The following is a 224,542-nucleotide window of genomic DNA, read 5'->3' as shown; positions in this document are numbered from 1 at the left end:
GTATATAGGTGGAAGGGTTTTCCAGCAGCAGTTGTCGCCCGAGCGCCTGTTGCGTTTCATCGACATGGTCGACGACGCGCGCCAGGGTTTCTTCCGTGTAGGGCAGCGGCAGCAAATCATTGAGAAATCCCGTGTCATGCGTCGACCAGGCCAGATGTTCGGAAAAGCTCTGAGGCCGATAGCGGTCGAGCAAGCTGCGAAGCCGCTTCAGATGCGCCTTGTCGAGCCCACGCGCCGCGCCGATCGATAAGCCGACGCCGTGCAGCGACAGCGGATAGTGTTCCGTGACGGCTTGGAGATAGCGATGCGGCGGCCCGCCTGCGCCCATGTAGTTCTCGGCATGGGCCTCGAAGAAGCCGACGTCCGGCAGATCGGCCAGAATGGTGTCATAATGCTCGGGCTTTAGACCGAGGCCGGCCCGCGCAGGCAGGAGGACAGGTCGATTTGTTGAAGCGGTCATCGCAATTCTCCCGATTTGACGAGAAAAGATGGAGGCCCGGGCATCGGGCCTCCGCTTTCCGGTCAGCCTTTGGTCGGCTCGAGCTTACCCATGTGCCCGTTGACATTCATGCTGACGCAGGTACCGGCCGGGACCGCCTTCCAGGCGTTGCCCTGATAATCCATCGTCGATGTACCTGCGCAGGTCGTGCCGGCACCGGCGGCACAATCATTGTGACCCTTGAGCGCGATGCCATAGCATTTCTCCTTGCCCACCATTTTCTCCGCCGGCAGCGGTGCGGCGAAGGCAGCAGATGAAATTGCAGTGGCGAGCGAGCCTGCGAGGGCGAGGCTGAGAGTGGAACGGTTCATGGATGGTCTCCTCTTGCAAAGATCCGCGCACCGGTCATCGGCCGCGTAATCCCTCTTTCGAGACGACGATCCCGCTTGTTACAGGCATAACGAACACGAATTGGTGATCGGCCTTCGCACGATGGTATGGTTTTGTTCGTGGGACGGTGGCGGCGCTCGTTTGGCGCAGGCGCGCCGGAGGATTTCGCGGCACCCAGCTTATGGGTATTCACCTGTGACGGCTTCAAGGACCAGTGGTCCTTCCGCCTCCAGCCTGACACGGCCCCTGCCGACGCGCGCGAGGCGGATGGGCGCCTGCTTTTCTTCGAGCCGGCGGCGCAACAGCAAGAGCCGGGTTTCGAGATTGTCCTTGATCTCCGGCATGCGTGCGCCGGCCGTCAACCGCATTTCCCGGTTGGTGAACTCGCTTCTGCCGTCGCTCAGATGCCAGTCGAGCATCAGGCGCAGCAGAGTGCCGGCAACGCCCTTCACGATGTAAGTGCCATCGATGAAGACGCTGTCATCGAAGCGGTGATGAACAACGCGGATTTCTCGGCCGGCGGCAACAGGCTCGGGCGTGCTGGTCGCAGGTCTCTGTTCGGCGGCAGCCGCTGCGCGCTCGCTGGCCCTGAGGGCGCCGGCAGCCTGTCCCGCCAGTATCTCGAGAGCAGCTTCGTCCTCTTCTCGAAAGGCGAGTCGCTCCGTGCTCTCGATGAAGAGCACGCCCGTCACCGCGCCGCCGGCGATCATGGGAACGGCAATCTGGCTCATTGCCATCGGCAAATGCGGGAAAGCGATCGTGCGCGTCGTATTTTCAGCCCCTTCCGCCTCCAGACCGATCGCTTCGCCAAACCGGCGCACACGGCTCATGTCACTGACCTTGATCGCCTGTCCACCCGCTGCCGCAGCCCCGATCAATCCGTCGCCGCCTGCGATTTCGGATCCGAGGCCCGAGCGCTCGTAGCCGATGCTGCCCATCGTGATCAGGCAGCCGCGATGGCTGTCGTGGATGAGCACGAGCGCATTGCCGCATCCGAGGACTTGCTTGACGCCGACGAGCAGGCTGTCGATGATCTCATCTGCCTCCGACTGTCGCTCGATCGCCTTGATCGCCTTGGAAAGATCAGGGAGGCTGACAGGCGCCCGGCTGCTCGGCGGCGAAGCTGTTTCCACCGGCGAGGGAACCTTCTCAATTCCGTACACCCGGAAAATATCGGCGCTCCTCAGCCGCATGACATCCGACATGCCGATCTGCGCGCTGCTCGCCTTGAGCTGGCGAGCGATCTTGTCGAACAGCGCGCCGGCATCGACCGAACGAACGAAGCCGACGTCGAGCAGGAACTGATCGCCGGTGAACCCGTCCACCAGGATCAGCGTGACCTTTGGATTGGCGCGCACATTCGCCGCCGTCTTGGCGAAGAACTGGTTGGAGAGCGCGACATGCTCCTCATCGACCCGCACCACATGGGAGAGATAGGATATGTTCGGCATGCCGTCGGCCGAGGCCGTGGCGATGATGGAGGGAATGACACCCTCGAAGCAGGCGGAAAGATCGGAAAGCCGCAGGTTCATTGGGACCGCGCGCCAACATGGGTGCCCGCCAGCATGCCGGCGAGCGGGCCGGGCGTCTGGACATATATCTCACTGATCACCAGCCGGGCGACCCGCGCCTCGCGCGCCGTCAGCCATGGCGCGATAAGACGCCGGGGGACGCCGAGCGATTCGAGCTCGTTCGTCGCCGCGGTGATGAAATGATCGGCGCGAGCGAGGTCAGAACTCTGGATCTCTTGCATGCCGGCGCTCCCCTTCAGCTGGAAACTTACATAATCCGCGGGGGTTACGAAGGTGGCGGCAACCCGCCCGGTCTGCCGGATACCGATTTCGAGCCGCGGCCACTGCCAGGCTGAAAAGATGACGTCAATCGTTTCGCGGTCTTCCAGAAGATGGAAGCCGACGCCGCGTCCCGCCGAAGGACGGCCGGTCTCGTCGGCCGCCGCGATGATGCACATCAGCGGCCTGTTGAAAAAATCGAGAAGCCTGTCGTCAAGCCTCACTGCCGTCCCCCATTGCTTGCCCCAATCCTCCTTAGCAAACTTTTAGGATTCCCGGTACGGCTTGCACATTCATTTAGGAACGCCGTTTTTTTCGCTGCGCTATAGAAGCGACGTACCGGCTGAACGGCCTCGATTATCACCATACCCCAGTGTTCGGCGGCCCCGTGCCGCCGGGCGAAAGACAATCGCGCCCGCCCCGCATGCCGGAGCGGGGCACGGATCTCTGCGTTTTGCCGCAGGCGAAACCGCCGGCGGTCGATGCGGGACGAATTTGGAGAAAGAGAAATGGAGAAGTTTGATCATGCGGCAGTTTCGCCGCCGGGGCATGGGTTGCCGGCAATGGCTTTCGGCACGCATGTCATCCGTTTTATGGCGGGCAATACTGGCGGTTCGCTCGGCATGTTCGAAGCCTGCGTGCTGCCCGGCGAAGGTCCGCCACTACATGTGCATGAGCGCGAGGACGAGTTGTTCCGCGTTCTTTCCGGCCGCTTCGGCTTCTGGTGTGCCGGCGATTATGTCGAACTCACGGAAGGCGGCTCTATCGCTTTGCCGCGCGGTGTGCCGCACCGGTTCCGCAATGTGGGACAGACGGAGGGCCGCCTCATGGTCGTCGTCACCCCGGGCGGGTTCGAGAGCTTCTTTCCGATCGTCGAACTCTGCAAGCCCGAAACACCCGAGCAGATCGCCTCGATCGCCAGGGGCTTCGGCCTAACCTTCCCACCCGAGGACAATCGCAAGGTCGCCTGAACCACCAGAAACACGTCCCGAAACTGAGCAACGGTCCATTTGAAAGGAAACCGAACGATGACACATGTACCTTCGAACGAAAACGCAATGACCCTGACAGCCGCGCAGCTCGATGCCTATTTGGCCCGGATCGGCGTCGGGCGGCCGTCGCGCCTCGACATCGACAGCTTGTCGCAGTTGCATCGCGCCCATCTCATGAGTTTTACATGGGAGGCACTGGACGCCTTCATGGGATGGCCCTCCGCGATCACCCCGGCTGCGGCATTCGCCAAAATGGTCGAGAGGCGGCGTGGCGGCTGGTGTTATGAGATGAACGGCCTCTTCGGCGCCGCGCTTGCGGCACTCGGCTTCCGTGTGACCCGCCTTTGCGGCGCCGTCGACCGGGAAAAGCTCGGCGACATCGCGATCGGCAATCATCTGACGCTGCGTGTCGATCTCGAGCGTCCCTATCTCGCCGAGGTCGGCATAGCGGACGCCATCATCGAGCCGGTGCCGCTTGTGGCCGGGCCGATCAGCCAACGCGGCTTCGATTTCTCCATCATGCCGGCCGACGGGAGCTGGCTGCGCTTCAATAATCATGTGCTCGGTATCGCGAAAAGCTTCGATTTCCGGCTCGACCACAGCGACGAAGCCGCGATGGCCGCAACACAAGGCTGGCTGATGCAAGATCCCGGCTCTCCGTTCACCAATGCGCTCGCGGTGTTGCGGCACACGGCGGACGGCTACGTCGCCCTCCAGGACGACCGTCTGCGCCGTGTGACGGCGAACAGCCTCAGCGAGGAGCGCATTACGAGCGCCAGCCATCTCGGCGACACGTTCGAGACAGTATTCGATCTCGACATTCCCCTGCCCGACCGCGTCTGGGAGCGCCTCCAGACGATCCGCCGCGACAAGGCGGCGTGAGCCCGACACCTCATCATTTCACATCCGAGGAATTATCAATGTTTCGCATAACTGCACTCGCCCTTGCTCTTACCTTGAGCACGACCTTCGCCCTTGCCGCCGCCACCGATCCTGCGCCGGGCGGAGCCTACAAGACCGATCCCTCGCATTCGAGTTTCAATTGGTCGTTCGACCATTCCGGCCTGTCCCACTACACGGCGCGCTTTACCGGAGTCGATGCGCGGCTCGACTGGAAGCCGGAAAAGCCGGAAACTTCAACGCTTTCGGTCACGATCGATCCGCTTTCGGTCCGCACCGACTATCCATGGCCTGAGAAGGTCAACTTCGATGCGGAGATCGGTGGAGACGAGAGCTTCCTTGCAGCCAAGCCGATCACCTTCGTTTCCAGGACGATCCATGTGACGGGCAAGAAGACCGGCACCGTCGAAGGCCTCCTGACCCTGCGCGGCGAGACGCACCCGGCAAAACTCGACGTCACCTTCAACGGCTCAATGGCGGAGCACCCGATGATGGGCGTCCCGAAGATCGGTTTCTCGGCGACCGGCAGCATCCGTCGCAGCGATTGGGGACTGGATTTCGCAATCCCCGAACTCGGCGACATCGTCACCTTCGCGATAGAAACGCAGATGGTGCCGGCTGGTTACTCATTCCAGTGAGAAGCGAAGCGGGGCGGCAGGTCCAACGGACCTGCGCCCCCTTGCCGATTTCGCTGGAAATGGCGATGCGACCCCTTTATCTTGCAGGGATGGCGTGTGCTGCGTGCGCCACGGGCTTTCCCGAAATCGACGGAGACTGAAGATCAACCTTCCAAAACACAGGGAGCGCTGACCGGTGTCGCAGCCTATCTCTCCAGGTCTCATCCGATCCACCCTTCGCCAGTTCCTCGATAGCGAAGCTTCAGGCGGTCTCGTGCTGATGGCAGTCGCCTTGGCTGCAATCGTGACGGCGAACTCACCGCTTGCAGAGGGTTACTTCCACGCTCTTCACATCTATCTAGGGCCGCTCAGCCTGCTGCACTGGATCAATGACGCGCTGATGGCGCTGTTCTTTCTCCTCGTCGGGCTCGAGATCAAGCGCGAAATGCTGGACGGCCAGCTCTCCAGCTGGAGTCGCCGCATTCTGCCGGGTGCGGCGGCACTGGGAGGCATGCTCTTCCCCGCCCTCTTCTACATCCTGTTCAACCGGGAAAATCCGGCCGCCCTGCGTGGCTGGGCGATCCCGACGGCGACGGACATCGCATTCGCCCTGGGCGTCATCTCCCTGTTCGGCCCGCGCGTGCCTGCCTCGTTGAAGATCTTCCTGGCGGCACTGGCGATCATCGATGACCTGGGGGCCGTCATGATCATTGCGCTGTTCTACACGAGCGATCTCAACTTGCTGGCGCTTGCAGGGGCTGCGGCGGTGCTCGCCGCGCTCTATGGCATGAATCGGGCCAGGATTCTGAAGCTGTGGCCGTATCTGGTGCTCGGCGCCGTGCTCTGGGTGCTCGTCTTCGCGTCTGGAATCCACGCGACATTGGCCGGTGTTCTTCTCGCACTGACGATTCCGTTGAAGGCAACGCCGGGAACGCGCGAGGCGAGCCACGAGCAGTCGCCGTTGCACCATCTCGAGCACATCCTACAGAAGCCCGTCGCATTCATCGTCGTTCCGATCTTCGGCTTTGCCAATGCCGGCGTCTCCTTCTCCGGCGTCTCGGCAGCCACGCTGACGGAGCCATTGACCCTCGGCGTGGCGGCGGGACTTTTGCTTGGAAAACTGGTCGGCGTTCTCAGCACGGTCTTCCTGCTCGTCAAAATCGGTCTCGCCGACCTTCCAGCCAAGGCGAGCTGGGGGCAGATGACCGGTGTGGCCGCCCTCTGCGGCATAGGTTTCACCATGAGCCTTTTCATCGGGCTGCTTGCATTCAACGATCCCAGCGTCCAGGACCACGTGAAGATGGGCATCCTGCTGGGGTCTCTGCTGTCCGGTCTGGTCGGCGCGGCGATGCTCGCAACATTCAATCGCCGATCCTGAGAGAGCGGGCTGCAGTTCTCCATGAAGAACCCGGCCGATAGCGCCCTTTGTTTCGGCCGAAAGAGACCTCCAGTCAAAGCTTTGGGGTCAAACATCTGCAACAAAAGCCTGCTCGAATTGTACGCAAATTTTCGATAAAGTCGGCCAGTCGCTGGCCTAGCAGTGACATTTGTCTATTCGCTATTTTTATTATCCCGAACCAGCATCGCTTACACTTCGGTTTTAAATGTCGATACCTTTACGTTCAGCCTCACTGCAGAATAGATGCCGCAGCTACAGTGTTGAAGATCTCATGACGGACGCCGCTTTTGCCGCTGCTCTGCGTGAATCCGCCTCCGAGCTACTGGCAATCCATCGCAGAGCGCCGAGAATAGTGCGTTATGTTGCCGATCTGCAGAAGTGGCTGCTCAGCCAGGCGGCGTTGGCATTGCATTTTGAGCGGAAGCTCAACCCGTCCTGCCCCCCGTTGACCGCTTCCAACCTCGCAAAATTTCTGGTCGAGAACCACATCGCCAGCCACAACACCGTCGTCGCACATATGAAGGAGATGGCGTATTACAAATTATTCGAGCCGGTGGAGACGACGGATCGGCGCGCCAAACCGTTACAGGCGAGCGCCTATGCTGAAACCTTGATCCGGCAATGGTTCGAAGGGCACCTTCGTTCCTTGGACGGCATAGACGCGGGAGATCGCTGTCGGTGGTCGGAGGCGGATGAGACAATTCTGTATCGCGCTCAGCCGCGTATTGCACGTCGGCTGTTTAACCATCCGGATTGGTATAGCCCGCCCGAAAGCGTTGCGCTGTTCGTAAGGTCCGAATCCGGAAGCAACATATTGCACGACCTCATGTCGCGGGTGCCACTGGCACCGGTCGTAGGTGAACGCACCTGGGTGGGCGATGTCTCTGCACGACTGACCGCGGCCGAATATGTCATTTCCCGCAGTCATGCCAGCAGATTGCTGGCGGCCGCGCAAAATCAAGGATTGCTGGGATGGGAGGCGCCCCAAAAAAGTGGGGATTGCTGGATTTCGGCGAAGCTCGTGCTCGACTACAGACGCTGGCAGGCCACGAAATTCTCGGTTATCTCCGAGGTTTTGGCGAGTATCGAGTAGGCGCTTGGGATAGCGTTCCCGCAGGAACGCTGAACCGATGAGACTGTTTTGGGAACCATGTGGTGCCCAGGGGCGGAATCGAACCACCGACACGCGGATTTTCAATCCGCTGCTCTACCAACTGAGCTACCTGGGCCAACCTGCTTAACTGCGGTGCTCTTGATGAAAAGAACCGCGGGGCCTTGGTTCGCCCCGGAAGCGAGCGGGGTTATAGCATCTTGTTCGCCCATGGCAAGCGTCAAATGACTCTTTTTTGACGGTCTTGCCAATTTTGCCGATTCATGTGGAAAAATAAGAGCTTCGGGGAGGAAATCTGCTAGTTTTCCTCGTCGGGATAATCGGCCTTCGTTTCGTCGTCGGCCACCGGAATGGCGTATGAGCCGGTCAGCCAGCGGGAGAGATCGACCTCACGGCAGCGGTTGGAGCAGAAGGGGTAATGTTCTCGGTTCGATGGTTTGCCGCATTCCGGGCAAGGGCGCGTCTTGCGCAGGGGCTCGACCTTGGCGGCGGCTTTCTTGTCTTCGGGCATGATCGGTTCCGTCCTAAAGCATGTCGCGCAACAGTGTCAGCGCTTTTGCGACAACGACATGCATGAAAACAAAGCCTTAAAGCGCGACGCGCGGATCTGAAAGATCGTGACGCGCTTTAAGCATTGGCCGTGGGTCAGCCCTCGGGCCACCGGCTATGCACATCGAAGCCCTCGCCGGTCAGAAGCAGAATGGTTTCATATAGCGGCAGGCCGACGACATTGGTGTAGGAGCCCACCATCTTCTGCACGAAAGTGCCGGCAAGGCCCTGGATGCCGTAAGCGCCCGCCTTGCCGCGCCACTGGCCGGAGGCTAGGTAGTTCTCGATCTCGAAACCGGAGAGCCGCTTGAAGCGCACCTTGGTCTCGACGATCTTCTGGCGAATCTTGCGATCCGGCGTCACCAGGCAGATGCCGGTATAGACGAGATGGTTGCGTCCCGACAGGAGATGCAGCGAACTCAGCGCCTCGTCGGCGAACTCGGCCTTGCCGAGAATGCGCCGGCCGACGGCGACCACCGTATCGGCGGAGAGGATATAGCTCCCCTTCCAGGTGATATCGCCCTTGATGGCGGCAAGTGCTGCCTCGGCCTTCTCGGCCGACAGCCTTCGGGCGAGCGAACGCGGATGCTCCGACTTCTTCGGCGTTTCGTCGATATCCATCGGCATCAGGCGCGAAGGCTCGATGCCGGCCTGGTTGAGCAGGTCGACGCGGCGGGGCGAGCCCGAGGCCAGAATGAGCTTGTATTTCAGCGCCATGAAACCTCGACCATCGGCGGACGGGAGCGGGCAGACTTACTTGAAACGATAGGTGATGCGGCCCTTGGTCAGATCGTAGGGCGTCATTTCCACAAGCACCTTGTCGCCCGCGAGAACGCGGATGCGGTTCTTGCGCATGCGGCCGGCGGTGTGAGCGATGATCTCGTGTTCGTTTTCAAGCTTCACGCGAAACGTCGCATTCGGCAGAAGTTCGGTGACGATTCCCGGGAATTCGAGGACTTCTTCTTTCGGCATATAGTGGTTTTCTTCCTGTGGGTTGCAGAGGCAGCGCAACGCGCGCCTTTAAAATTTGGGCGGAAACTACACAATCAACGCAGGTTTGTGAACCTTGTTGATCAGGCTTTCCTTTATTTGTTTTCATGCCGATTGCGCGGCAATGCCATTTCGTTTGAGCAGCCGGCTCTCGATGAGGCCGGCCAGGTGATCGCGAACCTCGCGATAGCTGTCCAGTATCTGCTCGCGCGTGCCGCTGACGACCGTCGGATCCATGGTCGGCCAGTAGACGACGTCGATCGCGTTCGACCGCGTCAGCTCGAGTGCGGCGTGATGGGCCTGCGGCGACAACGTGATGATCAGATCGAAATAATCGTCTTCGAGTTCTTCCAGCGTCTGCGGCTGGCGGCGCCCGAGAGAAAGCCCGATTTCGTCGAGCACGACATCGACGAACGGATCGCGCTCGCCGGCGCGAACGCCGGCGGACTTTATATAGGTATTGGCAGGCAGAATGCTACGGGCGATCGCTTCGGCCATCGGCGAGCGGATGGCGTTCAGGCCGCACATGAAGAGGATGGCGCCTGGCCTTTTTGCGTCCCCGACGTCGGCGGCGAGCTCCATCGCCGTCATCCACGCCAGTAGAGCACGCAGACCAGCGTGAAAAGGCGCCGGGCGGTGTCGAAATCGACCTCGATCTTGCCGGCCAGCCTGTCTTTCAGCGTCTGCGAGCCTTCATTGTGGATGCCGCGCCGGCCCATATCGATCGCCTCGATGCGGCTTGGCGTGGCCGATCGGATCGCTTCGTAATAGCTTTCGCAGATCATGAAGTAATCTTTGACGATCCGCCGGAACGGGGTGAGCGACAGGATATGGGTGGCGACATCGCCGCCTTCTTCCGTCTTGATGGCGAACACCAGCTTCGAATCCATCAGCGAGATGTTCAGCCGGTAAGGACCGCCGGAATGGCCGAGCGGCTCGAACCTGTTCTCCTCGATGAGATCGAAGATGGCGACGGCGCGTTCATGCTCGACATCGGGTGTCGAACGGCCGATCGTATCGTCGAGGACGACGTCGCAAAGCCGGAAATTGCCCGCCGCCATGCCCTCACCTAATCGAGGTTGAGGCGGATCGCGACCGACCGCGCATGGGCATCGAGGCCTTCGGAGACGGCAAGCGCGATCGCCGCCGGGCCGAGGGTGCGCAACTCACCCGGCCCCAGGCGCAGGATCGAGGTGCGCTTGACGAAATCGAGCACCGACAGGCCGGAGGAGAAGCGCGCCGAACGCGCCGTCGGCAGTACATGGTTCGAACCGCCGACATAATCGCCGATGACCTCGGGCGTATGAGCGCCGATGAAGATCGCGCCGGCATTGCGGATGCCGTCGAGCAGCCGGTCGGGATCGGCGAGGGCGAGCTCGACATGCTCGGCTGCGATGCGGTTGGCGAGCGGAATGGCCTGCTTCAGATCGGCAACGAGGATGACTGCGCCGAAATCGCGCCAGCTTGCCCCTGCCGTCTCGGCGCGGTTCAGCGTCTTCAGCTGGCGTTCGACCGCCTGCTCCACCGCCTTGCCGAATTCGACATTATCGGTGATCAGGATCGCCTGGGCGCTGGCATCGTGCTCGGCCTGCGCCAAAAGGTCGGCGGCGATCCAATCAGGATTGTTGTCCTTATCGGCAATCACCAGCACTTCGGAGGGGCCGGCGATCATATCGATGCCGACGGTGCCGAAGACATGGCGCTTGGCGGCGGCGACATAGGCGTTGCCGGGACCGGTGATCTTGGCGACGGGAGCGATGGTCTCGGTGCCATAAGCGAGAGCCGCGATCGCCTGGGCGCCGCCGACACGATAGATCTCGGTCACGCCGGCAAGCTTGGCGGCGGCAAGCACCGCCGGATTGACGGCGCCGCCGGTCGCGGGAACGGCGATGACGATGCGGTCGACACCAGCGACCTTGGCCGGCACGGCATTCATCAGAACAGAGCTCGGATAACTCGCGGTGCCGCCCGGAACATAGAGCCCGACCGCCTCGATCGCCGTCCAGCGCGAGCCGAGACCGACGCCCATGTCGTCCTCGTAGATATCATCCTTCGGCAGCTGGCGGCGATGATGGCTCTCGATGCGCAATGCCGCGAGCTTCAGAGCGCCCAGCACCTCGGCGGGCACCGCCTCGATCGCGGCGTCGATCTCCTCAGGCGTCACGCGCATCGGCACGGCGGCGAAATCGATGCCGTCGAACTTCAGCGAATATTCGGCCAGCGCCACATCGCCGCGTGCCCTGACATCATCGATGATGGCGCGGGCGACGGCATTCACATCCTCGGACACTTCGCGCTTCGTCGTCAGAAAAGCGGCAAAATGCTGCTCGAAACCTTCCGATGCCTGATCCAGCCAGATTGCCAAGAGCTATATTCCTTCTCAACTCGAACCGCGATGTTCAAACTTCAGGGGTGGCGGGGTTTGGAAGCCGCCTGCCATGCGCCACCGATATCGGCCATCTGGACCTCGATGCATTCGACGTCGAGCGCAATCGAGGCCGTGCCCGACAGCGCCAGCTCGATTGTGCCGTCCGGCCCCTCGCCCTTTTTCTCGAAACGCAGCGCCAGCAGCGACAGAACCTCATCGCGTTTGCCGCGATCGATGCCGAGCGAACGGACGGCAAGCACGCGCTTGAACACCAGAGCGGCGCGGCGGCGCTCGAAACCTCTGCGCTTGCGCGCGGCACTCTCCCAGACGAAGCGATTGGCGGCAAGCGCGAACTGGGCGCCGCGCGGCGACCAGTCGATGTCGCCGACCTTGAAGACGCTGTCCTGCATATGCGCAGAAATGATCGCGAGGTCTTCGTCATCGAGCGCAACAAGCTTCAGGTCGGTCATTCAGGCTCAATCCCTAGAGCAGGATGCCGAAAAGCGCGAGCTGTTTTCGGACGACATCATGCTCTTGCTATTTAACAGGCATCGCCGGAATGGCGATGCGTCAGACAAGGGAAATAAGATGCTGCGACCGATTACGCAACTGGAATGAAGGTGTCTCTTACTCGCTGATGCGCTCGACGACGGCGCCGCAGCGGGTCAGCTTCGCTTCGAGCCGCTCGAAGCCGCGGTCGAGGTGGTAGACGCGGGAGACCGTAGTTTCACCCTCGGCGGCGAGACCGGCGATGACGAGCGAGACGGAGGCGCGCAAATCGGTCGCCATGACGGGCGCGCCGCGCAGGCGCTGGACACCTTCGATCTTCGCGGTCTGGCCGGAGAGCGTGATCCTGGCGCCGAGCCGGGCAAGCTCCTGCACGTGCATGAAGCGGTTTTCGAAGATCGTCTCGGTGACATGCGAGATGCCGGAGGAGCGGGTCATCAGCGCCATAAACTGTGCCTGCAGATCCGTGGGGAACCCCGGGAAAGGATCGGTGACGATATCGACCGGCTTAATGCCGGCGCCGTTGCGCCTGACGCGCATGCCGTTATTGGTCGCGGAGATGTCGGCGCCGGCGCGGCGGAGCGTCTCCACCGCGGTTTCGAGCAGCGCCACATCGGTGTTTTCGAGCACGACGTCGCCGCCGGCCATGGCGACGGCCATGGCATAGGTGCCGGTCTCGATGCGATCCGGCAGGACGCGGTGGCGGGCGCCGGAGAGCGAGGTGACGCCCTCGATGGTGATCGTCGAGGTGCCGGCGCCGGAGATCTTGGCGCCCATGGCGTTCAGGCAGTTGGCGAGGTCGACGACTTCAGGCTCGCGGGCGGCATTGCCGATAACCGTCGTGCCGCGGGCAAGGGTCGCCGCCATCATCAACACATGGGTGGCGCCGACCGAAACCTTCGGGAAGGTGTAGCGCGCGCCGATCAGACCGCCGTCGGGCGCCCTGGCGTTGATGTAGCCGGCGTCGATCTCCATGGTCGCGCCAAGCGCCGTCAGGCCATCGATGAAGAGATCGACCGGGCGCGTGCCGATGGCGCAGCCGCCCGGCAGTGACACGCGGCAATGGCCTTCGCGCGCCAAGAGCGGCCCGATGACCCAGAAGGAGGCGCGCATCTTCGAGACCAGCTCATAAGAAGCGGTGGTATCGACGATGGTGCGGCAGGTGAAATGGATCGTGCGGGCGTAGGAGTCCTCCTGGCGCTCGCGGCGGCCGTTGACGGCGACATCGACGCCATGATTGCCGAGGATGCGCATCAGAAGCTCGACATCGGCCAGATGCGGCACGTTTTCCAGCGTCAGCGTGTCACTGGTCAGAAGCGAGGCGATCATCAGCGGCAGTGCGGCATTCTTGGCGCCGGAAATCGGAATGATGCCATTCAGCTCATTACCGCCGACAATTCTGATACGATCCATGTGCGCTTACTTCCTGAAAGTTCTGCCTTGAAAGAAGGTGAGGTGTTTAGGGGATTTATGAAGAGGCTTCAATTCGTCCGGGACGGAACATTACGGTTCGTCCATTTTTGCGGCGGGCAGCCCGTTTGTTTCGTCGGCCTGGCCGGAACGGCGGGCGCGCACCTGCTGTTTGCGTCTCGAAAGATTTTCCCTGAGCTTTTCGGCGGCGCGCTCGCGGCGCAGTTTCGCCTGTGCCTCGATTGCCTCTTTACGGCTCTTCTGGCCGGTTTCGGTCTTGTCGTTCATGCATATAGAATTAGCCGAATTCGCGCCGATCCAAAAGGCCCTTGCACCTCTTTCCACGCGAAGTTGGATTTTGCGGCTTGCGCTTGTCGTCAAGCTGTGGCAATAGCCGCCCCGTTCCCGCAATTGAGCCGCCCGGCTCCACGCGGATCTGGTCCTGCTGCCGTAGCTCAGTGGTAGAGCACACCCTTGGTAAGGGTGAGGTCGGTGGTTCAATCCCACTCGGCAGCACCAGTTTTCTTTTCCGACATCATTTCTCGCGTATCCGCCTGGCCAGCCCCTCATCCGCCTGCCGGCACCTTCTCCCCGCGCGCGGGGCGAAGGGACCATGCCGCAACCTCTCCGTCCCCCGCAAGCCTCGTGTAGGGCACGTCCCCTCGCCCCGTTTACGGGGAGAGGGTTAGGGTGAGGGGCAGCCATCCGCACGAAGCGGACTGCATGCCAGTACAATCGGGAATGTCGGATGCTTCGAGATAATAAGGCAGGAACGGGGATAACTGCCACCGTTCGATCAGTTCACCGGTTACCTTCACCGCGAACTGGCGCATGGGGCAGCGCATTAACCCCATCAAAAATGCCCTCGACATACCATCGATCACGGCTCTCTGATATGACATAGGAGGCGATATCTATCACCCCGCCTTCACCGTAGCCACGCAGGGTAGCCCGCAGATATTCCCGCTGCATTTGTGGGACGAGCTCAGCGGAAATACGCGCCAGCAAAGCGTCTTCAGCGGATATCTCTGCACCGTGAGCAAGGGCCGGCATTGCCAGCGCACCGCACAGAAACGCAGCCCGGATCAATTTTCGATCGAAATCCATGTCGAGCCCGCAGCTTTCCCGGCATGGTAGCGGTAGCAGCGCGCAAGCGCCATACAACTTATCTGCGACTACCCAAAATATCTCTGAGGCTGCGCGCGACGCGATCCGTCTTACGCAGGCTGGCATTCCGCCTCGTCGGCAACAAACGATTCACCATTGTTGACCGCAAAAATCTCGCTAGAATGGCTATCATGGCGGCGTCTCGCCTAGGTGGGCGCAGCACACTTGGTTCTGTCGAAACCCCGGAGGAGCATCGATGGCAACTGAAAAATGGCACGACCCGGTCAAGGTCGGTTTCGAAGGCGCTGACCTCAAAACCGTCAACGGGCCGTTCGATGCGCTGAAATGTCTGGCGGATCTCTGGCCGAGCGCACGCGGACTGCATTATATCAAGGCGCGCAGCACCTGCCGGGCGGCACTCGACGGGCGCAAGAGCGTGGAAGAGGCAAGGGCCGAGTTCCTGGCGGCGGCCGAAGAGGCGAAGCTGAAGCTGCTGCATTAACACGGCAGGGAGCGTCCGGCTGTTTTTCGATTTGTTCGGCAAAGCGTGCCGGAACGAGACATTGTTTAATTTTCACTTAACCCTGGATCGAGCAGATGCCGGGTTTTGGCGCTAAGGGCGTTGCGCCCGGGACAGCTGTTTCGATAGAAAACACGCAGCCATCATGATGATGGTCAGAGGCTCGTCACCGGAAAAGCCGGCGAGCCTCGTTCGGACAATCCCGTTTGTCAGCAGCCCACGTCGCCGGCATTCTCCACCTCGACATAACCGACACCGATGATCGTGCCGTCAGCCGCGCGGATGAAGGACGGCAGATAATGCGCCTCGGCCGGCTCGCAGGCGACACTGCCGGTATATTCGTTGAGGGCGATCTGATCCTTCGGCAAAGCGGAATAATCCATGCCTGTCTCGAGCGATGCATAAGCTGAGCCGGCGAAGACGCCGCAGCCGATAATTAGGGTGGACGTCCAGAGGCGAAGAAGCGTCTGCATGATGGTCTCCAGCGTTTCAGATCCGGCATTTCAACCCCTCGGAAGGTGTTTGGTTCCGTTGCCATGCCATGTGCGAGTGATATCCTCGCGGACTGCGGTGCTGCACCTTGGCGGAAGGCGCCGCCGTTCCATATCTGGCTGCAGTCTGAGAGGAATGACAACTATGAAAGCGCTACTGCCCGCACTTTTCGCCGGCGCCCTGCTGGCCGGCTGCTCCTCGGCCGACAGCCCGGCACTCGAACCCATTCCCGGGAGCATCACCTATGGCGGCCAGCCGCGCACCAAGCTCACCAAATCGCCGGTCGGCAGCGCCGTCTACAACCAGTTCTACAATGAGACGGGCCAGCGTGTGGAGGAAACCTATATTCTCCAACCGGACCGCAGCCTGAAGCTGGTGCGGCGCGAGGTGGGACCGGACTTCCCCGAGTGAGGATCGCCGCGCCGCAGACTTGACAGCGGCCGAAATCGCGAACATTCAAGGAACATCTAATTTTCCCGCAGTGATTCTGCGGGAGCCCGACCGGACGGCTGGATGTATCTCGAAAAGCTCAATCCGCAGCAGCGCATGGCCGTCGAGCACGGCACGCTCACCGACGGCAGCCATATTGCCGGGCCGCTGCTGGTTATTGCCGGCGCCGGTTCCGGCAAGACGAATACCTTGGCGCATCGGGTCGCCCATCTGATCGTCAAGGGCGCCGACCCCCGCCGCATCCTGCTGATGACCTTCTCGCGCCGGGCGGCGGCCGAAATGGCGCGGCGCGTCGAGCGCATCTGCCGCGACGTGCTCGGTTCGAATGCCGGCGTCATGGCCGAGGCGCTTGCCTGGTCCGGCACTTTCCACGGCATCGGCGCCAGGCTGCTGCGCGACTATGCCCAGCAGATCGGCCTCGATGCCGATTTCACCATCCATGACCGCGAAGACAGCGCCGACCTGATCAACCTGATCCGGCACGATCTCGGCTTCTCCAAGACGGAAAGCCGGTTCCCGGCCAAGGGCACCTGCCTTGCCATTTATTCGAGGGCGGTGAATTCGGAGACGGCGCTCGACCAGGTGCTGCGCGACGCCTTTCCCTGGTGCGCGGCGTGGGAAAAACAGCTGCGCGAGCTTTTCGCCTGCTATGTCGAGGCCAAACAGAGCCAGAATGTGCTCGATTACGACGACCTTCTGCTCTACTGGGCGCAGATGGTCGGCGAGAGCGTGATTGCAGAGGATATCGGCAGCCGCTTCGACCATGTGCTGGTCGACGAATATCAGGACACCAACCGGCTGCAGGCCTCGATCCTGATGGCGCTGAAGCCCCAAGGCCAGGGCCTGACCGTCGTCGGCGACGATGCGCAGTCGATCTATTCCTTCCGCGCAGCGACAGTGCGCAACATCCTCGATTTTCCCGCAGCCTTCAGCCCGCCCGCCAATATCGTCACGCTCGACCGCAACTATCGCTCGACGCAGCCGATCCTGACAGCCGCCAATGCCGTCATCGATCTCGCCTCGGAGCGCTTCACCAAAAATCTCTGGACCGAGCGGCAATCCTCCGAGCGGCCGCGCCTCGTGACGGTGCGCGACGAGGCCGAGCAGGCGCGTTACGTCGCCGACAAGGTGCTCGACAACCGCGAGGAAGGCCTCAAGCTCAAGCAGCAGGCGGTGCTGTTTCGCGCCTCACATCACAGCGGGCCGCTGGAGGTCGAGCTGACCCGGCGCAACATTCCCTTCGTCAAGTTCGGCGGGCTGAAGTTTCTCGACAGCGCCCATGTCAAGGACATGCTGGCCGCCCTTCGCTTCGCGCAAAATCCGCGCGACCGGGTGGCGGGCTTCCGGCTGATGCAGATCCTGCCGGGCGTCGGCCCCTCGACGGCCCAGAAGGCGCTCGACCTGATGTCCGAGGATGCGAGCCCGCTGTCGGCGCTTGCCGCCATGCCGGCGCCGCCGCGCTCCGGCGAGGATTGGACTGATTTCGTTTCGATGCTGCAGGAGATGAAATCCGGCAAGGCCGGCTGGCCGGCGGAAATCGAGCTGGCGCGGCAATGGTACGCGCCGCATCTGGAACGGCTGCATGAGGACGCCGCGACGCGGCAAGCCGATCTCTTACAGCTCGAGCAGATTGCCGGCGGTTATGCCTCGCGCGAGCGTTTCCTCACCGAACTCACCCTCGATCCGCCGGATGCGACGAGCGACCAGGCCGGCGTGCCGCTGCTCGACGAGGATTATCTCATTCTCTCGACCATCCACTCGGCCAAGGGCCAGGAGTGGACGAGGGTCTTCATGCTGAATGTCGTCGACGGCTGCATTCCGAGCGATCTTGCCGTCGGCGCCACCGCCGAAATCGAGGAAGAACGCCGGCTGCTCTATGTGGCGATGACGCGCGCCCGCGACGGTCTCGACCTCGTCGTGCCGCAGCGCTTCTTCACCTACGGGCAGAATGCGCAGGGCGACCGCCACGTCTATGCCTCGCGCAGCCGCTTCATTCCGGCGACCCTGCTGCAATTCTTCGAGGCCTGCAGCTGGCCGCAGGTGAAATCGGATGCCGCCGCGCAAGCCCAGGCGCGGCAGGTGCGCATCGATGTCGGCGCCCGTATGCGCGGCATGTGGCGGTAATGCATGTCGCCCGGAAGTGTGCAGCGGTTCCGGGACAACGACATGCATAAAACCAAAAGACTAAAGCGCGCCGCAGGCAATCCGATCCTGCGGCGCGCTTTGGTTCGGCCCTGACCCGGCAGGTGCTCAGTAGTCCCAGAACACCGGCACCCAACGGAAGACGTCGCCGTCGACCGCCACCCGGCCGACCGACGGGAACGGCAGGTGGGTGGCCACCAGCTGTTCGCCGTTCGCCGCCAGCTCCCTGAGAAGATCGATGCGAACGCGAGCGGCCTCCTCGGGATTGTGTTCGAAACCATTATACCAATCGGGGTGCTCGAACCCGACCGCGAACACGGCATCGCCGGCGAATGTCAGCCGGTCGCCGCCGGATGCCAGGCGGACCACGCTATGGCCGGGGGTGTGGCCGCCGGTGCGTTGGACGACCACACCCGGCGCCACCTCGGACCGCTCGTCGAACAGCTTGAGATGGCTGCCGTACTCGCTGAGGAACCGCTTTGCCGTTGCCCGAAGCGCATCCGGAAAGCCGGGCGGCATGGATACGTGGCTGAAATCGGGCGCCTCCCAGAACTTGGTCTCCGCGGCCGCCACATGGATCCTCAGGTCGGAACGCAGCTGGTCCTTCACGCCATCGACGAGCAGCCCGCCGATGTGATCCATGTGCAGGTGGGTGAGCACCACGTCGGTCACCGATGCCAGATCGATGCCGGCACCCTCCAGTCGCTTGATCAACTGCCCGGCGCGCGGCAAGTTCAAGTCCGGATCCAGGCCCAGTCCGGCGTCGATGAGGATGGTCCGCCCGCCGCTGCGCACGAGGACCACGTTCAACGCCCAGTCGAAAGCGTCTCGCGGGAGGAACATATCGTCCAGCCAGACTGCCCGGTCAGCGGCGTCGGCGTTGTGTCCCAGCATCGTCGTCGGGAGCGGCAGCACGCCATCGCTGATGATCAGCACTTCGATTTCGCCGATCCGCACCGCATAGCGCGACGGAACCAATTCTTCGGGCTTCGGCCTGCCAGGCTCCTGCCGACCAGTCGTACGGGGTTTTGCTTCTGCCTGCGACATGATGCGCTCCTGTTGGTTCGTGATCGAGAGATGTCGGTTAAGGGTCACGTCGCGGACCCTATGCCGAAGCACGGTTGACGGTCGATCCGTTCAAAGGAGAGGGAAGGCTAGGCTTTAGCACAGGCCGGCCTACGGTTTCGGCGCGTCACGCCGAAGACTTGGTGTTGAAGAGGCTGGCATCAGGACGCAGAGGCTCTCGCCCGTCGCACGGTGCCGCGCGCATCCAGCATTCCGAGGATGAGAGCGTCAGAGAAAAAGCGGCGGCTCGGCCGGTTTCAGGAATTTCGCGATCGTTTCCGCCTTCACGGCCTCGACAGAGGCCGGCGACCATTTCGGATTGCGGTCCTTATCGATGACGGCGGCGCGGATGCCCTCGAAGAAGTCGGGATTATCCGGCATCTGCAGGCAGGCGCCGAGTTCGCGGCCGAGGCATTCGGCGAGCGAGGCGCTGCGGCGGCCGGCCCTCAAGAGCTGCAAAGCAAGCTTCAGGCTGGTCGGCGAGCGCGCCAGCAGCACACGGCGCGTCTCAGCGGCAAATTCGCCATCCTCCACGTCGAGCGCAGCCAGAATCTCCTCGACGCTGTTGAAACGGAAAGCGCGGTCGATCATTGTCGCGTTCTGTCGCAGCCGGCTCTCGCCCGGAGGTTCTGCGTACACCTGCAAGACGCTGTCGACATCGCCCGACGAACTGCCGCGCGGCAGGCCCGATAAGCTCTCGATCACTTCGCCGAGCCGCGACGAGGCGATCTGAAAATCGGCAAGGCGGGCATAGATCGCATCCGCTGCGCCGATATCGAGCCCGGTCAGGCCGAGCCATGTTCCGGCCTCGCCGGGTGCCTTCGGCAGCAACCAGGTGGCGCCGACATCGGGGACGTAGCCGATGCCGGTTTCCGGCATGGCAAGACGCGTGCGCTCGGTGACGATACGGTGGCGGCCGTGCGAGGACAGGCCGACGCCGCCGCCCATGGTGATGCCGTCCATCAGCGCGACATAGGGTTTGGGGTAGACGGCGATCATATGGTTGAGACGGAATTCTTCCCGCCAGAAGGTTCCGGCGAGGCCGTCGCCGGCTCGGGCGCTCTCATGCAGGGCGCGGATATCGCCGCCGGCGCAGAAACCGCGTTCGCCCTCCCCTGTTGCCACGACAGTCGTCACCTCGGCGTCGCGGGCAAAGCCATCCAACGCCTCGGTGATCGTCCGGATCATCGCCAGCGTCAGGCTGTTCAGCGCCCGCGGCCGGTTGAGCCGGATGATGCCGGCAGTGCCTCGCCGCTCGATGATGACTTCGCTGTCCTGCATGGTTCACCTCCGCTGTTGGAACATGCATAGACGACGATGCAAGATCGCTCCAGAGCATTTCAGGCCAGCCGTGATTGATCGATCAGGCCGACAGCGAATCCCGGGCGGATGCTTTTGCCTCGCAGCGAGCGGCATAGTCGATGGCGAGTTCCAGCGGCAGCGGCCGCGAAAAATAATAGCCCTGCGCCAGGCGAACGCCGATCGCCTTCAGCCCCTCGGCGATCGCTTCGCTTTCGACGCCCTCGGCGACGGAGGCGATGCCGAGGTTCTGGCAGAGGTTGGCGACCGAACGGGTGATGTTCATGCACCGGGCGTCACGGTCGAAATTCATCACGAAGCCCTTGTCGATCTTCAGCTTGTCGAAGGCGAGGCGATGAATGTGGCTGAGGCTCGAAAATCCGGTGCCGAAATCGTCGAGTGCGATCGAGATGCCGGCGGCGCGCAGCATCGTGATCACCCGGTCGGCGGTGTCGAAATCGGAGAGCAGCGCGGTCTCGGTGATTTCGAATTCGATGCGCTTCGGATCGACGCCGGAGCGGGTGATCATGGCCAGCAGCGCCATCGAGGTCTCGTGGTCGCAGATATCGCGGGCCGAGAGATTGAAGGACAGCCGCAGATGGCGCGGCATGATCGCCAGCGCTTCGAGCGCCTGGGCAAAGAGAATGCGCGTCATCCGGCCGATCACGGCGGTGCGCTCGGCGGCAGGGATGAAGGCTGAGGGACTGATGCGGCCGAAGCGGGCACTGTCCCAGCGGGCGAGCGCCTCATAGGCGACGACGCGGCCGCTCTGCAATTCGACGATCGGCTGATAATCGAGTTTCATCTCGCCCGCGAAGTCGTTTGCCTGCAGCTCCAGTTCGATCAGGTGGCGCTGGGTCAGGATTTTCTCATGATCGGCCGAGAAGAATTCGACGCCGCTGCTGCGCTTGCTCTTGACCTGATAGAGGGCAAAATCCGCCTTCTCGTAAAGATCTTCGGCCGTGTAACTGCCGGCTTCGGGATAGACGATGCCGCAGGAGCCGAAAACGCGGACCGAGCCGTCGGGGATTTCGTACGGGTTGCGGACGGTGGCGCAAAGCGCCTGACCGAGATCGGCGATTGCCTGGCGCGTCATCGAACAGGGAAAGATGATGCCGAATTCATCGCCGCCGAGACGCGAGACGATGCCCTCCTCGCCGACCAGCACCATGAAGCGCCGCGCCGTCTCCTTGAGCACGAGATCGCCGGCGGCATGACCGAAGACGTCGTTGACCGGCTTGAAGCCGTCGAGATCGATGATGCCGATGACGGGCGGGGTCGACGGATTTTTCTGCAGCCGTTCTTCCAGTGAGAGGAAGAAGCTGCGGCGATTGGCAAGGCCGGTCAGCTGGTCTTGCAGCGCGTTGCGGCTGTTGACGAGGTTCAGCTCCTCGGCTTCCTCCTGCTTGTGCTTCAGTTCCTCGGTCAGTTGCACCAGGCCGACGAAATTCTGGAAATAGCTGTTGATCACCCTGAGGAAGGGCAGGATCAGGAAAAGGCCGCTGACGGCGGTGGCGACGAATACCGGGTTGCCGGAGAACATGAAGGTCGCGATCATGGCCGAGAAGGTGATGACCGTGGTCATCGCCGCCGCCATCGGCAGGTGCATCAGGCAGAAGATGCAGGAAATGCCTGTGACAACGAGGAAATAGGCGATCTGGCCCTGCTGCGAAGCATCGCCATATTGGTAAAGCGCGATCGACCAGCTGCCGAAAGCGACAGTCAGGATGCCGGCGCCCGAGATGGTCACCTTCATCAGCCTATAGGCCCGCTCGGCGGTGATGTTTTCCTTGCCTCTGATCTCCCACCAGCAGAGACGGAAGACACAGACGACGCTCAAGGCCACCGGAATATAGAGCGACAGCCACAGCGGTGCGGATTTCAGATGGGTAATCGCCACCGCAAGCGCATTGATGACCAGCAGGATATAGAGAATGGGGATCTGCGACGACAGGGCCCGAAACTGCGCCATCAGAAGCGTCGGATTGTCTTTTCGCAGCTGCAATGAGGCCAGAAAGTTCTTCATCTTCTCTTATCCGTCGGCCGGAGCCAGCCAGCGAAAGCTTGATGTTTCCTTATTCACGTCATGTCATTCGAAGCCCGCGGGCGCGGAGTTAAACGGCAGTCGCCGCCGGACACCGCTCAGAAGGATGCGGCGGCAAGTGCCCGGTGGATGCTGTGCAGATCATCGACGTTTCTGTTCGACAGGAAGAGTTCCCAATCCAGCGAGCTCTGGACGATGGTCTCAAGCGAATCGTAGCGGGGCTTCCAGTCCAGCACCTGCCGGGCGAGCGAAGGATCGGCGACGACGCTGGCCGAATCGCCGGCGCGCCGCGGCGCCATGTGAATCTTGAAGGAATGCCCGTGCAGGCGGGTGACCATGTTCAAGACGTCGAACACGGAATAGCCGCTGCCATAACCGCAATTGGCGACGAGCGGGCCCTTGTCCCTGCGCAGGTGCTGCAGCGCTTTCAGATGCGCATCGGCGAGGTCGGTGACGTGGATGTAGTCGCGCACGCCGGTGCCGTCATGGGTGGGATAGTCGATGCCGTAGACATGGACGCTGTCACGCTTGCCGAGCGCTGCCTCGCAGGCAACCTTGATGAGGTGCGTGGCGCCCGAAGTCGACTGGCCGGCGCGGTGGTGCGGGTCCGCGCCGGCGACGTTGAAGTAGCGAAGCGCGACATAGTTGAAATCATAGGCCGCGGCAGCATCGCGCAGCATGAATTCGGTCATCAGCTTCGACTGACCATAAGGGTTTTCCGGATTGAGGGGAGCCGTCTCCTTTACCGGCAGGTCCGTCTGCTGCTGGCCGTAAACGGCGGCCGTCGAGGAGAAGACGAAATTGCGGATGCCGGCCTTGATCGCGGCGGAGAGAAGCGCCCGGGTCTTGCCGGAATTGTTGTCGTAATAGGAAAGCGGATCGGCGACCGAGACCGGGACGACGGCGGAGCCGGCGAAATGGATGATCGCCTCGATGTCGTTTTCGATGAAGATCTTCTTCAAGATGTCGGGATCGGCAATGTCGCCAAGGTAGAAACGCGCCGCCGGCGCCACGGCCCAGCGGAAGCCGGTGGAGAGGCGGTCGAGCACGACCACATCCTCGCCCGCATCGATGAGCGCCCAAACCATGTGACTGCCGATATAACCGGCCCCGCCCGTCACCAAAACCGCCATGTCCCACACCCCGCTTCAATTCATGAGCAGGGGCATCAGGCGCCGGTTTTCTTTCCGATTTTCTTATCACGGCGCCGTTGGAAGGCTTTTGAACGGGTATGTTTGGAGTCGTGGTTAGAGGCCGATTTCGGTCTTTGCTACAGTTTTATCGATCTGGCGATTCCGGCACGAAATCGTCCCGGCAGGGCGCGCGCCGCGCCCTCTCAGCGCTTGAGGATATAGTCGCAGAGCCGCTCGGCCGCGATCGCCACCTGGGCGGGATCACGCAGGAAACAGGCGCGCAGGAAGCGCTCGCCGCCGGCGCCGAAGGCAGCCCCGGGAGCAAGACCGACGCCTGTCTTGTCGACGATGTCGATCGCGGCGCTGCGGCTATCGGCAACGCCGTCGATCTTGAGGAACGCATAGATCGCGCCGTCCGGCTTCAGCGTCTCGACCCGATTGGTGGCAATCAGCGCGTCGCAGAGGATATCGCGCGACCGGGCCGCCTTGGCGATATTGGCGGCGACGAAATCATCGCCTTGATCAAGGGCTGCGACGGCGCCCTTCTGCATGAACTGCGCCACGCCCGATGTCGAATACTGGATGAGATTTTCGAGCACCTGGCCCATCTCGGGAGGTGCCACGATCCAGCCGACGCGCCAGCCCGTCATCGACCAGTTTTTCGAGAAGGAATTGACAAAGACGATCTTGTCGTCCGGCTCCATCACGTCGAGGAACGAGGCCGCGCGGCCGCCGGCGAAGTGATAGCGCGCGTAGATCTCGTCGGCCATGATCCAGAGATCATGTTTGCGGGCGAGCGCCAGGATATCGCCGAGGTCCTTTCTGGTTGCGGTCCAGCCGGTCGGGTTCGAGGGCGTATTGATGAACAGCCCCCGGGTCTTTGGCGTGATCGCGGCTTCGACGCGCTCGAGATCGACCGTCCATTTGCCGCCTTCGAACTGCAGTGTGACGCCGACAGAGCGCGCACCTGCTATTTCGAGGGCTGCGGCAATATTCGGCCAGGCGGGGGTGAGGTAAACGAATTCGTCGCCAGGCGAGGTCAGCGCCTGCACGCAGATCTGGATCGCCTGCATGCCGGAGCCGGTGACGTAGAAATGCTCGGCCGGAAGGCGGAGGGAAAAATGCCTGACATAATAATCCGACAGCGCCCGGCGAAGTTCCGGAATGCCGCGCTGCCAGGTATAGAAGGTCTCACCTGATGCAAGCGCATCCATCGCCGCCCTGCTGATGAAGTCGGGCGTCGGCAGGTCGCCTTCACCGACCCAGAGCGGCAACAGGCCTTCACGGCCGCGGGCATAATTGACGACTTCGACGATTCCGCTTTCGGGCGCCGCTATGGCGCGCGGGCTGAGGCTTTCCACGATCGACATGCATATCTCCGGTTTCCGCCTTCATAGCGGATTTGCGCCGGCAAATCCTATGATAACAAGTGATGGCATATCGATTTTCGTGATGAATGGCGGCCCGCCCGACAGCGGGCCGACGACCGATCAGACGGCGGGGCGTTTGGCCAGCAGATCGCGGATCTCGGTCAGCAGCTGGACGTCGGCCGGCGGCGGCGGCAATTGTTCCGGCTCCTGCTTTTCCTGACGCTCGACCTGCTGGCGCAGATAGTTCACCGCCTTGACCATCAGGAAGATAATCCAGGCAAGGATCAAGAAATTGATGAGGACGGTGAGGAAGCTGCCATAGGCGAAGACCGCCCCTTGGGCGCGGGCGGCGGCGAGTGTCGGCGCATTGACGGCCGACGAGAGCGGCAGGAAATAATTGGAAAAATCGAAGCCGCCGAAAATGGCGCCGACGATCGGCATGATAAGGTCGTCGACCAGCGATTTGACGATGCCACCGAAGGCACCGCCGATGATGACGCCGACTGCAAGATCCATGACATTGCCGCGGGCGATAAAGGCCTTGAACTCATTGAGCATCGGATCCGTCTCCCTTCGATCCCATTTCAGAGATATGCCGTTGTTTCGATTAGCTACATTTTCGTTGTAATTAATCAATCGGCAATCGCAATTATCTGGCGAAGTCGCCACCGGCCTTTGACTTAAGGTGTAGATGGACGGGAATTTTCAAGGCAGCTGAAATGCCTTAAGCTGACCTCGTTGGGAGGTGCCGGCGACCTTTTCGCCGGCGGAGGATCAATGCTTCCAGGCTGGGTCATATTCGCGTCTGCCTTCGGCTATCTGCTCCTGCTTTTCGCCGTGGCAAGCTACGGCGACCGCAAGAACCGCGGCCCGGGAGCGCTCGAAGGCGGATGGCCCGTCGTCTATGCGCTGAGCCTTGCGATCTATTGCACCTCCTGGACCTATTTCGGCAGTGTCGGGCTTGCCGCGCAACGCGGCCTGGAATTTGCCGGCATCTATATCGGCCCCGTCCTGGTCTTCACGCTCGGCATGCCGCTGCTTCGCCGCATCATCGAGCTCGCCAAGGCGGAGAAGCTCACCTCGGTCGCCGATTTCGTCGCCGCGCGCTACGGCAAGAACCCGACGGTCGCAACGATCGTGGCGCTGATCTCGCTGATCGGCACCGTTCCCTATATCGCGCTGCAACTGAAGGCGATCTCGAGCACCGTCGGCGCCATGGTCAACCCGTCCGATTACGGCATCGGCAGCGGCAATCTCTATTTCCTCGACCTGCCGCTCGTCGCCACCCTGGTGCTCGCCTGTTTCGCTATCATGTTCGGCACGCGGCATACGGATGCGACGGAACACCAGGACGGCCTTATCCTCGCCGTCTCGATGGAATCGGTGGTCAAGCTCGTCGCCTTCCTCACGGCCGGCATCTGCGTCATCTGGTTTCTCTTCGATGGCCCCACCAATCTCTGGCAGAAGACCGTCGAAAACGACCTGGTCATGTCGGCGCTCGCTTACCATACGCCAATCAGCCGCTGGATCACGCTGATCATTCTGTCGGCCTTCGCGATCATCATGCTGCCGCGGCAATTCCATGTGACGGTGGTCGAAAACCGGACGGCGAAGCAGCTGAAACTCGCAGGCTTTCTGTTTCCCGCTTATCTCATATCAATCAATCTCTTCGTGCTGCCGGTGGCGATCGGCGGACTCCTGACCTTCGGCGGCGCCGGCAATGCCGATTTCTACATGCTGTCGCTGCCGCTGGCCGGCGAGATGCCGGTGGTGTCGCTGATCATCTTCATCGGCGGCTTCTCTGCCGCCACCGCGATGGTCATCGTCGATTCCGTGGCGCTGTCGATCATGGTGTCAAACGACATCATCATGCCGATTTTCCTGAGGCGCAAACTGGCCGGCCGTGCCGGCCAGCGCGACGATTTCGCCAAGACGCTGCTTAACATTCGCCGCAGCGCCATCTTCGCCGTGCTGCTCTTCGGCTATGCCTATTACCGCTCGACCGACAGCACCGCCGGGCTTGCCTCGATCGGCCTGCTCTCCTTTGCGGCGATCGCGCAGATCGCGCCTGCGCTGTTCGGCGGGCTGATCTGGCGACGGGCGAATGCGCGCGGCGCCATCCTCGGACTGACCTCCGGCTTCGTCATCTGGATCTATCTCTTGTTCCTGCCCTCGCTCGGCGGGCCTGATTATTCCTATGTGGCGAGCGCCGTACTCGGCTTCATCTTTCCCGGCTCGACGCTGTTTACCGCGCCCGGGGCGGATCCGCTGGTCAATGCGACCGTCATGAGCCTACTCGTCAACACCGCCTTCTTCATCATCGGCTCGCTCACCCGCAATGCCCGGCCGCTGGAGCGCATCCAGGCCGGCATCTTCGTCAAACGGCATTCGCGCTCGCAGTTCGCCACGCGCGGCTGGAAGACCCGCATCAGCGTCGGCGATCTCAAGGCGGCGATCTCGCGTTATCTCGGCGAAGAGCGCATGCAGCGCTCGTTCACCACCTACGAACAGAGCTCCGGCCGCAAGCTGGAGGACGAACAGCAGGCCGACATGGCGCTGATCCATTTCAGCGAACAGCTGCTCGGCAGCGCCATCGGCTCGTCCTCTGCCCGCCTCGTATTGTCGCTGATCCTGCAGAAGATCGAGGACGCCTCGTCCGACACCGCCTGGCTGCTCGATCAGGCAAGCGAGGCGCTGCAATATAACCAGGACATGCTGCAGACGGCGCTGTCGCAGATGGATCAGGGCATTGCCGTCTTCGACAGTTCCAACCGGCTGACGATCTGGAACCGGCGCTTCCGGCAATTGCTTGAGCTGCCCGAGAATGCCGGCCAGGTCGGCTTTCCCCTCTCCGAGATCGTCACCATCCTCAGCCAGCGCGGCGACATCGCGCCCGGCGATCTGCAGCAGACGGTGCGGCATTTCCTGACGCTCGACAAACCCTTCGCACTGGTGCTCGGTGGCGGCGAGCGGATCATCGAGGTGCGCTCCAACGCCATGCCCGACAAAGGCATCGTCGCCACCTTCACCGATATCACCCAGCGCGTCAGCGCCGATCGGGCGCTGAAACAGGCGAATGAGACGCTGGAGCAGCGCGTCGCCGAACGCACGGCCGAGCTGACCCGCGTCAACCGCGAACTCGCCGAAGCGCGGGCCGCCGCCGACGAGGCGAATATCGGCAAGACCCGCTTCTTCGCCGCCGCCGGCCACGACATCCTGCAGCCGCTCAACGCCGCCAGGCTCTATTCCTCGGCACTGGTCGAGCGCATGGCGCAATCCGACAACAGCCCGATCGTGCGCAACATCGATTCAGCACTGGAATCGGTCGAAACCATCCTGGGCGCGGTGCTCGATATCTCCAGGCTCGATACTGGCGCCATGCGGCCGCGGCTTGCCTCGGTCGCGCTTTCCGACCTCTTGGAGCGGATCGAGACCGATTTTGCGCCGATCGCCCGGGAGAAACAGCTGAAGCTGGTGGTCATGCCGACATCGCTGCGCGTCCGCTCAGACCCGAACCTTCTGCGCCGCCTGGTGCAGAACCTCGTTTCCAACGCCATCAAATACACGATCACCGGCAAGGTGCTGGTCGGGGCGCGGCGGCGCGGCAACCAGGTGATCATCCAGGTGATCGATTCCGGCATCGGCATTCCGCCATCGAAATTCCGCACCGTGTTCAAGGAATTCGCGCGGCTGGACGAAGGCGCCAAGACTGCTTCCGGCCTCGGGCTCGGCCTTTCGATCGTCGACCGCATCGCCCGCGTGCTCAACCATCCGGTCGAGCTGCTCTCGACGCATGGCAGGGGCACTGAATTTCGCATCTCCATGCCGCTCGACGTCTCACGCCCGGCCGAGGCTGCTGCAGCCGTCACCCCCGCAGACCGCCCGGGGCAGCCGCTCAAGGGACTGAAAATCCTCTGCATCGACAACGAGCCGAAGATCCTGGAAGGCATGCGGTTGCTGCTCAGCGGCTGGGGCTGTGAGGTGACGGCGGTGGATTGCCTTGCCGAGGTGATCGCTATGGACGGCCGGGATGGGCCGCCGGATCTCGCCATCGCCGATTATCATCTCGACGACGGCACCGGGCTTGCCGCAATCCTGCATCTGCGCCGGCAGTTCGGCATCGACATCCCCGCCTTGCTTGTTACCGCCGACCGCACGCCTGAAGTGCGCAGCGAGGCCGAGCGCTACGGCATCGCCGTTCAACACAAGCCGGTGCGGCCGGCGGCGCTACGCGCCTATATCACCCAGATATCGGGCCTCAAGCGCGCCGCCGCGGAGTAAGGCAAGTTCAGCCAGGCGTGCTCATGATGCGCGAAACGAGATCGCGCACACGCGCCGCATCAGGCACGTCGTCGAACAGGATGCGGTACATGATCGGCGCCACCACCTGATCCATGACGATATCGATGTCCGGAAAGGCCTCGCCGCGCGCCTTCGCCCTCTCGGCAATGACGACGATCTGCTGACGCGTATATTCGCAGCACTTGCAGGCATTGGCTCCGGCCTGCGCCGCCAACACGTCGCGGATCATCTCGCGGCCCGGCCCGGAGGACATTTCCTCGGCATATTGTTCGGCCCAGGCCTGAAGATCGGCCCTGCCGCTGCCGGCGTCGACCGGCTGCATATCCGGCCGCAGCCGCTCGACGGCGACATCGGCGAGGAGCTCCTGCAGGTCGCCCCAGCGGCGATAGATGGTCGACGGCGTCACGCCCGCCCTGGCGGCGATCAGCGGGATCGTCACTTCGGCACGACTCATCTCGGCCAACAGATCGCGCGTCGCCTTGTGCACCGACGCCTGCACGCGAGCGCTTCGTCCGCCCGGACGGAGATTTTCTTTCACTGCCATGCCTGCAACCCGATCTTCGTCCTGCCATCGATGGTTCAAAATCTTTGACAGGAGCATAAACGCAAATAATTTGCCTTTGCGGCTTATTCGCCCTACATGGAGCTAACGCAATGGGTTAGCTTTAAGGGGCTTATATATGTTCGCTGCCGTCAAATCCACAGAGAATGCGCCGCGCCCCTCGATCGGTTTTCATGCGCTGACACTCGCCACCTTCTTCGGTGCCTCCTCGGTGCCGACGCCGCTCTACCGGATCTATCAGGAGAACTTTTCCATCTCGCCGGTGCTGATCACCGTGATCTTCGCCGTCTACGCCTTTGCGCTTCTGGCGGCGCTGCTGACCGCCGGCTCGATCTCCGATCATCTCGGCCGTCGGCCAGTGATCTTTTCAGCGCTACTGCTCGAAATCGTCGCCATGGTTCTCTTCGTCGCCGCCAGCGGTCCCGTCTGGCTGATCGCGGCGCGGATCGTCCAGGGCATTGCCACCGGCATCGCCGGCGCCTCGCTCGGAGCAGCCCTCGTCGATGTCGACCGGGCGAAGGGCCAGATCGTCAATTCGATTGCGCCGCTTTGCGGCATGGCGGTGGGTGCGGTCGGCACCAGCGCCCTGATCCAGTATGGCCCCTTCCCGATGCATCTGGCCTATGCGCTGCTCTTCGTCGCCTTCGCGCTGCAGGCCGCCGCCATCTGGCTGATCCCCGAAACCGGCGGCACGCGGCCGGGTGCGCTCGGTTCGCTGGTACCGCGGGTTTCCATTCCGCCGCAGGCGAAGCGGCCGCTCTCGCTGGTGACGCCGATCAATATCGCCAACTGGACGCTCGGCGGCTTCTACCTTTCGCTGGTCCCGTCCCTGGTCGCCAGCACGACCGGCAGCACCGCGCCGCTGACGGGAGGAGCGGTCGTCGCCGCACTGACGGCGAGCGGAGCGATCGCCGTCTATCTTAGGCGCGGCAAGACGGCCCAGGCCAATCTCGGCTTCGGCGTATCGGCAAAGACTCTTGGTATCCTGACGGTCGTTGCCGGCGTGCATCTCGCAAACGTGCCGCTGCTGCTGATCGGCACGATTTTTACCGGCGCGGGTTTCGGCACCAATTTCCTCGGCTCGCTCGGCACCATCATGCCGCTTGCCAAAGCGGACGAGCGGGCCGGACTGCTGTCGGCCTTTTACATCCAGAGCTATCTCGCCTTCAGTCTGCCGGCGATCCTTGCTGGCTTCTTGGCGAAATCCGCCGGTTACCAGGTGACGACGGATATTTATGCGAGCGCCATCCTGCTGTTGCTGGCCGTCGGGATCACGGCTGTTCGCGCCGGCCGGGGAAAGGCGGCGGAGAATGCGGCTTGATTCCGGGGGGAGTGTTCACGGCTGGAGATCCAGCAGTGCCCGGCCGCTGCCATCCATGGTGAAAGGCACCGAGGCGTGCTGGTGGGCGACCAGCCAGCGGCCATCCTGCTTGACGAGGCCGAGGGTCTGACGGAACCAGAGATCGACTTCGGTGCCATCGGTCTTGGTCCCGGTCATCCGCGTGAGGCCACTCCAGAAAGCGACACCCTCGCCGACCGTCAGTTTGGCATCACGCACTTCGCCGCCGATCGGACCTTCCCAGGTGTCGAACCAGGCCTGCAGGCCCGCCTCGTCCTTGCCGTTGATGACCAGCGGCGGCGCCAGGGAAAATTCCACGGAATCTTCGGCCTCGTAGGAAAGCGCCTCCTCGGCGTTCTTTTCCCCCAGCGCCCTGGCCCGCATCATCAGCATGGCGATGACCGCTTCTTCCTCCCTGACATTTGCTTCGTCTTTCACGGCCGTTCTCCTTCTCCGTTATGGACAGAGGACGCGCGGCAGGAGGACGATCCGACAATGATGCATTTCAATCTTGGCATTCCGCGTTTTGCTGGAATTGCTTCAGAGATAACTGGTCACTTCAGGCTCGTTCCACCAGGCATCGTGCCTGCCATCGGCGTAACGGACAGGCAGCGCCGCCAGTTCCTCGGGCGTGATATTATCCAGGCAGGCGATGTTGATCGAGACGTAAGCGCCGCCGATCGCCTCGACGTAACCGTCGCCATAGGCGGGCACGCCGCAGGTGCGGCAGAAGCGGTGATGGCCGCTCATCGTGTTGAACTGGTAATCCGACGTCTCCGCCGGATCGCACATCAGCCGAAAATCCTCTGGCTTGACGTTGGCGCCCCAATAGCGCCGCTTGGCGCAGATCGAACAATTGCAGCGGCCGGTGCCGGCTTCGAGGTCCATGTCCACCTCGTAACGCACTTTGCCGCAATGGCAGCTTCCCCGATAGGTCCTCTTCATGGCGCGCTCCTCCTTCGACGTTGCATCAGGCTCTTCGATATGACAATATGTTGTCACTATGGATGAGATACAAAATAGACAACATGTTGTCAAACAAAATCGACCCGAGCGAACGGTCGAAGGAGACGCCTTCTCCGCTTTCGCGATCACAGCTCTGCGTCTCGCCGGTCACCTGACCGCCGCCGGCGACCGGTTGGCGAAGCCTGCAGGACAAACCAGCGCGCGCTGGCAGGTGCTGGCCGCGGCAAGGCGCGGCGACCTCTCGGTGGCGCAGATCGCCCGCGCGCTCAGCCTCGCCCGACAGGGCGTGCAGCGGCTGGCCGATGTGCTGGAGGATGAAGGGCTGATCGCCTATACCGACAACCCACAGCACCAGCGCGCCAAGCTGGTGCGGTTGACGGCGGAAGGAGCGGGGCGGCTCGGTACGATCGAGATGGCGCAGGCGGGATGGGCAAACGGGGTGGGCGCGGCGTTTACGGCAGCGGAGCTTGATGCGGCGCGGACTGTCATGGCGCGGGTGATGGAGATGATGGAGGTCGACGAGGTACCCGGCAATTGAGCAATTCGCCCCCGTGATGATGCGCCCGCCGTTGACCGGAAACAAAAAAAGGCCGGGTTAACCCGACCTTCCCTGCCATCTCAACGAACCGTGCCAGTACATCCGTGGTCACGATCCGGAGATGATATTCAAGCCTTTGAAGGCTCAGGCCGCCTGGAGGCGGTCTGCCGACATCTTGCCGGACTTGTTGTCGCGGACGAGATCGTAGGACAGCTTCTGGCCATCCTTGAGGTCACGCATACCGGCGCGCTCAACGGCCGAAATGTGGACGAAAACGTCGGCGGCGCCGTCATCCGGCTGAATGAATCCGAAGCCCTTGGTTGCGTTGAACCACTTAACAGTACCTGTGTTCATGACGATATCCTTTTCGAATCGCTCATAGAAGATTGCAGCCCGGGCAAAGCCCAAGCGGCGATGAAAACCGATTTTGGAGGAAGGTCGTCAGGAACGACGCAAGCGCCGTTTCAAAGTTCATCTAGCAAGATCGATGTGCGAGGATGTAATTGCAAATTGTGTCCGCGGCAAGGCGTCGGCAAGGGAAAGTCGAAATCGTGCTCTTGGGGCGGCAGGGTCTTTGCCGTCGTGCCGCGGCGCCCTCCTCTGCCCTGCCGGGCATCTCCCCCACAGGTAGGGAGATTGGCCTGGGCGCACCGGCCTCCCCAAACAACTGGCGTCACAGCCGGGCGAAACGGTAGAGAGGCGGGAAGGTTTTTCCATTTGCCGATCTCCCGACCTGTGGGGGAGATGCCCGGCAGGGCAGAGGGGGGGCGGCCACGGCACAATGGCAAAGACGGTCCCGTAAAACCCACACCGCGAAAACGACTTACGCCGCCGCCCCCATCTTCGCATAGGGATCGAACCGCCCGTAAAACGTCTCACCCCTGGCAGCCATGTCCTTCAGCAGCGGTGTCGGCTTAAAGTGATCTCCGTAAGCTCCCGCTAACTTTTCCGCCAGTTCCACAAAAGCCTTTGCGCCCATCCCGTCGATATAGCTCAGCGCCCCGCCGGTATAGGGCGCGAAGCCGAAGCCGAGGATCGAACCGACGTCGGCTTCGCGCGGATCGGTGACGATGCCTTCTTCGACCGTGCGGGCGGCTTCGAGCGCGATGGCGACGAGGAAGCGCTGCTTCAGCACCGCGACATCGACCTCATCCGCCTTCTTCTGCGGATAGAAGTCCTTGAGCTCGGGCCAGAGCGACTTCTTCGCCGGTTTCGGCGGATAGTCGTAGAAGCCTTTGGAATTCTTGCGGCCGAAGCGGCCCTCCTTCTCCACCATGCGGGAGATCAACTCCATGTGCCTGGGGTCGATAGCCTTCTCGCCGAGATCGGCAACGGTCGCCTTGAGGATCCTCAGCGACAGGTCGATGGCGACCTCGTCGTTGAGCGCCAGCGGACCGACCGGCATGCCGGCCATCTTGGCAGCATTCTCGATCATGGCAGGCGGCACGCCTTCGATCAGCATGTCGTAGCTTTCCGACATGTAGCGCAGCACGCAGCGATTGACGAAGAAACCGCGGGTGTCGTTGACGACGATCGGCGTCTTCTTGATCGCGGCGACGTAATCAAGCGCGACGGCCAGCGCCTTGTCGCCGGTCTCCTTGCCGAGGATGACCTCGGTCAGCATCATCTTCTCCACGGGCGAGAAGAAGTGGATGCCGATAAAATCGGCCGGGCGTCTGGAATTCTTCGCAAGACCCGTGATCGGCAGGGTCGAGGTATTGGAGGCGAAGATCGCCCCTTCGGGCAGCACGGCTTCAACCGCCTCGATGACCGCTTTCTTCACACCGCGATCTTCGAACACCGCCTCGATGACGAGATCGGCATTGGCGAGATCGGCATAATCGGCCGAAGGCGTGATGCGGGAGAGGAGGGCTGCCGCCTCGTCCTGCGTCAGCCGTCCCTTACCGATAGAATCCTTGACGAGGCCTTCGGAGACGGCCTTGCCCTTAGCGGCGGCCTCCATGTCGCGGTCGATCAGCGTCACCGGGAGACCGGCAGCAGCCGTGACATAGGCAATCGAGGCGCCCATGAAGCCGGCGCCGACGACGCCGACATGCTTGAGCTCGGTCTTGGCAATGCCGGCAGGGCGACGGGCGCCCTTGCCAAGCTCCTGCATGGAGATGAACAGCGAGCGGATCATCGAGAAGGCTTCGCGGGTCTGCAGCACCTCGGTGAAATAACGCTGCTCGATCTTCAGCCCGGTATCGAATGGCACCTGCAGGCCTTCATAGACGCATTTCAGGATAGCGAGTGCTGCCGGATAATTGCCCGATGTTTCCCGGCGCAGGATCGCCGGCGCGGCCGGCCAGAGCTGGGCGGAGGCCGGCGTCCAGATGCCGCCGCCCGGCAGCTTGAAGCCCTTCTCGTCCCAGGGGGCAACCGGCTTCAGGCCATCCTTGATCATCTGCTTGGCGGCGGGGATCAGTTGATCCGGCTCGACCACCTGATGCACGAGGTTCATCGCCTTGGCGCGCGAGCCGCTCAGCGACTGACCCGTCGTCATCATCTGCAGCGCGTCCTGGGCGTTCGCCAGCCGCGGCACGCGCTGGGTGCCGCCGGCGCCGGGGAAGATACCGACCTTGACCTCGGGCAGCGCGATCTTGACGCTCTTGGCATTCGAAGCGACGCGGCCATGGCAGGCAAGCGACAGTTCAAAGGCGCCGCCCATGCAGGTGCCGTTGATCGCCGACACCCAGGGCTTGCCCGAGGTTTCGAGCTTACGGAACAGGCCGCTCATCCGGCCGACGAGACCGAAGAGCGTCTGCACCGCCTTCTCCGGGCTCCTGGCCTTCTCCTCTTGATAGGAGCTGAACATCGACTTGATCATCGACAGATCGGCGCCGCCGGAGAAGGAGGATTTGCCTGATGTGAAGACGACACCCTTGACGGCGGCGTCGGCAGTGGTCGCGTCGATGATGGCGTTGAGCTCTTCCATCACCTCGGCGGTGAAGACGTTCATCGATTTGCCGGGCATGTCCCAGGTGACGAGCGCGATGCCGTCGGCGTCGGTTTCGATCGTGAAATTGGTGTAGCTGCTCATTGGGAATTCCTCTCCCTGAAGTCTCTTGCGGTGAAGCCCTCCCTTATGGAGAGGGTTCCGATCCATCAAACGCGTTCGATAACGGTTGCCGTGCCCATGCCGGCGCCGATGCAGAGCGTTACCAGCGCGGTGTTGAGGTCACGACGTTCCAGCTCGTCGAGCACGGTGCCGAGGATCATGGCGCCGGTGGCGCCGAGCGGATGGCCCATGGCGATGGCGCCGCCATTAACGTTGATCCTGTCGTGGTCGATGTCGAAGGCCTGCATGTAGCGCAGCACGACGGCGGCGAAGGCTTCGTTCAGCTCGAAGAGGTCGATATCCGACAGGCGCATGCCGGTCCGTTTCAACAGCTTCTCGGTGACGTCGACCGGCCCGGTCAGCATCAAAGCCGGATCGGAGCCGATATTGGCGAAAGCCTTGATGCGGGCGCGCGGCTTCAACCCCATGCTTTCACCGCCGGCTTTGGAGCCGAGCAGCACGGCGCCGGCACCATCGACGATGCCGGAGGAATTGCCGGCGTGGTGGACATAGTTGATCCGTTCGATCTCGGGATGAGCTTGGATGCCGACGGCCTCGAAGCCGCCCATCTCGCCGGGCATCTGGAAGGACGGGTTGAGGGAGGCGAGCGCCTGCATATCGGTGCCGGGACGCATGTGCTCGTCCTTATTGAGGATCGTCAGGCCGTTCTGATCCTTGACCGGAACGACCGACTTGTCGAACCAGCCCTGCTCCCAGGCATGGGCGGCGCGCCGCTGGCTCTCGACCGCGTAGGCGTCGACATCGGTCCTGCTGAAACCGTATTTGGTGGCGATGAGATCGGCCGATACGCCTTGCGGCATGAAATAAGCCGGGAAATTCACCGAAGGGTCCATGAACCAGGCGCCGCCCGACATGCCGAGGCCGACGCGCGACATGCTTTCGACGCCGCCGGCGATGACGATGTCGTCGGCGCCTTGGGCGATCTTGCCGGCGCCGAAATTGACGGCATCGAGGCCGGAGGCGCAGAAGCGGGAGATCTGCATTCCGGGCGCGCGGGTGGAGTAGCCGGCTTCGAAAGCGGCAGCCTTGGGGATGACGGCGCCGGCATCCATGACCGGATCGACGCAGCCCATGATGATGTCGTCGACGGTGGTGGTGTCGAGCCCGTTGCGGTCGCGGATCGCTTCCAGGCTCTTGGCCGCAAGGCGGACGGACGGCACTTCATGCAGGGCCCCGTCCTTCTTGCCGCGGCCGCGCGGCGTGCGGACGTGATCGTAAATGAAAACCTCAGTCATTGTCTCGTCTCCCTGACGGCGCGGCGGCGCCGGTGAATTTCAACTCCCCTTCTCCCTTCGGGCAGAAAGTGGCCGAAGATGAGGGGGCGCTCGCGGCAAACTCGGCCTTGCTTGCGCGCGGCCGTTCGCTCCTTCGTCGCTCACCCCCTCATCTGTCCTTCGGACATCTTCTCCCCGCTGGGAAGAAGGGGGAACCTCTATTAAAACGCTTCCGCTGCCAGCTCCATCATCGTGTCGGCGCCGGCTTCGATGCGGGCCTTGCGCAGCGCGGTTTCCGGCATGATGCGCTCCATGAAGAAGCGGGCGGTGACCAGCTTGTTCTTCAGGAAGGCCTCGCGGGTCCCGTCGCCTGACGCAAGTCCGTCCTCGGCGGCCTTTGCCATCTTCGCCCACATATAGCCGAGAACAACGAGGCCGAAGAGGTGCATGTAGTCGGTCGAGCCGGCGCCGGCATTGTCGGGCTTGGCCATGGCGTTCTGCATGAACCACATGGTCGCACCCTGTACGTCGTTCAAGCCCTTCTTCAGATGCTTGGTGAAGAAGGAGAGCTTTTCGTCGCTGCGGTTCTCCTCGCAGAAACCGCCGATTTCCTTGAAGAGCGCCATGGCGGCGCGGCCGCCGTTCAGGGCGAGCTTGCGGCCGACGAGATCGAGCGCCTGGATGCCGTTGGCGCCTTCATAGATCATGGCGATGCGGGCATCGCGCACATACTGGCTCATGCCGTGTTCTTCGATATAGCCGTGGCCGCCGAACACCTGCTGGGCCATGACGGCGTGATCGAAGCCGCGGTCGGTCATCACGCCCTTGAGGATCGGGGTGACGAGGCCGAGAATGTCGTCGGCGGTCTGGCGCTCCTTCTCGTCGGTGGCGCGGTGAGCGATATCGGATTTCAGCGCGGTCCAGAGCAGGAAGGCGCGGCCGGCCTCGTTAAAGGCGCGGATGGTCATCAGCGACCGGCGGATATCGGGATGGACGATGATCGGATCGGCCTTCTTATCCGGGGCCTTGACGCCGGAAAGCGAGCGGCCCTGGATGCGGTCGCGGGCATAGTTGGCGGCATTCTGATAGGCGATTTCGGAAATGGCGATGCCCTGCAGGCCGACCATCAGGCGGGCCTCGTTCATCATCACGAACATGGCGTTGAGTCCGCGGTTTTCGGCGCCGATCAGGAAGCCGGTCGCCTCGTCATAGTTCATGACGCAGGTGGCGTTGCCGTGAATGCCCATCTTGTGCTCGATCGCGCCGCAGGTGACGGCGTTGCGCTCGCCAAGGGCGCCGTCCTTGCCGATCAGGTATTTCGGCACGATGAAGAGCGAGATGCCCTTGGTGCCCTCTGGCGCGCCCTCGATGCGGGCCAGAACCAGATGAACAATGTTGTCGGTCAGATCATGCTCGCCGGCAGAGATGAAGATCTTCTGGCCGGATATTTTATAGCTGCCGTCCGCCTGCGGCACCGCACGGGTGCGCAACATGCCGAGATCGGTGCCGCAATGCGGCTCGGTCAGGTTCATTGTGCCGGACCAGGAACCGTCGACCATCTTCGGCAGATAGGTTTCCTTCTGTTCCTGCGTGCCATGGACGAGGATCGCGGCGATTGCGCCCTGGGTCAGGCCGGGATACATCATCAGCGACATGTTGGCGGCGGAAGTATATTCGCCGACGGCGGCATGCAGCGTATAGGGAAGCCCCTGCCCGCCGAATTCTTCCGGCACCGCAAGGCCGATCCAGCCGCCTTCACGATAGGCGTTATAGGCTTCCCTGAAGCCCTTCGGCGTCGAGACACTGGCGTCATCCTGCCGTCTGCAGCCTTCCTGGTCGCCGGAATAATTGACCGGAAAAAGAACTTCTTCAGCCACCTTGGCCGCCTCGCCGAGGATGGCCTCGATCATATCGGGCGTCGCTTCGGCAAAACCGGGAAGATTGTTGTAGCGTTCGAGGCCCAGCACGTCGTTCAGAACGAAAAGCGTATCGTTCACCGGGGCCTTGTAGACTGGCATCTCTCAAATTCCTCCCATTCAAATAACCGGATCGCGCCGGCCCTGGTCATCGTCTTACAAAATATTGACGTTTGCGTAAACGTCAAATTCTGCACCTTTGCCTTCTTTTCATGAAAAAATTCCACGGCTGAGGAGACGTCATCTCCCCTTCCTTGTCCATGCTGGAATGGCCTATAAGCGGAACCGTCGTTCAATCCGCAATTCGGGAATGCCAGAGGGGATCGGCGGGATGATCAGTTTCGAGGCGATCAGGCAGCGTGCGGAGCAGCGAAAAGGCGGTGCGGCAGCGCTGCAGGCATTGCTGGAGAAACACCGGCCGGATCACGACCGGCTGCGCAGCATGCCCGACCACCGCATCCTGGCCGACATGACCCGCCGCATTTTCTATAGCGGCTTCGTGCAGAAGGTGATCGATGCGAAATGGCCGGGCTTCGAGGCGGCGTTTTCCGGCTTCGATCCGGCGGCGCTGAATATCGCGCCCGACGATTACTGGCATGAGCTGACATCGGACGAGCGGATCATCCGCAACGGCGCGAAGATCATGTCGGTTCGCGCCAATGCCGCCTTCGTCAGAGAGCTGGTGAGGGAACATGGCAGCGCCGGCGCCTTCTTCGCCGACTGGCCGCGGGAGGACCAGATCGGCCTTCTCGAGCTGTTGAACAAACGCGGCAGCCGGCTCGGCGGCATGACCGGCCAGTATTTCCTGCGCGGCATCGGCCGCGACAGCTTCGTCGCCACGCTCGACGTGCTCGCCTGCCTGAGATCGGCCGGCGTGCCGCTCTCCTCCTCCGGTACGACCAAGAAGGATCAGCAGCTGATCCAACAGGCCTTCAATGAATGGGCCGGGGAGACCGGTCTTCCCTTCATTCATCTGTCGCGCATCAGCGCCTATTCGATCGACGCGCCGCGCTGAAATTCCAGTCGGACGATGGCTATCCGATCCGGCGAATTTCACAGCAATTGCCGCCTAAAACGGCCTTTCGACCGCAAACGTTAAAAAATTCCCATCGATCTTAACGGCTTGTTTACCACGTTTCGTGAAAGGTGCGGATTGAGCCGTAGTGATCCGCATTCCTTTTCCCCGTCCCGCGTTTTCCAAGGATGCCGCTACATCGTCCAGCGTGAGGAAAGTCTAATTGACTATCTTCTCATGGACGAGGGCGCGCCGGTCCCGCGACAGGCGCGGGCCACAGACGGAAAAACCACGGATCGAGCTCTGACGAGAGGTCGAGCAGTCGAAGCGAGCAAGAAGATGAACGGATCGCGATCAAATCCTTCCCGACAGTCCGACAGGACCTCGCTCGATGCGCTGAACCGCACGATCGAAGGGCTGGAGGCGCGCATCGAAGGGCTGATGGGCAGCGGACGCGATCAGCGGACGCGCACGCCAACGGCCGAGCGCGATCCTTATGCGGGCTCCAATGCACCCCGCCCCACACGAGCGCCGCTCGAGCCGCGGCCGGATCCGCTGGCAGAAATTCGCCAGCGCCAGCGCGCTTTGGAAGCGGGCCGCGAACGCTCCTATGGGCGCGAGCAGGCCACCCAGCTGCGCGACCCCGCACCGCGCGCCACCGCGCCACTCTCCGCCCCTGCCTTGCGCGCCGGCGACGACACGATGACCGAGATCGCCCAGGCGCTCGTCAACCTCAGGCAGGACCTGAAGCGCGACATTTCCGAGGGCGTGACTCGCGAGATGAGCGCGCTGCGCGCCGAACTGCGCGAGATCAAGGCGACTGCCGGAGACAGCCGCTTCGCCGACGACATCCGCGCCGACATGAACCGTCTAGCTCAGAGCATCAGTCAGTTGACCGGCCGCTCGAGCGCGCCGGAGGCTGCCGGCCTGCGTGAGGATTTCGAGGAACTGCGCTCGCTGATGGACGGGCTGGCGCGGGAGGAATCGCTGCGCCATATGGAAAATCGCTGGGACGGCGTCGAGAGCCGGCTTGCGGCACTCGATACCGAGGGGCTGCAGGAAGAACTCGTTTCGCTCGCTTACCGGCTCGACGACATCAAGCGCCATCTCGGCGGCATGGACGAAAGCCCGGCGGTGCGGGCACTGGAAGACAAGCTGATCGCCATCGCCACGGCGATGGAGCAATTCGGCAACATGATCCAGCCGCATGACCGGATCATGTCCGAGCAGTTCGCCGCCATGGACACGCGGCTCGACGAGATCAGCCGGGCGATCGCGGCCAGCGGACGCGCGGCCGCCGGCAACGATCCGACGTTGTTGCAGCGGCTGGAAAGCCGGCTCTCGTCGCTCGCCGACCAGATCGACATGATGAGCCATGACGCGGCCAGCCGCGCAAATCCGGCCGACGAGCTGGCGATGCGGCTGGAAGCCCTGACGGAGCGTGTCGAGGAGTTGACCAAGGCGGAAGCGACGTCCCGGCTCGACGAGCGCCTGGAACATCTTTCCTATCTGTTGGAGCGCACCCAGAAGGCGGCCGCGCAACCCGACCTCACCGGCCCGCTTTCCGACATCTCCCGCAAGATCGATGCGCTGGAGAATGGCGCGGTCAATGACGTGCTGGCGCAGCGGCTCGATTATCTCGCTCGGCGCATCGACGAGATGGCTTATCAGCAGCCCGCCCCTGCCGCAGCGATCGACGACAGGGCCTTCCAGCGTCTCGAAGGCCGGCTGAGCGACATCGCCGCCCGGCTGGAAGAAACAACAGCGGCGGCGCCGACCGATCCGCGGGCGCTGAAAAACCTTGAAGACCAGATCGCCAACCTTTCGGCGCTGATGAGCGAGCCGCGCGAAAGTGCCGCGATCCCGGCCGACTTCGACCGGCGCATGGGCGCGATCGAAGACTATATGGCGACGAGCGACGAATATATCATCGAGGCGGCACGGCAGGCGGCGGAAGCCGTCGTCGAGGCCTATTCGCGCAATGGCGGCCTTCAGGGCGGCGTGCCCGCCGCCGACATGTCGGCGCTGGCGGCGCTGGCCGAGGATCTGCGCCATCTCGAGGATATCAGCCGCGACAGCGAGGAGCGCACGCACAAGACCTTCAAGGCGCTGCACGAGACGCTGGTCCATATCGCTGACCGGCTCGACGGCATGGAAGAGCGCGGACGGCCGGTCGCCCAGATGCCGATGGCCGACGTCGATTTCGATGTGGACCCCTATGCGCTGATGGTGGCCGAAGCCGCCCGGGCACCGGACGCAGCGCCGGCGACGAAAGCCTCTCCGGTCATCCGCACGGCAGAGGTCGCGGCGGAACCTGCCGCCCCAGTCCAGGCTGCGGCCATGAGCGCGACGAGCGCAATCGCCATCGAAGCCGCAACGAGGACGCCGGAGACCCCGACACCGGCGCCTGTAAAAACCAGCCTGCTCGCCAGCCTTGGCAAGCGGCTGCGGCCCGCCAAGAAAGCCGAGGCGCAGGCGAACGAACGACCGATGATCGACCCCGCCCCGTCAATCGATCCCGCCGACGTAGTGCAGACGGATGCCGCGAACGAACTGCTCGAGCCGGGTTCGGGCGCGCCCGACGTCAAGAAGATTCTCGAGCGGGTGCGCGCCAGCCAGAGTGCTCAACGCGGCAAACCTACCGTCGAGGCCGATCGGGCCGATTACATCGCCGCTGCGCGCCGGGCGGCGCAGGCAGCCGCAATGGAAGTCGACGCCAATCCGAAGCAGGCGGCCAAGGCCGAGAAAAAGGCCGCGAATGCCGCCAAGGCCGGCAAGATCGGTAAAACAGGCAAGACCAGCGCCTTTTCGCGCTACCGCCGGCCGATCCTTCTCGCCGTCGGCGCCGTGCTGCTCGCCATCATGGCCTTTCCGCTGGCCCGGACGCTGACGAGTGGCGAGCCGGCGCCGCAGTCGCCGGCGGAGGTCTCGGTACTGACGGGGGCGATGGACAACCCGCAGCCGGTCCCGCCTGAGGCGACACCCGCCCAGCCGGACACCGGCGCTGCCGATATGAACGCCGCTGCAACGACGAGCGCGCCGGCCACCGATCAGGCGCAGCCGGAAACAACCCCGCCTGCCGCCGGCGATCATCTGACCGATGCGATGCCGCTCGACGGCGAAGGGGCTGCAACCTTTGCCCCCGCCGGTTCGTCCGTCGCAACGCAGGAAACGTCGAGCTTCACTGCGAACAGCCCGATCGCAGCGGCGCCCGGGCCGCAGGCAGCGATCACCATTCCCGAGAGCGTGCAGCCGAAATCACTTGCCGATGCGGCGCAGAGCGGCGACGCCCTGGCGCTGTTCGAGATCGGCGCACGCTATTCGGACGGCCGCAACGGCATGACCGTCGATCAGAAACAGGCCGCCGGCTGGTACCAGCTTGCGGCCGACAAGGGTTTTGCGCCGGCACAATATCGGCTCGGCAGCATGTATGAGAAGGGCAACGGCGTCGAACGCGACATCGCCAAGGCGAAGGGCTTCTACGAGCAGGCGGCGAACCAGGGCAATGCCAGCGCCATGCACAATCTCGCCGTCCTGTACGCCTCCGGCGCACTCGGCCAGCAGGATTATGCGACGGCGGCCTCGTGGTTTACCAAGGCCGCCAATCTCGGCATCACCGACAGCCAGTTCAACCTGGCGATCCTCTGCGCGAGGGGCAACGGCGTTCCGGCCGATCTCGAAGAATCCTATAAGTGGTTTGCGATCGCCGCCAAGGCCGGCGACAAGGATGCAGCACAGAAGCGCGACGAGGTAGCCAAGGCGATGAAGCCCGACCAGCTCGAACGGGCGCGCGCCAAGGCCGATCTCTGGAAGCCGGAACCGCTCGACCATCGCGCCAACGGCATCGACATCCCCGACGAATGGGCCGGCACGGGCATGAAGACGGCAACCGTCGACATGAAGAAAGCGATCCGCAACATCCAGGCGATCCTCAACAATAACGGCTTCGACGCCGGCGTGCCGGACGGCGAAATGGGCGCCAAGACCGTTACCGCGATCAAGAACTTCCAGAAGTCGATCGGCCAGGAGCCGGACGGCAAGGTGAGCGACGCGACCGTGAAGGCGCTGCTCGAACGCAACAAGCAAGTCGCCAAGGCGATCTGAGGCGCGTCGACGGAGGTCGAGCCGCCGTTGAAGACCCCTCCCCACAAGGGTCTTCACCGGCTTCGCGGCGCTTTGCCGCAAGCTTTCCGAATTTTTGCAACCGTCGTCACAAAACCTGAAAAAAGCCCGATTATGCCGGACATATCGATCCGCGCATCGCCGAATCTCCTGCCATCGATCTCCATCCATCAGGGCCGATCGAAAGCCTCTGGCAACGATTTCACAGTATGGTGTGCATTCGAACGGGGACACAGGAACCGCCCGGCAGGAGCGGTCATCATTCGGGGTCGGTTGTGACAATCTATCTGCCAATCGCAGAATTGTCGGTGAACATCTTCATCATTCTCGGCATGGGGGCGGCCGTCGGATTCCTGTCCGGAATGTTCGGCGTCGGCGGCGGTTTTCTCATCACCCCGCTATTGATCTTCTACAACATCCCGCCCGTCGTCGCCGTCGCCACCGGTGCCAACCAGGTTGTGGCGTCGTCGATTTCAGGTGCGATCACCCATTTCCGGCGCGGCACGCTCGACGTCAAGCTCGGCACGGTGCTTCTGTTCGGCGGTCTTTCAGGGGCGACCGTCGGCATCTGGATCTTCTCGCTGCTGCGGGCCATCGGCCAGCTCGATCTGATCATCTCGCTGATGTATGTCGTCTTCCTCGGCACGGTTGGCGGGCTGATGCTGCTCGAAAGCATCAATGCCATGCGGCGGGCGGCACGCAATGAGCCGCCCGTACCGCGCAGGCCGGGCCACCAGCACTGGGTGCACAAGCTGCCGCTCAAGGTGCGCTTCAAGAAATCGAAGATTTTCCTCAGCGTCATTCCGATCATCGCGCTCGGCTTTGCGATCGGCATCCTGACCTCGATCATGGGTGTCGGCGGCGGCTTCATCATGGTGCCGGCAATGATCTACCTCCTGCGCATCCCGACCAATGTCGTGGTCGGCACCTCGCTCTATCAGATCATCTTCGTGACCGCCTATACGACGATCGTGCAGGCGGCGACGAACTTCTCAGTCGACATCGTGCTTGCTTTCATCCTGATGGTGGCGGGTGTCGTCGGGGCGCAATACGGCGTGCGCGTCGGCCAGAAGCTGCGCGGCGAACAGCTGCGCGCGCTGCTCGGCCTGCTGGTGCTGGCTGTCGGCCTGCGTCTGGCGATCGCACTGGTGGTCACCCCGGCGGACGTCTATTCGGTGGTGATGGGGACCGGCAACTGATGCGCCTGATTGCCTCGATCCTCCTGTTCCTGTGTCTGCTGCCGGCGGTTGCCGGGGCGCAGTGGCTGCCGGGGCAGGCAACGGAAGCGGTGCGCGAAGGCCTTGAGATCGGCACGTCGACCAGCGAAATCGCCATCACTTCGGATTTCCATGGCGCGGATCTGACGATCTTCGGGGCGCTCTCGAACACCGACCAGCTGCTGCTCGCCATTGGCCAGTATGACGTGGTGGTGGTGCTGGAAGGCCCGCGCGAGGACGCAACGGTGCGCAAGAAGGAACGCGTCTTCGGCATCTGGGTCAACAGGCGCTCGATGACTTTCGAGGCCGTGCCGCATTCCTATTCGATGTCGAGCTCGCGCATGATCGACGACCTGACGACGCCGCTCGAACTGACCGATCAGGGGATCGGCATCGACCACATTCCGCTGACGCCGGTCGGCTTCGTCGGCGACGGCAGCAATCTCGGCGAGTTCCGTCAGGCTTTCCTGCGGCTGCAGCAGGGCGGCGCGCTTTATGACCGCAACCCGAGCGGCGTGCGGTTCGTTTCATCGAACCTCTTCAAGGCGAGCCTGCGCCTGCCGGCAAATATTCCGAACGGGGTGCACACGGTGCGCGCCTATCTCTTCAAGAGCGGCAATCTCATTACCGATAAATCGCTGCCGCTGCGCGTCATCAAGACGGGCATCGAACAGACGATCACCGATGCGGCCCATGATCAGCCAATCCTCTACGGCTTTGCGGCCGTGGCGCTCGCCGTCGTCACCGGCTGGGGGGCCAGCCTGATCTTCCGCAAGGAATGATCAGGCGCCGACGGCAAAATCATCGCGCCCGTATCTTATGTCTTCAGGAAGGCGAGCCGCTCATCGACGCGGGCGGGGGCAATTTCCAGAATATCGGCGCTGACGACGCCTTCCGCTACAAAAGGATCCTGCCGGATCCGGGTTTCGAGTTCGGCGCGCGAGGTGTTGTGAGCGACGACCGCTCCACCTGCGCTCGGCTGAAGGCCGCCGGCGAGAAGAAAAATCCCATCGTCGAAGCCGCGTTTGAGCCAGGCATTGTGCGCCTCCATCAGAACGGGCGCTTTGGCCTTGCCATCAGAAAACTTCAGCGTAACGAAAAACATCCAAGGGCTCCTTTAGGAATGCTGTCGGGAATCGGTTTCGGGAAAGACGGGTGTTCCTGGACGCTGCGCCGCCAGCCACGCGCGCATGTTTTCCACCTCGTTTCGAACAAAGATTTCGTCGCGATAGGCGGCCGCAAGCGTCGCTACCCCTTGGCTCCGCATCAGAATGTGCATGGCAAGCGCATCGGCTTCAGCCTCGCGGCCAAACGCACTGAATTGACGTGAGAGCCAATGGCGAAACAGATCGAAAAGTTCGGCAGCACGGCTCTTGGCAATATGATCGAGCTTGGCGAGTTCGCCGCAAAGCGTGCCGACCGGGCAACCGTGCGCCATGATCTTCGTCTGATTCACGATGAGGAGATTGATGAAGCTGAGAATGCGCTCGTCAGGTGCCTCGGCTTTCGCTTCCCACCCATCGAGCATTGACCTGGTTTCGAGGAGGCGATGGGTGATCACCGCATCGAGAAGCTCGTCCTTCGTCTTGAAGTGATAATAAAAATTGCCTCGCGAGAGTCCGACTGTTCCCGCAATGTCGGCAAAGGATGTCGCTTCGAAGCCCCTCTCGTAGAAAAGCCTGTCGGCTGCTTCGACAATCTGCTGTCGGGTGGCCGCAGCAACCATTTTCATTCTTCCTTTTGTCCGCGAAGCCACGACTCGTAGGTCGATTGACCTAGGAATTAGGACGATTGACCTAGAAGAGTCAAGCGCCGGAACTTCTTGTCGGCAGCCCGTCTCGCCCCTCGAACCACTTGCGTATCGCAATCAGTTGAACTATCGTAAACCAGTTGCTTGTTGAAAGCAGTTTTACCCGAGGAGGATGAAATGCGGAAGCTTGTCGTCTGGAACCTGATGACGCTTGATGGCTATTTCGAGGGAACGAAACCGTGGGAGATCGACTTCCACAATCTCGCCTGGGGGCCAGAGCTCAAGCGCTATGCAGAGCGGTTCGGCGAGGAAGGCGATCTCCTGGTCTTCGGCCGCAAGACCTATGAGGGCATGGCCGCCTACTGGCCGACAGCCGAGGACGAAGACAAGATCAAATCCTATATGAACGGCATCGCCAAGATCGCCGTCTCTCGAACGATGACCAACCCTGGCTGGAACAATGCCCGTATCGTCAGCGATCCCATCCCCGAATTGACCAGGCTGAAGCAGGAGGACGGCAAGACGATCTTCATCTTCGGCAGCGCCGCGCTGGCCGACAGCCTGCTGAGGGCCAACCTCATCGATGAGATCAGAGTCTGCGTGGTGCCGGTCATTCTCGGCGGCGGCAATCCGCTTTTCAAAGCAAATGAGGCCCAAGTGCGGTTGAAGCTCATTGAATCCGCGACCAAGCAAAGCGGCGCAGTGATCCTGCGCTACGAGCCCGTCAGGTCGTAGCGGGCTGTGGCTCATGGCTGTCTAGTTCCTGGGTGCGAAGACCCCTCCCCAACCCCTCCCCACAAGGGGGAGGGGCTTATATGCCGCCGCCGCTGCTTTCCATTTCACCCTTGCATCCGCGGAAAGGCTGACGTCTGCCCAGTTGGCGCAGCGCGTTAGCCCCTCCCCCTTGTGGGGAGGGGTTTTCATGATGGCCCTTCGGAAAAGCTCGTATTCGACTAAAAACCGGTTTTTAACATTTACGAGTTAGTAATCTCTCGGAAACGAGAGGTTCTGTTATGCGTACTCGTATCGTTCTGACCGCCGTGGGTCTCGCGCTGCTTGCCGGCTGCGCGACGGCGCCGAAGCAGACGAGGAACATCTGCGCCGTCTTCGATCAGCGCGAAGGGCTTTTCTCCAGCTGGCAGAGGGCGGCCGAGCGGACGGAGAAGAAATACGGCGTGCCCGTACCGATCCTGATGGCGACGATGTACACCGAATCCGGCTTCCAGCCCTATGCGCGGCCGCCGCGCACCAAGCTCTTCGGCTTCATTCCCTGGACCCGGCCGTCGACGGCCTACGGCTATTCGCAAGCGCTCGACGGGACATGGGATCACTATCAGTCGCAGACGGGGAACTGGGCGGCGCGGCGGACGAATTTTACCGACGCCATCGATTTCATCGGCTGGTATCATTACCAGAACAGCGTGGACACCGGCATTCCGCTGAACGATGCCTATAACCTCTATCTTGCCTATTATTCCGGGCCGACGGGATACAAGCGCGGCGACTGGCGCTCGAACGGGCAATTGCAGCAGACGGCGCAGAAGTTCGCGCGAATGGCGGGAACATATCAGCAGCAATTGCAGGGGTGTGATTGAGTTCACGGGGTGCCGTGTGGCACGCCCCATCGAGGACAGACGCTACCCACGCAAATTCCCGTACCGGACCGAATAGATCCGATCGCGTCCCAACAGATGCGCGATCAGCGATTCCTTGTCGAAAAGGCCTGTCATCGCTTGATGGCCGAGGTCGAGACCGCCGCTCATGACGCCGAAAGCCGGCATTAGGAGGCGGGCGCCGTCGGTGGCGAAACAGGGACGGCGGATGGATCGTTCCCGGCGGCGCACGGTCGCCGAAGGATGAAGGTGGCCAGCGATCTCGCCGCTCTGCAAGCCGTTTCTCGGCTCGTGGCGGAAGGTCAGGCCGGCATAACGCACCTCGTCGACGGAAGCGCCGGGCAGATCGACGACGCCATCGGGATCGTGATTGCCATTGACCCAGATCCATTCGCGACCGCGCGCCATCGCCACGATCAAAGCGCGGAAATTTTCCGGCAGATGCGCGGAGCCGACGCGATCGTGAAAATTATCGCCGAGCGAAACGACGAGCTTCGGATCGTAGCGGGAGATGACGGCGGCAAGCACGGTCAGGGTCGCCAGCGTGTCATAGGGCGGCAGCATCATGCCGCGGCGGGCGAAGGCCGCGCCTTTCTCCAAATGCAGGTCGGAGACGACGAGCAGACCGGCATCCGGCAGATAGAGGGCGCCGAGCGGATCGCAGACGGCGGCAATACCCTTCACCGATGTCTCAATGCCGGGGATCGCAGCCAATCCGGATATGTTGCGCGCCAGCGCCAGGCGGTTCATCACAGTCGTGTTCTTCCCAGTCGTCATCATGCCAAAGCTTCGGCGATCAGATCGTCGGCCGCCTCGGCGAGCAGCGCATCATGGGCTTCGCCCGGCACCGCCTCCCGTCCGATCTCCAGCATCACCGGCACGGCGAGCGGGGAAATATGGTCGAGCGGGCGATGGGTGATGTGGCCCCTGATTCGCATCAGCATATCGCCAAGACGGCTGATATCCAAAAGCCCAGTCGCCGCATCCTGGCGCGTGGCCTGCAGCAGGATGTGATCCGGCTCATGGCTGCGCAGCACGTCATAGATCAGATCGGCCGAGACGGTGATCTGGCGGCCGCTCTTTTCCTTGCCCGGATGGCGGCGTTCGATTAAGCCTGCAATCACGGCGCAGTTGCGGAAGGTGCGCTTCAGCAAGAAGGATTCGGCGAGCCAGGCTTCGAGATCGTCGCCTAGCATATCTGCGTCGAAGAGGTCGGAGAGGTTGAGCCTGCCGTTGCCGATCATCAGCCCCATATCTTCGAGGCCCCACACGGCGAGCGAGTAATCGGTGGCGACGAAGCCGAGCGGCTTGGCGCCGGCCCGCTCCAGCCGGCGGGTAAGCAGCATGCCGAGCGTCTGGTGGGCGAGACGGCCTTCGAAGGGATAGGCGACCATGTAGCCGCGGCTGCCGCGCGGGAAGGTTTCGATCAGGAACTCGTCGCGCTTCGGCAGCATCGACTTGTCGGTCTGCAGCGACAGCCAGTCGCGCACCTGATCCGGCAGGTGGCGCCAGCGGTCGGGATCGGCGATCATCGCCCGCACCTGCTCGGCGAGATAGGTCGACAGCGGAAACTTGCCGCCATTATAAGCCGGGATCTTCGGATCGAGCGAAAAGGCCTGAGAAGCCAGGCATTCATTTTCGCGGATGCCTTCGAAACGCAGCACCTTGCCGGAAAAGATGAAGGTGTCGCCCGGCGACAATTGCTCGAGGAAATATTCCTCGACCTTGCCCAGCGTCGCGCCGCCGCGGCCAATCCGGCCGCCCTCGCCGCGCTTGACCATGCGGATATTCAGCATCGGGCTTTCGACGATCGTGCCGAGGTTGAGGCGGTATTGCTGGGCGACAGCAGGATTGGAGACGCGCCAGCGCCCCTCCTTGGTTTTGCGGATGCGGGCGTAGCGCTCGTAAGTCCTCAGCGCATAACCGCCGGTCGCGACGAAATCGACGACGCGCTCGAAGGTCTCCCAGCTGAGATCGGCATAGGGTGAGGCGCTGGTGACTTCGTCGTAGAGTTCCAGCATGTCGAAAGGCTCGGCGCAGGCCATGCCGAGCACGTGCTGGGCGAGCACATCGAGCGCGCCGCGGCCGACGGGCGGCGTGTCCTGGGCGCCGATATAATTGGCGTCGAGGGCGGCCTGGCACTCCATCACCTCGAACCGGTTGGCCGGCACGAGGATCGCCTTCGAGGGCTCGTCCATGCGGTGATTGGCGCGACCGATGCGCTGGGCAAGACGCGAGGCGCCCTTCGGCGCGCCGACATGGATGACGAGATCGACATCGCCCCAGTCGATGCCGAGATCGAGCGTCGAGGTGGCAACAACGGCGCGCAGCCGGTTTTCGGCCATCGCCGCCTCGACCTTGCGGCGCTGCGCGACATCGAGCGAGCCGTGGTGGAGCGCGATCGGCAGGTTGTCGTCATTGATCGTCCAGAGTTCCTGGAACAGCATCTCCGCCTGGCTGCGGGTATTGACGAAGAGCAGCGTCGTCTGGTGTTCGAGGAGCTGCCGATAGACGTCGGGAATGGCATATTTGGCGGAATGGCCGGCCCAGGGAATGCGCTCGTCGGTCGACAAGATCGAAATATCGGGTTTGGCGCCGCCTTCGACGACGACGAGACCGGCATGATGTTCCCTCCCCTCCTCCTGGGCGACCAGCCATTTCTGCAAGTCCATCGGCTCGGCTACGGTCGCCGACAGGCCGATCGTCTTCAGCTCGGGGGCAAGGCGGCGCAGGCGGGCAAGGCCGAGCGACAGCATATGGCCGCGCTTGGAGGTGACGAGCGAATGCAGCTCGTCGAGTACGACATATTTCAGGTCCTTGAAGAAGCGCTCGGCCTCGCGGTTCGCCAGCAGCAGCGCGACCTGTTCGGGCGTCGTCAGCAGAATATCCGGAGGGCTGAGCTTCTGGCGCTGGCGCTTGGCATTCGGCGTATCGCCGGTGCGGTTTTCCACCGTGACCGGCAGGCCCATCTCCCCGACCGGCTTCATCAGGTTGCGCTCGATATCGATCGCCAGCGCCTTCAGTGGCGAGACATAGAGCGTATGGATGCCGGTGAAGGCGGAGCCGGGCGGAATGCGGCCGCGGCGGGTGAGATCGGTGAGCGAGGGCAGGAAACCGGCCAGCGTCTTGCCGGCGCCGGTCGGCGCGATCAGCAGCGTGTTTTGACCGGCCCCGGCGCGGGCGAGCAGCTCCAGCTGATGGGCGCGCGGGCGCCAGCCCTTTTCCGCAAACCAGCGGGTAAAGGCGGCAGGCAGCAAGGCTTCGGAATCGATCTGGTCCACGCCCTGAAGGTAGTGAAATAGTCGGGAAAAAGAAGAGCGTCCGCGCGCTTACATCGCGATATAGCGGTCCTTGCGGTGATTGATGGCGAGCGTCAGGTTGAGCACGACGGCGCCGAGCACCGAACAGGCGATGATGAAGGGGCTGGCGACGAAGAAGGAAAGCGCCAGCACGATCCCGTCGAAGCCGAGCTGGACGAGGCCGGCGCGCCAGCCGAAGCGATCCTGAATATAGAGGGCGAGGATGCCGATGCCGCCGAGGCTGGCCCGGTGGCGGAAGAGCGCCAGCATGCCGGCCGCAATGACGAGGCCGCCGAAGAGCGCTCCGGCAACCGGATGGACATGCGTCACGCCGATGAAGCCGGGCACGAATTCGGACAGGACCGAGGTCAGCCCGATCGCGACGAAGGTCTTGATAGTGAAGGCAGGCCCCAGACGGCGGAAGGCGATATAATAGAAGGGCAGGTTTACCGCAAAGAAGCAGAGACCGAAACTTATCCCCGTGGCGTAATGAACGAGGAACGCAAGCCCCGCGGTGCCGCCGGCCAGCAGCCCCGCGCCGGAAAGCAGCGTGACGCCGAGCACGGCGAGCATGCTGCCGGCGACGATGCCCTGCGCATCGTCGAACAGCGAGTGGCGATCGGCGCTGGAATTCAGAAGGCCTGCGAAGGCGTTGGATGCCATGATGTTCCCCTGTCGGTTTTGCCGTTTTCTATCCGGCGCAGGGATAAAGACAAGTGCCCAGCGAGACGCCGTTGACAGCACACATAATCGTGGATATATTTTATCCATGAATTGAGGAGACGGCGTCGATGAAAATGAGCGATGGAGTCGAGCAGGCCATTCACAGCGTCGCCATGCTCTCCGGCCTCTCCGAAGGCGGCGTGCTGTCGGCCGCCGCGCTGGCGGAATTCCACGGCGTTTCGACGAGCTACCTGCTCAAACATCTGCAGGCGCTGTCGGGCGCCGGCATCCTCGACACCGTGCCCGGGCCGAAGGGCGGCTATCGGCTGGCGAAGGCGCCGGCGGAGATTTCGCTGCTCGATATTCTGCTCGCCGTCGAAGGGCCGGCGCCGGCCTTTCGCTGCGCGGAAATCCGCCAGCGCGGACCGAACCCGGTCTCCGACCGCTTCTTCGCTACGCCCTGCAACATCAGCGCGGCGATGCTGCGGGCCGAGCGGGTCTACCGGGCCGAACTCGCCGAGACCAGCATTGCCGATCTTGGCATCGAACTCGCCGCCCTCGACGACGGATCGATCGCAGCCCGAGGCTGCGCCTTCCTTGAAATCCATGAACGCAAAACGGCTCGTTGAGCCACAACACAGGAGAAAGACATGCAACCGCGTTTCAATTTCGCCAAAGCCGCTCCGGATGCCTACAAAGCCGTCGTCGCGCTCGAACAATATGTCCAGTCTTCCGGGCTGGAGCGCCGCTTCATCCATTTGATCAAGCTGCGCGCCTCGCAGATCAACGGTTGCGCCTACTGCGTCGATATGCATGTGAAGGAAGCCCGCCATGACGGACTCAGCGAACAATGGATCAACCTGATGTGCGTCTGGCGGGAATCGCCGGTCTATGACGCGCGCGAAAGGGCCCTGCTCGGCTGGGTCGACGCGGTGACTACGATCGCCAAGACAGGCGCGCCGGACGCAGATTACGAGGCGCTGAAGGCGCATTTCTCCGAGAAGGAGATGACCGAGATCACGGTGGCGATTGGTGCGATCAATATCTGGAACCGACTTGCGGTCGGCTTCCGCTCTCAGCATCCCGTCGATCAGGTGACGAAAGCCGCGTAATCGATATTGACGAAACCGACCCGAAGATCTCGGGTCGGTCGATATCAGGTCAATCGTGATCCGCAGCGGGCCGGGCGGCAACGGCTTCAGACCCATTGTCCGAGAGGTCGATGCTGTTGAATATGTCGCGGACGACCTTGGTAATTTCCTCTGCGGAAGCGCCCTTGGCGTATTCTTCCTGCATGCGGCGTCTTACGAGTTTTTCCAAATCTGACATGATTCACCTCATCAAATCCGGCGCGACAGGAGTGTCGCGCCGGGGCTGATCTGAGGCAAGTTACGATTTATTTAGAATGGGTTACCGATTTGTAAGGTTTGAGTTTGGTCGTGGCGTGCCAAGAAAAAGACCCCTCCCCAACCCCTCCCCACAAGGGGGAGGGCTAACGTGTTGCACCAACTGAGACAAACGTCAGCCTTCTGCCGATGCAAGAGTGAAATAGAAAGCAACGAGAGCGGCATATAAGCCCCTCCCCCTTGTGGGGAGGGGTTGGGGAGGGGACTTTTCTTGAGGATGAGGCAGCCCCCTTACAGCGCAATATAACGATCAGCGCGGTGATTGATGGCGACGAAGAGGTTGAGGACGATGGCGCCAAGGACCGAATAGAAGACGATGGACGGCGTGGTGACGAAGAAGGCTGCGGCGAGGACGCACAGGTCGATGGCGAGCTGGACGAGGCCGGCGCGGATGCCGAAGCGCTCCTGCAGATAGATGCCGAGAATGCCGACGCCGCCGAGGCTGGCGCGGTGGCGATAGAGCGCCAGCAGGCCGAAGCCGAGCAGCAGACCGCCGAGGAGTGCGGCCCATGCCGGGTGGATAATCGAAATCGAAAAGAAGCGTGACTGCACGTCTGATAGCACCGAGGTCAGGCCGATGGCGATAAAGGTCTTGAGGGTGAAGACCATGCCGAGGCGCTTCCAGGAGAGATAGAAGAACGGCAGGTTGAGCAGGAAGAAGGCGAGGCCGAAATTGACGCCGAAGGCATAGTGCAGCAGGAAGGCGACACCGGCGGTGCTGCCGGTGAGAAAGCCGGCACTGGCGAGCACATAGAGGCCGAGCGCGGCAATCAGGCTGCCGGAGAAGATACCCTGCACATCTTCGATCGGCGTATGGCGCGTCGCGCTGGTATTCCAGACGCCAAGGGCATTGATGCGCTGTGTCATATCTCAGTCTCCACGGCAGACGAGTTCGCCAACGCCTCGGAGGAACTCCTGACGGCGGTGACGCTTTTCCCATGTGAAATCAGCCGGCGGGTCCGGCCTGTATCGCCGCGCTGTTGGCGGATATCAATGCAATATCAGCCTTTTGCCATTGCGATCAAGCGCAATAGGTAAGAAATACTGACCTATTAAAAAATCGCAAGAAATGTTCGCTCATGCAGCCTTGCGCGTAAGGAACAGAATGCCGGAAACCGGTTTTCCGCCATCTTTGCGGATGACCGCCTTGACGATCCTGAGGATTTCGAAGCCGTGGCGGGAAAGCAGCTGCCTCACATAGGCTTCCGAATGGGCATAACGCAGCGACGGGGCGAGATGGAAGCCGTCGCCGTCGCCGGCATCCTCGACGGAAAAGGCAAAATCCGCACCGGCAGCGGCGAGTTCACCGACGATCGCAAAGACGCTCTCGAGGTTGCCGAGATACATCAGCACGTCGGCTGCGGTCACGAGGTCGGCGCGGCGGCGCCCGGCATCATCGAACAGGCCGGAGCGATCGGGCGCGAGCGACAGATCGGCCTGGGCGAGGTAATCGTAGACCCGTTTCTCCGCAGCCTTGACCAGCATGTTCTGCGACAGGTCGAAGCCTTCGAGGCGGCAGGCGAGAGCGCGGATCTCCGGACCGAGCAGGCCGGTGCCGCAGCCGAGATCGACGGCGTATTCGTAACGCCTGTCGGTGGAAGCGACGAGGGCCGCAAGCTTTTGCGGAACGCTGTAATCGAGCCGGTCGACGAGGGCGGTGTCGAATCGATCGGCATAGTCGTCGAACAGGCGCTCGACATAGCGGCTCGGCGGCCGGTCGGGGATCGCAGCGTCGCCGAGAAGGGCAAGCTTGAGGGTGGCGCCGAATATGTCCTCGGGATCGAGGATGAGCGTCCGGCGATAGGCCTCGATGGCGGCTTCCCCCCTGCCCGCCTTTTCCAGATAGGCGGCGAGCCGATACCAGCCGGCGGCCCAGGCAGGCGCGAGTTCGAGCGCCTGTTCCATCAACTCGGCCGCTGCCTCCGCCTCGCCGCCTTCTTCGAGCATCCTGGCATAATCGGCGCGGCGGTCGGCGATGACATCGCCTGAGGAAAGCTGGTGGGATTGCATGACGGACCTATCGTTTCGCTGGCATTTGGCGGCGGCCACAAAAAAACTCAAGTCCTATTTCAGAGGCGAAGCGGCCAATTCCGGAAAGGGCTTGCGGGCGTTGCGCCGCGACCTTATTCCATGGGGCAAACAGGAGATGGCGCATGTCCGATCAAGTGAACAGGTTCCTCGGCGATTCGCTCGGCCGCACATTGATTAAACTCGTCGTGGTGTCGCTGATCGTCGGGTTCGTCATGACCGTGTTCGGCCTGACGCCGTGGAACATCATCTATGGATTCCGCGACTTCATCCTGGAACTCTGGCACCGGGGCTTTGCAGCGCTCGGGCGTGTCGGCGACTATCTGCTTCTCGGGGCGACGATCGTCATCCCGCTCTTCGTCATCCTTCGCCTTTTCAGCTATCGCCGGTAACATGACATCAATCGATCTTTCCAGGCGCAGCCTGCTCACTCTTTCCGGACTTGCACTCGCCGCCGGCATCGCCGGCTGCACCACGACGCCGAAAATTGCCGGCACGCCCTCGAACGGCGAGGACGAGACGACGAGCGTGCTGCCGCTCGTCAACCAGTTGCGGGCGAAGAACGGCCTGCCGCCGCTTGAGGTCGATCCGGCGGCGCAGACGGCCGCCCTTTTCCAGGCCAAGCGCATGGCGAGCGCCGGCAAGATGGCGCATCTGATGGGCATGACCGACAGTTTCGGCGCCCGCGTCAAGGCGAGCGGCGTCCGGTTGCCGGCGGCCGAGAACATTGCTTCCGGCCAGCAAAGCGTCGACGCCGTGGTGACGGCCTGGATCAATTCGCCGCATCACCTGGAAAACATGCTCGGTCGTTATGACGGCCTCGGCGTCGCAGTCGCCCATAATACGTCTTCCAGAAACCTGCCCTATTGGGCCATGGTGCTTTCCAGCCGAGGCGATTCCGCCTCGATATGAGGCAGGTCATGGATACGCGCAGCAACAACATCCTCGCTTTCGACGTGACGCACCGGCTGGTGCTGTCGATCGCCGTTCCGATGACGCTCGGCTTCATGACAACGCCGCTGCTCGGGCTGACGAGCACCGCCGTCGTTGGCCATATGGGCGATGCGGAAGCACTGGCGGGGCTGGCGATCGGCGCGATGCTCTTCGATCTGATCCTCGGCAGTTTCAACTTTCTGCGCGCCTCGACGACCGGCCTGACGGCGCAGGCCTATGGCCGGCGCGATCGGCACGAGCAGCAGGCTGTCTTCTGGCGAGCGCTGATATCAGCACTTGGCTGCGGGCTGGCGCTGCTCTGTCTTTCGCCGCTGCTCGAGGCGGCGGGATTGCGGCTGATGGGCGCGGAAGGGGCGATTGCCGGGGCGACCGGCACCTATTTCTCGATCCGCATGCTGGCAGCGCCTGCAGCGCTGGCGAATTACGCCATTCTCGGCTTCGTGCTCGGGCGCGGACAGGCCACCGTCGGCCTGCTGCTGCAGGCACTGATCAACGGCATCAATATCCTGCTTTCCATCTATCTCGGCCTGTCGCTCGGCTGGGGCGTGGCCGGGGTCGCCTGGGCAACCATGGCCGGCGAAACGGTCGGGGCTATCGCCGGACTCTTCATCCTGCTCAGCGGCTTTGCCAAGGCGGAGCGGCCGGCGTGGGCCGAGATCTTTTCCCGGCATCGTCTGGCGGAGCTTTTCGCCCTCAACCGAGATATTCTGATCCGCACATTCGTGCTGATCGGCGCCTTCACGATCATGACGCGGATCGGCACCGGCTTCGGGGCGGTGACACTGGCCGCCAATGCCGTCCTGATGAATTTCTTCCTGCTGTCCGGCTACTATCTCGACGGGCTTGCCAATGCCGCCGAGCAGATCACAGGCCGGGCGATCGGCGCGGGCTATCGGCCGGCCTTCGACCGCGGGTTGAAGCTGACGACCTTCTGGTCGTTCGGATTGGCGGCGCTCGTTTCCGCCTTCTTCTTCCTCGCCGGCCCTTGGCTGATCTCGGTGCTGACCACTTCGCCGGAGGTGCGGCAGGCGGCCGAGACCTATCTGCCCTGGGCTGCCATTACCGGATTGACGGGGGCGCTCGCCTTCCTGATGGACGGCGTCTTCATCGGCGCGACATGGTCGGTCGACATGCGCAACCGCATGCTGATGTCCTTTGCCGGCTACCTGGCCATGCTCGCCGTCTTCGTGCCGCTCTTCGGCAATCACGGTTTGTGGCTTGGCATGAACGCCTTCCTGCTGTTCCGCGGCTTCTTCCTCGCCATGCTGGTCAGGCCGCGGGCCGATCAGACCTTCCGCGCCGCCCAGTAATCCAGCCTGCTGTCGCGCAGCGCGCGGATCGAGCCGGCCTTTTCGCGGTCCATCAACGCCGAAAGACCGCGGACGATATCGCCGGGCAGGCCAGGACCTTCATAAACCATGCAGGAATAGAGCTGGACGAGATCGGCGCCGGCCCTGATCTTTTCCAGCGCGGTTTCGGCTGAGGAGACGCCGCCGACGCCGATGATCGGCAGTTCAGGGCCGACGCGCTTGCGCATCCGGGCAAGCACCGCCGTCGATTTTTCAAACAGCGGCACGCCGGAAAGGCCGCCCGCCTCCTTCGCCTGTCGCTGGTCCTTGAGACCGTCGCGCGACAGCGTCGTGTTGGAGACGATCAGCCCGTCAAGCGCATGTGAGAGCGCTTCCGCGGCGATATCATCCATGCCTTCCTCGGTCAGGTCAGGGGCGATCTTCAGAAAGACCGGGATCTTGCGGCCGGATTTCTGCGCCATCTCGTCACGCGCCGCCAGCACTGCCGAAAGCAGCGCTGCAAGGCTTTCGCGCGCCTGCAGGTCGCGCAGGCCAGGCGTGTTCGGCGAAGAGATGTTGGCGGTGAAATAACGCGCGACGGAATGGAAGCGGCGGATGCCGGCGACATAGTCGGCGATGCGATCGTCGCTGTCCTTGTTGGCGCCGATATTGACGCCGACGATGCCGTTGCCCTTCAGCGCGACGAGGCGCCCGAAGGCGGCCTCATGGCCTTCATTGTTGAAACCGAGGCGGTTGATGACGCCCTCATCCTCGACCAGGCGGAAAATGCGCGGGCGCGGATTGCCGGATTGCGGCTTCGGCGTCACCGTGCCGATCTCGGTAAAACCGAAGCCGAGCTTCAGCAGCGCTTCGGGCACCTCGGCATTCTTGTCGTAACCGGCCGCCATGCCGAGCGGGTTTTCGAAGGTGAGGCCGGCGACGGTCTGGCGAAGGCGCGGATCGGGAGTGATCCGGCAGGCGGGTACGAGACCCGACTTCAGCGCGGCGATCGACATGCCGTGCGCCGTTTCCGGATCGAACAGGAAGAGACCCCTGCGGGCGACGCGCTTGAAGGGATCGATCATGGCGTAAGCTCCGGGAATGTATGAACGCCGTTGTCATCGAGCGGCAGCGGCGCCTCCCAAAGCACGGCGGCCAGCGGCAGATCGGCATAAAGATGCGGGAAGAAATCGCCGCCGCGGGAGGGTTCGAAGATCAGCTTGTCACCGAAACCGCTGCCGTCGACGGCGACCAGCATCAGGCCGGGCTGGCCGGAAAAATACAGGGCCGCGGTCTGCTTCACCTGGTCGGCCGTCGAGAAGTGGATGAAGCCATCCTTGAGATCGATGCCGGCGCCATGAAAAACACCGCTTTGTCTGGCTTGCTGCCAGAGGGTCTCCGTCACGATCTTGTAAAGGGTCGGTGTCACGGTCATCATGGCCTCGCGATTGCTGGTCCTTGGGTCATGAGCGCTTTGCCGGAAAGAGGCGGCGATGTCCACGCCCCGGCACTCAAAAAGCACGGCCAGCCAGGCAAAATCCGGAGGATGAGACGATGAAGATTTTGGTTCTCGCACTTGGCGCTGTTCTCCTGCCGCTGGCGGCCGCGGCGGCCGAGGCCGATGCGGGCCGGTTCCAGCTGGAGAAGAGCGGCGACCATTTCGTCCGGCTCGACCGCCAGACCGGCGCCATGTCGATCTGCCAGGACAAGGACGGCGCCCTTGTCTGCCGTATGGCGGCCGATGAGCGGGCGGCCTATGAGGATGAGCTCGACCGGCTTTCAGAGCGGGTGACCAAGCTGGAACAGGCCGGCTTGATCCAGCGGGCGCTTCCAAGCGACGCCGAGATCGACCGCTCGATCAGCATCATGGAGCGGATGATGAAGAGTTTCATGGGGATGGTGAAGGAGTTCCAGGCTGACGAAAAAACCAATCCTCTTCCGCAGAAGACATGATCTGATATAGTCATTTCAGAAAACATGCATGCAACGCCGAGGGGACGGCCAGCATGCGGCGTGATCGGACTCTTGGGAGGGAGTTTTCGATGCAGGAACAGACCATCATCATTGCGGATGACCATCCGCTGTTTCGCGATGCATTGCGCCAGGCCGTCATCGGCATGGAAGGCCGCCAGTCGATTATCGAAGCCGGCGATTTCGCCGCCGCGCGGACCGCAGCCGGCGCCCATCCGGACGCCGATCTGATGCTGCTCGACCTCGCCATGCCCGGCGTCAGCGGCTTTTCCGGCCTGATGGCGTTGCGCGCCGAATTCGCCAGCCTGCCGATCATCATCGTTTCGGCGAGCGACGACGCCACGACGATCCGCCGGGCGCTGGAACTCGGCGCCTCCGGCTTCATCTCGAAATCCTCGGGCATCGAAGACATCCGTCGCAGCATCCAGACGGTGCTTGCCGGCGATATCGCCACGCCGGAAAGCTATCGCGACGGCCAGGAGCAGGACCCCGACGTCGCCGATCTGATCCATCGTCTGCACACGCTGACGCCGCAGCAGAGCCGGGTGCTGACCATGCTGGCCGAAGGCCTGTTGAACAAGCAGATCGCCTATGAACTCGGCGTTTCCGAAGCGACGATCAAGGCGCATGTCTCGGCGATCCTGCTGAAGCTCGATGTCGACAGCCGCACGCAGGCGGTCATCCAGCTCGGCAAGATCAACATGGCGATGGTGGCCTGAGGGCCGCCAAAACTGCCGATAGCAGGATTTTATTCCTCCTTTACCTTTACGGGCGCCGCACGGTCGGTTACTATTCCGTCCGGCTACAGCATCGGCCCGAAAATCGATTCCGATTTTCGGGCCGATGTGTAGATTTAAAGAGTTAGAGCGCCCTTTGTGCGTGCGAACGAACGCACGGCGCTCTGGAGTGGTTCAGCTTTTCATGGAAGCGCAGAGCCGCTCTAACCTTTTGGATTTACGCAATTCCGGACGGAAAACCGCTTCGCACTTTTCCTGGAATTGTTCTAAAGCGCGGCCTGAGACAGGCTGCACGGAATCGGGCGCGTATGCTGTCACACAAGCAGATCTGGGAGGCGATCGACAGGCTTGCCGAACGGCACGAGCTGACGCCATCCGGTCTTGCGCGCCGCGCCGGACTCGACCCCACCTCATTCAACAAGTCGAAACGGCTCTCCGCCGATGGGCGGCTACGCTGGCCGTCGACGGAATCGATCGCCAAGGTGCTCGATGCGACAGGGGCGAGCATGGAGCAGTTTCTCGCCTTCATGCAGCCGGCTGACGATTCTTCCGGAGAACGGCGCGGCGAGCGTACCAGCCCCCGGCCAGGCAGCGCCATTCCTCTGCTCGGCTTCGCCCAGGCCGGCGCCGGCGGCTTCTTCGACGATAGCGGCTTTCCGGCCGGTCATGGCTGGGACGTGGTGGAGTTTCCGACCAACCCGTCGCAACGATCCGGCGTCTATGCGCTGGAGGTGCAGGGCGAGAGCATGATGCCGCTTTATCGCGACGGCGATGTGCTGATCGTCGAGCCCGGGGCGCAGGTGCGCCGCAATGACCGCGTCGTCGTGCGCACATGCGCGGGCGAGGTGATGGCCAAGGTGCTGCTGCGCCGGAGCCCGCGGTCGATCGAGCTGATGTCGCTCAATCCCGAACATCCCAACCGCACGCTCGATCTTGCCGATGTCGATTGGATCGCCCGCATCATCTGGGCCAGCCAGTAGGAAGATATTCCATGCGCCCTGCCGCCGTCTTTACAGGTATCACGGGGATGGCGGCGGTGGTCGGCCTTCTGATGGCAGGAGAAGCGAGACTTCGCGGCGGCACTGCAGGGGAAGAAACCGCAACCGCAGAGGAGACGGCGGCAGCTGCGCCGAATGTTGCCTCCGAGACCGCCGAACCGGCGGCGACGATATCCGACGAACGCGCCGAAATAATCGCCCGCTCGGTGGAACCGGCGGTCCCGCCCCCAGCGGCGGCCCCTGATGGCAGGGCGCCCAAACCCGCCACTATCCCGCAAGCGGCGCCGGCATCCAGCCAAACTGCAGGTCCTGCCGAGAAAAAGGCGATGGAGCTGTCGCGGCCGCTGGTCGAGAACGCTGGCAGTCTTTCCTTCGGCGAGCGCAGGCTCCAGCTTGCCGGTATCGTCCCCACGCCGGCCGACAGGATATGCGGGCCGGCAGGCCGGCAATGGCCCTGCGGCATGCTGGCGAAGACGGCGCTGCGCCAGCTCTTGCGCAACCGCAGCATCACCTGCGATCTCGACACGGCTGAATGGCAGGGAACGGCGATCGCCTCCTGCCGGCTCGGCACACAGGATCTCGGCGCATGGCTTGCCGAGAACGGCTGGGCGGAAGCAGAGGCTGGTTCGCTGCTTGCAGCCGTCGCCGAGAAGGCGAAGCAGGCGCAGAAAGGCATTTACGGCGGCGATCCGCGCCGCAAATGACAGGCCGCCCGCAGGAGCGAGATGCTGCCTATCTCTTGTAAAGGCCGCCGCCAATTCCTAATCTGGGCTGATCAAAAAGGAATCAGAGATGAACAAGCCGCTTTCCGCCCATGATGCGCTGATCTACGTGATGGTGATGGCGTCGGCCGTCGACAGCACCATGAACGACAAGGAGATGGAGAGGATCGGTCAGCTGATTGGCTTCCTGCCGGTTTTCAGGGATTTCGATGACGACAAACTGATTCCGATCGCGCGCGACTGCGCCGCGCTGCTGGCTGGGCCAGAGGGCCTCGACGTCGTTCTCGAAACCGTACGCGATACCCTGCCGGCAAAACTCTACGACACCGCCTATGCGCTTGCGGTCGAAGTGGCCTCCGCCGATCTCTCGGTCAAGGCGGAGGAACTGCGGCTGCTCAGCCTGCTGCGCGACCGGCTCAGCCTCGACAAGCTCACCTGCGCGGCGATCGAACGCAGCGCGATCGCCCGCTTCCGCAAGGGCTGATGTTTTGTTTATGCATGTCGTTAGTCCAAAACCGCTGCACAGTTTTGGGCGACATGCATTTCAATAGAGCCCGTAGGGAAAGTAGCGCAGATAAATTTCCTGGAGACGGCCGTTGCGCGAGAGCGTCGCAAGCGCATGGTCGATGGCCGAGGTCAGCACACTGTCCTTCTGCCGCAGCATGATCGTCATGCCCTCGCCGAGGAACTGTTCCGATAGGTAGGGGCCGTCGAACAGCGCGCAGCATTTGTCGGAGGCCGGCGAAGAAACCCAGAAAGAAAGCTGCAGCGCATCGGCGAAGGCGGCATCGATCTTTCGCTCCTTCAGCGCCGCAAGCAGGGCGTCCTTCGTGTCGAAAGCCTGCGCTTTCAGTGCCGGGAAAAAGGCTGCCAGCATCGCCTCGTGCACCGTGCCTTTGACGACGCCGACCGGATGGTTCGAGAGCGCGGCGGCGGTCTTTCCATCGAGCGGAGCGCCAAGATTGCGCACGAAGCGCGCCGGCAGCATCAGATATGGTCGGGAGAAGAGAAATTGCCGGCGTAGCTCCGGGGTCACCGCAAGGCCGGCGATGACGGCATCGCCCTGCGAGGCGGCGAGCGCATCCTTGAGATCGGCGAAAGGGATCGCTTGGATCTGGCACTTGTCCGAAATCTCCAGCTCGCTACAGATTTCGCGGGCGAGATCGACGTTGAAACCGGAAAGCTTGCCGTTCTGATCGGTGAAATTAAACGGCGGGAAATCAACCGACGTCAGAAAGCGCAGACGGACCAGCGAGGAGAGATCCGGTCTGGCGAGACGCTCGCGGGCATCGAAGAGCAACGGCAGCGAGGGGGCAGCTTGCTGGGCGAATGCCGCAAAGCTCGAAAACGGCGCTGCCAGAAACAGGCCGACCGCTAGAAAAACCCTGAGAGTCGGGGATGCCTGCCGGGATTCAATCATGGTGATCCAGTTTCGGGGTTGGGGTCGCCGAGATGTAACAGAGTCATGCCCGGCGGGGAATATCCATGGAGTGAAGTAGCGGATGAGGCGCACGAACTCATCGGCTGCGGCATCCTCCAAAGCTTCTCACCGGCCGCGGCATCCCCTCACGCCCTCGTCCCGAGGCGCAGGCCAAAGGCCGGAGCCTCGAAGGAGACGCTCCAGCAGCGCTCCTAAATCCCTGCACCGTCAGCGCACCCGCCTCGTCCTTCGACAGCCACATCGAAATGGGCCTTCGAGACATCAATGCCGACCATGAAAGCTTGCGGGACATGCATGACTGCTCCTCCTTGCAACGCGGGCTCAAGGCCCAATCAACCGTTCGAGCGAAGACATGGCGACGGAGATGCTTGCTGAGGCACGAGTTCAAAACTCTGGGATGACACGCATCTCCGTCGCACAGCCGCATTATACAGCAGCGGGAACGTACAAGGATGAGGCTCTCTTGGGGGTTGGCGCAAACCTCCTGCTCCCCTCAAAATTAAGGTCAGGACGGCGCCTGCGCGTTAGCGCGGAATTAAAGAATATCGCCTCTATTTGTCGCGACGATACGGACCCCGCCAGCCGATTGCATGATGCATGCGTCAACTCCCTTTCCGGCGCCGCGACAATCAGGCGGCGCTCTTGTCAGATCCAATTTCCAAACACCGGACGCCCGGCGCGGCCGGCCAGATCGGGTGACATTTCCCATGTTGAAGCATCTGAAAATCCGCACCAAAATCATATCGGTCGTGGCGCTGCTCGGGCTGATCGCGATGGCGGGGCTGGTCTATGTCGTCTCCGAATTCCGCCGGGCGGACGCCGCCTATAGCGCCTTTATCGATCATGAGGCGCAGGCTTCGATGCTGAGCGCGCGCGCCAGCGCATCGGTGGTGGCCTCGGTGCTGCAGGTCACCCTGCTGGCCGACATGAAACCCGATACGCCGGCCTTCCAGACGGCGCTTGCCACCCCGAGCAAGCTGCCGCAGGCCCGCGACCGGATGAAACAGGCCCTCGCACTGGTTCCGAGCCGAAAAGCGGCAATCGACGAAATCCAGGCCGGCATCGATGAAATCGAAGCTCTGGCGAACAAGATCATCGAACAGAGCAAGGCCAAGGACAGCGGCGGCGCGCTCGCGAATGTCGCGCTGATCAATGCCAAGCTCGATGCGCTGACGCCGAAGATGATCGCCAACAATGATGCGATGATGGCATTGCTCAACGACGGCGGCGACGGGCTTTCGACGTCCGTCAATGGCCGGATCACCTTCTGTCTCGTCCTGATCGGCATCGCTGTCCTCACCGCGATCGGCTTAGCCGTCACCGTGGCGCAGAAAGGCATTGCCGGCCCAATGACGAAGCTCAGCCTGCGCATGACGCGGCTTGCCGAGGGCGACACCGATAGGGATATCAGCGGTCTCGATCGCCGCGACGAAGTCGGCCAGATGGCAAAGGCGGTTTCGATCTTCCGCGACAACGCGATCGAGCGTCGCCAGATCGAGGCGCGCGCCGAGGCCGACCGCAGCGTCAGCGACGGCGAGCGCCGCGAACGCGAGGCGCAGAAAGCCCGCGAGGCAGCCGAGCTCGAACGCGCCGTCGCAGCCCTTGGCGACGGCCTGCGCCGCCTTGCTGCCGGCGATCTCGCCTCTCATATCGACGAGCCCTTCGTCGCCCATCTCGATGCGCTGCGCCAGGATTTCAACCACTCGGTCGAGAAGCTCAACGAAACCATGCAGGCGGTCGGGGCCAATGCGCGGGCGATCGGCACCGGCGCCAACGAGATTCGTTCCTCCGCCGACGAGCTTTCCCGGCGAACCGAACAGCAGTCGGCCTCGGTCGAAGAAACCGCCGCAGCGCTGGAAGAGATCACCACGACGGTGCGCGACGCCGCCAAGCGCGCCGAAGAGGCGAGCCAGCTCGTCACCCGCACGCGCCTCGGTGCCGAAAGATCCGGCGACATCGTCCGCAAGGCCGTCTCCGCCATGCAGGAGATCGAAAAGTCGTCGGGCGAAATTTCCAACATCATCGGCGTCATCGACGACATCGCCTTCCAGACCAACCTCTTGGCGCTGAATGCCGGCGTCGAGGCGGCACGCGCCGGCGAAGCCGGCAAAGGCTTTGCGGTCGTCGCCCAGGAAGTGCGCGAGCTGGCGCAGCGCTCAGCCAAGGCGGCAAAGGAAATCAAGGACCTGATCACCAATTCCGGCACGCATGTGCAAACCGGCGTCTCGCTGGTCGGCGAGACCGGCAAGGCGCTCGATGCGATCGTCACCGAAGTGCAGGAAATCAACCAGCACGTCCACGCGATTGCCGAAGCCTCGCGCGAACAGTCGATCGGGCTGCAGGAGATCAACACCGCCGTCAACACCATGGATCAGGGCACGCAGCAGAATGCGGCGATGGTCGAGCAGTCGACCGCCGCCAGCCATAGCCTCGCCACGGAGGCGACGGCACTCAACAATCTGCTCGGCCAGTTCCGGCTGACCGGTACCGGCAGCTTCGCCGCCGCCGCCCCGATCGCTTCCACCCGGCCGCCGGCAGCAGCCCCCCGTGCCGCCGCGCGCCCGCTGGCCAAGTCCCCCGCGATCCGCGTCGCCGGGGAAGGCACGGCCCGCCCGACCGCCTCACCGGCCCGCGCCCTCGGCCAGACGCTCGCCAACGCCTTCGGCGGCGGCATCAGCACACCGTCAAAGAGCCAGGAGGCGGACTGGACGGAATTCTGAGCAACAGACCTCGGCACAAGGCACGAGAAGACGAGCCCTGCGAGGGGGCGAGGAACAGAGAGGTTGCCGCAAATTCTCTTCTCCCCTCGGGGGTCCGAAGGACGGGTCGAGACACGTGGCTCGACCCAGGTCGGTGCCCGTAGGGCGGATGAGGGGCCACACGGACTTCCTTTCCGTAATCGTCTATTCCACCCGTCCGACCGCAACGCCGTCGCGTACAGTCCGCTGAATCCCGCTCCGCCCGGCCCCCTCATCCGCCCTACGGGCACCTTCTCCCCGAGGGGAGAAGAGGGAATCGAGAGGTCGCGGCATGTCCCTCTTAGCCGCGTTTACCGGCTCCGTCCCACTCTAACCCGGCCGCCAACCCACCTCGACGAGGATATTCCCCGGCGCCGTGCAATAGAACAGCCAGCCGCCGCGCATGGCGGCCGGCGGACCGGAGAGCACGGCACCAGCGGCAACAAGTCCGGCATGGACAGTATCGACATCCGCCTTTTCGGACAGGATGAAGCCGATGTGATAGGTCTGGCGGCCTATCTCCACCTGGTCGGCCGTGCCGAACTTGGCGATGGCGTGGCTGAAGACGATTTCGAGGCCAGTGTCGTCATTGAGGATCGCCAGGCCGTTGTTGCCGCGCATATCTTTGAGCTTCAGGCCAAAATGACGGATGAAGAAATCCGCCGTCTCAGTAATATCGGCTACGTGAAAATCGAGATGGTTCAGGCGCATGGACAGTCTCCGTTAAAACAAATCCCGGGACTGCCGTTTGCCGTCTCCGCACGCCGCCGGGATCCCGCATCTGCATGCGGATCACGTCGCGGGTTCTCGTGCCCTGGGGCACGGAGCAGAGCTTCGTCAGAGCGCTTTGACGCTCAGACGGAAGGGATCGGGCTTACCTCAACCGATCCTGCCTTTTTCGACGATGCCGATCTAGCAGACTGCGCCGGTTTCGGCAATGGAAAGGCTGAAGCGATCACGGCGCTCCAGGCGATGCTTCGCGAAGGCGTGAAGGCGGAGATGGCGTTTGATCTGGCAAGCAAGATGCAATCAGGAGTAAGATCGTCGCTTCGGCGCATCGGAAGGGATGGACATGAAACCCGCACTCCTCGGCCTCATCGGCACCTTGGTTCTTGCCGGGTGCAACAGCATTTCCTACTATGGCGGACCGGGCCTCGAGCCGATCCCGGGCAGCATCACCTATAACGGCCAGCCGCGCAGCAAGCTCACCAAATCACCACCCGGCTCCAGCTTCCCACATGATTTCACCGACCAGTATGGCCGGCAGGTGGAGGAAACCTACATCATCCAGCCGGACCGAAGCCTGATCATCGCGCATCGGCAATACAAGCCGATCCGGTTCTTTGGGGATTAGGTCTTCGTTGGCATGGCGTTGCTTGAGGTCGAGCAAACGCCCAATGCAGTTTTCGTTCAAGCGATAGATGACGTCGGCGACCGCGTGGGCACCCTGACGATACTGTTGAGGCCGACGACGTCCGGAAGTTCTGGCGAAATTCAGGAGGCGTTTCGTTTACCGAAGCCGAATGTCTTTCTCAGACTGCCGTCGACCGCGTTTGCCGGCATGAACCTGCGCAGCCGGCTGAGCAGGGTCGCCTGGCCTCCAGCGGGTTGGCGCATTCGGTATGGACCGTTGATTGCGGCCAGAATCTTTTCTGCGACTGAAAGCGCCGATGGCGCGGTTCTGATCTGGGCCTGTACCGCCTTGATGGTCGCATCGGCCTGTGTTGCGTAGGCACCCAGGGGTGCTGCGGTTTGCGCCGCGTTTACATCGAGCTTGGTGTTCGTGAAGGTCGGTTCAAGCAGCACCACACGCACGTTGAACTCGCGAATCTCATGGTCCAGCGACTCCGATAGTCCTTCGAGCGCATGCTTGCTGCTGGCATATATTCCCATGAACGGTGCCGGCAGGAAGCCCAGGACCGAACTGATATTGATGATGAGCCCGCTGCGGGCGGCGCGCATGGAGGGCAAAGCAGCGCGGATCATACGCAAGGGGCCGAAAACGTTGGTATCGAATACCGCCAAAGCTTCGGAAGGCGACGTGTTTTCGACAGGGCCGACCAGCGAAACGCCGGCATTGTTGATCAGGATGTCGATCTTGCCCGCTTCGGACAAAACCCATTCAACAAAATTGGCGACCGAGGCGTCATCGGTCACATCAACAGTCCCATAGCGCACGCCGGGAATGGCATTGGCGCGCTGCGGGTTCCGGACGCCTCCAAAGACCTCGAAGCCGTTTTGCGCAAGAAGGCGCGCCGAAGCCTCGCCTATTCCGGAAGATGCTCCGGTGATAACGACAACTCTATTTTTGGACATGCATGCTCCTCGGTTCGGCGCGAGTGGTTGATTACGTGGTTCATTAGAAGGGTCGGAACTTTTCACGCTTGTTGCCAAGGACAGCTTCTCAGAACTCGGCATTCAAGCGTGTAAGATTTCGATCGACATCTATTCTTGCTTTAGATGTCAATCGAAATATAAAATCAAGCACTTTTTGCTTCACGGCGTTTTTTTCGAGGATCGCGCCTTCAACGCGTGGGGGCATGACGCCGAGCCCGAAGGCCCGCCGACATAAGGCTGCGAGCAGCATCAGCCTCACCGAGCTCAGGATTTCAGAGCGCAGTTCCCGCGCGGTTTCGAGTGACCATTTCGTCATGGGTCAGGCTCGTGCCTGCCGCGAAGAATTCCTTGATCAGGGCGTCACGATTATTGGCTGCGCGGGAGCGATCCGCCGATCGCAGCGCTTCATTCAGCTCACTTGTCGCGAGTTCGGTGCAATAGGCGGGGGTGCCGGGCTGCTGACGCCAGGACGCCGCCAGCCCTCCTGCATCCACCGCATCGAAACCGGTGGCCTCAACCAACTCTATGGCAATCGCCTTCGCCTCCGGAGCATCGCCTGCAACCGGAATGGCGATGCGGCCATCCGTGCCGTCAGACCGTCCCTTCTCCGCCAGCGTTGCCGCCAGCACGGCGTTCCAAGCCTTGATGACGGGCCGGCCGATTTGCCCGCCGACCCAAACGCTTTCGGGCATGCCGCCATCGACCTCGGCAATCGCACCGTCGCGAAACGGATAATAGTTTGACGTATCGATCACCACGACCTCTTCAGGCACGTCGTTGAAGAGCCCGGCGAGATCGCGATAGCTTGCGAACGGGATCGAAAGTACGACCACCTCGACGCCGCGGACGGCTTCTTCCTTCGAGACGGCGGTGGCTCCGATATCGCCGGCGAGATCGCGGATGCTGTCCGGCCCCTTTGAATTGGCAAGCTTGACCTCATGGCCGCCGGCGGCGAGTTTTCTCGCCAGAGTGGCGCCGATATTTCCAGCGCCGATGATTCCAATCTTCATGAGATGTCCTTTCTGTGATGTTGAAGTAAGCCCGTCTCAATCGCGGGCGAATGCGTGCAGCGTGTCGCGCAGATCGGCCAGCCCCTCGTCCGTGAGCTGGCAGGCGGTTTTGATCTTGTCGGTGACCGCCCAAAGCTCGTCACGCAGGGATTCACCGGCTTTGGTAAGATGGATGAGCACCCGCCGCTCGTCGTCGCGATCGCGTGTCCGGGTCACCATGCCGGCCGATTCCAGGCGCTTCAGCAGCGGCGTGATCGTGCCGGTGTCCATGTCGAGCTTTAAACCCAACTCTCCAACGGCGCGGGGCGTACCGCCGTAAAGTTCAAGCATCACCAGGTATTGCGGGAATGTCAGGCCGAGCGGCTGCAAAAATGGCTTGTGAAGGCGCGCCATCCGATTGGCTGCGCCATAGAGCGCAAACGAAAGTTGGGTGCCCACCGCGCGGCGGGAGGAGATCTCATTATTCGACATGGTTTCATCTAGCGTGCGTTTATCTAGCGCACTAGATAATTGGCTTTGTCGGCGAGAACAAGGTCGGCAGCGCTGAATTAGGCGCTTGGCACTTTCGGGTATGTCTCGCGGTCCGACGTGCCGAGCGCCTTCATGATGAAGCGGATTTGCGCATGCAGCCTGACTGCGGTGGCCTCACCCTCCTGAACGCGCTGCTCAACCAGAACCGGATGGAAGAACGGCAGGAAGGCGGTGATGATGCCGCGCGCGGCTTCGTCGGCGTCTTCGACCTTGAACTCGCCTGTCTGCAGCCCCTCGCGGACAAGGGCTTTGAGGATTGCCAGGATCTGTTCATTGTGGGCGTTGAGGGTTGCCCAACTTCCATCCATGGCGGCGACGAGCAGATCGTGCATGGGTCTGTCCTCCACCAGCATTCTCGTGCTGTGCCGGTGAATGGCGGTCAAAAGATCAACCAGCTTTTTACTCGCCGGCGCATCCGTTCGTGCAATCGTCAGAGCGATTTCAGCAACCTCCCTGACAACAAGTCCGCAGACGGAGCTATTGATCGCCGTCCTCGAGGGAAAGAAGCGATAGACATTCGCCCGGCTCATTCCGAGCTCCGAGGCGATGTCGGCGACGGACGTCTTATGATAGCCGATCCGCCGAAAATACTTTTCCGCCACCTCAAGAATCCGCGTCCGCGATTGCTCAAGGTCACTTCCGCTCGGATCCGCAAAAATCATCGCCGCCCCCGGAAATTCACTCGGCAGCCATGGCTGTTGGTAGTTCCACCTCCTTCGGTGCGTTTTCGTGATTTTCATTTTTCGTCGGCTTGATGCGGAACCAGGTGGCGTAGAGAGCGGGAAGGAAGAGCAGGATCAACACGGTCCCGACCGCCGTTCCGCCGATCAGCGTGTAGGCCATCGACCCCCAGAACACCGAGTGGGTGAGAGGAATGAAGGCAAGGACGGCCGCAAGGGCTGTCAGGATAACGGGACGCGTCCGCTGCACCGTCGCCTCGATGACGGCGTGATAATCGTCGAGACCGGCTGCCTTGTTCTCCTTGATCTGTTCGGTCAGGATCAAGGTATTGCGCATGAGGATTCCGGCCAAGCCGATCAATCCGAGAATGGCGTTGAAGCCGAAGGGCTGATTGAAGAGAAGCAGGACCGGAACCGCCCCGGCAAGACCGAGCGGCCCCGTCAGCATGACCATGGTCATCGTCGACAGGCTGCGGACCTGCAGCACGATAACGATCAGCATGGCGGCAATCATCGCCGGGAAGATTTTGACGAGGGCGGCGTTGGCCTTGAGCGACTCCTCGATGTTCCCGCCCATCTCGATGCGATAGCCCACAGGCAGCGTGGCGATCAGCGGCTGCAGCGCCTTCATGACCTGCTGGGACACCTCCGGGGGCTGCGTCGCCTCGTCGATATCGGAACGGATCGTGACAACAGGCGTGCGGTCGCGACGTTTCAGAATCGGTTCTTCAAACCGGATTTCGGAATGACCGATCTGATCGAGCGGAACCTGCCTCCCATCCCGGCTCATCAGCGAGAAGTCCGCCAATCGCGAGGGATCCAGCCGGTTGTCGCCGGCGCTGCGGGCGACGACAGGCACGTTGCGGATATTCTCGCGAACCTCGGTAATCGGGATCCCGCTCAGCAGCAGCTGCATCTGCTGGGCGGCCTCCGCCGGCGAAAGGCCGATCAGGCCCAGCCGTTCCTGGTCGGGAACGAAGCGCAGCACCGGAGTGCGGTTGCCCCAATCACGGTTTGCCTGACGCACATCCGGCACGCTCTTCATGATCTCCAGGGCCTTTTCGGAGAGCCGGTACAATTGGTCGGTGTCAGGACCCATGATGCGGAATTCGACCGGAAACGGCGTATAGGGACCGAATACGAGCTGGGTGACGCGGACATAGGCTTCGGGAGCGAGCCCATCCGAGATGGCCGCGCGCAGGCGAAGCTTCAAAGCCTCGCGTGTGTGGGCGTCAGGGGTCAGTACGACGATCTTGGCGAAGGACGGGTCCGGCAGCTCAGGGGCCATGGCGAAGAAGAAGCGGGGAGCGCCCTGACCGGTATAGCTCGTCACGGTCTTTGCCTCCGGCTGCTGCTGCAGCCAGTCTTCGAGCTTCCCCACCGTTGCGGCCGTGGTTTCGATACTGGTCCCTTCAGGCATGCGGACTTCAACCAGAACTTCCGGACGATCCGACGTCGGGAAGAACTGCTGTTTCACCGCTCCCATGCCCACGACAGAGACCGCCATGACGATGCCGACCACCGCACAAGTGACGAACTTGTGACGCACGGTAAATTCGATCATCCCCCGCAGACGCCGGTAATTCGGCGTGTCGTAGATGGCGTGATGGCCACCTTCGACCGGTTTGATGGCGGGCAACATCTTGACGCCGAGATATGGGGTGAAGATCACCGCGACAATCCACGATACGATCAAGGCAAAGCCCACGACCCAGAAGATATTGCCGGCATATTCGCCGGCGGTCGAGCGGGCAAAGCCGACCGGCATCAGGCCGATGATCGTCACGAGCGTGCCTGATAGCATCGGGGCCGCGGTATGGCTCCAAGCATAGGCGGCCGCCTTGATGCGGTCCATCCCCTCTTCCATCTTCACCACCATCACCTCGATGGCGATGATTGCGTCGTCGACCAGAAGGCCGAGCGCGAGGATCAGCGCCCCAAGGGTGATGCGATCGAAGAACCGGCCGGTCTCCAGCATGATGAGGAAGACGACGGCAAGGGTCAGCGGAACGGCCAGAGCCACGACGATCCCGACGCGCCAACCAAGGCTGACGAGGCTGACGAACAAGACGACGCCGAGCGCCATGGCGAATTTCAGCATGAATTCGCCGACGGCTTCCTGGATATTGACGGCCTGGTCGCTGACCTTGGCGAGCGTCATGCCGAGCGGCAAGGTCTTGGCGATCGCGGCGGATCTTTCCTCCAGCGCCTTGCCGAGTTCCAGACCGTTCCAGCCCTGCTGCATCACCGCGCCGAGCATGATGGCGGGCTCGCCGTCGTGGCGAATGAGATAGGTGGCCGGATCTTCATAGCCGCGCCGCACTTCGGCAAAATCCGATAGTTTCAAGGTGCGTCCGGCCGCGACGATCGGCGTGTCTGATATCGCCTGAATGCTGTCATAGGCGCCATCGAAGCGAATGAAGACCTGCGGGCCGCGGGTGTCGATCGACCCCGCCGGCGTCACGGTGTTTCGCCGCTGCAACGCGGCCGCGACGTCCTGCGCAGAAATGCCGAGGGTCGCCAGCTTGGCATAGGAAAATTCGACGAAGATCTGTTCGGGCCGCTCGCCGAGGATGTTGATCTTCTTGACTCCAGGCACATGCAGAAGATCCTGGCGGATCACCTCGGCCTGGCGCACAAGCTCACGCATCGGCATGCCCTTGGCCTTCAGCGCATAAAGCCCGAAGCTGACATCCGAATACTCGTCGTTGACGAAAGGACCGAAGACGCCCTGGGGCAGATTGCGGGCCTCGTCGCCAAGCTTCTTTCGGGCCTGATAGAATTCCTCTTCGACCGCCGTGGACGGCGTACTGTCCTTCAGCGTCACAGTCAGAAAGGCGTATCCCGGCCGGGTTGTCGTCTCGACACGATCGTACCAGGTGAGTTCCTGGAGGCGCTTCTCCAGCGGCTCGGCGACCAGATCCTGCATCTCGCGCGCCGTGGCACCCGGCCACACGGTCGTCACGGTCAAGGTCTTGATGGTGAATGAGGGATCCTCCGCGCGCCCAAGCTTGACGAAGGCATAGGCGCCGGCGGCGGCCAGCAGAATGATGAAGAACAGCGTAACGGCCCGTTCGCGGACGGCGAGCGCGGAGAGATTGAAGTTCATTGTTTTGCCGCCTCTGCCTGTTCTACCTTGGTGCGCACGCTGGCGCCGTCCTGCAGCAGATGGGCGCCGAGAGCGACGACCGGCTCGCCTGCTTTGACGCTGGAAACCACCGCGACCTCCTCGCCTATCTGTTCTATTTTCACCTGCCTGAAGTGGACGGTCGAAGATTTCTCATCGAAGACCCACACGCCGGTTCGGCTGCCGTCGTCCAAAACCGCGCCGACAGGCACGGCGGCCTGCGATTGGCCGCTGCGGTTGGAGATCCTGATCGTCACAGTCGCGCCCAGCGGGGCCGACGCTGCCGCGCCATCCAGAACCCAGCGGGCTTCATAGGTGCGGGTTTGAGGGTCGGCGGCGTCGGAGATCTGCCGCAGCCGCGCCTTGTCCCGCCGGCCTTCATTTCCGTAGATACTGGCATCGGCCGTCTGGCCGATCTCGGGCCGCAGGAATTCAGGAAGCCAGACCAGTGCTTCACGCGGACCGGCCTGTGCGAGGCGAACCACGGTTTGTCCTGCCGTCACCACTTGGCCCGGCTCGCCGAGCGTTTCGACAACCGTCCCATCGGTATCGGCAACAAGGATGGAATAGGCAGTCTCGTTCTCTGCGACCTTCGCGTCCGCTTCTGCCGCGGCAAGCTGCGCGGTCGCGGTGTCGAGTGCCGCCTTCGCCTGCTCATAGCGCTGCGGTGTCGCGGCCAAGCCGTTTTTCACCAAGGCGGCATAACGCCGCTCGTCGGCTTGCGCCTGGATCAGCACTGCTTGGGCTGCCGCAACGGCGTTTCGTTTCGCCGTCAGTGCGAGACGCAGATCGGTCTCATCGATGCGCATCAGCGGCTGGCCAGCCTTGACCGGCACGCCGACGTCCACATAACGCTGCATGATCTTGCCGGGGACACGAAAACCGAGATTGCTCTGCACCCGGGCGGCAATGGTGCCCGTGAAGGTGCGTTCGGCCGCCTCCGGGTTTTTTGCCTCCACCAGCTTGACAAAGGGGGGTGCCGTGCGGGGATCGGCGGCTTTTGCACTGGCTTTGGAGGGCTCCTCGAAAAGCATGAAAGCGGTGGCGCCGGCAGCAGCCACAAGTGCGAAAGCGCCGAGTAATATTTTGCGATTCATCTCATTAACCCTTATTGACCGGCACGGCGGATCATTTAGATTGCGATCTAACTCTAAAACTGGTATAGATGTCAAATGAAATCTAATTGGAGGTCGCTATGAGAGTCAGTCGTGCCCAGGCCGAGGCCAACCGCGAAACGGTGATCAATGTCGCAAGCCGGCTCTTCCGGGAGCATGGTTTCGACGGCATCGGGCTGAAAGATCTGATGAAAGGTGCCGGCCTCACCCAGGGCGGATTTTACAAACAGTTCCGATCGAAAGACGATCTTGCGGCGCTGGCATCCGGGCGAGCGATGGAGAGTGCAATTCGCCGGTGGTCGAGGGTTGCTGCCGGAAGCAGCGATCCCTTCGGCGCGGTTGTCGGCATGTATCTGTCAACCGGGCACCAGGAAGAGAAAGGCGATGGTTGCCCCCTGGCCGCGCTCGGCTCCGACGCGGCGCGTCAGAGCGAGGAGGTGCGCGCTCCGTTCCAGAATGGCATTGAAGAGCATCTTCGGATCCTCGACGAATTAATCCCGGCATCGGACGGCACAAAACAGTACGAGAAGGCCATGATCGTGCTGTCCCTCATGGTCGGCGCCGTAACCATCTCTCGCATCATGACCGATCAGGCCATGTCGGAGCGACTGCTGGAAGCCGCCGCCGATGCGGTCAAGCGCATCGCGGGCGACACGGGCGAAGAATGAGATTTCGGTTGTGATGAGGAGCTGGAGCGGGTGAAGGGAATCGAACCCTCGTATTCAGCTTGGGAAGCTGCTGCTCTACCATTGAGCTACACCCGCGGTGCGCTGAGATTTCCAACAGAAGGGGGCCGCTGTCAAGTCGGCTGAGGGCAGCCCGTCAGATGCGGAAGTGTTTCGAGAGTTTCAGGCCCTGGGCCTGGTAGTTGGATCCGAGGCCGGAGCCGTAGAGGCTGGCGGGCTTTTCCTGCATGTGTTCATAGACCAGGCGGCCGACGATCTGGCCGTCTTCGAGGATGAAGGGCACTTCATGGCTGCGCACTTCGAGCACGGCGCGGCTGCCGCGCCCGCCGGCCGGCGCATGGCCGAAGCCCGGATCGAAAAAGCCGGCATAGTGGACGCGGAACTCGCCGACCAGCGGATCGAAGGGGGTCATTTCGGCGGCATAATCCGGCGGCACATGCACAGCCTCACGCGAAACGAGGATATAGAACTCGTCGGGATCGAGGATCAACTCGTTGCGGCCGCGGCTATAGAGCGGCTCCCAGAAATCGAAAATATCGTGCTGGTCCTTCTCGTCGACATCGACGACGGCGGTGTGGTGTTTGCCGCGATAGCCGATCAGGCCGTCCTTATCACCGGTGAGATCGATCGACAGCGCGATGCCGCCGCCCGACACGTTCGGCTGCTTGCTGGCAACCAGCGTCTCGCTTTCATGCAGCTTCAGAAGTTCCGGCTCGCCGAGCACGGATTGGCCGACGCGGAAGCGTATCTGCGACAGGCGCGAGCCGCGGCGCACGACGATCGGGAAGGTCCGCGGGCTGATTTCGAGATAGAGCGGGCCGGAATAACCTGCCGGGATCTTGTCGAATTCCTGGGCGTAGTCGGTGATGACGCGGGTGAAGATATCGAGCCTGCCGGTCGAACTCTTCGGATTGGCCGAGGCCGACATGTCGGACGGCAGCGCCAAGCTCTCCATCAGCGGCACGATATAGACACAGCCGGTTTCGAGCACCGCGCCTTGGGACAGATCGATCACGTGCAGGCTCAGCCGATCGAGCTTGTCCGAGACCAGATGCGACGGCCCCGGCATGAAGGAAGCGCGCACACGAAAAGCCTTGCTTCCTAAGCGCAGGTCGAGACTTGCCGGCTGGATCTGATCGCGGTCGAGCTCCCGCTCGGAGTTCAGACGCCCCGTTTCGAACAGCGCCGCAATCGCGCGGTCCGCCAGAATTCCAGTTTCGCGAGCCATCATGCCCCATCCATCATTTTGCCGCCGACAAAACCAAATACGGGGAATTGACGCAAGCAGCTAACAGCAGTATTGCAGAATTATCCCGTGGTGATTTGGCCGGTCGGCTTGCAGCCACGTTAAACAAGTGGCTAAAAAGACCGGGTTGAAACCGGTCTGCTTTTGCGGCCGGTTTTTTTGTTATGTGAAGGTGATGGCATGAGCAAGACCTGGCGCCCGGCAACCCAACTCGTCCATGGCGGCACGCTGCGTTCGCAATATGGCGAAACGTCGGAGGCAATCTATCTCACCCAGGGTTTCGTCTATGACACGTCGGAAGCGGCCGAAGCCCGCTTCAAGGGCGAAACGGACGGCTTCATCTACGCCCGCTACGGCAGCCCCACCAATGACATGTTCGAAAAGCGCATGTGTGCATTGGAAGGCGCCGAAGATGCCCGTGCCACCGCCTCCGGCATGGCGGCCGTCGCCGCCGCCGTTCTCTGCCAGGTGAAGGCAGGCGACCATATCGTCGCCGCCCGCGCCCTGTTCGGCTCCTGCCGCTGGGTCGTGGAAACGCTGGCGCCGAAATACGGCGTCGAGTGCACGCTGGTCGACGGCCGGGATCTCGCCAACTGGGAAAAGGCGATCCGCCCGAATACCAAGGTGTTCTTCCTGGAAAGCCCGACCAACCCGACGCTCGAAGTGGTCGATATATCAGGCGTCGCCAAGCTCGCCAACCAGGTCGGCGCCAAGCTGATCGTCGACAATGTTTTTGCGACGCCGCTCTTCCAGAAGCCCTTGGAGCTCGGCGCTCATATCGTCGTCTATTCCGCCACCAAGCATATTGACGGCCAGGGCCGCTGCCTCGGCGGCGTGGTGCTCGCCGACAAGGCATGGATCGACGAGAACCTGCACGACTATTTCCGTCATACCGGCCCGGCCATGTCGCCGTTCAATGCCTGGACGCTTCTGAAGGGCATCGAGACACTGCCGCTGCGCGTGCGCCAGCAGACCGAGAATGCGGCGAAGATCGCCGATTTCCTGGCGGAGCAAGGCAAGGTCGCCAAGGTGATCTATCCCGGCCGCAAGGATCACCCGCAGGCCGAAATCATCGCCAAGCAGATGACCGGCGGCTCGACGCTCGTCTGCTTCGAGCTGAAGGGCGGCAAGGAGGCGGCCTTCGCGCTGCAGAACGCGCTTGAGATCATCAAGATTTCCAACAACCTCGGCGACAGCAAGAGCCTGATCACCCATCCGGCAACGACCACGCACAAGAACCTGACGGAAGAGGCGCGGGCCGAACTCGGCATTTCTCCGGGCACGGTGCGGCTTTCGGCCGGCATAGAGGACACGGACGACCTGATCGAGGATTTCGCGCGGGCGCTTACCAAGATCTCGGCCTGATCGACTGGAATAGCGGCCGGACTTCGTCCGGAGCCGGCCGCCGATCCGCGGGAACAAGTCCACCCGCGCCGGCGTTGCGAAGTAAAATTAACGCTGACAGTTAGGCTTAACGACCGAAAACCCTTCGATCATCACCATTTGACCGCTGATCAACGTTCCGTTTCTTGACGGACAGGGCCTCTTTATAAGATACGGGTAACATATCTTGACTATGGTGCAAGGCATGTATCGCGCCCTCACAAGAGATATCGAAGTCGTGGTCGAACCGTTCTATCTGGAGGAGCAATCCGATCCGGAGGACGATCGCTATGTCTGGGGTTACCGGATTGTCATCAGCAACAATTCCGGCGTCGCCGTTCGCCTCGTCAACCGCTACTGGAACATCACCGATCAGAACGGACAGGTGGACGAGGTGACCGGCCCCGGCGTCGTCGGCGAACAGCCGCGGCTCAGCCCCGGCGACACCTACGAATATTCCTCCGGCTGCCCGCTCGACACGCCCTCAGGCCTGATGTTCGGCCACTATCAGATGGAAACGGATGAAGGCGAGCTGTTCGACGTCGACATCCCCGCCTTCTCGCTGGATTCGCCGGGGCTGTTGCGCGTGCTGAATTGAGGGGCAAGTTCCCACTCAGGAGATTGCCGAGATCTGAAAAAGTCCCCTCGCCACAAGGGGGAGGGGCTAACGCAATGCGCCAACTGCAGCAGACATCTGCTTCTCTGCGGAGACGGTGAAATGGAAAACAGTGGGGGCGGCATCCAAGCCCCTCCCCCTTGTGGGGAGGGGTTGGGAGGGGTTTTTGGCGCCGCCGAGAATTATTCCGCCGGCTGAAGCTCGGTCGCTTCGAAGCGGTAGGTGGTCGAGCAGAATTCGCAGGTGACGGATATCTCGCCGTTTTCCTGGCTGGCCTCGATCTCCTCGGCGGTGAAACCCTTCAGCACGTTGCCGATCTTTTCCCGCGAACAGCTGCAGCGGTCGAAGACGGCGCGGGGCTCGAAGACGCGCACGCCGCGCTCGTGGAACAGGCGGAACAACAGCCGTTCGGTGCCGACCTGCGGATCGGTCAGCTCGTCGGCGTCGATGGTCTCGACCAGCGAGCGGGCTTCGGTCCAGGCATCGTCCTCACCATGCGGGCGGTCGCCGGTGTCGCCGTCGCCGCCGTGGAGATCGGGCTGGCGCATGCGCTCCGGCGCCTCCGGCAGGAACTGGGCGACGAGGCCGCCTGCCCGCCAGCGGTGGCGCGGCTTGCCGGCGTCGTCACGGTCGAAGAGTTCGGCCGCAGCCAGGCGCACACGCGTCGGAATCTGCTCCGACTGGCGGAAATAGACGCCGGCGATCTCCTCGAGCGAGGTGCCGTCGAGCGCAACAATGCCTTGATAGGGCTGAGCGAACTTGCCCTGATCGATGGTGAAGGCGAGCACGCCCTTGCCGAGCAGTTGCTCCGGCTCGGTCTCGCCCGATGCAATGGCCTGGTCGAGCAGCGCCCGATCGAAACGGGCATAGGCGCGCACGTTCTCAGGCGTCGAGAAATCGGCGACGAGCAGATCGACCGGGCCGTCGCCCTTGGTCTGCACGGTGAACTTGCCGTCGAACTTCAGCGAGGTGCCGAGCAGCACCGTCAGCACCACGACCTCGGCAAGCAGCCGGGCGACGGGCGCGGGATAATGATGACGCTCGAGGATGGCATCGAGCATGGGGCCGAGCTGGACGGCGCGGCCGCGCACATCCAGACCCTCCACCTGAAAGGGGACGACATGATCATCGCCGGCGAAATCGAACTGGCCGAGGGCGGCTGCAGCTTCTGCCATGGCTTTCACTCCTAGTTTTCAAGCAAAGGGTCAGCGTGCCCTTCGCTCGCGCGGTCGCGCGCTTTTCACGCGCGACATCCGATTATGGTTCAGATCGCGCCCAGGCACCAAGCAAGAATCGACTTCTGCGCGTGAAGGCGGTTTTCCGCCTCATCGAAGACCACGGATTGCGGACCGTCGATCACCTCGTCCGTCACTTCCTCACCGCGATGAGCAGGCAGGCAATGCATGAACAATGCATCGCTGCCGGCCTTGGCCATCAAGGCCGCATTGACCTGATAAGGCTGGAAGACGTTATGACCCCGGGCCCGATGTTCCTGATTCATGGAGACCCAGGTATCGGTCACCACGCAATCGACGCCTTCGACCGCACGGTCGGCATCATGGCAGAGCATGATTTCGGCGCCCTCATTGCGGGCCCAGTTCAGATAGTGATCCTTAGGCTCCGAACCAAGGGGTACGGCCATGTTCATGCGGTAGCCGAAACGCGCGGCGCCTTCGACCAGCGAATGCAACACATTGTTGCCGTCGCCGGTCCAGGCGATGGTCTTGCCTTTGATCGGGCCGCGATGCTCCTCGAAGGTCATGATATCGGCCATGATCTGGCAGGGATGGGTATCGTCCGTCAGGGCGTTGATCACAGGCACGGTCGCATGTTCGGCAAGCTCCAGCAGGCGCGAATGCTCGGTGGTGCGGATCATGATTGCGTCGACGTAACGCGACAGAACCTTGGCGGTGTCGCCGATCGTCTCGGCGCGGCCGAGCTGCATTTCGGTACCCGACAGGAACAGGGTTTCGCCGCCGAGCTGGCGCATGCCGACGTCGAAAGAGACGCGGGTACGCGTCGACGGCTTCTCGAAGATCATCGCCAGCATCTTGCCGGCGAGCGGCTTGTCGCCCTGGCCGGCCTTGAAGGCCTGCTTGCGGGCGAGCGCGTCGTTCATGATGGTTCTGAGGTCGGCCGATGTGACGGCCGAAAGATCGAGGAAATGTTTAGGAGCCATGTTCTTACCTGTCGTGCGCCCGAAAGCGCCAATCCCTTCAAGCCGTCTTCTTGATCTTGGCGGCGCGGATGCTCTCGGCGGCGCGTTCGAGGCGGGCGAGACCCTCGCGGGCTTCCTCGGCGGTGACGACGAGCGGCGGGAGAAGGCGGATAACATTGTCGCCGGCCGGCACGCCGAGCAGATGCGCGGCGCGGATCGCCTGCAGCAACTCGGCCGAGGTGACGGCCGCCTTGACGCCGAGCAGCAGGCCCTCGCCCCTGATATCCTCGATCACATCGGGATAACGGTCCTTCAACGAGGCCAGCCCCTGACGGAAGACAAGCGCCACGTCGCGCACATGCTGGAGGAAGCCGTCGGCGAGGATGACATCGAGCACGGCGCCGCCGACGGCCATGGCCAGCGGATTGCCGCCATAGGTCGAACCATGGGTGCCGGCCTTCATGCCGGAGGCGGCCTCAGCGGTCGCAAGGCAGGCGCCGAGCGGGAAACCGCCGCCGATGCCCTTGGCGACGGCCATGATGTCGGGTGTGATGCCGGACCATTCATGGGCGAAGAGCTTGCCGGTGCGGCCGACGCCGGTCTGCACCTCGTCGAGGATCAGCAGCAGGCCTTTGTCGTCGCAGATCTGGCGCAGCGCCTTCATGAACTCGGTCGTGGCGGGACGCACGCCGCCCTCGCCCTGCACCGGCTCGATGAGGATTGCCGCCGTCGCATCGGTGATCGCGGCGCGTACCGCTTCGATGTCGCCGAACGGCACCTGATCGAAGCCCGGCGTCTTGGGGCCGAAGCCTTCGAGATATTTTTCCTGGCCGCCGGCGGCGATCGTCGCAAGCGTGCGCCCATGGAAGGCGCCTTCGAAGGTGACGATGTGGAAGCGCTCGGGATGGCCCTTGGAAAACTGATAGCGGCGCGCCGTCTTGATGGCGCATTCGAGCGCCTCGGCGCCCGAATTGGTGAAGAACACCTTATCGGCGAAGGTGGCGTCCGTCAGGCGCTTGGCCAGACGCTCCTGGCCGGGGATCTCATAGATGTTGGAGAGGTGCCAGACCTTATCGGCCTGCTCCTTCAGCGCCGCGACCACATGCGGGTTGCCGTGGCCGACGGAGGTGACGGCGACACCGGCGCCGAAATCGAGATAACGCTCGCCGCTCTCGGTGATCAGCCATACGCCCTCGCCTCGCTCGAACCGCAGCGGGGCGCGAGAATAGGTGTCATAAAGCGGCGCGGCTTCAGCCATGGCGCGGGTCTCCCGTTCAGTGTTGTCCTGCACGGACTCCGGCTAACGAAACCAGGTCCGAAAAATCAAAAATGCCGCCTTTCGGCGGCGAGCGGTACTATTTCCTTTTCGCGCTGCAATGTCAACAAAACTGCGGCCTTAGCGTATGCAGCAAGCTTGTACAGGGGCACTTTCGGCCTTCAACAGGCATTATTGCAGAAATGACACGCAGAGGAAGCAAGTTGGGGAAAACTTGAAATTCGATTCATCCGGATTCCCGCGACTCTTGTCACGGAGTCAGCCTCACACTAGGTTAAAGTTCAATTACTAGACTGCATGCGGCGGAACTAGTCACCAAAATTGATCAAGCGTTTCTTGTTTCGGAGGCTTCCGGGACAACGGTGAGGGATTCTGCCATCACCAACGCAAACGGTGGAGACAGGGCATGAACTGGACAGACGAGCGGGTCGAGAAACTCAAGAAGCTTTGGGCCGAAGGACTGAGCGCCAGCCAGATTGCTGCGCAGCTTGGCGGCGTGAGCCGAAACGCCGTTATCGGCAAGGTGCACCGGCTGAACCTGCCGGGTCGTGCCAAGGCCGGCGGCACGGCGACGGCGGCGCGCACGCCGAAGCGCCAGACATCGGCGCCGCGCGCGCCGAACTACGCCTCCCGGATCACCACCCGCACCGTTACCCGCCAGCAGGGCGCAACGATGCTGAAGGAAGAGATCGAGATCGAAACGGTCGAGGAAATGGAATACGTGCCGAAGGGCAACGTGGTCGTGCCGATTTCCCGCCGCCTCGGCCTGACGGAACTGACCGAACGCACCTGCAAATGGCCGGTCGGCGATCCGCTGAAGGACGATTTCCACTTCTGCGGCTGCGAATCCCCTGACAATTCGCCCTATTGCAGCTATCATCAGAAGCTTGCCTATCAGCCGATCAACGAACGCCGCCGGGCGGCAGCGCGCGTCAGCTGAGCGGGCGACATCGTCGAGAGTGAGAAACGGGCCGAGCAGCCCGTTTTTTGTGATTAGAGTGGGGAAGCGACCTTTGTGTTTGGCAGCAAAGCCGACCACGCATTCCGTCATCCCAGGGCTTGACCCTGGGATCCACGACCAGGCACTCGGCTTCGATAATTTCCCTGCATTTGAATGCCATCGCTCCTCCCGCAGCGCCAGCCGCATGGATCCCAGGGTCAAGCCCTGGGATGACGGAGAGGAGAGGTGGTGCCTGGATGACAGAGGTGAGGTGGTGCCCGCTCATACGCCGCGCCGGTGCAATGAAGGGCCTGGGAAAGGCTGCACCGGCGGGAACGCCGACCACACACTCCCTCAGCCTCAGGCCTCCATCGAATAGCCGGCGCCGCGGACGGTGCGGATGACGTCCTGCATGTTGGAGAAATTCAGCGCCTTGCGCAGGCGGCCGACATGGACGTCGACGGTGCGTTCATCGACATAGATGTCGTGGCCCCAGACGCCGTCGAGCAGCTGCGAGCGCGAGAAGACGCGGCCCGGCGACGACATCAGGAATTCCAACAGGCGGAATTCGGTCGGGCCGAGGCGGACTTCGCGGCTCTTGCGATGAACGCGATGGGTTTCGCGGTCGAGTTCGATATCGCCGCATTTCAACACCGAGGACAGCACCTCGGGACGGGCCCGACGCAGCATCGCCTTGACGCGGGCGACGAGTTCGGGGGTCGAGAAGGGCTTGACGACATAATCGTCGGCGCCGGTGGACAGTCCGCGCACCCGCTCGCTCTCCTCGCCGCGCGCCGTCAGCATGATGATCGGCAGCCGCTCGGTTTCCGGCCGCATGCGCAGGCGCCGGCAGAGTTCGATGCCGGAGACGCCGGGCAACATCCAGTCGAGGATGAGGAGATCGGGCGTGCGCTCCTGAAGCCTGATTTCGGCCTCGTCGCCGCGCAGGATGGTATCGACTTCAAAGCCTTCCGCTTCGAGATTATAGCGAAGGAGCACGCTGAGCGCTTCCTCGTCTTCAACAACTGCGACTCTCGGGATCATGCGTGTCCGTCTCCTCGCGCACAAGCCTTAAACCGGGACGATTTAACCAGGCGTCCTGCGCAAATTCAGAAATTGGCTGCGACCTCTTTGCGCGCCCCGAACGGGCGCGCACGCAAGTGACTGGTCCGGGCGGCGGGCTCGGGCGGCTCGTTCGGAACGATTATTCCGTCGCGGCGCCGACGGTGTTGGCGCTGTCATCCTTCGGACGATCGCCTTCCGGCTGGGCGCCCGTCGCCATGTAGTAGATCGTCTCGGCGATGTTGGTGGCATGGTCGCCGATGCGCTCGATGTTCTTGGCGCAGAAGAGCAGATGCGTGCAGCTCGTGATGTTGCGCGGATCTTCCATCATGTAGGTCAAGAGCTCGCGGAACAGCGAGGTGTACATCGCATCGATCTCGTTGTCGCGCTCGCGGATGGCGGTCGCCTTGTCGGCGGCGCGCGTCGTATAGACGTCGAGCACTTCCTTGAGCTGGACGAGCGCCAGCTCGGACAGGTGCTCGAGACCGCGGGCGAGCTTGCGCGGAACGCCGGTGCTCTGCACGGCGATGACGCGCTTGGCGGTGTTCTTGCCGAGGTCGCCGACGCGTTCGAGGTCGGCGGCGATGCGGATCGAACCCATGATTTCGCGCAGGTCGGCGGCCATCGGCTGGCGGCGGGCGATGGTGACGATCGCCTTGTCGCCGATCTCGCGCTCGGTGTGATCGAGGATCACATCGTCGGAGATGACCTTCTGCGCCAGCGCCGTATCGCCGTTGACCAGCGCCCGGACGGATTCGGCGACCATCTGCTCGGCCAGGCCGCCCATTTCGGAAATCCGCCTGGAGAGGAACTTCAGATCATCATCATAGGCAGAATAAATATGTGTCGATGCCATGGGGCTTTGTCCTCGAATAACGGGAAGGCTTCGGATTGCCGCAATCAGCCGAAGCGACCCATGATGTAGTCCTGGGTGCGCGGATCGTCCGGGTTGGTGAACATCTTGTCGGTGTCGTTCTCCTCGACGAGGTTGCCGAGGTGGAACATGGCGGTGCGCTGCGAGACACGCGCGGCCTGCTGCATGGAGTGGGTGACGATGACGATCGTGTAGTTCTCGCGCAGCTCGTGGATCAGTTCCTCGACCTTGGCGGTGGCGATCGGGTCGAGCGCCGAGCAGGGTTCGTCCATCAGGATGACCTCAGGGCTGACGGCAACGGCGCGGGCGATGCACAGGCGCTGCTGCTGACCGCCGGAGAGGCCGGTGCCGGACTCGTGCACGCGGTCCTTGACCTCGTTCCAGAGGCCGGCGCGCTGCAGGCTGGTCTCGACGATCTGGTCGAGATCGGCCTTCGACTTGGCGAGGCCATGGATGCGCGGTCCGTAGGAGACGTTTTCGTAGATCGACTTCGGGAACGGGTTCGGCTTCTGGAAAACCATGCCGACGCGAGCGCGAAGTTCGACGACGTCGATATCCGGATCATAGATGTCGTCGCTGTCGAGCGTGATCTTGCCGGTGACGCGGCACCCCTCGATCGTGTCGTTCATGCGGTTGAGGCTTCGCAGGAAAGTCGACTTGCCGCAGCCCGAGGGGCCGATCAGGGCGGTTACGGTGTTTTCGCGGATGTTCAGGTTCACGTCGAAAAGCGCACGCTTCTCGCCGTAGTATACGGAGACATCCTGTCCGATCATTTTATACGGGACGTTGCTCATCTTCTGATCCAGCGCCTTTTCAACTGCAGCTTCCGTCAGCATGTTCATGATATCTACTCCGTTTACCAGCGGCGCTCGAAGCGACGACGCAAGAGGATGGCGCCCATGTTCATGACGATCAGGAACAGGAGCAGGACGATGATGGCACCCGAAGTACGTTCCACGAAGGCACGTTCGGCCTCGTTCGCCCACATATAGACCTGGACCGGCAGGGCCGTCGAGGGATCGAGCGGCGTCGTCGGCGCATTGGCGACGAAGGCGACCATGCCGATCAGGAGCAGCGGCGCGGTTTCGCCGAGCGCATGCGCCAGCCCGATGATCGTGCCGGTGAGGATGCCGGGCATGGCGAGCGGCAGGACATGGTGGAACACCATCTGCATCTTCGAGGCGCCGAGGCCGAGGGCTGCGGCGCGGATCGACGGTGGCACGGCGCGCAGTGCGGCGCGGGTGGCGATGATGATCGTCGGCAGGGTCATCAGCGTCAGCACCAGGCCGCCGACCAACGAGGCCGAGCGCGGCAGGCCGATGAAGTTGATGAAGACGGAAAGGCCGAGCAGACCGTAGACGATCGACGGGACGGCGGCGAGGTTGTTGATGTTGACCTCGATCAGGTCCGTCAGCCTGTTCTTCGGCGCGAACTCCTCGAGATAGATCGAGGCGGCAACCCCGATCGGCAGCGACAGCGCCAGCACGATCAGCATCAGGTAGAGCGAGCCGATCAGGGCGACGCCGAGGCCGGCAGCCTCCGGACGGCTGGAGTTGCCGTTGACGAACAAGCCGGTATTGAACTGCTTCTGGAGAGCGCCGCTCGCCTTCAGCTGGTTCATCCAGGTCACCTGCTTATCGTTGACCTTGCGGTTCTTCTCATCGACGGTGAGATCGATCTGGCCCTTGTTGGCGCTGTCGATATTGGCGTCGGCGAGCAGCGAGACATTGACCGTCTTGCCGATCAGCGAGGGATCGGCGACGACCATGTCGCGCAGCTGGATCGGCGCACTCTTGGAAAGCATGGCGGATGCATCGCGCACGTTAGGCTTGCTTGAGGCATTGATATTCAGCTGTTTGACGATCGCGTCGCGCAGCAGAACCGGGTAATTGGCGGTGATCAGCACCGAAGGGTCGGTCGCACGCTTGTTGCTGGGGTCGATCGTCTTCTCGGAGAATTCGATCGGCAGGGTGATCGCCGTCTGCTGGAAAGCGGTGTAGCCCTTGCCGATCACCGTCCACAGCAGAATGAAGAGGAAGACGAGACCGAAGGTGATAGCGGCGATGCCATAGGCCTGGAAGCGGCGCTCGGCGGCGTAGCGGCGCTTGATGCCGATATCGCGGCGGGCGGGCGCCTTGGAAACGGTAACACCTTGGGTGGGAGAAACAATATCCGTCATTCGTACTGCTCCCGGTATTTGCGCACGATGTAGAGCGCGTAGATATTGAGGCAAAGCGTGATGCAGAACAGGGTGATGCCGAGGGCAAAGGCAACCAGCGTCTGCGGCGAGGTGAACTCGAGGTCGCCCGTCAGCTGGTTGACAATCTTGACGGTCACCGTCGTCATCGGCTCGAAGGGGTTGATCTGAATGCGGGCGGCGACACCGGCGGCCAGCACGACGATCATGGTTTCGCCGATGGCGCGCGAGGCGGTCATCAGCAGCGCGCCGACGATGCCGGGAAGGGCTGCCGGCAGCACCACCTTCTTGATGGTTTCGGAGCGTGTGGCGCCGAGACCGAGCGAACCGTCACGCAGGGCCCGCGGCACGGCGGTGATGATGTCGTCCGACAGCGAGGAGACGTAGGGGATCAGCATGATGCCCATGACGATGCCGGCCGTCAGAACACTCTGCGCCTGGATGAAGTTCGAATAGTTGCCGGAGAGCAGGCCGCTGATCTGCGCCGAGAAATCGCGCAGGAACGGACCGACGGTGACGAGGGCGAAGAAGCCGTAGACGATCGTCGGAATGCCGGCCAGCACTTCGAGAAGCGGCTTGGCGACCCCGCGCAGCTTCGGCGAGGCGTACTCGGCCATGTAGATGGCGGCAAAGAGCCCAACCGGCACTGCGACCAGCATGGCGACCAAGCCGATGTAGAGCGTGCCAAGCAACAGCGGGATCAGGCCGAACTGGCCGAAGGAGGAGCTGCCGGCGCCGGCAAAGCGCGGATCCCAGACCGTGCCGAAGAAGAACTCGCCGGCGGGAACGACGGCAAAGAAGCGCGTGGCTTCCGACAGCATCGACAGCACGATGCCGACGGTCGTCAGGATGGCGATCGAGGAGGCGAGCAGCAAGCCCCAGAGCATGACGCGCTCGACGCGATTGCGGGCGCGGAAGCGGGGCGCAATGGCACGCAGCGCGTAGAAGGCGCCGGCAACGGCCAGAATGAAGACGACCGCGGTCATGGCCATGCGGCTCGTCAGGCGCATGGCGTTGAGTTTCTTGGCGGCCTCGACCATGTAAGGCTGCGGCTGGCCGGCGAGCGGCACACCCTTCTCACTGAGTTTGGCCTGCAGGGCGGCCGGATCGTTTGCGACCGCGGCGGCTTCGTCGGAAGTCAGCATCGTCAGGCCGCGCGCGATCGTCGCCACCATCGAATAGCTCAGATCCTGCTCGACTGCGGCCTGGGCCTTGACGTCGGCGGGGAAAGTGCCGCGCACCGAGGACTGAATGATACCGGGGCTGACCGAGAGCCAGACGCAGAGAACGATGAGGGCCGGAAGAACGGCCCAGATCGCGGCATAGGCGCCGTAATAGGCCGGCCGGGAATGCAGTGCGGAGGACCTGCCTCCGGCAAGGGCCGTGGCACGGCTGCGCGCGACCAGATAGGCGGCGGCGCCGATCACCACAAGGCACAGAAGTATGACGGATGTGCTCATTCGTTACGTCCCCAGGCCTGTGGCCCCCAAAAAAGCGCGGCGGCTTCAACAGCCTGCCTTCGGCTTCCAATCATGGAGAAGGAATTCAACCCTGCAGCGGAAAGACCGGCACGCAGGGACATAAACGATGCCGGCGCGGTGTTTGAAGCACCGCGCCGGCAAAGTCATTACATAGCCTTACCGGCTTCGACGTCCTTGCGGATCGCATCGCGCTCGGCATCCGGAGCGGCAACGAGGCCGTATTCAGCCAGCGGGCCGTCGGGGCCGATCATCTGGTCGGATACGAAGAAGTTGACATATTCCTTCAGGCCCGGAACGGCGCCGAGATGTGCCTTCTTGACGTAGAAGAACAGCGGGCGGGAAACCGGATAGGTGCCGTTGGCGATCGTTTCGGTGGACGGAACGATACCGTTCACGCTGGCGACCTTCAGCTTGTCGGCGTTGTTTTCATAGAAGGAAAGGCCGAATACGCCGACGCCGGTCTTGTTGGCGGCGATGCGAGCCAGGGTTTCCGGATAGTCGCCGTCGATGTCGACGGCAGCGCCGTCCTTGCGGACTGCGACGCAAGCCTTGCCCTGGGCAGCCTTGTCGGAGATTTCCTTGGCGATGACGTCGAGGGCGCCGGAAGCCTTGCAGCCGGCGGCGAGAACGTTCTGTTCGAAGACTTCGCGGGTGCCGTGCTTTTCGCCCGGAATGTAGGCAGCGATATCAACAGCCGGGAGCTTCGGGTTGACTTCCGACCACTTCTTGTAGGGGTTGGCGACGAGCTTGCCGTCGACGACGACCTGGGCTGCAAGAGCCTTGTAGATGTCGGCCGGAACGTAAGCGACATCGGGGTTGGACGAGTCGGTTGCGAAGACGATGCCGTCATAACCGATCTTGACTTCCTGGATGTCGGTCACGCCGGCAGCCTTGCAGGCTTCGGCTTCGTTCTTGTTGATCGGACGCGAAGCGTTTGCGATGTCGATGGTGTCTTCACCAACGCCCTTGCAGAATTCCTTCAGACCAGCGCCCGTGCCGCCGGATTCGACGACCGGCGTCTTGAAGTTGGTGAAGGTCTCGCCGAAGGACTCGGCAACGATCTTGGCGTAAGGCAGGACGGTGGACGAACCAGCGATCTGGATCTGGTCGCGGGCGACGGCTGCGCCAGCGAAAGCAGCAGTTGCAGCGAGCGCGGCAACGGTGAGCTTGAAGGTGTTCATTAAAATCTCCCGCATTGGGCTTGTGTGAGTGCGGCCTAAAGAGGCCCCCGCAGTGCCATTTTTCATCGGCGGGACTCTCTTAGCGCTGTAAGCACCGTCCTTTTATGTCAAATCGGTGAAACATTTGTGACAGGTTAAGTTGTTGTCTTTAAATGATAAATTATACAGGATCCGACTGATTACGTCGGCGGATGGAAAAGCTCGGACCGCAGAGCGACTTAACGTTGTAAAACCTTCACAGATAGCCCGTTGGTTGCTGGATGCCCGCAACAAAGGCGAAAGGGGTGCGCCGCGACCTCTCGACTCCCTCTTCTCCCCAGCGGGGAGCAACCATGTTTCATTTTTGCTGGTATTGTGGCGTCCATTCGGTCTTTCGAGAGAGGATTGTGTTGGCGAGAACGATGAGTTTGCGTGCGACGGCTATGACGGCGCACAGGTGATCCTTTCCGTTCTGACGCAAGCGGGCGTAGAAAGAGGCGAGATCCGGATTGTGCCGGGTTGCCGTAAACGCGCACATGAACAGGCTCTTTCGCAGGCGTTCGCGACCACCCTGGATGCGGCGTCTGCCATGATATTTTCCGCTATCATCGTCATAGGGTGCGACGCCGGCAAGGGCGGCGATCTCGGCGCGGCTGGCATGGCCGAGCTCGGGCAGCCGAATGATCAGGCACAGGGCGCTGCGCAGCCCGATGCCCTTAATAGAGGTCAGCAGATCGAGCCGTTGCGAAAGGTCACAATCGTCGCGAACCATCTTTTCGAGCCGCAGCAGATGGGCCTTTCGGCAGGTTTCGAGGCGGGCGACCTCGCGCGCATGACGGCGCTTGATCGCCTCCGACAAGGCGGTCTCGGCAAAGGTTTTGATCAGGGCGATCTGCTGCTCGATCTGTTCCAGATAGGTCAGTTCGGCCGCCAGTTTGTCGAGGCGTGCATCCGGCAGCGCCGGCAACTGCTCGAGACTTGCCGTGAAGAGCGCAATCAGCACGGCATCGAGGCGATCGTTCTTGGCTCGCTTGAGCCGGCTCTTGGCAAAGAAGCGCAATTGCGCCGGCTGCAGACGCGCCGCCGGCCGCTTGCCGGCCCGCAGATGCGCCAGCAACCGCCATTCATAGCCGCCGGAGGCTTCGAAGCCGATGCGGCTGACGTCATGCTCTTGAAGAAAGGCGTCAAGCGCCTTCAGGCCAGCAGCGTCATAAGTGACCCTCAGCCTTGCGCGGCCGGGATGGAGGGCAATGTCGAGATGGCTTTTGCCGACATCGATTCCGGCACAAATCATGCTATTATCGGTCATCTTCGTCGTCCCTGTCTTGGATACGAACCCCAAGGTTCCTGCAACCACACGGGCCAGATGAAGAGCCGGTTGCGATCCTGCTCCCCACAGCCCCTAACGGCTAAGAAGGTGACGATCCGACAACCAGCTGCCGGGCGGGCGGCCACCCGCCCGGCAGGCATCAGTATCCTACATTTTGCTCATCCAAGAAGGTGCCCGTAGGGCGGATGAGGGGGCCAGTGACGCAGATCCTTCCAATGAGCCTCATGCGAGTTTAGACTGCGCCAACATCGTCTCGACCATCGGCGTGTTGAATAGGTGAATTACTTAAAAAGGATGTCGGTGTGGCCCCCTCATCCGACCCTTCGGGCCACCTTCTCCCCGAGGGGAGAAGGGACATGCCGCAACCGTTCGATCCTCGTCCGGAAGGGACAACAAATATCAGAAGCGCACCGTAAAATCGGTCCCCTTGCCGACTTCGGACTTGACTATCAGCCGGGCGCGGTGGCGGGTCAGGATGTGTTTGACGATGGCGAGGCCGAGGCCGGTGCCTTTTTTCGAGCGGCTGTCCTCGATGCTGACGCGATAGAAGCGTTCCGTCAGACGCGGCACGTGCTCGGCCGGAATGCCCGGCCCCTTGTCAACGATGCTGACCTCCACCGGCCCGCCGGCGCCGTTCTTCAGCCAGACATCGACGATCTTGCCTTCCTGGCCGTATTTGCAGGCATTCTCCATCAGGTTCTCGAAAACCTGGACAAGCTCGTCGCGGTCTCCCAGCACCTCGACCTTGCCATCGGGCAGATGCAGGTTGATGTCGACGCCGACATCTCTGGCCAGCGGCACCAGCGAGTCGCGGACATGGCCGAGCAGCGGCACCAGATCGACCTTTTCATCCGGCGCGATGTGCGATTTCAGCTCCAGGCGGGAGAGCGACAAGAGGTCGTCGACCAGCCGGCTCATGCGGGTGGCCTGATCAAGCATGATGCCCAGGAACTGTGCCTGCGCCTTCTGATCGTTCCTCGCCGGCCCCTGGATGGTCTCGATGAAGCCGCGCAGCGAGGCAAGCGGCGTGCGCAGCTCATGGCTGGCATTGGCGACGAAATCCGAGCGCATGCGGTCGATGCGGCGGACCTCCGATATATCGCGGAAGGACAGGATGAAAAACCGCTCCGGCTCTCCGTCGGCCCGGAATTCGACAGGCGCGCTGCGGACGATATAGACGCGCTCGGACGGCAGCCGCTCGGCATGCTCGATCTGGTTCGGCGCATTGGTGGCGATGGTTTCGCGCACCATATCGAGCACGCCGGGCGAGCGCAGCCGGGCCGATATGTGGGCGCCGAGCGCCACCTCGCCGAAGGCCTTTTCGGCGGCGCGGTTCTGGAACAGCACCGAAGCGTCGTCCGACAGCACCATGACGGGAATATCGAGGCCGGCGAGCGTGGCGGAAATCTCAGGCAGGCGGCTCGGCGGCGTTTCCGGCCCCGCCTCCACCGGCTCGACGGGTTCCGCCTTGAGGACCGGCGCCTCATTGAACAGCGCGGTCAAGATCATGACGAGCAGGAGAACGAGCACGACCCACTTGTTCATCCCGGCGGCAAGGGCGGCTAGCGCGCTGAGGATGGCCGCAAGCAGTACCGGCCGTTCACGCCGGATGCGCGCCAGCAGGCTTTTTCTCCAGGGGGTTTCGTCTTGCAACTGGGCCTCGCGGCGTCGATTCGTTTTTCTTTATATTGAACTCTGCCTGATAGCGGCAATTCATGACAGAAGTTTTCGGCTGGCGCCGCTCAAGCGAAAGACTGCAGCGCAAGCTTCAAGAAAAATCACCGGCCAAAAGCGAAAGATTTGATTTTCAACGGCAAATATGTTCGCCTGCGGCCAGAGGACCACCAGCGCAGGAGGAGCATATGGGCGAGGCTGTCGAAAGCAGGTCCGTGGAGCTCGATATCCGCGGCAAGAAGCGCATCTTCGACGTCGACGATCCGGTCCTGCCGGACTGGGTGGACGACCACGCGCTGGAATCCGGCGAATTTCCCTACAAGAAGAAACTCAACGAGGAGGATTATCTGGAGCAGCTCACAAAACTGCAGGTCGAACTCGTCAAGGTGCAGTTCTGGCTGCAGGCGACCGGCAAGCGGGTGATGGCGCTGTTCGAGGGGCGCGACGCGGCAGGCAAGGGCGGCGCGATCTCGGCCTCCTCCGCACATATGAACCCGCGCCTTGCCCGCGTCGTCGCGCTCGCCAAGCCGACCGAGCGCGAGCAGGGGCAATGGTATTTCCAGCGTTATGTCGCACAGTTCCCGACCGCAGGCGAATTCGTGCTGTTCGACCGCTCCTGGTACAACCGCGCCGGCGTCGAGCCGGTCATGGGTTTCTGCACGCCGCAGCAATATGAAGGCTTCCTCAAACAGGCGCCGCAGCTCGAAAAGATCATTGCCCATGAGGGGATCTTCTTCTTCAAATTCTATCTCGATATCGGCCGCGAGATGCAGCTCAAGCGTTTCCACGATCGCAGGCACGATCCGCTGAAAGTCTGGAAGCTGTCGTCGATGGACATCGCGGCGCTGGCGAAATGGGGCGATTACAGCGAAAAGCGCGACCGCATGCTGAAGGAAACCCATACGGATTTCGCGCCATGGACCGTCATTCGCGCCAACGACAAGCGGCGTGCAAGGCTGCAGCTCATCCGTCACATGCTCAACAGGATGGATTATGACGGCAAGGACGAGGCGGCGCTCGGCGCCATCGATAAGGAGATCATCGGCTCGGGCCCCGGCTTCCTGAAATAGATCGCCTGCCGCGTCACTGCCCCGGCAGGATGCGGATGGCGAAGAGGTTGATGCCGCGCGCCTTGCCGTCGAGATCGCTGTTGATCACAAGGGTGCCCGGCGAATTCGGGGCGAGCGAGCGGTCGAACTTCACCTGCAGCAACGCATCCGACTTCTCGCGCGTGACGCTGAAGCGATGGCGAGCGCAATTGCCCAGCGACTGGAAGTTGCATTCGACTGTCACCTGCGTCGGCTCGTCGGTGGTCGATTGCAGCGTCAGCGCGATGGTCGAGGATTTGCCGGCAAGCTGCTGCAGCACAGAGGCGGGAACACTGACCGAAATATTGCCGTCAGCCGCACCGCTTTGCGAAATCAGGCGCACGGCGGGGCCGTCATTCTCGGTGATGTTTTCGGTGCGGGCCCGCGGGCCGCTTGTGATCTTGTCGGCTTCATCGGGCTTGAACACCGGGATCCAATCGGACGAAAAGCTGTTCTGCGGATCGATGGTCACCGGCTGATCGGTATGGGTGGCGGCATTGCCGGCACTGTCGTCGTTGCCGGTGAAATCCTCCGGCTGGGTGCTGGCCGGCGGATTGGCGACGCTGGTGTCGCGCTCGACCGCCGTCAGGAGCAGGCCCGACGTATAGGCCCACCAGGCGCCGATGCCGATGAAGGCGAGCAGCACGCACCAGACGAGAAGCCTCGAAAAGAACTTGCGCGGCTTGCGGCGGCCGGCCGCCCGCTCCGGACGGAAATCCATGTTGGCGGCGCGCTGGCCGCGCTGCAGCCGCTCGTCGCCAACCGGGGCGGCGGAGAGATGATCGGCAGTGCTCGCATGCACATCGTCGAGCCTCGACTCGTCGCTGCGGTGCATGATCACTTCGGGAGCACGGATTTCGCCGGCCGCCACCGGGCTGTCGATCAGGCTGTCGATATCGGCCACATCCCCTCGGTGAGCCGGCGGCGGCGGCATATCGACAACAGGCGGCACCGGCACTTCCGGCGGTCTCTGGCGAGGGTGAAGACGGTCTCGCTCCTCGCTTTCGATGGCGTGGATGGTGGTTTCCAGACGATGGCGGTGATGGGCGACGGCCTCGGCATCGGTGATATCCTGCTTGCGCAGGCCGGCTTCCAGCGCCTGGCGGGCCGATTGGTAGATCCTCGCTCGAACCTCCGGATTGTCGCGATCGGCATTTTCGAGCGCTGTTCTGATGGCCGTTTCTAATCCGCTCACGTCAAGTCCTTCACTTCGAACCCGGCATCGAACTGCCGTCCCTGCCGTTCTCTATCAAAATTCGGTAGCGGCAAGCGCGGCAAACCGCAAGCCTTGCAGCCCCGTTAGCCGTTGATCGGCGGCGATAATCGCCAGCTTTCACGGCTTCCGGGCCTTGCCCTTTTCTTCATGCGCAGCCGATATATCGGGTTGAAATCGACGAAGGCATGGCGGCTGCTCTTTTATCGGCTTTTCTTCTCTGTTATGAGATTGACGTTTTCGTAAACGTCAATGCGAGCGGTGAACTATGGCCCTGCCCCCGATCCTCAAGGACAAACTCAGACTGCCGGTGATCGGCTCGCCGCTCTTCATCATCTCGCATCCGGCGCTGACCCTGGCGCAATGCAAGGCGGGCGTGGTCGGCGCCTTTCCGGCGCTGAACGCCCGACCGGAAAGCCAGCTCGACGAATGGCTGGCCGAGATCACCGAGGAACTCGCCCGCCACGACGCCGCCCATCCGGAAAGTCAGGCCGCACCCTTTGCCGTCAACCAGATCGTCCACATGTCGAACAAGCGGCTGGAGCATGATCTTTCGCTCTGCGTCAAATACAAGGTGCCGATCGTCATCTCTTCCCTCGGTGCGGTGCCCGAAGTCAACGCCGCCGTGCATTCCTATGGCGGCATCGTGCTGCACGACATTATCAATAACCGCCACGCCCATTCGGCGATCCGCAAGGGCGCGGACGGGCTGATTGCGGTGGCCTCGGGCGCCGGCGGCCATGCCGGCACGCTGTCGCCCTTCGCGCTCGTCCAGGAAATCCGCGAATGGTTCGAAGGGCCGCTGCTGCTTGCCGGCGCGATCGCGACCGGCGGCGCCATTCTGGCGGCGCAAGCGATGGGCGCCGACATGGCCTATATCGGCTCACCCTTCATCGCAACGCAAGAGGCGCGCGCCGCGCCCGCCTACAAGCAGGCGATCGTCGACGGTGCCGCCAGCGACATCGTCTACTCCAACTATTTCACCGGCGTGCACGGCAACTATCTCAAGCCCTCGATCATCGCCGCCGGCATGGACCCCGACAACCTGCCCGTCGCCGACCCCTCGAAGATGGATTTCGAGCAGGCCACCGGCGGCGCCAAGGCCTGGAAGGACATATGGGGCAGCGGCCAGGGCATCGGCGCCGTCAAGGCGGTGGAGCCGGTGGCCAATGTCGTCGACCGGCTGGAGGCCGAATACAAGGCCGCCCGCACGCGGCTCGCGCTCTGAGGGTCTTCCACACCCTTCCCTCTTTTTTGCCAAAGGCATGACAGGGTGCTTGAAATCTTCGGACAATGCCTGTATCAGCGCCATGCAAATCGCAGGCCGCACACTTCGGCCGCCAAATGCCGCTTTAGCTCAGTCGGTAGAGCACATCATTCGTAATGATGGGGTCACGTGTTCGAGTCACGTAAGCGGCACCAAAAACCTCAACAAAATTAACGAGATATCGTTTCAGAGCGGAACGTTTCGCTTCCCGCGCTGCTTAGGGGGAAAACCTGGGGGAAAATCGGCTTTCCGTTTTCCCCGCCTCTGTGGCATCCTGCCGGCATGCCCGCGCCATCGAAAAGAACGCCGTCCTCCGATCCGCATCGCTCTTTGCGGGCGGTGACGGCCGCGAATCCGTACTACACCCCGGCGCATGACGGCGATGCGGGCAACCCCCGAACCATTCCGGCGATCATCAACATCAAGGAAAGCGCTATCACGATGTTGGCATCGCGGGGCCGGATTGATGCCGCTCAGCTCGCCGCAGCGACGAGGTTCCGCGCCTTATGGGAAGCGATGTGCCGGAGCACACGGGCTATCGATTACGGCCGGGAGCCGGTGGACGGCGGCGGTCGTGCGGACCCGATCGGTCACCGCCAGATGCACGCGGCCGAGGAGCTTCGCCGTATCCGACCTCTGCTGGGCGAGAAAGGTTACTGGCTGGTCTCCGGGATATGCGGCGAAGGCTATTCCCTCGGCGAGATCGTCGGCCCAGGTGCCAGCAAGAGAGCCAAGCTGAAGGCCGCCCGCGACCTCCGCGAATACCTCGATCTGCTCTGCGAATTCTGGAACCTGTCCACCCGGCGCTGATGTTCCGCTTTGCCTTTCACGGGGCCGTCGGCGCGCTTCGTGGATAAAGGCCGGGGGGAAAGCAGCAGTGAGGGGAGATGGTCGTCTAGGGCCGGCCTTACCGGCCTTGCGCTTCTGTAAATAGTCGGTCTTAGATCAGGACCATATCACTGGGGGCTGGGACGTGAATTGGTCGCGAGGTTTCTTCCGAACATGGATGCTGATTTCTATTCTGTGGGTGATCACGGTCGGGTTGTTTAGCTATAGCTCAATCGAGAGACCTTACCTGAGAGCGGCTGGTTATTTGTACGATCTGGATACCTCCAAACCACCGAAGCTTATGGAGGAGTATTCCAATGACTTCGGCGAAGCAGATCGGCGCAAGGGTGAAGGCGAGTTGGTGAAATATGAGATCACGATAGATGAAACACCAAACTTCATCACTTATCACTTCCTTCCCGCCACGATTCCGCATGACCAGCACATTAAGGTGATCGAGGGCTACATGGACCGCGCCAGAGCCATACAGAGCGCTAGGATGGGGAGAGCGCGCCAGGAAAACACCATCAGCATGATCCAGTGGATGATCTTTCCTCCCATCATTCTGTTGTGCATCGGTGTCGCGATCCGGTGGGTCCTCCTAGGCTTCCAGCGAACGCCCCAGGGCCAGAACTGACCGCTCTCTGATCAGTTCCGGCGACTTCGAGCGGCTTTACGCCGGCAGGCACGGATTCTGCCACGGGCCTTGGATGGGCGAGGACCGTCCGGGCTTGGGATAGAAGGGCGGACCTGCCACCGTGCGCGCTACCGCGTTACCTTCGCGCAAACTCTGACCGTTACGTTGCAGGTATTGACTCCGCGCTGACAAAGGAAATTAGATCCCGAGTGGCAATATAATTTGATTTGTAGCTGGCTGGGAGACGTGAAGACAGGCGTCGTATAGGACCAACCCTTGCAGCCATTATCGTCTTTTTCTCCATCTCCGAAAACTGCGATCCCCTCCGGCCATTGTCCCCGCACCACGGGGTCGGCGGAACCACCGTTTGTATCATATGGACCTTGGGCGATATCGCTGACGACCCGGTAGCCGCTCGGAATATCGAAATATTTGGCTTCAAATGGTACTTTCGCCTCGTTGTTCCCCATTGTGCTAGACGATGATTGCGTCTGCAGATCAAGAAATCCATTTGGACAGGCGTGTGGCTCCGCTTGTGCAACTCCCAAGTTTCCAACCATCACGCCAAGTGTAACTGCAAGCAATAAATTTCTCATCCAATTCTCTCCCGTTAATTTCTACTTAAGAATGCACTTTCGGCTCCATTCTGCAATGGCGATTACGTACAAATTCAATTTTCGCGGCAACAGAATCGAGTGTGAAAGAAATCGGTACTAGGGTGACGGCAACCCCGCTTGAAGGATGGCCGGAGTTCTTACCCAAACCATTGGTTAACTGTTTTCGCCGCATGATTGCTTAAAGCTGCTAATACACTTGAGGCTGCCTGCCGTGCCAATTCCTGACTTCGACGCCCGCGGGCTAATTCCACCGGTTGATATGCAGAACCCCGCCGGACCGGAGCGGTCGCCCTATTTCGCAACGACGGTCGAATTAGTCCACCGCTTCGGCACGACTCCTCATCGTCGGGCTCTGATACGCAACCTTATCACTTACCGGCAGTTACTTGCCCAAGACGGTTACGACACGGGCGTCCAGTTTATAGACGGGAGTTTCGTGGAAAACGTTGAGCTGATCGGAAACCGCGAACCTGGCGATATCGACGTATTCAGCCTGGTTAGGGTACCTGAGAAATATCTTGCCGATTTCACGCTTTGGGAGAATCATGGAGCTGCGTACTGGATGAATGAAATCATCAACAGGGCGCTAAACAAAGGTCGATTCTCCCTGGATACCTTCGCAATCATCGTCGATGACCAAGTACCCATTTTCGATGCGATGGGCGATATAATGTATTGGTATGGGCTCTTTTCCCACCAGAGGGAAACTCTGCACTGGAAGGGATTTGTCGCGTTAGATGTAAATGCGGCTGACGATGCCGCTGCACTCGAACTGCTGGAGGGGTTGTGATGCCGAATCTATTGTCACTCGAATCCCTTGAGAACGATCGAAAGTTCGTCGAGCGTCAGCGTGAAAAAGCGCCGAAGGATCGGTGGGGCACCACCAAAATGATGTGGGACCAGCGACTGTCGGAAATCAACGAGCGGATCGAGCAAATTAAGGCGTCGCCTGCAAAGCATGCGAGCGTTGCGTTGATTTTTGATGGGCTCCCCGTAATCGGACAGGGCGAGATCAGACTGGACTTTTCTACTGAAGCTCTCGCCGCATATCAGCGGATCGTCTCTGCGGCTATGGCGAGCCAAAATGATGAAGCTGTAGCGGCGAAAGGCAAGGTGAAGGGGGAGCAAAAGTCTAAGCTATACATACGAGACATCGTACGCGGCTCGATGGGATTTATCCTGGAAGAATCGACAGCCCCGCAAACCGACATGTTCAACACGCCGCTTAAAAATGCGGTTGAACAGGCGACGCAGCTCATATCAAATCTCAGCGGCTCTTCGAATGAGGAGTTCGTCGCTGCGCTCGAGGCCACCTCCCCACGACTTGTCGGCGCACTCCAGAAATTCACAAAGGTCCTTCACGACGCAGGTGCCACCACCAAGATCGTAGGCGACGAAAATCGCGTCGCCCTCGGCCTCGAGGACATTAGCCGCTTGTCCAGCCGATTTAGCGATGTGGAAGTTACCGAAGAAGATTCCTTTGTTGAGGGTGTCCTTCTCGGAATCCTACCGGACTCACATGAATTTGAACTTCAACTTCCGGAGAACGGCGGGACGATAAAGGGGGCGGTGGCAGATGGTTTGACGTCCAAATACGTCAACGATCAGCAGTTCAAAGAGCAATTGCTTCTCAAGCCCGTAAAGGCCCTGATCAGGTACACCCGCACCTTCCGCAATGACAGGCTGATCAAACAGCAGTTGTCGCTTGAAAATCTTGAGCCGCGTGTGGAGAGCCCGACTTTGGGCGTGCTCTGAGGCGCAGTTGGCCCTACCGAGACGGAGGCAGGTACGGCGACCATCCGAAACGCGCTTTCAGTATGAAGATTGCCGCCCGGAGAGCGATGTCGCCCCGGCCGGCGGCAAGCGCATAGAGCCGCAGCACGAGCGCGCATTCGAACTTCGATGCGCCTCGGCGTAACTCCGCTCCGTAGGCCCGTCGCAGCGTCTTCTCGCTGATGCCGAGGACGTAGCAGATTTCCGACTGTCGCACTCCATTTGAAGCCAGCTGCTCAACGAGACGACGGTCAGTTTCACTGGGGATGTGGGGAGGTCGTCCGGGGGCGCGTTTCTGGTTTACCATGATAGGCGGGAAAAACCCCTTTTGCCGTTTTTCTGATGCGACAAAAAAATCTACGGATGAGGGTGCGCGCGGGTCTTATGACGGCGGCCATTTTGACTTTGGGTCACCCCCCGTCTCACGCCTGCTGCATGAGCATCTGCCAGCCCAACTCGCGCCATTCCAACAGAAGGTCCTCGAAGGCGTCCTCGTTGACTATCATCGGCCCCAGCGAGATCGACCAGAAGATCGATTCATCGTCGGCTCTCCAAGCGTAAAAGCCGACATTCCGGCCGTCCTCGCAGAGCACCGCATCGACCTGCTGGACGTCATGAACCGTCATCATGTTGCCGGCTCCGATCGTGCCTTAACACGGACGACGGGCTTGTTCTTTGTCGTGCCGGCCTGAGCTTCCAGAAGCACCATGCGGGCCTCCAGCGCGTCGAGCCGGGCGATTACCGGAGACAAGTTCCGCTCCAAGTAGTCTTTGACGACGCCGACGATTTCCGCGCCGAATGCCTTGCCGTCGAAACCGGTCATCTGCATGTCCTCCGATCAACTACCGCCGGCGATGTAACCGACGCTGCCGGGGCGGGCGACGGCCCAGTTTATGGCCCGCTCGGCGAGGAGCCCCGCCGCGTTGGTCTGCCAGAGCGAGACGAGAGACGTTCCGGTGCCCTCGGTGGCGTCCTGCGTCAGGCCATTGTCCAGCATTTCAACCGTCGCCTCAGTGGTCACGCGCAGATCGGCAGAGCCTTCACCGAGGGCAATGCCGGTCGGATCGGCCAACACGATATTGCCTTCGGCTACGTTGCGGGACGTAATGACCGGGACGCCGGAAAGTTCGCCGCCCCTCGCTCCAATATTCGGGCGGTCGGCGCTCGACAGGGAAACCGCTGTCGCCGGGTTCATCACAAACACGGCGGCGGATAGGTCTCCGGCGAAGTCCGAGACCAGCGCCTCCAAATCAGCGGACTGCGTTACGCTGTTAGTGATCGACGCAGGCACGACGTCGGCGATGCCAGCATTGCTCGGATCGATAAAGGCGCTGTCGAGCGCATCCGCCACGGCGCGGACGAGATCGGTTTTGATCACGCCTTCGGCCGCCGGATCGCTGCTTTCGAGCAGCTCTCGCGTGCAGACACAGAGCGCGATGATCTTGCGAGACGGCAGCAGCGCGTCGCCGAACACTAAGGCGCTAACCGGCTTGGGCTTGCCTTCACCGACCCAATGCGCGGTGCTGCCGCCAACGACTGAGATCGATCTCGTCAATAACGGCATTCGCCGCAGGCCGGCCATCCGCCCGACGATAGAACGCTCGGCCACGAGTTGGAAGAATTCGACGGTGGCGGTCGCGAGATCAGCTGCGAGTTCGCTTCCCCAGGTGCCGGAGCCGCCACCCAGCTGGCCAGCCTCAACAGCCGCTTTCGCGACGCGCGCGGCGGGCGACATAAGACCCCATCGCCCGGCTGCAATCTCGGCCGCGTGAACCATATCACCTTTGGCGAGAGCTAGCGCCATTGCACATCTGACGAACGTTGAACCCCTCGGCGCGAGCGAAACGGCGGACATAGTGGCAAAACTCCTGCTGATCTTCACTGCGAGTATCGCGCTCGACTGCATCTGCGGTAAGTCCGTTTCGGGCGGTTTCGGGTGGTCAGTCGTCGTTCTGTCCGCCGTTCAGGAAAGCAGCGAGGTCTTCGAGGCGGTACATGATCCTGCCGCCGAGCTTGCTGTGTGGTATAGGGCGCTCACCAAATCGCCAATTTCTGAGGGTAGTGGGCGACCTCCCGAGAAGCATGGCGGCGTCATACTCTCCGATCCGGCCGTCGCCGGTTAGGACGACGGCGCGTTCGTGGCAGACGGCCCGCAACGCTGCGACCGGATCGCGCTGGTCGGTGCTCTGCGTCTGACGATCACGTGTCGCAAGCACCCGGTCGAGCTTCGCCTCGATGCGGTTAACGGCTCTCTCAATCCTGACGATCTGTTGCGCGATGATGGCCTCGTCTTTCATAGAACAGCCTTCGGCAGTCCCACTGCTGCCTCTCCCTGCAAGGCATGGTCATGCTCTCGTGATTGATCGATGAATTTTTGAAGCCATCCGCTTACGGTCGTGGCGTTCGCGCGGGCATCGACGATCTCGAATTGCTTCATCGCGCCGAGGATGAATCCGGGCGTTTTGTCCGCCAGGAATGCGGACAACCTTTCGAGCTCACCGATCAGTTTGGTGGCATCGGCGAAGCCGGGCGGCTTGGGCGGTTGCTGCGGCGCGGCCTTCTTGCCTTGCTCCGCCAGTTGCGTGATTGTCGGCGGCGCATCGCTTTCGACTTGCCGCTCGAATTCCTCGGCGGGGACATTGGCGACGCGGACGGCTGTGACTTGTTGGTCTTTCGACATCCCGGCGGCTTCGCCGGCTTCGCGCCGGGAAATCAAAGTAGGTGCATCCCCACTTTGTTTTGCAGCATTGCCCGGTCGAGCATCAAATTCCTTCAGCAGCTCACCCGCCCGCTGGATCGCCCGCGAGCGAATCCGCATGGCGTAATTTTCCAGCGTCTTGTCGTCTGCCTGCCGGGCATAGGAGGCGAGCGCGGCGGCCTTGTCGGACCAGGACTTGCACTCGTCGATGCGATCACACTCCGCGATGGCCTGCGTGGCTCGTTCATAGGCGACCGGAAGCGGAGCATTCGTCATTTCCATGGCTCGCGTGATCTCAATTGAGGCGGGTTCGCCAGTCATGCGCCGGTCAGAATTCATCGCCGCTTTCCTTCCATTCTTTGAACCTCGAAACTGCCGCAAACGCCTCCGCACCTCCCGAAACGGGGGAAACCACCCCCGTAGGGGGGGTGGTTTTCACCCTCCCAGGTTTCGGGGGATAGGTGCTGCGGCCAGTGCGTTCGAGCCGGTCCTTCAGAGAAGGTTTCTGTGAGGTTTCGCGGGTTTCGCTCAATCCGGCAGCCATATCCAATCCCCCCATTGCCTGATCCAGCCGTCGGCATTCAGATGGCCGAGTTCCTTGTTGATCAAGGAACTCTGGCTTTTTGGGTTTTCAGCGTTGCCTACACCCCGCAACGCAGCGTTTTCCTTGACATATTTGCGGTTCACGCCCTTGCCGCGCGGCAGGTCCGGGTAGACCGGCATGATCTCGCCGTAGGTGCCGAGCGCATCATAAACGGACTCTAGAACCAGCTTCCTGAGACCGCCCGGGTGGGGTCGTGTTGGTTTCGGCTGGGCGGGTTTCGGTAAGGTTTCGGGAACAACTACGCAGGTGGACCGGGAGCGTTTGCCGGAAATGCCCGAAACCTGCCGCTGTTCGAGGCGGAACGACCATTCCAGTCTGTCCTCGCCATCTTTCATCTTGTGCAACATGACGGTGCGGATGGCATCCTTGCTTGATATCTGCCATTCGCAGTCAGTCGCGCCGTTCAGGTTCGATGATCCCCGCATCCCGCGCTCGGCGTCCTTCCCGGAATGGTGAACAACCAGCACAAGGCAATTGAAGGCGGCACCGATGGTGGCGGCATTATCGACAAAAGCTGCCATGTCGACTGAGGAATTTTCGTCGCCCCGCAAAGTGCGCGCCAAGGTGTCGACGATGATCAACCGGACCGGCGGGGCGTAGGGCCATTGCCCTCTGATGTCGGCGATCAGCGCGGCGGCTTCGCTCTTCTTTGGACCGAGATTGGGCGCTAGCGCGATCATTGCGAACGGCGCGCTATCGGGCATCGCTTTTTCGGCACGGGCGGCTATCACCCGCTTTTTCAGCCCGGCACCGGCCTCGGCGGCAATGTACAGGACACCGCCCTGGCTCACCGGCTTGCCGAAGAATGGCAGGCCGGCAGCGACGCATAGAGCAAGGTCCAGCGCCAAAAAAGTCTTTGCCGATCCGGGCGGGCCAAAGATCGTCGCCAGCCCTCGCAACGGCATTATATCCTCGACCAGAAACTCCGACTCGACGTCGTCGATGACGATCTCAGACAGCGGGGTGATCGCGAATTTCGCCCGCTTGCGCTGCTGTTCTCGCTGGAACTCATCCTTGCGAATTGTCTCAAACGCCGGAGCCGTGCCGCTCATGCTGCCGCCTCCGTCCGCCGACGCAATACGAACACCTCCGGCATGCGTGGGGGCTGCATGAAACGGTCGTACACCGGCACGAGGCTTTCGGCGATTGCGACGCGCGGGCAGTGCCGAAGCTTGTCGAACGCCAACCGCCAATTCAGCACGACGCAGCCGTCGCGGCCGGCCCGCAGCCAATCGAGCGGGCTTGCGTAGAGGTGGAGCGCATTGCCGAACGAAAACGTCGCCGCATTGCCGACAGCGGCCTCGCCGAGCGCGAAACTCCTGCCGGCCCATGTCGACAACGCGCCCGTTAGCGGTTCCCAGAAGACGCAATCCTCGGTCTCAGGAAATACTAGCCAAGCCGGGCCACCAGGATCGTGATCGAATCGACCGTCAGCCGCCCTGTAGCCATGGGCGAGGCGGATTGGCTCCGGCCGGATTATCGCGTCCATCGACACGCCACAGGCACCTAGCCAACCCACATGTCGTGGCAACAGCCAGCCAAGAGGCGGCATCTCGGTGTAGCAACACGAATTCATCATCGCGGTCTCCGGTTATGGGAAACCGCCGGCAAATTGACGCGGGCCGAAGACCAGGTTAAATTTACAACTCTCCCCTGAGAAGTTTTCCTGACCGAGCCCCTGTTGCGCCATGCGCGGCGGGGCTCATTTCGAACTGTTTTGGAGATGCGGCGGCACGTGCTTCGGCGGCTCTGCCCGCGCGCGCCGGTACTGCTCTTTAGCCCGGCGGTCGGCTTCGTCGAGCTCCGAAATGTCGAAATAGTTCCGGTTCCCGAACAACGCTGGTTCCGGAAGGCGGCCGGCTTTGATCCAGCGCCAAACCGTCATATCCGAGATCGAGCCATAGCGCCGCTTCAGCTGCGGCTGGGTAATGTACTGTTTGCTATCCATGGGACGCGCGTCCTCCGTCACGAAACAAAACACTAGCCGTCAGATTATGGCAGCCGCGCAATTAAGCAAACACAATTTTTCCGACTAAGCCTTTGATGCGGCAAGGTTTTCTTGCGATTTACAACAATCTCCCGCAACCTCCTCTTTCATCGTAACTTGCTAATGCGCCCATTCTCCGAAGGAAAACAACGCGGTCATTCGCCGCCGTCCGGCAAGCTAATCTTGCCAAACGAAACGACGTTTGAGCCGGGTCTGACGGAAATAATTTTTATGATATGCCTTTCCCACAGCATCAGGGCTTCGCGCTTTTCCTTTTCATAGCGTGCATGATTATAGTGCGAGGCGATGCCGACGCGGGCGTGATTGAGGATCGCCTCTACCGTATGCGGTGCAACACCAAGGTCACCTAGCCGCGTGGCAAGGGTGCGCCTCAGATCATGTAACGTGAAAGACTCCAGCTTCACTTCCTCGGGATCATCACCCCTTTCCCTGGCCTCGTCCCGGGCGATCTCCATGACTTTCTCGTCGAGACGTCGCTTGCCCCGTGAATATCCTGAAATACTGGTGTTGCCATTGGTCGAAAGGATAAAATCTCCCGCGCCCTGGATGCTAGGCAGGTTGTTCAAAATGGAGAGGGTCGTCGGTGCTAAAGCGACCTGTTGCTCATTGCCGTTCTTCGCCCTTCCCGCTGGGATAGTCCAGAATGGCTCCGTGCCGGTCAAATTGAATTCCGACCAGCTCGCGGCGGCGACCTCCTCTCGGCGCTGGCCAGTCAGCATGAGCAGTTGCACCATTGGGCCAAACGGCCAGCCGATTGCCTCGGCACCCTTCCAGACCAGCCGCAGCTCGGAATCGGATAGCACGCGCTTGCGCTTGACCAGCGGAGCCGGAACTGGAACGCCGACACAGGGCGAGGCGTCCAGCCAGCCGGTGCCGACCGCCCAGTTAAAGAACTTGCGCGTGAGCGCTAGCAGGCGTACCGCCGCCTGAGGTCGGCCGCTTTCGACAACGTCGTCCAGCATGGTGACGATATCTCGCCTTCGAATCGCCGCAACGTGCTTCCCCTTCCAACGTGGTATCAGTTCCTTGTCGATGTAGCGCTGTTGCGCCTGTGCCGTGCTGTCGCGGTTCTTGCGCTTGACGTGCCGCTTCACAAATTGGGCGAGCACGTTCTCAATCAGATTGTCGTCGGAGAGCAACTCTTTCTTCTCGGCGCGCGGATCACGACCTTCGTCATAGGCGCGCATAATCCGGCCGGCCTCTTTTCGGGCATCTTTGAGCGGCCAGGCCCCAACGGGGCCTATCGTATACTTCGGCCTGCCCCGGTGTCGCAGCGCCCAGCTCTTAGCCCCGCCCGGAAGCGGTTGCACGATCAAATAGAACCCCCTCAGGGAGGGGTCGGGGATTTCCTGTCGCTTATCGGTTGCCGCGACGGCCTCAACCCATTTCGCCGTGAATGCTGACTTCGCCTTCCCCATTTTTGGACCTCTTAATTTTTCTATCCCGGAACCGGAACCGCGCGGCGGGGGAAACTCCGGGGAAATTATAGAGGCGATTGCCAGTGTTAGCCAATGTTAAATTGTTATATGCTACCTGGATGTAATTTATCGACAATTTGCCATTTTTTGCTAAAACCAAGTTAGGCGATGTTAGGTCGTTTTTTGGGCTGACACATCATTCGTAATGATGGGGTCACGTGTTCGAGTCACGTAAGCGGCACCATTTTTCTTCAAAATCAAAGACTTTATCCCGGCTTGGCGGGACATTCCGGTGAGACATTTCTTTGCAGAGCCCTTTCCGCATTCTCAAGTCGCGGCTTTGTTCCCCATCCGCGGACCCTGCTGAAGCAGGTGCGTGCCATGCTGAACTGTAGGAGGAGCCATAGTAATACGCTTTTAGTTTTACCTAAGCATAGCTATAAAAAGCAGAAGACTATCGACTCATCTTCCTCCGCCCGCTCTACTTATGAATCATAGAACTCTAGAAGAATAGCACTTAGCGAATCGACTCTTCCAACCTTCTATGCTTAAATCACAACATGAGGGCAATAAGCGAGGCGGCCGCTTTACTGCAAAGAGAACTTGGGAACTGGTGGCAGGATGATCGTCGCCACTGGTGCGCTTATTGCGGCATCCCGATGCGACGCAGGTTCGGGCCAGGCCGACCGCTTCCCGACACCAAGGCGACCCGTGATCATGTTGTACCGAAGGTGCACGGAAGCGGTGGTCTCACGATTCCGGCCTGCTTGGGATGCAACCGATCCAAAGGTGCTTTGTCACTTGCGGAGTTTCTTTGCAGCCCTCACTTCGCCGAGGTGCTTCGCCGAAAACACCGCAATAAATGGCCTCTGCATGATCTATGGTTGGCGTCGGCGCTGGCGTCTCTCCAACAAGCGGAAAGAGTGCTGAAGCCGCTTGTGGCGAGCGAAATAGCAAACTCGCCGATCAATGGGGTTGACGCGCCCGTGCGCCAAGACGGCTCAAGAAGAAACGGACGAAACAATGGCGAAGTAGGCCCAGAGACTCGATGAGGTAGCGGCTGGAGGAGCCCATCCGCTGCGGCTCTATGTCGCCACCTGCCTCTGTTGCGTCAGGCGCCTGCCGACCGACTGACCGGGCAGCTCGATGAACTTGTAGCCCATGAAGGACAAGACATAGACGGCGGGGATGGTGACGATCAGCGTCACCAGCCAGCGAGCGGGATTGCTGAGGTCGGTATTGCCGATCAGCCAGGCGATGACCGGCTGCATGATGAGCAGGTGAATGAGATAGGCCCCGAAGGAAAGTTCCCCGAGGTTTCGGAAGAAGGTGTTGCCGAGCACCGAATTGACCGAGCGCGAATAATGGCCGGCGGAACCCGGGAAACGATCCGCGTGCACCAGGACAAAGAACAGCACCACGATCCCCACGCGCACAGTTTCGTGCAGCACAGTCACGTCGCCGCCGAGAGGGATGAGGACCAGCAGAGCCGAAATCGCGAAAGCGAGGTAAGCTCTGCCCTGCGACATCCACAATGCGCCCGCCAGCAGCATGCCGGCGGCGAAGATGTGCATTTTCATCGGCAGAAACGACGGCATCGGGAAGCGAAAGCCCAGATGATGGACCACCCAGGCGGCAATGACCGCCAGGCCGACGGTGACGAGCATGCCCTTCAGCCAGCCCAGCCGCCCGAGAACGATCATGATGAAGGGCAAAGCCGCATAGAACTGCATTTCCAGGCCGATGCTCCAATCGGGCAGCGCCGTACGGAAGGCGTGAGCCGGGGACAAGCCGAACAGGAAGGAGAGATGCATCAGGTAATTGGTCAGGCTATCGTCCAGATAGCGGGATGCGGCTTGCGGCGGATTGCCGTTGAACGCATCGATGACCATCCTTGCCTGATAAATCTCGGACCCGGCGATGAGCGCAATCACCAGCATGAGGTAATAGAGCGGTGCGATGCGGAAGAAGCGACGCGCCCAGAAGACCGCCCATGTTTGCGGGCTCTCCCATGGCTCCCTGCCCTTCCGCCGCTGATAGTGAAACACCATCAGGAAGCCGGAGAGCATGATGAACAGGTCGACCCCGAGCTCCGGATCTCCGATAATCGGCACCTTGAATCCCGTCAGGATATGCGCATGGCCGATCAGCACCCATAGCGCCGCCAAACCACGCAAACCATCCAGACATTCGATGCGTCTGCCGCCTTTCATCGCGTCCATGAGATACCTCTATCCATTCGTATCCGCGGGCAGGGTTAGCATCTTCGACGGCAACCGGATAGTGTTGAGCGGATTTTAATGCGCTGCGGCACAACTTGCGCGGGTCGACAGCCGATGAAGGCCGGGTGGCGTCAGGCGGTCCGTTGCGTCCTTTCGACGCGAAATATCGGACGGAACATGCCGCTCCCGAGCAGGTTTCCCCCTTGAGACAACAAGGATGGAGAAGACCATGTCCTGCAAACTCATCGCGATATCCCTCCTTTCGATCGGTCTTGCCGGCTCGGCCCTGGCCCAGACGGCCGGTGGGGCGAATTCCAGCGGGCGGCTTTCGGTGGCGCCCATTATCGGCGGCTCGGGCAATACAGGCGCGGGTTCGGGTGGTACCGGCTCCGTCGGTACGGAGTCGACCGGCAGCGGTTCCATCGGCACCGATCCCGGCACGACCGGCAGCACCACCGGCAATGGCGGCGTCGATCTCAACCGCGGCCGCGGCACGATCAATCCGGGCGGCGTCAATCCGGATCTCCAGCAGACCCCGGGCTGCACCGACGGCAGCAGTTCGATGAGCGAGGCATGCCAGCGGTGAGAAATGGCGCCCCGCCCGCCGGCCGACAGAATGAAGGCCCGGCCGTGATGGCGCCGAGCCTTCATTTCCGCCGGTGACGTCGCGCAAAATGACGGCCGCCAATGAGAATTGCTTTACCGGCCGGCGTTCCGGTCGTACAAGACAGCATCCCTCCGCACATGGCGATCGCCACACCCAGCCAGCTTGCCGATACCTCCGGCGTCCGCGGAGCACCCGAAGAGGACCGTCATGTCGAATGCAGCGCATCGCTCGAACCGCGTGCTTGTCGTCGCAACCATCATGGTGGCGACATTCATGGTCGCCATCGAGGCGACGATCGTGGCGACCGCAATGCCGCGCATTGTCGGGCAGCTCGGCGGCTTTTCCTATTACAGCTGGGTATTTTCGGCCTTCCTGCTGGCGCAGTCGACGACGACGGTCATCTACGGCAAGCTTTCCGATATTTTCGGCCGCAAGCCGGTGCTGATCGGCGGCATCCTGATCTTCCTCGCCGGCTCGGCTCTTTGCGGCTTTGCCTGGTCGATGATGTCGCTGGTGCTGTTCCGGCTGCTGCAGGGGCTCGGTGCGGGCGCCATCCAGCCGGTGACGATGACGATCATCGGCGATCTCTTCAAGCTCGAGGAACGCGGCCGCGTGCAGGGGGCGATGGCGACCGTCTGGGCGACCTCGGCCGTGGTCGGGCCGCTTGCCGGCGGCATCATCGTCGACACCTTCTCCTGGGCCTGGATCTTCTGGATCAACCTGCCGATCGGCATCGTCTCGATCATCGCCTTCATGATCTTCCTGAAGGAGGACGTTGCGCATAAACAGGCGAGGATCGATTACCTCGGATCGGTGCTGTTTTCGATTTCGATCGTCGCCCTGCTCATCATGCTGACGGAAACCGATGCAAGCGCCTGGATCCTGCTGTCACTTTTCGCCGTCTTCGTGGTCTCGGGGTTGTTCTTCCTCGCCCAGGAGAGGCGGGCGGCGGAGCCGATCATTTCGATCGCCCTCTGGAGCCGCCGGCTGATCGCGACCAGCAATGCCGCCACCCTGCTTGCCGGCATGGCGCTGATCGGGCTTTCCACCATCCTGCCGATCTACGTGCAGGGCGTGCTCGGGCGTTCGCCTGTTGTCGCCGGCTTCACGCTGACCATGCTCATCGTCGGCTGGCCCCTGGCGGTGATGCTCTCCAGCCGCTTTTACCGGGCCTTCGGCGTTCGCCGCACGCTGCGCGTCGGCAGCCTGATGTTTCCGTTCGGCGCCTGCTTCCTGTTGTTCCTGACGCCCGAAAGCTCGCCGGTTCTTGCCGGCGCCGGCTCCTTCTTCATGGGCTTCGGCATGGGCCTGATCAGCCTGACGAGCATCGTGCTGGTGCAGGACAGCGTCGAATGGTCGATGCGCGGCAGCGCCACGGCCTCGATCATCTTCGCCCGCAGCCTCGGCAATACGCTCGGCGCGACCGTGCTCGGCGCCATTCTCAATGCCGGCATCGGCCATTACGCGAGCGGCGAAACGGCGGCAGCCCTTCATAAGGCGCTGAACCAGCCCACCGGGCTCTCGGCCCTCGCCGCCGATCCGGCGATCCGCAGCATCTTCGACGCGGCACTGCACTGGAGCTTCTTGGGCGTGGTCGTCGTCGCGGTGCTGACCTTCTTCACCACCTGGCTGATCCCGGTCAGCCACCGCCAGACGCGCGAAGAGCCGGCGGTGGCAAGCGAGGCGGCCTCGCATTGATAAGGTTGCTCCTCAGGGGAAGCGCCTGGCAGTTTGTTGACAACGTCTCCTCCGTCATGCTCGGCCTTGTGCCGAGCATCCGAGCACCGCAATTGCTTGGCATGACTCATTTATTTTCAGATACTTAATTGGACGCGTGCAGATCCTCGGCACAAGGCCGAGGATGACGTCGCGGGTATCCAAGCACCTACGGAAAAGCCGCTTCGCGCCTGTCGTGGGATCGCCTTAGCGGCGGTTGTCCAAAACGCGCAGGATCAAGTTTCGTCTTCCCTTGCGCGGGACGAGATCGATATCGCTGACGAGCTTTGCGCCGCCCTCGCGCCGTTCCAACGTGATCTTGCGGCTGTGGAAGGCTTCCAGCTCGGCGCGATGTGCCACGCTGATGATGGTCGCCGCCGGCAATTCGTCGATCACCATCTCCATCATCCTGTCCTGGCTCTTCTCGTCGAGTGCCGAGGTCGCTTCGTCGAGCACGATGATATCGGGGGTATGCAGCAGCAGCCGTGCGAAGGCGAGCCGCTGCTTTTCGCCGCCCGACAGGATCTGGTCCCATGGCGCTTCTTCCTCGATCTTCTCGCTCAGATAATCCAGCCCCACCTTGGCAAGGGCGGCCTTGATTTCCTCCGGCGTCCAGCTGTCGGCGGCGCGGGGGTAGGCCACTGCGCGGCGAAGCGTGCCGGAGGGGATATAGGGCCGCTGCGGCAACATGAACAAGCGCCGGTCACCGTGGAAATCGACACTGCCATGACCCCAGGGCCAAAGACCGGCGATGGCGCGCACCAGCGTGCTCTTGCCCGAGCCGGATTCGCCTGCCACCAGCACCCGCTCGCCCGGCGCGATCTCGACCTGGGTTTCCTTGACCACCGCGGTGCCGTCATCGAGAGACACCGCGAGATCGTTCAAATTCAGGATTGTATTGTCCTTGGTTTCACCGTGCCTGATGCGTCCCAGGGCGTCGCTCTGTTCGGCGCGCTCGAGCCCGTCGAGCGACATCATCAGCGAGGCGACGCGTCGCGCGCAGGCGTTCCAGTCGGCAAGACGCGGGTAGTTGTCGACCAGCCATCCGAACGCCGTCTGAACGATGGCGAAGGCGGAGGCAGCCTGCATGACCTCGCCAAGCGTCATGCCGCCGGCGAGAAATTTCGGCGCGCATAGCAGGAGCGGCACAACAGGAGCAATCAGCATCGACCCGTGCGAAACGAAGGTCGTTCGCATGTGCTGGCGCGCAAGCAGCGCCCATTGCTTCAGCACATTGGAAAATGTCTTGTCGAGGTCGCTACGCTCCTCTTCCTCGCCGCCGAGCAGGGCGATGCTCTCGCCGTTTTCGCGCACACGGGTCAACGTGTAGCGAAGCTCGGCCTCCACCTGGTTCTTGACCTCCGAGACCTGGACGAAATGGCGGCCGATGACCGCGATCACGGTTGAGGTGATCACGGCATAGAGAACCGCGGTGACGACGAGAAAACCGGGGATGGTGATGGTCGACCCGGCGACCGGCAGCGTGAGCGCTCCGCCGATCGTCCACAGCACGACGATGAAGGTCGAGGCCGACAGAAAGGCGGCGATGACGCCGGCGATGAAATCGACCGGCGCTTCGGTGGCGATCCGCAAATCCTCCGAGAGGCGCGCCTCAGGATTCTTGTGGTCGCCGCCGATGAGGTTCAGCTGATAATAACGACCGTTGGCCAGCCAGCGCGTGATCACCGCCTTCGTCAGCCAGGAGCGCCAGCGGCGCTGGATCATCATGCGAACATAGACTTGCGCGGTGACAAGCGCGACGCTTCCGAGCACAAGCGGCACGAAGACGGCGCTGAGATAATAGACGGTGCCGGCGTCGTGTCGCTCTATGGCGTCGAAGATACCGCGGTTCCAGCGATTGATCCCATACTGGAAGCCGACATTCATGCAGATCATCATCAACAGACCGATCGAGCACGGCCAGGCAAACCTGTCGCCGCTGCGGCCCCAGTAACGGCGGGCGCTGATCCAGAAACGCCTCAGTAAATATCGCTTGCGCGCCTGCTCGGCCTCCTCGGGCGTGAGCTTCTGACTTGGTTCGATGACATCTGGCGGCGGCGCGACCTCGACAGTCGATGCCTTCTCCTGGCGCGACTTCTCGGCACCGCCCTGCTCGGTGCCGTCGACCGATTTCGGTTTGATTTTAACGTCGGTCATAAGCACGATAACGGCTTACAAATCAGAAGGTTTCATGGCGCCGGCGCCGACGTAGCGCGCGCATGCAGATGACGTCTGCCGGCATAGGCGGCTCAGGCGTTGTCGCTCATCGTCTGCGGCAGAGACTGCAGCAGGGTCTGGCGAGCGGAGCGCAGGTGGACGCGGCAGGCTTTGCCGATCGCTGCCTGGTCGCCGGATTCCAGTGCGGCGATATAATCCAGATGTTCGTGGATGGCGCGCTCGTTGCGCTCGCGGGCGGCGGTCTTGTTCCACTGGTAGTGATAGTGGAAGATGATGGCGATCGCGTCGTAGAAATCGGCGATGAAGCGGTTCTTCGAAGCGCGGTGGATCAGCAGGTGGAAGCGCTCATCGAGGACGGAGAAGTCCTTGAAACGCTGGTTGATGTCGGCAAGCATGGAAAGATGCTCCTCGCGCATGGCGGCAAGATCGATCCACGCTTGATTGTCCTTGGGAAGCCGGCCGAACTCGGCAGCCGAATGCAGCTCAAACATTTCGCGGACATCGGCAAGCTCGAGCGCGAATTCGCGCGTAAAACCCTTCAGCGTCCAATGGCTGTTCGGCCGCTTTTCGATCAGTCCGAAGCGGGAGAAGCGGATCAGAAATTCGCGCACGCTCGTTGTGCCGGTGCCGATCTCGCGGGCAAGCTCCAGCTCATTGATCTGCATGCCGGGCGCGGCATCGTCGGCAAGGATGCGCCGCATGAAGCTGCGCTCGATGATGTCATGCAGCGAATCCGTCTCTTCGGAGGGAAAGAGGTCGCGGTCGGTGGGCTCGCGCAGCACGATCTTCTGACGTTTGTTCCAGCGGATGATGCCTTCGTCGCTGAGGCGGGTGAGGATGGCGCGCGCGGTGGAACGGCTGACGCCGAGCTGCGCGGCGATCTCCGGTTCCGACGGCAGCGCCGTATCCGTGCGCAGGGCCGCGGCATACCTGTTGTAGGCTTCCTTGAAGACCGTATTCTGCCTTGCCATCAGATCCCCCGCTTTCCGCCCGCGTGCCGGGATTTCCGTTCCGCTTCAACAGCGAAACGGCGCCCGACCGGAGCTTGTTGAAAAAACCATTAGCGTATTTCCGATCGTCTGCGGCGCATTGCCTCCCTCGTCCACAGGATCAATATTCCCGTTGACTTGAAAATGTTTATTGTAGATAAAAAACAAAATCAATCGCATTCGCCGATGCAGCGAGCGTTTCCTTCAGGGAGAAGAGATTGGACAAACAGCCTTGGATCATCCTGTCGGCCGGCGACAATGTCGCGGTCGCAACGTCCGCCATCGCCGAGGGCTCCACGGTTGCCGGCATTGCAGCCCGCCAGAAGATCGAGCCGGGCCACAAGGTGGCGATCGCCGATATTCCGCTCGGCTCCGCCGTGGTGAAATACGGACAGGCGATCGGCCGCACCACCGCCGAGGTCAAGGCCGGCGAGCATGTGCACAGCCATAATCTGCATTTCGAAAACGACCGGCTGGCCGCCACCGCCAATTCGGCGCCGGAGACGGCGACGGCCGAAGACAAGGCGCGCACCTTCATGGGCTATCGCCGCGCCGACGGGCGGGCGGCGACGCGCAACTATATCGGCATCATCGCCAGCGTTAACTGTTCCACCACCGTCTGCCGGGCGATCGCCGACGAGGCGAACCGGACGATCCTGCCGCATTATGACGGCATCGATGGTTTCGTGCCGATCGTGCACGACCAGGGCTGCGGCATGAGCTCGACCGGCGACGGCATGAACGTGCTGCATCGGACGCTGGCCGGCTATACACGGCATGTGAATTTCGGCGGCGTGCTGATGATCGGCCTCGGCTGCGAGGTCAACCAGCTGACGCTGTACGGCCAGAGCGGTGCCGGCGCCTCGAAGCGGCATTTCAACATCCAGGATGCCGGCGGCTCGCGCCGCGCGGTCGAGCGCGCCATGGGCATGCTGCGCGAAATCGCCGCCGATGTCGGCCGGGAAAAGCGCGTGCCGATCCTGATCGGCGAGATCATCATCGGCCTGCAATGCGGCGGCTCGGACGGCTTTTCCGGCATCACCGCCAATCCGGCGCTGGGTGTGGCAGCCGATCTGCTGGCTGCGGCCGGCGGCACGGCGATCCTGTCGGAAACCTCGGAAATCTATGGCGCCGAACATCTGCTGCGCAGCCGCGCCGTCAGCGACGACGTGGCGAAAAAACTCGACGAGAAAATCGCCTGGTGGGAAGAGTATGTGGCGCTGCACGGCGCCTCGCTCGACAACAACCCCTCGCCCGGCAACAAGCGCGGCGGTCTCACCACCATCCTGGAAAAGTCGCTCGGCGCGGTTGCCAAGGGTGGCCGCTCGCCGCTGACGGCGGTCTATGGCTATGCTGAGCGGGTGACAGCCCCCGGCCTGGTCTTCATGGATACCCCCGGCTATGACCCGGTCTCGGCGACCGGCCAGGTGGCCGGCGGGGCCAACATGATCGCCTTTACGACAGGGCGCGGCAGCTGCTTCGGCTGCCGGCCGGCGCCGTCGCTGAAGCTTTCGAGCAATTCGGCTCTCTACGCCTCGATGGAAGAGGACATGGACATCGATTGCGGCACGATCGCCACGGGTGATGCGACGATCAGCGGCAAGGGCCGCGAGATCTTCGAGCTGATCGTCGACACGGCCTCCGGCAAGAAGACCAAGAGCGAGATCTTCGGTTACGGCGATAACGAATTCGTGCCTTGGCATCTCGGCGCAACGCTCTAGATTTCGATGCTAAGCTTTTGTTTTTATGCAATTCCCGAGGGGGCATGATGAAGACGAGACGGATCGGCAAGACCGGGCTTCAGGTGACCGAGATCAGCTACGGCGCAGCTCCCCTCGGCGGCCTCTACCGCGCATGCCCGCGTGAGCAGGCGATGGAAACGCTGCAGGCCGCCTGGGACAGCGGCATCCGCTATTTCGACGTCGCGCCCTGGTATGGGCTCGGCCTTGCCGAACGGCGCGTCGGCGATTTCCTGCGCGACCAGCCGGACGGCGCTTACGTGCTGTCCACCAAGGTCGGCCGGCTGCTTCGGCCGGTGCCGACGGGGACGGTGCCGGATTACAGCTATGTCGATCCGCTCTCCTTCGATGCCGATTACGACTACTCCTATGACGGCATCATGCGCTCGGTCGAGTTCAGCTATGCCCGTCTCGGCCTCAACCGCATCGATATTCTCTATGTGCACGATATCGGCGTCTATACGCATGGGGCGGCAAAGAACGCGGTCTATCAGAAGCAGCTGCTCGATTCGGGCGTGAAGGCGTTGGAAGAGCTGAAGTCTTCCGGGGCGATCTCCGCCTTCGGCCTCGGCGTCAACGAAGTGCCCGTCTGCCTCGACGTCATGCGCAATGCCGATCTCGACTGCATTCTGCTTGCCGGCCGCTACACGCTGCTCGACCGCTCCGCAGTGGAGGAACTCCTGCCGCTCTGCCGGCAGAAGGGCACCTCGCTCGTCGTCGGCGGCGTCTTCAACTCCGGCATTCTCGCCACCGGTCCGGTGCCGGGCTCGCATTTCGACTATATGCCGGCCGATGCGGACGTGCTTGCCAAGGTCGGCGCCATGGAGGCGATCGCCAAGCGTCACGGCGTGCCGCTCGCGGCCGCCGCCATGCAGTTTCCGCTGCGCGATCCCCTCGTCGCCTCGGTGCTGATCGGCACCGCCAAGCCGTCGAGCCTGACCCGCAACATGGAAATCGTCGAGCCGCCGCTGCCCGATAGCATCTACAGCGAATTTGAGCCCTATACGCTCGTCGCGCCGCCGCTCGGCGCCGACGCGGTCAGAGTCTGAAGGAGACGTTATGCTCAAGGGTATTCATCCCCTGCTTGGTCCCGACCTGCTCCATGCGCTGAAGACCATGGGGCACGGCGACGACATCGTCATAGCGGACGCCAATTTTCCCTCGGGCTCGATGGGCCCGCCGGTCATCCGCGCCGACGGCGTCAGCGCCACCGACATGGCCGAGGCCATCCTGACCCATATGCCGCTCGACACCTTCGTGCCGGAAACGGCATGGCGGATGGAGGTGGTCGGCGATCCCCAGGCCGTGCCCGAGGTTTGCGCCGAATTCCAGCAGATCGTCTCGCGACGCGCCGGCGATTTTTCCATCGTCTCGGTGGAGCGTTTTGCCTTCTACGCGATGGCGCGCAAGGCCGCCTATATTGTCGCGACCTCGGAATTCCGGCTGTACGGCAACCTGATTTTGAAAAAGGGCGTCGTGCATCCCCATGAGGTTGAGTTCGGCCGATAGCTATTTTAGGTTATCGTGGTATTGAAATAAAATCAGTAGCTTGGGAGGAGTTTTCCGGAGTAAAAAAGCGCAACTGATGCCCTTGCATTTTGATTGCGCCTCGGCTAGCTTCTGCCTGCAAATGTTTTTTATCGATAAAAACCCTCCGCCAGCGTTCAGCGGTCCGGTTTAATGGAGGAGAACGCATCCTGAGAGGAGAACCTTTATGAGCATCGTGAAATCCCTTCTGTCGCGTCGCGCCTTTACCGCGCTCGCGGGTGCCGCCGTCATCGCCACGGCGATGCCGGTCACGTCCTTTGCCGCCGATGTGACGATCCCGATCATCGTCAAGGACACGACGTCCTTCTACTGGCAGATCGTTCTGGCCGGCGCTCGCAAGGCGGGAAAGGATCTCGGCGTCAACGTGCCGGAACTCGGCGCCCAGGCAGAATCCGACATCAACGGCCAGATCAGCATTCTGGAGAACGCCGTCGCCGGCAAGCCGGCCGCCATCGTCATTTCGCCGACCGAATTCAAGGCGCTCGGCAAGCCGATCGATGAAGCCGCCAAGTCGGTTCCGATCATCGGCATCGATTCGGGCGCCGACTCCAAGGCTTTCAAGTCGTTCCTGACGACCGACAACGTCCAGGGCGGCCGCATCGCCGCCGACGGCCTTGCCGCTGCCATCAAGGAGATGACGGGCAAGGAAGAAGGCGACATCGTCATCCTGACCAATCTTCCCGGCGTCGGCTCGCTGGAGCAGCGCCGCGAAGGCTTCCTGGATCAGATCAAGACCAAGCATCCCGGCCTGAAGGTCATCGCCGACAAATATGGCGACGGCCAGGCGACGACCGGCCTCAACATGATGACTGACCTGATCACCGCCAACCCGAAGCTCGTCGGCGTCTTCGCCTCGAACCTCATCCTGGCGCAGGGCGTTGGCCAGGCGATCGCCGAAAACAAGCTCGGCGACAAGATCAAGGTGATCGGCTTCGACAGCGACGACAAGACGGTCGGCTTCCTCAAGGATGGCGCCATTGCCGGCCTCGTCGTTCAGGACCCCTATCGCATGGGCTATGACGGCATCAAGACCGCGCTTGCCGTCTCCAAGGGCGAGAAGGTTCCGGAAAATGTTGATACCGGCGCCAACCTCGTGACCAAGGCTAATATGGCCGATCCGAAGATCGATGCGCTGCTGAACCCGAAGATCAAGTAATAGAACAAGATGGCCGCGCCGGCTCAAAAACCGGCGCGGCTTTTTTCATCCATGGTATGATTCACCCGGGATAAAGCGAGAGACGACAAGAGGAGGAGAGGTCCATGATCGGACTGGAAGAGGTCAGTCATCGCCATGATGACAGCGCCACGCTGAAAGAAGCCAATCGCATTCCCACCGGGTCGCCTATCCTCGAACTCAAAGGCCTGCAGAAGAATTACGGTCATGTGCAGGCGCTGAAACCGGCGACGCTGACCTTCCTGGCGGGAGAGATCCACGCCATCGTCGGCGAAAACGGCGCCGGCAAATCCACTCTGATCAAATTGCTCACCGGCGTCATCACCCGCACGGCCGGCGAGGTGTTGTGGTGCGGTCACCCGGTGGGGCTGTCGACGCCGAACGAGGCGATCGCCCGCGGCATCAACGCCGTCCACCAGGAAGTGGTGCTCTGCCCACACCTGACAGTCGCCGCCAATCTCTTCCTCGGCGACGAGGTCAACCGCTACGGCCTGATGCGCAAGAAGCAGATGGAGAAGATGGGCCAGGCCGTGCTCGACGATCTCGGCTTCGGCCTGCCGGCCGGCGCGCTTCTCAGTTCGCTGACGATCGGCCAGCAGCAGCTGGTGGCAACGGCGCGCGCGGCGATGCGCGGCACGCAGTTCCTGATCTTCGACGAACCCACCGCCTATCTCACCCGCCAGGAATCGGCGCAGCTTTTCAAGCTGATCCGCCGCCTGCAGGGCGAAGGCGTCACGATCGTCTATATCAGCCATCGCATGGAGGAGGTCTTCGAACTGGCCGACCGTGTCTCAGTGCTGCGCGACGGCACGCATGTCGGCACCCGGCTGATCGGCGAGACCAACGATGCCGAGCTGATCGCTTTGATGATCAACCGCTCGATCGAGCAGATCTACCATAAGGAAGAGATCGCCTTCGGCGAGACGATCGTCGAGGTCAAAGGGCTTTCGGGTCCGGGCTTCGAGGACGTGTCGCTCAGCGTCAAATCAGGACAGATCGTCGGCCTCTATGGCCTGATCGGTGCCGGACGTAGCGAATTTGCGCTCGGCCTTTATGGGCGCCAGCCGACAAGCGCCGGCGAAATCCACTGGATGGGCAAGCGCGTCGACATCCGGAACGAACGCACCGCGATGGAGCTCGGTATTGCTCTGGCGCCGGAAAGCCGGCGCGACCAGGGGCTCTGCCTCAATCAGTCGATCGGCCTCAATATCAACCTGCCGGTCTTCGGGCGCCTCAGCCACGGGCCGGTCATCAACCATGCGCGGGAATCGGCGAATGCCGACAATCAGATCCGCAATCTCAGCATTAAGACGCCGAGCCGGCGCGTTCCGGCCTCCAGCATGTCGGGCGGTAACCAGCAGAAGATCGTCATTGGCAAGTGGCTGAGCCACGGCGCCAGGCTGTTCATCTTCGACGAACCCACAGTCGGCGTCGACGTCGGCACCAAGGCTGAGATCTACCGGCTGTTCGCCAAGCTTCTGAAGGAGGGCGCCGGCATCATCCTGATCTCCTCCTATCTGCCCGAGGTCTACGAATTGGCCGACCGGCTGCACGTCTTCCGCGGCGGCAGGATCGTCGCCAGCCATGATTATCACGCGGCGACGCATGAAGAAGTGCTCAGCGAAGCGATCGGCGTCTGAGCACGAGACAACAAAGAGATAGAGCATTTCCGCGGTTCGGAAAAAAACGGAAAGGCTCTAAGAGGGAGAAAATTCATGACTGCCACCCCCACCGAAATCGTCGCGCCGCCGCCGCGCCGGAAAATGAACATCCTGTTCGGCCTGACGCTGATCGGGCTCTTGATCTTCCTCTGGGTCGTGCTTGGGCTGGTCACCCCGAGCTTCTGGACGCCGCTCAACATCTCGAACCTGCTGCGTCAGGGGGCGATGACGGCGATTCTGGCGCTCGGCCAGACCTTCGTCATTATCACCGCCGGCATCGATCTGTCGGTCGGCGCCATCGTCGGCTTCTGCACCGTCATCATCGCCTGGCTCCTGCAGGCCGGCGTGCCGCTCTGGGGCGCTATCGTGCTGACGCTCGCCATCGGTGTGGCGATCGGCGCCTTCCACGGCTTCGGCATCGTGCATATGGGCCTGCCGCCGTTCATCATCACGCTGGCAACGCTGACGTCGCTACGCGGCATCGGCCTGCTGATCACCAACGGCTCGACGATCAGCATCACCGACGAGAGTTTCAGCAATTTCGCGCGGGCCGATTTCCTCAGCATTCCGAGCCTGTTCTGGATGGTCATCCTGGTGGCGGTGCCTTCCTTCGTCTTCCTGCATTTGAGCCGCTGGGGCCGCTATCTCTTCGCGGTCGGCTCGAATGCGGAAGCGGCGCGCCTTTCCGGCGTCAACGTCAAGGGCATGATCTATCTCGCTTATATCCTCTCGGCCGGCTTTGCCGCCTTCGTCGGCGTGCTGCTCGCCTCGCGCATCGCAATCGGCAACGCGACACAGGCCGACGGCTGGGAACTGCAGGCGATCGCCTCCTCCGTTATCGGCGGCACCAGCCTGTTCGGGGCGGTCGGCTCCGTGCACGGCCCGTTGATCGGCGCCTTCATTCTCGCCACCATCAACAACGGCGCCAACCTTCTGAACGTCAATTCCTTCTGGCAGCGCATCATCACCGGTCTGTTGATCATCGTGATCGTGTTCTTCGACCAGCTGCGCCGCCGCAAGAGCAATTGAAAAACACAGAGAAGCCGGTCGGACAGGCCGGCTTCTTCAATTTCCAGGAATGCGAGACCTGTCATGAAAGCAGTTGTTTGTCGTGAGCCCGGCGTGCTCGAGATCGTCGAGCGGCCATCTCCCGCCGCACCGGCGCCCGGCTGGGTGCGGCTCGCCGTCAGCCATGTCGGCATCTGCGGCACGGATTATCATATCTTCGAGGGCAAGCACCCTTTCCTCGAATATCCCCGGGTGATGGGGCACGAGATCTCGGCGACCATCATCGAAGCCGGTGAGGGGGTAACGCTTGCGGCCGGCACACCTGTTATCGTCAACCCCTATCTCTCCTGCGGCCAATGTGTCGCCTGCATCAAGGGCAAGCCGAATTGCTGCACCAACATCAAGGTGCTCGGTGTCCATACCGACGGCGCCTTCTGCGAGGAGATCTCGGTTCCGGCAGGCAATCTCTATCCCGCCAAGGGCCTCAGCCTGGAGGCGGCGGCGACGACGGAATTTCTGGCGATCGGCGCCCATGCGGTGCGCCGCTCGCTGGCCGGCGCCGGCCAGCGCGCACTCGTCATCGGCGCCGGGCCGATCGGCCTCGGCGCGGCGATCTTTTCGCGCATTGCCGGTCACGAGGTGACGCTGCTCGATACCAGTGTCGAACGGCTGCAGATGGCCGCGGAACGGTTTGGTTTTGCCTCAGGCATCGTTGCCGATGCGAAAACCGCAGATGTCGTGCGGGAAAAAACCGATGGCGATGGTTTCGACGTGGTCTTCGACGCGACCGGTTACGGCCCTTCGATGGAGAAAGCCTTCTCCTTCGTCGCCCATGGCGGCGCACTGGTGCTGGTCAGCGTCGTCAAGGACGATATTCGCTTCTCCGACCCGGAATTCCACAAGCGCGAAATGATGCTGATCGGCAGCCGCAACGCCACCCGCGCCGATTTCGAACATGTGGCGGATTCGATCGCCAAGGGCCTGGTGCCGGTGGACAAGCTGATCACCCATCGCACGACGCTTGCCGATGCGCCGCGCGATCTCGCCACCTGGGCGCATGAGAAGAGCGGGCTGATCAAGGCGGTGATCCGGGTTGGGGGTTAGAGGAATTGCCGGGGGTCGAGCCAGTGGTCTCGACCCGTTCTTCCGACCCCGCGAATTTCCCCTGCGAGAAGTGAGCGAGGAACAGAGAGGCTGCCGCAAATCTCTTCTCCCCGAGGGGAGGAGAGGGATTCGAGAGGTCGCGGCATCCCCTTCTTCCCCAGGCGTTCGCGTCACCAGCAGCCGCTAGAGCTTTTCCGGGTTAGCTTGAAGCATTCTGCCGGAGCAGGGTTTCGTCAGGGCAGAGGCGATTGGCGATGGGCATACCTCCAGGTACGTCCGAGCCGATCGCCTCTGATCCTGGCGGAAAGATGCCCGGCCCTTCGGGTTGGCTGAAACGGGCCGGCTGATCGACCGGCCGGCTTGGCCGTAGAGCTGGGCTACGACGCGCGCCGGCCGGTCGACCATCCGACTCCGTTTGAGCCAACAGAATGCTTCAATCTAACCCGGAAAAGCTCTAACCCGCAGCCGCAATCACTCTGCGCATCTCCCTGACCACCGCAACATCCGTCTTATTCGTACTCTTCGCCTCGAAACCGAAGGCAACCGCACGGGGGTCGGCGCTTTCGACCGGTGAGCTGCAGGATCCATGCACCTCGCGGGCGCCGGTCGCCTGCAAGATCGCCCCGGCATTGGCCGGGCGGATGCCGCTGCCGGGCATGATGGAGATGCGGCCGGCCGCTTTGGCCGAGAGGCGTTTCAGCGTTTCGATGCCGTCTGCGGCCTTCAGCGCGCAGCCGGAGGTCAGGATGCGCTCAAAGCCGAGCTCGACCGCCTGCTCCAGCGCCTGGTCGGCATCCGGCACCAGATCGAAAGCCCGGTGCAGCGTCGAGCCGAGGCCTGATGCATGCGCCTTCAGGCGGCGGACCAACGGCACGTCGAGCGTGCCGTCCGGCCGGTTGGCGCCGATGACGACACCGGCGAGGCCTGTGGCACGCACGGAATCGATATCGAGCATCATCGCTTCTTCGTCCGTCCTGCCGAAGATGAAGGGGCCGGCATGCGGGCGGATCATCGCATAGATTGGGATGGGTGCGCGGGCGGCGATCTTCATCAGGCTCGACAGCGGCGTCAGGCCGCCGAGCTCCAGTGCCGAGCAGAGTTCGATGCGGCCGGCGCCGCCCTCGATTGCGGCAGCAAGGCCTTCGGCGCTGTCGACGCAGACCTCAAGTAAAATCGTCATACTGCGCTCTCCCTAACGCTATTGGTATGCGCGACAGATTCCGACGTAATCCTCGCCGCCGCTTCGATGATGACGGCACAGGCATCGGCGGCGGCTTTGCGATGGTTGAAGGCGACGTGATAGGACATCGGCAGATGCTCGTCGAGATCGACGATACGCACCTTGTCGGCGATCGGCACGGCGCTGACACGGCCGAGGAAGGAGACGTAACCGTGATTGGCGACGAGGTCGACGATCACGGGCAGCGAATCCGCCGCGGTGATATCGCGGCTGCGCAAGCGCCGATCGGGTGCGCGCTCGTGGCTGAAGGCCATGGCCGCATGGCCAAGGCCGGTGCGCGGGCTCGGCATGCAGATCGCATGACCGGCGACCAGATCGGCGACCGTCGTCTCCGTGCTCTGCGGCGGGGCGATCACCACCATGTCGGTCTGCAGCAGTTTGCGGTGGCGGAAGTCATCCAGCCCGAAGACCGAATCCAGGATCGCCACATCGATGCGGCCGCTCTTCAGCGCCTCGCGCAGATCGTCGGCGGTCATCGAGACCAGCGAGATCGCATTGTTGCTGCGGCGCGCATTCCATTCGGAGACCAGCAGGCCGAGACAGCGCGCCACCCAGCTTTCCGATCCGGTCGGAATGATCGAGCCGATGCGCAGCGACCGCGCGGTGCGGCGATAGCGCTCGTCGGCGGCCGATTTCAGATCGTTCCACGCCTGGCTGATCGCCATGAAGATCTGGTAGGCGCGCCTGCCCTCCTCCGTCAGCACCGAGCCCTGCGCCTGCCGTTCGAACAGGCGGCGGCCGAGAAATTTTTCAAGATTGGCAAGCTGCAGCGAAAGCTGCGGCTGACCGAGATGCAGGCGGCGGGCGGCGCGGTTGATGCTGCCCTGGTCGGCGACCTCGAGGAACCGCTCGATCGCGCCGATCTTGACGGGAATGCGGGCGGCCCAGGCCTCATCGATCCCGCCGGCGCCGACTTGGCCGGCGAATAGGCAGAGTTCGCCGATCGCGACCGTGATCGGCTCCAGGCCTTCGAGCACGCCGGCGCTTGCGATCAGCGTCACCAGCTCGCCGGAGGCGCGTTCCGTCAGCTTCATCGCCAGCTCGGTCTCGGCATTGCGGATGGCCGCAGACACGGTGGAGGGCGACAGCTGGAAGCGGCGCGCGGTCTCGCGGACCGAAGCCGAGGTCAGGACGTGACGGATGATGAACAGGGCGCCGAGATGCAAAGGCTGGCTCCGGAAAGCGCTTTAAAAACCGGACGATATGATGTGTTCGCGAAAAAAGATATCCCTGCCTCGACAGAGCCGGGCTATCGTCGCCGTCATAAAGATCCGGGCGGCGGTTATCCGCAGAAGAGCACCGGAACCATCGTGGAAACACGCAAGGGAACAAAAACAAATCGCGCCGACCGTGGAAAAGGGAATGCCTTTCCGCGCGCCGAGCCGCGTTCGCCGCCATAATCTCGGGCGCGAGCGCAAATACTGGAGGGGGCTTGCATCGATTTTTCGAACGTGCACGCTATTTCCATGACGCACGCAATTCCGGCATGATGGCGGCCTTGTCGCCTTCGCCGGCGGATTTCCTGCGCATACGCCTCCCGCCGGGGGCTTGCGCCACGTCAATGGTGTTAAAACAGGGGATATTCATGCTGAAGAAACTCGCACTTGCCGTCTCGCTCTCCGCCTTCGCGGCGGGTGCGGTTCAGGCCGCAGACGTCGTCGTCTCGTCGAAAATCGATACGGAAGGCACGCTGCTCGGCAACGTCATCGCACTGGCGCTCGAAGCAAACGGCATCAAGACGCAGGACCGTATCGCGCTCGGTGCCACACCCGTGGTGCGCAAGGCGATCACCGCAGGCGAAATCGATATTTATCCGGAATATACCGGCAATGCCGGCTTCTTCTTCAACAAGGCCGACGACGCGGCCTGGAAGAACAACGACCAGGGATATGAGCTGGCGAAGAAGCTCGATTACGACGCCAACAAGATCGTCTGGCTGACGCCGTCGCCGGCCAACAACACCTGGGCGCTTGCCGTGCGCAACGACGTCGCCAGCCCGAACAAGCTGAAGACCATGTCCGATTTCGGCAAGTGGGTTGCCGGCGGCGGCACCGCCAAGCTTGCGGCATCCGCCGAATTCGTCAATTCGGCCGGCGCGCTTCCCGCCTTCCAGACGACCTACGGCTTCCAGCTGAAGCCCGATCAGATGGTCGTTCTCTCCGGCGGCGACACGGCGGCGACGATCAAGGCGGCGGCCGACCAGACGAACGGCGTCAACACCGCCATGGTCTACGGCACCGACGGCGCGATCGAAGCGGCCGAACTCACCGTTCTCGAAGACGACAAGGGTGTGCAGCAGGTCTATGCGCCGACCCCGATCATCCGCGAAGAGGTTCTGAAGGCCAATCCGAAGATCGAGGAAATCCTCTCGCCGATCTTCAAGAGCCTCAGCGCCGACGAGCTGCGCAAGCTCAATGCCAAGATCCAGGTCGACGGCGAGCCGGCAAAGTCCGTCGCCGAGGCCTATCTCAAGGAAAAGGGCTTCCTGAAGTAATCATCGCCCGCTCCGCCCGGCAGCGGGCGGAGCGTCCTTTCCCCATAAGGTTGGATCGATGGACGAAACCTCAGCGGTGCGCAGGCTGGACCGGCTCGGCGTGGTTCTGGTGGCCGGCGGCATTGCGGCCACCGCACTGATGCCCTTCATCTACGTCAAGGCAAACCGTATCGCCGCCGGCAAGCCGATGTTGCTCACCCAGCTCCTTCCTCAGCCTTCCGTCGTCATCCTCACTACCCTTCTCATCCTGACCGCCCTCGCCACTTTGTTTCTCCGAAACGCCATCGTGCGGCTTGTCATTGCCACCCTTTGCCTTGCCGCTCTGATCGCCGCGATCGGCCTGGTCTCGACTGCGGCGACGCCGCCCGGCAGCACGGTGGCGCGCATGACACCCGGCGGCGGTTTCTGGGTGCTGTTTGCGGTGATCGGGCTCATCATATCGGATGCGCTGGTCAAGATCCGACTGGCACCGTGGATGCGGGTGGTGGCGCTTGCGGGTTACACGACGCTGCTCTTCGTCTTCCTCTTCTCCGGCCTGCTCGACAGCCTATCGATCATGAAGGAATTCTCGACGCGGGCCGCCCAGTTCGAGACGGAAGCATTTTCGCATCTGCTGCTGGCGCTCGGCTCCCTTGCCATCGCCATCGTCCTCGGCCTGCCGCTCGGCATCCTGTGCTTCTGGGTGCCGCGGCTGCGCGCCGTCGTACTGCAAGGTTTGAGCCTCATCCAGACGATCCCGAGCCTGGCGCTGTTCGGCCTGCTGATGCTGCCGCTCGGCTATCTCGCCACCCATGTGCCGCTTGCCGCCGCGATCGGCATTCGCGGCATCGGCACGGCGCCTGCCTTGATTGCACTCGTGCTCTATTCGCTGCTGCCGATCGTTGCCAATACCGTCGTCGGCCTGCAGGGCGTCGACCCCTCGGTGCGCGATGCGGCGGCCGGCATGGGGCTGACGCGCCGGCAGATCCTCGCCGGTATCGACATGCCGCTCGCCTTTCCAGTCATCCTCACCGGCATCCGCATCGTGCTGGTGCAGGCGATCGGCATGGTGACGATCGCCGCGCTGATCGGCGGCGGCGGCTTCGGCATCTTCATCTTCCAGGGGCTCGGCCAGACGGCGATGGACCTCGTCCTGCTCGGCGCCGTGCCGACCGTGTTCTTCGCCTTCTCATCGGCCGTCATCCTCGATGCGGTCATCGACAGCATCCGGGGACCTGCCGCATGAGCATGATCGAGATCAACAACGTCACCAAGCGCTATGGTGCTGCCACCGTCGTCGACAAAGTCTCGATGAAGGTCGACAAAGGCGAGATCACCGTCATCGTCGGCACATCGGGCTCGGGAAAATCGACGCTGATGCGGATGATCAACCGGCTGGTGCCGATCAGCGAGGGCCAGATCTCCGTCGGCGGCCAGAATGTGATGGATGTCGAGGTGACCGAGCTCCGCCGCCGGATCGGTTATGCAATCCAGGGGCACGGGCTGTTTCCGCACCGGACCGTGGCGCAGAATATCGCCACCGTCCCGCAGCTGCTCGAATGGGATTCCAGACGCATCGCCGCCCGCGTCGAGGAGCTGCTCGGGCTTTTCAATCTCGATCCGGCTGATTTCGCCGACAAATATCCGCACCAGCTTTCCGGCGGCCAGCAGCAGCGTGTCGGCGTCGCCAGGGCGCTGGCGGCCGAACCGGAACTGCTGCTGATGGACGAACCCTTCGGCGCGCTCGATCCGGTCATCCGCGGCAAGGCGCAGGACGACCTGCTGGCGATCCAGAAGCAGTTCGGCACCACCATCATTCTCGTCACCCACGATATGGACGAGGCTTTCCATCTCGGCAATCAGATCGCGGTGATGAGCCAGGGCCGATTGCTGCAATGCTCGACGCCGGAAAAGATCCTAACCGAACCGGCCGATCCCTTTGTGCAGCAACTGACCGGCACCTCCGACCGGGCGCTGAAGCTGCTGTCGCTGCTGCCGCTGAAGGAAAGCATGCAGCCGGCCAAGAGCGGGCTCGCCTATGCCCTGCCGCAGTCCCTCAGCCTGCGCGACGCGCTCGCCGAAATGATCTGGCAGGGGGTCGATGAGGCGGCGGTGCAGGATAGCGAGAAGGCGCCGGTCGGTTCGATCTCGATGGCGCGGCTGCTTGAACTGGGCCGCAAGGCATGAAACTCCTCGTCGCCAATTTCTTTCGACTGGCGGCACTCGCCCTGCTGCTGATCCTGCTGTTCAGGACCGAGTGGCTTTCCTTCCTGCTCGTGCCGCTGACGAGCAACAATGCGCCCGCCGTCTATACGCAGAACAGCCTTGCCTCGCTCGCGCTCGGGCATCTGCAGCTCGTCGTCGGCTCGATCGCCTGCAGCGCCGTGCTCGCCGTTCTCGGTGGCATCTTCGTGACGCGGAAAAGCGGCGCCGATTTTCTGCCGCTGTCACGTGCCATCGCCAATGCCGGGCAGACCTTTCCCCCGGTCGCCGTGCTGGCGCTTGCCGTGCCCGCCACCGGCTTCGGCGCCATGCCGACGCTGATTGCTTTGTTTCTCTACGGTCTGCTGCCGATCTTCGAAAACACCGTCGCCGGTCTGAAGCAGGTGTCGCCGCAGGTGCTCGACGCCGCCGACGGCATGGGCATGAACGGCACGCAACGGCTCACGCGCGTCGAGCTGCCGCTTGCCCTGCCGCTGATCCTCGAAGGGCTGAAGGTCGCGACCGTCATCAATATCGGCACGGCGACGATCGGCTCGACGGTGGCGGCCAAGGGCCTCGGCGAGGTGATCATCGCCGGGCTGATATCGGACAATACCGCCTTCATCCTGCAGGGCGGACTGATCGTCGGCCTGATGGCGGTGCTGATCTATGACGCGATGGGTCTGATCGAAAGCGCGATCACGCGAAGAATCGGCTTGCGCGCGGCTTAAGAGGACCGCTACCAAGGCTGGCGTGATCGAAGCAATGGGAGGCAGAATTGGCCAAGATGATCCACTCGATGATCCGCGTTCTCGACGAGGCGCGCTCGGTCGACTTCTACGGCAAGGCCTTCGGTCTTACGGTCGCCGACCGCGTCGATTTCGACACCTTCACGCTGATCTACCTGAGCAATTCCGAGACCGGCTTCGAGCTGGAGCTGACCGTCAACAAGGGCCGCGCCGACCCGTACGATCTCGGCAAAGGCTATGGCCATCTCGCCGTCTCGGTCGAAGAAGTCGCCATCGAGCGCGAGCGCATGGTGAAACTGGGGCTCAAACCGGGCGAGCTGGTGGAGCTCAACCGCGACGGCAAGCTCTTCGGCTTGTTCTTCTTCGTCAGCGATCCCGACGGCTACAAGATCGAGGTGCTGCAGCGCCACGGCCGGTTTCTCTGACCGCGCGCGATCTTCCGACCCAACCATAATCCCACAGCTTCGAGCGGCATAACCAGGAGCCCGCCATGATCGAGAAGACCGCGCTCAATTCCGGCTGGACACTCACCTGCAACGATACAGGAAGACCCGACCTGCCGAATGCGATAGCGGCGACGGTGCCGGGATGCGTCCATACCGACCTTCTCGCCGGCCGGCTGATCCCCGATCCCTATATCGACGTCAACGAGATCACCAACGACTGGGTCGGCAGGGCGGACTGGACCTATCGCTGCCGCTTCGAGGCGACGCCTGACGAGGGCAACGTGCAGGAACTCGTCTTCGACGGGCTCGACACGACCGCGGTCATCAGCCTCAACGGCGAAGAGATCGGCCGCACATTCAACATGCACCGCACCTACCGCTTCGATGTTTCCGAGCTGCTGAAGGTCGGTGCCAACGAACTCTCCGTCACCTTCCGCTCCGCCTACGCCTACGGCGCAGAGATGGAGAAGCACTACGGCTACCGGCCCAACAACTATCCAGGCCCGGGCAATCTGATGCGCAAGATGGCCTGCAATTTCGGCTGGGACTGGGGGCCGACATTGGTGACGGCGGGCCTCTGGAAAACGGTCAGGCTGGAGAGCTGGAATCGGGCGCGGCTCGCCGAGACGCGGGTGTCTGCAAGCCTTGCCGGCGGCGAGGGGCTGGTGACGGTGCATGCAAGGCTGGCGCGCCACGGCAATGCCCGGCCGTGCCGGCTGACCGCCGAGATCGGCGGTGTGACGACGACTGCGGCGATTGCGCCTGGTGAAGACACGGTCGCTTTCGAAATTAGCCTGCCCTCGCCCCAGCTCTGGTGGCCGCACCATCTCGGCGCGCAGCCGCTCTATCCGCTGACGCTCATGCTGATCGACGAGGCCAGCGGCGATCAGCTCGACCGCTTCGAGCGCGAGCTCGGCTTCCGCTCGCTGCGGCTTGACACTTCGGCCGATGCGCATGGCTCGGCCTTCACCTTCGTCATCAACGACGTGCCGCTGTTCATCGCCGGCGCAAACTGGATTCCCGACGATTGTTTCCCATCGCGGGTGACGGCCGAGCGCTATGCCGCCCGCATCGAGGAGGCGAAGGCCGCCAATATCCACATGCTGCGCGTCTGGGGCGGCGGTATCTTCGAGCGCGACGAATTCTACGCGGCCTGCGATCGCATGGGCATCCTGGTCTGGCAGGATTTCCTCTTTGCCTGCGCCGCCTATCCGGAGGAGGAGCCGCTTCGAAGCGAGGTCGAGGCCGAGGTGCGCGACAATGTCGTGCGGCTGATGTCGCATGCCAGCCTGATCCTCTGGAATGGCAACAACGAGAATATCTGGGGCTTCGACGAATGGGGCTGGCGGCCGATCATCAAGGCCGGCGAGAGCTGGGGGCTCGGTTATTATCTCGACCTGCTGCCGAAGCTCTGTGCCGAACTCGATCCCGATCGGCCCTATTATCCCGGCAGTCCCTATTCCGGCTCGATGGAGATCGAGCCCAATGCCGACGCGCATGGCTGCAAACATATCTGGGACGTGTGGAACGATGTCGGCTACGAGGTCTACCGCAACTATATCCCGCGCTTCTGCTCCGAATTCGGCTGGCAGGCGCCGGCCGCCTGGGCGACGCTCGCCGAAAGCGTGCATGACACTCCGCTGACGCCGCAATCGAACGGCGTCTTCCACCATCAGAAGGCGACGCTCGGCAATGACAAGCTGATCCGTGGCCTCTCCGGCCATCTGCCGGAGCCGAAGACGATGGACGACTGGCACTTCGCCACCCAGCTCAACCAGGCGCGCGCCATCCGCTTCGGCATCGAGCACCTGCGCTCGCATCGGGACATCTGCAAGGGTGCGGTGGTCTGGCAGTTCAACGACTGCTGGCCGGTGACCTCCTGGGCCGCCCTCGATTCGGCCGGCCGCCGCAAGCCGCTCTGGTATGCGCTGAAGGCGGCTTACGATCCGCGCCTGCTGACGATCCAGCCGCGCGATGGCGGACTGGCGGCGGTGGCGGTCAATGAGAGAACATTGTTCTGGCGGGCGAAGATCAGCGGCAGACGTTTGAAGCTCGATGGTACCGTGCTTGCCGAATTCGAATTCTGGCGGCTGCTCTGTGACCGCTTCGAAGCCAAGGCGTTTCCGCTGCCCGAAGATATCGTTAGCCACGACTTACCGAAAGACGAGATGATCGTCGTCGAAATGCTCGACAGGCGGGCTTTCCATTATTTCGTCGAGGATATCGAGCTTGCCCTGCCGGCGCCGCGGTTGAGCGTCGATGTCGTGGCGATCGAGGGCGGGTATGCGGTGAAGGTGACGGCTGAGAATTTCCTCAAGGACCTCTGCCTGATGGCGGATCGGCTGGATCCGGATGCTGTGGTGGATACGATGCTGGTGACGCTGCTGCCGGGCGAGAGCCACGTGTTTGCGGTGAAGACGGCAAAGGTGATCGTCGCTGAAGACATTGTGGTCGGCACTGTGCTGCGGTCCGCCAATGATCTTGTCGCAGGTCGGCAATAAACGCGGCCGCAACATCTCGACTCCCTCGGGGAGAAGGTGCCCGTAGGGCGGATGAGGGAGCCGAAGACGCCGGCCTATCGAAGATGAGTGGCTTTGGCATTGCCGTGCCAGAATGGGTTTACGTGAGGGATGTGCCGTGTGGCCCCCTCATCCGCCTGCCGGCACCTTCTCCCCGAGGGGAGAAGAGGACATGCCGTGATCTGTCCGTTTCCTCGCACCCTTTGTAAGTCTATGGCCCCCATCTACCACACACCAAAAAAGGCCCCGCCTCCAACGGGGCCCTTCCAGTTCGGTCCATCGGACGAGATTACATCCAGTAGGGCGGCACGCCGTAATAATCGTACACCCGGCGGCCATTATCGTTGTACCAGGTGTCATCATCGTCCGAATAGCTGGGTGCGCCTTCGATCTGCTCCTTGGTCAGGTCGATGCGATAGCCGTCCAGCTGGGTGTCGTAATTCAGCTTTTCCCAGGGCAGCGGATAGTGATCGTGACCGATGCCCAGGAAGCCGCCGAAGCTCAGCACCGCATAGGCAACGCGGCCATCGCGCTTGCCGATGATCAGGCGTTCGATCGAGCCGATATGCCGGCCATCGGCGCCATAGACGCGGGTGCCTTCGACGCGGTCGCTGGCGATCAGCGAATGCGTTTCCTTGGCGTTCGGGTCACGGCGGCTGGCGTCGGTGTCCTGATTCAACATTTGAACCTCCTTTGGTGTTTCCTCATGGTTGGTATGAAAGGTCAACGCCATGGCGGACTCAAAGTTCCCTGCCTTTCGAGCGCTGCGCGGCGAGCCGATGTTGACGTTTACGTCAAGGTTAGTATAGCGTCATTCGGCTTGAACCGTTCAGGCAATGGCATAAGCTGCCGGACAGGAAGATGGAGGATGCTTCCGGTCAATTGCGGGCCAGCCGATAGCGGCTCGGCGCCGGCGCAGCGGCCGCAAGGGAGAGAGACACGATGAGCAGCATTTCCGTCCATCCGAACGGAGCAAAAGCCGACAAGCCCTGGCTTGCCACCTATCCCGAAATGGTTCCGGCCGAACTCCCGCCGCTGGAACATGTCTCTCTTGCCGAACTCCTGGAAAAGTCCTGCGCCCGTTACGCCGACCGGACGGTTTTTTCCAGCATGGGCAAGGCGGTGAGCTACCGCGAGCTGGAGGACCAGACGCGCAAGGTCGCCGCCTGGCTGCAGAGCATCGGGCTCGAGAAGGGCGACCGCGTCGCGGTGATGATGCCGAACGTCCTGCAGAATCCGGTCGCGACCTATGCCATCCTCAGAGCCGGCTTCGTCGTCGTCAACGTCAATCCGCTCTATACGCCGCGTGAGCTCGAACACCAGCTGCGCGATTCCGGCGCCAAGGCGATCTTCGTGCTGGAGAATTTCGCCCGCACGGTCGAGCAGGTCCTGAACAAGACCGACCTGCGCCACGTCGTCGTCACCTCGCTTGGCGAAATGCTGGGGCCGAGGGGGCTGATCGTCAATTTCGTCGTGCGTAAGGTGAAGAAGCTCGTTCCCTCCTGGTCGATCCCGCAGCATAAGAGCTTCAGCCAAGTACTGCGCGAAGGCGCGAAGAAGAACCTCCAGCCGGTGACGCTAGCCGGCGGCGACGTCGCCTTCCTGCAATATACCGGCGGCACAACAGGCGTTGCCAAGGGTGCGGTGCTGACCCATCAGAACCTGCTCGCCAACAAGCTGCAGCTGTCGCTCTGGCTGCGATCGGCTTTCCAGCGCAAGAAACAACCCGAGGTTCTGAACTTCCTCTGCGCGCTGCCGCTCTACCACATCTTCGCGCTGACGGTGAATTCGCTGATGGGCATGTCGCTCGGCGCCCACAATATCCTGATCGCCAATCCGCGCGACATTCCCGGGCTGGTCAAGGAATTCGAAAAGTCCGATGTGCATATCTTCCCGGGCCTCAACACGCTGTTCAACGCACTGATGAACAATGCCGAATTCGCCAAGCTCGACTTCTCCTCGCTGATCATGTCGCTCGGCGGCGGCATGGCCGTCCAGCGCCCGGTCGCCGAACGCTGGCTGAAGATGACCGGCACGGCAATTACCGAGGGTTACGGCCTTTCCGAGACCTCGCCCGTCGCCACCGCCAACCGCTTCGATTCCATCGAGTTCACCGGTTCGATCGGCCTGCCGCTGCCCTCCACCGAACTCGACATCCGCGACGAGGAGGGCCGGCCGCTGCCGCTCGGCGAAATCGGCGAGATCTGCATCCGCGGACCGCAGGTGATGGCCGGCTATTGGCAGAAGCCGGAGGAAACGGCGCGGGTGATGACCGCGGACGGCTATTTCCGCTCCGGCGACATGGGCTTCATGGACGAACGCGGCTACACCAAGATCGTCGACCGCAAGAAGGACATGATCCTGGTTTCGGGCTTCAACGTCTATCCGAACGAGATCGAGGAAGTCGCCGCCATGCATGCCGGCATTCTCGAAGCCGCGGCGATCGGCGTGCCGGACGGGCATTCGGGCGAAGCGGTCAAACTCTTCGTCGTCAGAAAGGATCCGAACCTGACGGAGGCGGAGGTGAAGGCCCATTGCATCGCCAATCTCACCAATTACAAACGCCCGCGCTTCATCGAATTCCGCACCGAACTGCCGAAATCCCCCGTCGGCAAGATCCTGCGCAAGGACCTGCGCGGCTGATTGACGGTCTGATTAAATTCAACGCCATCCGCTTGCCGCGGGTGGCTTTTTTCATATTGGAGCGGCGGCCGAACTTGATTTGGTCCCGATAAAGCGAATAGTTTCCGCAACCCTTTCCGCCTCCAAAGGAGCCTCCCCATGAACGCCATCGTCGAACAGCTGAAAAGCACTGCCGCCGCCACCAAGGCGACCGATCTCCGTGCGGCCTTCGCCGCCGATGCGCAGCGCTTTTCGCGCTTCTCCGTCGCTCTCGACGATCTCCTGATGGATTTTTCCAAGACGGCGGTGAACGACGACATCCTGAAGCTGCTGGTCAAGCTCGCCGAAGACGGCGGCGTCGAGAAGAAGCGCGAGGAGATGTTCTCCGGCAAGGCGATCAACTTCACCGAAGACCGCGCCGTTCTGCACACCGCGCTGCGCAACCGCTCCAACACGCCGGTTCTGGTCGACGGCAAGGACGTCATGCCCGATGTCAACGCGGTGCTCGCCGCCATGGGCAGATTCGCCGACGAGATCCGCTCCGGCGCGTTGAAGGGCGCGACCGGCAAGGCGATCACCGACGTCATCAATATCGGCATCGGCGGCTCGGATCTCGGTCCTGTCATGGCGACGCTGGCGCTTGCCCCCTTCCATGACGGCCCGCGCGCCCATTTCGTCTCCAATATCGACGGCGCCCATATCGCCGACATCCTGAAGCTGGTTCAGCCGGAGACGACGCTCTTCATCGTCGCCTCGAAGACCTTCACCACCGTCGAGACGATGACCAATGCGCAAACGGCGCGCAATTTCATCGCCAAGGCGCTCGGCGAAGCGGCCGTCCAGCACCATTTCGCCGCCGTCTCGACGGCGCTCGACAAGGTCGCCGCCTTCGGCATCGACAGCGCCCGCGTCTTCGGCTTCTGGGACTGGGTCGGCGGCCGCTATTCGATCTGGTCGGCCATCGGCCTGCCGCTGATGATCGCCATCGGCCCGGAGAATTTCGGCAAGTTCCTCGAGGGCGCGCATGCCGTCGACAACCACTTCCGTCAGGCACCGATTACCGAAAACCTGCCGATGCTGCTCGGCCTGATCGGCTTCTACCACCGCAATGTGCTGGGTTATCCCACCCGCGCCATCCTGCCCTACGACCAGCGCCTGTCGCGTTTCCCCGCCTATCTGCAGCAGCTCGACATGGAATCGAACGGCAAGGGCGTCACCATCGACGGCACGCCGGTCGAAGGCAACTCCGGCCCGGTCGTCTGGGGCGAGCCCGGCACCAACGGCCAGCACGCCTTCTACCAGCTCATCCATCAGGGCACGAGCATCATCCCGGCCGAATTCATGATCGCCGCCAATGCCTTCGAGCCGGAGTTGCGCCATCAGCACCAGCTGCTGATCTCCAACGTTCTCGCCCAGTCGGAAGCGCTGATGAAGGGCCGCAGCTTCGCCGAAGCCAAGAAGCAGCTGACCGACAAGGGCATGGACGACAAGAAGGCCGATTTCATCGCCCCGCACCGCGTCTTCCAGGGCAACCGGCCGTCGATCACCTTCGTTTACGACAAGCTGACGCCTTACGCGCTCGGCCGCCTCATCGCGCTCTACGAACACCGCGTCTTCGTCGAAGGCGTGCTCTTCCGCATCAACTCCTTCGACCAGTGGGGCGTCGAGCTCGGCAAGGAACTGGCGACGGGCCTGCTGCCAGTCGTCGAGGGCAAGGAGAGCGCGGAAGGCCATGATTCCTCGACGCAAGGGCTGGTCGCGGCACTGGCGAAACTGGCGAAGTAGGCGCTCGAGGGCGCGCCCTCTGTGTGGATAGAAGGCGCGCCCGTTGACCGGCCGACGCCGTGATTGGCGCCAACATCATCATTGCCAAAACGGACTTCGACGCGCCGGGTGCGCCCCTGCCGCGCGACGGGCTGTCGTGCGGAAGCGGATGAAACGTTCCTCTAATGGAAAATTGTAGAAAGAATTCTTCCATTCCCCTGTAATCGCCCTAGATTCAAGCAAATTCTGTGCAATGGGTATTTCCGACGACATGGCCTATCAAGCCCGGGACGACGCTCCGTTCCATTGTTCCCGCCGGTCTCTGCGGCGGCCCCTCGTCCGGATGTCTCGTTCGATGTCGGTGCCCGCGCAGCATCGCCCCCATCAGATTCAGGAGGTTCTCCAGGAGGCTCGTCACATCGCGTTTTCATGCCTCATCTTAACTGAAGGAAGCTTATGAGCCGTCTTATCGTCGTTTCCAATCGCGTTCCCGTGCCGAGTAAAGATGGCGGTGCGGCTGCCGGCGGCCTCGCCGTCGCACTGCAGGCGGCCCTGCAGGCGCGCGGCGGCATCTGGATGGGGTGGTCGGGAGAATCGAGCGGCGACAGGGAACCCGGCGCGCTGTCGCAACAGCAGAAGGGCAACATCACCTATGCCCTGACCGACCTCACCGACACCGACGTCGAGGAATATTATCGCGGCTTTGCCAACCGCGTACTCTGGCCGATCTGCCACTACCGCCTGGATCTCGCCGAATATGGCCGGAAGGAAATGGCCGGTTATTTCCGCGTCAACCGCTTCTTCGCGCACCGGCTGGCGCCGTTGATCGAGCAGGACGACATTATCTGGGTTCATGATTACCACCTCATTCCGCTCGCCGCCGAACTGCGCCAGATGGGGCTGAAGAACCGGATCGGCTTCTTTTTGCACATTCCCTGGCCGCCGGCCGACATACTCGTCACCATGCCGGTCCACGAGGAGATCATGCGTGGGCTCTCGCATTACGATCTCGTCGGCTTCCAGACGGACTATGATCTCCAGAATTTCGCCGGTTATCTGAGAAGAGAGGGCATTGGCGACGACCTCGGCAACGGATTGTTCGATTCGCACGGGCGGATATTCAAGGCCGGCGCCTATCCGATCGGCATCGAGACCGCGGCCTTCGCCGAATTCGCCGAGAGAGCCGCTGACAATGTCATGGTGCAGAAGACCCGGCGCAGCATCGAAGGCCGGGATATGATCATCGGGGTCGACCGCCTCGATTATTCGAAGGGCATCATTCAGCGGCTGGAAGCCTTCGAACGCTTCCTCACCAGCAATCCTGCCTACCAGAACAAGGTCACTTATCTGCAGGTCACGCCGAAATCGCGATCGGAAGTGCCCGAATACGAACATATGCAGAAAATGGTCGCCGAACAGGCCGGCCGCGTCAACGGCGCCATCGGAACTGTCGACTGGGTGCCGATCCGCTATGTCAACCGATCGATCAGCCGCAACGTGCTCGCCGGCCTCTATCGCCTGGCGACGATCGGGCTCGTCACACCCTTGCGCGACGGCATGAACCTCGTCGCCAAGGAATATGTCGCCGCCCAGGATCCGGATCGCCCTGGTGTCCTGGTGCTGTCACGCTTCGCCGGCGCCGCACGCGAGCTGAAGGGGGCGCTGCTGGTCAATCCTTATGATGTCGAAGGCACCGCCAATGCGATTGCTCGAGGGCTCGCCATGTCGCTTGAGGAGCGTCGCGACCGCTGGAGCATGATGATGGAACATCTGCTCTCGCACGACGTGTCGCTGTGGTGCAAAGATTTCCTGCGCGACTTGGTGGCTGCTCCGAGCTCCGACCGGAGCGGGGCTCAGGGATAGTCTCTTCAGCGCGCGCGAAGAATGAAATCTCTGGCAAATCAGTGCCGGTTGGCACGGGAACCGGGCGCAGGCGTTGCGGCATATCCCCTTCTCCCCCGCGGGGAGAAGATGCCGGCAGGCGGATGAGGGGCCGACGCTGGCTTAAGCCTTAAAGCCCGATCTCATGCGCCCAGGGCGGATTGGCGCCGGCGCGGGAGACGGTGACGGCGGCGGCTTTGGCGCCGAGTGTCAGGGCGTTGCGCACCGCCTGTTCGTCGAGCGAGGCGACCTGCGCCTTGGTCAGTAGGCCATCCCGCTTCAGCGAGGCCAGCACGCCGGCATCGAAGGTGTCGCCGGCGCCGACCGTGTCGACGACTGCGACGCGCTCGCTCGGCACCGTCACCTTGCGCTCTTGGGTATAGCCGGAAGCGCCTTCGGCACCCTTGGTGATGACGACGAGCTTGGCGCCGTGGGCAAGCCAGTGGGCGGCGAGTGCGTCGTGGTCGCCTTCGAGGCCGAACCAGTCGAGGTCTTCGTCGGAGAATTTGACGATGTCGGCTTTGGCCGCCATGCGCTTGATGCGGGCCATATGCGCCGGCACGTCCTTGATGAAGCCGGGGCGGATGTTGGGATCGAGCGAGATGACGCGCTTTTCCGCTTCGCGGTCGAGCAGCGCTTCGTAGGTTTCCCCGCAAGGGCTCGGGATCAGGCTGATCGCGCCGAAATGCAGCGCTTCGCAATCGTCGCCGAGGACGGGCAGGTCGGCCTCGGTGAGCATGCGGCCGGCGGTGCCCTCGTCGTAAAAGGCATAGGTCGCCTGGCCGTTGACGAGCTTGACGAAGGCGATGGTCGACGGGCGCTGCGTGATGGCGCAGGGGCTGTAATCGACATTGGCGGCCTTCAGCGTCGCCAGCAGGATTTCGCCCATCATGTCGTCGGCAATGCCGGTGAAGAAGGCGGTCGGGATGCCGAGGCGGCCGAGCGCGATCGCAGTGTTGAAGATCGCACCGCCGGCATAGGGGGCAAAACCCTTTTCGCCCAGGGTCGTATCCCTCGGCAGCATGTCGATCAGGGCTTCGCCGCAGCACAAAATCATCGGATTCCTCCCAACACGGATATGTTCTTCAATCGATTAAGCGAGCTTTTGTCAAAAGGCTAGAGCGAAAGCTCACTAACGCCACCATTCCTTCCCGACCAGGCGAGCGGCGCATCGAGAAAGGCCTCGACTTCCGCGAGCGTCTTGTCGTCGAACAGCTTCTGCGCCCTGGCGACGGCCAGAACATTGCGCCAGGTGGCGATATGATGCAGCCGGACCTTGCCGTCGGTAAAGCGCTGTTGGCCGAAGATATCGTAGAAAAACAGCGCGATGCCGTGATCGACGACGCCGCCGGCGGCGCGCACGGCATCAATGAACTTGAACATGCTGCCGCCGGCCGTCGTCAGGTCCTCAATGACGAGCACACGCGAGCCTTCCGGCATATTGCCTTCGATCTGGGCATTGCGGCCATGGCCTTTCGGCTGCTTGCGGACATAGATCATCGGCAGGCCGAGGCGGTCGGCGAGCAGGGCGGCGAAAGGAATGCCGGCGGTCTCGCCGCCGGCGATGCAGTCGAACTGCTCGAAACCGGCGTCACGCATCAGCGTGCTGGCGGCAAAATCCATCACCGTCGAACGGATGCGCGGATAGGAGAGCAGCTTGCGGCAGTCGATATAGACCGGGCTCGCCATGCCGGAGGATAGTTTGTAAGGCTCGCCCGCATTGAAATGCACCGCCTTGATCTCCCAGAGCATCCTGGCCACCAGTTCGGCCATTACGGCGCGGTCGGGAAATGTCGTCTGGATCATGCGGCTCTCCTTCAGCTTTGCGTCTCCGGCAATAGCAGCAAGAGCCCCGAGTTTCCAGACGCAACACGGTTGTATCAGCGCAGCAGCCGGCTGAAATCGACGAGCTGCATCGTCTTGAACAGGGCGATCGCCCGGGCGCCCTCCTCCGCATCCAGCGATACAGCGTAACGGACGGCAGCGGCCAGCAGCTGCATCGTCAGCCGGGCAATCGCCAGAAGCTCGCCGTGATCGCGATCGGGCCACAAGCGGACGAGCACGGCGAGAAACGCCTGGGCGTGGAATTCCATGTCCTCGGCATCGATCTGCTGCAGCAGCTTGTCGGTATGGGTCGCATGCCAGAGATCGCGCATGACGGGCTCGCGGCGGAAAAAGGCGTAATATTCGTCGACGATATTGGCGAGCGCGCCTTGCAGGGCAGCGGCGTCGGCGACCTTTGCCAATTCCGCCGCGACACAGCGCCTGCCCTCTTCGTTGAAGCGTTCGGCCAAGGTCCGGATGATCGCGCTCTTATCGGGGAAATACTGGTAGAGCGCCCCGAAAGAGATGCCGGCCGTCTCGACGATCTCGCTCATCTTCAGGCCGTCGCTGCCCTTGCTTTCGATCAGCTCGGCGGCGGCGGCAAGGATCTTTTCGAAGCGTTCGCGGCCGCGCTGCTGGCTGGGGATCCGGCGCGGCTGCCCCGTATGCTGCTGACGCTTGCGCGGCGCGACGGCCTGTTCCGACAATGCTCTCTCCTTCACGGTTGACAAGCAAAATAAGAGAGTTTATCTCATTTCGCAAATGAGAGAGTTTCTCTTATTTTCTCGGAAGGAGTTTCGACATGCAGATCGTCCTTATCCTTTCCCTCGTCGCCGCGGCGCTCGGCAGCGGCCTTGTCGCCGGTATCTTCTTTGCCTTCTCGACCTTCATCATGACCGCCTTTTCGCGCATCCCGGCGGAACAGGGCATTGCGGCGATGAACTCGATCAACGTGACGATCGTCCGCTCGCCCTTCATGGCACTGTTCGTACCGACGGCGATCCTCTGTCTCGTCATAACAGTGCTGGCGGTGATCAACTGGCGCGGCGGGGCGTCGGCGCTGATGCTGGCGGGAGCCGCACTCTATGTCGTCGCCTCCTTCCTTTCGACCATCATCTTCAACGTGCCGATGAACGATGCGCTGGAAAAGGTGAGCGGCAACGGCCCGGAAGCGGTTGCGCTGTGGAGCACCTATCTCAAGGACTGGACCTGGTGGAACCATGTGAGGACGGTGGCCTCGCTGCTGGCTTCGGTCGCTTTCGCCAGGGCGTTGATGATCGTTTGAGACATGCAAGGAGCAGCGTTGCGGCGCGTCCTTCGAGGCTCCACCCTACGGCTTCCGCGCCTCAGGAAGAGGGACGTCGGAGGGTGCCGCGGCTTGTTTTACGAAGGACGAGGCGGGTATTCCGGCGTCCGAACGGGTCTCCCCTGCCCATCCCACCCTCCGTCATGCTCGGCCTTGAGCCGAGCATCCACACCGCATTCAACAGCAGCAGCCGTCGCATGGATCTCAGGCTCAAGGCCTGGGATGACGGAGAGTGTGGTCGGCGTTCTCGCCAAACTCGCCGCCAGCTAACGCCGAACTTTCAAACGTGCGGCGTCGCGGGGCGGCTGACTGCATCCGGCCGAAGGCGCAGTTATGAGGGGATGCGTCCGGAATCAAGACGCGGTGCGCGATACCTCGGCCGGAACCGCTCTGAGGTGGGCGGCCAGCTCGACGCGGTTGCGCCCGCCCCGCTTGGCGGCGTAGAGCGCCTTGTCGGCGGCACTCAGCATGGTGTCGAAATCCGGCATCTGCGAGCGGCCGGGAGCGACGCCGACGCTGACCGTGCATCTCAGCATCTGGCCGTCGATGTCGATCTCGCGCGCCTCGAAGGCCCTGCGGATGCGTTCGGCGACCAGTTCGGCCCGGCCGGGCATGATCTCTTTCAGCACCAGCGCGAACTCCTCGCCGCCGAGCCGGGCGGCGGTGTCGCCGGCGCTGCAATGGGCCTGGAGTTCCTCGGCGAAGACCATGATCACGCGGTCGCCGGCGGCGTGGCCATAACGGTCGTTGACGGATTTGAAATGGTCGATATCGAAGACGATGACGGCGGTGGTCATTCCCATGGGACGCGTGCCGTGTTGGTCGAAGACGGCGCGGCGGTTGAGCAGGCCGGTCAGCGGATCGGTGATCGCCTCGAGCCGATGGCGGGCGGCAAGACGCCACTGATGCAGCGCCAGCGACAAGGCGCCGATTCCGGTCATGCCGGCGATGCAGACGGCAAGGCTCAGATCCTCGGCCCAGTTGTTGGGCGCTGCGCCGAGCACCAGCTTGCCGTCGGCAATCAGCACGCCGGCGCAGAGCACGAAGGAGATTGCCGTGGCGGTATAGAGCGCGGCAATGCCGAGGATCGGCGCCGGGGCTTCGGCGCGGGCGAGCCAATATTGCCGGGCGGTAGCAAAAAGCAGCAGGGCGATGGCAAGATTGTCTGCGATGAAGGCCAGGCCATCATAACCCGCCAGCATCGGCATGGTGGAAGAGATCATCGCAGCCAGTGCGCGGACGGCAATGGCCGGGATCGACAGGCAACCGGTGAGGAACTGTTTGCCGGCGCCCCAGATGGTGGAAAAACCGGCATGGAACAGCACGAAGCTGCCAATGGCGAAGGCTGCTTCCGGCCGGTTGACATAGGCGCTGTAGACGAAGATTCCGCTGACGACGAGGACGAGGCCGATCGTAGCGGTCAGCAGGACGGTTTCGGCCCGGCGCACCAGCCAGCTGCCCATCAGGGTCACGGCAAGGCATGCTGCGGAGACACCGAGCGCCATCAGCAGGGAGTTATAGTCAAGCGTCATGCTCTTCAGTCTCCGCAGCTGCGCCGGAATATCGGCATGGGGTCCGCGACGAGGACTGTCTTACGCATCCGTTAACAAATGATGCACCGCACAATGCAAATGTTACGCGTTTAACGTCGCGCTGAAATTTTAGATGAATTTTCGATTTAAAATTGAAATCCTGACTGTTACGCCTGCGGCACCACTTGCCAGTGCAAGGGAAACATCGGATCGAAGACGGTAACTGGTCCGGCGCCGGTTTCAATCTTCGCGGGAAAGACGACGGGCTCGGCCTGCTTTGCCAGGGTGATGCGTTCCTCGTTCGGCTGAAGCCCATACCAGGCCGGCCCGTTCAGCGAGGCGAAGGCTTCGAGCTTGTCGAGGGCACCCTCCTCCTCGAAGACGTGAGCAAGGCAGCTCATCGTGTTGATCGAGGTGTAGATGCCGGCGCAGCCGCAGGCGCATTCCTTCAAGGGATCGACATGCGGGGCAGAATCGGTGCCGAGGAAGAAGCGCGGATCACCGCTCACGGCGGCGGCGCGCAAAGCCAGGCGGTGGTTCTCGCGCTTGGCGACCGGCAGGCAGTAATAATGCGGTCGGATGCCGCCGACGAGGATGGCGTTGCGGTTGATGATCAGATGGTGGGTGGTGATCGAGCCGGCGAGATTGCCCTGGGCCGCCTTGATGTAATCGATGCCGTCCGCGGTCGTCACATGCTCCATCGTCACCTTCAGCTCCGGCAGGCGCCGGCGCAGCGGATCGAGCACGGTGTCGATGAAGACGGCCTCGCGGTCGAAAATATCGACATCAGGCGTCGTCACTTCGCCGTGGACGCAGAGCGGCAGGCCGATCTTCGCCATGCGCTCCAGTACCGGCATCGCCTTTTCCATGTCGCGCACGCCACCATGCGAATTGGTGGTGGCGCCGGCCGGGTAAAGCTTGACGGCGGTGATGAGGCCGCTTTCCGCCCCCGCCTCGACATCGTCGGGGCTGGTGTGTTCGGTGAGATAAAGCGTCATCAGCGGCTGGAAACGATGGCCGGCCGGGAGGACTTTCAGGATGCGCGCGCGATAGGCGGTGGCATCTGACGTGGTGACAACAGGCGGCACCAGATTGGGCATGATGATGGCGCGGGCGAATGTGCGGCTCGTATCGGCGATCACGCCTTCCAGCATGGCGCCGTCGCGCAGATGCAGGTGCCAGTCGTCAGGACGGCGGATGGTGATCGATTGCATGGCAGGCCTCCGAAGCGATGCGTCTGCGGCCTCGATAGCACTAAAGTGCGGCGCATTGAAATCGATTCATGCGCCGCGCTTTCGCTCTTTGTTTTGATGCATGTCGTTCTCCCGGAACCGCGGTACACTTCCGGGCGACATGCATTACGCCAGCGCGATCTCCAGCGTCACATCGGCCGGGCGGCGGTTTTCCAGGATCAGCCTGCCGTTCGGCAGGTCGTTGCCATAGACCTTGGCGCTGGCGGCCTCTTCGCTGAGATTATAGCCGCGCCAGCGGTCCCAGAGGCGCTCCTCGAGCACCGAGATCGGCGGCGCCAGCATGATGGTGAAATCGAAGATGCCGTCGAGTTCGGCCCATTTTCCCTGTGTGAACAGCAGATAATTGCCTTCGACGATGATGAATCGGTCCTTGGGATCGATCGGCCGGGCCGAGGCGATGGCGAGTTCACGCGCGCGATCGAAGACCGGCACCAGAACCTCCTGGTCGGCCGGCCTGACGGCCCTGATGATATCGAGGAAGCCACGGACATCGAAAGTTTCGGGAATGCCCTTGCGGGCCAAAAGGCCGCGTTCGATCAGGATGGCATTGTCCATGTGGAAGCCGTCCATCGGCAGGACCGCGACGCTTTCGCCCTTGGCTTTCAGCGCCGCCGCCAGATTGTCGGCCATGGTCGATTTTCCCGAACCCGGCGGCCCGGCAATGCCGATCAGGAAACGTCTGGCATCGCCGGCGCGGCCAAGAACCTCGCCGGCGATTTCGTCGATGCGTGCACTCATGCCGCAACGGGCTCCGTCGGCACCGCCTTGGCGCCGGTCATGAAGGCGACGGCGTCCGACATGGTGTATTCCTTCGGATTGATCACCGTCAGGCGCCGGCCGAGGCGGTGGATATGGATCCGGTCGGCCACTTCGAAGACATGCGGCATGTTGTGCGAGATCAGCACGATCGGCAGGCCGCGGGCGCGCACATCGAGGATCAGCTCCAGCACCTTGCGGCTCTCTTTGACGCCGAGAGCCGCGGTCGGCTCATCCATGATGATGACCTTCGAGCCGAAGGCGGCGGCGCGGGCGACGGCGACACCCTGGCGCTGACCGCCCGACAGCGTCTCCACCGCCTGATTGATGTTCTGGATGGTCATCAGGCCGAGTTCGGAAAGCTTGTTGCGCGCCAGCTTTTCCATCGCCGGCCGGTCAAGCATGCGGAACAGTGAGCCGAGTGGGCCTTTTTTGCGGATCTCGCGGCCGAGGAACATGTTGTCGGCGATGGAGAGCGCCGGCGACAGGGCAAGGTTCTGGTAGACAGTCTCGATGCCGGCCTCGCGCGCTTCCATCGGCGAGCGGAAATGCACCTGCCGGCCTTCGAGCGTGATCACTCCCTCATCGGGCGTGACGGCGCCTGAAATCGCCTTGATCAGCGAGGACTTGCCGGCGCCGTTATCGCCGATGACGGCAAGGATTTCCCCTGGGTAGAGGTCGAAATCGGCATTGTCGAGCGCGGTCACGCGTCCATAGCGCTTGACGAGTCCGCGGGCAGTGAGAATGGGTTCGTGAGCCATGATTACACCGAAACCTTTCTGATCCACTGGTCGATGGCGACGGCGGCGATGATCAGCACGCCCGTCAAAAGAACTTTCCATTGCGGGTCGGCGCCGAGCATGTTGAGGCCCATCGACACGACGCCGACGATCATGGCGCCGAAGAGGGTGCCGAGGATGGAGCCGCGGCCGCCGAAAAGCGAGATGCCGCCGATCACGGTCGCGGTGATCGCCTGGAGGTTATAATCGGTGACGGCCGAGGACGGCGAGATCGAGCCATTGCGGCCAATCGAGACCCAGGCGGCGAAGGCGGCGATGACGCCGGACATTGTATAGACGGTGAGCAGCACCCGCTTCGTCTGGATACCGGACAGCTTGGCCGCTTCCGGATCGTCGCCCACCGCATAGACATGCCGGCCCCAGGCGGTGTGATTGAGCACATACCAGAGCAGCAGGACGAGCAGCACCATGGCGATCACGCCGAGGGTGAGCACAGCGGTGCCGAGCCTGAAGCTTGCGGCGAAAAGATGCAGCAGCGGCGCCTGTGCGTCGACATCGGCGTCGCGGATCGTCTCATTGGCTGAATAGATGAAATTCGTCGCCATGACGATGTTCCAGGTGCCGAGCGTGACGATGAACGGCGGCAGCTTCATGAAGGCGACGAGGAAGCCGTTCAGCAAGCCGCAGAGACCGCCGACCAGCAGGCCTCCGATGACCGCAATCGGCGTCGGTATGCCGTAGGTGATGGCGACGTTGCCCATGATGACGGCCGAGATCACCATGATGACGCCGATCGAAAGATCGATGCCGGCCGTCAGGATGACCAGCGTCTGGGCGGCGCCGAGAATGCCGACAATGGCGATCTGCTGCAGGATCAGTGTCAGGGTGTAGGACGAGAAAAACCGTCCGCCGAGCGCTATCCCGAAGATGATGATCGCCAGCACCAACACGATGAGCGGCACGGCGGCCGGCGTCGAGTGCAGAAAATGCTGCGCACGCTTGATCAGCGGGACGCCCTGGTGCTCGAAGGAGGCGACGTTCTTGTCGCTGCCGTCGAGGACGCGTTCGAATTCCTGTGCTCCGGTCATGGTTCCTCCTCCGCATCCGCGCGCCGAACCCGCGCGGAGGCCGCCACCCATTGTCATCCGTTCGTTGCTTAGCCGGTGGGGTGACGGCACATCGTCCGTCCAAAACGGCCGGGGATCAAGCCCCGGCCGCTTGCTCTTTCAATAGATCGGGCTCAGCCCCAGCACTTGTCGGTGCCTTCCTTGGTGTCGATCGACTTGACGCCGGAGACCGGCTTGTCGGTGACGAGCGAAACGCCGGTGTCGAAGAAGGACTTGCCTTCCGTCGGCTTCGGCTTCTCACCGCTATCGGCGAACTTCTTGATCGCCTCGATGCCGAGCGACGCCATCAGCAGCGGATATTGCTGCGAGGTGGCGCCGATGACACCTTCCTTGACCGACTTGACACCCGGGCAGCCGCCGTCAACCGAGACGATCAGCACGTTCTTTTCCATGCCGACGGCCTTCAGCGCCTGATAGGCGCCGACAGCGGCCGGCTCGTTGATCGTGTGGATGACGTTGATGCTCGGATCCTTCTGCAGAAGGTTTTCCATGGCCTTGCGGCCGCCTTCCTCGTTGCCGTTGGTCACGTCATGGCCGACGATGCGCTTGTCGTCTTCGTCGCCGATCTTGTCCGGGTTCTTCGGGTCGATGCCGAAGCCCATCATGAAGCCCTGGTCGCGCAGAACGTCGACTGTCGGTTGCGACGGCGTCAGGTCGAGGAAGCCGACCTTGGCGTCCTTGGCCTTGTCGCCGAGCGTTTCCTTGGCCCACTGGCCGATCAGTTTGCCGGCGAGCAGGTTGTCGGTGGCGAAGGTGGCATCGGCGGCATCGGCGGGCTCGAGCGGCGTATCGAGCGCAATGACCAGCACGCCGGCATCACGCGCCTTCTTGACCGAAGAGACGATGCCCTTGGTGTCCGAGGCGGTCAGCAGAATGCCCTTGGCGCCGTCGGCGATGCAGCTTTCGATCGCCGCAACCTGGCTTTCGCTGTCACCGTCGACCTTGCCGGCATAGGACTTCAACGAAACGCCGAGTTCCTTGGCCTTGGCCGTCGCGCCTTCCTTCATCTTGACGAAGAAGGGATTGGTGTCGGTCTTGGTGATCAGGCAGGCGGAAACGTCAGCCGCCATAACAGGTGCAGAAAAAGCGACGCCGAGCGCGAGCGCGCCGAAAGCGAGAACTGATTTCTTCATGAACTCCTCCCAGAGTTTGCCGGCGCCGCCCGTGCGGGCCGGAATTTTCGAGATGTGACACTTCGCTTCGGTCGCTGCCGAAGCCGCCCGTGCCCTTGACGCTGGCAATTAAGAGCGAAAGAAATCGGCTTGTCAATAAATAAATCCAATTGAATTATTAATTCGATGTGGCATGCTCCATCGAATTAGGGTGTTCGACGCCGACGCGTTTTTAAACGCAGAGACGGCCGCCCTACCGCTTTAAGCTGCTGCGCAATCCACCCTTGGATCGAACCCGAACCGAGGGACCATGCAAGAGGCCAACGCTCGGGAGGAGCGGCCATGTCGTCTTTGGATGGGCCGGAACACACGCCGGTCCCGCCGCCCATTCTCAATCCGGCCGGGGGCGCGAACCAGGTCAGGGTGCGCGCCTATAACGAACGGCTCGTGCTGTCGCTGGTGCGCCTCTACGGCGCGCTGTCGAAGGCCGATATCGCGCGCCGCAGCGGGCTGTCGGCGCAGACCGTCTCGGTCATCATGCGGGTGCTGGAAAAAGAAGGGCTGCTGTCGCGCGGGGCGCCGGTGCGCGGCCGGGTCGGCCAGCCGTCGATCCCGATGCATCTCAACCCCGACGCCGTCTATTCCTTCGGCCTGAAGATGGGACGGCGCAGCGCCGATCTGGTGCTGATGGATTTCGTCGGCCGCATCCGCATGCAGCTGCACCAGACTTATGCCTATCCGCTGCCCGACGACATTCTCGCCTTCGTCACATCGGGCATCGAGGAGATCGAGAACCGGCTCGACGACAAGCAGCGCAGCCGCATTGCCGGCCTCGGCATCGCCGCCCCCTTCGAGCTCTGGAACTGGGCCGAGGAAGTCGGCGCGCCGCCCGGCGCCATGGAAGTTTGGCGGGATGTCGACCTGCAGGCCGATATCGCCGCCCGTGTCTCCCATCCTGTTTTCCTCCAGAACGATGCGACCAGCGCCTGCGGCGCCGAGCTTGTCTTCGGCGTCGGCCCCTCCTATCCCGACTTCGTCTATTTCTTCATCGGCTCCTTCATCGGCGGCGGCATCGTGCTCAATTCGGCGATCTTTTCCGGCCGCACCGGCACGGCGGGCGCCATCGGGCCGCTGCCCGTGCGTGACCGCAATGGCGAGACCAAGCAGCTGCTCGAAATCGCCTCGATCTTCGTATTGGAAAACATGCTGCGCGAACGCGGCATCGATCCCGAGCCGCTCTGGTATTCTGCCGACGACTGGGTGGATTTCGGCGAGCCGATGGAAGTCTGGATCCAGGATAGCGCCAAGGCGCTGGCGCAGGCGATCGTGGCGGCTGCCTCGATCGTCGATTTCAGCGCCGCCGTCATCGACGGCGGCTTTCCCGATTGGGTGCGCAGCCGCATGGTGCAGGCGACGATCGACGAAGCTGCCAAGCTCGACCTGCAGGGCGTCGTCATGCCCGAAATCATCGAGGGCGCGGTCGGCGCGCAGGCGCGCGCCATCGGCGGCGCCAGCCTGCCGATCTTTTCGCGTTACCTCACAGACCAGAACGTACTCTTCAAGGAGATAGACCATGCTGAAGGGACTTGATCCGCTTCTGAGCCCGGAATTGCTGTTCACGCTGCGCGCCATGGGCCACGGCGACGAAATCGCCATCGTCGACGGCAATTATCCCGGTGTCGAACATGCCCGCCGGCTGATCCGGCTCGACGGCCACCACCTCATCCCGGTGCTCAACGCCGTGCTCAGCGTATTGCCGATCGACGATTTCGTGCCCGAGGCGATCTTCCGCTCGACCGTCAAGGCTGAGCGCGACAAGCTCGATCCGGTGCATGAGGAGATGATCGACTGCTGCGCGGTGCACGAGCCGCACCGGCAGGTGGTGCCGCTCGTCGGCCAGGATTTTTACGGCCGGGTAAAGGCCGCTCATGCGGTGATCCAGACCAGCGAACCCAGGCTTTATGCCAACATCATCCTGCGCAAGGGCGTGATCTATCCGAAAGAGCCGGGCACCCAGGCGGCCGAGGTCGATCCTTTCGTTTACTAGCCAAGGGTCTGGTCCCGCCGTTCAAGCCACGATTTCGCTGCGCGTCTGCCTAGACGCGCGGCGCTCACAATCCGTGCTGAGCCACGCCGAAGATGCGCAGCTGCCGATCCGGCCAGCCGCGGCTGTCCGCATTCCCACGCCCTATTTGCTGCGCGAGTATCGATGATCCCGTCGAGGAAGCCAGCATGTGATGGGGCTCCTTATCATGGGGTACGTCCGCACAGGCAATGCCTGCCTCCGAAGCGGCACCGACCGGTGTGGGCTGATGAGAACGCAATCCGATGCGCCGGCAGCAGCCACAGATGGGGAACATTCCTGCGATAGGTCGGTTAGTCGCCATCCAACCAGGAGGAACCCCAATGTATCACCACGTAAAAAAGCTCATGTATACCGTTCGGGTTGACGAACCTGATCCAAAATTCGGCAATATGCTGCTTGAGCAGTTCGGCGGCGCAAACGGTGAACTCGCGGCGGCCATGCAATACTCCATTCAAGGCTTGAATTGCGAGGATCCCGGTCGGAAGGACCTCCTGATGGACATCGGGACCGAAGAACTCAGCCACCTCGAGATCGTCGGTACTCTTGCGAGAATGCACCTCAAGCCGTTGAAGTCAGTCAGAGAAGAGGCGGAAGCCGACCCGCTGATCGCCATTGCAGGCGGCGGTGGCGTGAACCTTTTCAATTCGATGGGAAACCCCTGGACGGCCGATTATCTGAAAATAACAGGCGAGCTGGATGTGGATCTGCGAAGCAATATAGCCGCGGAGGCACGCGCCAAGATCGTCTACGAACGCCTGATCGACTTCTGCCGCGATCCGGGAACCAAGGATGCCCTACAGTTCCTGATGACGAGAGAGATTACCCACATGCGTGCTTTCGCTCTGGCCCTCGAAAGCATGGGCAAGCCGCCGCTGAGCGTCGGCGGGATTGCGCCGACTGCAGGACTGGTCGATCAGTTCTTCAACGATTCCACGGGTCAAGGGGATTTGGGTGAGGTTGACACCCGCGGTCCATGGAATGAAGGAGAACCCTGGGAATTCGTGGAGGCGCCGGCCTTCCAGGATCTCCCGGGCGCTGAAAACGGCGGAAGGGCAATCCGCGCTCAAAGCGCTCCCCCTGAAGGAGCAGAAGCGATTCAGGAGGTCCTTGTGGACGAGCTCCGTGACCTGCTGCATGCGGAGAAGCAGCTGCTGAAGGCGCTTCCCAAGATGCAGAAAGCCGCGCGGACGCAGCAGCTCCAGACCTTGCTGCGCAACCATCTTGCCGAGACGGAGGCGCAGGTCGAGCGTTTGAACGAATGTCTGCGCATCCTTGGCACCTCGGCTCGCGCCAAGCCATGCAAGGGCATGGCCGGCCTGGTGGAGGAAGGCGAGGAAGTGATGGCGGAAGGCAAGAAGAAGGAAGACGCTCCCGCTGATCTGGCTTTGATCGGAGCGGCGTTGCGGGTCGAGCACTACGAGATTGCCGCCTACACCACCGCTCGCAATATGGCACTTCAACTTGGGCAGCCGGCGGTCGCGCAATTGCTAACGCTGTCGCTCGGTGAAGAGCAGAATGCCGGCCAGTTGCTGGATCAGGTTGCCCAGCCGCTGATGTCGGCGGCGAGAATGCCAAGTAGCGTCCTTCTGACAGTTTAGCCGTGCGGAGCGAGGAACGCGTGGCTACCACCTACGACGCGGCAACGATCTGAGGCCCATGCCGAGAGGCGCTTTTTCCCGCATTCAAAGTTGCTGAAGATGGCACCGCGCGTAAAAAACACGCGGTGCCATCTGCATGAAGTGCGTCACCGTCACAACGGGATGCCGTTGTTGACCGCCTATATTAATGATGCACATCATCAATATATAAGCTATAATGACGACCGCCATCATAGCTGGAAATGGCCGTTGAAAGGACCGTGACGTGCGGATCACCAAGGAACAGAAGCAGGAAAACTACGACCGGATTATCGCCACCGCGTCAGAGCTGTTTCGCGAGCGTGGATTCGATGGCGTGGGCGTCGCGGAATTGATGGAGCGCGCGGGGCTCACCCATGGCGGCTTCTACAATCACTTCCGCTCCAAGGAGGAACTGATCGCCGAATCGACCGAGAACGGGTTGAACGAGACCTTGCAGCGCTATGCCGGTTACGACGTCCTCGACGTCATGGAGCTTTATCTCGCACGCGATCACCGGGATGGGCGCGGCCAGGGGTGCACGGCCGCAGCACTGAGTTGCGATGCCGCCCGACAGCCTGAGACAACAAAGGCCGTTTTCGCTGCAGGAATAGACAAGCTGGTGCGCGCAGTAGAGGGTGGCATTGCGCAACGTCACGCTTCCGGCGCCGGCGGGCGCGCCCAAGCCATCGCTATTCTCGCTCAAGCCGTTGGCGCAATCGTGCTTTCGAGGGCCTGCCCGAACGATTCTCCCCTGGCTGACGAACTGCTCGACGCCTGCCGCGCGGATTGCCGCGACGCCATTGAGAACCGGATGCGGCAACGATAGGGCCACGCATCCGCCGGCGCGACGTTCGTCAATTCGCGACAGCGATGACCACCTTGCCCTTGGCACGCCCGGTCTCGACATAGGCGAGCGCATCTCCGGTCTTTTCAAACGGGAACACCTTGTCGACGACCGGCCGGATCACGCCTTGTTCGATCAGGCGGGCAATCTCACCCAGCTGCCGCCCCTCGGCGCGCATGAACAGGAATGAATAAGCGACGCCGAGACGCTTGGCCTTTCTGCGAACTCCTCGGCTGAGCAGCCACAGTACCAGCTTCAGGAACAGATTGAGGCCGAGCTCCCTGGCGAATGCCGGATCGGGCGGACCGGAAATAGAAATGAGCCGGCCACCCGGCTTCAGCACGCCCAGCGACTTTTCGAGCGTCTTCGGATCCTGGCTGTTCAGCACCAGATCGTAGCCCGACAAGATCTTTTCGAAATCCTGCGTGTTGTAGTCGATGACCACGTCCGCCCCGAGACTTCTCGCCAGCTCGGCATTTTCAGCACTCGTCGTCGTCGCAACCGCCGCGCCGAGGTGTTTGGCGAGCTGAATGGCGAACGTCCCGACACCGCCGGAACCGGCCTGAATGAAGACTTTCTGGCCGGGCTTTATCTTGCCCACCTCGACCAGCGCCTGCCAGGCGGTCAACCCGACAAGCGGGACGGACGCCGCTTCGCTCATGCTGAGGTTGCTTGGCTTCAGCGCCGCATCGGCTTCATCGATGGCAATGAATTCGGCGAATGTCCCGACGCGATGATCGCGCGGTCGTCCATAGACCTCGTCACCCACCTTGAACCGCCTCACCCTGGATCCGACTTTGACAACCGTCCCGGCAAGGTCATGCCCGAGTACGAAGGGCGGACGATAGGGAAGAATAAGCTTGAACTCCCCGTCCCTGACCTTGGAGTCCAGCTGGTTCACGGCGGTGGCCTTTATCCGCACGAGCACGTCATTGTCCTGCAGTTCCGGTTCCGGCAGGCTGGCGAGGCGCAGAGCGCCCTTCTTCTTGTACTTGTCAACGACGAATGCCTTCACGGGGCCTTCTCCTGTTGCGGCGTCAGGTATCGAGGAAACGATAAAGCCATCGGCACTAATCGGCGTGGACCTCAAGTGGCAGAAGACGACCCTCGTTCCGCCAATCTTTAATGACGTTTATCATCATAAATGTTTAATGATATTCGTCATCAAAGTTGTCAAGCAGATATTTCTGAACCGGCGCCTCATGCGAATTGCGGCAACCTGTCCGATGCGCGCAGCGAAACGCATGCACCTTCGGCCAGGCAACCCACCATTAACCTTCGAGGTTCAAAGATATGTTTGGAGGTGCCGGTGCGCTTGGTCGATGCCGGCGAGCCTACCTCTCAACTCCGCCCGAATGAATTGTGGCGGTTTCGACCACCGCCGGGGACGATGCGGTTCTGCGAGCCGGCCATGAGGGCTCTTCACCCAACAGGAGCCGTTCTATGCCCCGCATCCGACCGACCAGACCCCAGATGGAGATATTGGGTTGGCTCGCGATCTTCCTGCTTCTCTTCTGCCTCTCCTGGCGCTTCCAATGGCATGAGGAGCTGGATGAGTTTATCGAGCGGCATCACCGCTATCCGCTGGACCATGCGCTGCTTGCCCTGAATATCTCCGGGTTTTTGGGACTCATCTATTCCGCACTCAGGATCCGGGATCTTTCGAGAGAAGTCGCTCGCAGGCTGCAGGCCGAGAAGAATGTTGACTGGATTGCCTGCCACGACACGCTGACCGAGCTGCCGAACCGCAGATTTCTGGAATCCGTATGCGCGCAGGCGATGAACGAACGAACGGCAGAAGAAACCTATGCCGTGTTCAGCATCGATCTCGACGGCTTCAAGAAGGTCAACGATCTCCTGGGGCACGATCACGGTGACGCTGTGCTCAAGACCGTCGCCCAGCGGCTCTCGTCGCTCTTCCCTCGCGATCACGTTTTTCGCCTCGGGGGAGATGAGTTTGTGATTCTGGCGCGGCGGGTCGGAAATGCCGATCTTGTCGCCTTGGGAAACCGCATCGTCAGTGCGATCGGAAAGCCGTTCACCTTCAATGGTGCTGCCGTCGATCTCGGCGCCAGTGTCGGCTTTGCACTTTATCCCGAGAATGGCGATGAGCTCGGTCAAGTCATCCGGCATTCGGATTGCGCGATGTATGTCGCAAAAAAGCAGGGCCGCAATCTGGTGAAGTCCTTCGTGCCTTCGATGCAGGACGAGCTGGCGAAGCGGATCAGGACAGAAGGCGATCTGCGGGCGGCCATCCGGAAAGCCGAGATCGTTCCCTATTACCAACCGCTCGTGGACCTCAAGGCGAACAAGATCATCGGCTTCGAGGCACTGGCGCGCTGGAAAACGGCCTCCGGCGAATTCATTCCGCCGAGCGAATTCATTCCGGTCGCGGAGGAAGCCGGGCTGATCGTCGAATTGACGGACCAGCTGCTTCGCAGGGCCTGCACCGATGCGCTTTCCTGGCCAAGCGAGCTTGTCCTGTCCTTCAATCTTTCTCCGATCCAACTGAGCGACCGGTTGCTCGGCTTACGAATTCTGAAGATTTTGGGCGATGTCGGCCTGCCCGCGCACAGGGTCGAGCTTGAGGTGACGGAGAGCGCCATCATCCAGGACGCGGTTACCGCACGGATTGTTCTCGACGATCTGGTGAATGCCGGGGTCAAGATTGCTCTCGATGATTTCGGAACGGGCTTTTCCAGCCTCTCCCAGCTGTCCAGCTACCGGTTCGACAAGATCAAGATCGACAGGAGTTTCGTCGCCTCGTTCGAGACCAATGACAAGCAGGACAAGGTGATCAAGGCCATCATAGCGCTCGGCGCCGGACTGGGCGTGGCGATTACCGCTGAAGGAATCGAAGAAGAGAGCCAACTCCAGCGGCTTCAGGACCTCGGCTGCGACATCGGCCAGGGATACCTGCTGGGCAGGCCTGCGCCCATCGAGGAGATCGCCGCAGATCAAGCCGGCGGCAGGATTCTGCAGCGGCGTTGATGGGATGATGCGATCTTGGATCGGGCCGAAAGAGGCTCGATCAAGCGCGGTGCAGATCGTGCAACAGCCCCTTGCGCCCGGCAACGCCGCCTTTTCTCCACGTTGATCGTGAGGGCTCCGACCTAACCCGCACCCGGAGATTTACCGTCGATTTCGACTTCCGCTTCGCAATTCACCGGCGCATTCAGCGGGATGGCCATGCCGATAGACGAGCGGGCGTGCGCGCCGACGTCTGGACCATAGAGCGCCAGGATCAGGTCGGAATAGCCGTTTGTGACCAGCGGCGTCTCATTGAACCCTGGCGCAACATTCACCATGGCGAAAACGCGCAGCCAGGCCGTGACCCGGTCGAGGTCTGCGAGAGCCCGCTTGAGGCTGGCGAGATGGGCCAGGGCAACCAGCCGCGCCGACGCGTAACCCTGCTCCGGCGACACTTCGGCTCCGACCTTGCCCAGCGGTTTCGCCAATGTCCCATCCGGGTTGCAGGCGACATGACCCGAGATATACGCGCGGGTGCCGCGCACCCGTACCCAGGCAAAAGGCAGTTTCAGGCCGTCGCGAACCTTCAAAGGTTCGGGCAATTGCAGACCCATTTCGGCCAGACGTTGTTCGATAATGGCCATAATGCACCTCCCATGCGATTAGATCGCGCAAAGCGGACAACGGTTTTGCGATAGCGACGCGCACCTTACGGCACGATCTCGTCGAGCTCCGGCATCAGAACGACGCTCTCGTTCGCCGCGGGGTCGTTGCGGGCACCGAGGAACTCGGCGTCTTCCGGGCTGCGATTGACGGCCACGTGCGGAACGCCGGCCGGAATGAACAGGTAGTCACCGGGGCGGACCATTTCGCAGCGTTCGAGCTTCGCCCCCGACCAGATTTCGATCTCCTGGCCGCCGGTCATGAGAAGGGCGGTTTCGTGTCCCTCGTGGCGATGGGCGCTGGTACGCCTGCCTGCGGGCAGCGAAATCGTCCCGAGCCACAGCATCGTCGATCCGACGCTCTGTGCCGAGACGCCCGACCGGTAGACTGATCCCTGCTGGGCGACATGGCTGCCGCTGCCGCTCACGACTTTAGCGGTTCCTGCATAAGGATTTTTCGGTTGCGTTGCCTGGTTCGTCATCGCGCTCACCGTTTCGACCGTTGCATGGGAGCAGACTCTGCGTGCTCGGCCGCCGCAAGTCCTGAAGAGCGGCCGAAAAATTCCGAAAAACGGCGAAATCGGCGTATCATAGCCGGCCATGAACACCCCCCACCTCGCATTCGGCCGCTTCGAGTTCAGCGCCGAGAACGGATGCCTGCTTCGTGACGATCGGCCTGTCGCCGTTGGCGCCCGCGGCGCTTCACTGCTTGCCGTTCTGCTGGCGGCACAAGGGGGCGTCGTCGCCAAATCGGCGCTGATGGATGCCGTTTGGCCGGGATTGGCCGTCGAGGAAAGTAATCTTTCCGTTCAGATTGCTGCCCTTCGCAAGCTGCTCGGCCCGGCACCGGACGGCGGCGAATGGATCATCACCGTCCCACGGGTCGGCTACAGGTTTTCCGGCCGGGTGGAGAGCGCAAGCGAGGGGACCGACAGCGGGTGGCATGCGCAAGCCGGATCGAAGCTGGGGATCGCAGTGCTGCCGTTCGACAATCTGTGCGGCGATGCCGAGAAGCAATATCTGGCCGACGGTATCGCCGACGACCTGATCACAGCGCTCACCCGGTTCAGATGGCTCCGCGTCGCCTCACGCGGGGCGAGTTTCAAAGACAGGGCCGGCTCCAGGGATCCGCGCGCCGTCGGGCTCGAACTCGGTGTCAATTTTCTGGTGGATGGGGCTATCCGGTATACCGGCGACCGGATCCGGATATCGGTGCACCTCGCCGAGGCGGGCAAGGGCGCGACCGTCTGGTCCGAACATTACGATCTTCAGTTGGCCGAGATATTCGCGGTGCAAGACGCGATCGCCGAGCGGATCGCCGCTGCGGTCGAACCGGAGCTGCTGTTGCGCCACGGGCTTGCGGTCGCTCCCCACACCGGCAACATCACGGCCTGGGACCTTGTCCGGCAAGGCACGTTCAATTTCCACAAGGTCTCACGGCCGACCCACCTTCTGGCAAGACGATTTTTCCGCGAGGCCGCCGAGCTCGACCCCATGCTTCCGGAGGCGCAGATCTGGCGGGCGCGGGTCAATGCGGGCCTCATCGCCTACGGCTGGACGGACGATCCTGCCGCGGATGGTCAGGAAGGGCTAACTGCCGCCTTGCGGGCGATCTATCTCGACGCGCGAAACCCGTATTCGCACTATGCGCTGGCGATCGTGTCGGCCTATACGGGCCGAGCCGACCAGGCGATCCTCGCCGCGGAACGGTCGATCGAGCTCGGCTCGAGCTTCGCCCTCGGGCATCTCGTCCTTGGCATGGCGCGGCTCTTTTCCGGTGATGCGGCCGGCGCACGCAAGCCTCTGTCGCGCGGCCTCGAACTCAATCCGCATGATCCGCAGAATGGCGTCTGGTTCAGCCTGCTGATGCTTGCACAGTACTTTTCGGGCGACGTCGAAGGGGCGCTCGACGTGGGGCGTGCGGCATTAAAGGCGCGGCCCGACTGGCCGGCGCTGCTGCGCATACACGCGTGCTGCCATATGGCGCTCGGACATATTGAGCAGGCTCGCCGCTTTGCCGCTGCTGCCAGCAGCCTGCCGGAAGCCGCTGGCGATGCGCTTGGGCCGTTCAGAGAGGGCAACACGGAATGGGCGCCCCGTCTTGAGCAGTTGCTGCGTGAGGCCGAACTTTAACACCGCCTCTGTCACCGTCAGTCTTGCCGGCGGGCTACGGGCGACGTCGTCCGGCCAGGGCTTCTGCTCTGCCAACCTCATCCTGACCCATTCCGAAAGCGCGATGCAGCGCACCCGGCACGAGCAAATGCGACCGGATGAGAATTTTCGGAGAACCGACGAAAGGCGGTTGCACTCGCATTCTTTATCAGCCATTCTAGAACGATCAATAAAGAATCGAGGCGAGTGTGGGCAGAACGCGGGAATTCGATGAGGAGGCGGTGCTGAAGGGAGCGATGCACGTCTTTCGCAAACAGGGCTATCAAGGTGCGTCGATCCGAGACCTCGAAGAGGCGACAGGCCTCAAAGGCGGAAGCATCTATCACGCCTTCGGCGACAAGGCCGGGCTCTTCGACGCGGCGTTCAGACATTACAATCGGGCGGTCCTGGAGGGGCGGCTCGAGCGATTTGCGCCGCCGGGGAGCGGCCTTAAAGGCTTGCGCCAACTGTTCCTTTCACTGCTGCATGAGCCCGACAATGGCTCCCTGGGCTGCCTGATCACCAACATGGCTGTGGAGTTCGGCGGTGACGTCAAAACGCATCCCCGTGTCGAGGCAGCGCTCGGTCTTCTTCGCAGCACGTTCCGCTCGAGGCTCGGCGAGCCGCCGAGCTTGGCCCGAGACACGGACAGAACCAAGGCCGACAGGACGGCTGTCCGCCTCCTTGCCTTCTATCAAGGCCTGCTCGTGCTCATTCGCGGCGGCGAAGACAAGGCGAGCCTGCGGCAGGCGATCGAAGACGAATTCAATCAACTGGAGACACTGTTATGACGCCTGAGGCGCTATGGAATCGATATGCGGCCATCTGGTCGCTGGACGCTGACGCACGCGAGCCGGAAATGCTGGCATGCCTCACCGACGATGTGACCTATTGCGATCCGAATGGAGCGATCGCCGGGCGAGCCGGCCTCTCGGCTTACATGGCCGGCTTCAAGGAGAGCGTACCGGCAGCCAGGTTCATAATATTGAGTGTCCTCCATCACAATGAACGTTCGCTGGCACGCTGGGAACTGCGCCACGAAGACGAGACCGTCCTGCAAACGGGGACAAGCTTCGCGGCGATGTCCGATGGCCGGCTCAGCGCGATCACCGGCTTCTTCGATCCTCTGGCAGGGCAGCACCATGGGTAGCGAGGCGACACGGAGCCTGGCGCTCGAATTTGCGAGCCAGATCGCCCCACCGGGCGCCATCGATGTCCGGCGGTTCTTCGGCGGATCCGCCCTCGTCCGAAACGGCACCCAGTTCGGATTCGTCATGAAGGGCACGTTGTATCTGCGCGTCAACGCCGCGATGCGCGCGGAGTTCGAGGCAGATGGCTCGGAACCGTTCAGCTACCGCGCTGCTGGAAGGGATGTGACGGTTCGCCGCTACTACGCAGTGCCGGCGCATGTGATCGACGATCCATCGCTGTTGCGCGGGTGCTCGCAGCGCGCATTTGACGCGACCCCGCTGCCCGGCCGCAAACGCTCAAACACGATCCTCGCTGTCACCCCGAGAAAGAGGCTTGAAATGGCTGATGATCGATAGTGCGTGCGCATCAGCATGCGGCAGGCGCGCGTAAGTCGAAGAGGGGCGGATGTCTAAAGACTCGGCCGATTTAGGGGCAAGTCATTTAGCGGTCACCGACGCACAGTGGGTGAAATAACTCTCATACAAATCAGCCGAACCGCCTCCTATCGACCACTCCGATACGCTGACGTGGGTTCGGCCGGCTGCGGATCCGACAACCTCGATGATGGTCTGGAATTTATCCTGCGAACCCTGAAGGAACCTCACTTGTTTGGTATCGTCGTGGTCTTCGCGAAGCCAATACTGGCCAGACAGATACTTAGCTGCACAGCTGGCTATGGCTTTATAGTCGCCGCTCACTTCAACATCGGCAAAATGCTGGACTACGGTATCGCAGCCGCACAGCGGGATAACGACCAAAGATGCCGCCAAACGCTTCCACCAGTTCACCAGACCTACCGGTTCAACCATATATTATTTCCACGCAGGGCCAGGAGGAAGGCTCAAATTTCCCCGGCCGACGGCCCCCAGACATCCGTCAGTGCGAAGCCGCCGGGATGTGGGTCGAAGGGGTCGAGCGCCACCTGGGTCAGGCCGAAGGTGAAGCCGCGGCCGGTGATGGTGGGGATGACCGCCGGGCGGCCGGCAACCTCGGTCACCGCCTGCAGCCCGACCTCGAACTGCGAGCCGATGATCGATTTCGAGGTGAAGATGTCGCCGATTTTCGCCCTGCCGCGGGCATGGAGCGCAGCGAGATTGGCGGAATTGCCGGTGCCGCAGGGTGAGCGGTCGGCCCGGCCGGGCCACATGGTGGTGCAGGTGCGCACCGTGCCGTCGGCTTCGGTATCGCGGAACATGACATAGGCGACGCCCGAAATTGCCGGGATTTCGGGATGGACGACCTTGATGTCGCGGTTGATCAGCTCTTTCAGGATCATGCCGGCCTGGACGAGGCCGGCGGCATTGGCCTTCTCGATCGTCAGACCGATCTGGCCGACATCGACGAGGGCATAGAAAATACCGCCGTAGCAGAGATCGGCTTTGATCTTGCCCCAATGCGGCGTGTCGATTGTGACATCGAGCTCATGGACGAAGGACGGCACCATGGTGAGCTTGACCTTCTCGCAGCGGCCGTCGCGGCAGGTCGCCGTCGCCTTGACGAGGCCGGCTGCGGTTTCCAGCGTCACGATCGTCTCCGGCTCCTTCATCTCGACGATGCCGGCTTCGAGCAGCGCCGTCGTCACGCAGATCGAATTCGAGCCGGAACTGGCATGCGCCTGGTCGGGCTGCAGGATGATGAAAGCGGCGTCGGCATCCGGATGCCGGGCCGGCAGCAAGAGGTTGACCGAGCCGATCGGCGCACCGCGCGGCTCCAGGCACAGGAAGCGTCGAAGCTCGTCGCCCTTCGGATCGGTGTTCAGCCAATGCAGCTGGGCGGCGATGGTATCGCCCGGGATCTTCGGTACGCCGCCGATCGCGACACGGCCGATCTCGCCCTCGGCATGGACATCCAGCAGCTGGATCGTGCGTTTCCATCTCATGTCGAAACCTCCGGTTCTGAAGCAACGGCTCTCATTCAGTATCGGTCGATGCGGAACGGGCGCAAGTCGATCGGCGGCTCAGTGCCGCTCACCATATCGCCGATCAGCCGCGCTGTCGTTGCGGCATAGGTCAGGCCGAGATGGCCGTGGCCGGTCGCATAGTAGACGCCCGGCATTTTCGACGACGGCGAAATGATTGGGACCGTATCGGGCAGCGCCGGGCGGTGGCCCATCCAGTCCGTCGCCTCCTCGAGCTTCAGCCCGGGCAGCGCCCGCTGGGCGTGGCGCACCAGCACCCGCGGGCGGCGGAAGTCCGGCGCGGCATCGAGACCGGCGAGTTCGACATTGCCACCGACACGAATGCCGCCCGCCGTCGGCGTCACCATGAAGGCGCGCGCCGGCCAGATCATCGAATAGCGCATGGAGATGCCCGGCTTCATGATCTGGGTATGATAGCCGCGCTCGGTTTCGAGCGGGATCGGCTCGCCGAGCTTTTCGGCCAGAAAACGGGTGTGGACGCCGGCGGCGAGCACCACGGAATCGGCCTCGAGGCGGCCGCCATCTTCCAGGAGGACGACGACGGCGCCATCGCCCTTGCGCTCGATGTTCCTGACGGCGCCGGAGACAAAGGCCGCGCCCGCGGCTTTGGCCGCCTCGGCCAGCTTGACCACCAGCCGATAGGGATCGCGGATCGACTTGTTGTCGGGCAGCAGCACCGCCTTGGCGATGGCAGGCGAAAGGGCCGGCTCATAATATTGGATGGCGCCGTTGCTCAAGACTTCGAATTCGAGGCCGTAGCGCTGCATCATGGCGAGGTGGCCGCGGTCGGCGGCAAATTCCGCTTCCGTCTCGTAAATCGCCAGACAGCCCTCCTCCGTCATCAACTCGGAGGCGCCGATCGCCTGCAGCATCTGCCTGAAATCGCCGAGCGCACGCTCAGACAGGCTCATGCCGGCATCTTCGATTTGTCGGAGGCGCGACGGGCGGCCGGCGGCGAGGAAGCGCAGGAACCAGGGCAGCATTTTTGCTGCATAGGAGGGCCGCAGCCAGACCGGACCTTCGGGATCGAGCAGCCAGCCGGGCATTTTCTTCCAGGTCGAAGGACCGGACCCGGCGGCAAAATCGAGCGCGATGCTCGCCATATTGCCGAAGGAGGTGCCGCGTCCCGGCTCGCCCTTGTCGACCAGCGTCACCTGATAGCCACGCCGCTGCAAGTCGAAAGCAATGGAGGCGCCGATCACCCCCGCGCCGACGACAACAACCCTCTTCTTCGTTTCTTCAGCCATGCCATCAACCCAACCGCACGGCAGACAAGAGCGCCGCTTCGTCAACCTGATATATCAGATCAGCGGTGATTGCCTACGGAATTTTCACTGGGTTTCAGGCAGGCCGGCGCCAACACTGTCGCCGACCGAACCGACGGTATTATCGACCGACTGGCCGAGACGCTTCAGCTGGGCGTCGTAGTTGCGCCTTGTGCGCGGATCGAAGATGGCGATCGGCGTGCTGACGGCGACGCCGACGGCACTTCCGGCGGTCTGGGCAGCGCCCATCGCCACGGCGCCGACGGCCTCGCCGAGGCCGACATTGGAATCGGTGATCGTCTGGCCGGCGATCAGCCGGTCGCCGATCAGCTTCACCACTTCCGGGCTTTCGGCGAATTTGCCGTGGTTCAGCCGGTCGCCGCCCTTGAGCTTGGTGAGATCGAGCACGGTGATGCCGGCCGCTTCGAGCTTGCTGCGATAGGGCTCGGCCGAGGGGTCGATCTGGCCGAGGCGGTCGATATTGCCGGAGATGCGCCGCGACAGCGCCAAGGCGCGATCGTCCTGCGAGACGAAGATGGTGAAATGCGGCTTGTCCTTGCCGAGGCTTGCGAACTGGCGGCCGAAGACGTCGACATCGAGATCCGGCGAGGCGAGGATGACATTGTTGATCTTGCCGGCGACCTGGCCGTTGCGGATCGCCATCTGCCTGAGCGCTTCGACGGTGAGCCAGGTGCCCATCGAATGCGCCATGATGGTGATGTCGCTGACGGCGGGATTGGCGGCGGTGCGGGTCAGCAGCTCCTCCAGCGCGTCGCGGGAATAGTTGGTGCTTTCCTTGTCGTAATTGTAATCGAAGATGCTGGCGCGCGACGGCCAGGTGAAGACGACGGGTGCGACGTCGGCATGCGAATCATGGACGATCTGAGCGAAGCGGTAGACGGCATCCTCATACCGATTGTTGAAACCATGCACGAAGACCAGCACGCGGCGGCTTTTCGGCATATGGCCCTTCAGCCAGCGCTCGCCCGCCCGCTCGCCTTCGAGCGGATCGACGGAGACGGTGACGAAATCGCGCAAGGGATCGGCCGGCAGCCGCTTTGGCCATTGCACCTGGCCGACCTTGCGATTGGCATCCGGCGGGATGGAGACATCGACGGCATTGACGGTGAGCCCGGTGCCGCGTTCGCCGGAGAAAAGCACGGCCGGATTGTCGTCGGCAGCCCGCGTCGTCGCCACCAAGAGATCGACCTTCGAGGTGCCGGGCGGCACCGTGCCGGCCGCCTGCATGACGCCGACCGGCCTGCCGCCGCAGCCGGCGAGCACAAGCGTTGCAACCAGAAGACCTGTCAGGGCCGCATGCGGGGCGCGCCATTTGCCGATCATGACCAAACTCCAACCGGTGCGCGCACCGGACAGAGGGGCGCCCGTTCAAATAGTCCGACGATGCTTGCCGAGTCAAACCGCGTGTGGTGAAGGACTTGCTGGGAAAAAGAAAAGAGCCTGGCGCGGGAGGAGGTGCGCCAGGCTCTTGATCCTGACTGACAACTGGGAGGAGGAGTGTTGTCAGTCCGATGTAAGAGCGCTGGGAGGAGGAGTGCGCTGCCTACGGAGGTATAGATAGCCCATTCATTTGATCAGGAATAGCGAAAATACCGCAATGCAGCAATGCACACAGCGCAATGCTTGCCCTCAAAACACCAGATCGCCGCCTCATTTTGCGGCACCTTTGACCGGATGGTCAAATTCTGCTGAAAAATAAGGCCGCGCTGATCGCCGATGGCTGACACCAGCCCGAGACCCCTCCCAACCCTCCCCACAAGGGGGAGGGACTAAGCCGCAGCACCCGGCGTGAACAAAAGAACAGTTCTACCGGCTGCTCCCGTTCTACAGTTTGGTATGATGGACGTTGTGTGAAGCGGCGCGGCATCGCAGCCCCTCCCCCTTGTGGGGACGGGTCTTGGACTGGGCCAGCCATCGGCTGCCGTCGCCCCTTAAGCCGCCTTGAACAGCTTCCGGCCTTCGGCATCCAGCGCCGAGAACTCATCATCCGACAGCGCGATGTCGACGGCCGCGACGTTTTCTTCCAGGTGCTTGACCTTGGAGGTGCCGGGGATCGGCAGCATGACAGGGCTGCGCTTCAGCACCCAGGCGAGCGCGATCTGGCTGGGGGCGGCATTGTGCTTTTTGGCGATCGTGTCGAGCAGCGAGCCTGATTTGGCGAGGTCGCCGGCGGCCAGCGGGTACCAGGGGATGAAGCCGATATTGTGCTTGGCGCAATAATCGAGCACGTCCTCGCTGGTGCGATCGACGAGATTGTAGCGGTTCTGGACCGTGGCGACCTTGAAGTGCTTCGAGGCCGCCTCGATCTCGGCGACGGAGACTTCGCTCAAGCCGGCATGACGGATGAGACCGGCATCGAGCAGCGACTTGATCGCATCGAACTGTTCCCTGGCCGGCACTTTCGCATCGATGCGGTGCAGCTGCCAGAGATCGATCTGCTCGACCCCGAGATTGCGCAGGCTCTTATGCGCCTGCTGGATCAGATATTCGGGACGGCCGACCGGCAGCCAGATGTCGGGGCCGTGGCGGGTCAGGCCGCCCTTGGTGGCGACCACGGACTTGCCGCCATAAGGATGCAGCGCCTCCTTGATCAGCCATTCGGAAACGTCGGGGCCGTAGGAATCGGCCGTATCGATGAAATTGACGCCGAGCTCCGGCAGGCGCTTCAGTGTGCGGATGGATTCGGCGTGATCTTCGGGCTCGCCCCAGATGCCCTTGCCGGTGACGCGCATGGCGCCGAAACCGAGACGATTGACCTCGATCTCGCCGCCGATCCTGAAAGTGCCTGACTTGGCTGCGTTGTGACTGGCCATGATCTTTCCTCTCTTGGTCAATGGAATGGTTGAACGTCAGCTGGAAGGCCGAAAGCCGCCTGGATCCAGTCGCCGCAAACGCGCATGTCTGCCCGCCCGGGCGAGGCCGATGGTAACGAGCTGGCCGAGCAGCAGCGGCAAGCGGCCGCTGGGACGCTTGAGATATAGGACGGCGCCACGGAGATAACAGGGATGGCGCCGGAGCGGCGATAGGAATGCCGGCGGCGCTTGCGTTCGCCTGCTGGTCAGCCGCCTGTTTCGCCGGAAAAGGCGGCGACGTCGATGTCGGCGTCGCTGTCCCGGTATCGCAGGCGCTCGCGCGAGAGTTCGAGCGGCTTGCGGCGGGAAATGCGGTAGACGGAGGCGGGCGGCAGGTTGCGCACCGTGCCGCCGATGCGCACGGCCTTGAGGCCGAGGCGGTCGAGGATCGGCCGCGGCACCGGGCAGCGCGGGCCATAGGTGAACTGATAGACCGCCCCGCCCGGCCGCATATAGGTGAAGACACCGGCAAGGATCGAGGCGATCTTGCGCGGCGACATGGACAGAAGCGGCAGGCCGCTGATGACGGCGCCGACCGGTTCGTCCTCGAAAATATCGGCCTCGGCAAGATGGGCGGCATCCATCTGCAATACACGCGCCGCCGGGAACCGCGCCTGCAGCGCATCGATAAATTCAGGCCCATATTCGATCAGGGTGAGGTCGGCCTCGCTGACGCCGCGGGCGAGCAGCGCCCGGGTGAACACGCCGGTGCCCGGGCCGAGCTCGATGATCGGCCCATCCAGTGCGGCAATTTCGCTGGTCATGATCCTGGCCAGGGAATCCCCCGACGGCGCGATCGCCGCCACCCGAAGCGGGTTGCTGATCCAGGAGCGGAAAAAATGCAGGAAATCGGAGCATGCAGCCTTTGCGGTCATGACTGTTCCACCTGTCTGAAATTCAATTGAGTATCAATGCGACCATCGCGGCCAGCATGGCAATTCCAAGGCAGGGACGTCAATCGCCTGTGTATGCCGGCGTTTGCGACGATTTTTCCATCGGCGTCCGGCCTGTTTCCGCATCCATGCCTATCTCCGGCCAGCGTCCCTATGGAAAAGGGGGGCCAGAAAGCCGCCCCTTTCCCGATCGCAGGGCCTCAATAGTTGCAGCCGGAGCTGCTTGTCGGGTTGAAGCCGAGCTTGCAATCCATGTTCAGCGGCTTCTTCGGGTTCATCATGTAAGGTGAAGCCATGGTGTCGGGGCCGCGCTCGCCGATCGAGCCGGTGGTGCGCCGGTCGTGCTGCATCTGGGTTTCCTGCTGGGCAACCGGCTGCTTGACCGCGCCCTGCTGTGTCGCACTCGACTGGAGGGGAGCCGCTTCGGCCGAGAACGAGGAAAGGCCGAGCATTGCGCCGATGACCGCAGCCGCCAGGCCGCTCTTGAACGTCGTGATCATGATCGTCTCCTTGGAGGATTTCGGGGAATTTACGCCGAGGAGTTAGGAAGCGGATCTGTCACATACTACGGCACTGCAACAGGGGTCACGAATATGTGAGCGGGCGCCCTGATCGAGAAAGAGGCGGCTCGTCGCCGCCTCTTTCCTTTGCCGGCTCAATAGCCGTTATCGCAGGGCATGCTGCCGGGACCGATCGACCCCGAAAACGTAGGGTTGCACATTGTCGGAGCCGCCGGCCTTTTCACGGGCTGGCGGATGATCGAGCCGGTCGTGCCGGGTTCGACGCCGAAAGCGGCCAGCGGATACCAATAGCCATCGGAATGGCGGCGGGTGCCGGGACGTTCCGTGGCAAAGCCTCGATAGCCGTGCCAGGTGCCGGCATGTGCCTTATATTGCACCATTTTCGCCTCCGAGACGATGGGCGGCCGAAGTGTCGGCACGGGCGCGGCCGCAGCCGGAGCGATCGCCGCGAGGGCGACAAGGGTGCCGAGGGCGGCGGCCAAAGGGGCAAGGCTGAATATCTTCATGATAAACCCTCCTTCGTGGATTTACCCTGCGAAAATGCCTTTGTGACGGGTGGGGTTCCGCGATCACGCGCGGCTTCCGAAACTCGTGATTGCAGGCGATCCGGCGTGACCTTGTCGCGAAAAATTGTGAAAAGCAGCAATCAGGCGAAGGGCGCCGGCGGGGCCGGCCAGGAATCATGAATTCTCTGTTCTCAATTCGCGTATAATGTGCGGTAGCCCTCGCCGGAGAGGCAGGCGACATATTGGCGATGGGCGGCGGCGCGAGCAATCGTTTCCGCTTCCAGCGCATCGGCCTCAGCATATCCGGTCAGCTGGGCGCGCAGCTCGTACTGGCGCTTCGCCTCGTCATACATGGCATTGCCGTCGGTCATGCACAGGCTGTGTGCAACGGCCGGCGGATTGACCGGCACGCCGACGGCCAGCAGCACCGGCTCGTTGGCATGGTCGATGCAGCCGGCAAGAGCCGCCATCAAGGCCACGGCGCCGACAGCCCGAAAAATTCCCATCGCCATGCATTCCTCCGGCCGAAAGCGCGTCAAACATCATCACGCTGGCGGATACACCCGCAAGGTTGCGCGAAACTAGGCATGCCGGCAGCAGGCAACTGCTCTGCTGGCTTCTGGCTTGATCTTGCGGACTCATGAGGAATTCCCCACCAGAATCTATATAGCACTGCGGAATCCCGAAATTGGTTGCGGCATTGAAATCATTGACTCTTCCCTCGCCCCGAGCGCTCACGAGGCGCGGCGAATTTCGGGATCCCGAAGCGGCGGAATTTCGGGATCCCGAAGCGGCGTTTTTTTCTTCCTGCCGACCCGCCCGCGTTTGTCGGCGGCAAGCTTGCGGTCGATCTCCGACCACTTCCGGCACCTCTCCGCCGTGCACCGCCGCCAATCGTTCGTGGGCGGTGCGCCTTCATGGTCACCGACAAAGGTCAGCGTGAAGAGGTTCGGATGCGCGATACCGCTGCCCGCCCGGCCGCGGCGAACCTTGATGAGGCCCTTATAGGCCAGCTCGTCGAGGGCATCGGCGACATATTCGCCGGTGACGCCGTAAGAGACGAATTGCGGATGGGTGACCACAAGCCTGCCATTTGCCAGGGCGGCGTGGGCGGTGTGCTCGATGATGATGCGGAAGAAGGCGCGGCTGGCATTCGCGCTCAGCGACGTGAACGCCGCCGATTCCAGCAGCTGAATCGTCAGCCATTGCCAGCGAAGGCTGCTGTCGTCGCTCCCGCTTGGCGGCGCGGTATGTTTGCGCACAAGCGATCGCGTCTTGCCGCCACTGGTTCGGCTCTTGTCGCGAGGATTGAATTCCGCCATCAGCCCCTCGCCTCGGCTGCCGGCACGTCCTTCCGGGAAACGACAGAAGAACTCGTTTTTTCAGGCGTGCGGAGGGAAAGCCCCACCCAAGCACCCACATCACCAATCACTGCAAAATTCTTCGACATTCAACATTCCATGGTTGCAACAATGAGCAATCTAGCGTAAGAACGTTTCATGAACTAGGAAAATAATCTTAGGCGATTTTGATATCACCTGACGACGGGTAATTGCGGTGGAGGCCAGAATGCGAAAGAGCGGCATGAGGGAGATGGGCGCGATGGTCTACGGCCAGCGGCTGATGGCATTGATTTCAATCTTGCTGGGAAGCGCCGTCCAGGCTTTTCCCTGCGATCAGCCAATTATGATATCGAATTGGTCGCTCTGTGCGATCGCCAATGTGAGCGACGAGGGTGGTCAGGCTGATTGGAAAGCCGTGCCTGCATGGACTCGTCAGAAAGCTATAAGCGCGTATTTCGGAAACGAGCCGCGGCTGCTGGCAAACCACGGACTCTGCAACGCCAAGTTTCAACGCGTCGTGCTCTGCCTGCCAGGATGGGACATGGGCGACCCGGATGAGTGCTCCTATCTGATTTGCAGCGGCTATTACTCATCCATGTCCGGAAAGAAAGACCGGGAAGACTTTGAGAAAGAGTTCAACTAGGTGATCTTTCGATACTTTTTGCTATCCTGCATTGGGATTGAGAATCTAGCGGCGAAAAGAAGCGACTGCCGGAAAATAGGCGAGCCGAATATGCCGGTGTTTCATAAGCAGCTCACGGCTCGATAAAACATCGCGTTCAGGCGGCCACCTCGCCACGCCGAATGAATTGTCTTATGTGAGCAGGCGGCGGAGAATACGCAGCGGAGATCCTGCAATCATGCAAACCCTATGGAAGAAGCCGGTGACGCTGGCCCTTGAAGGCCCGGATCAGTGGGTGGTCATCCAGACGACCCAGGCCGCAACATGGGCGCTGATCGAAGACTGGCCGACCGAAGAGGGCCCTGCGCTCGACAGAGCGTGTGCGGTTTGCGCCGATGTCATATCTGGGAAACGGAGCCGGGAAGAGGCGCGGCAGGCGTTCATCGAAGCTGCGATCGAAGCCGGGATCCCTATCAAGGAATGAGGCGACGCGCCCCGGTCTAGCATTCCCGCGGCCAACCTTCCCGCCGCTTCGAGCGCATTCCCGGAAAGGCCGCCGAAGCGCACGCGCAACAGATGGTCGATGTCCACTACTGCAGCGCGCCGATGAACTGCGACGGGATCAGGCCAGCAGAGCAATTCCTCGGCTTGGCCGGGTCGTGAAAAGCACGTGGGTGCGGCTGGAAATGATTTAGGCCTGCCAGGCACTTTCGCACTGGACAGGCCCGCAAGCCCTTTCGGGAGGTTTCTGTTGCGTCGATGCGCGGAAGCCGATCAAAGTTTGTGATGGTTGACGAGATAGACCGCTGTTCCGGCGATGATCAATCCGGCGACGGGCATCAGCAGCAGCGAAATCATTTCCATCGTTGTCATGGCTTCATCCTTTTGAGAACCGTGCTTGCCGAGTAATGTAATGTACATGCGGTCAAAAAACAAACGATGCTGACCAGCATCAGGAAAAGGGTCGGGCCGCCGGAATTATACAGGCTGGAAAAGACAGGGGCCAGGCCGCCGACCGCAAACACCGAAATGCCGATGCCGTTCAGGAAGGTCGCAAGCAGTTTCAGCCGCTCATTGTGAATGGTCACTGCCAGTTTGGCGAGATCAGGATCGGTCATGGATATCTGCTGATGACGTGACGGACGGAGGCGGCAATCGACTGTGACATTCGGAGCCGATTTTTCAAAACAGGAGGTATCAAAGGAAGGGAAAAGAATGGCGCACCCGAAGAGATTCGAACTCCTGACCCCCAGATTCGTAGTCTGGTGCTCTATCCAGCTGAGCTACGGGTGCGTGGCAGAAGCGGCGGTGCCGCTTGCGTGGGCGATCCTCTAAAGGGTCCTTTCGGACATTGCAAGAGCATTTCTGAAAAAATCGCGTCTTTGCCTGTAAGGGCCGCGCTCCGGCGAAATCCCGTCACTTCTCACCCTGCGTCCGATTGCGGTAATCGTCCAGCGAAACCGGCCGATCGGGGATCTCGATGCGGAACTGGGTGCCGACCGTCGGCTTTTCCACCAGCGCAATCGTACCGCCATGGGCGAGCACCAGTTCGCGGGCGATGGTCAGGCCGAGGCCGGTGCCGCCGGAACGGGCCGAGCCGCGGAAGGCGGCAAAGAGGTTCTGGCGCGCCTTCAGCGGCATGCCCGGGCCGGTATCGTCCACCGTGATGCTGACGACGCTGCCGACACGCTGGGCGGAGACGGTGATGCGCCGGATGGTCCCGGGGCCGCCCTCGCCCGGTGAAGTCAGCGCCTGCAGGGCGTTGCGGCAAAGATTGTGAATGACCCGGAACAGCTGCTCGCCATCGGCATCGACCTCGAGATCGGCAGCGAACTGTTCGACAAACTCGATGCCGCTTTGCGGATCGATCGCCAGCATGTCCTTGACGTCCTGAGTCAGTCCCAGCAGCCGAACATGGCGGCGGCGCGGCGCCGATTCGCTCGCCTTGCCGTAGGACAACACCTCCGTCGTATAACCGACGGCGCGGTCGATGGTGCGCAGCAGCTTCGGCGCGAAGCTCTTGACCATCGGATCATCGACATCGACGAGCCGGTCCGACATCAGCTGCGCGGAAGCCAATATGTTGCGCATATCGTGATTAATCTTGGAAACGGCGAGGCCAAGAGCGGCAAGGTTTTTTTGCTGCTTCAGCGTCTTCTGCAGCTCCATCTGCATCGAGGTGAGATTGCGGCCGGCCACCGCCAGCTCGTCACGGCCGCCGTCACCGATATAGATATGGGCCGGATTCTCAGGATCGGAGGAGAATTGCTGCATGCTGCCGGTCAGCCGGCGAATCGGGCCGATCAGAATGCGGTTGATCGCAAAGAAGATCAGCGTCGCCGTGAAGAGCGAGATCAGTACCGAAAGCAGCAGCACGTTGCGGGAATAGGCGAACATCGCCGTGCGCAGCGGCCGGTCCTTCATGACAACCTCGACGCCGACCTTGTTTTCACCGACCGGGCCGTAGACGCGGATCATCCTGCTGCCGCCGAAAATCAAGGTGTCGAGAGCGTCGCGGATCGCCGTCAGCGGCGGCACGTCGGTGAGGTCGTAGGATTCGTCGACGGAGGTCGGCATGTCGGTCGTTGCCAGCAGCCGCGAAGTGCCTTCCTTGCGCAGCACGATCGCCTTGGTGCCGGTCGCTTCCAGCGTCTCCTTCTGCAGGGCGCGCGGCAGCTCGATCGGCTGCAGCCCGTCGATGACGATGGCGGCGGCGGCGGCCGTGTTCAGCCTGTCCTGCAGCCAGCGCATCCGCATGCTGGCGACGGAGGGAAAGAAAATCAGGATCTCGGCGAGCATGATGAAGACGACGGTGAGCCAGAGCAGCTTGCCCGAAAGCCCGCCGAACAAGCCGGACGGGCACCGCCCCTTGGCAGCCTCGCCGGCTGCCGGGATGTCAGCCGAAGGATCTTTGCCCTGGTCTCGAACCGGCATGCTCATCTCGCCCGATCGGCAGCGCTCGCCGCCCTCACCGTTGGGTTCTTATATTAGACCAAGACGCTCCGCTTTCAAATCTTTGCGAGCAGCGTCGCCTCGTCACAACAAAACGTGCGGAGGAAGCCCCCTCCCCAACCCTTCCCTACAAGGGGGAGGGACTAGCTAATTTGCGGCACCCGCACAGCAAATAGCAGCCTTTCCGCGGATGAAACGGCGAAGTGGGAAGTGCCGTTGCTACAGGTTGAACTCCTGCCCGTGTGGGGAGGGGTTTGGGGCGGGGTCTTTGCCCGGCGCGGACCGGGCAGAAAAAACCAACGCCGCCCGGAGGCGGCGTTAAAAGGCGCCTGATCAGTGGCGATCAGAACTCTTCCCAGCTCTGCTCGGCTGCGGCCGCATTGCCGCCGCCGAAGGCGCGGGCGACCTTGGCGATCGCCCGGCGGGCGGGCGAGGCGACCGGCTGCCTGTGCGGCTCGTTGCGGACGAGCGCCACGGGCGTGGCCGTGTCCGACAGCTTGAAGCGGGCGATGAGGTGCACGAGCCCGTTGGCTTCGGCCGAAAGCCTGTGGGTGGCGGCGGAGGTTTCCTCCACCATCGCGGCGTTCTGCTGGGTCACCTGATCCATCTGGTTGACGGCGGTGTTGACCTCCTTGAGGCCGGTCGACTGTTCGACCGCGGCTGTGGCGATCGAATGGATATGGTCGTTGATGGCGATGACGCGGGTGCCGATTTCCGAAAGCGCCTCGCCGGTCGCCTGGACAAGCTTGACGCCGACCTGGACCTCGTCGCCCGACTTGGTGATCAGCGCCTTGATATCCTTGGCGGCGGTCGCCGAACGCTGGGCGAGTTCGCGCACTTCCTGCGCGACCACCGCGAAGCCCTTGCCGGCCTCGCCGGCGCGCGCGGCCTCGACGCCGGCATTCAGCGCCAGGAGGTTGGTCTGGAAGGCGATCTCATCGATGACGTTGATGATCTGACTGATCTCGCGCGAGGCCTGCTCGATGCGGCCCATGGCCTCGACGGCATTGCGGACGACGACGCCGGAGCGGCCGGCATTTTCCTTGGCTTCCGACACCATGACGGTGGCTTCATGCGCCCGCTCGGTGGAGTTCTGGACAACGGCGGTGATCTCGTCGAGTGCCGCCGAGGTCTGTTCGAGCGCTGCCGCCTGCTGTTCGGTGCGCTTCGACAGGTCGTCGCTGGCATTGCGCAGCTCGGCGGTGTTGCCGTTCATCGCTTCCGTCGTCTCGCGCACTTCTCGCATCGTCGCCTGCAGCGTAACCAAGCTGTTGTTGACGTTCTGCTGCAGCTCGGCGAAGGCGCCCTGGAAGCTGCCATTCATCGTCTGGGTGAGATCGCCTTCGGCAAGGCTTGCGATGACGCGGCGGGTCTCGCCGATGCCGGCGTCAACGCTCGACAGCAGCGTGTTGATGTTGTCGGCGAACTGGTTGAGATTTTCGTCCTGATAATCCTTGTCGATCCGGTGGCTGAAATCGCCGGCCGCAGCCGCGGCGACGACGACGGACATGCTCGATTGCAGGTCGTCGCTCTTGGCACGCATCGCCGCTTCCTGGGCGTTCAGACGCTTGATGGCCAGGCCGTTCTCCTTGAAGACGGCGACTGCGGCGGCCATCTCGCCGATTTCGTCCTTGCGGCCGGCAAACGGAACCTCGGCGTCGAAATTGCCGTCGGCGACCTCCTTGATTGCATGGGTGACGCGCTTGATCGGGCGGCTAAGATGGCTGGTGCCGATATAAAAGCCCATGCCAACACCGGCCGCGATGCCGATGCCGGTGATGCTGAGGACGAGCATCAGCACCCAGGAACGGAAGCTCTCGATCTCATCATCGACCGCCTGAAGCGCTGCCTTGTCGGTGGCGACCACGGCGTCGATCTCGGCCTGGAACGCCTTGCGATTGGCGCGGTTGGCCTCATTGTTGCCCTGGGCGCTGGCAGCCTCGGGACCGACTTCGGTGCCGAGGCGAGCCGTTTCCGTGCGGAAAGTGCGAAATTCGGCGGCGCGCGCCACCAGCTTGGCGAAATTGTCCTTTTCGCCTTCGGGTACGAGCGGCGCCCAGCCGGCAATGACCTTATCGATTTCGTCGAGGCCGGCCATCAGGCCCTTGGCGAAGTTCGGCGTATCCTTGATCGATTTTGCGGCATAGATACCGCGCGATTCCATGACAACGGCGGTGACGAAACGGTTGAGGCGTTCGCCGGCATAGGCGCGGGCGGCGGCCTGCTCGTAAGCCGTCAGATTGCGGCTGTATTCACGCATGGCGGATAATGCTGTTGCGCCGATCAGAAGCGCCACCGCGCCCATCACGCAAACCAGCAGATTAATTTTCCCGCGGATCTTCAATGCAATGCCTCCTAGCTACACCAGCCTGGAAACAACTCCCCCAGCCGATGCGCTGAATATCAGCGAAATTGATTAAAGTTAGATTTCTAATATTTACGATTAAGAGTACAGAACATTGCCGATCCGACCCTCGCCCTTCCATTCAAGCCATTGCAATTTCAGGCGATCGACCCCATGCGGCGCCGAAGTACAACTTCTCGGCGCGGGTCGAATTTATTAACACCACAATGCGAAAACCGCGGTCGTTGATGGCCGCGCAGTTCAAATGAGCCGATATAATTGACTTTGCCGGGCTTCATCCGTATAAGCCGCCGCACGTCCGGTCACTCAAGCCTTTCATGGCCCGCCCGTTCGAAAAACAACGCTCCTTGCATAATGCAAATTCAAGAAGGGCCGCACTCCGCGGTGTTTAAATAAATGAAGCGTACTTACCAACCATCCAAGCTTGTTCGCAAGCGTCGCCACGGCTTCCGTGCGCGCATGTCCACGAAGGGTGGCCGCAAGGTCATCGCTGCCCGCCGCGCGCAGGGCCGCAAGCGTCTTTCGGCTTAAGGCCGGGTTGCCCGGTAAGAGATGGCGGGCGAAGTGACGACCAGTGAGAAGAAATATGCTGTCGGGCGGCTGAAGAGCCGCCCGCAGTTTCTTGCCGTGCGCGAGGGCGAAAAACGCCGGGGAGGACTCTTCCTTCTCGAAGTCCTCGACCGGAAGGAACCCGACAGCCAGGCCCGCGTCGGTTTCACAGTCACCAAAAAACATGGCAACGCGGTCGAACGGAACCGCATGCGCCGCCGCCTGAAAGAGGCGGTGCGGCTTCATGCGGGATTTGCAATGCAGCCCGGACACGACTATGTGGTTGTCGCGCGCAGGGACGTGCTTGATGCGTCCTTCCAGGAATTGGCCGCGGAGCTGAAGCTTCGCGTGGAAACCAGGCCGAAACACCGGCGCTCCGGAGACGGACGCCCCAGGAACGTATGATGGAAAACAACCGCAATTATTTCATTGCGATCGCTCTCTCGGTGCTGATCGTCCTCGGCTGGCAGTTTCTCTATATGAATCCGCGCATCGAGGCCCAGCGCAAGGCGCAGGAAGCCCAGAAGGCGCAGCAGCAGACCGAGCAGGTCCAGCAGCCTACCGCCGGCGCAACGCCGGCTCCGACCAGCGGTGCAGCCCCTTCCGGCCAGGCCGTCGCAACGGCGACCCTTGAGCAGGCGCTCGCAAAGACCCCGCGTGTTGTCATCGACACTCCTGCCCTTTCCGGCTCGATCAACCTTGCCGGCGCCCGGCTCGACGACCTGAAGCTCAAGGGCTACCACGAGACCGTCGACGATTCGAGCCCGATCATCACCCTGTTCAGCCCGGCCGAAACCAAGGACGGCTACTTCACCGAGCTCGGCTATATCGGCAGCGATGCCACGGGCAGCGTTCCCGGCGCCTCGACGCTGTGGACGGCGCCGGAGGGCGCCAAGCTCACCGAGAAGACGCCGGTGACGCTCAGCTATACCAACGACAAGGGCCTGACCTTTACCCGCACGATTTCCGTCGACGAACGCTACATGTTCACGATCGCCGACAAGGTCGCAAACACCGGCCAGGCGCCCGTCTCGCTCTCCTCCTACGGCCGCGTGACACGGTACAACAAGCCGACGACGCCATCGGCCTACGTCCTGCATGAAGGTTTCATCGGCGTCATCGGCGACGACGGCCTGATTGAAACCAAATACACAGCGGCCGAGAAGGAAGCCGTAACGCCGGCAAAATCCACCGGCGGCTGGCTCGGCATTACCGACAAATACTGGGCTGCAACGATCGTTCCGCCGCAGACGTCAGCCTACGAGGCGCGTTTCTCGCATTTTGCCGACGGTCAGCCGCGCTATCAGGCCGACTACAAGGACGATGCCTTTACCGTTGCGCCCGGCCAGTCGATCGAACTCAAGAACCTGGTCTTCGCCGGCGCCAAGGAAGTGCCCGTCATCGACGGCTATGAGGCCAGCTATTCGATCCCGAAATTCGACCGCCTGATCGACTGGGGCTGGTTCTATTTCATCACCAAGCCGATGTTCAAGCTGATGGACTTCTTCTTCCGCTTCTTCGGCAATTTCGGTGTCGCGATCCTGTGCACCACCATCGTCGTCAAGGCGCTGTTCTTTCCGCTCGCCAGCAAGCAATATGCGTCGATGGCGAACATGAAGCGCATGCAGCCGAAGATGGAGGAACTGAAGGCGAAATTCGGCGACGACCGCATGGGGCTGCAACAGGCGACGATGCAGCTCTACAAGGAAGAGAAGATCAATCCGATCGCGGGCTGCTGGCCGGTGGCGCTGCAAATCCCGATCTTCTTCTCGCTCTACAAGGTGATCTACATCACCATCGAAATGCGCCACGCGCCGTTCTTCGGCTGGATCCAGGACCTTTCGGCGCCCGATCCGACGACGATCGTCAACCTGTTCGGCCTGCTGCCATTCACGGCGCCGACATTCCTGCATCTCGGCGTCTGGCCGCTGATCATGGGCGTCACCATGTTCCTGCAGATGCGCATGAACCCGACGCCGCCCGATCCGACGCAGGCGATGATCTTCAACTGGATGCCGCTGGTGTTCATGTTCATGCTGGCAAGCTTCCCGGCCGGCCTCGTCATCTACTGGGCCTGGAACAACACGCTCTCGGTGATCCAGCAGTCGGTGATCATGAAGCGCCATGGCGTCAAGATCGAGCTCTTCGACAATCTCAAGGGCCTGTTCCGACGAAAAACGGCGCCATCGAAATGATGCTCTCAAGCCCCGCTCCGGCGGGGCTTTTCATTTCCGGCCCGCCCGCGACGCGCGGCGCGGACCGCCTGAAAGCTTGACATCCGCCCGTAAAACCACGAAGCCGACAGTAGACCTAATCCGGAGATTGCCGAGCCCGCATGCCTGAAACCGCAAAGCCGCTCTTCGGCCACCCATGGATCTTCATCCGCGGCGTCCCGTCGCTCAACTTCCTGCCGCCGGAAGGACCGGCTGAAGTCGCCTTCGCCGGACGCTCGAATGTCGGCAAGTCGTCGTTGATCAATGCGCTGGTCGGCCAGAAGGGCCTGGCGCGCACGTCGAACACGCCGGGGCGCACGCAGGAGCTCAACTATTTCGTCCCGGACGGATATTCCGGCGAGGCGGGCGACCTGCCGCCGATGGCGATCGTCGACATGCCGGGCTACGGCTATGCGCAGGCGCCGAAGGAGCAGGTCGACAAATGGACCAAGCTGGTTTTCGATTATCTGCGCGGCCGCGCGACGCTGAAGCGCGTCTACGTGCTGATCGACAGCCGCCACGGCATCAAGAAGAACGACGAGGAGGTGCTTGATCTGCTCGACAAGGCGGCCGTCTCCTACCAGGTGGTGCTGACCAAGACCGACAAGATCAAGGCGCCGGCCGTCCCCAAGCTGCTGGCCGACACGGCGGACAAGATCCGCAAGCGCCCGGCCGCCTATCCCTATCTGCTGTCCACTTCATCCGAAAAAGGTGACGGGCTCGACGATCTGCGCCAGGCGATCGCCGAAACCGTCGGCATCGCAACCTGGAAATAGAGGGGCGCCTCGAAGAGCGCCCCTGCCCGCCGATACCGGTGATTTACATTTTCGGCAGCAGCACCTTGTCGACCACATGAATGACGCCGTTCGACTGCTTGACGTCGGCGACGGTCACATGGGCAATCTCGCCGTTTTCGTCGGTCAGCGTGATCTTGCCCATGCTCTCCCTGGCCTTGATCACGCAGCCGCCGACGGTCTTGATGTCGTGCTCGCCGCCATCATCCTTGATCATCTTGGCCACGGTTTTGGCCATAGCGTCCGCGGCCACCACGTGGCAGGTCAGAACCTTGGTCAGAGTCGCCTTGTTTTCCGGCTTCAGCAACGTATCGACGGTGCCCTTGGGCAGGGCGGCGAAGGCCTCGTTGGTCGGCGCAAAGACCGTAAAAGGCCCTTTGCTCTCAAGCGTGCCGACGAGACCGGCCGCCTTGACGGCGGCGACCAGGGTCGTGTGATCCTTGGAATTCATGGCGTTCTCGATGATGTTCTTGCTTTCGAACATCACAGCGCCGCCGACGACCGGGTTCTTCGCCGCAGCAAAGGCGACAGCGGACAGGGCGGCGGCAAGTGCAAAGCCGCGCAGTAAGGACTTGATCATGATCTTCTCCTCTGGCCGGATATTCTTCGCCGGCATCATGCCTGAGCGTCGTCCGGGCAATGCCAACTACGAAGTGATGCGCCGAAGAGTTTCAGAGGAGAGAAATTGATTATGGCCGCTGTACGGTGCCGCTCGCAATCACCGGACCGGTCACCTGCCCGCTCGGCGAGCCGCCGAAAGGCTCGAGGCTGACGGCAAGCGTTGCGCCATCGGCGACATTGTTGCGCAAATCCGCCGGAATGACGAGTTCGCCGCTTTCGCCGGGCTGGAAGATGCCGAGCGATTTCGGCGCGCCGCTGCCCGGCACCAGCCAGAGTTCCAGCGATTTCTCCTCCGGCTTGCCGGCGGCGACCGGCACGATCTTCAGCCGGCCGCTCTGGATCTCGTAGGAGGCGCGGAGATTGATCGCGTTGTTTTGACCCGCAAGTTCGGCCACCAGCGGTGCCGGTCCCTGCGGCTGCGGCACAAGGCCGGAGGCGAAGATGACGGCACTGACGGCGACGACGATGCAGGCGAACGCCAATGAGCGCCAGAAAACCGCCGAATTCCACAGCCCCTGCGAAAAGGATGCGGGTTTTCCGGCATCGCCGAACAGCCGGGACTCGATCTGCTTGAAGGTTTCCCGGCTCGGCGCGACGCCGTCATATTCGTCGTTGAAGGCGGAGAGGTTGGTTTCCCAACGGCTGACGATCGCCGCAAATATCCGATCGTGGCGCATGCGCTCTTCCACCACCCGGCGATCCTGCAGCGACAGGACGCCCAAAACATATTCACCGGCGAGGACCTCGTCGCGGGAGCGGTTTCCCTTGCTTTTGTCGGGCGATGTCATCGTTCCATGCACTCTCTCAGTTTCAAGAGGCTGCGCCTGAGCCAGGTCCGCATCGTGTTCAGCGGAACGCCGAACTGATCCGCCAGTTCCTGATAGCTCAGCCCTTCGACATAAGCCCGTTTCACGGCGACCGCACGATCAGCTTCCAACTCTTCCATGCAGGTGTCAATCCGCCTTCCTTCATCCTTCGTCACCGTCTGTCTTTCCGGGTCGGGTTCGGAATCGGCAAGATCGTAAACGCTGTCGAGTTCGTCGGCGACGGGCTTGCGCGCACGCAGCAGATCGATCGACCGGTTGCGGGCAATTGCGGCCAGCCATGCCGGGGACGATCCCGAGGCTGCCTGGAAGCTTCGAGCGCGTTGCCAGATGCTGATATAGACTTCCTGCAGGGCCTCCTCGGCCTCCGTGCGGTCCTTCAAGATACGCAGGCAGATTGCGAAAAGTTTCGGTGCGGTCTGGTTGTAGAGGGCAGCGAAGGCCATGCGGTCGCCGAGCGCGACGCGGCCGATCAAGTCCTTGATCTCATCCCCCTGCATGCCGTTCCCCTCTATCGTGCCTCGCTCAGCCAGCGGGTCCAACTCCTCCGGCTTCATGCCACATACGAAAAACTATTGCGTTCTGGATTATTCCCTCTGTCAGAAACTTGCGATAAAAGGCCGCGATCAATTCTGCGGGGTTCCCATGAACGAGTCCGAAAGCGAAATCCAGGCACGTCTTCTCGCCCAGGCGCTGCCCTTCATGCAGCGTTATGAAAACAAGACGATCGTGGTGAAGTACGGCGGCCATGCGATGGGCAATCCCGAGCTCGGCAAGGCCTTTGCCAGCGACATCGCGCTTTTGAAACAGTCGGGCGTCAACCCGATCGTCGTTCACGGCGGCGGTCCGCAGATCGGCGCTATGCTGACCAAGATGGGCATCGAATCGAAGTTCGAAGGTGGCCTTCGCGTCACCGACCAGAAGACGGTCGAGATCGTCGAGATGGTGCTCGCCGGCTCGATCAACAAGGAGATCGTCGCGCTGATCAACCAGACCGGCGAATGGGCGATCGGCCTTTGCGGCAAGGACGGCAACATGGTCTTCGCCGAAAAGGCGCGCAAGACCATCAAAGATCCGGATTCCAACATCGAGCGGGTGCTTGATCTCGGCTTCGTCGGCGAAGTGGTCGAGGTCGACCGCACGCTGCTCGATCTGCTCGCCCGCTCCGAGATGATCCCGGTCATCGCGCCCGTTGCACCTGGCCGCGACGGCGCGACCTACAATATCAACGCCGACACCTTCGCCGGCGCCATTGCCGGCGCGCTCAACGCCACCCGCCTGCTGTTTTTGACCGACGTTCCCGGCGTGCTCGACAAGAAAGGGCAACTGATCAAGGAGCTTTCCGTCGCCGAAGCGCATGCGCTGATCGCCGACGGCACGATCTCCGGCGGCATGATCCCCAAGGTCGAGACCTGCATCGATGCGATCAAGGCCGGCGTGCAGGGTGTCGTCATCCTGAACGGCAAGACCGCCCATTCCGTCCTGCTCGAGATCTTCACCGAGCACGGCATCGGAACGCTGATCGTTCCCTGATCAAGGCTGCGCTCTTCAACGCATGAAGGGCGCGTCTTCTCACTTCGAACATTTCCCGGTCTCCCTAAAGATCGGGAGAGATGCCAGAATTCAGGGCAATTCTTTCCGGCGCGCACGCGACTGGCTTTCCTTCTTGATCGGCCGGCCAACCGGGCAGACCTCCTGCACGAACCCGTTGAGCGTATTGACGAGATTGTTCTCGATCAGGGAATAGTGAACGAACTGGCCCTGTTTTTCCCGTCTGAGCAATCCTGCCGCTTCCAGGATGGAAAGATGCTGGGAAACCGCTGGCTTCGACATGCTGAAGCGGTCGGCGATCTCACCGGCGGTCAGCCCCGACGCGGAGAGGTATGCGAGGATCTTCCGCCGCGGCGCGCTGGAAAGCGCGTGGAACACCCGCTGGGCGGCACCGACCGAACTGCCTTTAGTAATGTCGTCGAAAGTCTCGTCTTTCAAGTTCCGTCTCCATGCCTACGGCAATCAACGCGTCGATCTGCCAAACAGTTAAGCAATTAGCGCATTGCTTAACTGTTTTTCCTGATGCAAGGTAATTAGGTAATTGCTTAATTAATGAATTGCCGGCCGGTGTTCAAGTGGCGCCCGATGGGAAGGAGTTGTTATGAGCAGTATTTCCACCGGACGCATGATCGACGATAGCAGCGATCCCGTGAAGGGCAGAGTGGTCTGGATGCCCGCGAAATCGATCTGGATCACCGCAATGACCGTGGTTGCCGTAGTGGACGGACCACTGACCTTCAGCTGGAGCGCTGTTACCGTCTTTGTTCTATCGACCGCCATCACGATCTGCCTTGGCCATTCGGTGGGCATGCACCGGCTGCTGATTCACCGTTCCTTCAGCGCTCCGCTCTGGCTCGAGCGCTTGCTCGTCTATCTCGGCACGCTGGTCGGCATGGCCGGCCCCTTTGGCATGATCTACGCCCACGATATTCGCGACTGGGCGCAGCGGCAACGAGACTGCCATGACCTCTATGCCCATCGGCGATCGTTCTTCGTCGACGCCTTCTGGCAGATGCATTGCGCCGTGGCGCTCGACCGGCCGCCACGTTTCGTCCTTGAAGAGCGTGAGCGGGGCGACCGCTTCTATCGTTTTCTGGAGGCGACATGGATGGCGCAGCAAATTCCCTTGGGACTCCTGCTCCTCATTCTTGGCGGACTGCCGTGGCTGGTCTGGGGGATTGCCGTGCGGGTCTCGGTGTCGCTGACCGGGCACTGGCTGGTCGGTCATTTCGCCCATCGGCACGGCCATCAAGGCTGGAGCGTCGATGACGTCGCGGTGCAAGGCTATAATCTACCGCATTTCGGGCTGGTGACCTTCGGCGAGAGCTTCCACGGCAACCATCACGCCTTTCCGGAATCGGCGCGGCTCGGCATCGAGCCGGGGCAGCTAGACCTCGGCTGGCATTTTATCCGGCTGCTGGCAGCGCTCGGTCTGGCTTCAGCGATCAAGCTCCCGCACACGATCGTACCGAGGGATGGGTTGAGACGCGTTGAAGTCTCCGGAGACACTGGTGAGGATCATCCTGTTGGTCAGCGTTGAGGAGTACCACAGAATATAGCGCGGCGTTCAAGAGAGCCTCCCCCTGAGGTGCCCCGGAGGGACCTCGAAGGGCGGGGCGGGTGCGCTGGCAGCGGATGGATGCAAGCAGCGGCGTTGCGGCATGTCCTTCGATGCTTCGCCCTGCGGGCTGCGCGCGTCAGGATGAGGGGCGTTGGAGAATGCCGCGCCGAGGCACAGGCCGGGGAGAGACAGCTCAGCCTCTGCATGAGCGCGCCCAGCAGATCATTATCCGCCTGCAAACCCACCCAAGCCGCAATATCCATCCGACAGGTCGCAAATCGCACAATCTAGCCTTGGCAAGGTTTCGAATCGTGCTTTAGGTTGCGGCCCGAAAACTAACTGGGTCGAGCAAAAAGATGCGCCTTACAGACTGCTATAATTTTCACGATTTCCGGCGCATGGCCAAACGGCGTCTTCCGGGGCCGATCTTCGACTATATCGATGGTGCCGCCGATGACGAGGTGACGTATCGGCGCAATACCGCGGCTTTCGAAAATTGTGATCTGGTGCCAGACGTTCTCAAGGGCGTGGCCGAGGTCGATATGTCGGTGACGGTCATGGGGCAGAAGCTCGCCATGCCGGTCTATTGCTCGCCGACGGCGCTGCAGCGGCTGTTTCACCACCAGGGGGAACGGGCGGTCGCGGCGGCAGCGGCAAAACACGGCACGATGTTCGGGGTTTCCTCACTCGGCACGATCAGCCTGGAGGAGGCCAGGCAGATCAGCGACGGGCCTCAGGTCTATCAGTTCTATTTCCATAAGGACCGCGGGCTGAACCACGAAATGATGGCGCGGGCGAAAACGGCGGGCGTGCAGGCGATGATGCTGACGGTCGACAGCATCACCGGCGGCAACCGCGAGCGCGACAAGCGCACGGGCTTTGCCATTCCCTTCAAGCTCAATCTCGCCGGCATGATGCAGTTCGCGATCAAGCCGTCCTGGGCGATCGGCTGGATGACGCATGAGGCGTTCCGGCTGCCGCAGCTCGAAAACCACGTCAAGATGGACGGCGGTGCGCTGTCGATCAGCCGCTACTTCACCGAAATGCTCGACCCCTCGATGTCGTGGACCGACGTGGCCGAGATGGTGCAGGCCTGGGGCGGGCAATTTTGCCTGAAGGGCATCATGTCGGTGGAGGACGCCAAGCGCGCGGTCGAGATCGGCTGCACCGGCATCGTGCTGTCCAACCACGGCGGCCGCCAGCTCGACGGTTCGCGCAGCGCTTTCGACCAGTTGGCCGAGATCGTCGATGCCGTCGGCGACCGAATCGACGTGATGATGGATGGCGGCGTGCAGCGGGGAACACATGTTCTGAAAGCGCTGTCGCTGGGGGCAAAGGCAGTCGGGCTCGGCCGCTACTATCTCTTCCCGCTGGCCGCCGCCGGACAGCCCGGCGTCGAACGGGCGCTGGAGACGATCCGCACCGAGATCGAACGCGACATGAAGCTGATGGGCTGCACCTCGGTCGACCAGCTGACGCGGCGCAACCTGCGCTTCCGCTCCTGAGCCGAGCAGGATGTGATTTAAGGGCCGCAGCCCAACATACGGATGCGGCCCTCGCCCACAGCGGCGTCAAAGCAGGCTATAAATCGCCGCCGCCTCCTGTTTCAGCTTTTCCATCATCGACCGGTAGGGCCCCGGGCCATAGCTGATGCGGCCGACGCCGAGCTTTGCCAGGGTTTTCACGTCGGGAGCGCCTGCCCGCATCATGACATTGACCGGCAGCGACGATGCCGCGCAGATCTTTTCGATCAAGGCGGGGTCGATCAGGCCAGGCACGAAGAAGCCGTTGCCGCCGGCGGCCGCATAGGCCCTGCCCCGCTCGATCGCCTCGTCCACCAGGCCCGCATGTTTGGCAAGATCGCTCTCGGCCAGGAAGAGGTCGGTGCGGGCGTTGATGAAGAAGGGGATATCCTTGCCGTCGGCCATGGCGCGAATGGCGCGGATGCGGGCCGCCTGGCTTTCGACGGGATAGAGCCCCTCGCCGGCGACCACCCGATCCTCGAAATTGATGCCGATGACCCCCACATTCATCAGCCTGGCGACATTGGCGGCCGCCCCCTGAGGATCGGCGGAATACGCCCCTTCGAAATCGACCGAAAGCGGCAGGTCGACGGCATCGGTGATGGATTTTGCCGTCTCCACCAGCACCGACATCGGCAGCTTTTCGCCGTCGGCAAAGCCATGGGCGGCGGCGACCGACCAGCTTCCCGTCGCAAGCGCCTTGGCGCCGGCATCGGCGACGGCCTTTGCCGTCCCCGCATCCCAGATATTGTAAAGGACGATCGGGTCGCCCTTCCGGTGAAGCGCGCCGAATGCCTTGGCCTTTTCAGTCTGGTTCATGCTGTCTCCTCCATCCTTGTCTCTGTGCTGATTTTCTCTTCATGGCGCAGCAGCCACTGCTTGCGCCAGAGCCCGCCGCCGTAACCGGTCAGAGAACCATCGGCGCCGAGAATGCGATGGCAGGGCACGATGATTGCAAGCTGGTTGGCGCCATTGGCGCGGCCGACGGCCCGCACCACCTCCGGCCTCTCCATCTCCCTGGCGAGATCGCCATAGGCGCGCGTCTGCCCGAGGGGGATCTCCATCAGCCTTGCCCAGACATGCTTTTCAAAGGGCGTGCCGCCAAGGGCCAGGGGCGCCTTGAAAACGGTCAGCCGGCCTTCGAAATAATCGCGGATCTCCGCCTCGATCTGATCGATCGCCGGGGTGCGGCCGATCGCGACGGAGGAGCGGACGCGCTTCTGCAGCGCTTCGAGTTCGCTCAGTAGCGCCTTTCTATCGTGAAATTCGAGCAGATGCAGATGCGTCTTGTCGGCGACCGCGATCATCGGTCCGAGCGGCGTATCGAACCAATCGGCAAAGAGCAGCTCGCGGTTCTGCGAGAGCGCCGGCGCCTTGCCGACCATCCGCTGGAACGCCGACCGGAAGCCGCTCGGAGATTCGTATCCGGCGTCGATCTGGGCATCGATGACACGCGCTCCATCCGCCAGCTGCCGGGCCGCTTCTCCGAGCCTGCGGTAACGGACGATGTCATGGAAGGTCATGCCGAGCGCCCGCTTGAAGGCGCGGCGCACGGTCGAGGGATCATGGCCGCGGCGCACAAGCTCCTCCTCGGTCCAGCGAACCTCCGGCTCGCTGTCCAGCCGCGCCAGCAGCTCGTCGACGACTGGCTCCCGGCCCGGCTGCGGTTCCAGCGGCCTGCAGCGCTGGCAGGGGCGAAAGCCGGAATGCATGCAGGCGGCGATCGTCTCGAAGAAGAGCGTGTTTTCCCGCTTCGGCTTGCGCGCCGGGCAGGTCAGACGGCAGAAGATGCCCGTCGTCTTCACGCAAACATAGGCCTGGCCCTCGTAATCGGCGCTGCGCGCGACCAGGGCGTCATAGAGCGTATCATCGTCGGGGCGTTCGAAAAGCATGTGCGCTTTCTAACATCCAACGCCTGCCGCGTCCGCCGAAAATCGGGCGTCTATTTTTTCTTGTCGATTTCCTTGGGCGAGCAGCCGTGCCATAAGGGCGGCCATGACCAAGATCGACCGTACGCCTGAAAAAGCCGATTTCGAACACGTGACAGACTGGGTGTTCGACCTCGACAACACCCTCTACCCGCATCACATCAATCTTTTCGCGCAGATCGACAAGAACATGACCGCCTATGTCGCGGCGCTGTTACAGATGGAGCGGGAAGAAGCGCGCAAGCTGCAGAAGCAGTATTATCTCGACCACGGCACGACGCTGCAGGGCCTGATGATCCATCACGGCATCGACCCGAACGATTTCCTCGAAAAGGCGCATGCGATCGACTATTCGGCGCTGACGCCGCAGCCGGAACTCGGCGAAGCGATCAAGAAGCTGCCGGGGCGCAAATTCATCTTCACCAACGGCAGCGTCAAACATGCCGAAATGACCGCCGGAGCGCTCGGCATTCTCGAGCATTTCGACGATATCTTCGACATCGTCGCCGCCGATTACGTGCCGAAGCCGGCGCAGGCGACCTACGACAAGTTTGCGGTGCTGAAGCGCGTCGAAACGAACAAGGCGGCGATGTTCGAGGATCTGCCGCGCAATCTGACGGTGCCGAAGGCGCTCGGCATGCAGACCGTGCTGCTGGTGCCGCGCAATCTGGAAGAGACCGTCGTCGAATGGTGGGAAAAGACCAGCGGCGACGAGGATCACATCGATTTCGTCACCGATGACCTCGTTGCATTTCTCGGCAAGGTGACCAGATCCGGCGGCTGACCGCCAGGTTACGAAAGTTTCACCCAGCTTACCGATGTTTAACTGGGTCATTGAGGCCTGCTGCCGTAGCTTCTTTCGTGAGGGGACACCTTACGAAAGGGAAACACGATGTACCGCAACAAGCTGATACTGGCAGCGCTCTCCTCCGTCCTTATCTTCGGCGCCGCAGCCGGGGCAAGCTTTGCCGCACCGGGCGACGGGCCGCGCCCGCATCATGCCGGCATGGACCGCCCGGGTCCGGCTGGCTTCCGCGAAGTCACCTATGTCAGAATGCTCAAGCAGTTCGACACCAACAAGGACGGTCAGATCTCCAAGGAAGAGGCAACCGCCGGTCTCGACAAGATCTTTGCTGCGATCGACACCAATAATGACGGTTCGTTGACACCCGGCGAAATCCGCCAGTACCGGGAAACGCAGATGAAGGCGATGAAGGATGAGCGCAAGCAGGAGGTCGGCGAGAATGACGACGTCAATGCCGTGCCCGACCTGCTGGACAATGACGATCAGGGACGGCCGCCGCGCGAAGATCATGAAGGCCGCGACGGACGTCACTGGATGCGCCATGGCGGCAATTTCATGCGCGCCTCGATGATGATGCGCCGCGTCGATACCGACGAGAACGGCCAGATCTCCAAACAGGAAGCCTCCGCCGCCCTCGACAAGCTGTTTGCGCGGATGGACAGCAACAAGGATGGGGTCATCTCGATCGACGACATGCCGGACCGGCCGCTACTGTAAGGGCGGTGAACCATTGCATACTCCTTCCCCGCCCCGGCGGGGAAGAAGATACGCGTTGCAATCGAGACGCTGCGCTCGGCCCCCCTACTCGCGATGTTCGTAGAAATCCTGGACGATCTTCCACGCGGCGTCGGCCGTATCAACGAAGCTGATCAGCTTGACGTCGTCGGGCGCGATCGTGCCGAATTCGGCCAAGGCCTCGAAATTGATGATGCTGCGCCAGAAGGCTTCCCCGAAAAGGATCAGCGGCAGACGTTCCATGCGGCCGGTCTGGATCAGCGTCAGGCATTCGAAGAATTCGTCGAGCGTCCCGAAGCCGCCGGGAAAGACCGCGATCGCCTTGGCGCGCACCATGAAATGCATCTTGCGAATGGCGAAATAGTGGAAGTTGAAGCTGAGCTCCGGCGTCACATAGGTGTTCGGAGCTTGTTCGTGCGGCAGCACGATGTTGAGACCGATCGACGGCGCGCCCTCATCGGCTGCGCCGCGATTGCCCGCCTCCATGACGCCGGGGCCGCCGCCGGTGACGATGACATATTCCTGAAAGTCGAAGCCCGCCGAATATTTCGAGCAGAGACGGGCAAATTTGCGCGCCTCGTCATAATAGACGGAGGCCGCCTCCAGATTGGCGCGCTGGATCTCGTTGCGCGCCGCCCAGGCGCTCTGGCCGGGGGCGGGAATGCGGGCGCCGCCGAACATGACGACGGTCGAGCGGATGCCGCGTTCGGTCAGCATCATCTCGGTCTTCAAGAGTTCCAGCTGCAGCCGGATCGGCCGCAATTCCTCGCGGCAGAGGAAATCCTCGTCGACATAGGCTAGGCGATAGGCCGGCGACAACGTCTGCGGCGTCTTCGGCACGGCTTCGGCGCGCTGCCTGTCGGTCGAGCTGCTCTTCAACGGGTCCCATACGCCATCCTTGCGCCGCGAACCGCCGTTTCGTCCCTTCGCCATTTCGAAATGCCTTTCAGTATTGCCGGCCGTGAAACCGGATATGTCGCTATAACGCCTTGAATCCAGGTATGATCTTGTTCGAAAAATCATTCCGTTCTACGGGTGCATGCTGTAGAGCAGGACAAACCCACGCCGATCGCATGTCCGGAGACTCCGCCGTCTCCACGATAAAGATCGAAGTTTAAGGAATTCTCATGAGCGCCACCGACCTCGCATCCCTGGAAAAGACCATCGAAGCCGCCTTCGACAATCGCGATAATGTGAACATGTCGACGAAGGGCGAGGTCCGTGATGCGGTCGAAGCGGCGCTCGATCTGCTCGATTCCGGCAAGGCCCGCGTCGCGACCCGCGGCGCCGACGGCGCCTGGACGGTCAATCAGTGGCTGAAGAAGGCGGTGCTCTTGTCCTTCCGCCTCAACGACATGGAGGTGGTCAAGGGCGGCTCCGGCAATTCCACCTGGTGGGATAAGGTTCCCTCGAAATTCGAGAATTGGGGCGAAAACCAGTTCCGGGCGGCGGGCTTCCGCGCCGTGCCCAACTGCGTCGTGCGCCGCTCGGCCTATATCGCCCCGAACGCCATCCTGATGCCCTCCTTCGTCAATCTCGGCGCCTATGTCGGCGAAGGCACGATGGTCGACACCTGGGCGACGGTCGGCTCCTGCGCGCAGATCGGCAAACATGTGCATCTGTCCGGCGGCGTCGGCATCGGCGGCGTGCTGGAGCCGATGCAGGCCGGCCCGACGATCATCGAGGACAATTGCTTCATCGGCGCCCGTTCCGAAGTGGTCGAAGGCTGCATCATCCGCGAAGGCTCGGTGCTCGGCATGGGCGTCTATATCGGCAAGTCGACCAAGATCGTCGACCGCGCCACCGGCGAGGTGATGTACGGCGAAGTGCCGCCCTATTCCGTCGTCGTCGCCGGCTCAATGGCCTCGGCCAATGCGACGATGGCAAACGGCCAGCCGGCGCCGCATCTCTACTGCGCCGTCATCGTCAAGCGCGTCGACGAACAGACCCGTTCGAAGACCGGCATCAACGAGCTGCTCAGAGATTGATGACACCGGGGCATTGATCCGGTAAACAGGCGACGTCTTTTTGAGCGAGGCGGCCTCGCCTTGCCATGTCTTTGCCATTCCCGCCGGATAGTTCGACCGCCATGACCGCTACCGATCCCGTCGCCAATCTGCAGACGCTGATTCGCTGCCCCTCCGTCACGCCAGCCGAAGGCGGCGCGCTGACGGCGCTGGAAGCGATGCTTACACCGCTCGGCTTCAAAGTCGACAAAGTGAAAGCGAGCGAAGAGGGAACACCAGATATCGAGAACCTCTATGCCCGCCTCGGCAGCGACGGTCCGCACTTGATGTTTGCCGGCCATACCGATGTCGTGCCGGTTGGCGATGAAGCCGCCTGGACGCACCCGCCTTTTGCCGCGGAGATATCAAAGGGCGAGCTCTTCGGACGCGGCGCCGTCGACATGAAGGGCGGCATCGCCTGTTTCGTCGCCGCCGTCGCCCGTCATATCGAAAAGAACGGGCCGCCGGCCGGCTCGATCTCTTTCCTCATCACCGGCGACGAAGAAGGCCCCGCGATCAACGGCACGATCAAACTGCTGCAATGGGCGGCGGAGCGAGGCGAACGCTGGGACGCCTGCCTTGTGGGAGAACCGACCAATCCGGACCGGCTCGGCGACATGATCAAGATCGGCCGGCGCGGCTCGCTGTCGGGGAAGATCACCGTGCATGGCGTTCAGGGCCATGCCGCCTACCCGCACCTCGCCGACAATCCGGTGCGCGGCATGCTGCAGCTGACCCAGGCGCTGATGGATCCGCCCTTCGACGCTGGCACCGACGATTTCCAGCCGTCGAACCTCGAAGTGACGACGGTCGATGTCGGCAATCCGGCCACCAACGTCATTCCGGCCAAGGCATCGGCCAGCTTCAACATCCGCTTCAACGACAGCTGGACCGTCGAAACGCTGCGTGCGGAAATCCTGCGCCGGCTCGAGGCCGCTGCCGGCAACGGCCAGCTGCGGCCGGGCCGGGAGCCGGTGAAATACGATATCGTCTGGGCCGACCGGCCGAGCCATGTCTTCCTGACACGCAACAACGCCGTGATCGCCTCGCTGTCTTCGGCCATCGAGAGCGCGATCGGCCGCTCGCCGAAGCTTTCGACCACCGGCGGTACGTCGGACGCCCGCTTCATCAAGGATTATTGTCCGGTCGTCGAGTTCGGCCTGGTCGGTCAGACGATGCACATGGTCGATGAGCGTGTCGCCGTTGCCGATCTGGAGACGCTGACGGCGATCTACGAAACCTTCATCGACCGCTGGTTCGCTCATGCCGGGTCTTAGGGAAGTCCAGTATTATCTGGCCGGCCTCTGGCTGCTGATCCGGATGGATCCGCGCGGCTTCCGCTTCCTCGATCTATCGGAGCGCGGCGTCAACCGGTCGTTTTGGGCGATGGCCTGGTGCCTGCCGCCGATGGGCATTTCCTGGCTCTGGTGGCGACAGGCCTTCCTGCGGTCGATGCCGCCCGAGGCCGATGTCGATCTTGCCTTCTACATCAGGCTCGGCCTCGTCGAGGTCGCCAACTGGTTCGTGCCGCTGGTCTTTGCCGGGCTGCTGCTGCTTGCCTTCCGCATGGGCGAGCGCTTCGCCCCCGTCGTCGTCAGCGTCAACTGGCTCGGCGTGCCGCTCTCCTATATCAACGGTCTGCTATTGGCGCTGGTGTTCTTCCTGCCCGGCACCGTCGGCCTCGTCTCGCTGCTGCTGCTCGCCTTCATGCTGGCGCAGATCTTCGCCCTGGCGCGCATTCTCAGGATGATCTGCCACGATCACGCGCTGATGGTCGGGGCGCTGACGCTGGTGCTACTCGTGCCATCGATGATCCTTTCGGAATATCTGCAGCACTTCCTCGGCATCTACCCCGCCTGACCCGCGCTATCGCATGAGCATCAGAGATCGTCGTCGTTTTCCTCGGCGGGCCTGCGGCGGTCAGTGATCACCTCGGGATAATCCACCTGCAGGAAATAGAGCCCTTCGGGCGGCGCCACCGGGCCGCAGGCCTTGCGGTCCTGCGCCTCGAGCGCCGCCTGCACATCCCCAGGGGTCCATTTGCCTTCGCCGGCAAGCTTCAGCGTGCCGGCGAAGGAACGGATCTGGTTGTGGAGAAAGCTCTGCGCCGTGGCGCGGATCTCGATCAATTCGCCATTTCGCGTCACGTCAAGCCGGTCGAGCGTGCGCACCGGGCTGTTCGCCTGGCAATGGGCGGAGCGGAAAGTGGAGAAATCGTGCCGGCCGACCAGCCTCTGGGCGGCGGCGTGCATGACCTCGTGATCGAGCGTCTTCGGCACCCACCACGCCTTGCCGGCTTCGAGCGCCAGCGGCGCCCGGCGGCTGACGATGCGATAGAGGTAATGGCGCCGCAGTGCCGAAAAGCGGGCATCGAAAAAATCGGGAACCGCCTCGACGTCGAGAATGGAGACACGCTCGCCGGCAAGCCTCAGATGCGCGTTCAGGGCATTTTGCAGCTTGTAGGGCGACCAGTCCTTGGAAAGGTCGGCATGGATCACCTGTCCCATGGCGTGAACGCCGGAATCGGTGCGACCGGCGCCGCGGATCGACACTGTCTCGCCGGTCAGCGACAACACCGCCGCCTCGATCGCCCCCTGCACCGAGGGGCCGTTCTCCTGCCGCTGCCAGCCGACATAGGGGCCGCCGTCATATTCGACGGTCATGCGGAAACGCGGCATCAGGAAAGCCTCGTGCCGGCGGCAAGCGGCGTACCGCGGAGGAAATCGGCCGCGGCAAGCGGCTTGCCGCCTGCCTTCTGCAGCCGTGTCAGCCGCACGGCGCCGGAAGCACAGCCGACGACGAGATCGTGGGTCAGCAACTGTCCGGCGGTCCCCTGCCCCTCAGCCAGCTCCGAGCCCAGCACCTTCACCCGTTCCGGCTTACCGCCGATCTCAAGCTCGAACCAGGCGCCCGGAAACGGTGCCAGGCCGCGGATATGGTTGTGCACATCCCGCGCCGGCCTGGCGAAGTCGATGCGCGTCTCGGCCTTGTCGATCTTGGCGGCATAAAGCACGCCGTCTTGCCGCTGCGGCGTCAGCGGCAGGTCGTTCATTTCCAGCTTCACCATGGCTTCCGCCATCGCCTTGGCGCCGACCTGCATCAGCCGGTCGTGCAATTCGCCTGCCGTCATGTTCGGGCCGATCTCGACTTCGCGGGTGAGCGCGACGGCGCCGGTATCGAGACCCTTGTCCATCTTCATCACCATCATGCCGGTCTTTGCGTCGCCGGCCATGATCGCCCGCTGGATGGGCGCAGCACCCCGCCAGCGCGGCAGCAGCGAGGCATGGCCGTTATAGCAGCCGTCGCGGGTGCCATTCAAAACCGCTTCCGGCAGAAGCAGCCCGTAGGCGACGACGACGGCGACATCGGCCTTGAAGGCGGCAAACCTCTCACGCTCCCGCTCATCCTTGAAATTGACCGGCGTGAAGACCGGCAGACCAAGCAGCTCGGCCGCCTGATGCACCGGCGATTTCTGCAGATCGAGCCCGCGCCGGCCGCCCGGCCGCGGCGGCTGCGTATAGACGGCGACGACCCTGTGGCCGGCGTCGACGAGCAGGCGCAGGGTCGGAACCGAGAACTCCGGGGTTCCCATGAAAATGATGCTAAGAGACATTCTATCTCGCCAATTGAGGATCAGCCGTCTTCAAACGGGTTTACGAGCTTGAGATCAAGCCCCTCGAAATCTCGGATGTTGCGGGTGGCGAGCGTCGCGCCGTTTGCCAGGCAGATGGCGGCAATCATCGCATCCTTCGTTTCCATCGGCCGCCCCATCTTTCTGCGCTGCGCCGCCAGAAGGCCGTAGCGATTGGCCGCACTCAGGGAAAAACCGAGGATGCGGCCGGCAAATTCCGACTCGATCCGGTTGAAGTCGGATATCAATGTTGCCTTTCGCCTGCCATCGTCGAGAAGTTCAAGACCATAGCGCATTTCGGCGACGGCGATCGTCGTCAGGAAAAGCATCTCGACGTCGTAGCCATCAAGCCAATTCAATATCCGCTCGCTGTGGGTTCTCCCCTGCAACTCGGAAATCACATTCGTATCGAGCACGATCATGTGTCGAAGCGCGGCGGTTCGCGGTCGGGTTCGTGGCGGGATGCGGCGATGGATTCCACCTCCTCATCGGTCAATCTTTCGTCGCTCATCAGCGAGCGCAGGCGCTGTCCGGCGGAAGCCCCCGAACGCCCGACCGCAATCTGCCGGCGGATGATTTCGATCGCCTCTTCCGAAAGGCTGCGGCCATTGCGCTGCGCGCTTTCCTGAAGTTGCCGCTTCATTGCGTCAGGAACATCGCGAATAAGCAGGTCACCCATTCGGCACCTCCATCATGATATCGGTGATATCATAGTGCCTCGCCGGCGCATTTTCAACGCTCGTCAGAGTGCCTTGGACTTCGCCGCCTTGGTGAACTTCTTGATCACCATCTCGCGCTTCAACCGCGAGATATAATCGATGAACAGCACGCCGTTCAGGTGGTCGATCTCGTGCTGCAGGCAGGTGGCGAGCAGGCCGTCGGCTTCCACCGTCTGTTCCTTGCCGTTGCGGTCGAGATATTTGACCGAGACGACCGCCGGGCGCTCGACCTCGGCATAATAATCCGGAATCGACAGGCAGCCTTCCTCATAGACCGAGCGTTCGTCGGAGGATTTGACGATCTCCGGATTGATGAAGACCTGCGGCTGCTTTTCTTCGCCTTCGCGCGACACGTCGATGACAAGCATGCGGCGCGGTACGCCGATCTGGATGGCGGCAAGGCCGATGCCCGGCGCGTCATACATGGTTTCCAGCATGTCGTCGGCCAGACGCTGCAGGTCGGCGTCGACCCGCTCGATCGGCTTGGACAGCTGGCGGAGAAGGGGATCGGGAAGAATGATGAGTGGCTTGATGGTCATGGGCGTTCCCATAACCCATCTTTTCCCACTATGGAATTATCCGGCGGGCGGGGAAGACGCTTTTTTGCATCCCCGCCCGGAATTTCGCCATATTCGCCTCATGCCGCCCGGCGGGTGGCGGCGACGGAACGGCCTTCCGGCCGGGCGCGGAAGCGGCGCAGCAGCTCGATCAGCTGGTCCACCTCGTCCTTGAGGCGGCCGGTTTCCGCCGACGTGCGCTCGACCATGCCGGAATTCTGTTGGGTGATCTCGCCCATGCTGCGGATCGCCACACTGACCTCGTTGACGCCGGTCGCCTGATCGCGGGCGGCAGCGGCGATATCGGCGACGAAGCGGTTGATGATGTCGATGCGGCCGATCATGTCGTTCAGCGCCTCGCCGGTGCTGGAGACGATGCCGACACCCTCATTGACCTGGGTCGAGCTCTGCGAGATCAGGTTCTTGATCTCCTTGGCGGCTTCGGCCGTGCGCTGGGCCAGCTGGCGCACTTCCTGGGCGACGACGGCAAAACCCTTGCCGGCATCGCCGGCGCGCGCTGCCTCGACGCCGGCGTTCAGCGCCAGCAGATTGGTCTGGAAGGCGATCTCGTCGATGACGCCGATGATCTTGGAAATCTCCGTCGAGGATTTTTCGATGCCGGCCATCGCCGAGACGGCGCTGGTGACGAGTTCACCCGAATTCTTCGCCTTCTGCTGCGTCTCGCGTACGGCGTCCGAAGCCTTCTCGGCATTGGCGGCGGTCTGGCCGACGCTGACGGAAAGCTGCTGCAGGGCCGCCGAGCTTTCCTCGACGCCGGCCGCCTGCTGTGCGGTGCGCAGCGCCAGGTCGTTGGTCGCGTTGGAAATGACGTCGGCGCCGCTCATGATCTGGCCCGACGTGTCGCGCACGGATGCGAAGGATTGGCGAAGGGCGCTGACGGCGCGGTTGTAATGCTCGGCCATCTGCCTGAAATCACCCGGCAGATCGGAGGGCAGAGTGGCTTCGAGATCGCCATTCGACAGTGCTTCCAGGCCGCGGCGCAGCTGCTCCAGCGCGATCGCCTGGTCGGATTGCGCCTTGGCGCGCTCCTCTTCCAGCGCACGGCGCTTGGCTTCCAGCGTCTCGAGATAGACCGAGATGGAATAATCCATGTCGAGCATGGCTGATTTGATGACGGCGGACAGCTTCTCGGCCAGTTGCCTGCCCTGCTGGCGCGCGAAGACCGAAGGCCACTGCTTCTCCATGATACCCTTGACGAGCTCGGACATGACGAGGGCATATCCGCCGATATACCAGCGCGGCTCCAGCCCGATGCGGGCATGGGTGCGGCCGACCGCCGTTACGCCATCGACATAGCTTTCGTCGAAGCTACCACCTGCAAGATTGGCCCAATGATCCTGCTGCCGCTTCTTGGCATGGGCGACCTGGCTCTTGTCCGTGAAAAAGCTCGAGACAGCGGGGGTCCTGGCAATCTTGGCGTAAAATTTATCGAGGGCGCCGCCGACCAGCTCTGATATAACCGGGCGCAGGTCCCGCATCGACTTGCGCGCCGCCTCATCCAGTTCGATGAAATCGAGACGCTGTTTCAGCGCACTGTCGGTCTGCTGGGATGTCATTGAGATCTCTGTCTTTGGCGCAACGGCGCGGGAGGGAATTTTGCGCCACAGATTTTGGCGAATATGGTTGAGCAATCGTTAATCCGGCTGCGATTTTCTGCGTTGACCAGCAAGGCGCGGCGGGCATCGCAGGATATTGAGGATTGCCGACTTCGTTCACGTTTTGATCTATATATTGCCGCATCTTCTGTTATGGTTGCGCCATGACCGTCGCTTCCGAATCGCTTTCAGCTTCCGTCGCCTCGATCAGCCCGGCCATGCTGGCGCTGGCCGGCGGCGTTCTTGCAGCCCTCATCCTGCTGGTAATCGTGCTTTTCCTGCGTGCGGCCGGCCTTCGCCGCGAACAGGCGGAGGAGGCGGATCTGCGCGCCAGGGAAAGTGCGATGCGCATGGCCGAGCTTCTGAAGATCCAGGCGGAGATGCAGGGCCGGATCACGGCGATGGCCGAAGTCTTCGGCACGCGGCAGAGCGAGCTCAACCAGGCGATCAACCAACGCCTTGACGGCATGTCGCAGCGCATGAGCTCGACGATCACCGAACAGACGAAATCGACGCATGAAAACCTGCAGCGGCTGCAGGAGCGGCTGGCGGTGATCGACGCGGCGCAGAACAATATCCAGACACTCGCCAAGGACGTCGTCGGGCTTCAGGCGATACTTTCCAACAAGCAGACGCGCGGCGCCTTCGGCCAGTCGCGGATGGAGACGATCGTCGCCGACGGCCTGCCGATGGGGGCCTACGCCTTCCAGCAGACGCTGTCGAACGGCTCGCGGCCGGACTGCACGATCCGTATGCCGAACGGGGCGCCGCCGCTCGTCATCGACGCGAAGTTCCCGCTCGAAGCCTGGAACGCCATCCGCGACGCCGGCAGCCCCGAGGCCACCAAGCTCGCCGGCCAGCAGTTCCGCCGCGACATGGAGATCCATATCCGCGATATTGCCGAGAAATATCTGATCCAGGGGGAAACCCAGGATACCGCCTTTCTCTTCGTGCCGTCCGAATCGATCTTTGCCGAGCTCCACGAAAATTTCGAAGCGGTGGTGCAGAAGGCGCACCGGGCGCGCATCGTCATCGTCTCGCCATCCCTGCTGATGCTGTCGATCCAGGTCATCCAGGCGGTGCTGAAAGACCAGCGCATGCGGGCGCAGGCGCATCTGATCCAGGGCGAGGTGGCGCTGCTGATGGACGATCTCAGCCGCCTCGACGAGCGGGTGCGCAAGCTGCAGGGCCATTTCGCCCTGGCGCAGAAAGATATCGACATGGTGGTCACATCGGCCGACAAGCTCACCAGGCGCGGCGCCAAGATCGAGGCGCTGGAATTCGAGGCAGGCGGCGACGCCAAGCCCGCCCGCCACGACGAGACTCCGGCCAAATCCGTGGAAAGCCGTACCGGCCTTCTCAAGCTTCGGGTGGTTGACGAGGAGTGATCGCTTCGGGCAGTGTCTCGCCCCATGAAATAGCAGGAGCATGATGTCATTCGCATGCTCCAAAAGACGGGACAGCCTGATGATCACAGTTTTCGGATCCATCAACATGGATCTCATCGCCACGACCGAGCGACTGCCAAAGCCCGGCGAGACGGTGGCCGGCAACGGTTTTGCCACGGCCGCCGGCGGCAAGGGCGCCAACCAGGCGCTGGCAGCCCGTCGCGCCGGCCGCTATGTGCACATGGCCGGCGCCGTCGGCAAGGATGCTTTTGCCGCCGATGCGCTCGCCCTGCTCGATGATGCCGGAACCGACCTCTCCCTCGTCAAACATGTCGACGGTCCCACCGGCACGGCGCTGATCCTGGTCGGCGGCGATGGCGAGAACATGATCGCCGTGGTCCCCGGCGCCAACGGCCTGGTGACGGCTGCCGATGCCGAAACGGCGGTCGGCAAGATGAGTGAAGGCGACATTCTGATGCTGCAGCTCGAAGTGCCTGTTGACGCGGTCGAGCGCGCGCTGTCGGAAGCCCGCGTCAGGGGCGTCACCAGCATCCTCAACCTGGCGCCGCTTACTCCCGATGCGCCGCGTCTCGGGCGCCTGGCCGATATCGTCATTGCCAATGAGACCGAGTTCGAGCGGCTCGCCGGACAGGATGGCATGGACGCCGAAGCGCGCGAGGCGGCCCTTCACCGCCTGCACCAGGAGACCGGCCAGACGCTGATCGTCACGCTCGGCGGCGATGGCGTCATCGCCATCCGCGACGGCGTCGTTTCCCGGGCGCAAGGCCTGAAAATCGAACCTGTCGATACTGTCGGCGCGGGCGATACCTTCTGCGGTTACTTTACCGCCAGCGTCGACGAAGGCCTCGATTTTGCCTCGGCGCTGCGTCGCGCGGCCGTCGCCGGCTCGCTCGCATGCCTCAAGGCGGGGGCGCAGCCTTCGATCCCGTTAAGCCAGGACGTCGCGGACAGAATATAGTTTCTGTCTCTTTGCGAAGCCGCCGAATGAACCCTTTAGTTTTGAGGGGATTTCTGCGGTTTTCCTTGTCTTGACCATTCGAGTTTCATTCAAATTTAAGGTATTTCCGGCGATCTTCCTCGTGGTCGCCGGCGCCCTTCGTTCTTGCAGCCGGCCGCCAATTCAAAGTGCTGCAGCGTCCCGTGGCGTCTTGAAAGACGCGCGCCGCTGCAGGCGGCTGCTCCATGACGGGGCGATGCCTTCGCTCCTGCGCCGGAGAATGCCCGTTCGGCGTATCCTTGCCCGAGGACCCCATGTTTATCTTTCGCATGAAATCGCTTGCGGCGAAACTTCTCGTCATCACCGGCATCGCCATCGCGCTTGTTCTCATCGTCTCGAACTTTTTCCTCATCGGCCAGACGCGTGATCGCGTCCAGACGCTGACGATGGATCAGGCCAATCTCGAGGCAAAATCGATCGCCAATGAAATCGCTGCCAATGTCGGCGAACTCGCCAGTGCCGCACGCACCATGTCGGGCGTGATCGGCCGCGGCCATGAGGGCAAATCGCTCGATCGCAAGGGCATGATCAACGTGCTGAAGGCCAATCTCGAACAGAACGCCTTTGCCTTCGGCAGCTGGTTCTGCGAGCAGCTCGGCGCGCTCGACGGCAAGACCACCGAGATCGCCAACAATAATGACGAAGGCACAAACAAGAACGGCGCCTTCACGCCCTATTGGTCGAAGACCAAGGACGGTGGCATTCAATACTCCACCTTCGACAATGACTATACCGCCGAATGGTGGAAGCTTGCTGCCGACAGCGGCAAGGGCGCGATCACAACCCCCTATCTCGCCCAGGGAACAGATGTACCGACGCAGCTGACATCAATTGCCTATCCCGTCATAGCGGGCGGCAAGATGATCGGTGTCGGCGGTGTCGACATCTCGCTGAAGTCGCTGACCGACAAGCTGCAGGCGCTGCATCCCTTCGGCTCGGGGCGCGTGACGCTGCTGTCGCAGGCCGGCAACTGGATCGTCGCTCCGATCCCCGACCTGATGACGAAACAATATGACGGCGAAGGCGCCGACGTCGTCAAGGCGGCGCTGTCGAACAAGCAGCCCGGCCTTGTCAGGAATCTCACTTATGACGGCCTCGACCCCTTCGACCGCGTCGTCTATCCGTTCGAAGTCCCCGGCGTCAACGCCACCTGGGTCGTGCTTGTCGATGTCCCGCACGCGGCGATCAACGCGCCGGTGCAGGACCAGACCTACATGATGATCGCCACCGGCCTGATCGTGCTCGGTGCGGTGATGCTCGCGCTCTATTTCGCCGTCCGCTCGCTCGTACAGCGGCCGCTCGGCAGCCTTGTCGCTAGCGTCAAAACGCTCAGCGACGGCGAATATGCCGAACCCATCGCTGCCCAGGACCGTACCGACGAAGTCGGTTCGGTCGCCAAGGCGCTCGAAGGCTTCCGCTTCAAACTCGCCGACTCCAGGCGCCTCGAAGACGAGGCCACCCACCAGCGACAGGCCGCCGAGACCGAGCGCAGCCGTTCGGAATCGGAACGGCAACAATCGGTGTCGCTGCAGCGTCATATCGTCTCGATCGTCGGCGCCGGCCTTTCCGAACTGTCCCAGGGCAATCTGGGTCACCGCATCACCGAGGAATTCCCCGGCGAATACGGCAAACTGAAGCAGGACTTCAACGCCGCGCTTGCGAGCCTCGAAGAGACCATCAACACGATGAATCTCAGCGTCGTCAATATCGGCGCCGGCACCGGCGAGATCAGCAACAGCGCTTCCGACCTCGCCAAACGCACCGAGCAGCAGGCGGCAAGCCTGGAAGAGACGGCGGCAGCGCTCAATGAGCTTACCGCCCAGGTCGATTCCAGTGCCGAGAATGCCCGCATGGCTGCCGACAACGTCAACCTCGCCTGCCAGGATGCCGAGAAGTCAGGCGAAGTGGTGCAGAAAGCCATCGCCTCCATGCATGGGATCGAGCAGTCTTCGACGGAGGTTTCACGGATCATCGGCGTCATCGACGAAATCGCCTTCCAGACGAACCTGCTGGCGCTGAATGCCGGCGTCGAAGCGGCCCGCGCCGGCGAAGCCGGCAAGGGTTTTGCCGTCGTCGCCCAGGAAGTGCGTGAACTCGCGCAGCGTTCGGCCAATGCTGCCAAGGAGATCAAGACGCTGATCAACACCTCGGCCGTCCAGGTCAAGGAAGGCGTCGATCTCGTCGGGCGCGCCGGCGGCACGCTGCACAAGATCGCCGAACAGGTGATGGGCATCAACAGCCTCATCCGGCAGATCTCGGCATCGGCGAGCGAACAGGCGGTCGGGCTGAAGGAAATCAACCAGGCCATGAACCAGATGGATCAGGTGACGCAGCAGAATGCGGCGATGGTGGAGGAAGCGACCGCCGCCAGCGTGGCGCTCAACGACGAGGCGCAGACGCTGAAGGCGCTCGCCACGCGCTTCAGCGTCTCCGGCTCCGCCAACGCGACTGCACTCGCCTCCGTGGCAAGGCAGATGCGTGCGCCGGCTGCAGCCCCCTCACATTTCGCGGCTGCTCCCGCGGTCCGCCACGCCCCGGCGACCCGCCGCACCACACCTCAATCGCATGGCTCGGCTGCCGTGGCTCGGGATAACTGGGAAGAGTTCTGACCGTTCAGCCCTGCATGAGAAAAAAGGCGCCTGCGAAATCAGGCGCCTTTTTTCATTTAGGGATTATGCAGCTCAAGCAGCGTTCGACGTCTGCTCCTCGTTGAGGAAGGCGTAGATCGCCGAGGCGGAATCGGTGGCCCGCAGCTTTGCAACCAGGTCTTGATCGCGCAGGACGCGGGCGATGCGCGACAGGGCTTTGAGATGATCGGCGCCGGCGCCCTCCGGTGCCAGCAGCAGGAAGACGAGATCGACGGGCTGGTCGTCCAGCGCTTCGAAATCGACAGGCTGCTCCAGCCGGGCGAAGATGCCGACGATGGAATGAATGTTCACCAGCTTGCCGTGGGGAATGGCGATACCGTTGCCGACGCCGGTCGAGCCGAGGCGTTCGCGCTGCAGGATGACGTCGAAAATCTCCCGTTCGGAGAGCCCGGTGATCCTCGCGGCTCTTGCCGCCAATTCCTGAAGCAACTGTTTCTTGGAATTTACTCTGAGGGCGGGAATGATCGCATCCTGATGGAGCAAATCTGCCAATGCCATTTCTTTTTCCTTCTGTCGCCGGGATCAGATGATGCGAGGAGCGGCGGCGATGCCGCCGCTCACCGCCCTGATCTCAGCCTTTGATATTGGCCGAATCGATCCAGCCAATATTTCCGTCGTGCCGACGATAAACGATATTCAGATGTTCCTTGCCGGGACTGCGGAACAGGAGAAGCGGCTCGTCGGTCATGTCGAGCGCCATCACGGCGGTGGCGACGGACATGGTCTTCAACTGCTTCGTGCTCTCAGCGACGATTGCCGGGGCGAAATCGTCGGGAATTTCATCCTCGTGATCAGGAACGGAGTCCATGACCGTGTAGGAGACTTCTGCAAAGCCATTCAGGTGGTTTCCGGCATGATGGTCCTTCAGCTTGCGCTTGTAACGGCGCAGGCGTTTCTCGATGCGCTCGGAAGCGGCGTCGAAAGCAAGCTGCGGATCCGTGGCTTCGCCGGCGGCATGAAGCACCACCCCGCTGTCGAGATGAAGCTTGCAGTCTGCCGAGAAACGAGAACTCGCCTTTTCGACGGTCACCTGGCCGGAATACCCCCCATCGAAGTATTTCGTGATGGCCGTAGCAATTTGGTCCTCGATCTTTTGACGGAAGGATTCACCAATTTCCATATGTTTCCCGGATACACGCACACTCATGGAGTTTCCCTTCTTATGGTCGTTTGCGGGTATCAGTTTACGCCAAGCCTCGGGTTCATCCAAGCACTTCGCGCAATCTCAAGCAAGATCGGCGCAGGCCTGTGGGCCCTCGGTGCCCTTGGGATGATGGGGATAACTTCAAAACGCCGTTCACGGCGCCAATTGCGGCGGGCTTCTAGCCAGAGGTTACCAGAAAGTCAATAGGACGCCGAATCAGCCCCGGGCGCGCTCGCAGAAGCTGTAGCAAATCTCCTGCGGAAGGAGCCTTCCAGCACCTTCCTTTCATGAGCTCACGCGCTTCGCGCCTGCGTTGTGCGCGGCATCGTCATGGCGATGACACCGAGAATGACGCAGGTGAGCCCGATCCAGGCCGTCGGGCTCAGGCTTTCACCGAGGAAGACGATACCGATCGCGACACCGATCGGCACGCGGAGATAGGCTTGCGACGTGGTTCCGACCGAACCCAGCGTCTGAACGAGGCGGAAATAGATCGTAAAGGCAAGCGCCGTCGAAAAGGCGGAAAGGGCAAGCAGCGCCAGCACCGATGCGGCCGAGGGATCGAGCCCCCACGGCCGATCGACGATCAGGCTCAAGGGTATCAGAATGACCGCGCCTGAGATCAGCGAACCGGCCGCCGGCACGGCGGGATCAAGGCCTCTGAAGTTCTTGCTGAAAATCGCAGCCCCGGCATAACAGATGGTCGCCAGGATGATGGCAAGCTGCGCCATCAGGCTTTCGCCAAGACCGCCGAGCGCTTCGACGCCGATGACGAGGCAGATGCCGGCAAGCCCGGAGACGACGCCTGCTCATGGCGGGTTATCGACACGGTCAGCAGGAAGGTGAAGATCGGCGTCGCCGAATTCAGGATCACCGCCAGTCCGGCATCGACGGACTGCTCCGCCCAGGCGATCAGCGTGAAAGGAATGACGCTGTTCAGGCAGGCCTGGACGACGAACAGGCGCCATGTCGCGCGGTCGCGCGGCAGGCGGACATGCCGATGGCGAAGCACGGCCAGCAGAATGGCGCCGGCGATCAGTGTGCGCACCGCGATCAAGGTCACCGGCGGGATCGTTTCGACCCCGATCTTGATAAAGGTGTAGGAAGAACCCCAGAGGGTCGCCAGCACCAAAAGCAGGACAAGTTCTCTGGCAAGCTTCGGATTTTGCGGCGTCATAGGCACATCGATATTCGTTTAAGACACGGGAGAAATAGGCCAATTTGCGAAGTGGATGCTTCGATCACGGTCGAAGCGTCCTGCTGCCTCAGAAGCCCGCGACCTTGGCGAGCGCCCGTTTCTCGCGGCGGCGCTGGACCGAGGAAGCGATGTTCATCGCTTCCCGGTATTTCGCGACCGTGCGGCGGGCGAGATCGATGCCGCCCTTCTTCAGCATGTCGACGATATCGTCATCGGAGAGCACCGCGTCGGGGCTCTCCTGCATGATCAGCGCGCGGATCTTGTGGCGCACGGCCTCGGCCGAATGGCTGTCGCCGCCCTCGACCGCGCCGATCGACACGGTGAAGAAATATTTGAGTTCGAAGAGGCCGCGCGGCGTCAGCATATATTTGTTCGAGGTGACGCGGCTGACGGTGGATTCATGCATCTTGATCGCCTCGGCCACCGTTTTCAGGTTCAGCGGCCGCAAATGGTCGACACCGTGCAGCAGGAAGGCGTCCTGCTGGCGGACGATCTCGCTTGCCACCTTCATGATGGTCTTTGCCCGCTGGTCGAGGCTGCGGGTCAGCCAGTTGGCGCTCTGCAGGCACTCGGAAAGGAAGGCATGATCCTCGCCGTTCCGGGTCACGCGGGAAAAATAGGACTGATTAACAAGCACGCGCGGCAGCGTATCCGGATTGAGCTCGACCAGCCAGCCACCCTCCGCGGAGGGCCTGACGACGACATCGGGCATGATCGCTTCGGAAACACCCGTCTCGAAACCGCTGCCGGGCTTCGGATTGAGCTGGCGGATCTCGCCGAGCATGTCGAGAAGATCTTCCTCGTCAACGCCACAGAGCCGCTTCAGCGTGGCGAAGTCGCGCCGGGCCAGGAGCTCGAGATTTTCGACCAGCGCCTGCATGGCAGGGTCGTAACGGTCCTTCTGCCTGAGCTGGATCGCCAGGCATTCGGCGAGGCTGCGGGCAAAAACACCCGGCGGATCAAGCGTCTGGAGGGCGGCGAGCACGTGTTCGACCTGCGTGAGACTGGTGCCGAGCCGCTCGCCGGTCTCGACCAGATCGACCTGGATGTAACCGGCATCGTCGAGCTGATCGATAAAATTCTGCGCGATCAGCCGGTCGCTCATATCGCGCAGCACGAAGGGGATCTGCTGAGCGAGATGATCGCGCAGCGACACCTGGCCGGCGACAAAATCGTCGAGATCGTAATCGGCGCCGTCGGCGCTGCCCGGCATCGACTTCCACTGACCGACGAGTTCCGGTGCGTCGAGGCGCTGCGGACCACCGTCATCGGGAAAGACATTGGTGTAATTGGCGTCGAGCTCGTCGTTCAGCCGGCTGCTGCTTTCGCTGCCGCCATTGTCGTACCAGTCACTCGACAGCGCCTCGGCACGATTGTCGGCGCCATCGTCCGAGCCGGCGTCCTCCGGCGAATGACCGAACTGCTCGTCCTCGCCTGCCGGCCGTTCGTCGCCCGCCTCGCCGTCATTCGACGGAAATTCGAGCAGCGGGTTCTTCTCCACTTCCTGAGCGATGAACTGAGTGAGCTCGAAATGGGTCATCTGCAGCAACTGGATGGATTGCATCAGTTGCGGCGTCATGACCAGGGACTGGCTCTGGCGCAGAAATAGATTGGCGGACAGTGCCATGACGGACGCGAAACTCCCTCGACTCCAGGAAACCGCGCCCGATCCACGCTTCAGGCCACGGAAATCCGAGTTGGCCCAAAAATTGCTTTTTTATCTCATTTGGTCAAGCGGAACTACGCGGCAAGGTGAATCGGCGCGGGATCAGAGGCTGAAATTATCGCCGAGATAGAGCCGGCGCACTTCCGGATTGTTGACGATGTCGTTGGCCCGGCCGTGGGTCAGCACCTCACCGGCATGGATGATATAGGCGCGGTCGATGAGGCCAAGCGTCTCACGCACATTGTGGTCGGTAATGAGAACGCCGATGCCGCGGGCCGTCAGGTGGTGGACGAGGTTCTGGATATCGGCGACCGAAATCGGGTCGACACCGGCGAAGGGCTCGTCGAGCAACATGAAAGTCGGGTCGGTTGCAAGCGCTCGTGCGATTTCAAGACGGCGGCGTTCGCCGCCGGAAAGGGCGACGGCCGCGCTCTTGCGCAGCTTCTGGATATGAAATTCCTCAAGCAGCTCGTTCAGCTTCTGCTCGCGCTCGGCCTTGTCCTTCACATGCACTTCGAGGACGGCGCGGATATTTTCTTCCACCGTCAGTCCGCGAAAGATCGAGGCTTCCTGCGGCAGGTAACCGACGCCGAGGCGCGAGCGGCGGTACATCGGCATGGTCGTGACATCGTTTCCGTCGATCTCGATCGTGCCTTCATCCACCGGCACCAGGCCGGTGATCATGTAAAAGCAGGTCGTCTTGCCGGCGCCGTTCGGGCCGAGCAGGCCGACGGCTTCGCCGCGACGCACCACCAGGGAGACGCCGTTGACGACACGGCGCGTCGCATAGGTCTTGGTCAGACCACGGGCGATCAGCGTTCCCTGATAGCGGCTCTTGTCGGCGGCACCCGCAGCGTGCGGCTCAGGCCTGCCGAACATGGTGGATAGCGATGATAATTTCACGTGGGAGGCCGGTTCAGTTCTGCTTCTGCGCGTTCGGCTGCGATTTCGGATCGAGCTGAATCTGGACACGACCGCCGCAGCTTTCAAGCTCCGCCTGGCCGGTTTGCATGTGAACGGTCAGCTTGCAGCCGGTGAAGACGTTCGGACCGTCCGACAGAATGACCTTGTTTCCTTGATCCGCGGTCAGGATGAATGTCTGCGAGGCCATGTCGAAATTGCCGTCGTCGGCAGTCGCCGTCTGCGTGCCCGAGACCAGGTAGACCTTGTCCGTCACCAGGATCTTGTCGATATCCGCACTTCCCGACGCCAGCGAGGCCGACTGCTCGGGCTTCGCCTCGGGTTGAGCCGGCGCGCCGGCGCCCGACTTTGCCGCCTTGTCCTTGTAATAGACGGTCATCTTGCCGGACTGCATCGTCGTCGTGCCCTGGACGACCTTGACGTTGCCGGTGAAGAGCGCCGTGTGCTCCTGGTCATGGATCTCCAGCTTGTCGCTTTCGATCTGGATTGGCTGGTCGTTGGAAAGCTTCATGCCCGACATGGTGGTCGACTGCGCCCCCGCGCCCGAGACCGTCAGAATAAGGGCAAATGCGCCGGCAACGAATGCGATGCCCGTCTTGCAAGCTGAAATGCGACAATCTTTTGTCATGGGTGACCCGGCTGGTTAAGTGCCCTGTTTATGAATGGTGGATGGATCGACATTCATGCGAACATTCCCCTCGAATGTGATCACGCGCCCCTTATCGGTTATCTCCAGCGTCTTCGCAACAATGGAAGCATTGTCCTTTGTGATGGTGACGGGGTCGTCGCTGCGCATGTTGCCGCCCTTGATGTCGAGCCGGGCGGACTGGAATTGCGCGTTGAGGCCGCTGCTCAGCACCAGGGTGAAGGGAGCCGTCATATGCAGGTTATCGGTGGCGCGATTATAATCGGCAGTCGAAGCGATGACGCGGGCAATCAGCCCATCATTCATCGGCACGGCGGCCTTGATGGTCTCGAGGGTGATGAGATCGGGATTGCGGATATCCTGCAGCGCCCTTTCGGCAAGCATGGAATAATTGACGCCGTCGGAGTTGCGTCCGGCAATTGCCGGCTTTTCCATCACGACCTTGCCGTTCTCGATCTTGGCGCCTTCGAACTTGACGTTTTCGGGCAGGTACAGGCTCACCAAGGCCACCGTCGCAAGCGCGCCGGCGACGATAAGGGCGGCCAACGGCAGCAAGATCTTCAGCCGCCGCACGCGGGCGGAATGGAACAACGCATCGCGATAGGGGCTCCTGCCGGAGCCCGCATAAGCGGCATGTCCGTTGTTCTTCAGGGTATCGAGCATAGGTCTCGTTCCATGTGCGGTGATTGCCTCGCCTGCGTAACAAAGCCGGCCGGCAATCACAGTTCGTTTCGCATTATTACATTGGCTTGCCAATATGGAATTTTTTCTGCAACAAGCAACAAAACGGAAAAACATACAAAAGTGGCATTCATACGCGCCGCTGCCACCCATTTCACCGGGCTCATCGGCGCCATGCCGACCCGGGCCAGCGCTGGAGGTATCTCATGGACAGTTCGATCATCGCGGATCGCCGGCGGCTGCGCCGCAAGCTCGGCTTCTGGCGCATCGTCGCGGTCGCCCTCATCGTGGCGCTCGGTTTTGCCTTTTACCGCTTCGCCGTCGGCGAGGCCGGCACGGCAAGTCCGCATATCGCCCATGTGACGATATCGGGGCTGATCGTCGATGATGACGAGCTGCTGGAGCGGCTAAAGAAGGTCGAGACCAGCGATCAGGTGAAGGCCGCGGTGATTTCGATCTCCTCGCCCGGCGGCACGACCTATGGGGGCGAAAAAATCTTCAAGGCGATCCGGGCGATATCAGCGAAGAAGCCCGTCGTCTCCGACGTGCGCACGCTGGCCGCTTCCGCCGGCTATATGGTCGCCACCGCCGGCGATACGATCATTGCCGGCGACAGCTCGATCACCGGCTCGATCGGCGTCATCTTCCAGTACCCGCAGATCCAGCCGCTGCTGGACAAGATCGGCGTGTCGCTGCAGGAGATCAAGTCCTCGCCGCTGAAGGCCGAGCCTTCGCCCTTCCACGAGGCGAGCGAGGAAGCCAAGGCGATGATCCGCAACATGGTGATCGACAGCTACAACTGGTTCGTCGACCTGGTGGCCGACCGGCGCAAGCTGCCCCGCGAGGAGGTGCTGAAACTCGCCGACGGGACGATCTATACCGGCCGGCAGGCGCTCCAGGCGAAGCTCGTCGATACGATCGGCGGCGAGGCGGAAATCCGCGCCTATCTCAAATCGCGTGGCGTCGACGTTGATCTGCCGATGGTGGATTGGGACAAGAAGAGCAACACGCCTTTTCTGCTCGCTGGAGCTGTTTCGCGGCTGGTTACTATCCTGGGTTATGATGATCTCGTCAGGGGCCAGGATATCAATGGAATCCTACCCCCAAAGTTGCTTCTTGACGGGCTGCTTTCAGTTTGGCAGGTTGGCCGCGATTGATAAGAAATCAATAATTTAAGGGGGCGACTGTGATCAAGTCCGAATTGGTGCAGATTGTTGCGGCACGCAACCCGCATCTCTATCATCGCGACGTCGAAAATATCGTCAACGCGGTTCTCGACGAGATCACCGATGCACTGGCTGCGGGCAACCGCGTCGAATTGCGCGGCTTCGGCGCGTTTTCGGTCAAGAACCGCCCTTCCCGCTCCGGCCGCAACCCGCGCACCGGCGATACGGTCTTCGTCGAGGAAAAGTGGGTTCCCTTCTTCAAAACAGGCAAGGAACTGCGCGAGCGGCTCAATCCCGGCCAGGCCGACGAAGAGGATTGAGCGGCGCGAGCCGCCTGCGGCGAAACCGCACTTGAACTTGAACACCGTTTTCCTATTCTGCTAGCGCATCGGCCCGAAAGTCGGAATCGATTTTCGGGCCGATGCATATAAGGCGCATGGAGAGTTCAAATGGCCAAGAAGATTGTCAACCTATTGATTTTGCTGCCGCTCGGCGTCATCCTCATCGTCTTCTGCGTCGCCAACCGGCAGAGCGTCACGCTCGCCTTCAATCCCTTCAGGCCCGACGATCCGGTGCTTGCTGTTTCCGCGCCCTTCTTCGTCTTCCTGTTCATCGCGCTGATAGCAGGCATGCTGATCGGCTCGGCCGCCACCTGGTTCAGCCAGGGCAAACACCGCAAGCGCGCCCGCACCGAGGCCAAGGAAGCCATTCGCTGGCAGGGCGAGGCCGACCGCCACAGGACCCGCGCGGAGGACATCGCCGGCCAGCTGCCGTCGCGGTGAGATCGGCTCACCGCCCGAGCCAAACCGGAGAAAAGCTCAGCTCCTCATAATCGCCTTCCGGCGACGCGCCATTGCCGGTCACGGCAAAACCGTGGGAAAGGTAGAAGGCCTTCGCCCGTCGGTTGTTCACCAGGCATTTCAGACGGTACTTGTGTCGCGGCCACTCCGGCAGCGCCCGGAGCAGCGCCGTGCCGGCGCCAAGACCCTGAAACTCGGGCCTTATATAAAGCATGTGAATGAAATCGTCCTCCGGCCAGAGCGACAGGAAGCCGGCAAGGCTGCCATCGACATGCTCGCAGACGAAGATCGTCTCACCATTGGTATGAGCGGAGAAATCCTCGCGGTGAAACTTGCCGGGATCGACCCAGACGAATGTCTGGCGGCGCACGGAAAGATAGATGTCCGCGAGCATTTCCTGGTCTTCCGCCCGCGGCGGCCTAATGGTCCATGTCATCATGTCGGAATAGCTCAGGCGCAGGTCCGCGCCAAGCCCGCAGCGAAAGCCTTCGACGCTCAATCCGCAGCCATTTTTGCAACGACCGCAGTATTGAAATCCGAGAAGAAGCCCTCGGCCAGCCGCTGCGAGGTCGAATCGAGCAGGCGTGCGCCGAGCTGAGCGAGCCTGCCGCCGAGTTCGGCCTTGGCCCGATAGTGCAGGATCGTCTCCTCACCCCTCGCCTCGAGTACGACATCGGCGCTGCCCCTGGCGAAGCCGGCCAGGCCGCCCTTGCCTTCCGCCGACAACGTATAGCTTTCCGGCGCATCGATATTGGAAAGCGTCAGCAACCCATGGAAGGTGGCGGAGAACAGGCTGAGCTTGACCTTGATCGTCGCCTCGAACGCGCTTGGCGATATCCGCTCGATGCCCTGGCAGCCGGGAATGCAGCCACGCATGATCTCCGGATCGTTGAGCGCTGCCCAGACAATGTCCCGCGGCGCGGCGATACGTTCTTCGCCGGTGAAATCCATTCGGCAGCCCCATCTTCGATTCGCTCAACTTATCCAGCGGGAAAGCGCTTTGCCAAGGCGGAGGGGAATGTTATCTGCGTTACGATCCCCAGCGAGGAATTGGCCGATGAACGAACTGAAGCCCTGGAGCGTGACGGCAAGCCGCATCACCTATGAAGACCGCTGGATCAGGGTGCGGAGCGACGATTGCGTCACCGCCGACGGAATCGTCATCGCGCCATTCCATGTGCTCGATTATCCCGACTGGATCAACGTCATCCCAGTCATGCCCGACGGGCGGGTGCTGCTGACGCGGGAATACCGGCACGGCCGCGGCGAGATCGTGCTCGGCCTCGTCGCCGGCGGTGTCGAAGCAGACGATGGCAAGACTGGCGACGGCAAGAGCGGCGATGCCGCGTTGGCGGCGGCACAGCGCGAACTGCGGGAAGAGACCGGCTATGAAGCCTCGACTTTCGTCAAGCTGCTCACCTCCTATCCGAATGCGGCCAGCCACAGCAACACGGTGACGAGCTGGCTGGCGCTCGGTCTGAGCCGGGCCGGCGAACCGCGTTTCGACCCCGGCGAGAAGGTCGAGCTGCTGTTTACCGATCTTGCCGCCATCCTCGGCGACCTGCAATCCGGCGCCGTCATCATGCAGTCGATGCATGTCGCTGCACTTTATGCGGCAGAAAGCTGGCTTCGGAGAGGGGCGCGTCCGAGGGCTTGAAATAGGCGCTGTGCCCGCAGAAGCTGCCCTCTCGCCGGGGCCGACCAGCGCGCAGTTGATCCGGCACGGGCTTCTGGGCTACTGCATAGCCTGCAAGACACCCCGACAGAGACGCGGAAGAGCACGTTGAAACAAAGAGAACGCCGGCCGGGCCAGAAGAAGACATCAGGTCCCGCCGGTGAAAGCCGCAGGGACGATCGGGCCGGCCGATCACTGAAGCCCGTGGTGCGCCCCGCGGCCACACGCGATACAGTTCGCGAGACTGCGGCGGCCGCGGTTTCGCGCCCGCTCATGGCACGCAGCGGCGGTCGGCCGGCGGAGCGCGTGCCTGTCATTCTCGAATCGCTCGGCGCCGGCGATTTCCACCTGATCGACAGCGGCGACGGCCAGAAGCTCGAGCAATATGGCCCCTACCGCATCATCCGCCCGGAGGCCCAGGCGCTGTGGCGGCCTTCGCTGGCGCCGCAAATCTGGGAAAAGGTCGATGCCGTCTTCACCGGCGATACCGACGAGGAAGGCACCGGCCGCTGGCGCTTTCCGAAGGCCGCACTCGGCGAGACCTGGCCGCTCAACCTGCTCGGCGTCGATTTTCTCGGCCGCTTCACCTCGTTCCGTCACGTCGGCGTCTTTCCCGAGCAGATCGTGCACTGGAGCTGGATGAAAGAGCAGGTTGAAAAGGCCGGCCGGCCGCTGAAGGTGCTGAACCTCTTCGGTTATACCGGCGTCGCCTCGCTGGTCGCCGCCGCTGCCGGCGCCGAGGTCACCCATGTCGACGCGTCGAAGAAGGCGATTGGCTGGGCGCGCGAGAACCAGGCGCTCGGGCGCATGGAGAAGCTGCCGATCCGCTGGATCTGCGAGGATGCGATGAAGTTCATCCTGCGCGAGGAACGCCGCGGCAGCCAGTACGACATCATCCTGACCGATCCGCCTAAATTCGGCCGCGGCCCCAATGGCGAAGTCTGGCATCTTTTCGAGCATCTGCCATTGATGCTCGATGTCTGCCGCGAAATCCTGTCGCCGAAGGCGGTCGGCCTGGTGCTGACGGCCTATTCGATCCGCGCCAGCTTCTATTCGATCCACGAGCTGATGCGCGAAACGATGCGCGGCGCCGGCGGCGCGGTCGAATCCGGCGAGCTGGTGATTCGCGAGGCAGGCCTCGACGGCAAAACGCCGGGCCGCGCGCTTTCCACCTCCCTCTTTTCCCGCTGGGTGCCGCAATGAGCAAGGACTTCCACGATCAGGGACCGCGCCGGGTCGGGCAGGTGAAGGAAGTCACCTCGCTCGCCAATCCGATCATCAAGGACATCAAGGCGCTGACCAACAAGAAGTCGCGGGAGGAAAGCGGGACTTTCCTCGCCGAAGGTCTGAAGCTCGTCATCGATGCGATCGAGCTCGGCTGGACGATCCGCACGCTGGTCTATGCCAAGGCCGCCAAGGGCAAGCCGCTGGTCGAGCAGATGGCGGCAAGGACCGTCGCCGCGGGCGGGCTGGTGCTCGAAGTCAGTGAAAAGGTGATTGCCGCAATCACCCGGCGCGACAACCCGCAAATGGTCGTCGGCATCTTCGAGCAGCGCTGGACGCCGCTTAAGGGCATCCGGCCCCAGGAGGGTGAGACGTGGGTGGCGCTCGACCGGGTGCGCGATCCGGGCAATCTCGGCACCATCATCCGGACGGCCGATGCCGCCGGCGCGTCCGGCATTATTCTGATCGGCGAGACGACCGATCCCTTCTCGCTGGAGACTGTGCGGGCAACCATGGGCTCGGTCTTTGCCGTTCCGGTCGCGCGGGCGACGCCGGAGGAGTTCTTGGCCTGGCGGAAGTTGGCCGGCGTTTCCATAGTCGCCACCCATCTGGCCGGCGCGGTCGATTATCGCACGATCGACTACCGGAGGAAGCCCACCGTACTGCTGATGGGCAACGAACAATCCGGCCTGCCGGACCAGCTCGCCCGGGAAGCCGATGCGCTTGCCCGCATCCCGCAGCAGGGCCGCGCCGATTCCCTCAACCTCGCCGTCGCCACCGCCGTCATGCTTTTCGAAGCGCGCCGCCATCTCCTCTCACTTGCCGAGGGCAAATGACCGAACCGACGCATGCACGCCCCGCACTGTTTTCGCGCCCGGCGCCGATCCTCTTCTTCATCCTCTTCGCCGTTCTGATCGACCAGGTCGTCAAAGTCGCCGTCGATCATTACCTGCCGCTGCAGGAAGCCGTGCCCGTCATTCCGATGCTGGCGCTCTACCGCACTTATAATCTCGGCGTCGCCTTTTCGATGCTGGAGGGTATGGACGGCTGGTTTATCGTCGGCATGCGGCTCGTCATCGTCGCCTTCGTCATCTGGCTGTGGTACCGCACGGCAAAAGACCGCTGGCTCGCCCATCTCGGCTATGCGCTGATCATTGCCGGGGCGATCGGCAATCTTGTCGACCGCTTCGCCTATGGGCATGTGATCGACTACATCCTCTTCTACACCGAAAGCTGGTCGTTTGCGGTGTTCAATCTCGCCGACAGTTTCATCACCATCGGCGCCGGCTGCGTCATTCTCGAGGAACTGCTGCTGCCGAAAAAGGCCGGCCGCTAAAATTGTATCGAATTCCTGAAGGCATTCGGAACAAGCCTCATGTTATCCAGATACCATGCAGAGTCTGGGACAGTTGCAGGAAAGATTGTCCGCCGCCTTCGGCGGAGCCGCCGTCAAGCCGCATCAGGAGCGGACGGAGGAACCCTCTCCGCGTCCCGGCGCATCGCCAGCGCGCACGGGTACTACTCCCCTGTCGGGGCCTGCAGCGACGCGGCGCCTGCTGTTCTACTGGCTGAGCGGCGCCGGTTTTCTGGCCGCGATGATCCTGACGCTGCTCGCCTATGCCGGCGAGCCGCTGCTCCTTTCGGGCGGTCTCGTCGCTCTCGGCCTTGCCGTCATCGCCGGCTATGCCGTGCTGATGGTTCGCCGGCAGAGAAGCGGGCAGCCGGCCGGTCGATCCACTCCGAACGGCGATGATGGCGCGAAGCTCTTCGCCGAGGTGCATGATGTGCTCGGCGACATCACCCTCACCCGCGCCATGGACCGGCGCATCATCTCGGCCAACGACACGTTTCGCCGGCTGACCGGCCGGCTGCGCCCGGAAGGGCGGACCTGCGAAGAGATCGGGCTTGCCTTCCGCCCCGGTCCGATCCCGCACTGCTACGACGTCGAGATATCGACGCCGGAAGGCCAGCGTATTTTCTTGTGGCGCGACGTCGTCACCCGCGATCCGGGCAGCGGTCACCTGCTGCTGCAGAGTGTTGCCCGTGATGTGACGGAGGAACGGCTCGTCGCGCAGGGCCGCGAGTCCGCCCGCCAGAAGGCCGAGTATAACAGCGCCGCGAAATCCCGACTGCTTGCAACCGTCAGCCACGAGGTGCGCACGCCGCTTTCCGGCATTCTCGGCATGACGCACCTGCTCGCGGAAACGCGGCTGACGCAGGAGCAGCAGAATTATCTGGCCAACATCCGCCAGTCCGGCCACGCCTTGACGCAGCTTGTCGAGGATCTGCTCGATTTTTCCACCATCGAGGTCGGCCGATTCGAGCTTCACCCGCGCTCGGAATCGCTGCGGAAGCTCCTGGAAAGCGTTGTCGAAATGCTCGCCCACCGGGCGCATGAAAAGGGCATCGAGATCGGCGCCACCGTGTCATCAGACGTTCCGGAGAAAATGAGTTTCGATGCGGCGCGCCTGCGCCAGGTTCTGTTCAACGTCATCGGCAATGCCGTCAAATTCACCCAGGCCGGCGGCGTTTTCATCCGCGTATCGCTGGATGCCGGCAACCTCCTGATCACCGTCACCGACACCGGTCCGGGCATGACGGCGGAGGAGCAGGCGCGTGTCTTCGGCGAGTTCGAGCAGGGTGGAAACGTTGCCGACAAGAGCGGCGGCACCGGGCTCGGCCTTGCCATCTCCGCCCGCATCATGCGCGAATTCGACGGCGCCCTGACGGTCACCAGCGAAAAGGGCAAAGGCAGCACGTTCACCATCCGCTTCCCGATTGAACTCGATAGCGAGCGCTCCGAGCGGCGAAACACGCTGCTTTCCGGCAACAGCGTCGTGCTGCTGGCGCCGGCGGGGGCTGCCCGCTCCGCCATTGCCGAAACGATCACCGCGCTCGGCGGCATTTGCCATCTCGTCGACACCGGCGAGGCTGCGCGCGCGCGGCTGCTCGGAATGGCGAGCGGCGGCCGCCGGCCGACCGATATCATCGTCGATCATCGCATGTCGGCGGAATTTTCAGCGCACCTCGCCGATCGCGCCGAAATCGCTGCACTTGGCCTGCGCAAGGTCCTGCTCGTCAACCCGGAAGAGCGCAGCGCCCACCCGCTCGACCTGTTCGATGCCTGGCTCATCCGGCCGCTGCGCGAACAGTCGCTGATCGATGTGCTGCGCGGGCGCATGCGCGGCATGGAGAAGCGCGACGCGCTGAACGACAACCAACCGGGTTTCGGCCTGCCGATGACCGACACCGTGGTTGCCGCACACGGGCTGCGCATCCTGCTCGGAGAGGACGATCCGATCAATGCGATGCTGGTGCGCGTCATGCTCGAAAAGGGCGGACACAAGGTGCACCATGTCGAGGATTTCGAGGCTCTCCTCGATTGCGCCCTCGGCGAGGCGAACGCTCGGCCCGACATCATCATCAGCGATCTGTCGATGCCCGGCGGCAACGGCATCGACATGCTGGGGCGGCTGCGCGGCCACGAAAGGCGGCTCGATCTCGACCCGGTGCCGGTGATCGTGCTCACCGCCGACAAGAGTGACGAGTCGCGCCGCCAGGTCTTACTCAATGGCGCCAACCGCGTCATGGTGAAACCGGTCGACCCGGTGCGGCTGCTGACGGAAGTTCAGGCGGTCGCCGCGCTTTCCGCCCGCCGGGCAGAGGCGCGGTAGGTCGCTGAATTGACTGCGCAGGCTGCTTGCGCCGGGAAAATCAATATGTCACTTTCCTGTCGCACAGAAGTGTTTTATGGCGTCGATAAGCCGGCAACGGGAGAATCGCCATGTCCTCCATCGACATCCTGAATCGTGACGTTACCACGGAGGCTGCACGGCCGTCGACGGCTGCGCAGCAAGACGGCGACATCCTCGGCCGGATCGGCAATCTCGAAACCCGCCTTGCCCGCACGGCACGTGAGATCGATGCGGCCCAGGCCGTGCGCTACCGCGTCTTCGTCGACGAAATGAAGGCGCAGCTGCCGCCGGAAGCCATGCGGCGCGAACGGGATTTCGATGCTTATGACGCTTTCTGCGACCATCTTCTCGTTCTCGACCGCTCGCTCGAAGGTGATCCGGAAGACCAGATCGTCGGCACCTACCGGCTGCTGCGCCAGGATGTCGCGATCGCCAATGGCGGTTTTTACTCGGCTTCCGAATTCGATATCGAGAGCCTGCTCGCCAGGCATCCGGACAAGCGTTTCATGGAACTCGGACGCTCCTGCGTACTGCCGGAATACCGCACCAAACGCACCGTCGAGCTTCTCTGGCAGGGCAACTGGGCTTATGCGCTGAAGCACGGCATGAGCGCGATGTTCGGCTGCGCCTCGTTCCCCGGCGTCTACCTCGAAAGCCACGCACTGGCGCTGTCCTTCCTCTACCACAATGTGCTGGCGAAGGACGAATGGGCCGTCGGCGCACTGCCGCATCTCGCCCGCAACATGGACCTGATGCCGGCCGAGGCCGTCAACCCGAAGCGGGCGCTGATGGCCCTGCCGCCGCTGATCAAGGGCTATCTCAGACTCGGCGCGATGGTCGGCTCCAGCGCGGTCATCGACCACGCCTTCAACACGACCGACGTGCTGATCGTGCTGCCGATCTCCAGCATTTCCGACCGCTACCTGAACTACTACGGCGCCGACGCCGGCCGTTTCGCCAGCTGATCGCTTCGTCGCGCTGCCGTCCGATAGGATCAATGGCTGCCCCTCATCCTAACTCTCTCCCCGTAATGACGGGGAGAGAGGACGTGCCTTATGAGAGATCTGCGAGGAACTGAGAGGTCGCGGCACGCTCCCTTCGCCCGCAAGCGGGGAGAAGCTGCCGGCAGGCGGATGAGGGGCTGATCTCGCCGATCTCCCCTGTCACTAAATAGCTCGCTATGCGGGCAGGTGGCCTTACGAACCGCCATAGGCGGCGATCGCCGCCATGTTGACGATGTCGCTGTCCTTGGCGCCCATCGAGGTGATCTGCACCGGTTTGTCGAGGCCGACGAGGATCGGGCCAATGACGGTGGAGCCACCGAGTTCCTGCAGCATCTTCGTCGAGATCGAGGCCGAGTGGAAGGCCGGCATGACGAGCACGTTGGCGGGGCCGGAGAGCCGGCAGAAGGGATATTGCTCCATCACCTTGCGGTTCAGCGCCACATCGGCGGCCATCTCGCCGTCATATTCGAAATCGACGCGGCGCTTGTCGAGGATCTTCACCGCTTCGCGCACCCGCTCGGAGCGTTCGCCGGAGGGATGGCCGAAGGTGGAATAGGCAAGCAAGGCGACGCGCGGCTGATAACCCATGCGCCGTGCGAGACCGGCAGCCTCTTCGGCGATGTCGGCAAGCTCTTCGGACGTCGGCATATCATGCACGGCCGTATCGGCGACGAAGACAGTGCGGCCGCGGCAGAGCGCCAGCGACACGCCGATAACGCGGTGGCCGGGCTTCTCGTCGATGCAGCGGCGTATATCCTCGAGCGCGGTCGAATAGTTGCGGGTGATGCCCGTCACCATGCCGTCGGCGTCGCCAAGCGCTACCATGGTGGCGGCGAAATGGTTGCGGTCATTGTGGATCAGCCGCTGGGCATCGCGGTGAAGGTAACCCTTCCGCTGCAGCCTGGCATAGAGATAATCGATATAGGCCTCGACGCGGGTGGAGATACGGGCGTTGACGATCTCCAGGCCGGGGCGGTTGAGATCGATGCCGGCGCGCTCCGCCGTCGCCCGGATCAGGTCTTCGCGGCCGAGCAGCAGCGCGGTGCCGAGCTGCTGATTGGCATAGGACAATGCTGCACGCAGGACCTGCTCTTCCTCGGCTTCGGCAAAGACGATCCGCTTCGGCCGGCGGCGCACCCGCTCGTAGAGGCTGGCGAGCGTCGAGGCGATCGGATCGCGGCGGGCCGAAAGCTCGCGGGCGTAACCGGCCATATCGGTAATGACCTTGCGGGCAACGCCGCTCTCCATCGCGGCTTGGGCGACCGCGACCGGAATGGCCGAGATCAGCCGCGGATCGAATGGAACCGGGATGATGTATTGCGCGCCAAAACGCGGCCGGTTGCCCTGATAGGCGGCGACCACGTCATCGGGCACGTCCTCGCGGGCCAGATTGGCCAGCGCGTTGACGGCGGCGATCTTCATTGCGTCGTTGATCGTCGAGGCGCGCACGTCGAGGGCGCCGCGGAAGATATAGGGGAAGCCGAGGACGTTGTTGACCTGGTTCGGATAGTCCGAGCGGCCGGTCGCCATGATGGCGTCGTCGCGGATGCGGGCCACCTCCTCCGGGGTGATTTCGGGATCGGGATTGGCCATGGCGAAGATGATCGGCCGATCCGCCATCGAGCGGATCATCTTGGCCGAGAAGGCGCCCTTCTGCGACAGGCCGAAAATGACGTCGGCACCCTTCATCGCCTCTTCCAGCGTGCGGGCGTCGGTCTTGGCCGCATGCGCCGATTTCCACTGGTTCATGCCCTCGGTGCGGCCCTGGTAGATGACGCCCTTGGTATCGCAGAGGATGATGTTTTCAGGGGCAAAACCCATCGCCTTGACCAGTTCGACGCAGGCGATCGCCGCCGCGCCCGCCCCGTTGCAGACGAGCTTCGTCGTCTTCAGGTCGCGGCCGGTCAGCTCCAGCGCGTTGATCAGGCCGGCGGCGGCGATGATCGCCGTACCATGCTGATCGTCGTGAAACACCGGAATATCCATCAGCTCGCGCAGCCGGCTTTCGATGACGAAGCAATCCGGCGCCTTGATGTCCTCAAGGTTGATGCCGCCGAAGGAGGGGCCGAGGAAGCGCACGCAATTGATGAACTCGTCGACATTTTCGGTATCGATCTCGAGGTCGATGGAATCAACGTCGGCGAAGCGCTTGAACAGCACCGACTTGCCTTCCATGACCGGCTTGGAGGCGAGCGCGCCGAGATTGCCGAGGCCGAGAATGGCGGTGCCGTTGGAGATAACCGCGACCATGTTGCCGCGCGCCGTGTAGTCGTAGGCCGTCTGCGGATCGGCGGCGATCGCCTTGACGGGGACGGCGACACCGGGCGAATAGGCGAGCGACAGGTCGCGCTGCGTTGCCATCGGCTTGGTCGGATTGATCTCCAGCTTGCCGGGCCGGCCCATCGCATGAAAATCGAGCGCCTCCTGGTCGGTCACTGATGTCGTCGGCCGGTCCTTCTTATCGATATCGGGCATAAATCCTCCAACGTCCTGTGGGCGACGCTTTGCTCTTCCTCAAATGCTGTTGTCATCTATAGCGGCGCACGGATAGGGTTGGCACCTGTTTTTTTGGGAAAAACTGCACCTCCGTGAACGCACGAATAGACACAGGAAATGAAGCCTTTTCGGCTGCCGAGCTTGCCACGGCGGAAAGCCGTGCCTCGGCGACGCCGATGATGGAGCAATATATCGAGATCAAGGCGAACAATCCGGGTTCGCTGCTGTTCTATCGCATGGGCGACTTCTACGAGCTGTTCTTCGAGGATGCGCTGGAGGCTTCGCGCGCGCTGGGCATCACGCTGACGAAGCGCGGCCAGCATATGGGCCAGGATATCCCGATGTGCGGCGTGCCGGTGCATGCCGCCGACGATTATCTGCAGAAGCTGATTTCGCTCGGTTTCCGCGTCGCCGTCTGCGAGCAGGTCGAGGATCCGGCCGAAGCAAAGAAACGCGGCGGCAAATCCGTCGTCAAGCGTGATGTCGTGCGGCTGGTCACGCCGGGCACGATCACCGAGGAAAAGCTGCTATCGCCTTCGGAATCCAACTATCTGATGGCGCTCGCCCGCATTCGCGGCGGGGCCGAACCGGCGCTGGCACTTGCCTGGATCGATATTTCCACCGGCGTCTTCCGGCTGGCGGAGACGGAAAGTTCGCGCCTGCTCGCCGACATCCTGCGCATCGATCCGCGCGAGCTGATCCTGCCCGATACGATTTTCCACGATCCCGAGCTGAAACCCGTCTTTGACGTGCTCGGCCGCACGGCGGTGCCGCAGCCGGCGGTGCTCTTCGACAGCGCCAGCGCCGAAGGCCGGATCGCCCGCTATTTCGGCGTTTCGACGCTGGACGGCTTCGGCAGCTTCTCGCGCGCCGAGCTTGCGGCAGCCGCAGCCGCCGTCGCCTATGTCGAGAAAACGCAGATCGCCGAGCGTCCGCCGCTCGGGCAGCCCGAGCGGGAAAGTGCCGCTTCGACGCTGTTCATCGACCCGGCCACCCGCGCCAATCTCGAGCTTGCCCGCACGCTGTCGGGCGATCGCAACGGTTCGCTGCTGAAGGCGATCGACCGCACCGTCACCGGCGGCGGCGCCAGGCTTCTCGCCGAGCGGCTGATGTCGCCGCTCACCGACCCCGCCCGCATCAATGCCCGGCTCGATTCGATCGGCTTCCTGATCGACGAGCCCTCGCTCTGCGGCAGGCTGCGCGATACGCTGAAACATGTGCCCGACATGCCGCGGGCGCTCTCGCGCCTGGCGCTCGACCGCGGCGGCCCGCGTGATCTCGCGGCCATCCGCCAGGGCCTGCAGGCCGCAAGCGGCCTCGCGGATCTGCTCGCCACCGCCATGCTGCCGGAAGAACTCGGCGAGGCGCTGTCCGGACTGAAAGCGCTTCCCGCGAGCCTGGAAACGCTGCTTGCCGAGACGCTCGCCGACGAACTGCCGCTGCTCAAGCGCGACGGCGGTTTCCTGCGCGACGGCGCCAGCGGCGAACTCGACGAGGTCCGGGCGCTGCGCGACCAGTCGCGCCGCGTCATCGCCGGGCTGCAGCTGCAATATGCCGAGGAAACTGGCATCCGCTCGCTGAAGATCAAGCACAACAATATTCTTGGCTATTTCATCGAGGTCACCGCCGGCAATGCCGGCCCGATGACCGATACGGCGGAAGCCAAGGCCCGCTTCATCCACCGCCAGACGATGGCGAGCGCGATGCGCTTCACCACGACGGAACTTGCCGATCTCGAAAGCCGCATCGCCAATGCCGCCGACCGGGCGCTTTCGATCGAACTCGAAGCCTTCGACAAGATGACGGCGGCCGTCGTGGCGGAAGCCGAGGCGATCAAATCAGGCGCCCGGGCGCTCGCCGTCATCGACGTCGCCGCGGGTCTCGCGCTGCTCGCCGAAGAGCAGGCCTATTGCCGGCCGCAGGTCGACGGCTCGAAGATGTTTGCCATCGAGGGCGGCCGTCATCCTGTTGTCGAGCAGGCACTGCGGCGGCAGGCGGGTGGCCCCTTTGTCGCCAACCATTGCGATCTTTCGCCGAAGGACGGCGCCAAGGACGGCGCCATCTGGCTGCTGACCGGCCCGAACATGGGCGGTAAATCGACCTTTCTGCGCCAGAACGCGCTGATCGCGATCCTGGCACAGATGGGCTCTTTCGTGCCGGCGACGTCCGCCCATATCGGCATCGTCGACCGGCTGTTCTCGCGCGTCGGCGCCTCCGACGACCTGGCGCGCGGGCGCTCGACCTTCATGGTCGAGATGGTGGAGACGGCTGCGATCCTCAACCAGGCGAGCGACCGCTCGCTCGTCATCCTCGACGAGATCGGCCGCGGCACCGCCACCTTCGACGGCCTGTCGATCGCCTGGGCCGCCGTCGAGCACCTGCACGAGGCCAATCGCTGCCGCGGTCTGTTCGCCACGCATTTCCACGAGCTGACCGTGCTGTCGGAAAAGCTTGGCCGGCTATCGAACGCCACGATGCGCGTCAAGGAATGGGACGGCGACGTGATCTTCCTGCACGAGGTCGGCCCGGGTGCCGCCGACCGCTCCTACGGCATCCAGGTCGCCCGTCTTGCCGGGCTTCCGGCCTCGGTCGTGTCGCGGGCCCGCGACGTGCTCACCCGCCTCGAAGATGCCGATCGCAAGAACCCGGCGAGCCAGCTGATCGACGACCTGCCGCTCTTCCAGGTGGCGGTGCGCCGCGAGGACACGACCCGCGGCCCATCGAAGGTCGAGGAGACGCTGAAGGCGATGAGCCTTGACGACATGACGCCGCGCGAGGCGATCGACGCGCTTTACGATCTCAAGAAAAAGCTGAAATAGGAGCGCAGCCGATGTTCATGGAGAAGCTGGTTCGCGAAACCGAGCGTCTGTCGCTCATCTGCTCCATGCTCGACACAATGCGGCGCGCCGACAAAGACCGCAACGCGCGCGGCTGGACATCGCCGATCGGCCTGCTGAAAATCACCCGCTCTTGCGCTATGATCTCTGAACTCGGAACGTCGATCGCCAAGGCGGGCTACCGCGAGTGCGACAGGGCGACGCTCGAGGAGATCCAGCGCGAGACCCGGCAGGTGCTGTATTCGCTGCATGCGCAGGTCGCAGACTGAGGCTTTACGGAAAGGCCGCCGCTTGCGGCAAAGCGTCCCGCATCGCAGCATGGCAACACCATTTCGCCAAATTTAAAGGTTCTTGCAGTACGAAGGCCCGTGTCAATCGCCGGGCAAAGAGGTTATAGCGCATGCAGACGAAACGTGAGGCGAGCCTCGATCA

Annotated in this window: 220 protein-coding genes, 6 tRNA genes, 2 pseudogenes and 1 riboswitch (2 of these 229 only partly in view); of the genes and pseudogenes, 101 read left to right on the top strand and 127 right to left on the bottom strand. The window is 62.3% G+C overall.

Annotated features, from left to right (window positions below; all coding sequences use genetic code 11):
• The 4 genes from bufB to AMK02_RS03110 form a co-directional block, all read right to left on the bottom strand.
• A protein-coding gene (bufB, locus tag AMK02_RS03125; protein ID WP_064800622.1) for an MNIO family bufferin maturase crosses the window boundary here: on the bottom strand, positions 1-460 show its 5' portion. The gene continues 428 nt to the left of window position 1, outside the view; the window shows 460 of its 888 coding nt (coding positions 1-460); the start codon lies at positions 458-460; its stop codon lies beyond the left edge, outside the window.
• A 62-nt stretch (positions 461-522) separates the two neighbouring features.
• Entirely contained in the window at positions 523-810 is a 288-nt protein-coding gene (locus tag AMK02_RS03120) for a BufA1 family periplasmic bufferin-type metallophore (protein ID WP_064800621.1), read from the bottom strand.
• 198 nt (positions 811-1,008) lie between these two features.
• A complete protein-coding gene (locus AMK02_RS03115; protein WP_064800620.1) occupies positions 1,009-2,361 on the bottom strand; it encodes a pyridoxamine 5'-phosphate oxidase family protein in 1,353 nt (450 codons plus the stop codon).
• On the bottom strand, positions 2,358-2,843 hold the full coding sequence (locus tag AMK02_RS03110; RefSeq protein WP_082240262.1) for a pyridoxamine 5'-phosphate oxidase family protein: 486 nt from the start codon (positions 2,841-2,843) through the stop codon (positions 2,358-2,360). The genes AMK02_RS03115 and AMK02_RS03110 overlap by 4 nt, the downstream gene beginning before the upstream one ends.
• Before the next feature lie 285 nt (positions 2,844-3,128).
• On the opposite strand from AMK02_RS03110, the gene AMK02_RS03105 reads away from it, so the two are divergent.
• From AMK02_RS03105 to AMK02_RS03085, 5 genes are all read left to right on the top strand, one after another.
• The gene (locus tag AMK02_RS03105) at positions 3,129-3,590 is read left to right on the top strand and encodes a cupin domain-containing protein (protein WP_064800619.1); all 462 of its coding nucleotides are present in this window, start codon (positions 3,129-3,131) and stop codon (positions 3,588-3,590) included.
• An 87-nt stretch (positions 3,591-3,677) separates the two neighbouring features.
• Positions 3,678-4,493 (top strand): arylamine N-acetyltransferase family protein, encoded by an 816-nt coding sequence (locus AMK02_RS03100; protein WP_237350428.1) that lies wholly within the window; start codon positions 3,678-3,680, stop codon positions 4,491-4,493.
• Positions 4,494-4,531: 38 nt separating this feature from the next.
• Positions 4,532-5,149: a YceI family protein gene (locus AMK02_RS03095; protein WP_064800617.1), complete on the top strand. Its 618-nt coding sequence runs from the start codon at positions 4,532-4,534 to the stop codon at positions 5,147-5,149.
• 175 nt (positions 5,150-5,324) lie between these two features.
• Positions 5,325-6,506, top strand: a complete 1,182-nt coding sequence (gene nhaA, locus AMK02_RS03090) for a Na+/H+ antiporter NhaA (RefSeq protein WP_064800616.1) — start codon at positions 5,325-5,327, stop codon at positions 6,504-6,506.
• Positions 6,507-6,798: 292 nt separating this feature from the next.
• Entirely contained in the window at positions 6,799-7,620 is an 822-nt protein-coding gene (locus AMK02_RS03085) for a hypothetical protein (RefSeq protein WP_082240261.1), read from the top strand.
• 60 nt (positions 7,621-7,680) lie between these two features.
• Here the strand turns inward: AMK02_RS03085 and AMK02_RS03080 are convergent.
• From AMK02_RS03080 to AMK02_RS03035, 10 genes are all read right to left on the bottom strand, one after another.
• Positions 7,681-7,756: transfer RNA gene (locus tag AMK02_RS03080), tRNA-Phe, on the bottom strand.
• Positions 7,757-7,936: 180 nt separating this feature from the next.
• Positions 7,937-8,149 carry a DNA gyrase inhibitor YacG gene (yacG, locus tag AMK02_RS03075; protein WP_064800614.1) on the bottom strand — a complete coding sequence of 71 codons (213 nt, stop codon included), beginning with the start codon at positions 8,147-8,149 and terminating at the stop codon, positions 7,937-7,939.
• 134 nt (positions 8,150-8,283) lie between these two features.
• Positions 8,284-8,904, bottom strand: a complete 621-nt coding sequence (locus AMK02_RS03070) for a Maf-like protein (protein WP_011423951.1) — start codon at positions 8,902-8,904, stop codon at positions 8,284-8,286.
• A gap of 36 nt (positions 8,905-8,940) precedes the next feature.
• Positions 8,941-9,159, bottom strand: a complete 219-nt coding sequence (gene infA, locus AMK02_RS03065; RefSeq protein ID WP_003545338.1) for a translation initiation factor IF-1 — start codon at positions 9,157-9,159, stop codon at positions 8,941-8,943.
• Positions 9,160-9,282: 123 nt separating this feature from the next.
• Complete coding sequence (locus tag AMK02_RS03060) at positions 9,283-9,768, bottom strand: arsenate-mycothiol transferase ArsC (protein ID WP_189636992.1); 486 nt, start codon at positions 9,766-9,768, stop codon at positions 9,283-9,285.
• On the bottom strand, positions 9,765-10,238 hold the full coding sequence (locus AMK02_RS03055) for a UPF0262 family protein (RefSeq protein ID WP_064800612.1): 474 nt from the start codon (positions 10,236-10,238) through the stop codon (positions 9,765-9,767). Before AMK02_RS03055 ends, AMK02_RS03060 begins: the two co-directional genes overlap by 4 nt.
• 8 nt (positions 10,239-10,246) lie before the next feature.
• A complete protein-coding gene (gene hisD, locus AMK02_RS03050; RefSeq protein WP_064800611.1) occupies positions 10,247-11,542 on the bottom strand; it encodes a histidinol dehydrogenase in 1,296 nt (431 codons plus the stop codon).
• Positions 11,543-11,583: 41 nt separating this feature from the next.
• The gene (locus AMK02_RS03045) at positions 11,584-12,015 is read right to left on the bottom strand and encodes a DUF2948 family protein (RefSeq protein ID WP_064800610.1); all 432 of its coding nucleotides are present in this window, start codon (positions 12,013-12,015) and stop codon (positions 11,584-11,586) included.
• Between the two features lie 157 nt (positions 12,016-12,172).
• A complete protein-coding gene (gene murA, locus AMK02_RS03040) occupies positions 12,173-13,465 on the bottom strand; it encodes a UDP-N-acetylglucosamine 1-carboxyvinyltransferase (RefSeq protein WP_064800609.1) in 1,293 nt (430 codons plus the stop codon).
• Positions 13,466-13,555: 90 nt separating this feature from the next.
• A complete protein-coding gene (locus AMK02_RS03035) occupies positions 13,556-13,750 on the bottom strand; it encodes a hypothetical protein (protein WP_064800608.1) in 195 nt (64 codons plus the stop codon).
• Positions 13,751-13,906: 156 nt separating this feature from the next.
• On the opposite strand from AMK02_RS03035, the gene AMK02_RS03030 reads away from it, so the two are divergent.
• Positions 13,907-13,981 (top strand) — tRNA-Thr (locus AMK02_RS03030).
• Between the two features lie 282 nt (positions 13,982-14,263).
• Here the strand turns inward: AMK02_RS03030 and AMK02_RS03025 are convergent.
• On the bottom strand, positions 14,264-14,569 hold the full coding sequence (locus AMK02_RS03025) for a hypothetical protein (protein WP_442966362.1): 306 nt from the start codon (positions 14,567-14,569) through the stop codon (positions 14,264-14,266).
• Between the two features lie 256 nt (positions 14,570-14,825).
• Between AMK02_RS03025 and AMK02_RS03020 the strand changes: the two genes are divergently transcribed.
• Positions 14,826-15,071: a DUF982 domain-containing protein gene (locus tag AMK02_RS03020; protein ID WP_004673498.1), complete on the top strand. Its 246-nt coding sequence runs from the start codon at positions 14,826-14,828 to the stop codon at positions 15,069-15,071.
• 227 nt (positions 15,072-15,298) lie between these two features.
• On the opposite strand, the gene AMK02_RS03015 is transcribed toward AMK02_RS03020, so the two are convergent.
• Positions 15,299-15,562 (bottom strand): hypothetical protein, encoded by a 264-nt coding sequence (locus tag AMK02_RS03015; protein WP_064800607.1) that lies wholly within the window; start codon positions 15,560-15,562, stop codon positions 15,299-15,301.
• 163 nt (positions 15,563-15,725) lie between these two features.
• Here AMK02_RS03015 and AMK02_RS03010 point away from each other — a divergent pair, with 163 nt between their 5' ends.
• Entirely contained in the window at positions 15,726-15,992 is a 267-nt protein-coding gene (locus AMK02_RS03010; protein ID WP_064800606.1) for a hypothetical protein, read from the top strand.
• Between the two features lie 102 nt (positions 15,993-16,094).
• Positions 16,095-18,155 carry an ATP-dependent helicase gene (locus AMK02_RS03005; RefSeq protein ID WP_064800605.1) on the top strand — a complete coding sequence of 687 codons (2,061 nt, stop codon included), beginning with the start codon at positions 16,095-16,097 and terminating at the stop codon, positions 18,153-18,155.
• 126 nt (positions 18,156-18,281) lie between these two features.
• Here the strand turns inward: AMK02_RS03005 and AMK02_RS03000 are convergent, their stop codons facing one another.
• The 6 genes from AMK02_RS03000 to mscL all read right to left on the bottom strand — a co-directional run bounded on the left by AMK02_RS03000 (position 18,282) and on the right by mscL (position 25,642).
• Positions 18,282-19,220 (bottom strand): MBL fold metallo-hydrolase, encoded by a 939-nt coding sequence (locus AMK02_RS03000; RefSeq protein WP_064800604.1) that lies wholly within the window; start codon positions 19,218-19,220, stop codon positions 18,282-18,284.
• Positions 19,221-19,466: 246 nt separating this feature from the next.
• Complete coding sequence (locus AMK02_RS02995; protein ID WP_064800603.1) at positions 19,467-20,519, bottom strand: enoyl-CoA hydratase/isomerase family protein; 1,053 nt, start codon at positions 20,517-20,519, stop codon at positions 19,467-19,469.
• 82 nt (positions 20,520-20,601) lie between these two features.
• Positions 20,602-22,563 (bottom strand): putative bifunctional diguanylate cyclase/phosphodiesterase, encoded by a 1,962-nt coding sequence (locus AMK02_RS02990; protein WP_064800602.1) that lies wholly within the window; start codon positions 22,561-22,563, stop codon positions 20,602-20,604.
• 116 nt (positions 22,564-22,679) lie between these two features.
• Positions 22,680-23,714, bottom strand: coding sequence for a UDP-glucose 4-epimerase GalE (gene galE / locus AMK02_RS02985; protein ID WP_064800601.1), 1,035 nt, complete (start codon positions 23,712-23,714; stop codon positions 22,680-22,682).
• Positions 23,715-23,917: 203 nt separating this feature from the next.
• Entirely contained in the window at positions 23,918-25,084 is a 1,167-nt protein-coding gene (locus AMK02_RS02980; protein ID WP_064800600.1) for a pyridoxal phosphate-dependent aminotransferase, read from the bottom strand.
• 120 nt (positions 25,085-25,204) lie between these two features.
• Positions 25,205-25,642, bottom strand: coding sequence for a large conductance mechanosensitive channel protein MscL (mscL, locus tag AMK02_RS02975; RefSeq protein ID WP_011423936.1), 438 nt, complete (start codon positions 25,640-25,642; stop codon positions 25,205-25,207).
• Between the two features lie 219 nt (positions 25,643-25,861).
• On the opposite strand from mscL, the gene AMK02_RS02970 reads away from it, so the two are divergent.
• Positions 25,862-29,365 carry a PAS domain-containing hybrid sensor histidine kinase/response regulator gene (locus AMK02_RS02970; RefSeq protein ID WP_064800599.1) on the top strand — a complete coding sequence of 1,168 codons (3,504 nt, stop codon included), beginning with the start codon at positions 25,862-25,864 and terminating at the stop codon, positions 29,363-29,365.
• Between the two features lie 7 nt (positions 29,366-29,372).
• Here the strand turns inward: AMK02_RS02970 and AMK02_RS02965 are convergent, their stop codons facing one another.
• Positions 29,373-29,930 carry a TetR/AcrR family transcriptional regulator gene (locus AMK02_RS02965; RefSeq protein ID WP_064805890.1) on the bottom strand — a complete coding sequence of 186 codons (558 nt, stop codon included), beginning with the start codon at positions 29,928-29,930 and terminating at the stop codon, positions 29,373-29,375.
• A 136-nt stretch (positions 29,931-30,066) separates the two neighbouring features.
• Between AMK02_RS02965 and AMK02_RS02960 the strand changes: the two genes are divergently transcribed.
• Entirely contained in the window at positions 30,067-31,269 is a 1,203-nt protein-coding gene (locus tag AMK02_RS02960) for an MFS transporter (protein ID WP_064800598.1), read from the top strand.
• A gap of 15 nt (positions 31,270-31,284) precedes the next feature.
• Here AMK02_RS02960 and AMK02_RS02955 read toward each other — a convergent pair whose 3' ends face one another.
• Together AMK02_RS02955 and AMK02_RS02950 are read right to left on the bottom strand one after the other, a co-directional pair.
• On the bottom strand, positions 31,285-31,725 hold the full coding sequence (locus AMK02_RS02955; protein WP_064800597.1) for a YybH family protein: 441 nt from the start codon (positions 31,723-31,725) through the stop codon (positions 31,285-31,287).
• 102 nt (positions 31,726-31,827) lie between these two features.
• Positions 31,828-32,232, bottom strand: a complete 405-nt coding sequence (locus tag AMK02_RS02950; RefSeq protein ID WP_064800596.1) for a GFA family protein — start codon at positions 32,230-32,232, stop codon at positions 31,828-31,830.
• 58 nt (positions 32,233-32,290) lie between these two features.
• Between AMK02_RS02950 and AMK02_RS02945 the strand changes: the two genes are divergently transcribed.
• Positions 32,291-32,791 carry a MarR family winged helix-turn-helix transcriptional regulator gene (locus tag AMK02_RS02945; protein WP_064800595.1) on the top strand — a complete coding sequence of 167 codons (501 nt, stop codon included), beginning with the start codon at positions 32,291-32,293 and terminating at the stop codon, positions 32,789-32,791.
• Positions 32,792-32,935: 144 nt separating this feature from the next.
• On the opposite strand, the gene AMK02_RS02940 is transcribed toward AMK02_RS02945, so the two are convergent.
• The 4 genes from AMK02_RS02940 to AMK02_RS02925 all read right to left on the bottom strand — a co-directional run bounded on the left by AMK02_RS02940 (position 32,936) and on the right by AMK02_RS02925 (position 39,102).
• The gene (locus AMK02_RS02940) at positions 32,936-33,145 is read right to left on the bottom strand and encodes a cold-shock protein (protein WP_011423929.1); all 210 of its coding nucleotides are present in this window, start codon (positions 33,143-33,145) and stop codon (positions 32,936-32,938) included.
• Positions 33,146-33,614: 469 nt separating this feature from the next.
• The gene (locus AMK02_RS02935) at positions 33,615-35,831 is read right to left on the bottom strand and encodes an FAD-dependent oxidoreductase (RefSeq protein ID WP_064800594.1); all 2,217 of its coding nucleotides are present in this window, start codon (positions 35,829-35,831) and stop codon (positions 33,615-33,617) included.
• A gap of 65 nt (positions 35,832-35,896) precedes the next feature.
• Positions 35,897-37,105: an acetyl-CoA C-acetyltransferase gene (locus tag AMK02_RS02930; RefSeq protein ID WP_064800593.1), complete on the bottom strand. Its 1,209-nt coding sequence runs from the start codon at positions 37,103-37,105 to the stop codon at positions 35,897-35,899.
• A 200-nt stretch (positions 37,106-37,305) separates the two neighbouring features.
• Positions 37,306-39,102, bottom strand: a complete 1,797-nt coding sequence (locus AMK02_RS02925) for an acyl-CoA dehydrogenase C-terminal domain-containing protein (protein ID WP_064800592.1) — start codon at positions 39,100-39,102, stop codon at positions 37,306-37,308.
• Between the two features lie 229 nt (positions 39,103-39,331).
• Between AMK02_RS02925 and AMK02_RS02920 the strand changes: the two genes are divergently transcribed.
• The 4 genes from AMK02_RS02920 (at position 39,332) to AMK02_RS02905 (ending at position 46,136) form a co-directional block, all read left to right on the top strand.
• Complete coding sequence (locus tag AMK02_RS02920) at positions 39,332-40,015, top strand: DNA-3-methyladenine glycosylase I (RefSeq protein WP_064805888.1); 684 nt, start codon at positions 39,332-39,334, stop codon at positions 40,013-40,015.
• 339 nt (positions 40,016-40,354) lie between these two features.
• A complete protein-coding gene (locus tag AMK02_RS02915) occupies positions 40,355-44,119 on the top strand; it encodes a peptidoglycan-binding protein (protein ID WP_064805886.1) in 3,765 nt (1,254 codons plus the stop codon).
• Between the two features lie 293 nt (positions 44,120-44,412).
• On the top strand, positions 44,413-45,336 hold the full coding sequence (locus tag AMK02_RS02910; protein ID WP_064800591.1) for a sulfite exporter TauE/SafE family protein: 924 nt from the start codon (positions 44,413-44,415) through the stop codon (positions 45,334-45,336).
• Positions 45,336-46,136 (top strand): TIGR02186 family protein, encoded by an 801-nt coding sequence (locus AMK02_RS02905; protein ID WP_064800590.1) that lies wholly within the window; start codon positions 45,336-45,338, stop codon positions 46,134-46,136. The genes AMK02_RS02910 and AMK02_RS02905 overlap by 1 nt, the downstream gene beginning before the upstream one ends.
• A gap of 35 nt (positions 46,137-46,171) precedes the next feature.
• On the opposite strand, the gene AMK02_RS02900 is transcribed toward AMK02_RS02905, so the two are convergent.
• Positions 46,172-46,459, bottom strand: a complete 288-nt coding sequence (locus AMK02_RS02900) for a YciI family protein (protein ID WP_064800589.1) — start codon at positions 46,457-46,459, stop codon at positions 46,172-46,174.
• Positions 46,460-46,471: 12 nt separating this feature from the next.
• Positions 46,472-47,080 (bottom strand): TetR/AcrR family transcriptional regulator, encoded by a 609-nt coding sequence (locus AMK02_RS02895; protein WP_064800588.1) that lies wholly within the window; start codon positions 47,078-47,080, stop codon positions 46,472-46,474.
• Between the two features lie 201 nt (positions 47,081-47,281).
• On the opposite strand from AMK02_RS02895, the gene AMK02_RS02890 reads away from it, so the two are divergent.
• A complete protein-coding gene (locus tag AMK02_RS02890; protein WP_064800587.1) occupies positions 47,282-47,839 on the top strand; it encodes a dihydrofolate reductase family protein in 558 nt (185 codons plus the stop codon).
• A 278-nt stretch (positions 47,840-48,117) separates the two neighbouring features.
• A complete protein-coding gene (locus AMK02_RS02885; RefSeq protein ID WP_064800586.1) occupies positions 48,118-48,699 on the top strand; it encodes a transglycosylase SLT domain-containing protein in 582 nt (193 codons plus the stop codon).
• A gap of 42 nt (positions 48,700-48,741) precedes the next feature.
• Here the strand turns inward: AMK02_RS02885 and pdeM are convergent, their stop codons facing one another.
• The 3 genes from pdeM to AMK02_RS02870 are packed head-to-tail and all read right to left on the bottom strand — an operon-like array spanning position 48,742 to position 52,679.
• Positions 48,742-49,467: a ligase-associated DNA damage response endonuclease PdeM gene (gene pdeM / locus AMK02_RS02880; RefSeq protein ID WP_064800585.1), complete on the bottom strand. Its 726-nt coding sequence runs from the start codon at positions 49,465-49,467 to the stop codon at positions 48,742-48,744.
• A 26-nt stretch (positions 49,468-49,493) separates the two neighbouring features.
• On the bottom strand, positions 49,494-51,998 hold the full coding sequence (locus AMK02_RS02875; RefSeq protein ID WP_064800584.1) for a ligase-associated DNA damage response DEXH box helicase: 2,505 nt from the start codon (positions 51,996-51,998) through the stop codon (positions 49,494-49,496).
• Positions 51,999-52,046: 48 nt separating this feature from the next.
• Positions 52,047-52,679: a YitT family protein gene (locus AMK02_RS02870; RefSeq protein ID WP_064800583.1), complete on the bottom strand. Its 633-nt coding sequence runs from the start codon at positions 52,677-52,679 to the stop codon at positions 52,047-52,049.
• 128 nt (positions 52,680-52,807) lie between these two features.
• On the opposite strand from AMK02_RS02870, the gene AMK02_RS02865 reads away from it, so the two are divergent.
• Complete coding sequence (locus tag AMK02_RS02865) at positions 52,808-53,308, top strand: RrF2 family transcriptional regulator (protein WP_064800582.1); 501 nt, start codon at positions 52,808-52,810, stop codon at positions 53,306-53,308.
• 21 nt (positions 53,309-53,329) lie between these two features.
• Entirely contained in the window at positions 53,330-53,791 is a 462-nt protein-coding gene (locus AMK02_RS02860) for a carboxymuconolactone decarboxylase family protein (protein WP_064800581.1), read from the top strand.
• A gap of 49 nt (positions 53,792-53,840) precedes the next feature.
• Here AMK02_RS02860 and AMK02_RS31605 read toward each other — a convergent pair whose 3' ends face one another.
• The 3 genes from AMK02_RS31605 to AMK02_RS02850 all read right to left on the bottom strand — a co-directional run bounded on the left by AMK02_RS31605 (position 53,841) and on the right by AMK02_RS02850 (position 56,095).
• Positions 53,841-54,008, bottom strand: coding sequence for a hypothetical protein (locus AMK02_RS31605; protein WP_164517741.1), 168 nt, complete (start codon positions 54,006-54,008; stop codon positions 53,841-53,843).
• A 308-nt stretch (positions 54,009-54,316) separates the two neighbouring features.
• Positions 54,317-54,952, bottom strand: coding sequence for a YitT family protein (locus tag AMK02_RS02855; protein ID WP_064800580.1), 636 nt, complete (start codon positions 54,950-54,952; stop codon positions 54,317-54,319).
• Between the two features lie 210 nt (positions 54,953-55,162).
• Positions 55,163-56,095: a class I SAM-dependent DNA methyltransferase gene (locus AMK02_RS02850; RefSeq protein ID WP_064805884.1), complete on the bottom strand. Its 933-nt coding sequence runs from the start codon at positions 56,093-56,095 to the stop codon at positions 55,163-55,165.
• A gap of 143 nt (positions 56,096-56,238) precedes the next feature.
• Here AMK02_RS02850 and AMK02_RS02845 point away from each other — a divergent pair, with 143 nt between their 5' ends.
• The 3 genes from AMK02_RS02845 to AMK02_RS02835 are packed head-to-tail and all read left to right on the top strand — an operon-like array spanning position 56,239 to position 58,377.
• A complete protein-coding gene (locus AMK02_RS02845; RefSeq protein ID WP_064800579.1) occupies positions 56,239-56,505 on the top strand; it encodes a DUF6460 domain-containing protein in 267 nt (88 codons plus the stop codon).
• A gap of 1 nt (position 56,506) precedes the next feature.
• Entirely contained in the window at positions 56,507-57,025 is a 519-nt protein-coding gene (locus AMK02_RS02840) for a CAP domain-containing protein (protein ID WP_064800578.1), read from the top strand.
• A gap of 8 nt (positions 57,026-57,033) precedes the next feature.
• On the top strand, positions 57,034-58,377 hold the full coding sequence (locus tag AMK02_RS02835) for an MATE family efflux transporter (RefSeq protein WP_064805881.1): 1,344 nt from the start codon (positions 57,034-57,036) through the stop codon (positions 58,375-58,377).
• Here AMK02_RS02835 and AMK02_RS02830 read toward each other — a convergent pair.
• Both AMK02_RS02830 and AMK02_RS02825 read right to left on the bottom strand, forming a co-directional pair.
• Entirely contained in the window at positions 58,353-59,441 is a 1,089-nt protein-coding gene (locus AMK02_RS02830; RefSeq protein ID WP_064800577.1) for a quinone-dependent dihydroorotate dehydrogenase, read from the bottom strand. The two genes, AMK02_RS02835 and AMK02_RS02830, sit on opposite strands and share 25 nt — an antisense overlap.
• Positions 59,438-59,791, bottom strand: coding sequence for a DUF952 domain-containing protein (locus tag AMK02_RS02825; RefSeq protein ID WP_064805882.1), 354 nt, complete (start codon positions 59,789-59,791; stop codon positions 59,438-59,440). Before AMK02_RS02825 ends, AMK02_RS02830 begins: the two co-directional genes overlap by 4 nt.
• 119 nt (positions 59,792-59,910) lie before the next feature.
• On the opposite strand from AMK02_RS02825, the gene AMK02_RS02820 reads away from it, so the two are divergent.
• The 5 genes from AMK02_RS02820 (at position 59,911) to AMK02_RS02800 (ending at position 63,268) form a co-directional block, all read left to right on the top strand.
• Entirely contained in the window at positions 59,911-60,309 is a 399-nt protein-coding gene (locus AMK02_RS02820; RefSeq protein WP_064800576.1) for a hypothetical protein, read from the top strand.
• Between the two features lie 89 nt (positions 60,310-60,398).
• Positions 60,399-61,046, top strand: a complete 648-nt coding sequence (locus tag AMK02_RS02815; protein WP_064800575.1) for a response regulator — start codon at positions 60,399-60,401, stop codon at positions 61,044-61,046.
• Positions 61,047-61,372: 326 nt separating this feature from the next.
• On the top strand, positions 61,373-62,044 hold the full coding sequence (locus AMK02_RS02810; RefSeq protein ID WP_064800574.1) for a S24 family peptidase: 672 nt from the start codon (positions 61,373-61,375) through the stop codon (positions 62,042-62,044).
• 11 nt (positions 62,045-62,055) lie between these two features.
• Positions 62,056-62,766, top strand: a complete 711-nt coding sequence (locus AMK02_RS02805) for a thermonuclease family protein (RefSeq protein WP_064800573.1) — start codon at positions 62,056-62,058, stop codon at positions 62,764-62,766.
• An 88-nt stretch (positions 62,767-62,854) separates the two neighbouring features.
• Positions 62,855-63,268 carry a tellurite resistance TerB family protein gene (locus AMK02_RS02800; RefSeq protein ID WP_064800572.1) on the top strand — a complete coding sequence of 138 codons (414 nt, stop codon included), beginning with the start codon at positions 62,855-62,857 and terminating at the stop codon, positions 63,266-63,268.
• A 60-nt stretch (positions 63,269-63,328) separates the two neighbouring features.
• On the opposite strand, the gene AMK02_RS02795 is transcribed toward AMK02_RS02800, so the two are convergent.
• Positions 63,329-64,204, bottom strand: coding sequence for a transporter substrate-binding domain-containing protein (locus AMK02_RS02795; protein WP_064800571.1), 876 nt, complete (start codon positions 64,202-64,204; stop codon positions 63,329-63,331).
• A gap of 728 nt (positions 64,205-64,932) precedes the next feature.
• Between AMK02_RS02795 and AMK02_RS02790 the strand changes: the two genes are divergently transcribed.
• Complete coding sequence (locus tag AMK02_RS02790; RefSeq protein WP_064800570.1) at positions 64,933-66,945, top strand: methyl-accepting chemotaxis protein; 2,013 nt, start codon at positions 64,933-64,935, stop codon at positions 66,943-66,945.
• Between the two features lie 348 nt (positions 66,946-67,293).
• Here the strand turns inward: AMK02_RS02790 and AMK02_RS02785 are convergent, their stop codons facing one another.
• The gene (locus AMK02_RS02785; protein ID WP_064800569.1) at positions 67,294-67,674 is read right to left on the bottom strand and encodes a VOC family protein; all 381 of its coding nucleotides are present in this window, start codon (positions 67,672-67,674) and stop codon (positions 67,294-67,296) included.
• Positions 67,675-68,035: 361 nt separating this feature from the next.
• Between AMK02_RS02785 and AMK02_RS02780 the strand changes: the two genes are divergently transcribed.
• Positions 68,036-68,317: a hypothetical protein gene (locus AMK02_RS02780; protein ID WP_064805879.1), complete on the top strand. Its 282-nt coding sequence runs from the start codon at positions 68,036-68,038 to the stop codon at positions 68,315-68,317.
• Between the two features lie 140 nt (positions 68,318-68,457).
• On the opposite strand, the gene AMK02_RS02775 is transcribed toward AMK02_RS02780, so the two are convergent.
• The 7 genes from AMK02_RS02775 to AMK02_RS02750 all read right to left on the bottom strand — a co-directional run bounded on the left by AMK02_RS02775 (position 68,458) and on the right by AMK02_RS02750 (position 75,745).
• Complete coding sequence (locus AMK02_RS02775) at positions 68,458-69,279, bottom strand: oxidoreductase (protein WP_064800568.1); 822 nt, start codon at positions 69,277-69,279, stop codon at positions 68,458-68,460.
• An 88-nt stretch (positions 69,280-69,367) separates the two neighbouring features.
• On the bottom strand, positions 69,368-69,550 hold the full coding sequence (locus AMK02_RS31005; protein ID WP_145924208.1) for a hypothetical protein: 183 nt from the start codon (positions 69,548-69,550) through the stop codon (positions 69,368-69,370).
• 22 nt (positions 69,551-69,572) lie between these two features.
• Positions 69,573-70,310 (bottom strand): NADPH-dependent F420 reductase, encoded by a 738-nt coding sequence (locus tag AMK02_RS02770; RefSeq protein WP_064800567.1) that lies wholly within the window; start codon positions 70,308-70,310, stop codon positions 69,573-69,575.
• 36 nt (positions 70,311-70,346) lie between these two features.
• The gene (locus AMK02_RS02765) at positions 70,347-70,781 is read right to left on the bottom strand and encodes a MarR family winged helix-turn-helix transcriptional regulator (RefSeq protein ID WP_064800566.1); all 435 of its coding nucleotides are present in this window, start codon (positions 70,779-70,781) and stop codon (positions 70,347-70,349) included.
• Positions 70,782-70,858: 77 nt separating this feature from the next.
• On the bottom strand, positions 70,859-71,503 hold the full coding sequence (locus AMK02_RS02760) for a TetR/AcrR family transcriptional regulator (RefSeq protein ID WP_064800565.1): 645 nt from the start codon (positions 71,501-71,503) through the stop codon (positions 70,859-70,861).
• 16 nt (positions 71,504-71,519) lie between these two features.
• On the bottom strand, positions 71,520-74,630 hold the full coding sequence (locus AMK02_RS02755) for an efflux RND transporter permease subunit (RefSeq protein ID WP_064800564.1): 3,111 nt from the start codon (positions 74,628-74,630) through the stop codon (positions 71,520-71,522).
• The gene (locus AMK02_RS02750) at positions 74,627-75,745 is read right to left on the bottom strand and encodes an efflux RND transporter periplasmic adaptor subunit (RefSeq protein WP_064800563.1); all 1,119 of its coding nucleotides are present in this window, start codon (positions 75,743-75,745) and stop codon (positions 74,627-74,629) included. Before AMK02_RS02750 ends, AMK02_RS02755 begins: the two co-directional genes overlap by 4 nt.
• Positions 75,746-75,843: 98 nt before the next feature.
• On the opposite strand from AMK02_RS02750, the gene AMK02_RS02745 reads away from it, so the two are divergent.
• Complete coding sequence (locus AMK02_RS02745) at positions 75,844-76,431, top strand: TetR/AcrR family transcriptional regulator (protein WP_064800562.1); 588 nt, start codon at positions 75,844-75,846, stop codon at positions 76,429-76,431.
• Positions 76,432-76,453: 22 nt separating this feature from the next.
• On the opposite strand, the gene AMK02_RS02740 is transcribed toward AMK02_RS02745, so the two are convergent.
• Both AMK02_RS02740 and AMK02_RS02735 read right to left on the bottom strand, forming a co-directional pair.
• Positions 76,454-76,527 (bottom strand) — tRNA-Gly (locus AMK02_RS02740).
• Between the two features lie 58 nt (positions 76,528-76,585).
• A complete protein-coding gene (locus AMK02_RS02735) occupies positions 76,586-77,680 on the bottom strand; it encodes a 2'-deoxycytidine 5'-triphosphate deaminase (protein ID WP_064800561.1) in 1,095 nt (364 codons plus the stop codon).
• A gap of 74 nt (positions 77,681-77,754) precedes the next feature.
• Positions 77,755-77,833, top strand: a riboswitch (SAM riboswitch).
• Positions 77,834-77,875: 42 nt separating this feature from the next.
• Here AMK02_RS02735 and AMK02_RS02730 point away from each other — a divergent pair.
• Both AMK02_RS02730 and apaG read left to right on the top strand, forming a co-directional pair.
• On the top strand, positions 77,876-79,060 hold the full coding sequence (locus AMK02_RS02730) for an O-succinylhomoserine sulfhydrylase (protein WP_064800560.1): 1,185 nt from the start codon (positions 77,876-77,878) through the stop codon (positions 79,058-79,060).
• A gap of 223 nt (positions 79,061-79,283) precedes the next feature.
• Positions 79,284-79,676, top strand: a complete 393-nt coding sequence (gene apaG / locus AMK02_RS02725; protein WP_011423893.1) for a Co2+/Mg2+ efflux protein ApaG — start codon at positions 79,284-79,286, stop codon at positions 79,674-79,676.
• A gap of 200 nt (positions 79,677-79,876) precedes the next feature.
• Here the strand turns inward: apaG and AMK02_RS02720 are convergent, their stop codons facing one another.
• The 3 genes from AMK02_RS02720 to AMK02_RS02710 all read right to left on the bottom strand — a co-directional run bounded on the left by AMK02_RS02720 (position 79,877) and on the right by AMK02_RS02710 (position 83,110).
• The gene (locus tag AMK02_RS02720) at positions 79,877-80,869 is read right to left on the bottom strand and encodes an Hsp33 family molecular chaperone (protein WP_064800559.1); all 993 of its coding nucleotides are present in this window, start codon (positions 80,867-80,869) and stop codon (positions 79,877-79,879) included.
• 89 nt (positions 80,870-80,958) lie between these two features.
• Positions 80,959-81,873 (bottom strand): ornithine carbamoyltransferase, encoded by a 915-nt coding sequence (gene argF, locus AMK02_RS02715; RefSeq protein ID WP_004677055.1) that lies wholly within the window; start codon positions 81,871-81,873, stop codon positions 80,959-80,961.
• A gap of 37 nt (positions 81,874-81,910) precedes the next feature.
• Positions 81,911-83,110: an aspartate aminotransferase family protein gene (locus AMK02_RS02710; protein WP_064800558.1), complete on the bottom strand. Its 1,200-nt coding sequence runs from the start codon at positions 83,108-83,110 to the stop codon at positions 81,911-81,913.
• A gap of 424 nt (positions 83,111-83,534) precedes the next feature.
• Here AMK02_RS02710 and AMK02_RS02705 point away from each other — a divergent pair, with 424 nt between their 5' ends.
• Positions 83,535-84,068, top strand: a complete 534-nt coding sequence (locus AMK02_RS02705; protein WP_064800557.1) for a GcrA family cell cycle regulator — start codon at positions 83,535-83,537, stop codon at positions 84,066-84,068.
• A 360-nt stretch (positions 84,069-84,428) separates the two neighbouring features.
• On the opposite strand, the gene phoB is transcribed toward AMK02_RS02705, so the two are convergent.
• From phoB to phoR, 8 genes are all read right to left on the bottom strand, one after another.
• Positions 84,429-85,112 carry a phosphate regulon transcriptional regulator PhoB gene (phoB, locus tag AMK02_RS02700; RefSeq protein ID WP_004672768.1) on the bottom strand — a complete coding sequence of 228 codons (684 nt, stop codon included), beginning with the start codon at positions 85,110-85,112 and terminating at the stop codon, positions 84,429-84,431.
• Positions 85,113-85,272: 160 nt separating this feature from the next.
• Entirely contained in the window at positions 85,273-85,986 is a 714-nt protein-coding gene (gene phoU / locus AMK02_RS02695) for a phosphate signaling complex protein PhoU (RefSeq protein ID WP_004672769.1), read from the bottom strand.
• Positions 85,987-86,030: 44 nt separating this feature from the next.
• A complete protein-coding gene (gene pstB / locus AMK02_RS02690; RefSeq protein ID WP_064800556.1) occupies positions 86,031-86,846 on the bottom strand; it encodes a phosphate ABC transporter ATP-binding protein PstB in 816 nt (271 codons plus the stop codon).
• A gap of 14 nt (positions 86,847-86,860) precedes the next feature.
• Positions 86,861-88,183 carry a phosphate ABC transporter permease PstA gene (pstA, locus tag AMK02_RS02685; protein ID WP_064800555.1) on the bottom strand — a complete coding sequence of 441 codons (1,323 nt, stop codon included), beginning with the start codon at positions 88,181-88,183 and terminating at the stop codon, positions 86,861-86,863.
• Positions 88,180-89,661, bottom strand: a complete 1,482-nt coding sequence (gene pstC, locus AMK02_RS02680) for a phosphate ABC transporter permease subunit PstC (RefSeq protein WP_064800554.1) — start codon at positions 89,659-89,661, stop codon at positions 88,180-88,182. Before pstC ends, pstA begins: the two co-directional genes overlap by 4 nt.
• A 167-nt stretch (positions 89,662-89,828) precedes the next feature.
• The gene (locus AMK02_RS02675) at positions 89,829-90,863 is read right to left on the bottom strand and encodes a substrate-binding domain-containing protein (RefSeq protein ID WP_064800553.1); all 1,035 of its coding nucleotides are present in this window, start codon (positions 90,861-90,863) and stop codon (positions 89,829-89,831) included.
• A gap of 337 nt (positions 90,864-91,200) precedes the next feature.
• Positions 91,201-92,151: an IS110 family transposase gene (locus tag AMK02_RS02670; protein WP_064800413.1), complete on the bottom strand. Its 951-nt coding sequence runs from the start codon at positions 92,149-92,151 to the stop codon at positions 91,201-91,203.
• 420 nt (positions 92,152-92,571) lie between these two features.
• The gene (gene phoR, locus AMK02_RS02665; protein ID WP_064805877.1) at positions 92,572-93,792 is read right to left on the bottom strand and encodes a phosphate regulon sensor histidine kinase PhoR; all 1,221 of its coding nucleotides are present in this window, start codon (positions 93,790-93,792) and stop codon (positions 92,572-92,574) included.
• A 242-nt stretch (positions 93,793-94,034) separates the two neighbouring features.
• Between phoR and ppk2 the strand changes: the two genes are divergently transcribed.
• Positions 94,035-94,916, top strand: coding sequence for a polyphosphate kinase 2 (gene ppk2, locus AMK02_RS02660; RefSeq protein WP_064800552.1), 882 nt, complete (start codon positions 94,035-94,037; stop codon positions 94,914-94,916).
• A gap of 13 nt (positions 94,917-94,929) precedes the next feature.
• Here ppk2 and AMK02_RS02655 read toward each other — a convergent pair whose 3' ends face one another.
• Entirely contained in the window at positions 94,930-96,129 is a 1,200-nt protein-coding gene (locus AMK02_RS02655) for a hypothetical protein (protein ID WP_064800551.1), read from the bottom strand.
• 286 nt (positions 96,130-96,415) lie between these two features.
• Here AMK02_RS02655 and AMK02_RS02650 point away from each other — a divergent pair, with 286 nt between their 5' ends.
• From AMK02_RS02650 to AMK02_RS02635, 4 genes are all read left to right on the top strand, one after another.
• Positions 96,416-97,375 carry an NAD(P)H-dependent flavin oxidoreductase gene (locus AMK02_RS02650; RefSeq protein ID WP_064800550.1) on the top strand — a complete coding sequence of 320 codons (960 nt, stop codon included), beginning with the start codon at positions 96,416-96,418 and terminating at the stop codon, positions 97,373-97,375.
• A gap of 118 nt (positions 97,376-97,493) precedes the next feature.
• Positions 97,494-97,569 (top strand) — tRNA-Thr (locus AMK02_RS02645).
• A gap of 127 nt (positions 97,570-97,696) precedes the next feature.
• The gene (locus AMK02_RS02640) at positions 97,697-98,224 is read left to right on the top strand and encodes a hypothetical protein (protein ID WP_064800549.1); all 528 of its coding nucleotides are present in this window, start codon (positions 97,697-97,699) and stop codon (positions 98,222-98,224) included.
• Positions 98,225-98,420: 196 nt separating this feature from the next.
• Complete coding sequence (locus AMK02_RS02635; RefSeq protein ID WP_064800548.1) at positions 98,421-98,879, top strand: hypothetical protein; 459 nt, start codon at positions 98,421-98,423, stop codon at positions 98,877-98,879.
• 128 nt (positions 98,880-99,007) lie between these two features.
• Here AMK02_RS02635 and AMK02_RS31000 read toward each other — a convergent pair whose 3' ends face one another.
• The gene (locus AMK02_RS31000; RefSeq protein ID WP_145924207.1) at positions 99,008-99,475 is read right to left on the bottom strand and encodes a hypothetical protein; all 468 of its coding nucleotides are present in this window, start codon (positions 99,473-99,475) and stop codon (positions 99,008-99,010) included.
• A 232-nt stretch (positions 99,476-99,707) separates the two neighbouring features.
• Here AMK02_RS31000 and AMK02_RS02630 point away from each other — a divergent pair, with 232 nt between their 5' ends.
• Together AMK02_RS02630 and AMK02_RS02625 are read left to right on the top strand one after the other, a co-directional pair.
• Positions 99,708-100,286, top strand: coding sequence for a DUF6932 family protein (locus tag AMK02_RS02630; protein ID WP_237358327.1), 579 nt, complete (start codon positions 99,708-99,710; stop codon positions 100,284-100,286).
• Positions 100,286-101,251: a hypothetical protein gene (locus tag AMK02_RS02625; RefSeq protein WP_064800546.1), complete on the top strand. Its 966-nt coding sequence runs from the start codon at positions 100,286-100,288 to the stop codon at positions 101,249-101,251. Before AMK02_RS02630 ends, AMK02_RS02625 begins: the two co-directional genes overlap by 1 nt.
• A gap of 440 nt (positions 101,252-101,691) precedes the next feature.
• On the opposite strand, the gene AMK02_RS02615 is transcribed toward AMK02_RS02625, so the two are convergent.
• From AMK02_RS02615 to AMK02_RS02575, 9 genes are all read right to left on the bottom strand, one after another.
• Positions 101,692-101,898 (bottom strand): hypothetical protein, encoded by a 207-nt coding sequence (locus tag AMK02_RS02615; protein WP_064800544.1) that lies wholly within the window; start codon positions 101,896-101,898, stop codon positions 101,692-101,694.
• Positions 101,895-102,092, bottom strand: coding sequence for a hypothetical protein (locus tag AMK02_RS02610; RefSeq protein WP_064805875.1), 198 nt, complete (start codon positions 102,090-102,092; stop codon positions 101,895-101,897). Before AMK02_RS02610 ends, AMK02_RS02615 begins: the two co-directional genes overlap by 4 nt.
• A 15-nt stretch (positions 102,093-102,107) precedes the next feature.
• The gene (locus AMK02_RS02605) at positions 102,108-103,073 is read right to left on the bottom strand and encodes a phage major capsid protein (protein WP_237358326.1); all 966 of its coding nucleotides are present in this window, start codon (positions 103,071-103,073) and stop codon (positions 102,108-102,110) included.
• Positions 103,074-103,209: 136 nt separating this feature from the next.
• Positions 103,210-103,566, bottom strand: coding sequence for a helix-turn-helix domain-containing protein (locus tag AMK02_RS31985; protein WP_064800542.1), 357 nt, complete (start codon positions 103,564-103,566; stop codon positions 103,210-103,212).
• Positions 103,563-104,306 carry a hypothetical protein gene (locus tag AMK02_RS02595; protein WP_064800541.1) on the bottom strand — a complete coding sequence of 248 codons (744 nt, stop codon included), beginning with the start codon at positions 104,304-104,306 and terminating at the stop codon, positions 103,563-103,565. The genes AMK02_RS31985 and AMK02_RS02595 overlap by 4 nt, the downstream gene beginning before the upstream one ends.
• 189 nt (positions 104,307-104,495) lie before the next feature.
• Positions 104,496-105,623 carry an AAA family ATPase gene (locus tag AMK02_RS02590; protein WP_064800540.1) on the bottom strand — a complete coding sequence of 376 codons (1,128 nt, stop codon included), beginning with the start codon at positions 105,621-105,623 and terminating at the stop codon, positions 104,496-104,498.
• On the bottom strand, positions 105,620-106,060 hold the full coding sequence (locus AMK02_RS02585; protein WP_237358325.1) for a hypothetical protein: 441 nt from the start codon (positions 106,058-106,060) through the stop codon (positions 105,620-105,622). Before AMK02_RS02585 ends, AMK02_RS02590 begins: the two co-directional genes overlap by 4 nt.
• A gap of 213 nt (positions 106,061-106,273) precedes the next feature.
• A complete protein-coding gene (locus AMK02_RS02580; RefSeq protein ID WP_064800539.1) occupies positions 106,274-106,519 on the bottom strand; it encodes a helix-turn-helix transcriptional regulator in 246 nt (81 codons plus the stop codon).
• A gap of 194 nt (positions 106,520-106,713) precedes the next feature.
• Complete coding sequence (locus AMK02_RS02575; protein ID WP_064800538.1) at positions 106,714-107,997, bottom strand: tyrosine-type recombinase/integrase; 1,284 nt, start codon at positions 107,995-107,997, stop codon at positions 106,714-106,716.
• A gap of 175 nt (positions 107,998-108,172) precedes the next feature.
• Here AMK02_RS02575 and AMK02_RS31590 point away from each other — a divergent pair.
• Positions 108,173-108,241: transfer RNA gene (locus AMK02_RS31590), tRNA-OTHER, on the top strand.
• A gap of 841 nt (positions 108,242-109,082) precedes the next feature.
• Here AMK02_RS31590 and AMK02_RS02570 read toward each other — a convergent pair.
• Complete coding sequence (locus AMK02_RS02570) at positions 109,083-110,219, bottom strand: acyltransferase family protein (protein ID WP_082929637.1); 1,137 nt, start codon at positions 110,217-110,219, stop codon at positions 109,083-109,085.
• Positions 110,220-110,448: 229 nt separating this feature from the next.
• On the opposite strand from AMK02_RS02570, the gene AMK02_RS02565 reads away from it, so the two are divergent.
• On the top strand, positions 110,449-110,805 hold the full coding sequence (locus tag AMK02_RS02565) for a hypothetical protein (protein ID WP_064800537.1): 357 nt from the start codon (positions 110,449-110,451) through the stop codon (positions 110,803-110,805).
• Positions 110,806-111,033: 228 nt separating this feature from the next.
• The gene (locus tag AMK02_RS02560; RefSeq protein ID WP_064800536.1) at positions 111,034-112,524 is read left to right on the top strand and encodes an MDR family MFS transporter; all 1,491 of its coding nucleotides are present in this window, start codon (positions 111,034-111,036) and stop codon (positions 112,522-112,524) included.
• Positions 112,525-112,749: 225 nt separating this feature from the next.
• Here AMK02_RS02560 and AMK02_RS02555 read toward each other — a convergent pair whose 3' ends face one another.
• Together AMK02_RS02555 and AMK02_RS02550 are read right to left on the bottom strand one after the other, a co-directional pair.
• Complete coding sequence (locus AMK02_RS02555; protein ID WP_064800535.1) at positions 112,750-114,699, bottom strand: ABC transporter ATP-binding protein/permease; 1,950 nt, start codon at positions 114,697-114,699, stop codon at positions 112,750-112,752.
• Positions 114,700-114,791: 92 nt separating this feature from the next.
• Complete coding sequence (locus AMK02_RS02550) at positions 114,792-115,691, bottom strand: GntR family transcriptional regulator (protein ID WP_064800534.1); 900 nt, start codon at positions 115,689-115,691, stop codon at positions 114,792-114,794.
• Between the two features lie 236 nt (positions 115,692-115,927).
• Here AMK02_RS02550 and AMK02_RS02545 point away from each other — a divergent pair, with 236 nt between their 5' ends.
• The 7 genes from AMK02_RS02545 to AMK02_RS02515 all read left to right on the top strand — a co-directional run bounded on the left by AMK02_RS02545 (position 115,928) and on the right by AMK02_RS02515 (position 123,943).
• Positions 115,928-117,430 carry a UxaA family hydrolase gene (locus tag AMK02_RS02545; RefSeq protein ID WP_064800533.1) on the top strand — a complete coding sequence of 501 codons (1,503 nt, stop codon included), beginning with the start codon at positions 115,928-115,930 and terminating at the stop codon, positions 117,428-117,430.
• 47 nt (positions 117,431-117,477) lie between these two features.
• Positions 117,478-118,497: an aldo/keto reductase gene (locus tag AMK02_RS02540; protein WP_064805869.1), complete on the top strand. Its 1,020-nt coding sequence runs from the start codon at positions 117,478-117,480 to the stop codon at positions 118,495-118,497.
• Positions 118,498-118,507: 10 nt separating this feature from the next.
• Positions 118,508-118,957 (top strand): RbsD/FucU family protein, encoded by a 450-nt coding sequence (locus tag AMK02_RS02535; RefSeq protein ID WP_064800532.1) that lies wholly within the window; start codon positions 118,508-118,510, stop codon positions 118,955-118,957.
• 205 nt (positions 118,958-119,162) lie between these two features.
• Complete coding sequence (locus AMK02_RS02530; protein ID WP_064800531.1) at positions 119,163-120,152, top strand: ABC transporter substrate-binding protein; 990 nt, start codon at positions 119,163-119,165, stop codon at positions 120,150-120,152.
• A 104-nt stretch (positions 120,153-120,256) separates the two neighbouring features.
• Complete coding sequence (locus AMK02_RS02525) at positions 120,257-121,810, top strand: sugar ABC transporter ATP-binding protein (RefSeq protein ID WP_064800530.1); 1,554 nt, start codon at positions 120,257-120,259, stop codon at positions 121,808-121,810.
• Positions 121,811-121,885: 75 nt separating this feature from the next.
• Positions 121,886-122,860, top strand: a complete 975-nt coding sequence (locus AMK02_RS02520) for an ABC transporter permease (protein ID WP_003570656.1) — start codon at positions 121,886-121,888, stop codon at positions 122,858-122,860.
• 63 nt (positions 122,861-122,923) lie between these two features.
• Positions 122,924-123,943 (top strand): zinc-binding alcohol dehydrogenase family protein, encoded by a 1,020-nt coding sequence (locus AMK02_RS02515; RefSeq protein WP_064800529.1) that lies wholly within the window; start codon positions 122,924-122,926, stop codon positions 123,941-123,943.
• A gap of 454 nt (positions 123,944-124,397) precedes the next feature.
• Here AMK02_RS02515 and AMK02_RS02510 read toward each other — a convergent pair whose 3' ends face one another.
• Together AMK02_RS02510 and AMK02_RS02505 are read right to left on the bottom strand one after the other, a co-directional pair.
• Positions 124,398-125,123, bottom strand: coding sequence for a copper homeostasis protein CutC (locus AMK02_RS02510; RefSeq protein ID WP_064800528.1), 726 nt, complete (start codon positions 125,121-125,123; stop codon positions 124,398-124,400).
• A complete protein-coding gene (locus AMK02_RS02505) occupies positions 125,120-126,349 on the bottom strand; it encodes a LysR family transcriptional regulator (RefSeq protein ID WP_064800527.1) in 1,230 nt (409 codons plus the stop codon). The genes AMK02_RS02510 and AMK02_RS02505 overlap by 4 nt, the downstream gene beginning before the upstream one ends.
• On the opposite strand from AMK02_RS02505, the gene AMK02_RS02500 reads away from it, so the two are divergent.
• The 7 genes from AMK02_RS02500 (at position 126,317) to AMK02_RS02470 (ending at position 133,554) form a co-directional block, all read left to right on the top strand.
• Positions 126,317-126,583, top strand: coding sequence for an acetyltransferase (locus tag AMK02_RS02500; RefSeq protein WP_237358324.1), 267 nt, complete (start codon positions 126,317-126,319; stop codon positions 126,581-126,583). The genes AMK02_RS02505 and AMK02_RS02500 overlap by 33 nt on opposite strands.
• Before the next feature lie 185 nt (positions 126,584-126,768).
• Entirely contained in the window at positions 126,769-127,677 is a 909-nt protein-coding gene (gene osmF, locus AMK02_RS02495; RefSeq protein ID WP_064800525.1) for a glycine betaine ABC transporter substrate-binding protein OsmF, read from the top strand.
• Between the two features lie 58 nt (positions 127,678-127,735).
• Positions 127,736-128,902 carry an ABC transporter permease gene (locus tag AMK02_RS02490; protein ID WP_064800524.1) on the top strand — a complete coding sequence of 389 codons (1,167 nt, stop codon included), beginning with the start codon at positions 127,736-127,738 and terminating at the stop codon, positions 128,900-128,902.
• On the top strand, positions 128,899-129,843 hold the full coding sequence (locus AMK02_RS02485) for an ABC transporter ATP-binding protein (RefSeq protein WP_064800523.1): 945 nt from the start codon (positions 128,899-128,901) through the stop codon (positions 129,841-129,843). Before AMK02_RS02490 ends, AMK02_RS02485 begins: the two co-directional genes overlap by 4 nt.
• Positions 129,840-130,589 (top strand): ABC transporter permease, encoded by a 750-nt coding sequence (locus AMK02_RS02480; RefSeq protein ID WP_064800522.1) that lies wholly within the window; start codon positions 129,840-129,842, stop codon positions 130,587-130,589. The genes AMK02_RS02485 and AMK02_RS02480 overlap by 4 nt, the downstream gene beginning before the upstream one ends.
• Before the next feature lie 47 nt (positions 130,590-130,636).
• Positions 130,637-131,032, top strand: a complete 396-nt coding sequence (locus AMK02_RS02475) for a VOC family protein (protein WP_010001571.1) — start codon at positions 130,637-130,639, stop codon at positions 131,030-131,032.
• Between the two features lie 65 nt (positions 131,033-131,097).
• Positions 131,098-133,554, top strand: coding sequence for a glycoside hydrolase family 2 protein (locus AMK02_RS02470; protein WP_064800521.1), 2,457 nt, complete (start codon positions 131,098-131,100; stop codon positions 133,552-133,554).
• A 307-nt stretch (positions 133,555-133,861) separates the two neighbouring features.
• Here the strand turns inward: AMK02_RS02470 and AMK02_RS02465 are convergent, their stop codons facing one another.
• Positions 133,862-134,254, bottom strand: a complete 393-nt coding sequence (locus AMK02_RS02465) for a PRC-barrel domain-containing protein (protein WP_037143114.1) — start codon at positions 134,252-134,254, stop codon at positions 133,862-133,864.
• 260 nt (positions 134,255-134,514) lie between these two features.
• Here AMK02_RS02465 and AMK02_RS02460 point away from each other — a divergent pair, with 260 nt between their 5' ends.
• From AMK02_RS02460 to otsA, 3 genes are all read left to right on the top strand, one after another.
• Positions 134,515-136,215, top strand: coding sequence for a long-chain fatty acid--CoA ligase (locus AMK02_RS02460; protein ID WP_064800520.1), 1,701 nt, complete (start codon positions 134,515-134,517; stop codon positions 136,213-136,215).
• A gap of 138 nt (positions 136,216-136,353) precedes the next feature.
• Positions 136,354-137,979, top strand: a complete 1,626-nt coding sequence (gene pgi / locus AMK02_RS02455) for a glucose-6-phosphate isomerase (RefSeq protein ID WP_064800519.1) — start codon at positions 136,354-136,356, stop codon at positions 137,977-137,979.
• Positions 137,980-138,414: 435 nt separating this feature from the next.
• Entirely contained in the window at positions 138,415-139,821 is a 1,407-nt protein-coding gene (otsA, locus tag AMK02_RS02450; RefSeq protein ID WP_064800518.1) for an alpha,alpha-trehalose-phosphate synthase (UDP-forming), read from the top strand.
• Positions 139,822-139,969: 148 nt separating this feature from the next.
• On the opposite strand, the gene AMK02_RS02445 is transcribed toward otsA, so the two are convergent.
• The 3 genes from AMK02_RS02445 to AMK02_RS02435 all read right to left on the bottom strand — a co-directional run bounded on the left by AMK02_RS02445 (position 139,970) and on the right by AMK02_RS02435 (position 142,370).
• Positions 139,970-140,896 (bottom strand): carbohydrate kinase family protein, encoded by a 927-nt coding sequence (locus AMK02_RS02445; protein ID WP_064800517.1) that lies wholly within the window; start codon positions 140,894-140,896, stop codon positions 139,970-139,972.
• Between the two features lie 59 nt (positions 140,897-140,955).
• The gene (locus AMK02_RS02440; protein WP_064800516.1) at positions 140,956-141,645 is read right to left on the bottom strand and encodes an orotate phosphoribosyltransferase; all 690 of its coding nucleotides are present in this window, start codon (positions 141,643-141,645) and stop codon (positions 140,956-140,958) included.
• A 74-nt stretch (positions 141,646-141,719) separates the two neighbouring features.
• Positions 141,720-142,370 (bottom strand): TetR/AcrR family transcriptional regulator, encoded by a 651-nt coding sequence (locus tag AMK02_RS02435; RefSeq protein WP_064800515.1) that lies wholly within the window; start codon positions 142,368-142,370, stop codon positions 141,720-141,722.
• A 95-nt stretch (positions 142,371-142,465) separates the two neighbouring features.
• Here AMK02_RS02435 and AMK02_RS02430 point away from each other — a divergent pair, with 95 nt between their 5' ends.
• Positions 142,466-142,948 (top strand): anthrone oxygenase family protein, encoded by a 483-nt coding sequence (locus tag AMK02_RS02430; RefSeq protein ID WP_064800514.1) that lies wholly within the window; start codon positions 142,466-142,468, stop codon positions 142,946-142,948.
• 374 nt (positions 142,949-143,322) lie between these two features.
• Here the strand turns inward: AMK02_RS02430 and AMK02_RS02425 are convergent, their stop codons facing one another.
• From AMK02_RS02425 to AMK02_RS02400, 6 genes are all read right to left on the bottom strand, one after another.
• On the bottom strand, positions 143,323-144,501 hold the full coding sequence (locus AMK02_RS02425) for a GGDEF domain-containing protein (protein WP_064800513.1): 1,179 nt from the start codon (positions 144,499-144,501) through the stop codon (positions 143,323-143,325).
• Between the two features lie 167 nt (positions 144,502-144,668).
• On the bottom strand, positions 144,669-145,715 hold the full coding sequence (gene pyrC / locus AMK02_RS02420; RefSeq protein WP_064800512.1) for a dihydroorotase: 1,047 nt from the start codon (positions 145,713-145,715) through the stop codon (positions 144,669-144,671).
• A gap of 144 nt (positions 145,716-145,859) precedes the next feature.
• Entirely contained in the window at positions 145,860-146,492 is a 633-nt protein-coding gene (locus AMK02_RS02415; protein ID WP_064800511.1) for a nucleoside triphosphate hydrolase, read from the bottom strand.
• A complete protein-coding gene (locus AMK02_RS02410) occupies positions 146,489-147,271 on the bottom strand; it encodes an ATP-binding cassette domain-containing protein (RefSeq protein ID WP_064800510.1) in 783 nt (260 codons plus the stop codon). Before AMK02_RS02410 ends, AMK02_RS02415 begins: the two co-directional genes overlap by 4 nt.
• A gap of 2 nt (positions 147,272-147,273) precedes the next feature.
• A complete protein-coding gene (locus tag AMK02_RS02405) occupies positions 147,274-148,338 on the bottom strand; it encodes an ABC transporter permease (protein ID WP_064800509.1) in 1,065 nt (354 codons plus the stop codon).
• 152 nt (positions 148,339-148,490) lie between these two features.
• The gene (locus AMK02_RS02400; RefSeq protein ID WP_064800508.1) at positions 148,491-149,510 is read right to left on the bottom strand and encodes a sugar ABC transporter substrate-binding protein; all 1,020 of its coding nucleotides are present in this window, start codon (positions 149,508-149,510) and stop codon (positions 148,491-148,493) included.
• A 321-nt stretch (positions 149,511-149,831) separates the two neighbouring features.
• On the opposite strand from AMK02_RS02400, the gene AMK02_RS02395 reads away from it, so the two are divergent.
• From AMK02_RS02395 to AMK02_RS02380, 4 genes are all read left to right on the top strand, one after another.
• On the top strand, positions 149,832-151,079 hold the full coding sequence (locus AMK02_RS02395; RefSeq protein ID WP_064800507.1) for an ROK family transcriptional regulator: 1,248 nt from the start codon (positions 149,832-149,834) through the stop codon (positions 151,077-151,079).
• Complete coding sequence (locus AMK02_RS02390) at positions 151,063-151,536, top strand: RbsD/FucU family protein (RefSeq protein ID WP_064800506.1); 474 nt, start codon at positions 151,063-151,065, stop codon at positions 151,534-151,536. Before AMK02_RS02395 ends, AMK02_RS02390 begins: the two co-directional genes overlap by 17 nt.
• A 359-nt stretch (positions 151,537-151,895) precedes the next feature.
• Entirely contained in the window at positions 151,896-153,173 is a 1,278-nt protein-coding gene (locus AMK02_RS02385) for a DUF892 family protein (protein WP_064800505.1), read from the top strand.
• A gap of 265 nt (positions 153,174-153,438) precedes the next feature.
• Positions 153,439-154,020: a TetR/AcrR family transcriptional regulator gene (locus tag AMK02_RS02380; RefSeq protein WP_064800504.1), complete on the top strand. Its 582-nt coding sequence runs from the start codon at positions 153,439-153,441 to the stop codon at positions 154,018-154,020.
• Positions 154,021-154,048: 28 nt separating this feature from the next.
• On the opposite strand, the gene AMK02_RS02375 is transcribed toward AMK02_RS02380, so the two are convergent.
• The gene (locus AMK02_RS02375) at positions 154,049-155,053 is read right to left on the bottom strand and encodes an NADP-dependent oxidoreductase (RefSeq protein ID WP_064800503.1); all 1,005 of its coding nucleotides are present in this window, start codon (positions 155,051-155,053) and stop codon (positions 154,049-154,051) included.
• A gap of 428 nt (positions 155,054-155,481) precedes the next feature.
• On the opposite strand from AMK02_RS02375, the pseudogene AMK02_RS32665 reads away from it, so the two are divergent.
• Positions 155,482-156,162: pseudogene (locus tag AMK02_RS32665) on the top strand (diguanylate cyclase domain-containing protein); the annotation flags it as partial.
• A 21-nt stretch (positions 156,163-156,183) separates the two neighbouring features.
• Positions 156,184-157,029 carry an EAL domain-containing protein gene (locus tag AMK02_RS32660; protein WP_237358349.1) on the top strand — a complete coding sequence of 282 codons (846 nt, stop codon included), beginning with the start codon at positions 156,184-156,186 and terminating at the stop codon, positions 157,027-157,029.
• Positions 157,030-157,151: 122 nt separating this feature from the next.
• Here the strand turns inward: AMK02_RS32660 and AMK02_RS02365 are convergent, their stop codons facing one another.
• Entirely contained in the window at positions 157,152-157,652 is a 501-nt protein-coding gene (locus AMK02_RS02365) for a RidA family protein (protein WP_064800501.1), read from the bottom strand.
• A 65-nt stretch (positions 157,653-157,717) separates the two neighbouring features.
• Positions 157,718-158,152, bottom strand: a complete 435-nt coding sequence (locus AMK02_RS02360; RefSeq protein ID WP_064805867.1) for a cupin domain-containing protein — start codon at positions 158,150-158,152, stop codon at positions 157,718-157,720.
• A gap of 118 nt (positions 158,153-158,270) precedes the next feature.
• Between AMK02_RS02360 and AMK02_RS02355 the strand changes: the two genes are divergently transcribed.
• From AMK02_RS02355 to AMK02_RS02340, 4 genes are all read left to right on the top strand, one after another.
• A complete protein-coding gene (locus AMK02_RS02355; protein WP_064800500.1) occupies positions 158,271-159,803 on the top strand; it encodes a winged helix-turn-helix domain-containing tetratricopeptide repeat protein in 1,533 nt (510 codons plus the stop codon).
• A gap of 227 nt (positions 159,804-160,030) precedes the next feature.
• The gene (locus AMK02_RS02350; protein ID WP_064800499.1) at positions 160,031-160,612 is read left to right on the top strand and encodes a TetR/AcrR family transcriptional regulator; all 582 of its coding nucleotides are present in this window, start codon (positions 160,031-160,033) and stop codon (positions 160,610-160,612) included.
• Complete coding sequence (locus tag AMK02_RS02345; protein ID WP_064800498.1) at positions 160,609-160,971, top strand: nuclear transport factor 2 family protein; 363 nt, start codon at positions 160,609-160,611, stop codon at positions 160,969-160,971. The genes AMK02_RS02350 and AMK02_RS02345 overlap by 4 nt, the downstream gene beginning before the upstream one ends.
• On the top strand, positions 160,964-161,368 hold the full coding sequence (locus AMK02_RS02340) for a TfoX/Sxy family protein (protein WP_064800497.1): 405 nt from the start codon (positions 160,964-160,966) through the stop codon (positions 161,366-161,368). Before AMK02_RS02345 ends, AMK02_RS02340 begins: the two co-directional genes overlap by 8 nt.
• Before the next feature lie 81 nt (positions 161,369-161,449).
• Here AMK02_RS02340 and AMK02_RS02335 read toward each other — a convergent pair whose 3' ends face one another.
• The 10 genes from AMK02_RS02335 to AMK02_RS02290 form a co-directional block, all read right to left on the bottom strand.
• Positions 161,450-161,821, bottom strand: coding sequence for a hypothetical protein (locus AMK02_RS02335; protein WP_064800496.1), 372 nt, complete (start codon positions 161,819-161,821; stop codon positions 161,450-161,452).
• 32 nt (positions 161,822-161,853) lie between these two features.
• Positions 161,854-162,891, bottom strand: a complete 1,038-nt coding sequence (locus AMK02_RS02330) for a 4-hydroxyproline epimerase (protein ID WP_064800495.1) — start codon at positions 162,889-162,891, stop codon at positions 161,854-161,856.
• A 35-nt stretch (positions 162,892-162,926) separates the two neighbouring features.
• Complete coding sequence (locus AMK02_RS02325) at positions 162,927-164,177, bottom strand: NAD(P)/FAD-dependent oxidoreductase (protein WP_064800494.1); 1,251 nt, start codon at positions 164,175-164,177, stop codon at positions 162,927-162,929.
• 84 nt (positions 164,178-164,261) lie between these two features.
• Entirely contained in the window at positions 164,262-165,539 is a 1,278-nt protein-coding gene (locus tag AMK02_RS02320; RefSeq protein WP_064800493.1) for an alpha/beta hydrolase, read from the bottom strand.
• Positions 165,540-166,147: 608 nt separating this feature from the next.
• Complete coding sequence (locus AMK02_RS02315; RefSeq protein ID WP_004672366.1) at positions 166,148-167,029, bottom strand: aldo/keto reductase; 882 nt, start codon at positions 167,027-167,029, stop codon at positions 166,148-166,150.
• A gap of 245 nt (positions 167,030-167,274) precedes the next feature.
• Positions 167,275-167,943 carry a class I SAM-dependent methyltransferase gene (locus AMK02_RS02310; RefSeq protein WP_064800492.1) on the bottom strand — a complete coding sequence of 223 codons (669 nt, stop codon included), beginning with the start codon at positions 167,941-167,943 and terminating at the stop codon, positions 167,275-167,277.
• A 218-nt stretch (positions 167,944-168,161) separates the two neighbouring features.
• The gene (locus AMK02_RS02305; RefSeq protein WP_012482493.1) at positions 168,162-168,461 is read right to left on the bottom strand and encodes a hypothetical protein; all 300 of its coding nucleotides are present in this window, start codon (positions 168,459-168,461) and stop codon (positions 168,162-168,164) included.
• A gap of 155 nt (positions 168,462-168,616) precedes the next feature.
• Complete coding sequence (locus AMK02_RS02300) at positions 168,617-168,988, bottom strand: hypothetical protein (RefSeq protein WP_064800491.1); 372 nt, start codon at positions 168,986-168,988, stop codon at positions 168,617-168,619.
• A gap of 191 nt (positions 168,989-169,179) precedes the next feature.
• Positions 169,180-169,500 carry a hypothetical protein gene (locus AMK02_RS02295; RefSeq protein WP_064800490.1) on the bottom strand — a complete coding sequence of 107 codons (321 nt, stop codon included), beginning with the start codon at positions 169,498-169,500 and terminating at the stop codon, positions 169,180-169,182.
• Positions 169,501-169,722: 222 nt separating this feature from the next.
• Complete coding sequence (locus AMK02_RS02290) at positions 169,723-170,310, bottom strand: hypothetical protein (RefSeq protein WP_064800489.1); 588 nt, start codon at positions 170,308-170,310, stop codon at positions 169,723-169,725.
• A 247-nt stretch (positions 170,311-170,557) separates the two neighbouring features.
• Here AMK02_RS02290 and AMK02_RS02285 point away from each other — a divergent pair, with 247 nt between their 5' ends.
• Both AMK02_RS02285 and AMK02_RS02280 read left to right on the top strand, forming a co-directional pair.
• A complete protein-coding gene (locus tag AMK02_RS02285; RefSeq protein ID WP_064800488.1) occupies positions 170,558-170,974 on the top strand; it encodes a hypothetical protein in 417 nt (138 codons plus the stop codon).
• A 217-nt stretch (positions 170,975-171,191) separates the two neighbouring features.
• On the top strand, positions 171,192-171,437 hold the full coding sequence (locus tag AMK02_RS02280) for a DUF982 domain-containing protein (RefSeq protein ID WP_064707810.1): 246 nt from the start codon (positions 171,192-171,194) through the stop codon (positions 171,435-171,437).
• A gap of 385 nt (positions 171,438-171,822) precedes the next feature.
• Here the strand turns inward: AMK02_RS02280 and AMK02_RS02275 are convergent, their stop codons facing one another.
• The 4 genes from AMK02_RS02275 to AMK02_RS02260 form a co-directional block, all read right to left on the bottom strand.
• The gene (locus AMK02_RS02275; RefSeq protein ID WP_064800487.1) at positions 171,823-172,071 is read right to left on the bottom strand and encodes a hypothetical protein; all 249 of its coding nucleotides are present in this window, start codon (positions 172,069-172,071) and stop codon (positions 171,823-171,825) included.
• 98 nt (positions 172,072-172,169) lie between these two features.
• Positions 172,170-172,246, bottom strand: a tRNA-Arg gene (locus tag AMK02_RS02270).
• 123 nt (positions 172,247-172,369) lie between these two features.
• Positions 172,370-173,887 carry an ATP-binding protein gene (locus AMK02_RS02265; RefSeq protein ID WP_064805866.1) on the bottom strand — a complete coding sequence of 506 codons (1,518 nt, stop codon included), beginning with the start codon at positions 173,885-173,887 and terminating at the stop codon, positions 172,370-172,372.
• A gap of 361 nt (positions 173,888-174,248) precedes the next feature.
• Positions 174,249-176,249: a methyl-accepting chemotaxis protein gene (locus AMK02_RS02260; protein WP_064800486.1), complete on the bottom strand. Its 2,001-nt coding sequence runs from the start codon at positions 176,247-176,249 to the stop codon at positions 174,249-174,251.
• A gap of 417 nt (positions 176,250-176,666) precedes the next feature.
• On the opposite strand from AMK02_RS02260, the gene rpmH reads away from it, so the two are divergent.
• The 4 genes from rpmH to yihA all read left to right on the top strand — a co-directional run bounded on the left by rpmH (position 176,667) and on the right by yihA (position 179,808).
• Entirely contained in the window at positions 176,667-176,801 is a 135-nt protein-coding gene (gene rpmH, locus AMK02_RS02255) for a 50S ribosomal protein L34 (RefSeq protein ID WP_008524438.1), read from the top strand.
• 21 nt (positions 176,802-176,822) lie between these two features.
• Positions 176,823-177,224 (top strand): ribonuclease P protein component, encoded by a 402-nt coding sequence (gene rnpA / locus AMK02_RS02250; RefSeq protein ID WP_064800485.1) that lies wholly within the window; start codon positions 176,823-176,825, stop codon positions 177,222-177,224.
• Positions 177,224-179,014 (top strand): membrane protein insertase YidC, encoded by a 1,791-nt coding sequence (yidC, locus tag AMK02_RS02245; protein WP_064800484.1) that lies wholly within the window; start codon positions 177,224-177,226, stop codon positions 179,012-179,014. Before rnpA ends, yidC begins: the two co-directional genes overlap by 1 nt.
• A 140-nt stretch (positions 179,015-179,154) precedes the next feature.
• Positions 179,155-179,808, top strand: coding sequence for a ribosome biogenesis GTP-binding protein YihA/YsxC (gene yihA, locus AMK02_RS02240; RefSeq protein ID WP_064800483.1), 654 nt, complete (start codon positions 179,155-179,157; stop codon positions 179,806-179,808).
• Positions 179,809-179,851: 43 nt separating this feature from the next.
• On the opposite strand, the gene AMK02_RS02235 is transcribed toward yihA, so the two are convergent.
• The 3 genes from AMK02_RS02235 to AMK02_RS02225 form a co-directional block, all read right to left on the bottom strand.
• Positions 179,852-180,406: a fasciclin domain-containing protein gene (locus tag AMK02_RS02235; RefSeq protein ID WP_064805864.1), complete on the bottom strand. Its 555-nt coding sequence runs from the start codon at positions 180,404-180,406 to the stop codon at positions 179,852-179,854.
• A gap of 109 nt (positions 180,407-180,515) precedes the next feature.
• Complete coding sequence (locus AMK02_RS02230; protein ID WP_064800482.1) at positions 180,516-181,235, bottom strand: anti-sigma factor; 720 nt, start codon at positions 181,233-181,235, stop codon at positions 180,516-180,518.
• Positions 181,232-181,771, bottom strand: a complete 540-nt coding sequence (locus AMK02_RS02225; RefSeq protein WP_064805862.1) for a sigma-70 family RNA polymerase sigma factor — start codon at positions 181,769-181,771, stop codon at positions 181,232-181,234. Before AMK02_RS02225 ends, AMK02_RS02230 begins: the two co-directional genes overlap by 4 nt.
• Before the next feature lie 145 nt (positions 181,772-181,916).
• On the opposite strand from AMK02_RS02225, the gene argB reads away from it, so the two are divergent.
• On the top strand, positions 181,917-182,804 hold the full coding sequence (gene argB / locus AMK02_RS02220) for an acetylglutamate kinase (RefSeq protein WP_011423809.1): 888 nt from the start codon (positions 181,917-181,919) through the stop codon (positions 182,802-182,804).
• Between the two features lie 90 nt (positions 182,805-182,894).
• On the opposite strand, the gene AMK02_RS02215 is transcribed toward argB, so the two are convergent.
• Positions 182,895-183,260, bottom strand: a complete 366-nt coding sequence (locus AMK02_RS02215) for a metalloregulator ArsR/SmtB family transcription factor (protein WP_064800481.1) — start codon at positions 183,258-183,260, stop codon at positions 182,895-182,897.
• Between the two features lie 163 nt (positions 183,261-183,423).
• On the opposite strand from AMK02_RS02215, the gene AMK02_RS02210 reads away from it, so the two are divergent.
• Positions 183,424-184,362 (top strand): fatty acid desaturase, encoded by a 939-nt coding sequence (locus AMK02_RS02210; RefSeq protein ID WP_064800480.1) that lies wholly within the window; start codon positions 183,424-183,426, stop codon positions 184,360-184,362.
• Positions 184,363-184,739: 377 nt separating this feature from the next.
• Complete coding sequence (locus tag AMK02_RS02205; RefSeq protein WP_064800479.1) at positions 184,740-185,888, top strand: alpha-hydroxy acid oxidase; 1,149 nt, start codon at positions 184,740-184,742, stop codon at positions 185,886-185,888.
• 66 nt (positions 185,889-185,954) lie between these two features.
• On the opposite strand, the gene AMK02_RS02200 is transcribed toward AMK02_RS02205, so the two are convergent.
• Together AMK02_RS02200 and AMK02_RS02195 are read right to left on the bottom strand one after the other, a co-directional pair.
• Complete coding sequence (locus tag AMK02_RS02200) at positions 185,955-186,725, bottom strand: isocitrate lyase/PEP mutase family protein (RefSeq protein WP_064800478.1); 771 nt, start codon at positions 186,723-186,725, stop codon at positions 185,955-185,957.
• The gene (locus AMK02_RS02195) at positions 186,722-187,798 is read right to left on the bottom strand and encodes a bifunctional transcriptional activator/DNA repair enzyme AdaA (RefSeq protein ID WP_064800477.1); all 1,077 of its coding nucleotides are present in this window, start codon (positions 187,796-187,798) and stop codon (positions 186,722-186,724) included. The genes AMK02_RS02200 and AMK02_RS02195 overlap by 4 nt, the downstream gene beginning before the upstream one ends.
• A gap of 103 nt (positions 187,799-187,901) precedes the next feature.
• On the opposite strand from AMK02_RS02195, the gene AMK02_RS02190 reads away from it, so the two are divergent.
• Positions 187,902-188,618: a pyrimidine 5'-nucleotidase gene (locus tag AMK02_RS02190; protein WP_064800476.1), complete on the top strand. Its 717-nt coding sequence runs from the start codon at positions 187,902-187,904 to the stop codon at positions 188,616-188,618.
• A 108-nt stretch (positions 188,619-188,726) separates the two neighbouring features.
• On the top strand, positions 188,727-189,356 hold the full coding sequence (locus AMK02_RS02185) for an EF-hand domain-containing protein (protein WP_064800475.1): 630 nt from the start codon (positions 188,727-188,729) through the stop codon (positions 189,354-189,356).
• Positions 189,357-189,440: 84 nt separating this feature from the next.
• Here AMK02_RS02185 and AMK02_RS02180 read toward each other — a convergent pair whose 3' ends face one another.
• Positions 189,441-190,307: an LOG family protein gene (locus AMK02_RS02180; protein WP_064800474.1), complete on the bottom strand. Its 867-nt coding sequence runs from the start codon at positions 190,305-190,307 to the stop codon at positions 189,441-189,443.
• Between the two features lie 194 nt (positions 190,308-190,501).
• Here AMK02_RS02180 and dapD point away from each other — a divergent pair, with 194 nt between their 5' ends.
• From dapD to AMK02_RS02165, 3 genes are all read left to right on the top strand, one after another.
• Entirely contained in the window at positions 190,502-191,362 is an 861-nt protein-coding gene (gene dapD / locus AMK02_RS02175; RefSeq protein ID WP_064800473.1) for a 2,3,4,5-tetrahydropyridine-2,6-dicarboxylate N-succinyltransferase, read from the top strand.
• Between the two features lie 101 nt (positions 191,363-191,463).
• On the top strand, positions 191,464-192,657 hold the full coding sequence (gene dapE / locus AMK02_RS02170; protein WP_064800472.1) for a succinyl-diaminopimelate desuccinylase: 1,194 nt from the start codon (positions 191,464-191,466) through the stop codon (positions 192,655-192,657).
• Positions 192,644-193,240, top strand: a complete 597-nt coding sequence (locus AMK02_RS02165) for a hypothetical protein (RefSeq protein ID WP_064800471.1) — start codon at positions 192,644-192,646, stop codon at positions 193,238-193,240. The genes dapE and AMK02_RS02165 overlap by 14 nt, the downstream gene beginning before the upstream one ends.
• A 20-nt stretch (positions 193,241-193,260) precedes the next feature.
• On the opposite strand, the gene truA is transcribed toward AMK02_RS02165, so the two are convergent.
• The 6 genes from truA to AMK02_RS02135 form a co-directional block, all read right to left on the bottom strand.
• Positions 193,261-194,058: a tRNA pseudouridine(38-40) synthase TruA gene (truA, locus tag AMK02_RS02160; protein WP_064800470.1), complete on the bottom strand. Its 798-nt coding sequence runs from the start codon at positions 194,056-194,058 to the stop codon at positions 193,261-193,263.
• Complete coding sequence (gene fmt / locus AMK02_RS02155; RefSeq protein ID WP_064800469.1) at positions 194,058-194,993, bottom strand: methionyl-tRNA formyltransferase; 936 nt, start codon at positions 194,991-194,993, stop codon at positions 194,058-194,060. The genes truA and fmt overlap by 1 nt, the downstream gene beginning before the upstream one ends.
• A 20-nt stretch (positions 194,994-195,013) precedes the next feature.
• Entirely contained in the window at positions 195,014-195,433 is a 420-nt protein-coding gene (locus AMK02_RS02150) for a type II toxin-antitoxin system VapC family toxin (RefSeq protein WP_064800468.1), read from the bottom strand.
• Positions 195,430-195,690, bottom strand: a complete 261-nt coding sequence (locus tag AMK02_RS02145) for a FitA-like ribbon-helix-helix domain-containing protein (RefSeq protein ID WP_004675454.1) — start codon at positions 195,688-195,690, stop codon at positions 195,430-195,432. The genes AMK02_RS02150 and AMK02_RS02145 overlap by 4 nt, the downstream gene beginning before the upstream one ends.
• A gap of 63 nt (positions 195,691-195,753) precedes the next feature.
• A complete protein-coding gene (gene def / locus AMK02_RS02140) occupies positions 195,754-196,269 on the bottom strand; it encodes a peptide deformylase (protein WP_064805860.1) in 516 nt (171 codons plus the stop codon).
• Between the two features lie 98 nt (positions 196,270-196,367).
• Positions 196,368-197,864, bottom strand: coding sequence for a globin-coupled sensor protein (locus AMK02_RS02135; protein WP_064805858.1), 1,497 nt, complete (start codon positions 197,862-197,864; stop codon positions 196,368-196,370).
• Positions 197,865-198,067: 203 nt separating this feature from the next.
• Here AMK02_RS02135 and AMK02_RS02130 point away from each other — a divergent pair, with 203 nt between their 5' ends.
• The 3 genes from AMK02_RS02130 to AMK02_RS02120 all read left to right on the top strand — a co-directional run bounded on the left by AMK02_RS02130 (position 198,068) and on the right by AMK02_RS02120 (position 202,918).
• Complete coding sequence (locus tag AMK02_RS02130) at positions 198,068-199,291, top strand: DNA recombination protein RmuC (protein ID WP_064800467.1); 1,224 nt, start codon at positions 198,068-198,070, stop codon at positions 199,289-199,291.
• 79 nt (positions 199,292-199,370) lie between these two features.
• The gene (locus tag AMK02_RS02125) at positions 199,371-200,270 is read left to right on the top strand and encodes a ribokinase (protein ID WP_064805856.1); all 900 of its coding nucleotides are present in this window, start codon (positions 199,371-199,373) and stop codon (positions 200,268-200,270) included.
• Between the two features lie 293 nt (positions 200,271-200,563).
• On the top strand, positions 200,564-202,918 hold the full coding sequence (locus AMK02_RS02120) for a methyl-accepting chemotaxis protein (protein ID WP_064800466.1): 2,355 nt from the start codon (positions 200,564-200,566) through the stop codon (positions 202,916-202,918).
• Positions 202,919-202,990: 72 nt separating this feature from the next.
• On the opposite strand, the gene ptsN is transcribed toward AMK02_RS02120, so the two are convergent.
• The 7 genes and pseudogenes from ptsN to lptC form a co-directional block, all read right to left on the bottom strand.
• The gene (gene ptsN / locus AMK02_RS02115) at positions 202,991-203,455 is read right to left on the bottom strand and encodes a PTS IIA-like nitrogen regulatory protein PtsN (RefSeq protein ID WP_011423788.1); all 465 of its coding nucleotides are present in this window, start codon (positions 203,453-203,455) and stop codon (positions 202,991-202,993) included.
• Between the two features lie 73 nt (positions 203,456-203,528).
• The gene (hpf, locus tag AMK02_RS02110) at positions 203,529-204,104 is read right to left on the bottom strand and encodes a ribosome hibernation-promoting factor, HPF/YfiA family (RefSeq protein WP_064800465.1); all 576 of its coding nucleotides are present in this window, start codon (positions 204,102-204,104) and stop codon (positions 203,529-203,531) included.
• Between the two features lie 290 nt (positions 204,105-204,394).
• A pseudogene (locus AMK02_RS02105) lies at positions 204,395-205,278 on the bottom strand (DMT family transporter).
• A gap of 88 nt (positions 205,279-205,366) precedes the next feature.
• Positions 205,367-206,926 (bottom strand): RNA polymerase factor sigma-54, encoded by a 1,560-nt coding sequence (gene rpoN, locus AMK02_RS02100; protein ID WP_064800464.1) that lies wholly within the window; start codon positions 206,924-206,926, stop codon positions 205,367-205,369.
• A gap of 141 nt (positions 206,927-207,067) precedes the next feature.
• Positions 207,068-207,844, bottom strand: coding sequence for an LPS export ABC transporter ATP-binding protein (gene lptB, locus AMK02_RS02095; RefSeq protein ID WP_064800463.1), 777 nt, complete (start codon positions 207,842-207,844; stop codon positions 207,068-207,070).
• A gap of 37 nt (positions 207,845-207,881) precedes the next feature.
• The gene (locus AMK02_RS02090) at positions 207,882-208,514 is read right to left on the bottom strand and encodes an LptA/OstA family protein (RefSeq protein WP_064800462.1); all 633 of its coding nucleotides are present in this window, start codon (positions 208,512-208,514) and stop codon (positions 207,882-207,884) included.
• Between the two features lie 15 nt (positions 208,515-208,529).
• Entirely contained in the window at positions 208,530-209,195 is a 666-nt protein-coding gene (gene lptC, locus AMK02_RS02085; protein WP_064800461.1) for an LPS export ABC transporter periplasmic protein LptC, read from the bottom strand.
• A gap of 224 nt (positions 209,196-209,419) precedes the next feature.
• Between lptC and sppA the strand changes: the two genes are divergently transcribed.
• From sppA to AMK02_RS02070, 3 genes are all read left to right on the top strand, one after another.
• On the top strand, positions 209,420-210,370 hold the full coding sequence (gene sppA, locus AMK02_RS02080; protein WP_064800460.1) for a signal peptide peptidase SppA: 951 nt from the start codon (positions 209,420-209,422) through the stop codon (positions 210,368-210,370).
• A 29-nt stretch (positions 210,371-210,399) separates the two neighbouring features.
• Positions 210,400-210,699, top strand: a complete 300-nt coding sequence (locus AMK02_RS02075; RefSeq protein WP_003544934.1) for an integration host factor subunit beta — start codon at positions 210,400-210,402, stop codon at positions 210,697-210,699.
• 129 nt (positions 210,700-210,828) lie between these two features.
• Positions 210,829-211,161: a LapA family protein gene (locus AMK02_RS02070; RefSeq protein ID WP_064800459.1), complete on the top strand. Its 333-nt coding sequence runs from the start codon at positions 210,829-210,831 to the stop codon at positions 211,159-211,161.
• Between the two features lie 7 nt (positions 211,162-211,168).
• Here the strand turns inward: AMK02_RS02070 and AMK02_RS02065 are convergent, their stop codons facing one another.
• Together AMK02_RS02065 and AMK02_RS02060 are read right to left on the bottom strand one after the other, a co-directional pair.
• Positions 211,169-211,615 (bottom strand): GNAT family N-acetyltransferase, encoded by a 447-nt coding sequence (locus AMK02_RS02065; protein ID WP_064805854.1) that lies wholly within the window; start codon positions 211,613-211,615, stop codon positions 211,169-211,171.
• A gap of 59 nt (positions 211,616-211,674) precedes the next feature.
• The gene (locus AMK02_RS02060; protein WP_064800458.1) at positions 211,675-212,130 is read right to left on the bottom strand and encodes an SRPBCC family protein; all 456 of its coding nucleotides are present in this window, start codon (positions 212,128-212,130) and stop codon (positions 211,675-211,677) included.
• 106 nt (positions 212,131-212,236) lie between these two features.
• Here AMK02_RS02060 and AMK02_RS02055 point away from each other — a divergent pair, with 106 nt between their 5' ends.
• From AMK02_RS02055 to AMK02_RS02030, 6 genes are all read left to right on the top strand, one after another.
• Positions 212,237-212,836: an NUDIX hydrolase gene (locus tag AMK02_RS02055; RefSeq protein ID WP_123876168.1), complete on the top strand. Its 600-nt coding sequence runs from the start codon at positions 212,237-212,239 to the stop codon at positions 212,834-212,836.
• Between the two features lie 126 nt (positions 212,837-212,962).
• Positions 212,963-214,057 carry a class I SAM-dependent methyltransferase gene (locus tag AMK02_RS02050; protein ID WP_064800456.1) on the top strand — a complete coding sequence of 365 codons (1,095 nt, stop codon included), beginning with the start codon at positions 212,963-212,965 and terminating at the stop codon, positions 214,055-214,057.
• Entirely contained in the window at positions 214,054-214,914 is an 861-nt protein-coding gene (locus AMK02_RS02045) for a TrmH family RNA methyltransferase (protein WP_064800455.1), read from the top strand. Before AMK02_RS02050 ends, AMK02_RS02045 begins: the two co-directional genes overlap by 4 nt.
• Positions 214,911-215,414, top strand: coding sequence for a signal peptidase II (lspA, locus tag AMK02_RS02040; RefSeq protein ID WP_064800454.1), 504 nt, complete (start codon positions 214,911-214,913; stop codon positions 215,412-215,414). The genes AMK02_RS02045 and lspA overlap by 4 nt, the downstream gene beginning before the upstream one ends.
• A gap of 55 nt (positions 215,415-215,469) precedes the next feature.
• Positions 215,470-217,752: a hybrid sensor histidine kinase/response regulator gene (locus AMK02_RS02035; RefSeq protein ID WP_064800453.1), complete on the top strand. Its 2,283-nt coding sequence runs from the start codon at positions 215,470-215,472 to the stop codon at positions 217,750-217,752.
• Positions 217,753-217,862: 110 nt separating this feature from the next.
• Positions 217,863-218,738: a GNAT family N-acetyltransferase gene (locus tag AMK02_RS02030; RefSeq protein WP_064800452.1), complete on the top strand. Its 876-nt coding sequence runs from the start codon at positions 217,863-217,865 to the stop codon at positions 218,736-218,738.
• Positions 218,739-218,969: 231 nt separating this feature from the next.
• Here the strand turns inward: AMK02_RS02030 and AMK02_RS02025 are convergent, their stop codons facing one another.
• Entirely contained in the window at positions 218,970-221,252 is a 2,283-nt protein-coding gene (locus tag AMK02_RS02025) for an NADP-dependent malic enzyme (protein WP_064800451.1), read from the bottom strand.
• Positions 221,253-221,365: 113 nt separating this feature from the next.
• Here AMK02_RS02025 and mutS point away from each other — a divergent pair, with 113 nt between their 5' ends.
• From mutS to AMK02_RS02010, 3 genes are all read left to right on the top strand, one after another.
• Positions 221,366-224,092 (top strand): DNA mismatch repair protein MutS, encoded by a 2,727-nt coding sequence (mutS, locus tag AMK02_RS02020; RefSeq protein WP_064800450.1) that lies wholly within the window; start codon positions 221,366-221,368, stop codon positions 224,090-224,092.
• Between the two features lie 11 nt (positions 224,093-224,103).
• Complete coding sequence (locus AMK02_RS02015; RefSeq protein WP_064800449.1) at positions 224,104-224,379, top strand: hypothetical protein; 276 nt, start codon at positions 224,104-224,106, stop codon at positions 224,377-224,379.
• A gap of 131 nt (positions 224,380-224,510) precedes the next feature.
• Positions 224,511-224,542: the start of a [protein-PII] uridylyltransferase gene (locus AMK02_RS02010; RefSeq protein WP_064800448.1), read on the top strand. It continues 2,872 nt past the right edge of the window; only the first 32 of its 2,904 coding nucleotides appear in the window; its start codon is at positions 224,511-224,513; the stop codon falls past the right edge of the window.

Origin of the sequence: Rhizobium sp. N731 (assembly GCF_001664145.1) — a bacterium.
Taxonomy (GTDB): domain Bacteria; phylum Pseudomonadota; class Alphaproteobacteria; order Rhizobiales; family Rhizobiaceae; genus Rhizobium; species Rhizobium esperanzae.
This window is presented reverse-complemented; position numbering and strand designations above follow the sequence as displayed.

Bases quoted from the DNA above. Each gene is read 5' to 3' on its own strand.
- AMK02_RS02625 (WP_064800546.1), top strand. From the start codon at position 100,286: ATGCCGAATCTATTGTCACTCGAATCCCTTGAGAACGATCGAAAGTTC.
- AMK02_RS02440 (WP_064800516.1), bottom strand. From the start codon at position 141,645: ATGATCCAGACGACATTTCCCGACCGCGCCGTAATGGCCGAACTGGTG.
- AMK02_RS02180 (WP_064800474.1), bottom strand. From the start codon at position 190,307: ATGGCGAAGGGACGAAACGGCGGTTCGCGGCGCAAGGATGGCGTATGG.
- sppA (WP_064800460.1), top strand. From the start codon at position 209,420: ATGGACAGTTCGATCATCGCGGATCGCCGGCGGCTGCGCCGCAAGCTC.
- AMK02_RS02070 (WP_064800459.1), top strand. From the start codon at position 210,829: ATGGCCAAGAAGATTGTCAACCTATTGATTTTGCTGCCGCTCGGCGTC.
- AMK02_RS02750 (WP_064800563.1), bottom strand. From the start codon at position 75,745: ATGAATCGCAAAATATTACTCGGCGCTTTCGCACTTGTGGCTGCTGCC.
- pdeM (WP_064800585.1), bottom strand. From the start codon at position 49,467: ATGAACCGCCTGGCGCTGGCGCGCAACATATCCGGATTGGCTGCGATC.
- AMK02_RS02745 (WP_064800562.1), top strand. From the start codon at position 75,844: ATGAGAGTCAGTCGTGCCCAGGCCGAGGCCAACCGCGAAACGGTGATC.
- AMK02_RS02290 (WP_064800489.1), bottom strand. From the start codon at position 170,310: ATGGCGGAATTCAATCCTCGCGACAAGAGCCGAACCAGTGGCGGCAAG.
- AMK02_RS02285 (WP_064800488.1), top strand. From the start codon at position 170,558: ATGCGAAAGAGCGGCATGAGGGAGATGGGCGCGATGGTCTACGGCCAG.
- AMK02_RS02870 (WP_064800583.1), bottom strand. From the start codon at position 52,679: ATGGCATCCAACGCCTTCGCAGGCCTTCTGAATTCCAGCGCCGATCGC.
- AMK02_RS02195 (WP_064800477.1), bottom strand. From the start codon at position 187,798: ATGCTTTTCGAACGCCCCGACGATGATACGCTCTATGACGCCCTGGTC.
- AMK02_RS02460 (WP_064800520.1), top strand. From the start codon at position 134,515: ATGAGCAGCATTTCCGTCCATCCGAACGGAGCAAAAGCCGACAAGCCC.
- hpf (WP_064800465.1), bottom strand. From the start codon at position 204,104: ATGAGTGTGCGTGTATCCGGGAAACATATGGAAATTGGTGAATCCTTC.
- AMK02_RS02940 (WP_011423929.1), bottom strand. From the start codon at position 33,145: ATGAACACAGGTACTGTTAAGTGGTTCAACGCAACCAAGGGCTTCGGA.
- AMK02_RS02430 (WP_064800514.1), top strand. From the start codon at position 142,466: ATGCAGATCGTCCTTATCCTTTCCCTCGTCGCCGCGGCGCTCGGCAGC.
- AMK02_RS02595 (WP_064800541.1), bottom strand. From the start codon at position 104,306: ATGAATTCTGACCGGCGCATGACTGGCGAACCCGCCTCAATTGAGATC.
- apaG (WP_011423893.1), top strand. From the start codon at position 79,284: ATGTATCGCGCCCTCACAAGAGATATCGAAGTCGTGGTCGAACCGTTC.
- AMK02_RS02800 (WP_064800572.1), top strand. From the start codon at position 62,855: ATGAACAAGCCGCTTTCCGCCCATGATGCGCTGATCTACGTGATGGTG.
- AMK02_RS02705 (WP_064800557.1), top strand. From the start codon at position 83,535: ATGAACTGGACAGACGAGCGGGTCGAGAAACTCAAGAAGCTTTGGGCC.
- AMK02_RS02890 (WP_064800587.1), top strand. From the start codon at position 47,282: ATGCGGAAGCTTGTCGTCTGGAACCTGATGACGCTTGATGGCTATTTC.
- AMK02_RS03100 (WP_237350428.1), top strand. From the start codon at position 3,678: ATGACCCTGACAGCCGCGCAGCTCGATGCCTATTTGGCCCGGATCGGC.
- AMK02_RS02835 (WP_064805881.1), top strand. From the start codon at position 57,034: ATGGATACGCGCAGCAACAACATCCTCGCTTTCGACGTGACGCACCGG.
- phoB (WP_004672768.1), bottom strand. From the start codon at position 85,112: ATGATCCCGAGAGTCGCAGTTGTTGAAGACGAGGAAGCGCTCAGCGTG.
- AMK02_RS02045 (WP_064800455.1), top strand. From the start codon at position 214,054: ATGAGCAAGGACTTCCACGATCAGGGACCGCGCCGGGTCGGGCAGGTG.
- AMK02_RS02895 (WP_064800588.1), bottom strand. From the start codon at position 47,080: ATGGTTGCTGCGGCCACCCGACAGCAGATTGTCGAAGCAGCCGACAGG.
- AMK02_RS02830 (WP_064800577.1), bottom strand. From the start codon at position 59,441: ATGATCGATCCCTTCAAGCGCGTCGCCCGCAGGGGTCTCTTCCTGTTC.
- AMK02_RS02405 (WP_064800509.1), bottom strand. From the start codon at position 148,338: ATGACCGGAGCACAGGAATTCGAACGCGTCCTCGACGGCAGCGACAAG.
- AMK02_RS03045 (WP_064800610.1), bottom strand. From the start codon at position 12,015: ATGACCGACCTGAAGCTTGTTGCGCTCGATGACGAAGACCTCGCGATC.
- AMK02_RS02785 (WP_064800569.1), bottom strand. From the start codon at position 67,674: ATGCGCCTGAACCATCTCGATTTTCACGTAGCCGATATTACTGAGACG.
- AMK02_RS03105 (WP_064800619.1), top strand. From the start codon at position 3,129: ATGGAGAAGTTTGATCATGCGGCAGTTTCGCCGCCGGGGCATGGGTTG.
- pstA (WP_064800555.1), bottom strand. From the start codon at position 88,183: ATGACGGATATTGTTTCTCCCACCCAAGGTGTTACCGTTTCCAAGGCG.
- AMK02_RS02930 (WP_064800593.1), bottom strand. From the start codon at position 37,105: ATGACTGAGGTTTTCATTTACGATCACGTCCGCACGCCGCGCGGCCGC.
- yacG (WP_064800614.1), bottom strand. From the start codon at position 8,149: ATGCCCGAAGACAAGAAAGCCGCCGCCAAGGTCGAGCCCCTGCGCAAG.
- AMK02_RS02575 (WP_064800538.1), bottom strand. From the start codon at position 107,997: ATGGGGAAGGCGAAGTCAGCATTCACGGCGAAATGGGTTGAGGCCGTC.
- AMK02_RS02565 (WP_064800537.1), top strand. From the start codon at position 110,449: ATGTCCTGCAAACTCATCGCGATATCCCTCCTTTCGATCGGTCTTGCC.
- AMK02_RS02035 (WP_064800453.1), top strand. From the start codon at position 215,470: ATGCAGAGTCTGGGACAGTTGCAGGAAAGATTGTCCGCCGCCTTCGGC.
- AMK02_RS02915 (WP_064805886.1), top strand. From the start codon at position 40,355: ATGAACGGATCGCGATCAAATCCTTCCCGACAGTCCGACAGGACCTCG.
- AMK02_RS02945 (WP_064800595.1), top strand. From the start codon at position 32,291: ATGGATGAGATACAAAATAGACAACATGTTGTCAAACAAAATCGACCC.
- AMK02_RS02805 (WP_064800573.1), top strand. From the start codon at position 62,056: ATGCGCCCTGCCGCCGTCTTTACAGGTATCACGGGGATGGCGGCGGTG.
- AMK02_RS02310 (WP_064800492.1), bottom strand. From the start codon at position 167,943: ATGACCGCAAAGGCTGCATGCTCCGATTTCCTGCATTTTTTCCGCTCC.
- AMK02_RS02150 (WP_064800468.1), bottom strand. From the start codon at position 195,433: ATGATCGTGCTCGATACGAATGTGATTTCCGAGTTGCAGGGGAGAACC.
- AMK02_RS02845 (WP_064800579.1), top strand. From the start codon at position 56,239: ATGTCCGATCAAGTGAACAGGTTCCTCGGCGATTCGCTCGGCCGCACA.
- AMK02_RS03070 (WP_011423951.1), bottom strand. From the start codon at position 8,904: ATGGCGCTGAAATACAAGCTCATTCTGGCCTCGGGCTCGCCCCGCCGC.
- infA (WP_003545338.1), bottom strand. From the start codon at position 9,159: ATGCCGAAAGAAGAAGTCCTCGAATTCCCGGGAATCGTCACCGAACTT.
- AMK02_RS02560 (WP_064800536.1), top strand. From the start codon at position 111,034: ATGTCGAATGCAGCGCATCGCTCGAACCGCGTGCTTGTCGTCGCAACC.
- AMK02_RS02790 (WP_064800570.1), top strand. From the start codon at position 64,933: ATGTTGAAGCATCTGAAAATCCGCACCAAAATCATATCGGTCGTGGCG.
- argB (WP_011423809.1), top strand. From the start codon at position 181,917: ATGAACGAGTCCGAAAGCGAAATCCAGGCACGTCTTCTCGCCCAGGCG.
- AMK02_RS31985 (WP_064800542.1), bottom strand. From the start codon at position 103,566: ATGAAAGACGAGGCCATCATCGCGCAACAGATCGTCAGGATTGAGAGA.
- AMK02_RS02640 (WP_064800549.1), top strand. From the start codon at position 97,697: ATGCCCGCGCCATCGAAAAGAACGCCGTCCTCCGATCCGCATCGCTCT.
- pstB (WP_064800556.1), bottom strand. From the start codon at position 86,846: ATGAACATGCTGACGGAAGCTGCAGTTGAAAAGGCGCTGGATCAGAAG.
- rpoN (WP_064800464.1), bottom strand. From the start codon at position 206,926: ATGGCACTGTCCGCCAATCTATTTCTGCGCCAGAGCCAGTCCCTGGTC.
- AMK02_RS02925 (WP_064800592.1), bottom strand. From the start codon at position 39,102: ATGCCAGTCTACAAGGCCCCGGTGAACGATACGCTTTTCGTTCTGAAC.
- AMK02_RS02225 (WP_064805862.1), bottom strand. From the start codon at position 181,771: ATGCAGGGGGATGAGATCAAGGACTTGATCGGCCGCGTCGCGCTCGGC.
- AMK02_RS02320 (WP_064800493.1), bottom strand. From the start codon at position 165,539: ATGATCGGCAAATGGCGCGCCCCGCATGCGGCCCTGACAGGTCTTCTG.
- AMK02_RS03000 (WP_064800604.1), bottom strand. From the start codon at position 19,220: ATGTCGCAGGCAGAAGCAAAACCCCGTACGACTGGTCGGCAGGAGCCT.
- AMK02_RS03055 (WP_064800612.1), bottom strand. From the start codon at position 10,238: ATGGCGGCGGGCAATTTCCGGCTTTGCGACGTCGTCCTCGACGATACG.
- murA (WP_064800609.1), bottom strand. From the start codon at position 13,465: ATGGATCGTATCAGAATTGTCGGCGGTAATGAGCTGAATGGCATCATT.
- AMK02_RS02825 (WP_064805882.1), bottom strand. From the start codon at position 59,791: ATGACCGTGACACCGACCCTTTACAAGATCGTGACGGAGACCCTCTGG.
- mscL (WP_011423936.1), bottom strand. From the start codon at position 25,642: ATGCTCAATGAGTTCAAGGCCTTTATCGCCCGCGGCAATGTCATGGAT.
- pstC (WP_064800554.1), bottom strand. From the start codon at position 89,661: ATGAGCACATCCGTCATACTTCTGTGCCTTGTGGTGATCGGCGCCGCC.
- AMK02_RS02605 (WP_237358326.1), bottom strand. From the start codon at position 103,073: ATGGCGCTAGCTCTCGCCAAAGGTGATATGGTTCACGCGGCCGAGATT.
- def (WP_064805860.1), bottom strand. From the start codon at position 196,269: ATGACCATCAAGCCACTCATCATTCTTCCCGATCCCCTTCTCCGCCAG.
- AMK02_RS03095 (WP_064800617.1), top strand. From the start codon at position 4,532: ATGTTTCGCATAACTGCACTCGCCCTTGCTCTTACCTTGAGCACGACC.
- AMK02_RS02815 (WP_064800575.1), top strand. From the start codon at position 60,399: ATGCAGGAACAGACCATCATCATTGCGGATGACCATCCGCTGTTTCGC.
- AMK02_RS02445 (WP_064800517.1), bottom strand. From the start codon at position 140,896: ATGATTTTGTGCTGCGGCGAAGCCCTGATCGACATGCTGCCGAGGGAT.
- AMK02_RS02670 (WP_064800413.1), bottom strand. From the start codon at position 92,151: ATGACCGATAATAGCATGATTTGTGCCGGAATCGATGTCGGCAAAAGC.
- AMK02_RS02735 (WP_064800561.1), bottom strand. From the start codon at position 77,680: ATGATGGCTCGCGAAACTGGAATTCTGGCGGACCGCGCGATTGCGGCG.
- AMK02_RS02490 (WP_064800524.1), top strand. From the start codon at position 127,736: ATGGACGAAACCTCAGCGGTGCGCAGGCTGGACCGGCTCGGCGTGGTT.
- AMK02_RS02360 (WP_064805867.1), bottom strand. From the start codon at position 158,152: ATGACGAACCAGGCAACGCAACCGAAAAATCCTTATGCAGGAACCGCT.
- AMK02_RS02950 (WP_064800596.1), bottom strand. From the start codon at position 32,232: ATGAAGAGGACCTATCGGGGAAGCTGCCATTGCGGCAAAGTGCGTTAC.
- pgi (WP_064800519.1), top strand. From the start codon at position 136,354: ATGAACGCCATCGTCGAACAGCTGAAAAGCACTGCCGCCGCCACCAAG.
- AMK02_RS02065 (WP_064805854.1), bottom strand. From the start codon at position 211,615: ATGACATGGACCATTAGGCCGCCGCGGGCGGAAGACCAGGAAATGCTC.
- AMK02_RS02060 (WP_064800458.1), bottom strand. From the start codon at position 212,130: ATGGATTTCACCGGCGAAGAACGTATCGCCGCGCCGCGGGACATTGTC.
- AMK02_RS02765 (WP_064800566.1), bottom strand. From the start codon at position 70,781: ATGTCGAATAATGAGATCTCCTCCCGCCGCGCGGTGGGCACCCAACTT.
- AMK02_RS02650 (WP_064800550.1), top strand. From the start codon at position 96,416: ATGGCCCTGCCCCCGATCCTCAAGGACAAACTCAGACTGCCGGTGATC.
- AMK02_RS03115 (WP_064800620.1), bottom strand. From the start codon at position 2,361: ATGAACCTGCGGCTTTCCGATCTTTCCGCCTGCTTCGAGGGTGTCATT.
- AMK02_RS02385 (WP_064800505.1), top strand. From the start codon at position 151,896: ATGTATCACCACGTAAAAAAGCTCATGTATACCGTTCGGGTTGACGAA.
- AMK02_RS02265 (WP_064805866.1), bottom strand. From the start codon at position 173,887: ATGCCGGTTCGAGACCAGGGCAAAGATCCTTCGGCTGACATCCCGGCA.
- AMK02_RS02340 (WP_064800497.1), top strand. From the start codon at position 160,964: ATGGGTAGCGAGGCGACACGGAGCCTGGCGCTCGAATTTGCGAGCCAG.
- AMK02_RS02530 (WP_064800531.1), top strand. From the start codon at position 119,163: ATGAGCATCGTGAAATCCCTTCTGTCGCGTCGCGCCTTTACCGCGCTC.
- otsA (WP_064800518.1), top strand. From the start codon at position 138,415: ATGAGCCGTCTTATCGTCGTTTCCAATCGCGTTCCCGTGCCGAGTAAA.
- AMK02_RS02820 (WP_064800576.1), top strand. From the start codon at position 59,911: ATGAAGATTTTGGTTCTCGCACTTGGCGCTGTTCTCCTGCCGCTGGCG.
- AMK02_RS02205 (WP_064800479.1), top strand. From the start codon at position 184,740: ATGCGCCTTACAGACTGCTATAATTTTCACGATTTCCGGCGCATGGCC.
- AMK02_RS31000 (WP_145924207.1), bottom strand. From the start codon at position 99,475: ATGAGAAATTTATTGCTTGCAGTTACACTTGGCGTGATGGTTGGAAAC.
- AMK02_RS02570 (WP_082929637.1), bottom strand. From the start codon at position 110,219: ATGGACGCGATGAAAGGCGGCAGACGCATCGAATGTCTGGATGGTTTG.
- dapE (WP_064800472.1), top strand. From the start codon at position 191,464: ATGACCGCTACCGATCCCGTCGCCAATCTGCAGACGCTGATTCGCTGC.
- lspA (WP_064800454.1), top strand. From the start codon at position 214,911: ATGACCGAACCGACGCATGCACGCCCCGCACTGTTTTCGCGCCCGGCG.
- AMK02_RS02510 (WP_064800528.1), bottom strand. From the start codon at position 125,123: ATGACGATTTTACTTGAGGTCTGCGTCGACAGCGCCGAAGGCCTTGCT.
- AMK02_RS02860 (WP_064800581.1), top strand. From the start codon at position 53,330: ATGCAACCGCGTTTCAATTTCGCCAAAGCCGCTCCGGATGCCTACAAA.
- rpmH (WP_008524438.1), top strand. From the start codon at position 176,667: ATGAAGCGTACTTACCAACCATCCAAGCTTGTTCGCAAGCGTCGCCAC.
- AMK02_RS02395 (WP_064800507.1), top strand. From the start codon at position 149,832: ATGTCGTCTTTGGATGGGCCGGAACACACGCCGGTCCCGCCGCCCATT.
- rnpA (WP_064800485.1), top strand. From the start codon at position 176,823: ATGGCGGGCGAAGTGACGACCAGTGAGAAGAAATATGCTGTCGGGCGG.
- lptB (WP_064800463.1), bottom strand. From the start codon at position 207,844: ATGTTCGGCAGGCCTGAGCCGCACGCTGCGGGTGCCGCCGACAAGAGC.
- AMK02_RS02230 (WP_064800482.1), bottom strand. From the start codon at position 181,235: ATGACATCGCCCGACAAAAGCAAGGGAAACCGCTCCCGCGACGAGGTC.
- AMK02_RS02535 (WP_064800532.1), top strand. From the start codon at position 118,508: ATGCTCAAGGGTATTCATCCCCTGCTTGGTCCCGACCTGCTCCATGCG.
- AMK02_RS02935 (WP_064800594.1), bottom strand. From the start codon at position 35,831: ATGAGCAGCTACACCAATTTCACGATCGAAACCGACGCCGACGGCATC.
- AMK02_RS02280 (WP_064707810.1), top strand. From the start codon at position 171,192: ATGCAAACCCTATGGAAGAAGCCGGTGACGCTGGCCCTTGAAGGCCCG.
- AMK02_RS02590 (WP_064800540.1), bottom strand. From the start codon at position 105,623: ATGAGCGGCACGGCTCCGGCGTTTGAGACAATTCGCAAGGATGAGTTC.
- AMK02_RS02855 (WP_064800580.1), bottom strand. From the start codon at position 54,952: ATGACACAGCGCATCAATGCCCTTGGCGTCTGGAATACCAGCGCGACG.
- AMK02_RS02960 (WP_064800598.1), top strand. From the start codon at position 30,067: ATGTTCGCTGCCGTCAAATCCACAGAGAATGCGCCGCGCCCCTCGATC.
- yidC (WP_064800484.1), top strand. From the start codon at position 177,224: ATGGAAAACAACCGCAATTATTTCATTGCGATCGCTCTCTCGGTGCTG.
- AMK02_RS02980 (WP_064800600.1), bottom strand. From the start codon at position 25,084: ATGTCGATCGTGGAAAGCCTCAGCCCGCGCGCCATAGCGGCGCCCGAA.
- AMK02_RS03085 (WP_082240261.1), top strand. From the start codon at position 6,799: ATGACGGACGCCGCTTTTGCCGCTGCTCTGCGTGAATCCGCCTCCGAG.
- argF (WP_004677055.1), bottom strand. From the start codon at position 81,873: ATGGCTCCTAAACATTTCCTCGATCTTTCGGCCGTCACATCGGCCGAC.
- AMK02_RS02730 (WP_064800560.1), top strand. From the start codon at position 77,876: ATGAGCAAGACCTGGCGCCCGGCAACCCAACTCGTCCATGGCGGCACG.
- AMK02_RS02355 (WP_064800500.1), top strand. From the start codon at position 158,271: ATGAACACCCCCCACCTCGCATTCGGCCGCTTCGAGTTCAGCGCCGAG.
- AMK02_RS02795 (WP_064800571.1), bottom strand. From the start codon at position 64,204: ATGATTGAATCCCGGCAGGCATCCCCGACTCTCAGGGTTTTTCTAGCG.
- AMK02_RS02555 (WP_064800535.1), bottom strand. From the start codon at position 114,699: ATGACCGACGTTAAAATCAAACCGAAATCGGTCGACGGCACCGAGCAG.
- ppk2 (WP_064800552.1), top strand. From the start codon at position 94,035: ATGGGCGAGGCTGTCGAAAGCAGGTCCGTGGAGCTCGATATCCGCGGC.
- AMK02_RS02990 (WP_064800602.1), bottom strand. From the start codon at position 22,563: ATGAAGAACTTTCTGGCCTCATTGCAGCTGCGAAAAGACAATCCGACG.
- AMK02_RS31605 (WP_164517741.1), bottom strand. From the start codon at position 54,008: ATGTCAGATTTGGAAAAACTCGTAAGACGCCGCATGCAGGAAGAATAC.
- AMK02_RS03035 (WP_064800608.1), bottom strand. From the start codon at position 13,750: ATGAACGACAAGACCGAAACCGGCCAGAAGAGCCGTAAAGAGGCAATC.
- AMK02_RS02365 (WP_064800501.1), bottom strand. From the start codon at position 157,652: ATGGCCATTATCGAACAACGTCTGGCCGAAATGGGTCTGCAATTGCCC.
- AMK02_RS02525 (WP_064800530.1), top strand. From the start codon at position 120,257: ATGATCGGACTGGAAGAGGTCAGTCATCGCCATGATGACAGCGCCACG.
- AMK02_RS02130 (WP_064800467.1), top strand. From the start codon at position 198,068: ATGACCGTCGCTTCCGAATCGCTTTCAGCTTCCGTCGCCTCGATCAGC.
- yihA (WP_064800483.1), top strand. From the start codon at position 179,155: ATGCCTGAAACCGCAAAGCCGCTCTTCGGCCACCCATGGATCTTCATC.
- AMK02_RS02300 (WP_064800491.1), bottom strand. From the start codon at position 168,988: ATGAAGATATTCAGCCTTGCCCCTTTGGCCGCCGCCCTCGGCACCCTT.
- AMK02_RS02580 (WP_064800539.1), bottom strand. From the start codon at position 106,519: ATGGATAGCAAACAGTACATTACCCAGCCGCAGCTGAAGCGGCGCTAT.
- AMK02_RS02480 (WP_064800522.1), top strand. From the start codon at position 129,840: ATGAAACTCCTCGTCGCCAATTTCTTTCGACTGGCGGCACTCGCCCTG.
- AMK02_RS02810 (WP_064800574.1), top strand. From the start codon at position 61,373: ATGCTGTCACACAAGCAGATCTGGGAGGCGATCGACAGGCTTGCCGAA.
- AMK02_RS02710 (WP_064800558.1), bottom strand. From the start codon at position 83,110: ATGGCTGAAGCCGCGCCGCTTTATGACACCTATTCTCGCGCCCCGCTG.
- AMK02_RS02515 (WP_064800529.1), top strand. From the start codon at position 122,924: ATGAAAGCAGTTGTTTGTCGTGAGCCCGGCGTGCTCGAGATCGTCGAG.
- AMK02_RS02090 (WP_064800462.1), bottom strand. From the start codon at position 208,514: ATGACAAAAGATTGTCGCATTTCAGCTTGCAAGACGGGCATCGCATTC.
- AMK02_RS02165 (WP_064800471.1), top strand. From the start codon at position 192,644: ATGCCGGGTCTTAGGGAAGTCCAGTATTATCTGGCCGGCCTCTGGCTG.
- AMK02_RS03020 (WP_004673498.1), top strand. From the start codon at position 14,826: ATGGCAACTGAAAAATGGCACGACCCGGTCAAGGTCGGTTTCGAAGGC.
- AMK02_RS02055 (WP_123876168.1), top strand. From the start codon at position 212,237: ATGAACGAACTGAAGCCCTGGAGCGTGACGGCAAGCCGCATCACCTAT.
- AMK02_RS02865 (WP_064800582.1), top strand. From the start codon at position 52,808: ATGAAAATGAGCGATGGAGTCGAGCAGGCCATTCACAGCGTCGCCATG.
- AMK02_RS03005 (WP_064800605.1), top strand. From the start codon at position 16,095: ATGTATCTCGAAAAGCTCAATCCGCAGCAGCGCATGGCCGTCGAGCAC.
- AMK02_RS02965 (WP_064805890.1), bottom strand. From the start codon at position 29,930: ATGGCAGTGAAAGAAAATCTCCGTCCGGGCGGACGAAGCGCTCGCGTG.
- AMK02_RS02970 (WP_064800599.1), top strand. From the start codon at position 25,862: ATGCTTCCAGGCTGGGTCATATTCGCGTCTGCCTTCGGCTATCTGCTC.
- AMK02_RS02210 (WP_064800480.1), top strand. From the start codon at position 183,424: ATGAGCAGTATTTCCACCGGACGCATGATCGACGATAGCAGCGATCCC.
- AMK02_RS02120 (WP_064800466.1), top strand. From the start codon at position 200,564: ATGTTTATCTTTCGCATGAAATCGCTTGCGGCGAAACTTCTCGTCATC.
- AMK02_RS02415 (WP_064800511.1), bottom strand. From the start codon at position 146,492: ATGAGTGCACGCATCGACGAAATCGCCGGCGAGGTTCTTGGCCGCGCC.
- AMK02_RS02295 (WP_064800490.1), bottom strand. From the start codon at position 169,500: ATGGCGATGGGAATTTTTCGGGCTGTCGGCGCCGTGGCCTTGATGGCG.
- AMK02_RS02025 (WP_064800451.1), bottom strand. From the start codon at position 221,252: ATGCCCGATATCGATAAGAAGGACCGGCCGACGACATCAGTGACCGAC.
- AMK02_RS02485 (WP_064800523.1), top strand. From the start codon at position 128,899: ATGAGCATGATCGAGATCAACAACGTCACCAAGCGCTATGGTGCTGCC.
- AMK02_RS02015 (WP_064800449.1), top strand. From the start codon at position 224,104: ATGTTCATGGAGAAGCTGGTTCGCGAAACCGAGCGTCTGTCGCTCATC.
- AMK02_RS02850 (WP_064805884.1), bottom strand. From the start codon at position 56,095: ATGCAATCCCACCAGCTTTCCTCAGGCGATGTCATCGCCGACCGCCGC.
- AMK02_RS02400 (WP_064800508.1), bottom strand. From the start codon at position 149,510: ATGAAGAAATCAGTTCTCGCTTTCGGCGCGCTCGCGCTCGGCGTCGCT.
- AMK02_RS31005 (WP_145924208.1), bottom strand. From the start codon at position 69,550: ATGCTGCTCGCAGCCTTATGTCGGCGGGCCTTCGGGCTCGGCGTCATG.
- fmt (WP_064800469.1), bottom strand. From the start codon at position 194,993: ATGTCTCTTAGCATCATTTTCATGGGAACCCCGGAGTTCTCGGTTCCG.
- AMK02_RS02585 (WP_237358325.1), bottom strand. From the start codon at position 106,060: ATGGACGCGATAATCCGGCCGGAGCCAATCCGCCTCGCCCATGGCTAC.
- AMK02_RS02235 (WP_064805864.1), bottom strand. From the start codon at position 180,406: ATGATCAAGTCCTTACTGCGCGGCTTTGCACTTGCCGCCGCCCTGTCC.
- AMK02_RS02345 (WP_064800498.1), top strand. From the start codon at position 160,609: ATGACGCCTGAGGCGCTATGGAATCGATATGCGGCCATCTGGTCGCTG.
- AMK02_RS02425 (WP_064800513.1), bottom strand. From the start codon at position 144,501: ATGACGCTTGACTATAACTCCCTGCTGATGGCGCTCGGTGTCTCCGCA.
- AMK02_RS02885 (WP_064800586.1), top strand. From the start codon at position 48,118: ATGCGTACTCGTATCGTTCTGACCGCCGTGGGTCTCGCGCTGCTTGCC.
- AMK02_RS02305 (WP_012482493.1), bottom strand. From the start codon at position 168,461: ATGATCACGACGTTCAAGAGCGGCCTGGCGGCTGCGGTCATCGGCGCA.
- AMK02_RS03060 (WP_189636992.1), bottom strand. From the start codon at position 9,768: ATGACGGCGATGGAGCTCGCCGCCGACGTCGGGGACGCAAAAAGGCCA.
- lptC (WP_064800461.1), bottom strand. From the start codon at position 209,195: ATGCTCGATACCCTGAAGAACAACGGACATGCCGCTTATGCGGGCTCC.
- AMK02_RS02995 (WP_064800603.1), bottom strand. From the start codon at position 20,519: ATGCAGGACAGCGAAGTCATCATCGAGCGGCGAGGCACTGCCGGCATC.
- osmF (WP_064800525.1), top strand. From the start codon at position 126,769: ATGCTGAAGAAACTCGCACTTGCCGTCTCGCTCTCCGCCTTCGCGGCG.
- AMK02_RS02315 (WP_004672366.1), bottom strand. From the start codon at position 167,029: ATGGCCAGTCACAACGCAGCCAAGTCAGGCACTTTCAGGATCGGCGGC.
- AMK02_RS03010 (WP_064800606.1), top strand. From the start codon at position 15,726: ATGAAAGCGCTACTGCCCGCACTTTTCGCCGGCGCCCTGCTGGCCGGC.
- AMK02_RS02840 (WP_064800578.1), top strand. From the start codon at position 56,507: ATGACATCAATCGATCTTTCCAGGCGCAGCCTGCTCACTCTTTCCGGA.
- dapD (WP_064800473.1), top strand. From the start codon at position 190,502: ATGAGCGCCACCGACCTCGCATCCCTGGAAAAGACCATCGAAGCCGCC.
- AMK02_RS02325 (WP_064800494.1), bottom strand. From the start codon at position 164,177: ATGGCTGAAGAAACGAAGAAGAGGGTTGTTGTCGTCGGCGCGGGGGTG.
- AMK02_RS32660 (WP_237358349.1), top strand. From the start codon at position 156,184: ATGTATGTCGCAAAAAAGCAGGGCCGCAATCTGGTGAAGTCCTTCGTG.
- ptsN (WP_011423788.1), bottom strand. From the start codon at position 203,455: ATGGCATTGGCAGATTTGCTCCATCAGGATGCGATCATTCCCGCCCTC.
- galE (WP_064800601.1), bottom strand. From the start codon at position 23,714: ATGGCGGTTTTGGTGACGGGCGGGGCCGGTTATATCGGCAGTCACATG.
- AMK02_RS02610 (WP_064805875.1), bottom strand. From the start codon at position 102,092: ATGACCGGTTTCGACGGCAAGGCATTCGGCGCGGAAATCGTCGGCGTC.
- AMK02_RS02135 (WP_064805858.1), bottom strand. From the start codon at position 197,864: ATGACATCCCAGCAGACCGACAGTGCGCTGAAACAGCGTCTCGATTTC.
- AMK02_RS02920 (WP_064805888.1), top strand. From the start codon at position 39,332: ATGATCAGTTTCGAGGCGATCAGGCAGCGTGCGGAGCAGCGAAAAGGC.
- AMK02_RS02755 (WP_064800564.1), bottom strand. From the start codon at position 74,630: ATGAACTTCAATCTCTCCGCGCTCGCCGTCCGCGAACGGGCCGTTACG.
- AMK02_RS02905 (WP_064800590.1), top strand. From the start codon at position 45,336: ATGCGCCTGATTGCCTCGATCCTCCTGTTCCTGTGTCTGCTGCCGGCG.
- AMK02_RS02900 (WP_064800589.1), bottom strand. From the start codon at position 46,459: ATGTTTTTCGTTACGCTGAAGTTTTCTGATGGCAAGGCCAAAGCGCCC.
- AMK02_RS02145 (WP_004675454.1), bottom strand. From the start codon at position 195,690: ATGGGTGACCTGCTTATTCGCGATGTTCCTGACGCAATGAAGCGGCAA.
- AMK02_RS02190 (WP_064800476.1), top strand. From the start codon at position 187,902: ATGACCAAGATCGACCGTACGCCTGAAAAAGCCGATTTCGAACACGTG.
- AMK02_RS02465 (WP_037143114.1), bottom strand. From the start codon at position 134,254: ATGTTGAATCAGGACACCGACGCCAGCCGCCGTGACCCGAACGCCAAG.
- AMK02_RS02635 (WP_064800548.1), top strand. From the start codon at position 98,421: ATGCTGATTTCTATTCTGTGGGTGATCACGGTCGGGTTGTTTAGCTAT.
- AMK02_RS02030 (WP_064800452.1), top strand. From the start codon at position 217,863: ATGTCCTCCATCGACATCCTGAATCGTGACGTTACCACGGAGGCTGCA.
- AMK02_RS02520 (WP_003570656.1), top strand. From the start codon at position 121,886: ATGACTGCCACCCCCACCGAAATCGTCGCGCCGCCGCCGCGCCGGAAA.
- AMK02_RS02775 (WP_064800568.1), bottom strand. From the start codon at position 69,279: ATGTCCAAAAATAGAGTTGTCGTTATCACCGGAGCATCTTCCGGAATA.
- AMK02_RS02390 (WP_064800506.1), top strand. From the start codon at position 151,063: ATGCTGAAGGGACTTGATCCGCTTCTGAGCCCGGAATTGCTGTTCACG.
- AMK02_RS02410 (WP_064800510.1), bottom strand. From the start codon at position 147,271: ATGGCTCACGAACCCATTCTCACTGCCCGCGGACTCGTCAAGCGCTAT.
- AMK02_RS03120 (WP_064800621.1), bottom strand. From the start codon at position 810: ATGAACCGTTCCACTCTCAGCCTCGCCCTCGCAGGCTCGCTCGCCACT.
- truA (WP_064800470.1), bottom strand. From the start codon at position 194,058: ATGCCGCGTTTCCGCATGACCGTCGAATATGACGGCGGCCCCTATGTC.
- AMK02_RS02720 (WP_064800559.1), bottom strand. From the start codon at position 80,869: ATGGCAGAAGCTGCAGCCGCCCTCGGCCAGTTCGATTTCGCCGGCGAT.
- AMK02_RS02200 (WP_064800478.1), bottom strand. From the start codon at position 186,725: ATGAACCAGACTGAAAAGGCCAAGGCATTCGGCGCGCTTCACCGGAAG.
- AMK02_RS02770 (WP_064800567.1), bottom strand. From the start codon at position 70,310: ATGAAGATTGGAATCATCGGCGCTGGAAATATCGGCGCCACTCTGGCG.
- AMK02_RS02185 (WP_064800475.1), top strand. From the start codon at position 188,727: ATGTACCGCAACAAGCTGATACTGGCAGCGCTCTCCTCCGTCCTTATC.
- AMK02_RS02615 (WP_064800544.1), bottom strand. From the start codon at position 101,898: ATGATGACGGTTCATGACGTCCAGCAGGTCGATGCGGTGCTCTGCGAG.
- AMK02_RS02275 (WP_064800487.1), bottom strand. From the start codon at position 172,071: ATGACCGATCCTGATCTCGCCAAACTGGCAGTGACCATTCACAATGAG.
- phoU (WP_004672769.1), bottom strand. From the start codon at position 85,986: ATGGCATCGACACATATTTATTCTGCCTATGATGATGATCTGAAGTTC.
- AMK02_RS03015 (WP_064800607.1), bottom strand. From the start codon at position 15,562: ATGCAGACGCTTCTTCGCCTCTGGACGTCCACCCTAATTATCGGCTGC.
- AMK02_RS02330 (WP_064800495.1), bottom strand. From the start codon at position 162,891: ATGAGATGGAAACGCACGATCCAGCTGCTGGATGTCCATGCCGAGGGC.
- AMK02_RS02540 (WP_064805869.1), top strand. From the start codon at position 117,478: ATGAAGACGAGACGGATCGGCAAGACCGGGCTTCAGGTGACCGAGATC.
- AMK02_RS02550 (WP_064800534.1), bottom strand. From the start codon at position 115,691: ATGGCAAGGCAGAATACGGTCTTCAAGGAAGCCTACAACAGGTATGCC.
- AMK02_RS02780 (WP_064805879.1), top strand. From the start codon at position 68,036: ATGAAACCCGCACTCCTCGGCCTCATCGGCACCTTGGTTCTTGCCGGG.
- AMK02_RS02470 (WP_064800521.1), top strand. From the start codon at position 131,098: ATGATCGAGAAGACCGCGCTCAATTCCGGCTGGACACTCACCTGCAAC.
- AMK02_RS02335 (WP_064800496.1), bottom strand. From the start codon at position 161,821: ATGGTTGAACCGGTAGGTCTGGTGAACTGGTGGAAGCGTTTGGCGGCA.
- AMK02_RS03025 (WP_442966362.1), bottom strand. From the start codon at position 14,569: ATGGATTTCGATCGAAAATTGATCCGGGCTGCGTTTCTGTGCGGTGCG.
- AMK02_RS02675 (WP_064800553.1), bottom strand. From the start codon at position 90,863: ATGAACACCTTCAAGCTCACCGTTGCCGCGCTCGCTGCAACTGCTGCT.
- pyrC (WP_064800512.1), bottom strand. From the start codon at position 145,715: ATGCAATCGATCACCATCCGCCGTCCTGACGACTGGCACCTGCATCTG.
- AMK02_RS02760 (WP_064800565.1), bottom strand. From the start codon at position 71,503: ATGATTTTTGCGGATCCGAGCGGAAGTGACCTTGAGCAATCGCGGACG.
- AMK02_RS02125 (WP_064805856.1), top strand. From the start codon at position 199,371: ATGATCACAGTTTTCGGATCCATCAACATGGATCTCATCGCCACGACC.